Source organism: Streptomyces solitudinis, from assembly GCF_036323765.1.
Classification (GTDB): Bacteria; Actinomycetota; Actinomycetes; order Streptomycetales; family Streptomycetaceae; genus Streptomyces.
The window spans coordinates 56589-284199 of the sequence record NZ_JAZDCW010000007.1; the positions used below are offsets into that span (position 1 = coordinate 56589).

General features: G+C 73.9%; 198 protein-coding genes, 2 tRNA genes and 7 pseudogenes (1 of these 207 running past the window's edge). 120 read left to right on the plus strand and 87 right to left on the minus strand.

The genetic code is table 11. From position 1 onward, the window contains the following. Positions 1 to 374: the 5' portion of a RidA family protein gene (locus V1J52_RS18890; protein ID WP_330141063.1), read on the minus strand. 100 nt of this gene lie to the left of the window's left edge; the window shows 374 of its 474 coding nt (coding positions 1–374); the start codon lies at positions 372 to 374; its stop codon lies off the left edge, out of view. Then, positions 371 to 529 (minus strand): Sp36 family protein, encoded by a 159-nt coding sequence (gene sp36 / locus V1J52_RS18895; RefSeq protein ID WP_020129281.1) that lies wholly within the window; start codon positions 527 to 529, stop codon positions 371 to 373. The genes V1J52_RS18890 and sp36 overlap by 4 nt, the downstream gene beginning before the upstream one ends. Positions 530 to 573: 44 nt before the next feature. On the opposite strand from sp36, the gene bagA reads away from it, so the two are divergent. Then, the gene (gene bagA / locus V1J52_RS18900; RefSeq protein WP_330141065.1) at positions 574 to 1566 is read left to right on the plus strand and encodes an ATPase BagA; all 993 of its coding nucleotides are present in this window, start codon (positions 574 to 576) and stop codon (positions 1564 to 1566) included. After that, the gene (gene bagB, locus V1J52_RS18905; protein WP_330141066.1) at positions 1563 to 2921 is read left to right on the plus strand and encodes an ATPase BagB; all 1359 of its coding nucleotides are present in this window, start codon (positions 1563 to 1565) and stop codon (positions 2919 to 2921) included. The genes bagA and bagB overlap by 4 nt, the downstream gene beginning before the upstream one ends. On the opposite strand, the gene V1J52_RS18910 is transcribed toward bagB, so the two are convergent. Continuing rightward, positions 2867 to 3211, minus strand: a complete 345-nt coding sequence (locus tag V1J52_RS18910; protein ID WP_330141067.1) for a WhiB family transcriptional regulator — start codon at positions 3209 to 3211, stop codon at positions 2867 to 2869. The genes bagB and V1J52_RS18910 overlap by 55 nt on opposite strands. 458 nt (positions 3212 to 3669) lie before the next feature. Between V1J52_RS18910 and V1J52_RS18915 the strand changes: the two genes are divergently transcribed. Beyond that, positions 3670 to 6039: a transglycosylase domain-containing protein gene (locus V1J52_RS18915; RefSeq protein WP_330141068.1), complete on the plus strand. Its 2370-nt coding sequence runs from the start codon at positions 3670 to 3672 to the stop codon at positions 6037 to 6039. Between the two features lie 145 nt (positions 6040 to 6184). Here V1J52_RS18915 and V1J52_RS18920 read toward each other — a convergent pair whose 3' ends face one another. Further along, a complete protein-coding gene (locus V1J52_RS18920) occupies positions 6185 to 6643 on the minus strand; it encodes a GatB/YqeY domain-containing protein (RefSeq protein ID WP_330141069.1) in 459 nt (152 codons plus the stop codon). A 208-nt stretch (positions 6644 to 6851) separates the two neighbouring features. Here V1J52_RS18920 and V1J52_RS18925 point away from each other — a divergent pair, with 208 nt between their 5' ends. Further along, positions 6852 to 7709, plus strand: coding sequence for a putative protein N(5)-glutamine methyltransferase (locus V1J52_RS18925; RefSeq protein WP_443075867.1), 858 nt, complete (start codon positions 6852 to 6854; stop codon positions 7707 to 7709). A gap of 96 nt (positions 7710 to 7805) precedes the next feature. On the opposite strand, the gene V1J52_RS18930 is transcribed toward V1J52_RS18925, so the two are convergent. The 4 genes from V1J52_RS18930 to V1J52_RS18945 all read right to left on the minus strand — a co-directional run bounded on the left by V1J52_RS18930 (position 7806) and on the right by V1J52_RS18945 (position 17005). Next, the gene (locus V1J52_RS18930; protein WP_330141070.1) at positions 7806 to 8870 is read right to left on the minus strand and encodes an alpha/beta hydrolase; all 1065 of its coding nucleotides are present in this window, start codon (positions 8868 to 8870) and stop codon (positions 7806 to 7808) included. A gap of 97 nt (positions 8871 to 8967) precedes the next feature. Beyond that, positions 8968 to 10560 carry an acyl-CoA carboxylase subunit beta gene (locus V1J52_RS18935; protein WP_443075868.1) on the minus strand — a complete coding sequence of 531 codons (1593 nt, stop codon included), beginning with the start codon at positions 10558 to 10560 and terminating at the stop codon, positions 8968 to 8970. Continuing rightward, positions 10557 to 15053 carry a beta-ketoacyl synthase N-terminal-like domain-containing protein gene (locus tag V1J52_RS18940; RefSeq protein WP_330141072.1) on the minus strand — a complete coding sequence of 1499 codons (4497 nt, stop codon included), beginning with the start codon at positions 15051 to 15053 and terminating at the stop codon, positions 10557 to 10559. Before V1J52_RS18940 ends, V1J52_RS18935 begins: the two co-directional genes overlap by 4 nt. After that, positions 15050 to 17005, minus strand: coding sequence for a fatty acyl-AMP ligase (locus V1J52_RS18945; protein ID WP_330141073.1), 1956 nt, complete (start codon positions 17003 to 17005; stop codon positions 15050 to 15052). Before V1J52_RS18945 ends, V1J52_RS18940 begins: the two co-directional genes overlap by 4 nt. 539 nt (positions 17006 to 17544) lie before the next feature. Between V1J52_RS18945 and V1J52_RS18950 the strand changes: the two genes are divergently transcribed. From V1J52_RS18950 to V1J52_RS18960, 3 genes are all read left to right on the plus strand, one after another. Continuing rightward, positions 17545 to 18336, plus strand: coding sequence for a 4'-phosphopantetheinyl transferase family protein (locus V1J52_RS18950; RefSeq protein ID WP_330141074.1), 792 nt, complete (start codon positions 17545 to 17547; stop codon positions 18334 to 18336). 135 nt (positions 18337 to 18471) lie between these two features. After that, positions 18472 to 19401 carry a metallophosphoesterase gene (locus V1J52_RS18955; RefSeq protein WP_330141075.1) on the plus strand — a complete coding sequence of 310 codons (930 nt, stop codon included), beginning with the start codon at positions 18472 to 18474 and terminating at the stop codon, positions 19399 to 19401. 71 nt (positions 19402 to 19472) lie between these two features. Further along, a tRNA-Pro gene (locus tag V1J52_RS18960) sits at positions 19473 to 19546 on the plus strand. A gap of 392 nt (positions 19547 to 19938) precedes the next feature. Here V1J52_RS18960 and V1J52_RS18965 read toward each other — a convergent pair. After that, positions 19939 to 20421 carry a GNAT family N-acetyltransferase gene (locus V1J52_RS18965; RefSeq protein ID WP_330141076.1) on the minus strand — a complete coding sequence of 161 codons (483 nt, stop codon included), beginning with the start codon at positions 20419 to 20421 and terminating at the stop codon, positions 19939 to 19941. Positions 20422 to 20763: 342 nt separating this feature from the next. Here V1J52_RS18965 and aspS point away from each other — a divergent pair, with 342 nt between their 5' ends. Beyond that, entirely contained in the window at positions 20764 to 22074 is a 1311-nt protein-coding gene (gene aspS / locus V1J52_RS18970) for an aspartate--tRNA(Asn) ligase (RefSeq protein WP_330141077.1), read from the plus strand. Positions 22075 to 22131: 57 nt separating this feature from the next. Here aspS and V1J52_RS18975 read toward each other — a convergent pair whose 3' ends face one another. The 4 genes from V1J52_RS18975 to V1J52_RS18990 are packed head-to-tail and all read right to left on the minus strand — an operon-like array spanning position 22132 to position 25508. Next, positions 22132 to 22902 carry a hypothetical protein gene (locus V1J52_RS18975; RefSeq protein WP_330141079.1) on the minus strand — a complete coding sequence of 257 codons (771 nt, stop codon included), beginning with the start codon at positions 22900 to 22902 and terminating at the stop codon, positions 22132 to 22134. Between the two features lie 37 nt (positions 22903 to 22939). Then, positions 22940 to 23845 (minus strand): radical SAM protein, encoded by a 906-nt coding sequence (locus V1J52_RS18980; RefSeq protein ID WP_330141080.1) that lies wholly within the window; start codon positions 23843 to 23845, stop codon positions 22940 to 22942. After that, positions 23842 to 25128 (minus strand): radical SAM protein, encoded by a 1287-nt coding sequence (locus V1J52_RS18985; protein ID WP_330141081.1) that lies wholly within the window; start codon positions 25126 to 25128, stop codon positions 23842 to 23844. Before V1J52_RS18985 ends, V1J52_RS18980 begins: the two co-directional genes overlap by 4 nt. A 20-nt stretch (positions 25129 to 25148) precedes the next feature. Then, positions 25149 to 25508, minus strand: a complete 360-nt coding sequence (locus V1J52_RS18990; protein ID WP_330141082.1) for a hypothetical protein — start codon at positions 25506 to 25508, stop codon at positions 25149 to 25151. A gap of 362 nt (positions 25509 to 25870) precedes the next feature. Between V1J52_RS18990 and V1J52_RS18995 the strand changes: the two genes are divergently transcribed. After that, complete coding sequence (locus V1J52_RS18995; protein WP_330141083.1) at positions 25871 to 27145, plus strand: NsdA family TPR-like regulatory protein; 1275 nt, start codon at positions 25871 to 25873, stop codon at positions 27143 to 27145. On the opposite strand, the gene V1J52_RS19000 is transcribed toward V1J52_RS18995, so the two are convergent. Next, a complete protein-coding gene (locus tag V1J52_RS19000) occupies positions 27126 to 27785 on the minus strand; it encodes an HAD family hydrolase (RefSeq protein ID WP_093657415.1) in 660 nt (219 codons plus the stop codon). The two genes, V1J52_RS18995 and V1J52_RS19000, sit on opposite strands and share 20 nt — an antisense overlap. 1415 nt (positions 27786 to 29200) lie before the next feature. Between V1J52_RS19000 and V1J52_RS19005 the strand changes: the two genes are divergently transcribed. The 5 genes and pseudogenes from V1J52_RS19005 to V1J52_RS19025 all read left to right on the plus strand — a co-directional run bounded on the left by V1J52_RS19005 (position 29201) and on the right by V1J52_RS19025 (position 34331). Continuing rightward, a complete protein-coding gene (locus tag V1J52_RS19005; protein ID WP_330141084.1) occupies positions 29201 to 30256 on the plus strand; it encodes an NsdA family TPR-like regulatory protein in 1056 nt (351 codons plus the stop codon). A gap of 17 nt (positions 30257 to 30273) precedes the next feature. Next, positions 30274 to 30984 (plus strand): annotated as a pseudogene (locus tag V1J52_RS19010) (creatininase family protein). Between the two features lie 25 nt (positions 30985 to 31009). Next, positions 31010 to 31249 (plus strand): annotated as a pseudogene (locus V1J52_RS19015) (hypothetical protein); the annotation flags it as partial. Further along, positions 31153 to 33054 carry a TIGR02680 family protein gene (locus tag V1J52_RS19020; protein WP_330141085.1) on the plus strand — a complete coding sequence of 634 codons (1902 nt, stop codon included), beginning with the start codon at positions 31153 to 31155 and terminating at the stop codon, positions 33052 to 33054. The pseudogene V1J52_RS19015 and the gene V1J52_RS19020, both read left to right, overlap by 97 nt. Continuing rightward, positions 33051 to 34331: a TIGR02679 family protein gene (locus V1J52_RS19025; protein ID WP_330141086.1), complete on the plus strand. Its 1281-nt coding sequence runs from the start codon at positions 33051 to 33053 to the stop codon at positions 34329 to 34331. The genes V1J52_RS19020 and V1J52_RS19025 overlap by 4 nt, the downstream gene beginning before the upstream one ends. 53 nt (positions 34332 to 34384) lie before the next feature. On the opposite strand, the gene V1J52_RS19030 is transcribed toward V1J52_RS19025, so the two are convergent. The 4 genes from V1J52_RS19030 to V1J52_RS19045 form a co-directional block, all read right to left on the minus strand. Continuing rightward, entirely contained in the window at positions 34385 to 34792 is a 408-nt protein-coding gene (locus tag V1J52_RS19030; protein ID WP_330141087.1) for a PIN domain nuclease, read from the minus strand. Next, complete coding sequence (locus V1J52_RS19035) at positions 34789 to 35016, minus strand: type II toxin-antitoxin system VapB family antitoxin (protein ID WP_330141088.1); 228 nt, start codon at positions 35014 to 35016, stop codon at positions 34789 to 34791. Before V1J52_RS19035 ends, V1J52_RS19030 begins: the two co-directional genes overlap by 4 nt. Before the next feature lie 185 nt (positions 35017 to 35201). Then, positions 35202 to 36524, minus strand: coding sequence for a 7-cyano-7-deazaguanine synthase (locus V1J52_RS19040; protein WP_330141089.1), 1323 nt, complete (start codon positions 36522 to 36524; stop codon positions 35202 to 35204). Then, on the minus strand, positions 36521 to 37132 hold the full coding sequence (locus V1J52_RS19045) for a hypothetical protein (RefSeq protein ID WP_330141090.1): 612 nt from the start codon (positions 37130 to 37132) through the stop codon (positions 36521 to 36523). Before V1J52_RS19045 ends, V1J52_RS19040 begins: the two co-directional genes overlap by 4 nt. A gap of 945 nt (positions 37133 to 38077) precedes the next feature. On the opposite strand from V1J52_RS19045, the gene V1J52_RS19050 reads away from it, so the two are divergent. Then, on the plus strand, positions 38078 to 39808 hold the full coding sequence (locus V1J52_RS19050; protein WP_330141091.1) for an eCIS core domain-containing protein: 1731 nt from the start codon (positions 38078 to 38080) through the stop codon (positions 39806 to 39808). A 57-nt stretch (positions 39809 to 39865) separates the two neighbouring features. Here the strand turns inward: V1J52_RS19050 and V1J52_RS19055 are convergent, their stop codons facing one another. Both V1J52_RS19055 and V1J52_RS19060 read right to left on the minus strand, forming a co-directional pair. Beyond that, entirely contained in the window at positions 39866 to 40831 is a 966-nt protein-coding gene (locus V1J52_RS19055; protein WP_330141092.1) for an anti-sigma factor RsbA family regulatory protein, read from the minus strand. Beyond that, on the minus strand, positions 40828 to 41703 hold the full coding sequence (locus V1J52_RS19060; RefSeq protein ID WP_330141093.1) for an MEDS and STAS domain-containing protein: 876 nt from the start codon (positions 41701 to 41703) through the stop codon (positions 40828 to 40830). Before V1J52_RS19060 ends, V1J52_RS19055 begins: the two co-directional genes overlap by 4 nt. A gap of 209 nt (positions 41704 to 41912) precedes the next feature. Between V1J52_RS19060 and V1J52_RS19065 the strand changes: the two genes are divergently transcribed. Together V1J52_RS19065 and V1J52_RS19070 are read left to right on the plus strand one after the other, a co-directional pair. Beyond that, the gene (locus V1J52_RS19065; protein ID WP_330141094.1) at positions 41913 to 42800 is read left to right on the plus strand and encodes an NUDIX hydrolase; all 888 of its coding nucleotides are present in this window, start codon (positions 41913 to 41915) and stop codon (positions 42798 to 42800) included. Continuing rightward, on the plus strand, positions 42797 to 43627 hold the full coding sequence (locus V1J52_RS19070; RefSeq protein WP_330141095.1) for an MBL fold metallo-hydrolase: 831 nt from the start codon (positions 42797 to 42799) through the stop codon (positions 43625 to 43627). The genes V1J52_RS19065 and V1J52_RS19070 overlap by 4 nt, the downstream gene beginning before the upstream one ends. A 54-nt stretch (positions 43628 to 43681) precedes the next feature. On the opposite strand, the gene V1J52_RS19075 is transcribed toward V1J52_RS19070, so the two are convergent. Then, positions 43682 to 44356, minus strand: a complete 675-nt coding sequence (locus V1J52_RS19075) for a Crp/Fnr family transcriptional regulator (RefSeq protein WP_191209374.1) — start codon at positions 44354 to 44356, stop codon at positions 43682 to 43684. Between the two features lie 225 nt (positions 44357 to 44581). Between V1J52_RS19075 and nth the strand changes: the two genes are divergently transcribed. The 3 genes from nth (at position 44582) to V1J52_RS19090 (ending at position 47701) form a co-directional block, all read left to right on the plus strand. Next, a complete protein-coding gene (gene nth / locus V1J52_RS19080; RefSeq protein ID WP_330141096.1) occupies positions 44582 to 45553 on the plus strand; it encodes an endonuclease III in 972 nt (323 codons plus the stop codon). Next, the gene (locus V1J52_RS19085) at positions 45550 to 46239 is read left to right on the plus strand and encodes an NUDIX hydrolase (protein ID WP_330141097.1); all 690 of its coding nucleotides are present in this window, start codon (positions 45550 to 45552) and stop codon (positions 46237 to 46239) included. The genes nth and V1J52_RS19085 overlap by 4 nt, the downstream gene beginning before the upstream one ends. Before the next feature lie 262 nt (positions 46240 to 46501). Next, positions 46502 to 47701: a MarP family serine protease gene (locus V1J52_RS19090; RefSeq protein WP_330141098.1), complete on the plus strand. Its 1200-nt coding sequence runs from the start codon at positions 46502 to 46504 to the stop codon at positions 47699 to 47701. Between the two features lie 97 nt (positions 47702 to 47798). Here V1J52_RS19090 and V1J52_RS19095 read toward each other — a convergent pair whose 3' ends face one another. From V1J52_RS19095 to V1J52_RS19115, 5 genes are all read right to left on the minus strand, one after another. After that, positions 47799 to 48011, minus strand: coding sequence for a hypothetical protein (locus V1J52_RS19095; protein ID WP_330141099.1), 213 nt, complete (start codon positions 48009 to 48011; stop codon positions 47799 to 47801). A 157-nt stretch (positions 48012 to 48168) separates the two neighbouring features. After that, positions 48169 to 49098, minus strand: coding sequence for an alpha/beta fold hydrolase (locus V1J52_RS19100; protein WP_330141100.1), 930 nt, complete (start codon positions 49096 to 49098; stop codon positions 48169 to 48171). A gap of 13 nt (positions 49099 to 49111) precedes the next feature. After that, on the minus strand, positions 49112 to 49537 hold the full coding sequence (locus tag V1J52_RS19105) for a phage holin family protein (RefSeq protein WP_503676891.1): 426 nt from the start codon (positions 49535 to 49537) through the stop codon (positions 49112 to 49114). Positions 49538 to 49872: 335 nt separating this feature from the next. Further along, positions 49873 to 51834, minus strand: a complete 1962-nt coding sequence (acs, locus tag V1J52_RS19110) for an acetate--CoA ligase (RefSeq protein ID WP_330141102.1) — start codon at positions 51832 to 51834, stop codon at positions 49873 to 49875. A gap of 307 nt (positions 51835 to 52141) precedes the next feature. Further along, the gene (locus V1J52_RS19115) at positions 52142 to 54706 is read right to left on the minus strand and encodes a SulP family inorganic anion transporter (protein WP_330141103.1); all 2565 of its coding nucleotides are present in this window, start codon (positions 54704 to 54706) and stop codon (positions 52142 to 52144) included. A gap of 337 nt (positions 54707 to 55043) precedes the next feature. On the opposite strand from V1J52_RS19115, the gene V1J52_RS19120 reads away from it, so the two are divergent. Then, positions 55044 to 56312: a polysaccharide deacetylase family protein gene (locus tag V1J52_RS19120; RefSeq protein WP_330141104.1), complete on the plus strand. Its 1269-nt coding sequence runs from the start codon at positions 55044 to 55046 to the stop codon at positions 56310 to 56312. 79 nt (positions 56313 to 56391) lie between these two features. Here the strand turns inward: V1J52_RS19120 and V1J52_RS19125 are convergent, their stop codons facing one another. After that, entirely contained in the window at positions 56392 to 57384 is a 993-nt protein-coding gene (locus tag V1J52_RS19125) for an ATP-binding protein (RefSeq protein ID WP_330141105.1), read from the minus strand. 113 nt (positions 57385 to 57497) lie between these two features. Here V1J52_RS19125 and V1J52_RS19130 point away from each other — a divergent pair, with 113 nt between their 5' ends. Beyond that, positions 57498 to 58319, plus strand: coding sequence for a Fic family protein (locus V1J52_RS19130; RefSeq protein WP_330141106.1), 822 nt, complete (start codon positions 57498 to 57500; stop codon positions 58317 to 58319). 457 nt (positions 58320 to 58776) lie between these two features. Here the strand turns inward: V1J52_RS19130 and V1J52_RS19135 are convergent, their stop codons facing one another. Then, complete coding sequence (locus V1J52_RS19135) at positions 58777 to 59610, minus strand: HAD family hydrolase (protein WP_330141256.1); 834 nt, start codon at positions 59608 to 59610, stop codon at positions 58777 to 58779. A gap of 453 nt (positions 59611 to 60063) precedes the next feature. Between V1J52_RS19135 and ssd the strand changes: the two genes are divergently transcribed. The 7 genes and pseudogenes from ssd to V1J52_RS19170 form a co-directional block, all read left to right on the plus strand. Next, on the plus strand, positions 60064 to 61158 hold the full coding sequence (gene ssd, locus V1J52_RS19140) for a septum site-determining protein Ssd (RefSeq protein ID WP_330141107.1): 1095 nt from the start codon (positions 60064 to 60066) through the stop codon (positions 61156 to 61158). After that, complete coding sequence (locus V1J52_RS19145; protein ID WP_330141108.1) at positions 61155 to 62324, plus strand: TadA family conjugal transfer-associated ATPase; 1170 nt, start codon at positions 61155 to 61157, stop codon at positions 62322 to 62324. The genes ssd and V1J52_RS19145 overlap by 4 nt, the downstream gene beginning before the upstream one ends. Next, positions 62321 to 63328: a type II secretion system F family protein gene (locus tag V1J52_RS19150; RefSeq protein ID WP_330141109.1), complete on the plus strand. Its 1008-nt coding sequence runs from the start codon at positions 62321 to 62323 to the stop codon at positions 63326 to 63328. Before V1J52_RS19145 ends, V1J52_RS19150 begins: the two co-directional genes overlap by 4 nt. Then, positions 63318 to 64118: a type II secretion system F family protein gene (locus V1J52_RS19155; protein WP_330141110.1), complete on the plus strand. Its 801-nt coding sequence runs from the start codon at positions 63318 to 63320 to the stop codon at positions 64116 to 64118. The genes V1J52_RS19150 and V1J52_RS19155 overlap by 11 nt, the downstream gene beginning before the upstream one ends. Positions 64119 to 64221: 103 nt before the next feature. After that, the gene (locus V1J52_RS19160; protein WP_330141111.1) at positions 64222 to 64509 is read left to right on the plus strand and encodes a DUF4244 domain-containing protein; all 288 of its coding nucleotides are present in this window, start codon (positions 64222 to 64224) and stop codon (positions 64507 to 64509) included. Next, positions 64496 to 64849, plus strand: a complete 354-nt coding sequence (locus V1J52_RS19165) for a TadE family type IV pilus minor pilin (protein ID WP_330141112.1) — start codon at positions 64496 to 64498, stop codon at positions 64847 to 64849. Before V1J52_RS19160 ends, V1J52_RS19165 begins: the two co-directional genes overlap by 14 nt. Beyond that, positions 64833 to 65123, plus strand: a pseudogene (locus V1J52_RS19170) (Rv3654c family TadE-like protein); the annotation flags it as partial. The gene V1J52_RS19165 and the pseudogene V1J52_RS19170, both read left to right, overlap by 17 nt. Positions 65124 to 65207: 84 nt before the next feature. Here V1J52_RS19170 and V1J52_RS19175 read toward each other — a convergent pair. Further along, entirely contained in the window at positions 65208 to 67604 is a 2397-nt protein-coding gene (locus V1J52_RS19175; protein ID WP_443075869.1) for a DEAD/DEAH box helicase, read from the minus strand. Positions 67605 to 67741: 137 nt separating this feature from the next. Between V1J52_RS19175 and V1J52_RS19180 the strand changes: the two genes are divergently transcribed. The 6 genes from V1J52_RS19180 (at position 67742) to V1J52_RS19205 (ending at position 74466) form a co-directional block, all read left to right on the plus strand. Beyond that, positions 67742 to 68083, plus strand: a complete 342-nt coding sequence (locus V1J52_RS19180) for an STAS domain-containing protein (RefSeq protein ID WP_330141114.1) — start codon at positions 67742 to 67744, stop codon at positions 68081 to 68083. 117 nt (positions 68084 to 68200) lie between these two features. Next, positions 68201 to 68641 (plus strand): ATP-binding protein, encoded by a 441-nt coding sequence (locus V1J52_RS19185; protein WP_330141115.1) that lies wholly within the window; start codon positions 68201 to 68203, stop codon positions 68639 to 68641. Between the two features lie 675 nt (positions 68642 to 69316). Continuing rightward, positions 69317 to 71710 carry a sodium-translocating pyrophosphatase gene (locus V1J52_RS19190; RefSeq protein WP_330141116.1) on the plus strand — a complete coding sequence of 798 codons (2394 nt, stop codon included), beginning with the start codon at positions 69317 to 69319 and terminating at the stop codon, positions 71708 to 71710. A 269-nt stretch (positions 71711 to 71979) separates the two neighbouring features. Further along, positions 71980 to 72558 (plus strand): small secreted protein, encoded by a 579-nt coding sequence (locus V1J52_RS19195; RefSeq protein ID WP_330141117.1) that lies wholly within the window; start codon positions 71980 to 71982, stop codon positions 72556 to 72558. Positions 72559 to 72602: 44 nt separating this feature from the next. After that, a complete protein-coding gene (locus V1J52_RS19200) occupies positions 72603 to 74189 on the plus strand; it encodes a DUF7059 domain-containing protein (protein WP_330141257.1) in 1587 nt (528 codons plus the stop codon). A 70-nt stretch (positions 74190 to 74259) separates the two neighbouring features. Further along, positions 74260 to 74466 (plus strand): hypothetical protein, encoded by a 207-nt coding sequence (locus tag V1J52_RS19205; protein WP_330141118.1) that lies wholly within the window; start codon positions 74260 to 74262, stop codon positions 74464 to 74466. A 145-nt stretch (positions 74467 to 74611) separates the two neighbouring features. On the opposite strand, the gene V1J52_RS19210 is transcribed toward V1J52_RS19205, so the two are convergent. From V1J52_RS19210 to V1J52_RS19225, 4 genes are all read right to left on the minus strand, one after another. Next, a complete protein-coding gene (locus V1J52_RS19210) occupies positions 74612 to 74857 on the minus strand; it encodes a TM2 domain-containing protein (protein WP_330141119.1) in 246 nt (81 codons plus the stop codon). A 279-nt stretch (positions 74858 to 75136) separates the two neighbouring features. Further along, positions 75137 to 75553, minus strand: coding sequence for a DUF2752 domain-containing protein (locus V1J52_RS19215; RefSeq protein ID WP_330141120.1), 417 nt, complete (start codon positions 75551 to 75553; stop codon positions 75137 to 75139). A 3-nt stretch (positions 75554 to 75556) separates the two neighbouring features. Then, on the minus strand, positions 75557 to 75979 hold the full coding sequence (locus V1J52_RS19220; protein WP_330141121.1) for a TM2 domain-containing protein: 423 nt from the start codon (positions 75977 to 75979) through the stop codon (positions 75557 to 75559). A 369-nt stretch (positions 75980 to 76348) separates the two neighbouring features. Further along, on the minus strand, positions 76349 to 76486 hold the full coding sequence (locus V1J52_RS19225; protein WP_330141122.1) for a hypothetical protein: 138 nt from the start codon (positions 76484 to 76486) through the stop codon (positions 76349 to 76351). Positions 76487 to 76583: 97 nt separating this feature from the next. On the opposite strand from V1J52_RS19225, the gene topA reads away from it, so the two are divergent. Continuing rightward, positions 76584 to 79424 (plus strand): type I DNA topoisomerase, encoded by a 2841-nt coding sequence (gene topA, locus V1J52_RS19230; RefSeq protein WP_330141123.1) that lies wholly within the window; start codon positions 76584 to 76586, stop codon positions 79422 to 79424. Between the two features lie 116 nt (positions 79425 to 79540). Continuing rightward, positions 79541 to 82645, plus strand: coding sequence for a dTMP kinase (gene tmk / locus V1J52_RS19235; RefSeq protein WP_330141124.1), 3105 nt, complete (start codon positions 79541 to 79543; stop codon positions 82643 to 82645). Positions 82646 to 82687: 42 nt separating this feature from the next. Here the strand turns inward: tmk and V1J52_RS19240 are convergent, their stop codons facing one another. Then, entirely contained in the window at positions 82688 to 83755 is a 1068-nt protein-coding gene (locus V1J52_RS19240) for a hypothetical protein (RefSeq protein WP_330141125.1), read from the minus strand. Positions 83756 to 83975: 220 nt separating this feature from the next. Here V1J52_RS19240 and V1J52_RS19245 point away from each other — a divergent pair, with 220 nt between their 5' ends. From V1J52_RS19245 to V1J52_RS19260, 4 genes are all read left to right on the plus strand, one after another. Then, positions 83976 to 85202: a DNA polymerase III subunit delta' gene (locus V1J52_RS19245; protein WP_330141126.1), complete on the plus strand. Its 1227-nt coding sequence runs from the start codon at positions 83976 to 83978 to the stop codon at positions 85200 to 85202. Between the two features lie 49 nt (positions 85203 to 85251). Then, on the plus strand, positions 85252 to 86829 hold the full coding sequence (locus V1J52_RS19250; RefSeq protein ID WP_330141127.1) for an alpha/beta hydrolase: 1578 nt from the start codon (positions 85252 to 85254) through the stop codon (positions 86827 to 86829). Between the two features lie 36 nt (positions 86830 to 86865). Further along, a tRNA-Thr gene (locus V1J52_RS19255) sits at positions 86866 to 86939 on the plus strand. Positions 86940 to 88443: 1504 nt separating this feature from the next. Further along, on the plus strand, positions 88444 to 90393 hold the full coding sequence (locus tag V1J52_RS19260) for a DNA cytosine methyltransferase (RefSeq protein ID WP_330141128.1): 1950 nt from the start codon (positions 88444 to 88446) through the stop codon (positions 90391 to 90393). Here V1J52_RS19260 and V1J52_RS19265 read toward each other — a convergent pair. The 5 genes from V1J52_RS19265 to V1J52_RS19285 form a co-directional block, all read right to left on the minus strand. Then, a complete protein-coding gene (locus V1J52_RS19265; RefSeq protein WP_330141129.1) occupies positions 90326 to 90907 on the minus strand; it encodes a very short patch repair endonuclease in 582 nt (193 codons plus the stop codon). The two genes, V1J52_RS19260 and V1J52_RS19265, sit on opposite strands and share 68 nt — an antisense overlap. Positions 90908 to 90910: 3 nt before the next feature. Further along, complete coding sequence (locus tag V1J52_RS19270; protein WP_330141131.1) at positions 90911 to 92920, minus strand: AIPR family protein; 2010 nt, start codon at positions 92918 to 92920, stop codon at positions 90911 to 90913. After that, positions 92913 to 93923 carry a PD-(D/E)XK motif protein gene (locus tag V1J52_RS19275; RefSeq protein WP_330141132.1) on the minus strand — a complete coding sequence of 337 codons (1011 nt, stop codon included), beginning with the start codon at positions 93921 to 93923 and terminating at the stop codon, positions 92913 to 92915. Before V1J52_RS19275 ends, V1J52_RS19270 begins: the two co-directional genes overlap by 8 nt. Next, positions 93920 to 96697 carry a Z1 domain-containing protein gene (locus tag V1J52_RS19280; protein ID WP_330141133.1) on the minus strand — a complete coding sequence of 926 codons (2778 nt, stop codon included), beginning with the start codon at positions 96695 to 96697 and terminating at the stop codon, positions 93920 to 93922. The genes V1J52_RS19275 and V1J52_RS19280 overlap by 4 nt, the downstream gene beginning before the upstream one ends. 63 nt (positions 96698 to 96760) lie before the next feature. Continuing rightward, positions 96761 to 98248 carry an ATP-binding protein gene (locus tag V1J52_RS19285; RefSeq protein WP_330141134.1) on the minus strand — a complete coding sequence of 496 codons (1488 nt, stop codon included), beginning with the start codon at positions 98246 to 98248 and terminating at the stop codon, positions 96761 to 96763. Positions 98249 to 98548: 300 nt separating this feature from the next. Between V1J52_RS19285 and V1J52_RS19290 the strand changes: the two are divergent. Beyond that, positions 98549 to 99353, plus strand: a pseudogene (locus V1J52_RS19290) (helix-turn-helix domain-containing protein); the annotation flags it as partial. Positions 99354 to 99662: 309 nt separating this feature from the next. Next, complete coding sequence (locus V1J52_RS19295; RefSeq protein WP_330141258.1) at positions 99663 to 100229, plus strand: Uma2 family endonuclease; 567 nt, start codon at positions 99663 to 99665, stop codon at positions 100227 to 100229. Positions 100230 to 100275: 46 nt separating this feature from the next. Here V1J52_RS19295 and V1J52_RS19300 read toward each other — a convergent pair whose 3' ends face one another. After that, on the minus strand, positions 100276 to 101073 hold the full coding sequence (locus V1J52_RS19300; RefSeq protein WP_330141135.1) for an aminoglycoside adenylyltransferase family protein: 798 nt from the start codon (positions 101071 to 101073) through the stop codon (positions 100276 to 100278). Between the two features lie 290 nt (positions 101074 to 101363). Here V1J52_RS19300 and V1J52_RS19305 point away from each other — a divergent pair, with 290 nt between their 5' ends. From V1J52_RS19305 to V1J52_RS19315, 3 genes are read left to right on the plus strand one after another with little or no spacing between them, the layout of a single operon-like run. Further along, positions 101364 to 102056, plus strand: a complete 693-nt coding sequence (locus V1J52_RS19305; protein ID WP_330141136.1) for a hypothetical protein — start codon at positions 101364 to 101366, stop codon at positions 102054 to 102056. Position 102057: 1 nt separating this feature from the next. Then, on the plus strand, positions 102058 to 102471 hold the full coding sequence (locus V1J52_RS19310) for a phage holin family protein (protein ID WP_330141137.1): 414 nt from the start codon (positions 102058 to 102060) through the stop codon (positions 102469 to 102471). Beyond that, positions 102447 to 103097, plus strand: a complete 651-nt coding sequence (locus V1J52_RS19315; RefSeq protein ID WP_330141138.1) for a DUF3618 domain-containing protein — start codon at positions 102447 to 102449, stop codon at positions 103095 to 103097. The genes V1J52_RS19310 and V1J52_RS19315 overlap by 25 nt, the downstream gene beginning before the upstream one ends. A 70-nt stretch (positions 103098 to 103167) precedes the next feature. Here the strand turns inward: V1J52_RS19315 and V1J52_RS19320 are convergent, their stop codons facing one another. From V1J52_RS19320 to V1J52_RS19345, 6 genes are all read right to left on the minus strand, one after another. Further along, the gene (locus tag V1J52_RS19320; protein ID WP_330141139.1) at positions 103168 to 105726 is read right to left on the minus strand and encodes an acyl-CoA dehydrogenase family protein; all 2559 of its coding nucleotides are present in this window, start codon (positions 105724 to 105726) and stop codon (positions 103168 to 103170) included. Beyond that, positions 105723 to 106055: an acyl carrier protein gene (locus V1J52_RS19325; RefSeq protein WP_330141259.1), complete on the minus strand. Its 333-nt coding sequence runs from the start codon at positions 106053 to 106055 to the stop codon at positions 105723 to 105725. The genes V1J52_RS19320 and V1J52_RS19325 overlap by 4 nt, the downstream gene beginning before the upstream one ends. 9 nt (positions 106056 to 106064) lie before the next feature. Further along, the gene (locus V1J52_RS19330) at positions 106065 to 107810 is read right to left on the minus strand and encodes an acyl-CoA dehydrogenase family protein (protein WP_330141140.1); all 1746 of its coding nucleotides are present in this window, start codon (positions 107808 to 107810) and stop codon (positions 106065 to 106067) included. Then, entirely contained in the window at positions 107807 to 108676 is an 870-nt protein-coding gene (locus V1J52_RS19335; RefSeq protein WP_330141141.1) for an acyl-CoA thioesterase, read from the minus strand. The genes V1J52_RS19330 and V1J52_RS19335 overlap by 4 nt, the downstream gene beginning before the upstream one ends. 5 nt (positions 108677 to 108681) lie before the next feature. Further along, the gene (locus tag V1J52_RS19340) at positions 108682 to 108948 is read right to left on the minus strand and encodes a MoaD/ThiS family protein (protein WP_330141142.1); all 267 of its coding nucleotides are present in this window, start codon (positions 108946 to 108948) and stop codon (positions 108682 to 108684) included. A gap of 151 nt (positions 108949 to 109099) precedes the next feature. Beyond that, positions 109100 to 110884: a fatty acyl-AMP ligase gene (locus V1J52_RS19345; protein WP_330141143.1), complete on the minus strand. Its 1785-nt coding sequence runs from the start codon at positions 110882 to 110884 to the stop codon at positions 109100 to 109102. Positions 110885 to 111562: 678 nt separating this feature from the next. On the opposite strand from V1J52_RS19345, the gene V1J52_RS19350 reads away from it, so the two are divergent. The 9 genes from V1J52_RS19350 to V1J52_RS19390 all read left to right on the plus strand — a co-directional run bounded on the left by V1J52_RS19350 (position 111563) and on the right by V1J52_RS19390 (position 119605). Then, positions 111563 to 113014, plus strand: a complete 1452-nt coding sequence (locus tag V1J52_RS19350; RefSeq protein WP_330141144.1) for an MFS transporter — start codon at positions 111563 to 111565, stop codon at positions 113012 to 113014. A gap of 309 nt (positions 113015 to 113323) precedes the next feature. Then, entirely contained in the window at positions 113324 to 113620 is a 297-nt protein-coding gene (locus V1J52_RS19355) for a hypothetical protein (protein WP_330141145.1), read from the plus strand. Continuing rightward, complete coding sequence (locus V1J52_RS19360; protein ID WP_330141146.1) at positions 113617 to 114552, plus strand: acyl-ACP desaturase; 936 nt, start codon at positions 113617 to 113619, stop codon at positions 114550 to 114552. Before V1J52_RS19355 ends, V1J52_RS19360 begins: the two co-directional genes overlap by 4 nt. Next, positions 114528 to 115043, plus strand: coding sequence for a holo-ACP synthase (locus V1J52_RS19365; RefSeq protein WP_330141147.1), 516 nt, complete (start codon positions 114528 to 114530; stop codon positions 115041 to 115043). Before V1J52_RS19360 ends, V1J52_RS19365 begins: the two co-directional genes overlap by 25 nt. Further along, a complete protein-coding gene (locus V1J52_RS19370) occupies positions 115021 to 115467 on the plus strand; it encodes a thioesterase family protein (protein WP_330141148.1) in 447 nt (148 codons plus the stop codon). Before V1J52_RS19365 ends, V1J52_RS19370 begins: the two co-directional genes overlap by 23 nt. Then, complete coding sequence (locus V1J52_RS19375; protein WP_330141149.1) at positions 115460 to 117082, plus strand: AMP-binding protein; 1623 nt, start codon at positions 115460 to 115462, stop codon at positions 117080 to 117082. The genes V1J52_RS19370 and V1J52_RS19375 overlap by 8 nt, the downstream gene beginning before the upstream one ends. A gap of 9 nt (positions 117083 to 117091) precedes the next feature. Further along, positions 117092 to 117760 carry an enoyl-CoA hydratase-related protein gene (locus V1J52_RS19380; protein ID WP_330141150.1) on the plus strand — a complete coding sequence of 223 codons (669 nt, stop codon included), beginning with the start codon at positions 117092 to 117094 and terminating at the stop codon, positions 117758 to 117760. Between the two features lie 172 nt (positions 117761 to 117932). Beyond that, positions 117933 to 118730: a VOC family protein gene (locus tag V1J52_RS19385; protein WP_330141151.1), complete on the plus strand. Its 798-nt coding sequence runs from the start codon at positions 117933 to 117935 to the stop codon at positions 118728 to 118730. A gap of 101 nt (positions 118731 to 118831) precedes the next feature. Next, entirely contained in the window at positions 118832 to 119605 is a 774-nt protein-coding gene (locus V1J52_RS19390) for an alpha/beta fold hydrolase (RefSeq protein WP_330141152.1), read from the plus strand. An 87-nt stretch (positions 119606 to 119692) separates the two neighbouring features. Here the strand turns inward: V1J52_RS19390 and V1J52_RS19395 are convergent, their stop codons facing one another. Both V1J52_RS19395 and V1J52_RS19400 read right to left on the minus strand, forming a co-directional pair. After that, positions 119693 to 120451: an SDR family oxidoreductase gene (locus V1J52_RS19395; RefSeq protein WP_330141153.1), complete on the minus strand. Its 759-nt coding sequence runs from the start codon at positions 120449 to 120451 to the stop codon at positions 119693 to 119695. 125 nt (positions 120452 to 120576) lie between these two features. Beyond that, positions 120577 to 120852, minus strand: a complete 276-nt coding sequence (locus V1J52_RS19400; protein WP_330141154.1) for an acyl carrier protein — start codon at positions 120850 to 120852, stop codon at positions 120577 to 120579. Between the two features lie 306 nt (positions 120853 to 121158). On the opposite strand from V1J52_RS19400, the gene V1J52_RS19405 reads away from it, so the two are divergent. Both V1J52_RS19405 and V1J52_RS19410 read left to right on the plus strand, forming a co-directional pair. Beyond that, positions 121159 to 122262 carry a PP2C family protein-serine/threonine phosphatase gene (locus V1J52_RS19405; RefSeq protein WP_330141155.1) on the plus strand — a complete coding sequence of 368 codons (1104 nt, stop codon included), beginning with the start codon at positions 121159 to 121161 and terminating at the stop codon, positions 122260 to 122262. Between the two features lie 115 nt (positions 122263 to 122377). Next, on the plus strand, positions 122378 to 123091 hold the full coding sequence (locus V1J52_RS19410) for a hypothetical protein (protein WP_330141156.1): 714 nt from the start codon (positions 122378 to 122380) through the stop codon (positions 123089 to 123091). Between the two features lie 57 nt (positions 123092 to 123148). Here the strand turns inward: V1J52_RS19410 and V1J52_RS19415 are convergent, their stop codons facing one another. From V1J52_RS19415 to V1J52_RS19425, 3 genes are all read right to left on the minus strand, one after another. Then, on the minus strand, positions 123149 to 123982 hold the full coding sequence (locus tag V1J52_RS19415; RefSeq protein WP_330141157.1) for a TRM11 family methyltransferase: 834 nt from the start codon (positions 123980 to 123982) through the stop codon (positions 123149 to 123151). A 115-nt stretch (positions 123983 to 124097) separates the two neighbouring features. Beyond that, positions 124098 to 124505: a hypothetical protein gene (locus V1J52_RS19420; RefSeq protein WP_330141158.1), complete on the minus strand. Its 408-nt coding sequence runs from the start codon at positions 124503 to 124505 to the stop codon at positions 124098 to 124100. Beyond that, positions 124502 to 125020, minus strand: coding sequence for a hypothetical protein (locus V1J52_RS19425; RefSeq protein ID WP_330141159.1), 519 nt, complete (start codon positions 125018 to 125020; stop codon positions 124502 to 124504). Before V1J52_RS19425 ends, V1J52_RS19420 begins: the two co-directional genes overlap by 4 nt. Positions 125021 to 125787: 767 nt before the next feature. On the opposite strand from V1J52_RS19425, the gene V1J52_RS19430 reads away from it, so the two are divergent. Then, a complete protein-coding gene (locus V1J52_RS19430) occupies positions 125788 to 126135 on the plus strand; it encodes an SCO4225 family membrane protein (protein ID WP_330141160.1) in 348 nt (115 codons plus the stop codon). Positions 126136 to 126184: 49 nt separating this feature from the next. On the opposite strand, the gene helR is transcribed toward V1J52_RS19430, so the two are convergent. Beyond that, complete coding sequence (helR, locus tag V1J52_RS19435) at positions 126185 to 128344, minus strand: RNA polymerase recycling motor ATPase HelR (RefSeq protein WP_330141161.1); 2160 nt, start codon at positions 128342 to 128344, stop codon at positions 126185 to 126187. A gap of 448 nt (positions 128345 to 128792) precedes the next feature. Between helR and V1J52_RS19440 the strand changes: the two genes are divergently transcribed. The 3 genes from V1J52_RS19440 (at position 128793) to V1J52_RS19450 (ending at position 130292) form a co-directional block, all read left to right on the plus strand. Further along, positions 128793 to 129056, plus strand: a complete 264-nt coding sequence (locus V1J52_RS19440; protein WP_330141162.1) for a hypothetical protein — start codon at positions 128793 to 128795, stop codon at positions 129054 to 129056. Between the two features lie 252 nt (positions 129057 to 129308). Further along, entirely contained in the window at positions 129309 to 129545 is a 237-nt protein-coding gene (locus V1J52_RS19445) for a hypothetical protein (protein WP_330141163.1), read from the plus strand. Positions 129546 to 129698: 153 nt separating this feature from the next. Continuing rightward, positions 129699 to 130292 (plus strand): SMI1/KNR4 family protein, encoded by a 594-nt coding sequence (locus V1J52_RS19450; protein ID WP_330141164.1) that lies wholly within the window; start codon positions 129699 to 129701, stop codon positions 130290 to 130292. A gap of 59 nt (positions 130293 to 130351) precedes the next feature. Here the strand turns inward: V1J52_RS19450 and V1J52_RS19455 are convergent, their stop codons facing one another. Both V1J52_RS19455 and V1J52_RS19460 read right to left on the minus strand, forming a co-directional pair. Then, entirely contained in the window at positions 130352 to 130762 is a 411-nt protein-coding gene (locus V1J52_RS19455) for a four-helix bundle copper-binding protein (RefSeq protein ID WP_330141165.1), read from the minus strand. Positions 130763 to 130853: 91 nt separating this feature from the next. Next, positions 130854 to 133133: a heavy metal translocating P-type ATPase gene (locus V1J52_RS19460; RefSeq protein WP_330141166.1), complete on the minus strand. Its 2280-nt coding sequence runs from the start codon at positions 133131 to 133133 to the stop codon at positions 130854 to 130856. A gap of 142 nt (positions 133134 to 133275) precedes the next feature. Between V1J52_RS19460 and V1J52_RS19465 the strand changes: the two genes are divergently transcribed. Beyond that, entirely contained in the window at positions 133276 to 133443 is a 168-nt protein-coding gene (locus tag V1J52_RS19465; protein WP_330141167.1) for a hypothetical protein, read from the plus strand. A 41-nt stretch (positions 133444 to 133484) separates the two neighbouring features. Here V1J52_RS19465 and V1J52_RS19470 read toward each other — a convergent pair whose 3' ends face one another. Then, positions 133485 to 134234, minus strand: a complete 750-nt coding sequence (locus V1J52_RS19470) for a GOLPH3/VPS74 family protein (protein ID WP_330141168.1) — start codon at positions 134232 to 134234, stop codon at positions 133485 to 133487. A gap of 117 nt (positions 134235 to 134351) precedes the next feature. On the opposite strand from V1J52_RS19470, the gene V1J52_RS19475 reads away from it, so the two are divergent. From V1J52_RS19475 to V1J52_RS19485, 3 genes are all read left to right on the plus strand, one after another. Beyond that, positions 134352 to 136430, plus strand: a complete 2079-nt coding sequence (locus V1J52_RS19475; protein WP_330141169.1) for a SpoIIE family protein phosphatase — start codon at positions 134352 to 134354, stop codon at positions 136428 to 136430. Between the two features lie 259 nt (positions 136431 to 136689). Further along, positions 136690 to 137619 carry an ANTAR domain-containing protein gene (locus tag V1J52_RS19480; RefSeq protein WP_330141170.1) on the plus strand — a complete coding sequence of 310 codons (930 nt, stop codon included), beginning with the start codon at positions 136690 to 136692 and terminating at the stop codon, positions 137617 to 137619. Positions 137620 to 137643: 24 nt separating this feature from the next. After that, entirely contained in the window at positions 137644 to 138045 is a 402-nt protein-coding gene (locus V1J52_RS19485) for an STAS domain-containing protein (RefSeq protein WP_330141171.1), read from the plus strand. Positions 138046 to 138367: 322 nt separating this feature from the next. Here the strand turns inward: V1J52_RS19485 and V1J52_RS19490 are convergent, their stop codons facing one another. Together V1J52_RS19490 and V1J52_RS19495 are read right to left on the minus strand one after the other, a co-directional pair. Continuing rightward, a complete protein-coding gene (locus tag V1J52_RS19490; protein WP_330141260.1) occupies positions 138368 to 139264 on the minus strand; it encodes an RNA polymerase sigma factor SigF in 897 nt (298 codons plus the stop codon). 233 nt (positions 139265 to 139497) lie between these two features. Next, positions 139498 to 140706 (minus strand): PP2C family protein-serine/threonine phosphatase, encoded by a 1209-nt coding sequence (locus tag V1J52_RS19495; protein WP_330141172.1) that lies wholly within the window; start codon positions 140704 to 140706, stop codon positions 139498 to 139500. Positions 140707 to 141167: 461 nt separating this feature from the next. On the opposite strand from V1J52_RS19495, the gene egtA reads away from it, so the two are divergent. The 5 genes from egtA (at position 141168) to V1J52_RS19520 (ending at position 146504) form a co-directional block, all read left to right on the plus strand. Further along, positions 141168 to 142505, plus strand: coding sequence for an ergothioneine biosynthesis glutamate--cysteine ligase EgtA (gene egtA, locus V1J52_RS19500; protein ID WP_330141173.1), 1338 nt, complete (start codon positions 141168 to 141170; stop codon positions 142503 to 142505). After that, entirely contained in the window at positions 142505 to 143935 is a 1431-nt protein-coding gene (gene egtB / locus V1J52_RS19505; protein WP_330141174.1) for an ergothioneine biosynthesis protein EgtB, read from the plus strand. The genes egtA and egtB overlap by 1 nt, the downstream gene beginning before the upstream one ends. Continuing rightward, complete coding sequence (gene egtC / locus V1J52_RS19510; RefSeq protein WP_330141175.1) at positions 143935 to 144774, plus strand: ergothioneine biosynthesis protein EgtC; 840 nt, start codon at positions 143935 to 143937, stop codon at positions 144772 to 144774. The genes egtB and egtC overlap by 1 nt, the downstream gene beginning before the upstream one ends. After that, positions 144771 to 145760 carry an L-histidine N(alpha)-methyltransferase gene (gene egtD, locus V1J52_RS19515; RefSeq protein ID WP_330141176.1) on the plus strand — a complete coding sequence of 330 codons (990 nt, stop codon included), beginning with the start codon at positions 144771 to 144773 and terminating at the stop codon, positions 145758 to 145760. Before egtC ends, egtD begins: the two co-directional genes overlap by 4 nt. A gap of 207 nt (positions 145761 to 145967) precedes the next feature. Then, positions 145968 to 146504: an SRPBCC family protein gene (locus V1J52_RS19520; protein WP_330141177.1), complete on the plus strand. Its 537-nt coding sequence runs from the start codon at positions 145968 to 145970 to the stop codon at positions 146502 to 146504. A 129-nt stretch (positions 146505 to 146633) separates the two neighbouring features. Here the strand turns inward: V1J52_RS19520 and V1J52_RS19525 are convergent, their stop codons facing one another. Next, complete coding sequence (locus tag V1J52_RS19525) at positions 146634 to 147662, minus strand: rod shape-determining protein (RefSeq protein ID WP_330141178.1); 1029 nt, start codon at positions 147660 to 147662, stop codon at positions 146634 to 146636. Between the two features lie 129 nt (positions 147663 to 147791). Further along, the gene (locus V1J52_RS19530) at positions 147792 to 149705 is read right to left on the minus strand and encodes an ABC transporter ATP-binding protein (RefSeq protein ID WP_330141179.1); all 1914 of its coding nucleotides are present in this window, start codon (positions 149703 to 149705) and stop codon (positions 147792 to 147794) included. A gap of 406 nt (positions 149706 to 150111) precedes the next feature. On the opposite strand from V1J52_RS19530, the gene V1J52_RS19535 reads away from it, so the two are divergent. Next, entirely contained in the window at positions 150112 to 150351 is a 240-nt protein-coding gene (locus V1J52_RS19535; protein ID WP_330141180.1) for a DUF397 domain-containing protein, read from the plus strand. Between the two features lie 115 nt (positions 150352 to 150466). On the opposite strand, the gene V1J52_RS19540 is transcribed toward V1J52_RS19535, so the two are convergent. After that, positions 150467 to 151000, minus strand: coding sequence for an ATP-binding protein (locus V1J52_RS19540; RefSeq protein WP_330141181.1), 534 nt, complete (start codon positions 150998 to 151000; stop codon positions 150467 to 150469). Positions 151001 to 151286: 286 nt separating this feature from the next. Here V1J52_RS19540 and V1J52_RS19545 point away from each other — a divergent pair. The 4 genes and pseudogenes from V1J52_RS19545 (at position 151287) to V1J52_RS19560 (ending at position 156255) form a co-directional block, all read left to right on the plus strand. Beyond that, positions 151287 to 152133 (plus strand): annotated as a pseudogene (locus V1J52_RS19545) (Sco1979 family transcriptional regulator). A gap of 65 nt (positions 152134 to 152198) precedes the next feature. Then, positions 152199 to 153656: an aldehyde dehydrogenase family protein gene (locus tag V1J52_RS19550; RefSeq protein WP_330141182.1), complete on the plus strand. Its 1458-nt coding sequence runs from the start codon at positions 152199 to 152201 to the stop codon at positions 153654 to 153656. 110 nt (positions 153657 to 153766) lie between these two features. Further along, positions 153767 to 154351, plus strand: coding sequence for a DinB family protein (locus tag V1J52_RS19555; RefSeq protein ID WP_330141183.1), 585 nt, complete (start codon positions 153767 to 153769; stop codon positions 154349 to 154351). A gap of 215 nt (positions 154352 to 154566) precedes the next feature. Then, positions 154567 to 156255, plus strand: a complete 1689-nt coding sequence (locus V1J52_RS19560) for a threonine/serine exporter family protein (RefSeq protein WP_330141184.1) — start codon at positions 154567 to 154569, stop codon at positions 156253 to 156255. Positions 156256 to 156421: 166 nt separating this feature from the next. Here V1J52_RS19560 and V1J52_RS19565 read toward each other — a convergent pair whose 3' ends face one another. Continuing rightward, positions 156422 to 156916: an inorganic diphosphatase gene (locus V1J52_RS19565; RefSeq protein WP_330141185.1), complete on the minus strand. Its 495-nt coding sequence runs from the start codon at positions 156914 to 156916 to the stop codon at positions 156422 to 156424. Positions 156917 to 157001: 85 nt separating this feature from the next. Here V1J52_RS19565 and dacB point away from each other — a divergent pair, with 85 nt between their 5' ends. The 10 genes from dacB (at position 157002) to V1J52_RS19615 (ending at position 167458) form a co-directional block, all read left to right on the plus strand. Next, positions 157002 to 158528 carry a D-alanyl-D-alanine carboxypeptidase/D-alanyl-D-alanine endopeptidase gene (gene dacB, locus V1J52_RS19570; protein ID WP_443075870.1) on the plus strand — a complete coding sequence of 509 codons (1527 nt, stop codon included), beginning with the start codon at positions 157002 to 157004 and terminating at the stop codon, positions 158526 to 158528. 170 nt (positions 158529 to 158698) lie between these two features. After that, positions 158699 to 159850 carry an Rv3626c family coenzyme F420 biosynthesis-associated protein gene (locus V1J52_RS19575; protein WP_330141261.1) on the plus strand — a complete coding sequence of 384 codons (1152 nt, stop codon included), beginning with the start codon at positions 158699 to 158701 and terminating at the stop codon, positions 159848 to 159850. A gap of 221 nt (positions 159851 to 160071) precedes the next feature. Next, on the plus strand, positions 160072 to 161235 hold the full coding sequence (gene tilS / locus V1J52_RS19580; protein ID WP_330141187.1) for a tRNA lysidine(34) synthetase TilS: 1164 nt from the start codon (positions 160072 to 160074) through the stop codon (positions 161233 to 161235). 72 nt (positions 161236 to 161307) lie between these two features. Continuing rightward, positions 161308 to 161847, plus strand: a complete 540-nt coding sequence (gene hpt / locus V1J52_RS19585; protein ID WP_330141262.1) for a hypoxanthine phosphoribosyltransferase — start codon at positions 161308 to 161310, stop codon at positions 161845 to 161847. 210 nt (positions 161848 to 162057) lie between these two features. After that, positions 162058 to 164064 carry an ATP-dependent zinc metalloprotease FtsH gene (gene ftsH / locus V1J52_RS19590; RefSeq protein WP_330141188.1) on the plus strand — a complete coding sequence of 669 codons (2007 nt, stop codon included), beginning with the start codon at positions 162058 to 162060 and terminating at the stop codon, positions 164062 to 164064. Positions 164065 to 164217: 153 nt separating this feature from the next. Beyond that, positions 164218 to 164823: a GTP cyclohydrolase I FolE gene (gene folE / locus V1J52_RS19595; protein WP_330141189.1), complete on the plus strand. Its 606-nt coding sequence runs from the start codon at positions 164218 to 164220 to the stop codon at positions 164821 to 164823. Positions 164824 to 164861: 38 nt separating this feature from the next. Then, a complete protein-coding gene (gene folP, locus V1J52_RS19600; RefSeq protein ID WP_330141190.1) occupies positions 164862 to 165758 on the plus strand; it encodes a dihydropteroate synthase in 897 nt (298 codons plus the stop codon). Between the two features lie 248 nt (positions 165759 to 166006). Next, a complete protein-coding gene (gene folB, locus V1J52_RS19605; protein ID WP_330141191.1) occupies positions 166007 to 166366 on the plus strand; it encodes a dihydroneopterin aldolase in 360 nt (119 codons plus the stop codon). Continuing rightward, positions 166363 to 166962, plus strand: coding sequence for a 2-amino-4-hydroxy-6-hydroxymethyldihydropteridine diphosphokinase (gene folK, locus V1J52_RS19610; protein WP_330141192.1), 600 nt, complete (start codon positions 166363 to 166365; stop codon positions 166960 to 166962). Before folB ends, folK begins: the two co-directional genes overlap by 4 nt. A 7-nt stretch (positions 166963 to 166969) precedes the next feature. After that, a complete protein-coding gene (locus tag V1J52_RS19615) occupies positions 166970 to 167458 on the plus strand; it encodes a DUF3180 domain-containing protein (protein WP_330141193.1) in 489 nt (162 codons plus the stop codon). Between the two features lie 32 nt (positions 167459 to 167490). Here the strand turns inward: V1J52_RS19615 and V1J52_RS19620 are convergent, their stop codons facing one another. Next, positions 167491 to 168057, minus strand: coding sequence for a methylated-DNA--[protein]-cysteine S-methyltransferase (locus V1J52_RS19620; protein WP_330141194.1), 567 nt, complete (start codon positions 168055 to 168057; stop codon positions 167491 to 167493). Between the two features lie 115 nt (positions 168058 to 168172). Continuing rightward, complete coding sequence (locus tag V1J52_RS19625) at positions 168173 to 169372, minus strand: ABC transporter ATP-binding protein (protein ID WP_330141195.1); 1200 nt, start codon at positions 169370 to 169372, stop codon at positions 168173 to 168175. Positions 169373 to 169430: 58 nt separating this feature from the next. On the opposite strand from V1J52_RS19625, the gene V1J52_RS19630 reads away from it, so the two are divergent. The 4 genes and pseudogenes from V1J52_RS19630 to V1J52_RS19645 all read left to right on the plus strand — a co-directional run. After that, complete coding sequence (locus tag V1J52_RS19630) at positions 169431 to 170126, plus strand: ABC transporter permease (protein ID WP_330141196.1); 696 nt, start codon at positions 169431 to 169433, stop codon at positions 170124 to 170126. 1 nt (position 170127) lies between these two features. After that, entirely contained in the window at positions 170128 to 170847 is a 720-nt protein-coding gene (locus V1J52_RS19635) for an ABC transporter permease (protein ID WP_330141197.1), read from the plus strand. A 166-nt stretch (positions 170848 to 171013) separates the two neighbouring features. After that, entirely contained in the window at positions 171014 to 172015 is a 1002-nt protein-coding gene (locus V1J52_RS19640; protein WP_443075871.1) for an ABC transporter substrate-binding protein, read from the plus strand. A gap of 377 nt (positions 172016 to 172392) precedes the next feature. After that, positions 172393 to 172959: pseudogene (locus tag V1J52_RS19645) on the plus strand (methyltransferase domain-containing protein); the annotation flags it as partial. A gap of 118 nt (positions 172960 to 173077) precedes the next feature. Here the strand turns inward: V1J52_RS19645 and V1J52_RS19650 are convergent. Genes V1J52_RS19650 through V1J52_RS19665 form a run of 4 tightly spaced genes read right to left on the minus strand, consistent with a single transcriptional unit; the run spans position 173078 to position 174528 of the window. After that, entirely contained in the window at positions 173078 to 173458 is a 381-nt protein-coding gene (locus V1J52_RS19650) for a hypothetical protein (RefSeq protein ID WP_330141198.1), read from the minus strand. Next, entirely contained in the window at positions 173418 to 174002 is a 585-nt protein-coding gene (locus V1J52_RS19655; RefSeq protein ID WP_330141199.1) for a hypothetical protein, read from the minus strand. The genes V1J52_RS19650 and V1J52_RS19655 overlap by 41 nt, the downstream gene beginning before the upstream one ends. After that, entirely contained in the window at positions 173999 to 174268 is a 270-nt protein-coding gene (locus V1J52_RS19660) for a DUF7848 domain-containing protein (protein ID WP_330141200.1), read from the minus strand. The genes V1J52_RS19655 and V1J52_RS19660 overlap by 4 nt, the downstream gene beginning before the upstream one ends. After that, positions 174265 to 174528, minus strand: a complete 264-nt coding sequence (locus V1J52_RS19665) for a hypothetical protein (protein ID WP_330141201.1) — start codon at positions 174526 to 174528, stop codon at positions 174265 to 174267. Before V1J52_RS19665 ends, V1J52_RS19660 begins: the two co-directional genes overlap by 4 nt. 92 nt (positions 174529 to 174620) lie before the next feature. On the opposite strand from V1J52_RS19665, the gene V1J52_RS19670 reads away from it, so the two are divergent. The 6 genes from V1J52_RS19670 to V1J52_RS19695 all read left to right on the plus strand — a co-directional run bounded on the left by V1J52_RS19670 (position 174621) and on the right by V1J52_RS19695 (position 179789). Next, a complete protein-coding gene (locus tag V1J52_RS19670) occupies positions 174621 to 175460 on the plus strand; it encodes a helix-turn-helix domain-containing protein (RefSeq protein ID WP_330141264.1) in 840 nt (279 codons plus the stop codon). Then, positions 175457 to 175666 carry a DUF397 domain-containing protein gene (locus tag V1J52_RS19675; protein ID WP_330141202.1) on the plus strand — a complete coding sequence of 70 codons (210 nt, stop codon included), beginning with the start codon at positions 175457 to 175459 and terminating at the stop codon, positions 175664 to 175666. The genes V1J52_RS19670 and V1J52_RS19675 overlap by 4 nt, the downstream gene beginning before the upstream one ends. 740 nt (positions 175667 to 176406) lie before the next feature. Continuing rightward, positions 176407 to 176736, plus strand: coding sequence for a hypothetical protein (locus V1J52_RS19680; RefSeq protein WP_330141203.1), 330 nt, complete (start codon positions 176407 to 176409; stop codon positions 176734 to 176736). A gap of 325 nt (positions 176737 to 177061) precedes the next feature. Then, on the plus strand, positions 177062 to 177670 hold the full coding sequence (gene hxlB, locus V1J52_RS19685; RefSeq protein WP_330141204.1) for a 6-phospho-3-hexuloisomerase: 609 nt from the start codon (positions 177062 to 177064) through the stop codon (positions 177668 to 177670). Between the two features lie 17 nt (positions 177671 to 177687). After that, on the plus strand, positions 177688 to 178443 hold the full coding sequence (locus tag V1J52_RS19690; protein WP_330141205.1) for a triose-phosphate isomerase: 756 nt from the start codon (positions 177688 to 177690) through the stop codon (positions 178441 to 178443). A gap of 290 nt (positions 178444 to 178733) precedes the next feature. Next, positions 178734 to 179789: a hypothetical protein gene (locus tag V1J52_RS19695; protein WP_330141206.1), complete on the plus strand. Its 1056-nt coding sequence runs from the start codon at positions 178734 to 178736 to the stop codon at positions 179787 to 179789. Positions 179790 to 179805: 16 nt separating this feature from the next. On the opposite strand, the gene V1J52_RS19700 is transcribed toward V1J52_RS19695, so the two are convergent. Next, the gene (locus tag V1J52_RS19700) at positions 179806 to 179937 is read right to left on the minus strand and encodes a hypothetical protein (RefSeq protein WP_330141207.1); all 132 of its coding nucleotides are present in this window, start codon (positions 179935 to 179937) and stop codon (positions 179806 to 179808) included. Between the two features lie 243 nt (positions 179938 to 180180). Next, the gene (locus tag V1J52_RS19705; RefSeq protein WP_330141208.1) at positions 180181 to 181323 is read right to left on the minus strand and encodes an NADH-quinone oxidoreductase subunit D; all 1143 of its coding nucleotides are present in this window, start codon (positions 181321 to 181323) and stop codon (positions 180181 to 180183) included. A gap of 55 nt (positions 181324 to 181378) precedes the next feature. Between V1J52_RS19705 and V1J52_RS19710 the strand changes: the two genes are divergently transcribed. Together V1J52_RS19710 and V1J52_RS19715 are read left to right on the plus strand one after the other, a co-directional pair. Further along, on the plus strand, positions 181379 to 181891 hold the full coding sequence (locus tag V1J52_RS19710; protein WP_443075872.1) for a PH domain-containing protein: 513 nt from the start codon (positions 181379 to 181381) through the stop codon (positions 181889 to 181891). After that, entirely contained in the window at positions 181891 to 183198 is a 1308-nt protein-coding gene (locus tag V1J52_RS19715; protein ID WP_330141209.1) for a PH domain-containing protein, read from the plus strand. Before V1J52_RS19710 ends, V1J52_RS19715 begins: the two co-directional genes overlap by 1 nt. A 62-nt stretch (positions 183199 to 183260) precedes the next feature. On the opposite strand, the gene V1J52_RS19720 is transcribed toward V1J52_RS19715, so the two are convergent. Beyond that, on the minus strand, positions 183261 to 184277 hold the full coding sequence (locus tag V1J52_RS19720; RefSeq protein WP_330141210.1) for an SAM-dependent methyltransferase: 1017 nt from the start codon (positions 184275 to 184277) through the stop codon (positions 183261 to 183263). Positions 184278 to 184409: 132 nt separating this feature from the next. Here V1J52_RS19720 and V1J52_RS19725 point away from each other — a divergent pair, with 132 nt between their 5' ends. The 13 genes and pseudogenes from V1J52_RS19725 to V1J52_RS19785 all read left to right on the plus strand — a co-directional run bounded on the left by V1J52_RS19725 (position 184410) and on the right by V1J52_RS19785 (position 198364). Beyond that, positions 184410 to 185627 carry a sensor histidine kinase gene (locus V1J52_RS19725; protein WP_330141211.1) on the plus strand — a complete coding sequence of 406 codons (1218 nt, stop codon included), beginning with the start codon at positions 184410 to 184412 and terminating at the stop codon, positions 185625 to 185627. Between the two features lie 173 nt (positions 185628 to 185800). Beyond that, positions 185801 to 186481, plus strand: coding sequence for a response regulator (locus V1J52_RS19730; RefSeq protein ID WP_330141212.1), 681 nt, complete (start codon positions 185801 to 185803; stop codon positions 186479 to 186481). Positions 186482 to 186603: 122 nt separating this feature from the next. Then, positions 186604 to 187521 carry a Rossmann-like and DUF2520 domain-containing protein gene (locus tag V1J52_RS19735; RefSeq protein ID WP_330141213.1) on the plus strand — a complete coding sequence of 306 codons (918 nt, stop codon included), beginning with the start codon at positions 186604 to 186606 and terminating at the stop codon, positions 187519 to 187521. Continuing rightward, entirely contained in the window at positions 187518 to 188510 is a 993-nt protein-coding gene (gene panC / locus V1J52_RS19740; RefSeq protein WP_330141214.1) for a pantoate--beta-alanine ligase, read from the plus strand. Before V1J52_RS19735 ends, panC begins: the two co-directional genes overlap by 4 nt. After that, complete coding sequence (locus V1J52_RS19745) at positions 188507 to 190291, plus strand: L-aspartate oxidase (protein WP_443075873.1); 1785 nt, start codon at positions 188507 to 188509, stop codon at positions 190289 to 190291. Before panC ends, V1J52_RS19745 begins: the two co-directional genes overlap by 4 nt. Further along, complete coding sequence (nadC, locus tag V1J52_RS19750; RefSeq protein WP_330141215.1) at positions 190288 to 191352, plus strand: carboxylating nicotinate-nucleotide diphosphorylase; 1065 nt, start codon at positions 190288 to 190290, stop codon at positions 191350 to 191352. Before V1J52_RS19745 ends, nadC begins: the two co-directional genes overlap by 4 nt. A 4-nt stretch (positions 191353 to 191356) precedes the next feature. Further along, positions 191357 to 192163 (plus strand): type III pantothenate kinase, encoded by an 807-nt coding sequence (locus tag V1J52_RS19755; protein ID WP_330141216.1) that lies wholly within the window; start codon positions 191357 to 191359, stop codon positions 192161 to 192163. Positions 192164 to 192214: 51 nt separating this feature from the next. Further along, positions 192215 to 192817 (plus strand): hypothetical protein, encoded by a 603-nt coding sequence (locus V1J52_RS19760; RefSeq protein WP_330141217.1) that lies wholly within the window; start codon positions 192215 to 192217, stop codon positions 192815 to 192817. 154 nt (positions 192818 to 192971) lie between these two features. After that, positions 192972 to 193148: a hypothetical protein gene (locus V1J52_RS19765; RefSeq protein WP_330141218.1), complete on the plus strand. Its 177-nt coding sequence runs from the start codon at positions 192972 to 192974 to the stop codon at positions 193146 to 193148. A 110-nt stretch (positions 193149 to 193258) separates the two neighbouring features. Then, positions 193259 to 193615: pseudogene (locus tag V1J52_RS19770) on the plus strand (BlaI/MecI/CopY family transcriptional regulator); the annotation flags it as partial. A gap of 78 nt (positions 193616 to 193693) precedes the next feature. Continuing rightward, positions 193694 to 194227 carry an amino-acid N-acetyltransferase gene (locus V1J52_RS19775; protein ID WP_330141267.1) on the plus strand — a complete coding sequence of 178 codons (534 nt, stop codon included), beginning with the start codon at positions 193694 to 193696 and terminating at the stop codon, positions 194225 to 194227. A gap of 236 nt (positions 194228 to 194463) precedes the next feature. After that, positions 194464 to 194799 carry a histone-like nucleoid-structuring protein Lsr2 gene (locus tag V1J52_RS19780; RefSeq protein ID WP_330141220.1) on the plus strand — a complete coding sequence of 112 codons (336 nt, stop codon included), beginning with the start codon at positions 194464 to 194466 and terminating at the stop codon, positions 194797 to 194799. 1042 nt (positions 194800 to 195841) lie between these two features. Further along, complete coding sequence (locus tag V1J52_RS19785) at positions 195842 to 198364, plus strand: ATP-dependent Clp protease ATP-binding subunit (protein ID WP_330141221.1); 2523 nt, start codon at positions 195842 to 195844, stop codon at positions 198362 to 198364. A gap of 90 nt (positions 198365 to 198454) precedes the next feature. On the opposite strand, the gene V1J52_RS19790 is transcribed toward V1J52_RS19785, so the two are convergent. From V1J52_RS19790 to V1J52_RS19815, 6 genes are all read right to left on the minus strand, one after another. Next, positions 198455 to 200986: an NACHT domain-containing protein gene (locus V1J52_RS19790; protein ID WP_330141222.1), complete on the minus strand. Its 2532-nt coding sequence runs from the start codon at positions 200984 to 200986 to the stop codon at positions 198455 to 198457. Between the two features lie 115 nt (positions 200987 to 201101). Continuing rightward, a complete protein-coding gene (locus tag V1J52_RS19795) occupies positions 201102 to 202346 on the minus strand; it encodes a sensor histidine kinase (RefSeq protein ID WP_330141223.1) in 1245 nt (414 codons plus the stop codon). A gap of 1 nt (position 202347) precedes the next feature. After that, on the minus strand, positions 202348 to 203055 hold the full coding sequence (cseB, locus tag V1J52_RS19800) for a two-component system response regulator CseB (protein ID WP_330141224.1): 708 nt from the start codon (positions 203053 to 203055) through the stop codon (positions 202348 to 202350). 31 nt (positions 203056 to 203086) lie between these two features. Next, positions 203087 to 203809, minus strand: coding sequence for a hypothetical protein (locus V1J52_RS19805; RefSeq protein ID WP_330141226.1), 723 nt, complete (start codon positions 203807 to 203809; stop codon positions 203087 to 203089). After that, entirely contained in the window at positions 203797 to 204366 is a 570-nt protein-coding gene (locus V1J52_RS19810) for a SigE family RNA polymerase sigma factor (protein WP_330141227.1), read from the minus strand. Before V1J52_RS19810 ends, V1J52_RS19805 begins: the two co-directional genes overlap by 13 nt. A 157-nt stretch (positions 204367 to 204523) precedes the next feature. Continuing rightward, complete coding sequence (locus tag V1J52_RS19815; RefSeq protein WP_330141228.1) at positions 204524 to 205471, minus strand: iron-sulfur binding domain-containing protein; 948 nt, start codon at positions 205469 to 205471, stop codon at positions 204524 to 204526. A 189-nt stretch (positions 205472 to 205660) separates the two neighbouring features. On the opposite strand from V1J52_RS19815, the gene V1J52_RS19820 reads away from it, so the two are divergent. Further along, complete coding sequence (locus V1J52_RS19820) at positions 205661 to 206551, plus strand: hypothetical protein (RefSeq protein ID WP_330141229.1); 891 nt, start codon at positions 205661 to 205663, stop codon at positions 206549 to 206551. Positions 206552 to 206599: 48 nt separating this feature from the next. On the opposite strand, the gene disA is transcribed toward V1J52_RS19820, so the two are convergent. After that, on the minus strand, positions 206600 to 207694 hold the full coding sequence (gene disA, locus V1J52_RS19825; protein ID WP_443075874.1) for a DNA integrity scanning diadenylate cyclase DisA: 1095 nt from the start codon (positions 207692 to 207694) through the stop codon (positions 206600 to 206602). A 78-nt stretch (positions 207695 to 207772) separates the two neighbouring features. Further along, positions 207773 to 209179 (minus strand): DNA repair protein RadA, encoded by a 1407-nt coding sequence (gene radA, locus V1J52_RS19830; protein ID WP_330141230.1) that lies wholly within the window; start codon positions 209177 to 209179, stop codon positions 207773 to 207775. A 225-nt stretch (positions 209180 to 209404) separates the two neighbouring features. Here radA and V1J52_RS19835 point away from each other — a divergent pair, with 225 nt between their 5' ends. Then, positions 209405 to 211282 (plus strand): BACON domain-containing protein, encoded by a 1878-nt coding sequence (locus V1J52_RS19835; RefSeq protein WP_330141231.1) that lies wholly within the window; start codon positions 209405 to 209407, stop codon positions 211280 to 211282. 31 nt (positions 211283 to 211313) lie between these two features. Here V1J52_RS19835 and V1J52_RS19840 read toward each other — a convergent pair whose 3' ends face one another. Next, positions 211314 to 212171: a DUF3109 family protein gene (locus V1J52_RS19840; protein ID WP_443075875.1), complete on the minus strand. Its 858-nt coding sequence runs from the start codon at positions 212169 to 212171 to the stop codon at positions 211314 to 211316. A gap of 60 nt (positions 212172 to 212231) precedes the next feature. Between V1J52_RS19840 and V1J52_RS19845 the strand changes: the two genes are divergently transcribed. The 3 genes from V1J52_RS19845 to ilvD all read left to right on the plus strand — a co-directional run bounded on the left by V1J52_RS19845 (position 212232) and on the right by ilvD (position 216145). Beyond that, a complete protein-coding gene (locus tag V1J52_RS19845; protein ID WP_330141232.1) occupies positions 212232 to 213164 on the plus strand; it encodes a Ppx/GppA family phosphatase in 933 nt (310 codons plus the stop codon). Between the two features lie 155 nt (positions 213165 to 213319). Beyond that, positions 213320 to 214108, plus strand: a complete 789-nt coding sequence (locus V1J52_RS19850) for a sugar phosphate isomerase/epimerase family protein (RefSeq protein WP_330141270.1) — start codon at positions 213320 to 213322, stop codon at positions 214106 to 214108. Positions 214109 to 214303: 195 nt separating this feature from the next. Next, on the plus strand, positions 214304 to 216145 hold the full coding sequence (ilvD, locus tag V1J52_RS19855; protein WP_330141233.1) for a dihydroxy-acid dehydratase: 1842 nt from the start codon (positions 214304 to 214306) through the stop codon (positions 216143 to 216145). A gap of 116 nt (positions 216146 to 216261) precedes the next feature. Here the strand turns inward: ilvD and V1J52_RS19860 are convergent, their stop codons facing one another. Next, entirely contained in the window at positions 216262 to 216837 is a 576-nt protein-coding gene (locus V1J52_RS19860) for a heme-binding beta-barrel domain-containing protein (protein ID WP_330141234.1), read from the minus strand. Between the two features lie 251 nt (positions 216838 to 217088). On the opposite strand from V1J52_RS19860, the gene V1J52_RS19865 reads away from it, so the two are divergent. Continuing rightward, positions 217089 to 217460, plus strand: a complete 372-nt coding sequence (locus tag V1J52_RS19865) for a DsrE family protein (RefSeq protein ID WP_330141235.1) — start codon at positions 217089 to 217091, stop codon at positions 217458 to 217460. 145 nt (positions 217461 to 217605) lie between these two features. Here V1J52_RS19865 and V1J52_RS19870 read toward each other — a convergent pair whose 3' ends face one another. The 5 genes from V1J52_RS19870 to V1J52_RS19890 all read right to left on the minus strand — a co-directional run bounded on the left by V1J52_RS19870 (position 217606) and on the right by V1J52_RS19890 (position 221241). Next, positions 217606 to 217893: a DUF1416 domain-containing protein gene (locus V1J52_RS19870; RefSeq protein ID WP_330141236.1), complete on the minus strand. Its 288-nt coding sequence runs from the start codon at positions 217891 to 217893 to the stop codon at positions 217606 to 217608. A gap of 40 nt (positions 217894 to 217933) precedes the next feature. Beyond that, a complete protein-coding gene (locus tag V1J52_RS19875) occupies positions 217934 to 218773 on the minus strand; it encodes a sulfurtransferase (RefSeq protein WP_330141237.1) in 840 nt (279 codons plus the stop codon). 453 nt (positions 218774 to 219226) lie between these two features. Continuing rightward, positions 219227 to 219937 carry an LmeA family phospholipid-binding protein gene (locus tag V1J52_RS19880; RefSeq protein WP_330141238.1) on the minus strand — a complete coding sequence of 237 codons (711 nt, stop codon included), beginning with the start codon at positions 219935 to 219937 and terminating at the stop codon, positions 219227 to 219229. A gap of 63 nt (positions 219938 to 220000) precedes the next feature. Then, positions 220001 to 220975, minus strand: coding sequence for a hypothetical protein (locus V1J52_RS19885; RefSeq protein ID WP_330141239.1), 975 nt, complete (start codon positions 220973 to 220975; stop codon positions 220001 to 220003). Continuing rightward, the gene (locus V1J52_RS19890; protein ID WP_330141240.1) at positions 220972 to 221241 is read right to left on the minus strand and encodes a MoaD/ThiS family protein; all 270 of its coding nucleotides are present in this window, start codon (positions 221239 to 221241) and stop codon (positions 220972 to 220974) included. Before V1J52_RS19890 ends, V1J52_RS19885 begins: the two co-directional genes overlap by 4 nt. 343 nt (positions 221242 to 221584) lie before the next feature. Here V1J52_RS19890 and V1J52_RS19895 point away from each other — a divergent pair, with 343 nt between their 5' ends. Together V1J52_RS19895 and V1J52_RS19900 are read left to right on the plus strand one after the other, a co-directional pair. Further along, the gene (locus V1J52_RS19895; protein ID WP_330141241.1) at positions 221585 to 222385 is read left to right on the plus strand and encodes a response regulator transcription factor; all 801 of its coding nucleotides are present in this window, start codon (positions 221585 to 221587) and stop codon (positions 222383 to 222385) included. A gap of 80 nt (positions 222386 to 222465) precedes the next feature. After that, complete coding sequence (locus tag V1J52_RS19900) at positions 222466 to 223488, plus strand: LacI family DNA-binding transcriptional regulator (RefSeq protein WP_330141242.1); 1023 nt, start codon at positions 222466 to 222468, stop codon at positions 223486 to 223488. On the opposite strand, the gene V1J52_RS19905 is transcribed toward V1J52_RS19900, so the two are convergent. Next, positions 223450 to 224178 carry a ScbR family autoregulator-binding transcription factor gene (locus V1J52_RS19905; protein WP_330141243.1) on the minus strand — a complete coding sequence of 243 codons (729 nt, stop codon included), beginning with the start codon at positions 224176 to 224178 and terminating at the stop codon, positions 223450 to 223452. The two genes, V1J52_RS19900 and V1J52_RS19905, sit on opposite strands and share 39 nt — an antisense overlap. Before the next feature lie 247 nt (positions 224179 to 224425). Here V1J52_RS19905 and V1J52_RS19910 point away from each other — a divergent pair, with 247 nt between their 5' ends. Both V1J52_RS19910 and V1J52_RS19915 read left to right on the plus strand, forming a co-directional pair. Beyond that, positions 224426 to 225406 (plus strand): ScbA/BarX family gamma-butyrolactone biosynthesis protein, encoded by a 981-nt coding sequence (locus V1J52_RS19910; RefSeq protein ID WP_330141244.1) that lies wholly within the window; start codon positions 224426 to 224428, stop codon positions 225404 to 225406. A 44-nt stretch (positions 225407 to 225450) separates the two neighbouring features. Then, positions 225451 to 226188 carry an SDR family oxidoreductase gene (locus V1J52_RS19915; protein ID WP_330141271.1) on the plus strand — a complete coding sequence of 246 codons (738 nt, stop codon included), beginning with the start codon at positions 225451 to 225453 and terminating at the stop codon, positions 226186 to 226188. A gap of 180 nt (positions 226189 to 226368) precedes the next feature. Here V1J52_RS19915 and V1J52_RS19920 read toward each other — a convergent pair whose 3' ends face one another. Further along, the gene (locus V1J52_RS19920) at positions 226369 to 227598 is read right to left on the minus strand and encodes a cytochrome P450 family protein (RefSeq protein ID WP_330141245.1); all 1230 of its coding nucleotides are present in this window, start codon (positions 227596 to 227598) and stop codon (positions 226369 to 226371) included. Positions 227599 to 227611: the final 13 nt, after the last annotated feature.

Here is a 227611-nt window from a genome sequence, read left to right on the forward strand (position 1 = left end):
AGCACCTCCGCGAGCAGTTCGCTCGCGCCGTTGACGACGCCCGGCTGCCCGGTGAAGTGCGGCGCGGAGGCCACGAACCCGACGACCTTCACGACGCGCACGATGCGGTCCAGGTCGCCGATCTCCGACTTGACCGCCGCCAGCGCGTTCAGCGCGCAGACCCCCGCCAGTTCCTTGGCCTGCTCGGGGGAGACCTCGCTGCCCACCTTGCCGCTCGCGGGCAGGGCGCCGTCCACCAGGGGCACCTGGCCGGAGGTGTAGACGTGGCGCCCCGACCGCACGGCGGGCACGTACGCCGCCAGCGGCGCCACCACCTCGGGCAGCCGCAGGCCCAGCTCCGCGAGCCTGGCCTCGACCCGGGAGGGGGCGCTCACGCCTTGGCCCGCTTGAGGTAGGCCACGAGCTGCTCGGGGTTGTTCGGCCCGGGTACGACCTGGACGAGCTCCCAGCCGTCCTCGCCCCAGGTGTCCAGGATCTGCTTGGTCGCGTGCACGAGGAGCGGCACGGTCGCGTATTCCCACTTCGTCATGGGGCTGAGGGTAGTAGCTCCGGCTCCCTGGTTAGGCTCGCAGGGTGAGCAGGCTGCATGTGGTCACCGGCAAGGGCGGCACCGGCAAGACGACGGTCGCCGCCGCACTCGCGCTCGCGCTGGCCACGGCCGGACGGCGCACGCTCCTCGTGGAGGTGGAGGGGCGGCAGGGGATCGCCCAGGTCTTCGAGACCGAGGCGCTGCCCTACGAGGAGCGCAGGATCGCCGTCGCGCCCGGCGGGGGAGAGGTGCACGCGCTGGCCATCGACGCCGAACGGGCGCTCCTGGACTACCTCCAGATGTTCTACAAGCTGGGCGGCGCGGGCCGCGCGCTGGCGCGCATCGGCGCCATCGACTTCGCCACGACGATCGCGCCCGGCGTGCGGGACGTGCTGCTGACCGGCAAGGCGTGCGAGGCCGTGCGCCGCAGGGACCGCTCCGGCGCCTTCGCCTACGACGCCGTCGTCATGGACGCGCCGCCCACCGGGCGCATCACCCGGTTCCTCAACGTCAACGACGAGGTGGCCGGGCTCGCCCGGGTCGGCCCCGTGTACAACCAGGCCCAGGCGGTGATGCGGGTCCTCAAGTCCCCGGAGACGGCCGTGCACGTGGTGACGCTGCTGGAGGAGATGCCGGTGCAGGAGACGGTGGACGGCGTCGCCGAACTGCGGGCCGCCGGCCTGCCGGTGGGAGCGGCGGTCGTCAACCTCGTCCGTCCCGCCGTGCTGGCCGAGGACGCCGTCCGGGCCGCCGAGGGCCTGCGCGGCGAGCTGGCCGGGCAGCTCGCCGCCGCCGGGCTCGGCGGGGCGCGGCGCGGCGGCAAGGCCCAGCGGCTCGTCGGCCCGCTGCTGGAGCAGGCGCGCGAGCACACCGGGCGCCTCGCCCTGGAGCACGAGCGGCGCGCCGAGGTCGCCGCGCTGGAGCTGCCCACCTGGGAGCTGCCCCTGCTGTGGGACGGCGTGGACCTGGCCGGGCTCTACGAACTGGCCCGCGCCCTGCGCGCCCAGGGGGCCGACCGTGAAGGAGCCGCCGCGTGAACCGGACCGGGGAGCAGGCCGCGTGGCAGGCCGTGCCCGTCCTCCGGACGGACCCGCTGCTGGACGACCCGGCCACGCGCATCGTCGTGTGCTGCGGCGCGGGCGGCGTGGGCAAGACGACGTCGGCGGCGGCGCTCGGGGTGCGCGCCGCCGAGCGCGGACGCCGGGTGGTCGTGCTGACCATCGACCCGGCCCGGCGGCTGGCCCAGTCGATGGGCCTGACCGAGCTGGACAACACCCCGCGCCGGGTGCCGGGCGTCGACACGGCGGCGGGCGGCTCGCTGGACGCCATGATGCTCGACATGAAGCGGACCTTCGACGAGATCGTGGAGGCCCACGCGGACGCGGAGCGGGCCCGCGCGATCCTGTCCAACCCCTTCTACCAGTCGCTGTCGGCCGGGTTCGCGGGCACGCAGGAGTACATGGCGATGGAGAAGCTCGGGCAGCTCAGCGCCCGGGACGAGTGGGACCTGGTCATCGTCGACACCCCGCCCAGCCGTTCGGCCCTGGACTTCCTGGACGCCCCGGCCCGTCTCGGCTCGTTCCTCGACGGCCGGTTCATCCGGCTGCTGGCCGCGCCCGCGAAGGCCGGGGGCCGGGCGGGGATGCGGATGTTCAGCCTCGGCATGACGGGCGTCTCGATGGTCACCGGTGCGCTGGGCAAGCTGCTGGGCACCGGCATGCTGCGCGACGTGCAGACGTTCGTCGCCGCCATGGACACGATGTTCGGCGGCTTCCGTACCCGGGCGGACGCCACCTACCGGCTGCTCCAGGACCCGGGCACGGCGTTCCTCGTCGTGGCCGCGCCCGAGCGGGACGCGCTGCGGGAGGCGGCGTACTTCGTGGAGCGGCTGGCGGCCGACCGCATGCCGCTGGCCGGTCTCGTGCTGAACCGGGTGCACGGCAGCGAGGCCGCGCAGCTCGGCGCGGAGCGGGCGCTGGCGGCGGCGGAGGCGCTGGAGGAACCGGAGCACGAGGCGGTGCCGGAGGACGAGCCGAGGCCGGAGGACGGGACGGAGCCGGAGCACGACGCGGGGGCGGCCGGGGACGGCGGTGGTCCGGAGGGGACGCGTTCCCCCGTGCCGGAGGCGGCGGCGCTCGCCGCCGGGCTGCTGCGGCTGCACGCGGAACGGATGCGGGTGATCGCCCGCGAGTGCCGGGTGCGGGACCGGTTCGCCGCGCTGCACCCCGAGGTACCGGTGGCCGAGGTGCCCGCGCTGCCCGGCGACGTCCACGACCTCGGCGGGCTGCGCGACGTCGGGGAACGGCTCGCCGTGCAGCCGCGTGCGGCCGGGGCCGGTCAGCCGGCGGCGACCGGCACGGCGGCGGACACCTCCGGGGGGACGTCGGCGTAGCCGCCCCCGAAGGACTCGTACTCCTCCCGGGCCGTCTCCAGGAGGCGGCGCCACGAGGTGACGGTGGGGCGCCTGCGCAGCAGCGCCCGGCGTTCCCGCTCGGTCATGCCGCCCCACACGCCGAACTCCACGCGGTTGTCCAGGGCGTCGGCCAGGCACTCGGTGCGTACCGGGCAGCCGGTGCACACCGCCTTGGCCCGGTTCTGGGCCGCTCCCTGTACGAACAGTTCATCCGGATCAGTCGTACGGCAGGCGGCCTGCGTACTCCAGTCGGTTGCCCAGCTGCTCATGCTGGTGCCGTCCTCTCCCGAAATTCGAGGCTCCCCCACGGCGAAAGAAGCGGCATATGCGCCGTCGCCGGTTGAGGACGTTACGGAAGGCGAGCAGACGGCAACACCCCCGACCGGCCCAATCTTGAATGGTCCGAACGGACTATGCGTGCGCGGGGCATCACCCAACGGAGTGACGCCACGTCGGGCCGCTGTCCGGCGGTGGACGCGGTCAGTCGGTTGGCATATTCCGCCATTTCGGGACGGTCCTCATCACCTACAAGAGTGACATTCCCGGCGTTACGGGCGGCTCAGGTAGCGGTACTGTAACCGAATGCCTGCCCGGATGTGCGGTTTTTGCCCAACATGTGTTCGGCTCCCCCGCCTTCGCCCCCCAGTTGAACCACCGCACGCCAGGGTGAATCCGGCACGCCGTCCGGGGCTCGGGCCAGGCGAACGGGCGGGCTACCCTGGCGCCTATGGCAAACAAACGCTCGGGCGGTGGGCTCTCCGCGACGCAGCAGGCGGCCAAGTTCCTCGGCGTCAGCGTGCTCGCCGGCGCCGTGATGGCCGGGCTGGCGCTCCCGGCCGCCGGAATCATGGGCCTGGCGGCGAAGGAGACGGCTGAGGGCTTCGAGGAACTGCCCATCGACCTCAAGCGTCCCCCGCTGAGCCAGAAGACGCAGATCCTCGACGCCGAGGGCGGGCTGATCGCCGACGTCTACTCGCGCAACCGCGTCGTCGTCCCGCTCGACGCGGTGTCCCCGTGGATGCGCAAGGCGATCGTGGCCATCGAGGACGCCCGCTTCTACGAGCACGGCGCCGTCGACCCCAAGGGCGTGCTGCGGGCGCTGAACCGCAACGCCCAGGAGGGCGAGATCACCCAGGGCGCGTCCACGCTCACCCAGCAGTACGTCAAGAACGTCTTCGTGGAGGAGGCGGGCAACGAGGAGGAGGCGTTCGAGTACGCCACCCGCCAGACGTACGGGCGCAAGATCATGGAGCTGAAGTACGCGATCGCGCTGGAGCAGGAGCTGACCAAGGACCAGATCCTGGAGAACTACCTCAACATCACGTACTTCTCCCAGCAGGCGTACGGCGTCGAGGCCGCCGCCCAGCGCTACTTCTCCAAGTCCGCGAAGGACCTGCAACTGCACGAGGCCGCCGTCCTCGCGGGGATCGTGCAGTCGCCCTACGCCTACGACCCGGTCGAGCGGCCCGAGTCCGCGACGAAGCGGCGCAACATCGTCCTGGACCGGATGGCCGACGTCGGCGACATCACCGAGCAGCAGGCCGAGGCGGCCCAGAAGAAGCCGCTCGGGCTGAAGGTGAACAGCGCCCGCGAGGGCTGCATCACGGCCACGATGAAGGCGGGCTTCTTCTGCGACTACGTCGAGAAGGCGTTCCTGGCCAACCCGGCGTTCGGCAAGACCGACAAGGAGCGCCGGGCCCGCTGGGACCACGGCGGCCTGACCATCCGCACCACGCTCTCGCCCCAGGCCCAGCAGGCCGCCACCGACGCGGCCGTCAGCAAGGTGAACGAGGACGACAAGGTGGCGGCCGCCGTCGTCTCCGTCGAGCCGGGCACCGGCCGGATCACGGCGATGGCCCAGTCCCGCCCGTACGGGACGGTGGCCGACGAGCACCAGACGATGATCAACCTCTCCGTCGACAGCCCCATGGGCGGCTCCACCTACGGCTTCCAGGTCGGCTCCACGTTCAAGCCGATCGTCGCCGCCGCCGCCCTGGAGAAGGGCGTCAGCCCGGCCGAGACGTTCACCAGCGACCACACGCACACCTTCCAGGAGAAGGACTTCCTCACCTGCGACGGCACCCCGTACGGCGACAAGCCGTACGAGGTGCCGAACGAGCTGAAGAGCGAGACCGGCACCTGGGACATGACCAGCGCGCTCGGCAAGTCCATCAACACCTACTCGGTGGACCTGCTGAGCAAGACGGGCCTGTGCGCCACGGCCAAGATGGCCAAGGACATGGGCGTCCGGCTCGGCACGGGCAAGCCGCTGAAGGTCGTGCCGTCCATGGCGCTCGGCTCGCTGGAGAGCAGCCCGCTCACGATGGCCGCCGCCTACGCCACCTTCGGCGCCCGGGGCGTCTACTGCGAGCCCATGGCGATCGAGTCGGTCACCGACGCGGAGGGCAAGAAGCTCAAGCCCGCCGGGCCGAACTGCGAGCGCGCGATGTCCGAGAAGACCGCCGACACCGTCAACCAGATCCTGGAAGGCGTCGTCGAGGACGGCACCGGCACCTCGGCGGGGCTGTCGGACCGGCCCAACGCGGGCAAGACCGGCACCACCGACGGCCGCAAGCAGGCGTGGTTCGTCGGCTACACCCCGGACCTCTCCACGGCCGTGTGGGTCGGCGGCGACGGCTCGGTGCAGCCCAAGATGTTCGACATCACCATCGGCGGCACCTACTACGCGAAGGTCTGCGGCGGCTGCCTGCCCGGACCGATCTGGCGCGAGGCGATGACCGGCGCGCTGCAGGGCGTCGAGGGCACGCCGTTCAACGAGGTGGACGTGCCGCGCGGCCGGGACGAGGAAGGCGAGGGCGACGGCGACGGCGGTGACTCCGACGGCGGCGGTGACTCGGGTGACGGCGGCGGGAACGGCGGCGACCGGGACGACGGCCGTCCCGGCGGCGACCGCCCGGCCGGGCGGCCCGAGTTCCCCGGCTTCGACTGGAACCCGGCGGCTGGCGGCGCCTCCGACGGCGGGAACGAGGCGGGCGGCCCCGGCGGCGGCCCCTCCGGCCCCGGTGACTGGTTCGGCGACGGCGGCGGCACCGACGGACCCGGCGGCGAACCGGGCTTCCCGCCACCCGCCGGATAGCCGCCTGGCGTTCCCGGGCCCGGCCGCCCCGGCCTTCGGGCCAGGCGGCCGGACGCGGCGGACGAGCACGTGACGAAGGGGCGCCCCCGCCGGGGGCGCCCCTTCGCCGCGTCGTGGACCGGACCGCTGGCGGGCCGGACGACCGTCAGCCGCCGGTCAGCGCGCGCTTCACCGCGGCCGCCACCCGTCCGCCCTCCGCGCGGCCCGCGACCTTCGGGCCCACCGCCTTCATGACGGCGCCCATCGCCTTCGGCCCCTCGGCGCCCGTCTCCGCGACGGCCTCGGCGACGAGGGCCCGAAGCTCCGCGTCACCGAGCTGCGCGGGCAGGTAGGCAGCGATTACCTCGCCCTCGTCCCGCTCCTTGCGGGCCTGCTCCGCACGGCCGCCCTGCTCGAAGGCTTCGGCGGCCTCCCGGCGCTTCTTCGCCTCGCGCGCCAGCACCTTCGTCACCTCGTCGTCGGACAGCTCGCGGGCGCTCTTGCCCGAGACCTCCTCCTTGGTGATCTCGGTGAGGGCCATCCGGAGGGTGGCGGAGCGCAGCGCGTCGCGTTCCTTCATCGCTGCGGTCAGGTCGTCCTGGAGCCGGGCCTTGAGCGTGGTCATGGCGTCAGTCTGCCAGCAACGCGGCCCCGGCCGCGCGCCCGTCGCGGGCCGGAGGGCTCCGGTAGGGTGGCGGCTCCAGCAGTGGACGGAAGCCGGGAGGTGAGACCCATTACCGCTGTGCCAGGCCGGGTGCTCCCGCCCCGTGGTGGTGTGGCCGCCGCCGTGTAGGCGGCCGTGAGGGTGCCCTTCGTCGTGTCGGAAGGTCCCCATGAGCGTGTCCCCCTCCCCCGCCTCCCCCTCGTGTTCCCCTCCCTCTTCCCCCTCCGCTCCCTCGTCCGCCGTATCCCGCGGTGCGGGCGCGGCGCTCGTCGTTCCCCGGCTGCGGGCCGCCGGGTGCGTGTTCGCCGAGGACGAGGCGCGGCTGCTGGCCGCCGCCGCGCGGGACGCCGCCGAGCTGGACGCCCTCGTGGAACGGCGCGTCGCCGGGCTGCCGCTGGAGCACGTCGTCGGCTGGGCCGAGTTCTGCGGACTGCGGATCGCCGTGGACACCGGGGTGTTCGTGCCCCGGCGCCGCACCGAGTTCCTGGTGCGCCGGGCCGCGGAACTGGCCGCGCCGGGGGACGTGGTCGTGGACCTGTGCTGCGGCTCCGGAGCGGTGGGCGCGGCCGTCGCGGCGGCCGCGGGACCGGTCGCGCTGTACGCCTGCGACGTGGAACCCGCGGCGGTGCGCTGCGCCCGCCGCAACGTCGCCGGGCACGGCGGACGCGTCTTCCGGGGCGATCTGTACGAGCCGCTGCCCGACGCGCTGCGCGGGCGGGTCCGGGTGCTGCTGGCCAACGCGCCCTACGTGCCGACGGACGCGCTCGGGCTGCTGCCCGCCGAGGCGCGGGTCCACGAACCCCGGGTGGCGCTGGACGGCGGCGCGGACGGGCTGGACGTGCAGCGGCGGGTGATCGCCGACGCCCGGCACTGGCTCGCGCCGGGCGGGTGCCTGCTGGTGGAGACGGGCGAGCGGCAGGCCGCGCGGACGGCGGCGGCCTTCGCCCGGCACGGCCTCGTCCCCCGGGTGGCGGCCGACCCCGGCCTGGAGGCCACCGTCGTCACCGGCAGGCGCGCGGCCCGTTGAGCAGCACGTCCCGCCGCCCCGGAGCCGGTCGGGGCGGCGGGACGCGCCGGCCGGGGGCCGGCGGGGAAGGACCGGCCCGGGGACGCGGGGCGCGGCTCACCCGGCGGGGATGCCGAGCCCCTTGGCCAGCACGGGCCAGGACGTGCGGAACTCGCGCTCCCAGTGGTGCCAGCCGTGCAGGCTGCCCCGGTACATGTGCTCCGTGACGTCGATGCCCAGGCGGTCCAGCCGGGCGACGAACGCCTCGGAGGTGGTGCGGGTGGCGATCTCCAGCGCGTCGACGCCCTGCTCGGGCGGGTCTCCCGGGCCGGGCAGCCCGTTGCCGTTGGAGACGTACAGGGCCACGTCGTTCAGCCCGCCCGCCTGGTCGTAGGGGTTGTTGGCGCTCCAGCGGCTGCGGAACAGCCACTTGTCGCCCCAGAGCCCGAGCGGGTTGCTGCCCTCCCGGACGAGGATGCCGGTGACCACCGTGAAGATGCCCGGCATCGTGGTGTGCAGCAGGCCGCTGTAGGAGGCGGCGGCGCCGAACACGCCGTCGTGCAGGGCCGCGTACTTCATCGCGCCGAAGCCGCCCAGGGAGATCCCGGCCACCGCGCGGTCCTCGCCCGCGCGGTACTCCTCCAGGAGCCCGGTCAGCTCCTCGGTGTGGAACGTCTCCCAGCCGGGCCCGCCGAGGCCGAAGTTCCACCAGTCCGAGTAGAACCCCGCCTGACCGCCGCTGGGCAGGACGGTGATGACGTCCTTGTCGGCGAGGAAGCCCTCGACGTCGGTGTACTGGGTCCAGGACCGGTACTCGGCCTCGTCCGGGCCGTGCAGCAGGAACAGCGCCGGCCAGGTGCGGTCGGCGTCCCGGGACCAGCCCTCGGGCAGCAGCAGCCGCACGTGTGCCTCGAAGCCGAGCGCGGGGGAGTCGACGGTGAGGTCCAGGACGCGGTCGCTCACCCGCCGCTCCTCGACGACCTCGATGCCGCCGGTGTCCGTTCCGCCGTCGCCGGGGTCCCACGGCCAGGCCGGGACGGCTGCGGTGGCCGGGCTCGCGGTGGCGGTCGCGGTCAGCGCCGCGAGGGTGGTGAGCAGGACGGCCGTGCGCCTCCGGCCGGGGGAGCGCCGCGGACGGCCGCGTCCGGCCCGGAACGGGCTGAGTGCCTGAAGTGACCTCATGGGCTGCGCCTTCTCGCATCGCGGGTGGGCTATGAAAGGGGGTGCGCTTCCAAGCCGGGTGGGCTTCGAAGGGGGTGCTCCGGTGCGCGCCACCCGGTCAGAGCGGCATGTTGCCGTGCTTCCTGGCGGGGGGCGCGGAACGCTTGTTGCCGAGCACGCGCAGGGCGCGGGCGACGTGCAGCCGGGTCTGGGAGGGCCGGATGACCGCGTCGACGTAGCCGCGCTCGGCGGCCACGTAGGGGGTGGCCATCGTCCGCTCGTACTCGGCGACGAGCTTGTGCCGCAGCTCGTCGCGGGCCGGTGCGGGCAGCGCCGCCAGCTCCCTGCGGTGCAGCAGGCTCACCGCCCCGGCCGCGCCCATCACCGCGATCTGCGCGGTGGGCCAGGCCAGGTTGACGTCACAGCCCAGGTGCTTGGAACCCATCACGGCGTAGCCGCCGCCGTACGCCTTGCGCACGACGACCGTCACCGTCGGCACCGTCGCCTCGGAGTACGCGTACAGCAGCTTGGCGCCGCGCCGGATGATGCCCCCGCGCTCCTGCTCCAGCCCCGGCAGGTACCCGGGCACGTCGGCGAAGGTGAGGACCGGAACGTTGAACGCGTCGCAGAACCGCACGAAGCGGGCGGCCTTCTCGGAGGCGTCGATGTCGATCGTGCCCGCCTGGTGCAGCGGCTGGTTGGCGACGACGCCGACGGGGCCGCCCTCCACCCGGGCGAAGCCGCAGATCATGTTGGGCGCGAACAGCGGCTGCACTTCGAGGAGTTCGAAGTCGTCCACGACCCGGCGGATGACGTCACGCATGTCGTAACCCCGGTTCAGGGCCTCCGGCACGATGGTGTCCAGCGGCGTGCCGTCCGGCTCCCCGGCCGCCGCCGGGTCGGTGCGCGGCGGCGGCTCCAGGTTGTTGCCGGGCAGGTAGCCCAGGAGGTCGCGCACCCAGCCGAGCGCCTCCTCCTCGTCCCCGGCGAGGTGGTGGACGTTGCCGGTCACCCGGCTGTTGAGGTCGGGGCCGCCCAGCTCGTCGAAGGTGGTCTCCTCGCCGGTGACCGTGCGCACCACGTCGGGCCCGGTGACGAACATGTGCGAGATGCCGTTCACCATGACGGTGAAGTCGGTCAGCGCCGGGGTGTAGACGGCGCCGCCCGCGCACGGGCCCATGACGACCGAGATCTGCGGCACCACGCCGGAGGCGTTGGCGTTGCGGCGGGCGAGTTCCGCGTAGTAGGCGAGCGAGACGACGCCCTCCTGGATGCGGGCGCCGCCCGAGTCGTTGATCCCGATGACCGGGCAGCCGATGCGCGTCGCCAGGTCCATGATCTTGAGGACCTTCTGCCCGAACGCCTCGCCCATGCTGCCGCCGAACACGGTGAAGTCCTGCGAGAACAGGCACACCGGGCGGCCGTCCACGGTCGCGTGGCCGGTGACCACCCCGTCCCCGTACGGCTGCTCCTCCTCGGAGCGGTAACCGGCCGAGGGGTGGCGGGCGAGCTGGTCGGTCTCGGCGAACGAGCCGGGGTCCACGAGCAGGTCGACGCGCTGCCGGGCGGTGAGCTTGCCCTTGCGGTGCTGCCGGGCCGCCGCGCGCGCGTCGCCCTGGCGCACGGCCTCGTCCTCGCGGCGCGCCCAGTCGGCGAGCCGCTGCCGTGGTGTGGGGATGTCGTGGGTACCGGTGCTGCTCCGCAAGGTCACCGGCCTCCTTCGGAGGTGAGCGCGGCGTCCAGGTGGGCCGCGATGACGTCGATGTGCGGCGGGTCGATGACGGAGACGTGGTCCCCGGGCACGTCCACCACCGTGAGGTCGGTGCAGAACTCCGCCCAGCCGAGCGCGTGGTCGGTGCGCAGGTAGCGCGGGTCGAGGCTGACGGTGAGCGCGTGCGGCTCGGCGGCCCGGTACAGCACGACCGGCCCGTCGTAGCTCTCCGGGCGGTAGCGCTCGGCCGCCTGGGTGTCCACGGCGGAGGTGTACTGGTGGTGCAGGGCCGCCTCGCCGATGCCCAGGCCGGCCTGGCGCAGCAGCTCCACCAGCAGCCGCATCTGGTCGCCCGCGTCCCGCTCGGCCAGCCGCGGCCACGGCACGTCCAGCGGGGTGCCGTAGGTCCGCTCGATGTGCTCGACGAACCGCTGGTGCCGGGCCGTCGGATCGTGCCGCCGCCCCGACGCGTCCTCCGTCAGCGGCAGGATGCAGTCGATCATGGCGACGAGGTCCACCCGGTGCCCGTCGGCCGTGAGCTGCCGGGCCGTCTCGAAGGCGAGGAGGCCGCCGAAGGACCAGCCGCCGAGCCGGTACGGCCCCTCCGGCTGCCGCTCGCGCAGCACCCGCGCGTAGTGCGCCGCCTTCTCCTCGACGGCCGGGGTGCCGGCGAGCCGTTCCAGGCCGTAGCAGGCGACGGCGGTGGAGAGGCGGCCGACCAGGGGGCGGTACACGCTGGCCGGCCCGCCGGCCGGGTGGAAGAGGAACAGCGGCTTCGGGTGCGGCCCCTCCCCGGGGTGCGGGGCCGCGCGCAGGACGTGCAGGACGCCGCCGGCGGAGGCGCCGGCCGTCTCCACGTACGGGCGGATGACGTCCGCCATGGCCTGCACGGTGGGCCGGGCCAGCAGGGCTCCGGCGTCCAGCGGGCGGCCCAGTTCGGCGGCGAGGAGCCCGGTCAGGCGCGCGGCGCGGGCCGCGTCGCCGCCGAGGGCGAAGAAGTCGTCCGCGACGCTGACCTGCCCGGTGTCCAGCACCTGCCGCCAGACTCGCGCCACCAGGCGTTCGGCCGGATCGCGTGGACCGACGTGCCCCGGGGGCGGCGCGGGCGCGTGCGGCGCGGGGCTCCCCTGCGCGGGCCCGGGACCGGCGGCCTGCTCCCCGGCGGCGGGCGGCGCCGCGGCGTCCAGGCGCAGTTCCCTGGCGAGGAACCCCTCCACGTCGTCCAGGCCCGCGCCGCGCAGCAGCGGGGTGAGCGGCAGCCGCACGCCGAAGTCCTGCTCCATGGCGTTGCGGGTGCGCTGGGCCATGAGCGAGTCCAGGCCGAGCGCGGTCAGCGGCCGGTCCCCGGTCAGGCTCTGCGGGGGGTGGCCGGTGATCTCCGCCAGCCGGGACCGCAGCCGCGCGGCGACCGCCGCCCGCGCCCGTCCCGGCTCCATGCCGCGCAGCACCTCCGGGCCGCCCCAGCCGTCAGGGGCTCCGGAGCCGCCGGGGGCTCCGGGCACGCCACCGGTGCCGCGGGGGACGGGACCCGACGCCGCCGTGTCCCCTGCGGCGGCGTCGGGGGCTTCGCCGAACCAGTACCTGCGGTGCTGCCACACCCGCTGCGGCAGGTCCACCAGCCGTCCGGACCGGTAGCGCTCCGCGAGCAGGGCGGGATGCCCGTGCAGGTGCAGTTCGGCCAGCTGGGTGTGGAAGGCCGTCACGTCCTCCTGCCTGCGCCGCAGCGTGCCGGCGACCAGCGGGTCCCGCACGCCCTCCGCCCGCAGCGTCGCCTCCAGGGGGCCCGCGAGCACCGGGTTCGGGGACAGCTCCAGGAACGCCTGGTGGCCGTCGTGGGCCGCCGCACCCACCGCCGCGGTGAACCGCACCGGACGGCGCAGGTTCGCCGCCCAGTACGCCGCGTCGAACGCCGGGACCTCCCGCGGGTCCTCGCTGACCGTGCTGTACCACGCGACCTTCGGCACGCTCGGCACCAGCGTCGTGAGCTCGGCCCGCAGCTCCTCCAGCAGCGGATCGACGGAGCGCGAGTGCCCCGCCGCGCTCACCCGCAGGGCCTTGGCCATGCGCCCGGCCCGCTCGGTCCGCCGCACCAGCTCGGCCACCTGCACGCCGGGCCCGGTGACGGTGAGCTGCTGCGGCGCCGCGTACACCGCGACCGTCACCCCGGCGAGCCGCTCGCCGGACTCGGCGACCAGCTCCGCCAGTTCCGCCGGGGACAGCTCCACCACGGCCATCGCCCCGCCGCCCGCCGTGTTGGCCCCGGCCAGCAGCCGGGCGCGCACCGCCATGACGCGCAGCCCGTCGCGCACGTCGAGCGCGCCGGCGGCCACCGCCGCCGCGGCCTCGCCCATCGAGTGCCCGATGACGGCGGCGGGTTCGACGCCCGCCGCGCGCCACCGCGAGGCGAGCGCCACCTGGACGCCGAACAGGGCGAGCTGGTCGCGCAGGATGTCGGTGGTCTCGTCCACGCCCCGCAGCGCGTCGGTCAGGGTCATCCCGGCCTCCTCGGCGAAGGCCGCGTCCAGCTCCCGCACGGCGTCGGCGAAGACGGGATCGGCGTCGAGCAGGCGCTGCGCCATGCCGGGGTACTGCGAGCCGAAGCCCGGGAACACCCACACCACGCCCTGCGCGGCGGCCGTCGAGCGCACGGTGGACCGCCCGCCCGCCGCCAGCTCCCGCAGCCCGGCCGCCAGCTCCGCGCGCCCGGCGCCGACGACCGCGGCCCGGCACGGCAGCCGGTCGCGCCGCAGGGCCAGGGTGTGGGCGACGTCGGCCGGGTCCGGCGCGTCCGGCGCGGCCAGCGCGTCGGCCAGCCGGGCGGCGTAGGCGCGCACCCGGACGGGGTCCGCGTCGGACAGCGCGAGGACGTGCACGGGCGCCGGCCCGCCGGCGTCCTGCGGCGGATCGGCGGGCCGGTGCTGCGGCCACTCCTCCAGCACCACGTGCGCGTTCGTGCCGCCGAAGCCGAAGCCGGAGACCCCGGCCACCGCCCGTCCCGAATAACGCGGCCACGGCGTCGCGCCGGTGACCACCCGCAGCCGGTCCCGCTCCAGGTGCAGCCGGGGGTTGGCCTCGCGGAAGTGCAGGCTCGGCGGGATGCGCCCGTGCACCATGGACAGCACGACCTTGAGCAGCCCCGCCACCCCGGCCGCCGCCTCCAGGTGGCCCAGGTTCGTCTTCACCGAGCCGAGCAGCAACGGCCGCTCCGGCTCCCGCCCGCGGCCCAGCACCGTGCCGAGCGCGTCCGCCTCGATCGGGTCGCCCAGCGGCGTGCCGGTGCCGTGCGCCTCGACGTAGTCCACGGCGGTGCCGTCGACGTCGGCGCGGGCGCAGGCGCGGGCCAGCAGGTCGCGCTGCGCGGACGGGTTCGGCGCCATCAGCCCGTTGGAGCGCCCGTCGGAGTTGGTGACCGAGCCCCGGATGACGGCCAGCACGCGCGAACCGTCGCGGCGCGCGTCCGACAGCCGCTTGAGCACCACCACCCCGCAGCCCTCGCCGCGCACGATGCCGTCGGCGGACGCGTCGAACGCCTTGCAGTGCCCGTCGGACGACAGGGCACCCGCCAGCTCGAAGTTGGCGGACACCGCGGGCGTCAGCAACAGGTTGACCCCGGCGGCGACCGCGCAGTCCGACTCGCGGTCGGCGAGGCTGCGGCACGCCAGGTGCACCGCGACGAGCGACGAGGAGCAGGCCGTGTCCACGGCCATGGACGGCCCGCGCAGGTCGAGCACGTACGACAGCCGGTTGGCGAGCACGCTGGGCGCGGCGCCCGTCGCGGTCCACTCCTGGATCGCGGTCAGCTCCCGGGTCGTCAGCTGCGCGTACTCGGCGGCGGACGCGCCGACGAACACCCCCGTCTGGCTGCCCCGCAGCGACTGCGGCGGCAGCCCGGCGTGCTCCAGCGCCGCCGTGACGACCTCCAGCAGGATGCGCTGCTGCGGGTCCATGAGCGCCGCCTCGCGCGGGGTGATGCCGAAGAACTCGGCGTCGAACCCGGCCACGTCCCCGAGGACGCCCGCCCGGCGCGGCACCCCGGCCAGCACCCGTTCGGCGGCCGGGTCGCCGTGCGCGTACCCGGCCCAGCGCTCGGGCGGCACCTCGCCGACCGCGTCCCGGCCCTCGTCCAGCAGCCGCCAGAACGCGGCGGGGCCCTCCGCGCCGGGGAAGCGGCAGCCGACGCCCACCACCGCGATCGGCACGGCGGCGGCCGTCCCGTCGGCCCCGGGGGTGACGGCGGCGGGTTCGCCCTGCGTCAGCCGCTCCACGAGGGACGCGATCGTGGGACGCTCCCAGGCCAGGTTCTCCGGCACCGCGCGGCCCACCCGTTCGGAGAGCTGCGCGGTCAGGGTGGTGGTCTGGAGCGACGACAGGCCCAGCTCGCTGAGCGGCGCCGCCACGTCCACCAGCCGTTCGTCCACGCCCGCCAGCGCGGCCACCCGGCCCACCAGCCACCGGCGCAGGGCCGCCGCCTCGGGCGGCTGCCGGCCGGTCACCGCACGGCTCCGGAGCCGAACGCGCCGCCCAGGTAGCCGGTGCGGGCCGCCGCCCTGGCGACCTTCCCGCTGGACGTCCGCGGCACCTGCCCCGGCCGCAGCAGCACCACGTCGTGGACGGCCACCCCGTGCCGCGCCGACACGGCGGTGCGGATGGCGGCGGCCACCTCGGAGGCGTCCTCGGTGCGGTCCTCGACGGCCTGCCGGGTGCGCTCGGCCAGCACGACGAGCCGCTCGCCCGCGTCCCCCTCCGGCTGTCCGGCGGCGTGCGGCGGCGCGGCGTCGTCCGCTGCGACGGAGAACGCGGCCACGTGGTGCGGCCGGACCGACGGGTGGGCCTCCTCCGCCGTCAGCTCGATGTCCTGCGGATAGTGGTTGCGGCCCCCGACGATGACCAGGTCCTTCATGCGCCCGGTGACGTAGACCTCGCCGCCGTGCACCACGCCGAGGTCCCCGGTGCGCAGCCAGCGGCCGTCCCCCGGCGCGTCCGCCGGCAGCGTGCCGCTGAACGTGCGGCGGCCCTCCTCGTCGGCGTTCCAGTAGCCGCGCGAGACGTTCGGGCCGCGCAGCCAGAGTTCGCCGACCGTGCCGTCCGGCAGCGGAACGCAGGACTGCGGATCGACGACCCGCAGTTCCTGGTCCACCGCCGTGCCGCACGAGACGAGCGTCGTGACGGACGCGGACGGCGTGGCGGGCGGCTTCGCCGTCCCCTCGGCCAGGGCGTCCCGGTCGAACGCGGTGGTGCGCGGCGGGGCGCCCGCCCGGCTGGCCGAGACCAGGACCGTCGCCTCGGCCAGCCCGTAGGACGGCCGGTGCGCCTCGGGACGCAGCCCGCACTCGGCGAAGGCCGCGTGGAAACGCCCGATCGTCCCGGCCTGCACCGGCTCCGCACCGTTGATCAGCGCCTTGACGCTGTCGAGCCGCAACCAGTCCCGCTCCTCCCGGGAGACCCGGGCGGCGGCGAAGTCGTAGGCGAAGTTGGGCGCGGCGGTGACGGCGCGCGGGTAGGTCGACAGCATCCGCAGCCAGCGCGCCGGGCGGCCCAGGAACGCCGCCGGGTCCATCAGCACCGCGTGCAGACCCGCGACGAGCGGCGTGGCCACCCCCAGCATCAGCCCCATGTCGTGGAACAGCGGCAGCCAGCTCACCATGACCGCGTCGTCGCCGGGCCCGCAGCCGTAGGCGGCCTGCACCTGACGGGCGTTGGCCAGCACGTTGGAGTGGCTGATCATCGCACCGGCCGGGGAGCGGGTGGAACCGGAGCTGTACTGGAGGTAGGCGATGTCCTGCGGCACGGCGCCGTGCCCGGGAACCTGCGGGACGGGGGCTCCGGAGGCGTCGAGGGCGCCCTCCAGGGCGTCCACGTCCACGACATGCGGCCGGCCGGCGGGCGTGACGGGCCCCGGGACGGTGGACCGCGGGGCAGCGGGCTCCGCGACGGGGGACTCCGGGACGGTGGACAGCGGTGGTGCGGGGACCAGGGCGTCCAGCAGGGCGTGCACGGCGTCGAGGTGCGCACCCGTCGTCAGCACGGCCGCCGGAGCGCAGTCGGGAAGAGTGGCGGCGAGGCGGTCCCCGTGACCGGACTGCCCCGGCGGGAACAGCGGCACCGCGATGGCACCGGCACGCTGCGCGGCCAGGAAGCCGACCACGTACCCGGTGCCCTGCGGCGCCAGCACCGCGACCCGTTCACCCGGCCGCACCCGCTCGCGCAGCCACGCGGCCACCGCCTCCGTACGCTCCTCCAGCCGGGCGAACGTCCACGTGGTGGCGGTGCCGCGGGCGGACCGTGTGAAGTCGACGAACGTCAGGGCAGGCGCGTCGGGGCGGGCCGCGGCCCAGTGGCGCAGACAGCCGTCGAGCGTGCTGGGGGCCGTGGTCTGCGCGGGAACGCGGGAGCGCGCCGTACTCGTTGCGGTGGGGGTGACCATGCGGTGCTCTCCAATGCTCATGGCCGGGCGCCGATGAAACAGCACGGGGGGAATGCGATCGAAGCCGGACGGCTCAGTATTGGAGCGCCTCAAGGGGATGTCAACGGTGAATCGTGCGCCGGATAACGAGCGTGCCCACATCTATTCCGCTGTGGTTCCGGTGAGTGTCCCGCAGGCGTTCCTGTGCGCCAGATGACAAGTTTTCCACCCGTCCTGCCTGCGGAAACGTCCGGTGGCTTGCGGCCGTTGCGCCCGGCGGCCCCGTGTGGTTAACCTCCTGCAACCGGCGAGTAACAACGGCTTCCCTCCGCTCGGGAGTAACGCCTTGTGCCGGAATGCATGGCCGTTTCACGCATCCCGCGGGGAGCGGTTGCCAGCCCTCCCCGCGGGTATTCCGGCAATAAATGTGCGGGCTTTTTCATCGGAAAGTGAGCACTCCTTCCGGGGAAACCGGCCCGCCCGATGAACCGCCGGTGGGGGGCGGAACGGTCGCGGCGCCCGGTCAGGGCGCCGCGACCACCCCCGCGCCCGGGCCGTACCATCCCTGCGGGGAGGTGCCCGTGTACGAGCCCGACGAACTCTCCGGCGGCCCCGCCGCCGACGGCCTGTCCGGCGAACCGGCCGACGGCCTGCCCGACGGCCTGCCCGGCAGCCCCGTGGGCGGCCCCTTCGACGAACCGGCCGCGCAGGCAGGCCCGTTGACCCTCGGACCGGCCGACGGCCCGCCCCGGCTGTGGCTCGTCCGCGTCGCGGAGCACCGCCGGCTCGCCCACCGGCTCGCCCCCGCGCTGCTCGACGGCGCCGAACGGGACCGCGCCGCGTCCTTCCGCCGCCCCGCCGACCGCGACCTCTACGTCACCGCCCACGTCGCCCTGCGCCGTCTCCTCGGCCGCTACCTCGACCGCGACCCCGCCGGGATCCGCCTCCAGCGCCTGCCCTGCCCCGGCTGCGGGCAGCCGCACGGACGCCCCGCCGCGGCCGGCGCCCCGCTGCACTTCTCCCTCTCGCACAGCGATGGCATCGCCCTGCTCGCCTTCGCCGCGACCCCCGTCGGCGTCGACGTCGAAGCCCTCCCCGCACCCGACGTCGTCACCGACGTCCTGCGCACCCTCCACCCCGAGGAGGCGGACGAACTGCGCGCGCTGCCGCCCGCCCGCAGGCCCGAGGCGTTCACCCGCGTGTGGACCCGCAAGGAGGCGTACCTCAAGGGCCTCGGCATCGGCCTCGCCCGCAACCCGTCCGACGACTACGTCGGCACCGGGCCCGTCCCGCCCGCCCTGCCCGGCTGGACGGTCACCGACGTCCGCGTCCCCGACGGCTACGGCGGCGCCGTAGCCGTCGCCGCACCCTGACGTCCGCGTACGTGACGTCCCTGCGCTGACGTCCCTGCGCTGACCGGTGCGGCCGGGCACGCCGCCCGTCCCGTCCCGCCCGTCCCGGGGGCCCGCGCCGGTGTGCACCGGGCACCGTTCTGCGACCATGGTCGGATGCGTGCGCGATACGGAGTACCCCTGGGCATGGCCGCGTTCGGCGCGGCCTGTGTCGGCTACGCGGCGGTCGTGGAACCCCGCGCCTTCCGGCTGCGGAGGGTCACCGTCCCCGTCCTGCCCCCCGGCATGCGGCCCCTGCGGGTCCTCCAGGTCTCGGACATCCACCTGGTCAGCGGACAGAACCGGAAGCGGCGCTGGCTCCAGTCCCTCGCCGGGCTCCGCCCCGACCTCGTCATCAACACCGGCGACAACCTGTCGGACCCCGAGGCCGTCCCCGAACTGCTCGACGCCCTCGGCCCGCTCCTCGCCTTCCCCGGCGCCTACGTCTTCGGCTCCAACGACTACTACGGGCCCAAGCTGCGCAACCCGGCCCGCTACCTGATGGAGAAGGCCAGCGGACGCCACGGGCTCAACGGCAACCCCCCGGCCACCGGCGCCATCCACAATCCCTGGGAAGGCATGCGCGACGCCTTCGACGCGGCCGGCTGGACGGGCCTCACCAACGCGCGCGGACGCGTCAAGCTCGACAGCGCCGACATCGCCCTCACCGGCCTGGACGACCCGCACATCAAGCGCGACCGCTACGGCGAGGTCGCCGGCGGCCCCGACCCGGCAGCCGACCTGTCCCTCGCCGTCGTCCACGCCCCCTACCTGCGCGTCCTGGACGCCTTCACCGCCGACCGCTACCCGCTGATCCTGGCCGGTCACACCCACGGCGGCCAGCTCCGCATCCCCTTCTACGGAGCCCTGGTCACCAACTGCGACCTCGACACCGACCGGGTCAGCGGCCTGTCCACCCACGAAGCCGCCGGCCACCGCGCCTACCTCCACGTCTCCGCCGGCTGCGGCGCCAACCGCTACACCCCCGTGCGCTTCGCCTGCCCCCCCGAAGCCACCCTCCTCACCCTCACCCCACCCCCGGCCTGACCACCCCGGACCACCCCCGGAACCGGATTTCGCGTCCACGCGGCGGTGGGCTAGAGTAGTCCCCGTTGCTTCGGGGTGTGGCGCAGCTTGGCAGCGCGCTTCGTTCGGGACGAAGAGGTCGTGGGTTCAAATCCCGCCACCCCGACAGAGGAAATACCAGGTCAGGGGCCTGATCCGCTTAGCGGATCGGGCCCCTGAGTGGTTGCTGGGCGAAGTCGCACGGGAGATCTAGATGAAGATCTTGGTCGACTTCCCCCAGGAGCAGCCTCCAGTGCCGCAGGACGAGTGGCGTTCAAGCGGTTTCGGACCTGCGCGTTCGCGGATCCAAGGCTCGTAGCTGACCAGGAACGCCGCGGCGGGCCGCCCCGACTGCGCTGGCGGGAGTCGTGGAACACCGCCACGGTTCCGTACCGAAATACTCGACGGCGCCCAGCAGCTTGCGATTGGCCTTCGGGGCGACAACGTCCGCAGCGCCACTGTCATAGCGAGCCAGGCGCCAGTCGAGCGAGGTGTTCCGGTCGTGGTCGTGCCGTTCTCTCATTCGGCCGGCCGGGACATCCGTGGCTCATCGGTCGTGAACCCGAGCGACGCGTACAACGGCTCGCCCTCCGAACTGGCGGTCAGGCTGATGCGCTTGCAGCCGCGTACGGTCATCCAGTCCATGAGCGCTGTCACCACCGCCCGCGCGTAGCCGCGTCTGCGGAACGCCGGATCGGTGGCGACGGTGCTGATGTCGCCGTTGAACGGCTTGCTGCTGTCGGGGCCCGGGACCCGGGGAAGAAGGAACCCCAGCGCACAGGCCGCCACACGGCCTGGAGCGGCGTCCACCACGAAAGCGGCGACCGTGTCCCGGTCGTCGAGCATCGCGGCGAACGCCTCCCGGCATTCCTCGACCCATGGGCCGTCCGGCAGGTCCCTCGGCCTGGTCCAGGGCTCCTCGGGGCAGGTCAGCGAAAGTTGGCGCATCCGCGCCAGTTCCCTGGCGTCGGCGGCCACCGCCCGTCGCACGAGCACGCTCACTACGGCTCCTCCCGTTGACACGTACGTTCTTGATTGCGGCGATGTTCTTGGGGTCCGTATCCTGCTGGACAACGCGTTGAAGGAGACGAGTAGCCGCAGGATCACGCGAGCAGAGAGAGCCGCCGGGAGCTGGGAAGGCGGCCTCGCGCCCCGCGGTGAAGACCCTCCCGAGCGCGGGGAGGAACGACCTCGCCCGGAGGTCCAATGCCCCGCCGGCCGGCCCCCGTCACCGGGCCCGAACGAGGCCGCCACCAGGTGGCGGCGAAAGTGCGGTGGCACCGCGAGTTGCCCTTCTCGCCCGCACTCCCAAGGGATCATGACGACGTCCTTCGGAGGACCGCAATGATCCACAGCCGCGTACACGTCTCCGACCTGCGAGAACACGTCGGCCGTACCGTTTCCGTCTGCGGGTGGGTGAACACGCTCCGCCTGCAGCGCAAGATGCAGTTCGTCATCGTGCGGGACAACACCGGCATGGTGCAGGTGACCCACAAGCGCGACGGCGGGCCGCTGGAGGCCCGGCTCGAAGCCCTCACCCCCGAGTCCGCCGTCCGTGTCACCGGCCGTGTCGTCGACGCCGCCCAGGTCAAGCTCGGCGGCCTGGAGATCGTCCCGGAAGAGGTCGAAGTTCTGAACCCGGCCGCCGCACCGCTTCCGATCGACGAGCACACCGGCCTGGAGCAACGCCTGGACTGGCGCTTCCTGGACGTGCGCCGCCGGCCCGCCACCCAGGTGCTGTTCGCCGTGCAGACCACCCTGGAACAGGGGATGCGCGAGTACGCCTACGAGCAGGGCGCCACCGAGATGCACACCCCCAAGCTCATGGGTACCGCCTCGGAGTCCGGCGCGGAGGTCTTCAAGCTCGGCTACTTCGGCCGCAGCGCCTATCTGGCGCAGTCGCCGCAGTTCTACAAGCAGATGGCCATCGCGGCCGGGATCGACAAGGTCTTCGAGATCGGGCCGGTCTTCCGAGCGGAGCCGTCGTTCACCTCCCGGCACGCGACCGAGTTCACCGGCGTCGACGTGGAGCTGGCCTGGATCGACGGCGTCGAGGACGTGATGGCGTTCGAGGAGCGGATGCTCGCGCACGCGATCGCCAGGGTCGCCGACGCGCACGGTGAGGCGATCGCCGAGCACCTCGGCGTCGAGGTCACCGTCCCCACGACCCCCTTCCCCCGCATCACCATGGCCGAGGCCCACGAGATCCTCCGCAAGGGCGGCTGGGACCCGGAGGGGGTCAAGGAGGACCTGGACCCGGAAGGCGAGCGGAGCATCTCGGCTCACATCAAGGAGGCCACTGGGCACGAGTTCGTGTTCATCACGCACTACCCGGTGGGCATCCGGCCCTTCTACCACATGCGGCCCGCCGACGACCCGAGCGTGACCTTGAGCTTCGACCTGCTGTGGAAGGGGCTGGAGGTCACCACCGGAGCGCAGCGTGAGCACCGGTACGACGTGCTGCTGGAGCAGGCCGCTGAGAAGGGCATGAGCCCCGAGCCGTTGCGGGACTACCTGAACGCGTTCCGGTACGGGTGCCCGCCGCACGGCGGGCTCGGCATGGGCCTCGGTCGAGTGCTGATGGTCATGCTCGGCCTGGACTCGATCCGCGAGGCTACCTTCCTCTTCCGCGGACCGAACCGGCTCACGCCGTAACCGGCCGCACACCGCGCCCTCCGGCACGGGGCCCTCGCCCGTGCCGGGGGCGCGCTCTCAGTAGCGGACGTTGCGCAGGTCATGCGTCCACGCCTCACCCGGGTTCTTGTCCCAGTAGGCCCGCAGTGCCCGCTCCCGCTCGGAGAAGCGGCCCCGGTGGCACAGACTGCCGTGGGAGAGGGTGATGCTCATGGCGAGCGCCGACTCGGTGGTGACCCAGTGGGGCGTCAGCGCATGGCTCCACAGCTGGTCGCCGGGCCGCATGGTGACGGACTGGCGGTCGTCCGGATCGTGTGCGGGCGGGTCCTCGCCGGTGGTCTCGCCGATGACCGCCGCGTCGGCCGTCAGGTGCTTGTCGGGGTCGAGGTGGCTGTGGAAGGTCTTGGTGCCGTGCACCTGCCAGACCAGGCCGTGCGAGTTGTCGTTGTGGTAGGTCGAGGACGCGCCCTCGGTGGACAGGAACAGGATGGGCGCCAGACGCTGCCAGGTGAATCCCCGGGCGGACAGGTGCGTGCGCCAGGGGATCATCACCTCCTCCTGGAAGCCGTCCAGGAGGTCGTCGTAGAAGCGGCTGAGGTTGAAGTGCACCAGCCGGAACGTCCAGGTGGCGATCTCCTCGATCGGCGCGGTGCAGAAGGCGGCGGTGCGGTCCATGCGCACCTGCCAGTCGTCGTCCCCGAGGACCGTGAACCGGACCTCCTCGTCCCTGCGGATGTGGTCGAGGATGTCGACGGCGGGCAGGAAGGTGTGGTCGAAGGGCACCTCCAGCGGGAAGTTCGGCGGTTGCCGCCAGCGGCGGGGAAAGTCGTCGGGTGTCGTGATCGCCATAGAGCGGTCCATGGAGTCGGGATGCGTCGGGTCGCCCTCACGCCGCCGTGCACGACGCGCTGCGGTCGTCGGGCGCGGCGGAGGGGCGGCGGCAGATGGCGGCGCAGTCCGGGGTCACCCGGTCCTGCGCCGGAGTGGTCAGGAACTGTCCGATCGCGGCCCGGGGAGCGTGGGCGCTGACCGACGCCTGGCCGTAGGGGCAGCGCCGGATGCGGCCGTCGGCGGAGACGTACGCGGTCGCCGAGCGGCACTGCCACCGTTCGCCCCCGCCTGCGGGGAGTTGCAGTTCACGCAGTTCACCGAGGTAGGCCCGGTAGCGGTCGGACAGGTCGAAGTGGCGGCCCAGCAGCTCGGCGTCGAGCTGCTGCCGTACCAGGTAGTCCTGGACCGATCCGCCCTCACGGCGCAGAGTGCGCTCGTCGAGGACGACGGGACTGAACTGGACCTCCACCCCGGCCCCGGAGACGAGGCCGACCAGCTCCCGGCACTCCTCGTCGTCCAGATCCCAGCAGGTGACGTGCAGGATCTTCGTCCCGGTGCCGAGGGCGCGCAGCGTGTCGATCCCCGAGGCCGCGGTACGTGTGGTGCGTCCCAGCGCCATCGCGCCCTGCGAGTCGGCGGAGACGGTCACGTTGGCCAGCAGACGCGCCACCCGGGAGAGGACGGTGACCTCGGCCGCGGTGCGGGCCGAGGTCACCACCGACACCGCCATGCCGAACTGGTGGGCCAGCCGTACCAGCTGCCGGAGCCGCGGGTGGTGGGTCGGCTCCCCACCGCTCAGGCACACCCCTTCCACGCCCGCCTCCCTCAGCCGCGACAGGGTGCGGGTGTAGGTCGCGGTATCCAGGAAGCCGTGGGCGCGGTCGGCCCGGAAGCAGAACCCGCAGGCCACCTTGCAGTGCCCGGCCGTGGAGATCAGCGCCGTACGGACGTGGGTGCTCATTGCACCCCCGTGTCGTCCCACACGGCGATCTCCACGGTGCTCGTGTAGAAGGCGCACATCTCGGGATCCGGGGTGTCGCCTCCGACGAGGGCCTGCTCGTTGCGGGACGGGCCGCCGCAGACGGCGAGCGCCGGGCAGTCACCGCACTCGGGTACCGGTGCGACTTCCTTCGCTACGCCGGCCAGGAGGCCGGGGTCGGCCCGCAGCTCGTCGAGCGTGTGCAGGAACGACGGCTCGGTGAAGTTGATGTCGCACAGGCTGACCCGGCTGCCTGGTAGGAGGGCGGCGTTCAGACTGCGGTCGCCCTGCATGTGGTCGAACAGCATCGGCCGGCGGGTGTCGAGGGCCTGGAAGGCGCGGTCCAGGACGGAGAACAGCATCCCGCCCCGTCCCAGCGCGGCCAGGCGCGCCTCGTACAGCTCCTTGGCCAGATCGTCGCCTTTGACCTGCCAGCGGCCCACCGTCGGGATGGGTGTGTTGACGTAGACGAACTTCAGCCCGAGGTCGTCGACGATCCACCGGACTGTCTCGGCGAGGCGTCCGATGTTCGCGGCCGTCGGGGTGAGGTTGCAGCCCACGTGAAGCCCCTCGGCCTCGATGAGCCGGGCGACGTTGCGGAGGATCCGGTCGTCCGCGGGCCGCCCGCCGAGCAGGAGGCGGTTCGCGGAGTTGATGCCCGGAGGGCCGTCGATGGAGATGCCGACCCCGTACTCGTACGCGACGAGGTGGTCGAGGACCTCGTCGGTCAGACGGGCGCCGTTGGTGACGACCGTGCGCCGCACCCTGGCCACGCCGTAGCGGTCGGCGAGGGTGTCGGCGAGCCGGTCGCCGTACCGCATCAGGTCGAAGCGGATGGTCGGCTCGCCGCCGAACCACTGGACGGACACCTCCTCCTGCCCGGCGTTCTGCTCGAACAGGAACTCCAGCCCGTCCGAGAGCTCGTCCTCCGTCATGTCCGGCTCGCCGGTGTTCGTGTCGACGAAGCAGTAGGTACAGGCCATGTTGCAGCGGTCGGTGAGGACCACGCGCAGGCCGCTGATGCGGCGGGGGACAGCGTCCAGGCCGAGGTGTCGGAGACGGTCGTGGAGTGCTTCGCGCCGGTCGGCCGCGGGACCGCCGGGTGTGAAGCCGAGCCCGGCAAGGGCTTCGTGGGTCGCGGTCGGGGGGACCCCGGCGAGGTCGTGGACCTCGCCGGAGTCGATGAACACACTGTCCAACCCGACCGGGTCGAGGAGAACCGCTTCCCCGGCCCGCTCGTACCGGAAGTACTTCCCCCACAGCATCCGAGGGACGGCCATGGTGGTCAGGCCGCCGTTTCCTCTTCGGCGATCCCGAGCTCGCCCATGACCTCGCGGACCCTCTCCTCGGCGGCGGCCTGGAGCTTCGCGGAGGTGGCCGGGGAGCCGCCGTCGGCGAGGACGATCACGCCGGGCAGCGTCGGGTTCGGCGCGATGACCGTGATGCCGGCCGGTTCAGTGCCGATGACCATGATCGCGTTCTTCAGCTCGACCCAGTCGGTCTGCTCCTTGAGCGCCTCGATGATGCGGTTCTGCTTCTCCTGGAAGGAGGCACGCTCACCCATCCACACGCCCGCCTTGGACTTGGAGTCCACGACGTCCGCGTAGATGAGGTGGTCCTTCTTCTCTCGTCTGGCCTGAGGCACGGCTGTTCCTCTCTCTGCGCCGGATGGTGCTGGAACATCCCCTTGCGCCCACCGGAGCCCGCTGGGTGCCACCCCGCCCGGGGAGTGTGGGCGGAACGGCACCTGGCGGTCCTGCGGCGTCCGGGGTCGATGACGCCGGCTTTCTTCGCCGGTCCCGCTGTGGTGCGCGGTGCCGCGTGACGGGACCTGACTTCGCAGCGACGAGGTGACATCATGCTGTCTCGCGAAGTCCTGTTCGAGGACTCTGACAGGTCATCAGCAGGGCTTGCAGAGGACTTAGTCGGCGCTCGGTGGACGATTTTCCGCCGCCGCAGCGGCACTACCCGTCACTCTCTGGCAGGAGCTCGCCCCGGAGGTAATCCATGTCCCGTCCCGCAGGCAACACCAGGCTCAAGGCCGCTCGCCTGGCTGTCGGATACAACTCCCAGCAGGCCCTGGCCGACGCCATCACCGAGGCGGCGCGGAAGCTCGGCATTAGAGGTCTGGCTGTCGGCGTCCGTCAGGTCCGGCGCTGGGAGTCGGCCACACCGCCCTGGCCGCAGCCCGACGTGCACCGAGTCCTGACCCACCTCCTGGGGCAGAGCATGGAGGACCTCGGATTCGTCCCTCCCTGGGGAAACTCGCGGTCCCGGCCCGGCACAGCGGTCGACAACACCCCGCGCGCGCCCCTGTCCGGAACACGTCTGGCCGCCGTGCCCGCTCGAACCGAAGCCGCGACACAACCGGCGACCATCGGCGGGGACTTCGCGGCCGTCACACGCTCACACCGGCACTTCTACTGGTCCGTGGCGCCTGCCGTACTGCACCCGGCGGTCCTGGAGCACGCCCGTCTCGGCTGCGCCCTTCTCCCGGAAACGGCGAACCCGGCCCGCCGGGCCCTCGCCGCCTCCCTGGCGGAGTCCTACCTGCTGGCCGGCCGTATCGAGTTCTTCGACCTGCGGCAGCCGGAGCGGGCCTCAGAGACCCTCCTCCTGGCTCTGCAGGCGGCAGGCGAAGCGAACGATCCCCTGCTCGGAGCAGCCATCCTCGCGCACATGGCCTTCATCCCGGGCTGGGCGGACGACCGGGAGGCAGCGATGGAGCGCATGCTGGCCGCCCGTACCTACGCCCGCCGCGGAGAGGCGTCCGCCGAGCTCTGGGCATGGCTGGACGCCGTCGAAGCGGAGTGCGAGACCCGTTGCGGAGACCCCCACGCGGCGCTGCGGTTGATCCGTCGTGCCGAGGACATCCTTGCCGCGGGAGGCGAGCACGCCACTCCCGAGTGGCTGGACTGGTTCAGTCCTGTCCGCCTGTCCGCGTTCAAAGGGAACACGCAGTTGAAGGCCGGCCACATACCGCAGGCGCGCAAGACGCTCCACGAGGTGCTCGACGCCCTGCCGCCCGAGTCGGACAAGCAGCGCACCGTCGTCCTCGGTGACCTCGCCGCGGTCGAAGCCGCCGACGGAAGGCCGCGGGAGGCGTGCGGCTACGCCATCCAGGCCCTCGACCAGTTGGCGGTCACCTGGTACGCGACCGGCATGGACCGCGTCCGCGAGGTCCGCCGCACGCTCGCCCCCTGGCAGGACGAGCAGTGCGTGCGGGACCTCGACGACCGCCTCTACGACTGGGGTACGACGGTCAGCGCGCTTCAGCGTTGAACTTGGCGATCTTCTCCGGCAGCTCCGCGAGCGAGTCGATGCGCATCGTCGTGATCGCGTCCGCGTCCGGATCGCGCTGCTGGATCGTGCCCCAGGGGCCACGCCGGATCAGGGCCGTCAGCAGGCCCGCCTGCACGGCCGGGCGGATGTCGTTGTCGAGTCGGTCACCGACGTACAGGATCTCGCCCGGTGCGGCGGGCGTGGCCTCGATGACGTGCTCGAAGAACTTCACGTCCGGCTTGGAGGCACCCCAGTCGTCACTGGTGGCGATCATGTCGGCCGGAAGGTCCAGCCCCCGCAGCAGGCCGCCGGCCCTGACGGTCTGGTTCCCCGCAATGCCCACCCACAGTCCGGCCTCGCGCAGAGCCGCCAGCGTGGGGCGTACGTCCGGGTACAGGTCGCCTTCACCGAACCACTCCGGCTGCCCGGCGGCCGCGCGCTTCTCCCGCTCCTCGGTCAGGTCGAAACCGGGCCGGAACTCCTGGAACGTCTCCCGGTAGTCCCTCCCCTGCGCGATGACCGCCCCGAACATCGCCGCGAAGGTGTGCCGCGGCACCCCCAGCCAGTCAGCCCACGTCCCGTACTCCCGGGTCTCGTCAACAAGGCACTCGCCGACATCGAACACCACCGCACGAATCATGCACCGCAGGGTAGACGGTCCGGCGCGGCGACGAAGCAGCCCTTTCGGACTGTGATCGGGCCGGGCGTGATCCTTTCGGCAGGCAGGGTGCTTGTGTACGGAGTCGCCGTCGGTGTGGGGGCCTCGCACAGCCGCCGACGCTCCGCGGAGCCAAGGTTGGAGCAACCGCCGAGACGCGGAAGGGCTTTGGCCGCTACGCCCGCCGATGTCGGCCCACGGGCCGGTAACCGGTGCCCGGCCACCGCAGCACCCGTTGGGGAGAGGGAGGCGCCGGACCGCGGTCGTGGGGGTGGCGAGGCCCCACACGCGGCATGCCGGCGGCCGGTCCGGCCCCGGTCTCGGGAGACTGCACGGGATCGGGCCCGGGCCCTCCGGCGGCGGAATGCCGCCCACCGTCCTGCTGTCGCATCACCAGGCTCCAGTGCAGCTGCTCCAGGTGGAACACGCACGCCCGGCATGCCCGGATCTCGACGTCGATGCCGCGTGCGCTGATCGTGCCGATCGGTGCGACCTCCGTGCCGGTGCGGTCGCAGCGGAAGCACGTCCCGGCCGCCCACGCGAACCGCTCCCACAGCGCGAGCGGCTTCACGGCCGCTCCCCGGCCTCGACGGGACGGAGGTCGGCGATGCGTGGCGTCCACTCCCGGCCACCGCCCACCGGGCGCAGCCACGCCCGGGTGGGCGGTGGCCGAGGCGGGGTAGGGCCAGTCCTGCACCTCGCCCCTCCGCCCGGTGCGGGTGTCCAGGACGAGCGCCCCGGTGGTCAGCCAGTCGGGCAGCGGAGCTGGATCGGACGCGTCGGCTCCCGTGCCGCGTCGGCCGGTGGTCGGCGTGGTGGGTACCCGGTGGTGCGTGCCGCTGTTCGTCATCGGACCTCCAGCGATCCTCGGCCGTAGGTGGTGGCCCGTCCCGCACGTGGGAGAGGGACGGGCCACCTGGACCGCCCGGCGGCGATGGGAGGCATACGGCATCACCCCGGACGGTGCTCTGAAGTGGCGCATCGCGGGTTCTCCGGATGCCGCCACCGACCCGAGGCGCTCGGCTGAGGGATGGCGTCACATCGCCTCCCGGCCCCGAGTTCCTTGGGCTGCGCGGTGAGGCTGCACAAGATCCGAGTCCCTGGCCGCCTCGCACGACGGCAAGTAAGCCCTGACGGGGGCCGTTTCGCAGTGGACATGGTTAACGGACGCCCTCGTTAACCGTTAACTCCCCACACGCGAAGCGGTCTTGCCATCATCATGCGGTGACCGGGCAACCACGGGCTGCGAGGGTGCGATGAAGGCCAGGACGAAGCTGCAGGAAGCCAGACACGCACGTGGGTGGACTCAGGCGGACCTGATCGACGCGCTCACGGCTGCGGCGGAGCGGCTCGGGGTGGAGTCGCCGACACGTGCCAGTCTGAAGACTCTGGTCTAGATGTACGAGAACGGACGGCGACCGGTCAGGCGTGATCATCGGCTGCTGTTCCGCGAGGCGTACCAGGCGACCGACGCCGAGCTCGGCTTCCCCTCCCACGTGGAGGAGACAGGGCCACGGGACCCATTGTCCGCGCCTTCGCTGCGGAGCAAGCTGCCCGCCCCGGTCAGCACGGAGATGCTCGGCTACCTGGCGTCCGTCCTTCGGCAGCATGCCCAAGCCGAACCGCTGGTGGGCCCTCGGTTCCTGGTCGCGCCGGTGCGGAGCCAGATGCCCCTGATCGAGCAGATGTGCCAGGAGTCCCACGGTCTGCTGCGCGCGGACGTGCTGCGGGTCGGCGCTCGGTACGCCGAGTTCCTCGGATGGCTGTACCAGGACACCGGCCGCACGGACGAGGCCGTGCGGTGGACCAGGACGGCGATGGACTACGCACAGGAACTGGGCGATCCGATGCTCATCGCGTACGTCCTCCAGCGGCGCGGCAACATCGCCACCGAGGCCGGCCACGCCGGGCACGGTGCAGGTCTCGCCACCGCCGCACTACGGCATGCCACCAGCCTCTCTCCACGCGTGCACGCGGTCGTCCTACGGCAGCTCGCCACCAGCAAGGCACGCCTCGGGGAGCGGAACGAGACCGCTCGCGCCGTCGAACACGCCATGGCGGCAACCGACGAGGGAGACGATTCCGACCCCCTGGCCGGATACTGCTCGCCGGCGTACATCGAGATGGAAGGGGCCGACTGCGCCCTACACCTCGGCCAGCCGGACGAGGCCGTGCCGACCTTCCACAAGAGCCTGAGCCACTGGCCCGCCGTCCAGGAGCGGGACCGAGGACTGTGCCTCGCCCGTCTCGCCACAGCGAACGCCGCCCTAGAGGACGTGGAAGGCGCTTACGAAGCAGCACGGCAAGCCCTGGACATAGCGGAGCGGACGGGATCGGCACGCATACGAGCCGAGCTGTCCCGCCTGCAGCAGCGCCTTGCACCATGGCGGAAGCTGGTGGAGATTTCAGAACTCAACGCGGCGCTGGACAGGATGGACGGCGCCGGCCTCTAGCGAGCCGGAGGAGCCCCGTGAACCTGCTGCCGACAGCCACGAGCACCGACGTCTAGGAGCAGCGGCCCCGAGTCGCCGTGCTCCCGGTCGGCTCCTTCGAGCAGCACGGGCCCTATCTCCCCCTGATCACCGACACCGCCATCGCGGCCATCTACGGACGGTGCATCGCGGACGCCTACCCGGTCCATCTGCTGCCGCCCATCACGATGGGGTGCAGCCACGAGCACGGCTCCTGGCCGGGCACGGTCAGCATCAGCGCCAGGACCCTCTACGCGGTGATCGACGACATCAGAGCCTCCCTGGGCCGATCCGGCATCCGGAAGCTGGTCATCGTCAACGGCCACGGAGGCAACTACGTCCTGTCGAACATCGTCCAGGAGGCGAACGTCGACGGGCCGCGAATGAGCCTCTTCCCCCTGAGCGGCGACGTGGACCGCGCCCGAGACGACGCCGGCCTCGTCTCGGACAAGCACGGCGACATGCACGCGGGGGAGTACGAGACCTCCATCCTGCTGCACGCCGCCCCCGAGCTGGTGCGTCCCGGCTACGAGAAGGCCGACCACGACGGCGGCGAACGCCGCTTCCTGCTCACCCTGGGCATGACCGAGTACACCGCGTCAGGCGTCATCGGCTATCCCTCTCACGCCACGGCTGAGAAGGGCAGAGTCCTCCTCGGCAGCCTCACAAAGAGCTTCGCCGACCACCTCGCCGCCCTGGGCGAACACTGACCGAGCGGCGAACCCACCACCCCACGGGCACGAGATGCGGCTGTACGGCACCACGCTCTACACGTCGATGTTCCGCTACGACGACCACCTGCTGGTCAACCCGCACATCTGGGGCCAGTCGGCCAGCGCCAACCCCCTGCTCCACCTCCAAAGAGTCGACGCCTCCGAGTGGTTCGACAACTACGCTCAGAGCTTCGACGCCGTCTGGGCCGGTGCATCCTCGCCGAACTGGAGGAGCGGCTCACGCAGACGCGGCAGCGGCTAACCGACGCCCGTCACGAACTCGCCGAGGCCGATACCCGGCGCCGGGCCCTCAGGCGCGCGGAGCAGGACTTCCCCCGGGTACGAGGTCTCGCCAACGCCTGGAGCAGAACCCACTCGGACGAGAGGGCGCTGCACGATCTGACCGCCAAGGCGACCCGCGCGGCCCGTTCGGCCGAGGAAGCACGTGCTCTCGCCGTAGCGGCGCGCGCCGAGGCGGATGCCACCGCCACCGCCCATGACCTGCCCAGCGACCCCGCCGAGCTGGAACGCGTACGCACCGCGCTGGCTGCCCTACTCACCGGCATCGGACATCTGCACAGGGCAGTCGGCAGCACGGGCGAGCGACTCGGCGCCCATCACGCCGATGCCGAGCGGTACGAACGCGCCCTTAACGACCGCTTGGCCACGGAGGAGAACTACCGGCTCCGCCTCACCGGACTGCGTACCGCACAACAGGACCTGCACACCCGCGAGGAGGCCATCGGGGCGACCGAAGACGAGATCCTCACCCGCGACCAGGAGACCAGACAACGCATCGCACACGCTGTCCAGGCCGTCCCAGCGGCACGACGAACTCGCGACGAACTCCACGACCTGCGTGTGCGTGCGGAAGAGGAGGAGAAGCGCCTGCGTGGTGATCTGGCCGACCAGGAAGCGGCGGTCATCGACACCGGCAGCATCCTGCGCGGCGCACTCGGCCGACCGGAGGTGGTGCGCGGCGCCGGACTGGACCGGTCCGCGCTGCCCGAGGACGTGGCGGACGATCCCGGCTCGGACGTCCGCAGCCGTCTACGCGCGCTACAGGATCTGGCCGACGCGGTAGAACAGGCCCTCGGCCGCCCGAAAGGCGAGGTGTCGGACAGCACTCTGCTCAACCGGCACACCGACCTGCGCGACCAACTGGCCGGCGGGTTCGACGCACAGATGGAGGAACGCGACGGGATCAAGGTGTGCCGTCTGATCGACGACCACGGTTCCCACGATGTCGCGGCCGTGGGCGAGCGGATCGCCGTCCAGGCCGCCGAGGCCCGGGGGCGACTCACCGAGCGCGAACGCGAGGTGTTCCAGCGGTTCCTGACCGGCGAGCTCGGCGACCATCTCTCGGCCCAGGTCGTCACCGCGGCGAATCTGGTCGTGGCTCTCAACGGCACCCTACGGACCGTACGCACCTCCCACGGTCTCGGTGTGGAACTGCTGTGGAAGCTGGACGAGGACGTGGATGCGGACGTGAGGGCCGCCGTCGAGCTGCTGCGCAGCCCGTCGAGTCTGCGCACACGCGAGCAGACCGAACAGCTCCTCGAGGTACTGCAACGCCGGATCGAGGACGCCCGACGGGCCGATCCGTCGGCCGGTTACGCCGCCCATCTGCGGACCGCGCTGGACTACCGCGACTGGTTCCGCTTCCACACCTTCGTGGTCGAGGACGCCGCCCCGGGGCGCAGGCGCAAGCTCACCGGCCGCACCGGACTCAGCCAGGGTGAGCAGCGAGTGCTCTCCTACCTCGTGCTCTTCGCCGCGGCCGCCGCCCACTTCACCAGTCTCGCCGAGTCGGCGCCACACGCGCCGCGCCTGATCCTGCTCGACGACGCCTTCGCCAAGGTCGACGAACCCACCCATGGGCGACTGGGACGGATTCTCGTCGACCTCGACCTCGACTTCGTCCTCACCAGTGAACGGCTCATGGGCAACTGGCCGGAGGTGCCGTCCCTGCACATCTACGAGTGCCTCCGTGATCCCCATGCGCGCGGGGTGGCCACCCTGCACTACACATGGAACGGTCGGCATCGGCGTCTGGTGTCCGTATGAGCAAGCTGCCCGCCGCGACACGGGACTGGCTGGCCGGTCCCGGGCTCATCCGGCTCTGGGAGTCGGTACGCAAGCGCCTGGAAGGCAACGGCCTACAGGCCACCGGCTCCCTCCGGCTGACCTCGGTGACCCCCCGGGAGCGCAACGACCTGTCCCTCCTGTTGGGCAAACCCCTCACAAGTGCCGCCGTGACCGTGCACCTCGACACGCTCGACGCCCGACTGCGCGCCTCGGCCGCCGGACTCGGGCTCAGGGGGGTCCTGGAAGAAATCGGCCCGCCGCTCACCGACCGCCGGGCCGTCCGCGCGGGTATCACGGCACGGCGCGAGCACATTTGGTCGTCGCTCACCTCGGCACTGGACGCTTCTCCACTCGCAGACCAGGACTGGACCCAGCAGTGGTACGGCCTGCTGCGCCGTACCGGCGTTCCAAGAGGAGTGCCGCCCGAAACGGCAGTACGAACGCTTCAGCAGGCGGTCCAAGTCCTGACCGTCCTGCTCGGCCCGGAGCAGGGCGGCGCCCGAGGCCGAGGAGAACTCGCCGCCATGACGACCGGCTCCGCGCACGGCCTGGACGACGGCACCTGGCTCGCACGTCTCGTCCAGCGCGGCATCGCCCTCGCCCATGGCACCGAGTTCCCCGGCGAAGCGGCCGGCCGGCGCGCACTGTGGCGGCTGGTGTCCGTCACACCGGACGAGGTCTCCAGCACAGTGCTGACCTACGGGCTGCGCCCCGTCGGCGGGGGCTGGCGGGAGCAGGCCCTGCGGGAGCGGGCCGCCCATCACGCCGAAACCCACCTCACACTGCGCGATCTGCACGGCCTGCGGCTGCAGCTGCCCGCCGGAACAGCGATCCACGTCTGTGAGAATCCGCGCGTGGTGGAGGCTGCGGCCGACGCGGCCTGCGTCCGCCCCCTGGTGTGCACTTCCGGCAGCGCCACCACGGTGGTCCTCACACTCCTCGACGCCCTCGCCGCCACCGACTGCCGTTTCGCGTATCACGGGGATTTCGACTGGCCGGGCATCGCTCTGGCGAACCGGATCATCCGCCGCTACAAGGCCCTGCCATGGCGCATGGGCGCCGAGGACTACGAGCACCTGGCCGCTCACAGCCAGACTGAGGGAATCCCTCAGCTGCCGCTCGACGGCCAGCCCGTCAACGCGACCTGGGATCCAGGTCTCGCCCCCGCCATGACCGCCCTCGGCGTCGCGCTCCACGAGGAGGCCACCCTCGACCTTCTGGTGGACGACCTGTCGGCCGGAGGTAGGAACGCCTGAAGGCGCACAGCAGATGCTCAGGGTGCGAGCCCGGGGCTCCGGAAGCCGACCGCCTACCTGATGTCGATCATCCGGACCGGCTGCCCGGTGGTGCGGGCGATGGTTTCGAAGTCCCGGTCGTAGTGCAGCAGTGTGAGTCCTGCTTCTTCCGCGGCCGCAGCCACGAGAAGGTCGACGGCTCCGGCACTGCGATGCTCCCCCTTGGCCGTGAGCCCACGCTGGACGACGCGGGCGCGCCGGTAGACGCCGTCGGGCATGGGGCACCAGGTGAACTGGTTCAGTCGTCCCTGGATGGCTTCACGGTCCTTCTCGGAACGTGCGGAATAGAGCACTTCCAGTTCGGTGAGGTCACACAGGGCGATCAGTCCGGCGCCCACCCGCTGCTCCCAGTCCTCGGTTGCCTGGCGCAGCAGGAGACGGACCAGGGCCGACGTGTCGATGAGGTAGTCGGCCACGCTCACCGGGCGGAACCACCTCGGTAGTTACGCTTGTCGAGGAGGAGTTCGGCGTCAAGAGCGCCTTCGTCCGCGAGGTCCTGCAGTTCGTGCAGGGCGTGCAGACGGCGGTTGCGGGCCACGATCTCCCGCAGGGCGGTGTTGATGGTGTCCCGCTTCGTGGAAGTGCCCAGCTCCTTTGCCGCTGCCTCCAAGGCGTCGTCGTCGAGGTCGATGACGGTTCTGCTCATGAGCACCACCTTCATATACATCAATCAATGTATCAATATACATGACTCAATGTATCACGGGGCGGTCCAGGCCGGCCCGGACGTCTGCGGACCGGTGAGCACACCACTGACAGCAGGAGGCAAGGTCCCCCGCGGCCGAGGCGGACCGATTCCGGTCCGGTGCGAGCAGGTCTCGCCGGTGCCGTCTACGCCGCACCGGCTGCCTCGGCCGCAGCCGCCGGCTGAAGCAGCCGGGCCAGTTCCTCACGCCCGCGCCTGATGACATCGAGCGCCGATGCCGGATCCGTACCCGGCGGCAACGGAGTATCGGTGAGCACATCCGTAAGCGTGTACCGGCCGAGCAGCCACCGCTGCAGTGCACGCCAGTCGGTGCCCCGGTTGAAGGGGAGGTTGTTCGCCCATGGCGATGCCTCGTATCGGGTGCCGTCGGCGCCGTTCGCGTGGAGCAGCCCGGAGCGGCGCACCAGGCACGGGAAACAGACGCCGCAGTTGGCGATGGGAGGGCCGCCGCTGCGGCGGGTGGGCGGCTTGCCGCAGCTCAGGGTGGACTCCAGGTCTGCCGGGATGAGGCCCGCGTCACGCCCTGCCCTGCACACCTCGCCTTTCGTCAGCTGAGCCATGGGATTGACCACCCGTACCGCGCTCCCGGCGTCGCTCACGGCGGCAATCACAGCGTTCAGACCGGCCAGCGTCCGCGGGTGCACGGAACGGGTGGAGCAGGCGGCCGAACGCGCGGGCGTCAGAGGTGGATTGAGGGCGACCTGGCCGTTCTCGGGAATGTGGACGGTGGCCACTCCGTGCGCGGTGGCGGCACGGATCGCTCCCGCCGCGTACAGCAGGCCGCGGGTGCGGGAGGAGGTCTCCAGCCGCAGCCTGGAGCCGTCGCCCGCCGGGGTCTGGCTCATCGGTAGCAGCGTCACCGGCCGTGGTCCGCCCAGTCGCTCGACGGCCTTGTACACCCGCTGCTGGAGACGCAGCAAGCCGATCTCACGGAACATGACGAGCAGCAGCGGCCGAGGATCATCGGCGCGCGAGCGGGTGGCGGCCCAGCTGAGGGAATCCAGCCCACCGGAGAACAGCGCGACTTCCGAGGCACGAGAGTCGCCGGGGAAGATCATCGCCTCCTCGACCCGATGGCCGGCGAGAGGCCGGAAGTCCACATTCCAATGGTCCCCGGTGAGGATCTGGAGGAGCGCGGTGAAGTGGGTACGGATGGCTGCGCTCTGCCACCGCTCGTACTCCGTGACGGGCACGGTGAGACTGATGCGGCGGGTCCACCGGTCCCGGACGCCGGTCCGGCGTACGTATTTGTCGGCGATGAACGCGGCCCTGGCGACGCGGAACAGATCCTCGGCCCAGTCGGGGACCGGACCGGGCAGGTGGTGCCGGCCGGTGACGCGGCGCTCCTTCTCCTGGAAGGCTTCCTCGCCGATCTCCGTCCAGCGTGCATCGCGAGGCCGGTCCCCGCGGTGGCCGCGCCACCAGAGGAAATGGTCGGACCCGGTCATGCCGCGGCTCCCTCTTCTCCTGTGGCCTCGTCAGTGATCAGGCCGAGTACCCTGCCGACCGCCCGCGGTACCAGCGACGCGGCGATCTTGGGAAGCACGGCTGACGGATCCTGTGCACCGCCCACTACTGTCTGCGCGATGTCCACGGTCTCTGGGAGATCCGTCGCTTCAGCGGCCACCTCGCAGGGATTCGGCACCAGATCCACCGTCTTCTCCGCGACCCAGTCGGCGATCCTGCTTTCCGGATCGGTCGCGATGAGCACCGGCACTGCCAGTTTGACGTGCTCGGCAACAACGGACCGGAGGAATTCCCCCACCATGCCGGCGAAGAAGATCTGGTAGAGATCGCACAGGATGTCCCAGGCGAAGCCGCCGTGCGCGGCACCCGCGTCCATGGCGTCGTCCAGTTCGGGGTGCCTGTCGCGGACATCGCGGACCGCAGCGGCCACACCCCTGCGCACCGCGGCGTCGGCGAGTGTGCCGCCGTCTCCGCCAACCTCGGAGACGAGACGTGCGACGAGCGCGTCCGCCGACTCGGCGCCCTCAGCGGCCAGCGAGCTCAGGGCCTCGGCGAGCCGCTCACCGGCCGCGCAGGCCGTGTCATACAAGCCGAAAGCCGATCGATCGGCACGGAGTGTCTCGTGCAGGGCACGCAGATGGTCCGCGGCGATCTCCTCCAGACGCTGATCCGCATTGCGCGAGTCCGCACGCCAGCGCGCCAGCCGTCTCGCAGCGGAACCCCACCGGTCACCATTCGGCCCCTTCCACCGTGTCGACGTCCCCACAGCGCCCCCAGCCCGATAGTGTCCCTCCCGCTCTCCTCAGTCATGGCATCAGACCGGACGATTCCCAGGTAGGGCGCGACTCGGCCAGGGCGTTGCAGACCGGACTGGGAGCCGTCTGGGAGCCAACCTGCCCCCGGAAACCCTCCGGAGCCACCCGAGACCACGGCAGTCCGACGCCCTGACCAGGGAAATTGCCATCCATGCTGGCAGGCTCGCCAACCGAACCTCGTTCGGGACGAAGAGGTCGTGGGTTCAAATCCCGCCACCCCGACAGAGGGAAAACCAGGTCAGGGGCCTGATCCGCGCGAGCGGATCAGGCCCCTGATCGGTTTGTGGGGCCATCTTCGGAGCCGACGTCGGAATCCGGCTCCCAAACGGCTAGCTGCCCCCGCAGGAGGCGGCAGCCCGGACCTGCACAGCGCGGCGGCGAGAGCGTGCCGGAGCTCGCTCCGGTGAAGCTCAAGCGCACTAGGGTGATCCGCGTGGCATCCCTGAGTCGTTCCGCGCGGGTCGAGGCACTGGCCGCCGGCCGCCCGGACAACCTGCTGGTGGTCCGGGTCGAAGGCGGGCCCGGACCGCTCACGTCCTGTGGCCCCGGCGGGCGGCGCAGGCCGCGTGGCCGGGCAAGAGCGCACCACCAGCGGCACGGTGCGGCCGGATGTCGCCGGAACAGTTCCCCGGAGGCTGCCCTCTTCGCCCTTCTCCTCGGCCGGGCGGTGCGGCAGCATGGCCGGTCCGACCGTCAGGGCTCCGACGATGGGAAGCGGCATGCACGCTGGCAGGAAGCGACACCCCGCGGCGCCGGAACTGGAGCGGGAACTTCCTCAGGGTGCCGAACGGGCCTCGGACCCGGCTGTCCTCGGTGCCGGGACGGCCGCCGCCGGGGACGCGGGGCGGATGTCTGCGGCGGCAGCGCTGGCCCTTCAGCGGGCCGTCGGCAACGGCGCGGTCGCGCGGCTGGTGGAACAGGGACGCCACCAGCACGGCGCGGGCTGCGGTCACCCCGGGGCCGTGCAGCGGCATGCGGACGACGAGGCCGTGCAGCGTGACGCCATGGCCGAGGTGGACGCGGTGACGCGGCGTCCGGGCGCTCCGATGCGGGCGGACGTCCGGCACACGATGGAGAGCGACTACGGCGGCGAGGACTTCGGCGACGTCCGGGTGCACGTGGACCGCGCGTCCGCGGAGGCCGTCGGGGCGAAGGCGTACACCACGAAGACCAACCACATCGTCTTCCGCAGCCCGTCCGACATGGACGACCACACCATGCGGCACGAGTTGCAGCACGTCCGCCAGCAGCGCGCCGGGGGCGTCCCCCCGGGGGTCAGCCACCCCGCCGACGCGCTGGAGCGGGACGCCGAGACCACCGCGACCAGGCTGGGGCGGGGCGCGGCCGACGTCCAGCGCTCGGTGGCCGCCGGGCCCGGCCACGGACCGGCGGCCGGGACGGGGGCCGGACCGGCGGCCGGGGCGGGGGCGGCCGGGGGCGGCGCCGTCCAGCGGATGGTGCTGAAGACCTCCCGGGACTTCTACGAGCAGTGGGCCGGGGACGGCCCGCCCCTGACCTCCCCGCAGAAGACGTGGTTGTGGAACAAGCTCCTCGGGCTCGGCGGCGGTCAGATGGCGGTCAGGAAACTGAAGGCGCCGGAGGCCGTGAAGCTGCTGACGGACAACAACGTGAACCGGCAGGCGATGGAGGCGGAGCTGGGGCCGAGTGCGCCGGCCGCCGCGGTGTCCGCGCCGACGGAGTCGCCGGAGGAGTACGAGGAGCGGGCCAGGGCGGCCGTGCACGACGCGGAAGCCCTGTGGCGGACGCGGGAACCGCACATGCCCCGGCTGGAGACGGTGACCTTCACCATCGAGGGCCTCGGCCGGGGCACGGTGGCGATGCTCAAGAGCACCTCCGGCCCCCGGTACTCGAACATGCTCTCGTGGTTCTCGCACGGCTACGAGGACAGGAACCGCATCGCCATCGACACCGAGCGGACGTACGGCTTCGCCGTCGAGGAGGAGAAGAGCCTGAACCGGGTCGGGGCCTCCGCGGACGTCTTCGCCTCGCTTCCGGCCGCTCTGGCCGAATCGGGCGCCGAGCCCACGAAGGACGCGCCGGGCATGTACGTGCAGCCGCACCACGCCACCGAACTCACCCTGGAGATCGACCGCGTGATCGGGCTGGTGAACCACTGCGACGTGGCGGTGCTGATGGACTTCCAGTGGGCGGACGACGTCGCCGCCGACTTCGCCGAGGCGCGGAGGGCCGAGACGCCGCCGCTGCCCGTCATCATCGAGCAGGCGCAGGGGCTGCGGAAGTACAGCTCCCTGCTCGTCTACGCCTGCCGGACGCCGTGGACCGTGACGGCGGCGGCCGAGGGCAGCAGCCGGCTGAAGGAGAGGCTCCGCAAGGAGCTGATGGAGCAGGGGCACTCGGCCGACGAGGCGCGGGCGATGGCGCAGGACCGGTACGAGGCGTCTCCGCAGGAGGGCACGGTCTACCCGTAGCGGCGGGGCGCGCCGGGCCGCGCGGGGACAGCCGTAGTTCGGGGTTCCGCCAAGTGGTCAGGGTCCCGTCCGGGACATCGACATCCGGATCACCAGGCCGTCGCGGCCGTCGCGGATCTCGACCAGGTCGCACAGTTCGTGGATCATCCACACGCCGCGCCCCCCGTGGGGGGAGCGCGGGTTCGGGCGTCTGCGCCCGGTGAGGGGGTCGCTGAAGTGCCCGGCGTCGCGGGTCTCGACGTGGGCGGTGGTGTCGGAGGACCACAGCAGCAGGGTGCCGCTGCCGCCGCCGTGGCGGACGGAGTTGGTCGTGGCTTCGCAGAGCGCCAGGAGGAGGTCGGTGCGGCGCGCGGCGGACAGGCCGAGTTCGCGCATCCACTTCTCCGCACGGACGCGTACGGGCTGGAGGTCCCCGGTGCCGTAGCGCAGCACGTGCACGGTGGGCGGCGGGGCGGGCAGCGGGACGTCGCAGTCGGCGCAGACCCGCAGCGGGTCCGTGTAGTGCGGGCTGGGCCGGGTGACGTCCCCCCGCGTGACGACGGGGTGGGTGCGGTGGGCGTCGGCGAGGACGCCGGCGGGGAGGGCGGAGGTGTCGTAGGGGCACAGGATGGACGCCACCCGCCCGGCGAAGGCGAGGTTGATCAGGGCCTCGTGCCGGGTCGCCTCCCGCATCTCGGCCGGGGTGCGGGACCCCCAGATGGGTTCGCCGACGATCCGGGCCGGGCGGTCGGGGTGGCGGTCGGCGAAGTCCTGGAGGGCGGACAGGATGCGGCCGGGGTTGCGTCCGAGCTGCGTCATGTCGATCCAGGTGACGTCCTCCCCGGGCGGGCCGAGGTCGTCGCGCAGGGCCCGCAGCCGGACGCCGGGGACGGCGACGAGGGCGGGTTCGCCCGCGGCCAGGGCCGTCCGGACGAAGGCGCCCACGCCGGTGACGAACTCCCGCTCGCCGGCGTAGAACAGCGCGGGGTGGTCGAAGGCGTGGTCCTGGCGTTCGTCCGGTGCGGCCATGGTGCTGGAGGTCATCGTGAGGTGACCTCCAGCGCGGCGCCCATTTCGGGGAACAGGCCCATCAGGCGCGTCAGCGACGGGGGAGGGTCGAGCACGGCGAGCCGGCCGCCGGGCGCGCGGGTGGCGACGGAGGCCAGCCGGGCGGCTCCGGCGGCGTCGATGTGCTCCAGCTGGGAGAGGTCCAGTTCCGCGCCCTCGCGGCACAGCCGGGACAGGACGGCCACCGTGCCCTCCACGGTGCGGTGGCTGTCCGCGTTGGCGTCCCCGGCCAGCCGCAGTCCGGGGCGGTCGGGCAGCGGTGCGACGCGCAGGACGGGCGAGGGGACCGGCTCCTGGCCGGCGTCCATGCGGACGAGGTGTGCGCCGGCGAGCACGGCCACGTCGTCCTCGGGCAGCAGCCGCCGGTCGTAGAGGCACAGGGCGGTGAGGGGGAGCCGGGCGAAGACCTCCTCGTGGATGCGCAGTTCGTACTCCAGCAGCCGTTCGGCCGCGCGCACGCCGCGCCCGTACCAGGACATCTCCCCGACCGCGCGCAGTCCGGCGTAGCCCTCCCGCACGGCGGAGGCCACCGCGGTGTGCCACTGCTCGACCATCGTGTCGGGGTCGAACCCGCCCGAGGCGAGGTAGGCCTCCTGCGCGGTCATGACGGTCAGCTGGCCCCGCTCCCGCGCCGCGCGTACGTCGAGGCCACGCCGCGACAGCATGTCGGTCACCGTTCCGGGCGGTGTGCTGTCGGCGAAGTAGTGCAGCCGCTCCCCGCGCTCCAGACCCTGGCGCAGGAAGCGGAAGACGTGGTCGGCCCATGCCTCGTCGCTGGAGAAGACGGCGCTCGCGTGGCACCCGGCGCGCCGCGGGGACGTGGCGCCGTCGGTCGCTGGCCCGGTCATGCGCCCTCCCGCTGCCAGTCACAGATGTCCGATCGCACCATAGGCGACGACGGGCGCCCCCGGCCAGCCCGGGCCGCGCCCGCGGCCGGCCCCCCCCGTACCCGGGGGCCGGGCGGGACGCCCGCCGGGTGCGGGGCGGGGCCCGTGGGGCGGTCCGGCACCCCGGACGCCCTCTCGAACATCAGCGCAGCGCCCCGTACGATCCGGCCATGCCCAACAGCGCCGACAGCGGAACCAGCCGGAACGGCGGCCAGTGGTTCCCGCCCGAGTGGCCGGACCGCATCCGCGCGCTCCAGCGGGGTGAGCTGGTTCCGGTGGCCCCGCGCCGGGCCGCCACCGTCATGCTCCTGCGCGACGAGGAGCGGCACGGCCCGTCCGTCCACCTGCTGCGGCGCCGCACGTCGATGGCCTTCGCGGGCGGCGCCTACGCCTATCCCGGCGGCGGGGTGGACCCGCGCGACGAGGGCGACGTCCGCTGGGCCGGTCCCGGCCGGGCGCGGTGGGCCGAGCGGCTGGGCACCGGCCCGGCCGAGGCACAGGCCCTGGTGTGCGCGGCCGTGCGGGAGACGTTCGAGGAGGCGGGGGTCCTCCTCGCGGGCCCGGACGCCCGCTCCGTCGTCGCCGACACCACGGGCGAGGAGTGGGAGGCCGACCGGCGGGCGCTGGTCGACCGCACCCTGTCCTTCGCCGACTTCCTCGGCCGCCGGGGCCTCGTCCTGCGCAGTGACCTGCTCGGGCCCTGGGCACGCTGGATCACCCCGGAGTTCGAGGCGCGCCGCTACGACACGTTCTTCTTCGTGGCGGCCCTGCCGCGCGGCCAGCGCACCCGCAACGCGTCCACCGAGGCGGACCGCACCGTGTGGCTGCGCCCGGGGGACGCCGCCGAGGGCTACGACCGCGGTGAGCTGCTCATGATGCCGCCCACCATCGCCACCCTGCGCAGCCTGGCGCCCCTCGGCTCCGCCGCCGACGCGCTGGCCGAGGCCGCGAGGCGCGACCTCGCGCCCGTCCTGGCCCGCGCCGCGCTGGAGGGGGACGCGATCGTGCTGAGCTGGCCGGGCCACGACGAGTTCGAGAAGAAGGTCTTTCCGGTATGACGAACGCCACCGAGCTTCCCGGGCAGCCGCGCGGGGCCGCCGCGAGCGGACCGGCCACCGAGCGCGCCACCTGCGTCCTCGCGCCGAACGCCTCCCCGATGACGCTGGACGGCACCAACACCTGGATCGTCGCCGAGCCGGACGCCGCGGAGGCGGTCGTCATCGACCCGGGCCCGCTGGACGAGGGGCACCTGCGCGCGGTGGTGGCGGCGGCCGGGCGGGCGGGCAGGCGGGTCGGGCTCACGCTGCTGACGCACGGCCACCCCGACCACGCCGAGGGCGCCGCCCGGTTCGCCGAGCTGACCGGTACGCACGTGCGGGCGCTGGACCCGGCGCTGCGGCTGGGCGACGAGGGGCTGGCGCCCGGTGACGTCGTCACGACCGGCGGTCTGGAACTGCGGGTGGTGCCCACCCCCGGGCACACCGAGGACTCGCTGAGCTTCCACCTGCCGGCCGACGCCGCCGTGCTGACCGGTGACACCGTGCTCGGCCGGGGCACCACCCTGGTCGCCCACCCCGACGGCCGCCTGGGGGAGTACCTGGACTCGCTGCGCCGCCTGCGCTCGCTGACCGTGGACGACGGCGTGACGACGGTGCTGCCGGGCCACGGCCCGGTGCTGGCCGACGCCCAGGGCGCCGTCGACTACTACCTGGTGCACCGCGCCAAGCGGCTCGCCCAGGTGGAGACGGCGGTGGAGAACGGGTACCGCACGCCCGCCGAGGTGGTGGCCCACGTCTACGCGGACGTGGACCGCAGCCTGTGGCCCGCCGCCGAGCTGTCCGTGCGCGCCCAGCTCGAGTACCTGGACGAACACGGGCTCATCTGAGGCCCGGCGCCGGGCGCCCGCGCGCCCGGTCCCGGCGCAGGACGCCGCCCGCCGTCAGCGGGAGCGCTTCGCCAGCCGCTCGACGTCCAGCAGGATCACCGCGCGGGCCTCCAGCCGGAGCCAGCCGCGGCTGGCGAAGTCGGCCAGCGCCTTGTTGACCGTCTCCCGGGACGCGCCGACGAGCTGCGCCAGCTCCTCCTGGGTGAGGTCGTGGACGACGTGGATGCCCTCCTCCGACTGCACGCCGAAGCGGCGCGACAGGTCGAGCAGGGCCTTGGCGACGCGGCCGGGCACGTCCGAGAAGACGAGGTCCGACATGGAGTCGTTGGTGCGGCGCAGCCGGCGGGCCACGGCGCGCAGCAGCGCGGAGGCGACCTCGGGGCGGACGTTGAGCCAGGGCTGGAGGTCGCCGTGGCCGAGCCCGAGCAGCTTGACCTCGGTCAGCGCGCTGGCCGTCGCGGTGCGCGGGCCGGGGTCGAAGAGGGACAGCTCGCCGATCAGCTCGCCCGGGCCGAGGACGGCGAGCATGTTCTCGCGTCCGTCGGGGGAGCTGCGGTGCAGCTTGACCTTGCCCTCGGTCACGACGTAGAGCCGGTCACCCGGGTCACCCTCGTGGAACAGGGCCTCGCCACGGGCCAGCGTCGTCTCGGACATGGAGGCACGCAGCTCAGCCGCCTGCTCCTCATCGAGCGCCGCGAACAGCGGGGCGCGCCGCAGAACGTCGTCCACGAGTTCTCTCCTTGTCGGCCTGCGCATGGGGCTACGGGCCCCATGATGCCGGAGGTATGAAGCAGTGCGATCAATCACAAGTTTGACGCACCGGGGCCGAACGCGTGCGGCAGGGGGTCGATGGGCTGGTGAATCGGCCGGGTCCGGGACGAATGCCGACGCGTCCCCTTACGCTGGCCGGGTGGTCGGCATGCCGTTGTGGGCACGAGAAAGGGGGCCGGTCGGGTGAGCCGTTCCGGCGATTCCGCTGAGGGCGAACAGAGGGACGACGCGCGGACGCGGGCGCCCGGACGCGCCCGTCCGGCGAAGGCGGCCGGTCCGTCCGGCGCGGCGGGCGGCGGCGCGGGCGGGAGCGCCGCGGGCGGCACCGGCGCTGCCCGCGGGAGTGGCAGCGGCACGCGGACGGCGCGGCCCGCCGCCGGGCGGAGCAAACCGGAGTCGCGCCTGGCCATGGTCCGCCGGGCGCGCCGCATCAACCGCGAGCTGGCCGACGTCTTCTCCTACGCGCACCCCGAGCTGGACTTCAAGAACCCCTTCGAGCTGCTCGTGGCCACCGTCCTGTCGGCCCAGACGACGGACCTGCGCGTCAACCAGACGACGCCCGCCCTGTTCGCCGCCTACCCCACCCCCGAGGACCTGGCGGCGGCCGACCCGGAGAAGGTCGAGCAGCTCATCCGGCCCACCGGCTTCTTCCGCAGCAAGACCAAGTCGCTGATAGGGCTCTCCACCGCCCTGCGGGACCGCTTCGGCGGCGAGGTGCCCGCCCGCCTGGAGGATCTGGTGTCCCTGCCGGGCGTGGGGCGCAAGACGGCCTTCGTCGTCCTCGGCAACGCCTACGGGCGGCCCGGACTGACCGTGGACACCCACTTCGGGCGGCTCGTGCGGCGCTGGGGCCTGACGGCGCAGACCGATCCCGAGCGCGTCGAGACGGAGATCGCGACGATCATCCCCAAGAGCGAGTGGACGGACTTCTCGCACCGCACCATCTTCCACGGACGCCGCATCTGCCACTCCCGCAAACCCGCCTGCGGCGCCTGCCCCATCGCCCACCTGTGCCCCGCGTACGGCGAGGGCGAGACGGACCCGGAGAAGGCGCGGAAGCTGCTCAAGTACGAGATGGGCGGCCGTCCCGGCCAGCGCCTCAAGCCCCCGCCCGACTACCCCGGCACGGCGGCGCCGCCGCTGGGGGCGGCGTGAGGGTCCCGAGGGCGGACGGCGCCCCGGTCACCGTCAGCGCCGAGGGCCTCCCGCCGTGGCTGGCGCCGGTCGCGGAGGCCGTGCGGACGGTGCGCCCGGAGGAGCTGAGCCGGTTCCTGCCGCCGCCCTCCGGAGGGCGGCAGTCCGCCGTGCTCATCCTCTTCGGGGAGGGCGCGGCCGGGCCCGAGCTGCTGCTCATGGAACGGGCCAGCAGCCTGCGGACCCACGCGGGCCAGCCGTCCTTCCCCGGCGGCGCCCTCGATCCGGAGGACGGCGACCCGCAGGGTGAGGGGCCGCTGCGCGCCGCGCTGCGCGAGGCCCAGGAGGAGACGGGGCTCGACCCGGCCGGGGTGCAGGTCTTCGGCGTGCTGCCCCGGCTGTACATCCCGGTGAGCGGCTTCGTCGTCACCCCGGTGCTGGGCTGGTGGCGGGAGCCGACACCGGTGGCCGCGGTGGACGCGGGCGAGACGGCGCGGGTCTTCACCGTCTCCGTCGCCGAGCTGGCGGACCCCGCCCACCGGGGCACCGCCCTGCACCCCAGCGGCTACCGGGGGCCGTGCTTCCAGGCGCGCGGCGCCCTGGTGTGGGGGTTCACGGCCGGGGTGATCGACCGCATCCTGCACTTCGCCGGATGGGAGCGCCCCTGGGACACCGAGCGGGGCATCCCGCTCGACTGGCACGCCTGACCGGACAGCCGGGCAGCCGGGCGCCCGGCGGAGCCTTCCGTGCCGCCACGGCGGGTGGGGCTCGCGGTGCAGCCGGGGCCGGATGATGCGTACCGTGCTGTGAACAGGAGAAGGTTCTGGACGACGACACGGCCCCGGACCCCGGTGCTTACGGGACCAGCCGGGCCATCCGGGACACCCCGGCCATCCGGGCCGCCACCGGGGCGGCCGGGGCCACCGAGGCGAGCAAGGCCACCGAGGCGAACGAGGCGAGGCTGACACGGTGAACGTGCTGGACATCCTGCTGGTGCTCGCGGCCCTGTGGTTCGCGGTCGTCGGGTACCGACAGGGCTTCGTCGTCGGCGTGCTGTCGGTGGCCGGTTTCCTGGGCGGCGGGCTCGTCGCCGTCATGCTGCTGCCGCCGCTGTGGCGGGAACTGAGCGGCGGCGCCGCGGCCGGAACGCTGGAGGCGGTGGCGGCCGTCGTCATCGTCGTGGTGTGCGCGTCCGTCGGGCAGGCGTTCACCACGCACCTCGGCAACCGGCTGCGCGGCCACATCACCTGGTCGCCCGCGCGGGCGGTGGACGCGACGGGCGGCGCGCTGGTCAACGTCGTGGCCATGCTGTTCGTCGCCTGGCTGATCGGTTCCGCGCTGGCCACCACGTCGCTGCCCACCCTCGGCCGGGAGGTCCGCAGCTCCACGGTGCTCCAGGGCGTCTCGCGGGCGGTGCCGGGCCAGGCGAACACCTGGTTCACCGACTTCACGGCCGTGCTCGCGCAGAACGGTTTCCCGCAGGTGTTCTCGCCGTTCGCCAACGAGCCGATCACCAGCGTCCCCGCACCGGACCCGAAGCTGGCCGCGAGCCCGGCCGTCACCCGCGCGAAGGAGTCGATCGTCAAGGTCACCGGCACGGCGCCGAGCTGCGGCAAGTCGCTGGAGGGCACCGGCTTCGTCTTCCACGACGACCGGGTGATGACGAACGCCCACGTCGTCGGCGGGGTGGACGAGCCGACCGTGCAGGTCGGCGGCGAGGGGCGGCTCTACGACGCGCGGGTCGTCCTCTACGACTGGGCGCGGGACATCGCCGTCCTGGAGGTCCCGGGGCTGGACGCGCCGCCGCTGGAGCTGGCGTCGGGCGACGCCACCACCGGGGACGGCGCCATCGTCGCCGGCTTCCCCGAGAACGGCGGCTTCGACGTCCGCGCCGCCCGGGTGCGCGGCCGGGTGCAGGCCGAGGGCCCGGACATCTACCACCGCGGGACCGTCCGCCGCGACGTCTACTCCCTGCGCGCCCTGGTGCGGCAGGGCAACTCCGGCGGACCGCTGCTCACCCCGGACGGCCAGGTGTACGGCGTCATCTTCGCCAAGTCCCTGGACGACCCGCAGACGGGGTACGCCCTGACCGTCGACGAGGTCCGCGAGAACATCACCCGCGGGCGCGCCGCCCAGCGGCCGGTGGACAGCCAGGGCTGCGCGATGTAGCCGACGGCCCACCGTCCCGGGCGCGTCCGGTACCGCCCCCTGCCCGGGCGCGCCCGGGCAGGGCGGAGCCCGGTTCAGGTGCCGGGGGGCGGGGGTGTCAGTTCCGGGTGTGGCGCAGGCGTGCGCCCACCCAGCGGGCGCGGCGGCCCAGGATGCGCGGAATGCCGAGCCGGGGATCGCGCGGATCGCCGAACTCGTGGGGATCGCGTGGATCACGGAGATCGTGGGTGAGGTGCGCGGCGGATACCTGGGCCGCCCCCCTTCCCCTGGAGTTACGAGACACGTCACGGTAGTCGTGCGTCCAGCCCATACCCCGGACTGTGCCCGCACCCCAAGGTCGGTAACCACCCGGGCGACGGCCAATCGGCCTATGCGTGCGGCACGTGTGCGCGGCCCCGCGCGCGGCGGACGGTACCGGGGCGCGGGCCGTGCGGACGTGCCGCACGCGGCCGTGCGGACGGCGCCGGTCAGCGGTCGGGCTCGGGGTCCTTCAGCCAGTCGATCAGCTCGGTGGAGAACGACGCCGGGTCCTCCTCGTGGGGGAAGTGCCCGAGCCCGTCGAACAGCCGCCAGCGGTAGGGGGCTTCGACGTACTGCCCCGAGCCCGCCGCGCTGCGGGTGCGCAGCACCGGGTCGAGGGAGCCGTGCAGGTGCAGCGTGGGCACCCGCACCGGGCGCTTCATCCGCCGGTAGAACTGGACGCCGTCCGGCCGGGCCAGCGAGCGCACCAGCCAGCGGTACGGCTCCACCGAGCAGTGCGCGGTGGAGGGGACGCACATGGCCCGCCGGTAGGTGGCCAGGGCCTCCTCGTCGAACGCCTCCGGCAGCCGGGGGCCCGACCACCGGCTGATCAGGCGGCCCACCAGCGCGCCGTCGTCCGCCACGAGCTGCCGCTCCGGGACCAGCGGGCGCTGGAACCCCCAGATGTGGGAGCCCGCCGCGCTCTGCCGCACGTCCCGCAGCATCGCCGCACGCCAGCGCCGGGGGTGCGGCATGGAGGACACGGCGAGGCGGCGGATGAGCTTCGGCCGCATGACCGCCGCCGTCCAGGCCAGGTAGCCGCCCAGGTCGTGGCCGACCAGCGCCGCGTCGGGCTCCCCGAGCGAGCGGATGACGCCGGTGACGTCGAGCGCGAGGTTGGCCGGGTCGTAGCCCCGGGGGGTGCGGTCGCTGCCGCCCACCCCGCGCAGGTCCATGGCGACGGCCCGGTAACCGGCGTCGGCCAGGGCGGGCAGTTGGTGGCGCCAGGACCACCAGAACTGCGGGAAGCCGTGCAGCAGCAGGACGAGCGGCCCCCGGCCCAGCTCGGCGATGTGGAACCGGGCGCCGTTCGCTGCGACGTCCCGGTGCGTCCAGGGGCCGTCCAGCGACGGTACGGGCGATGCGGGGGCGGTCATGGTCAGGAGTGTGTCACTTCTTCCCGGCCGGTACGGGCGTGTCCGCCTTGCGGAAGTCCACGGCCCGGCCGCCCGTCGCACGTCCGTCCGACGCGGCCCGGGGATGCGGCTTGGCGTGCGTGAGCAGCCCCGCCGTCTCCTTGGCCGAGGCGATGCTGCGCCGGGGAGCCTGGATCTTCTGGAGCAGCGACTTGGCGACGAGCCCGCACACCAGGGCGAACACCAGCATGATCACGCCGACGACGGTCAGTGCGAGGGCGAGCGGGATCTTCCACCAGGCGTGCAGCCAGTACGCGAGCGCGAAGCTGAAGACGGGCAGCGAGAACAGGGCGAGGACGCCCGCGACGATGATCGCGCCGCTGCCCGCGATCCCGCGGTTGACGGAGTCCTTCATCTCCGTCTTCGCCAGGGCGATCTCCTCGTGCACCAGCGCCGACATCTCGGCGGTGGCCGAGGCGACCAACTGGCCGAGGCTGCGGCCGTCGCGGGCACCACCGGCCTCGCGGGTACCGGCGCCTCCGTGGACGGCACGGCCCCCGTGGACCGCGCTGTCCTCGTCCGCTGCGCTCATCGCTCACTCCCTCTGGCTTGCTGACGTGTGTCCTGCCACCCGGAATACCCGGGGTAACAGCATGCCGGAAACCTGGTCCGGCGCGCCGCGATCAGCAGGGTGACCTCAGGCTAGCCAACGCGCGGGCAGGGCGCCGGAGCGTGTCTCGCTCCGGCGCCCTACCCGCATCGGGACGGGACAGTCCTCGCGGGGCCGTGCCCGCGTCAGTCCTCGCTGGACGCGGCGGGCAGCCGGGACTGGATCAGCTGCATCACCGAGGAGTCCGTCAGCGTGGTGACGTCACCCAGCTGGCGGTTCTCGGCCACGTCGCGCAGCAGCCGCCGCATGATCTTGCCCGAGCGCGTCTTCGGCAGCTCGGCGACGGGCAGGACGCGCTTCGGCTTGGCGATCGGCCCGAGCTGCTTGCCGACGTGGGCGCGCAGCTCGCTTACCAGGTCCTCGCTCTCGGTCGCCGTCCCGCGCAGGATGACGAAGGCGCAGATGGCCTGCGTCGTCTGCGGGTCGGCGGCGCCGACGACGGCCGCCTCCGCCACCGCCGGGTGCGACACGAGCGCCGACTCCACCTCCGTCGTGGAGATGTTGTGCCCGGAGACCAGCATCACGTCGTCCACCCGGCCCAGCAGCCAGATGTCGCCGTCCTCGTCCTTCTTGGCGCCGTCCCCCGCGAAGTAGCGGCCCTCGAAGCGGGACCAGTAGGTGTCCAGGTAGCGCTGGTCGTCGCCCCAGATCGTGCGGAGCATGGACGGCCACGGCTCGGTCAGCACCAGGTAGCCGCCGTTGCCGTCGGGCACCTCCCGGGCCTCGTCGTCGACGACCGTCGCCGCGATACCGGGCAGCGGCACCTGCGCCGAACCGGGCTTGGTGGCGGTGACGCCGGGCAGCGGGCTGACCATGATGCCGCCCGTCTCCGTCTGCCACCAGGTGTCCACGATCGGGGCGCGGCCCGCGCCGATGTGCTCCCGGTACCAGATCCACGCCTCGGGGTTGATCGGCTCACCCACCGAGCCCAGCAGCCGCAGCGAGGACAGGTCGAACTTCGCCGGGATCTCGTCGCCCCACTTCATCGCCGCGCGGATCGCGGTGGGCGCGGTGTAGAAGACCGTCACCCCGTACTTCTGGACGATCTCCCACCAGCGGCCCTTGTGCGGCGCGTCCGGCGTGCCCTCGTACAGCACCTCCGTCGCCCCGTTGGCCAGCGGCCCGTAGACGATGTAGGAGTGCCCGGTCACCCAGCCGACGTCGGCGGTGCACCAGAACACGTCCGACTCCGGCTTCAGGTCGAAGACGGCGTGGTGGGTGTAGGCGGTCTGCGTGAGGTAGCCGCCGCTGGTGTGCAGGATGCCCTTGGGCTTGCCGGTGGTCCCGGAGGTGTAGAGGATGAACAGCGGGTGCTCGGCGTCGAACGCCTCCGGCGTGTGCTGGTCGCTCTGCCGCCCGACGGCGTCGTGCCACCACACGTCGCGGCCCTCGGTCCACGCGACGTCCTGCCCGGTGCGCCGCACGACGAGGACCGTGCGGACGCGGTCGGTGCCGGGACGGGTCAGCGCCTCGTCCACGGCCGGCTTGAGCGCGCTGGGCGCGCCCTTGCGGTAGCCGCCGTCGGAGGTGATGACGACGCGGGCGTCGGCGTCCTCGATGCGGGTGGCCAGCGCGTCGGCGGAGAAGCCGCCGAACACCACGGAGTGCGGGGCGCCGATGCGGGCGCAGGCCAGCATGGCGACGACGGCCTCGGGGATCATCGGCAGGTAGATGGCGACCCGGTCCCCGGCCCGGACGCCCAGCTCGGTGAGCGCGTTGGCCGCCTGGGAGACCTCCCGCTGGAGCTCCGCGTAGGTGACGGCGCGGCTGTCGCCGGGCTCGCCCTCGAAGTGCAGCGCCACGCGGTCGCCGTGCCCGGCCTCGACGTGCCGGTCGACGCAGTTGTAGGCGACGTTGAGCTTGCCGTCCTGGAACCACTTGGCGAAGGGAGGGTTGGACCAGTCGAGCGTCTCCGTCGGCTCCGTCGCCCAGCTCAGCCGGCGGGCCTGCTCGGCCCAGAAGCCCAGCCGGTCGGCGCGCGCCCGCTCGTACGCCTCGGCGGTCACGTTCGCGTGGGCGGCCAGCTCGGCAGGCGGCTCGAACCTCCGCTCCTCCTTGGCCAGGTTGGCCAGGCTTTCGTTGCTCACGACATCTCCCTTTCCCAGGGTGTGCGCTCTGTGTCCCGGCTCTTACCTCAGCAGCTCATCGGGGGTGTGGCAAGGGTTGTCCGGCAAATGGTTTAGACCTTTTGCGGTGAGCGGTCGGCGGGCTGAGCCGAACGGCGCACGGGCGGGCAGCGGACGGTCGAGAGCCGGATCTGACGGCCCCTCGGGCGCACGCCGCGGCGCCCGGCGGGGCGTGCCGGGACCGGGCGGGGCGTGCCGGGACCGGGCGGGGCGTGCCGGGACCGGGCGGGGCGTGCCGGGACCGGGCGGTCCCGGCACGCCCGCCGTCTCACCCGGTGGGCACGGGGGTGAACACGGGCGGCACGAACACGGGTGCCTCGCCCGTGGCCGCGTCCGCCCCGCGCGCGTCGGTGGCGTCCAGCACGTACGCCTGCGCGTCGGCCACGTGGAAGTACATCCCGTGCAGCTCCAGCGACCCCTCGGCGAGCCGCTGGGCGACGCACGCGTGGGCCCGCAGGTGTTCGAGCTGCTGGAGGACGTTGGCCAGGCACAGCGCCTCGACGCCGTCCGCCACCGGCCGGTCGGCCAGACGCGGCACGAAGCCGTCCCGCTCCGCCAGCCGCCGCAGGCTGGGCTGGCCGTGCCGCAGCCAGAGGGACAGCGACTGCGGCAGCGGGTTCTCCGGCGGGGCGTGCCGGCTGGCGTACAGGGTCTGCATGGCCCCGCAGCCGGAGTGCCCGCACACGGTGATCGAACCGACCTCCAGCACGTGCACGGCGTACTCGATCGCCGCGGCGACCGAGTGGTCGCCGGTGCCCCGCCCGGGGAACGGGACCAGATTCCCCACGTTGCGGACGGTGTACAGGTCACCGGGGCCGCTGGACGTGATCATGCTGGTGACGAGCCGGGAGTCCGCGCAGGTGAGGAAGAGGTGGGAGGGCTGCTGCCCGTCCCGTGACAACCGCGCCAGCTCGTCACGGACCAGCGGCGCGGTGTGGCGCTGGAAGTCCCGCACGCCGCCCAGGAGCTGACCGCGCCGCTCCGGGCGCGCCCCCGCCGCCTCCTGCTCCGGGCCGGGGTGGGTGCAGTGGTGGTTGCGCCACGGCGTCCACGGTGTGCAGTGGTGGACGCTGGCCGGTTCGGCGATGCGCGCGCCCGCCCGTCCGGTGATCTCGGCCTCCCCGCCGTGGGCGACGTGCGCGGTGCGCCAGTCCTGGAGCGACTCGAAGGCGGCGTGGTCGATGAAGGAGCCGTCCAGCTCGACGCGGGCCCGGCTGCCGTGCGGCACCTGGTTCAGCGTCCGGGTGAGCCGGGGCACCGCGAGGAACGTGAGCTGGCCGCGCACCACGACCCGGTGCGTGCCGTCGTCCGGCGTCGTCCGCGAGGGGGAGGCGTCCCCGCCGGACGCCCCGCCGGACGCCCCGCCGGGCGCGCCGGGGCCGGGCGGCGCCTCGTGGACGATGCGGGTGCGGGCCAGCCGGTGCAGGGCCACGCCGATGGCCACCGCGATGCCGATCGCCACGCCCTCCAGGACGCCGAGCAGCACCACACCCGCTGTCGTCGGCGCGTAGACGACGGCCTCCCGGTGGCGGGTCACCGTGCGGATGTGCGTCAGGTTCACCATCTGCACGCCCACCACCATGACCAGCGCGGCAAGCGAGGCCAGGGGGATGAACTCCAGCAGCGCGACGAGCAGCCCGGCCGCGAGGGCCACCCAGCAGCCGTGCAGGATGGCGGAGTTGCGGCTGACGGCGCCGGCACTCACGTTGGCCGAGCTGCGCACCGCGACGCCGGTGACCGGCAGTCCGCCGAGGGCGCCGGAGACCACGTTGGCGGCGCCCTGGCCGCGCAGCTCCTTGTCGAGGTCGGCGCGCGGGATGGGCCGTTCGCCGGTGCGCTGGGTGCGGGCGTTGGTGAGCTTGTCGATGGCGATGGCCGACAGCAGCGACTCGACGCTGGCCACCAGTGTGATCGTCAGCACCGCCGCGAGCAGGCCGAGCACCGGGCCCTCGGGCATCCCGGGCAGGGCGTGGCTGCGCCAGGACGGGAGGTCGACCCGGGGCAGGTGCAGCCCGGCGGCGACGGCGAACCCGGTGGACAGGACCACGGCGGCCAGCGGCCCGGGCACCGTCCGCACCGCCTTCCCCCACCGCCCGCGCAGCCGGGGCCACAGCAGCAGGGCCGCCACGGTGAGCGCGCTGACGGACAGGGCCGCCGGGTGTGGGTCGGAGAGCTGCTGCGGCAGCTCCCGGACGTTCTCGATGACCGAGCTCTCCGGGCTGCCGCCGAGCACGATGTGGAGCTGTGCCACGGCGATGGTCACGCCGATCCCCGCGAGCATGCCGTGGACGATGGCGGGGCTCACCATGAGGGCGGACCTGGCCACCCGGGCGTGGGCGAGCCCGAGCTGGGTGAGCCCGGCGACGATCGTGATCACGCAGGTCGTCTGCCAGCCGTACGTCTGGATCAGCTCGGCGGTGACGACGGTCAGCCCCGCCGCGGGGCCGCTGACCTGCAACGGCGCGCCGCCGAGCCGTCCGGCGACGATGCCGCCCACGGCGGCGGCCACGAGCCCCGCCTGGAGGGGCGCGCCGGTGGCGAGCGCGATGCCGAGGGAGAGCGGCAGGGCCACGAGGAAGACGGCGACGGACGCGGACAGGTCGGCGGACCAGCGGCCGCGCGGCGCCGCGGCCGGGCCGGGGCCGCCGGGGCGGTGCGGGCTGCCGGGCCCGGCCGGGGAGCCGGGCCCGCCCGAGGAGCCGAACAGGCCGGACGCGTCGGGGTGCGAGGAGTGCGAGGAGTGCGGCGGGTGGGGCGTCGGGACGGCCGGGGGTGGCAGGGGGTGCTCGGCGCGGGGGCCGCCGGGCGGGGACGTGGGTGCGCGTTCGGACATCGATCCCTCTCCGTCTTTCGGTCACGGCGCTACGCCGGCGCTGGTCGGTGCGGGCCGCGTCGTGTCCGTCGGGGGTGGAGGGTCGGCACGGGCGGCCCGCGCGGCGGCGGGTTCGCACAGACGTGGGTCACGGTGTGTGCAGACTTGATTACACCAAGTGCAGGTAAACGAAGCGTAATGCAAGGTAAAGAGTGGCGAAAGCGCTCGCGGGGGTGCGGCAGAGGTGTTCGTCCCATCGAGTGAAGCCCGTACAACAGTGTGCTTGTCATACCGGCTCATCAATCACATCGTGCGACTTTTAAGGCGCACGGAGTGGCGACGAGTGACGAGGTGAGGGATGGCAGGCGCACGGACACGCTGCGGGATCGCGGCGGTGGCCGCGGCGGCGGTGCTGCTGGCGGGCTGCGGAGACGGCACGTCCGGTGGCGGAGAGGGCGGCAGCACCGGCGGCCGCCCGGCGGAACGGGCCGACAAACCGCAGCTCCCCCAGGTGATCGGCGACGGCTCCACCGCGTTCACCGGGGTCCAGCCGCACCAGCCGAAGCCCGCCCGGCTCCAGCCGGGCGAGCGGCCACCGCAGTTCGTCGTCTTCTCCTGGGACGGCGCCGGGGAGGACGGCAAGGAGCTGTTCTCCCACTTCCGCGAGGTCGGCGGCGAGTACGGCGCCCACATGACGTACTTCCTGAGCGGCGTCTACCTGCTGCCCGAGGACGAGGCCCTGCGCTACGACCCGCCGGGGCACCGGCCCGGCGCCTCCGACATCGGCTACCTCAAGGACGAGAACATCCGCGCCACCCTCGACGAACTCCGGGCGGCGTGGCTCGACGGCAGTGAGATCGGCACGCACTTCAACGGGCACTTCTGCGGGCCCACCGGTGTGGAGAGCTGGTCGGTCGAGGACTGGAAGAGCGAGATCCGCCAGGCCAAGTGGTTCGTGCGCAACTGGAAGACCACGACCGGCTGGCAGGACGCCGACCCGCTGCCCTTCGACTACGAGCGGGAGCTGGCCGGCGGGCGCACCCCCTGCCTGGAGGGCCGTGAGAACCTCGTCGAGGCCGCCCGGGACATGGGATTCCGCTACGACTCCAGCGGCATCGGCCGGCAGGTGTGGCCCGCGAAGGACCGGGGGCTGTGGGACCTGCCGCTGCAACTCGTACCGATGCCCGGGCGCGACTTCGAGACGCTGTCCATGGACTACAACTTCATGGTCAACCAGTCCGGCCCCGGCAGCGGTGACCCGGCCATGCACCCCTACTGGGAGCAGCAGATGCGCGACGGCCTGCTCCAGGGCTTCGAACGCGCCTACCGGGGCAACCGGGCGCCGATGATCATCGGCAACCACTTCAACGGCTGGAACGGCGGCATCTACATGCGTGCCGTGGAGGACGTCATCAAGACCGTCTGCGTCCAGGAGGAGGTGCGCTGCGTGTCCTTCCGCCAGCTCGTCGACTGGCTGGACGCCCAGGACCCGCGGGTCCTGCGGAAACTGCGCACGCTCGGCGTCGGTGAGCAGCCCCGGAAGGGGTGGGGGACGTTCCTGGCGTCGGCGCCCCGGGCGGCGGGCGGTGACGCGGCGGACGGCTCCGGCGGACCCGGGGACTCCTGACCGTCCGCCCGCGCCGCCCGGCCCTCCCCGTGGAGGGCCGGGCGGCCGTCCGCCCGCCGGCCCGGCGGCGGTCCGTGCGTCAGGCGGGCTGGGCGGCGGACGCCGGCAGGCGCTCGTCCAGGACGAAGCCGGGGTCCACCTGCGCCGCGAGGTCGGCGCCCGTCCTGGCGTTGCCCCAGCTCTCCGCGTTCCGCAGGTGGAAGTGGACCATCTGCCGCGTGTAGCGCTCCCAGTCCCGCCGTCCGTACGCCGCGTCGGCCGTCTCCCGCAGGGTCCGAAGCGCCCGCCGGTTGGCGTCCTCCAGCTCCGCGAACGGACGCGGGCGGCCCTTCTCCATGGCCCGGACCCACTCCGAGTGGCCGACCGTCACCAGCAGGTCGTCGCCGACCTCGTTCCGCAGGAACGCCAGGTCGTCGGGGCCCTGCACCTTGTTGCCCACCACCTTGAGCGGCACGCCGAAGTCCTGCGCGTACTCGCGGTACTGGCGGTAGACGGCGACGCCCTTGCGCGTGGGCTCGGCCACCAGGAACGTCATGTCGAAGCGGGTGAACAGGCCGGAGGCGAAGGAGTCGGACCCGGCCGTCATGTCCACCACGACGAACTCCTCGCGCCCGTCGACCAGGTGGTTCAGGCACAGCTCGACCGCGCCGACCTTGGAGTGGTAGCACGCGACGCCGAGGTCCGCCTCGGTGAACGGGCCGGTGACCAGCAGCCGCACCCCGCCGCCGTCGAGCGCTACCGGACGGGCGCACGCGTCGTAGACCGGGTTGTCCTCGGTGACGCGCAGCAGCCGGGATCCCGCGCCCGGCGGCGTCGTCTTGATCATGGTGTCCGCGGATGGGATACGGGGGTTGGAGCCGCGCAGGTACTCCTTGATGAGCGGCAGGTTGGCACCCATCGCCGGCAGCGCGGCGGCCTGCGCCTCGGTGAGGCCGAGGGCCGCGCCGAGGTGCTGGTTGATGTCGGCATCCATGGCGACGACCGGGGTGCCGTCCGCGGCGAGGTGACGGATGAACAGGGAGGACAGCGTCGTCTTGCCGCTGCCGCCCTTGCCAACGAAAGCGATCTTCATGTTCAACAGCGTAGTGCGCGGTGCGGGGCCCCGTTCGCAGACCGGGGGGCGAGTGAAGAAGACCACTCGATCGGGGAGCGTGGGGGGTGTGCGGGGTGCGTAGGGTCGTCCCCATGAGTACGAGTCCGGACCCGCTGGCCATGCTCGGCACGCTCCCCGGTGTGGAGGCCGCCGTCGAAGCGGTGCGCAAGTCCGTGGACGGGGTCTACGGCCACCGGGTGATGCGGCGGCGCAGCGCCGAGGTGACCTCCGAGGCGGTGCTGCGCGGCGCCCGTGCCTCCGCGGCGCTCGCCGGGGCGGACTGGGCGCTGGAGGAGGTGCGCAGGCGCACGGACTTCGGGTCGGACGACGAGGCCAGGACGGTGGGCGCCGCACTGCGGGTGACGGCCGAGGCCGGTCAGCTCCTGCCGGTGTGGCGGCAGTCGCCGCTGCGGGTGCTGGCCCGGCTGCACCTCGTCGCGGCCACGGGCGCGGCGGACGAGCACACCGTGGGGCGGCCCCGGCTGGCCGGTGAGCCGGTGACCGGGCCCGCGTCGCCCCTGCCGCTGCCGCCGGCCGACGAGGTGTCGGTGCGGCTGGAGAAGCTGGCCGAGGTCGTCGTGGCGGGCACCTCGGCACCGGCGCTGGTGACGGCGGCGGTCGTGCACGGCGAACTGCTCGCGCTGCGCCCCTTCGGTTCGCACAACGGCCTCATCGCGCGGGCGGCCGGGCGCATGGTGCTGATCGGCAGCGGGCTCGACCCCAAGTCCGTCTGCCCGGCCGAGGTGGGGCACGCGGAGGAGGGTGCGGACGCGTACCGCCGGGCCCTGGAGGGCTACACCTCGGGTACGCGGGAGGGTGTGGCCGCGTGGATCGGCCACTGCGGGCGCTCGGTGGAGCTGGGCGCGCGCGAGTCCACCGCCGTGTGCGAGGCGTTGCAGCGCGGGGCCGCATGAGCGGAGGAGTGCGCGTCGCGGCCGGGCGTGCGGCGCACCGTCGCGGCGCCGTGCCCGTCCGCCGGGCGCGGGGATGCGGCGGCACGCTGGGCTGAGCCGTGCCGCCGCTGGCATGCCCACCGGGTTACCAGTGCGTGCTCGGTATATCCGCTCAGGGGGGCGACTTCGGCCCTGCCTGACGCGGTGGGCCCGTATTCGACGGGTCGGCGTCGCGTGGGTTCCCGGTGGTCATGCGCGGTCCGTGGGCCGTGGTGCGTGGACGGGGATCCTTTTCGGATGCCGTTGGTCTCGCGGGCCGTTATGTCCTTTGTACTCCACATCGGGCGGATGGGGAACCCCTGTCGCTTTTCCACCGCCCCGCGCGGTTCCTCCGGGGTGACCGTCCCCGTCCTGGCAGTGGCGCGTGGGGCACGGGCGCGGGCAGGCGCGGACGGCCTTCGCTCGGCGCGCGCGGGCCTCACCGTGTGGCGTGCTGGCTGCGGCGCCTGCTGGCGTACCAGACGAGGCCCGCCGTGGCCGCGGCGGCGCCCACGGCGGCCGCGGCCAGCACCGGGGCGGGCGGGACGGTCAGCGTGGGCAGCCGCTGCTTGAGCCGCACGGGCCGGGAGAAGGCCAGCACGGGCCAGTCCCGGGCGACGGCCTCGCGGCGCAGCGCGCGGTCGGGATTGACGGCGTGCGGGTGGCCGACGGCCTCCAGCATCGGCAGGTCGGTGAAGGAGTCGCTGTAGGCGTAGCAGCGCGGCAGGTCGTACCCCTCGGACTCGGCCAGTTCCGCGATGGCCTCCGCCTTGGTGGGGCCGTACGCGTAGTACTCCACCTCGCCGGTGTAGCGGCCGTCCGCGACCACCATGCGGGTGGCCACGACCCGGTCGGCGCCGAGCAGCTCGCCGATCGGCTCCACCACCTCGGCGCCGGAGGTGGAGACGATCACCACGTCCCGCCCGGCGAGGTGGTGCTGCTCGATCAGCGAGGCCGCCTCGTCGTAGATGAGCGGATCGATGATCTCGTGCAGCGTCTCCGCGACGATCTCCTTCACCTGCTCGACGTTCCAGCCGCGGCACAGGTCCGACAGGTACTCCCGCATGCGCTCGATCTGCTCGTGGTCGGCACGGCCGATGAGGAAGATGAAGCGGGAGTAGGCGGTCCGCAGGACGGCGCGGCGATTCATCAGCCCGCCCCGGTAGAAGGACTTGCCGAAGGTGAGCGTGCTCGACTTCGCAATGACCGTCTTGTCCAGGTCGAAGAAGGCGGCGGTGCGCGGCGGCTGGGCGTTTTCCACGGTAGAGAGGATAGGCGCCCGCCATTCGGCGTAAGCTGTGGCGCGTGGGTTTGCCTGAGAAGGCTCTCGGGTACACCATGGAAGTCACGGATCGTTCGCGACCGTGCTAACCCGGTTCGACTCCTCCCCCCCCCGAGTCGACCGAGGAAGACGACCCCCGCTCTCCCCCCCGGCGGGGGTCGTCGCATGTCCGGGGGCTTTTCCGGCGTCGCTCACGGCTTCCTCCGCTCGTCGTGCGTCAGCGCGGCCCGCCGACCTCCGCCCATCAAACACGTAACCGAACGTAACCGTGAGAGCGCTCTGCGGATGTCACCGGTTCGGTAGACGGAGTTATTCACAACCGGTGAGTTCTCCACAGATTTGGGCCAAGATCCCCGAAATTTTCCCGGCTTCTGCACGGTGATTGCGCACATCGTCCGCGGCGTTCGCGGATGTGAGAGTGCGAAGCCGGAAGGAGAAGGCCCGATGGCCGAATCCCGCGTGGAACCGATCCTGGTCCTCACCGAGGACGCGGACCTGCTCGACGACGTCCTGCGGCTGTGCGCGGCCGCCGGGGCCGAGGCGCAGGTGGCACACGGTGCTCCCGTGAACGAAAGGGACTGGCGCGCCGCCCCGCTCGTGGTCGTCGGGGAGGACCGCGCCGGCCCGCTGCGGGCCGCACCCGGCGGCCTGCCACGGCGCCCCGGCGTGGTGCTCGTCGGCCGGAACCTGGACAACGCCCGCATGTGGGAGCACGGCGTGCGCCTCGGGGCCGAAGAGGTGGTGTTCCTGCCCGACGCCGAGACATGGCTCGCGGGCCGCATCGCCGACTCCGCCGAAGGGATCAGCGAGCAGGCGCTGACCGTCGGCGTCGCGGGCGGACGCGGCGGGGCCGGTGCCTCCGTCCTGGCCTGCGCCCTGGCCGTCACCGCCGCCGCAGCCGGGCACCGCGCCCTCCTGGTCGACGGCGACCCACTGGGCGGCGGCCTGGACGTCCTCCTGGGCGGCGAGTCCGCCGAAGGACTGCGCTGGCCGGCGTTCGCCGAGTCCCGGGGGCGTGTCGGCGCCGGCGCGCTTGAGGAGTCCCTGCCCCGGCTGCACGGAGTGCGGGTGCTCAGCTGGGGCCGGACGGCCGACGCGGCGGGCGTCGGAGCCGACGCCATGCGGGCGGTGCTCGCCGCCGCCCGCAGACGCGGCGGCGTGGTCGTCGTGGACGTCCCCCGACGGCTGGACGACGCGGCCGCCGAGGCGCTGAGACAGCTGGACGTGGGCCTGCTCCTCGTCCCCGCCGACCTGCGGGCCGTCGCCGCCGCCCAGCACACCGCGTCGCTGCTGGCGATGGCCGTCGGCGACCTCCGCGTGGTGACGCGCGGCCCCTTCACGGCCGGTCTCGACGGCGCGGAGATCGCCGGGCTGCTCGGCCTGCCGCTCGTCGGGGAACTCCCCGCGGACCCCGCGCTGCCCGCAGCCGTGGACCTCGGGGTGCCGCCGGGGACGTGCGGCGGCCCGCTCACCCGCTTCTGCACCGCGTTCTGGACGCGCGCGCTGGCCGGTGGGGCCCGGGGGAGCGTGGCGGCGTGAGCACCCTGACCTCCCCCGAACTGGTGGACGCCGTCCGGCTGCGCCTCGCGGAGTCCGGCGCCGAACCGACACCTGCCCGCGTCGCCGCCGCGCTGCGCGCCGAGGGACGGCTGCTGGGTGACAGCGCCGTGCTCGGCGTCGTCGCGGCGCTGCGCTCCGAGCTGGTGGGCGCCGGGCCACTGGAGCCGCTGCTGGCCGACCAGAGCGTCACCGACGTGCTGGTCAACGGTCCGGACGAGGTGTGGGTGGACCGGGGCGGCGGCCTGGAGCGCACCACCGTCCGCTTCGCCGACGCTGCGGCGGTACGCCGCCTCGCCCAGCGGCTCGCCGCCGCCGCGGGCCGGCGGCTGGACGACGCGAGGCCCTGGGCGGACGCCCGGCTGCCGGACGGCACCCGGCTGCACGCGGTGCTCCCGCCCGTCGCCGTCGACGCCCCGTGCCTGTCGCTGCGCGTCGTGCGGCCCCGGGCCTTCCGGCTCGCCGAGCTGGTGGCCGCGGGCACGCTGCCGCCCGGCGGCGACGGGCTGCTGCGCGCCGTGCTGGACGCCCGGCTGTCCTTCCTCGTCTCCGGCGGCACCGGCTCGGGGAAGACGACACTGCTCAGCGCGCTGCTCGGCCTCGTGGGCCGACACGAGCGCGTCGTCGTCGCGGAGGATTCGGCGGAGCTGCGCCCGGACCACCCCCACGTGGTCCGGCTGGAGGCCCGGCCGCCGAACCAGGAGGGGGCCGGGCTCGTCACCCTGCGGGACCTGGTGCGCCAGGCCCTGCGCATGCGGCCGGACCGGCTCGTCGTCGGCGAGGTGCGCGGCCCCGAGGTCGCCGAGCTGCTCGCCGCCCTGAACACCGGCCACGAGGGCGGCTGCGGGACCGTGCACGCCAACGCCGCCGGTGACGTGCCCGCCCGGCTGGAGGCGCTGGGCATGACGGCCGGGCTCGACCGCGCCGCGCTGCACAGCCAGCTCGCGGCGGCACTCGCCCTGGTGGTGCACCTCAGACGCGACCGCTCGGGACGGCGCCGGGTCACGGAGGTGCACGTGCTCGAACGGGACGCGGACGGACTGGTGCGCACGGCACCGGCCGCCGTGTGGGGAGACGAGGGCTTCGTCCGGGCGGCGGGCTGGGCCCGGCTGGCGCGGCTGTGCGAACGCGGCGGGAGCACCCCGTGACCGGGGCGGGCGCCTGGACGGGCGGAGGTTCCGGAACCCTCTGCGCGGCGCTCCTGTGCGCCGGAGCGGCGGCCTGGCTGACGGGTGGCCCGGGGACCGGGGCACGGCGCGCCCGGCTCCTCGCGTCCGCCACCGCCCCCACCGGCAGCGGGAGGGGCGGTGGCGTGGGCGGGAGCGGGCCGGGGCCGACGGGCGGTGCGGCGCCTGCCGCCGGCGCGGCCGACGGCCGGACGGCAGGGCGGGCGGGGCACTCCGGCCCGTTCCGGCGCGCCGTCCTCCGGCTGCTGGCACGGGTGCGCGAGCGGACGAACGGCGCGTGGCTGTGCCTGCCCGCCGCGGGCGCGGTGGCGGTGGCGGGCGGCTCGGTACTGCCGCTGCTCGCCGGGGCACTGGCCACCCCGCTCGCCGTCCGGTGGCTGGGTGCCCGGGAACGGCGGCGGGCGGCCGAGGCCGGGAGCGCCGCCGTGATCGGGCTGTGCTCCGCCGTGGCGGCGGAGCTGCGGGCCGGCCGCCAGCCCGGGCAGGCACTGCTCGCGGCCGGTGCCGACGGCCTCGGCGAGGCGGGAGCCGGGGCCCGGGCGGCGGCCCGGTTCGGCGGGGACGTCCCCGCCGCCCTGCGGCACGCCGCGCGCAGTCCCGGCGCGGCCGGGCTCGGCGGCGTCGCCGCGTGCTGGCAGGTCGCGGTGGACGGCGGCGCCGGGCTGGCCGACGGGCTCGACCGAATCGCCGACGCCCTGCGCGCCGCGCGGGACCAGCGCGAGGAGCTGCGCGCCCAGCTGGCCGGTCCGCGCACGACGGCGCTGGCGCTCGCGCTGCTACCGGTCTTCGGGCTGCTGCTGGGCACGGCCATGGGGGCGGCCCCCTTGCGCTTCCTGCTGCACTCACCGGCCGGCTGGGCGGTGAGTGCAGGTGCCGCGCTGCTGGAGTGGGCGGGCCTGGCCTGGACGGCCCGGATCGTCCGTGCGGCCGAAGGGGGTGTGGACGGTGCGGCCGGTGAGCGGTGACGCCGTACACAGCCTGTGGACGGCCGCGGCCGTCAGCGCCACGGTGGTCCTCGCGCTGCGGGCCGCGCTCCTGCGCCGAAGGAGCCGCGCCGGGCACCGGCGCCGAGCCGCGGTGCTCGGACCGCCTCCCGGGCGCCCGGTCCACGGCCGTCCCCCGGGACGGAAGCGTCCGGTGCTCGTGCGCCGGCCCGCGCACGAGGCCGCCGCCGCACTCGGCGCCGGTGCGCTGGCGTTCGTCCTCCTGGGCCCGGGGGCCGGGACACCGGCCGCGCCAGCGGTGGCCTTCGGCGTGTGGCGGTGGCTGCGCGCCCACCCGGCCGACGTCGGGCGGACGGCCGACGCGGCGCGGGAGCGGGCCGTCACCGCGCAGTTGCCGCTCGCCGCCGAGCTGCTGGCCGCCTGCCTGGCTGCCGGTTCCACACCCCGGGACGCGGCCCGTGCCGTGGGCGGCTGCCTGGCCGGGCCGCTCGGCGAACGGCTCCAGCGGGCCGGTGACGAACTGCGGCTCGGCGCCGATCCGGGCGACGCCTGGGCCCGGGTGGGGGAGCTGCCCGGCTCGGGGCAACTCGCCCGCTGCCTGCGCCGCGCCCACGACTCGGGGGCGCCCGCTGTGACCGAGGTCGCCCGGGTCGCGGCCGAGTGCCGGGCCGCCTCGGCCCGGGCGGCGGCGGCCCGGGCCCGCCGCGCCGGTGTGCTGGTCACCGGGCCGCTGGCCCTGTGCTTCCTGCCCGCCTTCCTGCTGGCCGGGGTCACCCCGGTGGTCGTCGGCCTCGGACGTTCGCTGCTGTGACGGCCGCCCGCCACATCCGGCCGTCACGGCGGGCCCGCACCGGCGGCCATACCTGGCCGCGACCCACACCCACCCACACCTCACGAGAGACCGGGAGCACATCATGACCACGCACCAGACGAAGGCCCCGCTCGCCCGGGACGTCAGGCACCGGGGCGCCACCGGGCGCCTGCTCCGCTCCGCCCTCCGCCCCCTTCGGCCCCTGGCCCGGCGTATCGCCGGCCGCTCGCGCGGCCAGTGGCGCGACGCTGGCATGAGCACGGCCGAGTACGCGGTGGGCACCATCGCGGCCTGCGGCTTCGCGGCCGTGCTCTACAAGGTGGTGACGAGCGGGCCGGTCAGCGCGGCGATGCAGAAGCTCGTCGAAAGGGCGCTCGATGCGGGCTTCTGAACGGGCCCGTGACGATCGCGGCCAGGCCACCGCCGAGACGGCGGCCGTCGTCCCGTGCCTGGTGCTGCTGGCCACGATGCTCATCTGGGGGCTGCTGGCGGCCGTCGCCCAGATCCAGTGCGTGGACGCCGCGCGGACCGGCGCGAGGGCGGCGGCACGGGCCGAGCCGGAGGGCCGGGCGGTGGCCGCCGCGCGGGCGGCGGCCCCGTCGGGCGCGCGGGTGGAACTGGTACGCGACGGCGATCTCGTCCGGGTGCGGGTGTCCGCCCGTTCGGCGGGCCCCGGGCCGCTGACCGCGGCCGTCGACTGGGAGGCGGTGGCCCATGTGGAGACGGGCTGACGGCAGGCGCGTCCGGGCCGCCGACCGGGGCTCGGCGACCGTGTGGGCGGTGACGTGCGCGGCGGTGCTGTGCACCCTGTTCACGGCGGCGCTCGCGCTCGGCCAGGCGGTCTCCACCCGGCACCGGGCGGGCGCCGCGGCGGACCTGTCCGCGCTCGCCGCCGCCGACCACGCGCGGTACGGGCCGCTCCGGGCCTGCGCGCTGGCCGAGCGGATCGCCGGGGAGCAGGGGGCGCGGGTGGTGCGCTGCGCGGTGCGCGGACTCGTCGCCGACCTCACCGCCGAGGCGTCCTGGGGGCCGTACGCGGTCCGGGCGCGGGCCAGGGCGGGCCCGCCCGGCGCGGCGGCGGACGCCGCGTCAGGCGGCGTCGCGCAGCAGCTCGGTCAGCAGGCGCACGGCTCCCCGCTTGTGCAGGGGTTCGTTCCCGTTGCCGCACTTGGGGGACTGGATGCACGACGGGCAGCCGCTCTCGCACTCGCAGGACGCGATGGCCTCCCGGGTGGCGGTGAGCCACGCGCGGGCCGTGTGGAAGGCGCGCTCGGCGAACCCGGCACCGCCGGGGTGGCCGTCGTAGACGAAGACGGTGGGCAGCAGCGTGTCCGGGTGCAGGGCGACGGAGACACCGCCGATGTCCCAGCGGTCGCAGGTGGCGAAGAGCGGCAGCATGCCGATCGAGGCGTGCTCGGCGGCGTGCAGCGCCCCCGGCAGCACCTCGGCGGCGATCCCGGCCGCGTCGAGCTGCTCCTCGGTGACCGTCCACCACACGGCGCGGGTGCGCAGGGTGCGCGGCGGCAGGTCGAGGCGCGTCTCGCCCAGCACCTCCCCGGTGATCAGCTTGCGCCGCAGGTAGGAGACGACCTGGTTGGTGACCTCGACCGAGCCGAAGCACAGCCGCGCCGCCCCCCACGCCACCCGCGTGGTCGTCTCCAGCACGGTGACGGCCGTGGTGTCCCGGGCCAGGGTCGTCCACGGCGGGCTGGCCTCCTCCACCAGCGCCACGGGCCCCCCGGGCTCGTCGAGGCCGAGGTGCCGCACGACGTAGCTGCTGCCGCGGTGGAGGTGGACGGCGCCCTCGTGCACGGTCGTGTGCGCGGCGGCCGCGTCCACCGTGCCCAGCAGCCGTCCGGTGCCCTCCTCGACGACCTGCACGGGACGCCCGCCCTGTCCCCGGATGTCGGCGAGGTCGGCGGCGCGGCGGCGGCTGGTCCAGTACCAGGCGGCGCCCCTGCGCCGCAGCAGCCCGCGCTGTTCGAGCTGCGGCAGCAGCTCGGCGGCGGCGGGGGAGAACAGGGCGAGGTCGGTCTCGGTCAGCGGGATCTCCGCGGCCGCCGCGCACAGGTGCGGAGCCAGGACGTAGGGGTTGTCCGGGTCGAGCACGGTGCTCTCCACCGGCCGGCGGAAGATCGCCTCGGGATGGTGGACGAGATAGGTGTCCAGCGGGTCGTCGCGGGCCACCAGGACGGCCAGCGCGCCCTGCCCGCGGCGTCCGGCCCGTCCGGCCTGCTGCCACAGGGAGGCCCGGGTTCCGGGATAACCGGCCAGCAGCACCGCGTCGAGCCCGGAGACGTCCACTCCGAGTTCCAGCGCGGTGGTCGCGGCGAGCCCCAGGAGCTCACCGGAGTGCAGCGCCCGCTCCAGGGCACGGCGCTCCTCGGGCAGGTAACCGCCCCGGTAGGCGGCGACACGCCCGGGCAGCGAGCGGTCCACCTCGGCCAGCCGCTCCCGGGCGAGCAGGGCGATCAGCTCGGCGCCGCGCCGCGAGCGTACGAAGGCCACTGTGCGGACGCCACCGGCCGCGAGGTCGGTCAGCAGGTCGGCGGTCTCGGCCGTGGCCGTCCGCCGCACCGGGGCGCCGCGCTCGCCGCGCAGCTCGGTCAGCGGGGGCTCCCACAGGGCGAAGACGAGTTCGCCGCGCGGGGAGGCGTCCTCGGTGATCTCGGTGACGGGGAGCCCGGTCAGCCGCGCCGCGGCCCTCCCGGGTTCGGCTGCCGTGGCCGAGGCCAGCAGGAACGCGGGCTCGGCGCCGTAGCGGGCCGCGACGCGGCGCAGCCGGCGCAGTACGTGGGCCACGTGGGAGCCGAACACCCCGCGGTAGGTGTGGCACTCGTCGACGACGACGTAGCGCAGGGCGCGCAGGAAGGAGGCCCAGCGGGCGTGTCCGGGGAGGATGCCGCGGTGCAGCATGTCCGGGTTGGTCAGCACGTAGTTGGCGTGCCGCCGCACCCACTCGCGCTCCTCGGGCGGGGTGTCGCCGTCGTACACGGCGGCCCGCACCGCGGTGCCCAGCGGTGCGGCCAGCCCGGCCAGGGCGCGGCGCTGGTCCGCGGCGAGCGCCTTGGTGGGCGACAGGTACAGCGCGGTCGCGCCGCGCCCGCCCGGCTGCCCGGCGCCGTCCAGCAGCGCGCTGAGCACCGGAACCGCGTAGGCGAGCGACTTGCCGGACGCGGTCCCGGTGGCCACCACCACCGACTCGCCCGCCAGCGCGCGTTCCGCCGTGCGCGCCTGGTGCTCCCACGGACGGCCGATGCCGGAGGCGGTCACGGCGTCGACCACTTCCGGCCGAATCAGGGCAGGCCAGTCCGCATGACGGCCCGGCCGAGGGGGCAAGTGCTCCGTATGGGTGATGCGCGCAGCCCGCGCCGGACCCGCGGCGAGCTGTGCGAGCACCGAGCGGGGCGGTACGGAGTCCGGGCGCGGCCCGGCGGGGCGGCTGGCGCCGCGCTGCTTGCCGGCGTCGTCGGCGTTGCTGGCCATCGGCACCGAGTGTGTCACTGGTGCGACGGACAATGGCGGCAAGGCGTCGTGCACGCTCGCAGTGAAGTGATTGAATGCCCCTGCGGCTGCCGATCCATGGGGGGCGACCGCTCGTAGCAAGGTGCTGGAGGAGATCCGTGGACCTGTCCTTGTCGACCCGGACCGTCGGCGATCGCACGATCGTCGACGTTGGCGGCGAGATCGATGTGTACACCGCGCCCAAGCTGCGGGAGCAGCTCGTGGAGCTGGTGAATGATGGAAACTTCCACCTCGTCGTGGATATGGAGCGTGTCGAGTTCCTCGACTCCACCGGGCTCGGTGTGCTGGTCGGTGGGCTCAAGCGCGTGCGGGCCCACGAGGGCTCGCTGCGCCTGGTCTGCAACCAGGAGCGCATCCTCAAGATTTTCCGGATCACCGGCCTGACGAAGGTGTTCCCGATCCACAACTCGGTGGATGAGGCCGTTTCGGCGACCGACTGACGGCGCGTCACGCCGACACACGCCACTTCACGACCCAGAGCCTGCGCTCCAGGGGGTAACGGGCGCCAGGCCCGCCCCCTGGACTACGCACCCGTACCACTCTCCAGGGGGGATGGCATGGCCACCGTCGAACTGCGTTTCAGCGCGCTGCCCGAGCACGTGCGCACGGCCCGGCTCGTCGCCGCCGCCGTCGCCCGCCGTGCGGGGGTCGACGAGGCCGTGCTGGACGAGGTCCGACTGGCCGTCGGTGAGGCGTGCAGCCGCGCCGTGGGACTGCACCAGAGCGGTGGACTGGAGTCGCCGGTGCGGGTCTCCCTGACGGAGGACGAGAAGTCCTTCTCCATCGAGGTCGGCGACGACGTCCCCGTGGCCGCGCCCCAGCTCGTGCCCGGCGCCCGGGACGAGCGGTCGGCCGCAGTGGCGGAACCGGCTGCCGAGGTCGACATGGGCCTCGCGGTGATCAGTGGCCTCGTGGACGACGTGGAGGTCACCGCCGACGAGCGCGGCGGCCTCATCCGCATGTCCTGGCCCACCACTCCGGCGGCCGTCCTCCCCTGACCGGGCGCGGTGCCGCCCGCCCCGCCCGCCGGCTGACGCCGACGGGCGCTGCCCTGTGCCCTGTGCTCGGTCGCCGTCCCCAGGTGTCCTCCTCCCGCGCCGCCGCCCGGCGCTGAACCGCCCCCCGGTCCCGCCCTCGCTCCCGCCCCGCGTGCTGCCGGGCAGCCGCCGCGCGCACCATGCTCCGCGCGCCGCGCCGTGTGCTGCGGCCGGGGCGGCGCGAGGCGCCTTCCGCCAGGCCGGTCTTCGGCCGTCCGCTGCCGCCTCCCCGGCCCGGCGGACGGGGCGCCGTCCCGCCGCCTCGGCGCCTGCCGCGCCCCCGCCGAGGGCCCCTGCCCGCGGGCGGCTGTCCGCGCCGCGCCCGGGCCCCGCCCCCGGAAAACGCAGCTCAGCAGGTTGTCTCCGGCGTTTTTGCGGCGTTTCGAAGATCGACAATAAGATCATTATCCCAGGGTCAGTGCATTTTGCTGTTTCCTCCTTGTGGGCGAATTCCCGGGCCGCCTCTCTTTTGATCTTCCCTGGTGCGGGCCATTTCCCGTCACCGCGCCCTGTTTCAAAGCCCGGCTGGTCCCTAGAATCCGTCCACATCTCTTCAGCAACGCCTGTCACCGCGCGTCGGTATTCCCCGACCGGGAGCAGCCGAGCGCGCCCACGCGCCAACGTCAAGGAGGACGAATGGCGGGGCAACTCACCCCACTTCACGCTCATCACCAACTGGCCGCCGACGCTGTGCTCACTTCGGGGAACCGCGGCCTGGTGCTGGTGATCGCCGCCATCGCCGCGGCGGCCCTCGCCGTCGCGGTGGTCCTGCTGCGCCAGGTGCTCGCGGCCGGTGAGGGCACGGACGGCATGAGGAAGATCGCGGCGGCCGTGCAGGAAGGCGCCAACGCCTATCTCGCCCGGCAACTGCGCACCCTCGGCGTATTCGCCGTCGTCGTGTTCTTCCTGCTCATGCTGCTGCCCGCGGACGACATGAACCAGCGCCTCGGCCGTTCGCTGTTCTTCCTGGTCGGCGCGGCCTTCTCGGCCGGTACCGGCTACATCGGCATGTGGCTCGCGGTGCGCAGCAACGTGCGCGTGGCTGCGGCCGCCCGTGAGGCGAGTTCCGGCGTGGGGGAGCCGGAAAAGGACCTCACGGCCGTCGCGCACCGGGCGATGAAGATCGCTTTCCGCACCGGCGGTGTCGTCGGCATGTTCACGGTCGGGCTCGGCCTGCTGGGCGCCGCCTGCGTGGTGCTCGTGTACGCGGCCGACGCGCCCAAGGTGCTGGAGGGCTTCGGCCTGGGCGCCGCGCTCATCGCGATGTTCATGCGCGTCGGCGGCGGCATCTTCACGAAGGCCGCGGACGTCGGCGCGGACCTGGTCGGAAAGGTCGAGCAGGGCATCCCGGAGGACGACCCGCGCAACGCCGCCACGATCGCCGACAACGTCGGGGACAACGTCGGGGACTGCGCGGGCATGGCCGCCGACCTGTTCGAGTCCTACGCCGTCGTCCTGGTGGCCAGCCTGATCCTGGGCACCGTGGCCTTCGGGGACGCGGGCCTCGCGTTCCCGCTCATCGTCCCGGCCATCGGCGTCGTCACCGCCGTCATCGGTGTCTTCGTGGTCGCGCCCCGGCGTACCGACCGCAGCGGCATGACGGCCATCAACCGCGGGTTCTTCGTCTCGGCCGTGATCTCGCTGATCCTCGTCGCGGCGGCCTCGTACGCCTACCTGCCCGGCACCTTCGCCGAGCTGTCCAACGTCGGGGACGAGGAGATCGCCGCGCACAGCGGGGACCCGCGCGTGATCGCCCTCGTCGCGGTGGCCATCGGCATCGTGCTGGCGGCGCTCATCCAGCAGCTCACCGGCTACTTCACCGAGACCACCCGCAAGCCGGTGCGGGACGTGGGCCGCTCCTCGCTGACGGGCCCGGCGACGGTCGTGCTGTCGGGCATCTCGCTGGGTCTGGAGTCCGCCGTCTACACGGCGCTGCTCATCGGGCTGAGCGTCTACGGCGCCTTCCTGCTGGGCGGCGCGTCGGTCATGCTGGCGCTGTTCGCCGTGGCCCTGGCCGGCACCGGCCTGCTGACGACCGTCGGCGTCATCGTGGCCATGGACACCTTCGGGCCGGTATCGGACAACGCGCAGGGCATCGCGGAGATGTCCGGCGACGTGCAGGGCGCCGGTGCCCAGGTCCTCACGGACCTGGACGCCGTCGGCAACACGACCAAGGCCATCACCAAGGGCATCGCCATCGCCACCGCCGTGCTGGCCGCGGCGGCGCTGTTCGGGTCCTACCGCGAGGCGTTCGAGACGGCGGCGGCCGAGGTCGGCGCCCGCGTCGACGAACTGGGCCTGAGCCTGGACATCGCGCAGCCGAACAACCTCGTCGGTCTCATCCTCGGCGCCGCGGTGGTGTTCCTGTTCTCCGGACTGGCCATCAGCGCCGTGTCCCGCTCGGCGGGCGCGGTGGTCTACGAGGTGCGGCGGCAGTTCCGCGAGCACCCCGGGATCATGGACTACACGGAGAAGCCGGAGTACGGGCGCGTCGTGGACATCTGCACCAGGGACGCCCTGCGGGAGCTGGCCACGCCGGGACTGCTCGCGGTCATGGCGCCCATCGCCGTCGGCTTCTCCCTGGGCGTGGGCGCGCTGGCCGCGTTCCTGGCGGGGGCCATCGGCACCGGCCTCCTCATGGCCGTCTTCCTCGCCAACTCCGGCGGGGCGTGGGACAACGCCAAGAAGCTGGTCGAGGACGGGCACCACGGTGGCAAGGGCAGTGAGGCGCACGCCGCCACCGTCATCGGCGACACCGTCGGCGACCCGTTCAAGGACACGGCGGGCCCGGCGATCAACCCGCTGCTGAAGGTGATGAACCTGGTGGCGCTGCTGATCGCCCCGGCGATCGTGACGCTGTCCTACGGCGACGACGCCAGCGCGGGGGCCCGCGCGGTCGTGGCGGTGGTGGCCCTGACCGTCATCGTGGCCTCCGTGTACGTGTCCAAGCGGCGTGGTTCCGTGATGGAGGACGGCGGGACGCCACAGCAGGAGCGGGTGGCGCCGGCGGATCCGGTCTCCGCACCCTGACCGGGCGCGGGGCCGGCGTCACGGCCGGTCCCGCGCGGCGGTTCCCTGCCACCGGGCGGGTGGCGCGTCCACGGACGCGCCACCCGCCCGCGTCGCTCCCGGCTGCCCGCAGTCCACGGCCCGCCGCCCGCTGCCCGGCACGCGGTGTCGCCGTGGTGCGAATGGCTGTTTCGCCGGGCGAAACGGGCGAACCGTGCGCCCGGCTCGTCGCCGGTGCCTCTCCGGCGTGTATCTTCCGGGCCGGTAGCCACGAAGGGATGGATCAACCGGTGAACAAGAAGCTTGCCCTGGCCCTGTGCACCAGCGCGGTCCTCGCTGCGACGGCGACCGGCTGCGGTGACGACACCGACGAGCAGACCGACGCCTGGGCGGAGAAGGTGTGCAGCCAGGTGGAGCCGCAGGCCGAGAAGATCAAGAACGCCAACGCCGCCATCTCCGAGGTGAGCGGCGAGGACAGCCCGCCCGCCGAGGTGCAGAAGGCGGACTCGCAGGCGTTCCAGCAGCTGTCGGAGGCGTACGGCGCGCTGGCGCAGGCCGTGAACAAGGCGGGGGACCCGCCGGTGGACAACGGCGCGGAGCTGCGCGAGAACGCGGTGCAGGAGCTGAACGACATCAGCGACGCCTACGCCGGGCTCAAGAAGCGCGTCGACGGGCTGGACGTGAAGGACCAGGGGGAGTTCGCCGACGGCCTCAACGGCATCGTCGAGGAGCTGAACCAGCTCGGCCAGGGCGGGGACGACGCGCTGAACGACCTCCAGTCGGGTGAACTGGGCCAGGCCATGTCCGAGCAGGACGGCTGCCGTCGGCCCGGCGCGAGCGGCGGCGAGGAGTCCCCTGACGCCTCCTGACCCGCGTACCGGCGGCCGACCACCACAATGGACCCGTGAGACCCGTGAGTACGCACCTGCCGTCCGCTGACCGCTCCACGACCACGCGGCTGCGCGAGGCGTTCCTGACGTCCGGCTTCACCGTCGACGGTCTCCTGGAACTCCTCGGCGCGCCCGCCTACGCCGCCCTCGCCCGCAGCGAGACCGTTCCCGCCCTGCGCGCCACCCGCGGCGGGGAGCCGCTGGAGACGCTGGTGCGCCTCTTCCTGCTCCAGCAGTCCGTGCCGCGCGCCCGGGTGGAGGCGGCGCTGCCGCTGGCCGCCGCGCTGGACGGCGGCTGGCTCCGCCCGGCGGACGGCCCGCCCGCCGCCGGGGACGCCGCCCCGGCCGGGGACGCCGTGCGGGCCACAGTGGACGTCCGCCCCTACGGCGGTCCGGAGGGCCAGGACTGGTGGATCGTCTCCGACCTGGGGTGTGCGGTCGGCGGTGCCAGCGGCATCGGCAACCGCCGCGCGGACGTCGTCCTGGGCGTCGGCGGGGCGTCCACCACCCTCGCCGGTGTCACCGTGCGCACGCCCGTGCGGCGCGCCCTGGACCTGGGCACCGGTTCGGGCATCCAGGCGCTGCACGCCGCCCGGCACGCCACCCGCGTGACCGCCACCGACGTCAACCCGCGGGCCCTGCGCTGCGCCGCCCTCACCCTGGCGCTGTCCGGCGCGGCGGAGGCCGACCTGCGCGAGGGCTCCCTCTACGAGCCGGTCGCCGCCGACGAGCCGTACGACCTGATCGTCTCCAACCCGCCCTTCGTCATCACGCCGCGCGGCGCGGCCGGGGACCGGCTGGTCTACCGGGACGCCGGGCTGTCCGGCGACGACCTGTGCCGCACGCTGGTGCGCGGCGCCGCCGACCGGCTGGCCGAGGGCGGCTTCTGCCAGCTGCTGGGCAACTGGCAGCACGTGGCGGGTGAGGACTGGCGCGAGCGGCTGCGCTCGTGGGTGCCGCCGGGCTGCGACGCGTGGATCGTGCAGCGCGAGGTGCAGGACGTCACGCAGTACGCGGAGCTGTGGCTGCGCGACGCGGGCGACCACCACGCCGAGCCGGGCGACGGCCGGGCGGACGCGGACGCCCGGCGGGCGTACGCCGCCCGCTACGACGCCTGGCTGGAGGAGTTCGAGCGCACCGGGACCGATGCCGTGGGCTTCGGCTGGATCACGCTGCGCAGGTCCGGCGCCGCACAGCCGTCGGTGACCGTCGAGGAGTGGCCGCACCCCGTGGAGCAGCCGCTGGGCGACACCGTGCGGGCGCACTTCGCACGGCGGGACTTCCTGCGCGCCCATGACGACGCCGCGCTGCTCGGCACGCGGTTCCACCTCGCGGAGGGCGTGCTCCAGGAGCAGATCGGGCCGCCGGGGGCCGAGGACCCCGAGCACGTCGTCCTGCGGCAGGCCCGGGGGATGCGCCGCGCCACGCAGGTGGACACCGTCGGGGCCGGGTTCGCGGGGGTGTGCGACGGTTCGCTGCCCGCCGGACGCATCCTGGACGCCATCGCCCAGCTCGTCGGTGAGGACGCAGCCGTGCTGCGCGACCGTACGCCGCAGGCCATCCGGCTCCTGGTCGAACAGGGGTTCCTCCTCCCCGAAACCGGTCGGTAGCGGAACCGGCCGTCGGCCGTTCACCGGGTGTTCGAATCCCGGCAGCCGGGTGCTGCCACGCTTCGCCGCCATGGAGAGTGCACCCGCGGCCTTCGCCGGAGCCGTCTGCGGCCTGTTCGGCGCCGCCCTGCTGCTGTGGACGGCCGCCCGCGCCCGCCACGGCCGTCCGGTCGTGGCCGGGCCCCTGCCCGTCACCCAGCCCGCCGCCGCCCTGCTGGCCCTGCTCGTCTCGCTGGCGTTCCTCGGCACCGGGGTGTGGCTGCTGGCGAACCTGTGAGACGCCGGTGGCCCGGCGCTTCCGCGGACACGCCGGGGGAGCGCCGGGCCACCGGCCGGCCGGTGCGGGCCGGTGCCGGTGTTCCGGGAGCGGTGTCAGCCGTCTCCTGGTCCTGCCCGGCCCGCGGCCCTGGTCAAGCCCTGTCTCAGCCCTTGAGGACGCGGCCCTGGGCGTCCGTGCGGTCGTTGCTGGTCAGGAAGAGGATGCCGTCGATCAGGGCCCAGACGCCCAGGCCGCCGCAGGTGAGGAGCTGTGCGATGGCCATGCCGGTGTGCCCGGTGTAGAACCGGCCGATGCCGAGGCCGCCCAGCAGGATCTGGAGGATGCCCGCGGTGACCTTGGACTTGTCGGAGTAGGGCTGGCCGTTGGGGGCGGTGCCGGTGAACGCCATCTGTGGTGCTCCTTCTGAACGGACCTGAGCGGACGCGGCAGGGAGCCGGGTCCGCCGCCGCGCGGGGACGTACGGCGCGGCGGCGATCATGACGACTCGCCTCCGTCCGGCGCGGTTGTGCACTGGACAGGTCCGTGACAAAAGCGTGACCGAAAATGGACGCGCAGACCGGTCAGGAACGAGCGAATCCGGCCAAGCCGCCGCGGTCACCGCTGTGCTGGGGCGGCCCGGAGCGGGCACCGCTCACGGCGGTGTGCGGGCAGCCGCGGTGGCGCGGGGCTACGGCTGACCCGTGACGTTGCGGAGCACCGTCCACGCCACCGCGAGGGCCACCACGGCGATCGTCGCCCGGGTGCCGAGGGCGGGCCGGTACCGCCGGCCGCGCAGCCCTTCGAGCAGCCAGCGGCCGCCGAGGTAGGCGGCGGCCGGGACGCCGAGGGTGAGCAGGGCGGCGTTGTCCGCGAAGGCGGCGGCGAGGTCGCCGTGCAGCAGGTCGTACGCCATCCGAGTGCCGCCGCAGCCCGGACAGTCGAGGCCGGTCAGCCAGTTGACGGGGCAGCGCGGCAGGAGCTGCCCCGGGTCGTGCGGGTCCGTGCCGTAGAGGTACACCGCCCCCGCGCCGCCGGCCGCGAGTGCGGCCAGCGGCGCCACGGCCGGAGGGAGCCGGCGGGTGCGGCGGGTCCGGAGCGTCACCACGGGTCAGCTGCGCAGGATGCGGCCCTGGGCGTCGGTCGCGTCGTCCTTGGTCAGGATGAGGATGCCGTCGATCAGGGCCCAGATGCCCAGGCCGCCGCAGGTGAGGAGCTGTGCGATGGCCATGCCGGTGTGCCCGGTGTAGAACCGGCCGATGCCCAGGCTGCCGATGAGGAGCTGGAGCACGCCCGCGACGACCTTGGACTTGTCCGAGTAGGGGCGGCCGTAGGGGTCGTAGCCGTAGGGCGCGTTCGGGTCACCCGTGTAGGCGCCCGGCGGGACGGCGCCGGGGGGCGGCGGCGGGGCCTGCGGGTAGCCGTAAGCGGGCTGGCCCGCCTGACCGGGCTGGCCGTAGGGACCGGGCTGGCCGGGCTGGCCGTACGGGTTCTCCTGCGGCTGGCCGTACGGATTCTGCTGCGGGTCTGACACGTTCTTTCCCCCGAGGTGTGCGTTTGGGGACGGCGAATGACGCGGCCATACTGCCAGCAGGGCACGGTCGGCAGGAACGGCGGCCGCCGGGCCGCCGGTCCCGCACCGGCCGGTGCGGGCCGCGCACCGGGCCCGGGGCGGGCGGGGCGCGGTGCGGCGCGAACCGGGTGCGGTGCGGTTCGCCGCGTCCCGCTTGCGGGCATTCTGGGTAGTGTCGGTCCAGGTCGGCGGCCGGGACGGGGCCCGTCTCCCACGGCCGTCTTCGGCGCCGAGCGGCGACAAGGTGACAAGTCGGGTTACCGTTCGAGTGGCGTTGCGGTCTTTTCCCGTTTGACAGGAGAGCGGGAGGTACCGTCACACTCCGACCCATCAGCGCAGCGCCCCGTACGCCGCGCCGGACGGGTGTGCGGCTGGCACGTGCCGCTCCTCCCGCAGCCGCGAGGAGGCACCGCAGCACCGCACGACCGGGCCGTACCGGCCGGGCCGCACCACGAGCCGTACGACCACGCCGCACCACCAACGTCAGACCAGGCCGGACCGCGCAGGGACGGCATGAGACCGCGCAGCGAACCGCTGACCGCCGACCGGAGAGAAGAGCGAGAAGTTGTCCCCGACCAGCGATACCGCATCCGGCGGGCGTCGACTCGTGATCGTCGAGTCGCCCGCCAAGGCGAAGACGATCAAGGGCTATCTCGGCCCTGGCTACGTCGTCGAGGCGAGCGTCGGGCACATCCGCGACCTGCCGAACGGCGCCGCCGAGGTGCCGGCCAAGTACAAGGGCGAGCCCTGGGCCCGTCTCGGCGTGAACGTCGACCACGACTTCGAGCCCCTCTACGTGGTCAACAGCGACAAGAAGGACCAGGTCAGGAAGCTCAAGGAGCTGCTGGCCGAGTCCGACGAGCTGTACCTCGCCACGGATGAGGACCGCGAGGGCGAGGCCATCGCCTGGCACCTCCAGCAGGTGCTCAAGCCCAAGGTGCCCGTCCGCCGGATGGTCTTCAACGAGATCACCAAGGACGCGATCCGGGCCGCCGTCAACAACACCCGCGACCTGGACCAGAAGCTGGTCGACGCGCAGGAGACGCGCCGCATCCTCGACCGGCTGTACGGCTACGAGGTCTCCCCGGTGCTGTGGAAGAAGGTCATGCCGCGGCTGTCGGCGGGCCGCGTGCAGTCGGTGGCGACCCGGCTCGTCGTCGAGCGGGAGCGCGAGCGGATGGCGTTCCGGACCGCCGCGTACTGGGACCTCACCGGTGTCTTCGCCACCGGGCGCGCCGGTGACGCCTCCGACCCGGGCACGCTCACGGCCCGGTTGTCCGCCGTGGACGGCCGCCGCATCGCGCAGGGCCGCGACTTCGGCAGCGACGGGCAGCTCAAGCGCGCCGACCAGGTACTGCACCTGGACGAGGAGAACGCGCGGGCGCTGGCCGCGGCCCTCGCCGAGACGCGGTTCGCCGTCCGCTCGGTGGAGTCCAAGCCGTACCGCCGCTCGCCGTACGCCCCCTTCCGCACCACGACGCTCCAGCAGGAGGCGTCCCGCAAGCTCGGCATGGGCGCGAAGGTGACGATGCAGGTGGCGCAGAAGCTGTACGAGAACGGCTTCATCACCTACATGCGCACCGACTCCACCACGCTCTCCGAGACGGCGGTCGGTGCCGCCCGCGCCCAGGTCACCCAGCTGTACGGCGCCGAGTACCTGCCCGACGCGCCGCGCTCGTACGCCGGGAAGGTCAAGAACGCGCAGGAGGCGCACGAGGCGATCCGCCCCTCCGGGGACCGCTTCCGCACCCCCGCCGAGACGGGTCTGCGGGGCGAGCAGTTCAAGCTGTACGAGCTGATCTGGAAGCGGACGGTCGCCTCCCAGATGAAGGACGCGACCGGCCAGTCCGTCACCGTCAAGGTGGCCGGACGGTCGGCGGACGGGCGGGACGCCGAGTTCTCCGCCTCCGGCAAGATCATCAGCTTCCACGGCTTCCTCAAGGCGTACGTCGAGGGCGCCGACGACCCGAACGCCGAGCTGGACGACCGCGAGCGCCGGCTGCCGCAGGTCGCCGAGGGCGACGCGCTGAGCGCCACGGAGATCACCGCCGACGGCCACTCCACCAAGCCGCCCGCCCGCTACACCGAGGCGACGCTCGTCAAGGAGCTGGAGGAGCGCGAGATCGGCCGCCCGTCCACGTACGCGTCGATCATCTCGACCATCCTGGACCGGCGGTACGTGTTCAAGAAGGGCACGGCCCTGGTGCCGTCCTTCCTCTCCTTCGCGGTCGTGGGGCTGCTGGAGAAGCACTTCGGACGGCTGGTCGACTACGACTTCACCGCCCAGATGGAGGACGACCTCGACCGCATCGCGCGGGGGGACGCCGAGTCCGTGCCGTGGCTGCGCCGCTTCTACTTCGGCGAGGGCGAGGTGCCCGCGGGCGGAGCCGCCGACGCGGGCAACGGCGACGGCGACCACCTGGGCGGCCTGAAGGAACTCGTCTCCGACCTGGGCGCGATCGACGCCAAGGGCGTCTCCTCGTTCCCCGTCGGCGAGGGCATCGTGCTGCGCGTCGGCCGCTACGGGCCGTACGTCGAGAAGCCGGGCCCGGAAGGTGAGACGGGCCAGCGCGCCGACGTCCCCGACGAGCTGCCGCCGGACGAGCTGAGCGTCGAGCTGGCCGAGGAGCTGCTGGCCAAGCCGAGCGGCGAGCGGGAGCTGGGCACCGATCCGGTGAGCGGCCACGCGATCGTCGCCAAGGACGGCCGCTACGGGCCCTACGTCACCGAGGTGCTGCCCGAGGGCACGCCGAAGACCGGCAAGAACGCGGTGAAGCCGCGCACGGCGTCGCTGTTCCAGTCGATGTCGCTGGACACGGTGACGCTGGAGGACGCGCTGCGGCTGCTGTCCCTGCCCCGCGTGGTCGGCGTCGACCCGGACAGCGAGCAGGAGATCACCGCGCAGAACGGCCGCTACGGGCCGTACCTGAAGAAGGGCACCGACTCGCGCTCGCTGGAGAGCGAGGAGCAGCTCTTCACGATCACGCTGGAGCAGGCGCTCGCGATCTACGCCCAGCCCAAGCAGCGGGGCCGGGCCGCGGCCAAGCCGCCGCTGAAGGAGCTGGGCAACGACCCGTCGAACGACCGCCCGGTGGTGGTCAAGGACGGCCGGTTCGGCCCGTACGTCACCGACGGCGAGACGAACGCGACGCTGCGCCGGGACGACGACGTCGAGACGATCACGCCGGAGCGCGCCTTCGAGCTGCTGGCCGACAAGCGGGCCAAGGGGCCGGCGAAGAAGACCGCCAAGAAGACGGCGGCCAAGAAGGCCCCGGCGAAGAAGGCCCCGGCGAAGAAGGCCGCCGCGAAGAAGACGGCGGCGAAGACGACCACGGCCAAGAAGACCACGGCCAAGAAGGCTCCCGCCAAGAAGACGGCGGCGGGGAAGACGGCGTCGGCCGAGTAGCCGACGGGGGCCGCGAGCAGCCGCCCGGCGCCTTGCGGATCGCACGGTCCGCCGGGTGCCGGGCCTTTGTTCGGGTCCGGAGACATGGTGCCGGACCTTGTGGATACGCTGCCGGTATGACGCGAGCAGAGCAGCCAACGGCCGGTCACTCCGCCTCCGAAGCGCTGGCCGCGGACTCCCGCGAGCGGGCGGTGCGGGCCCTGGTGCGGTACGCGCCGCTGCGGCGGCTGTGGGGTGCCCACTACGTCAGCGGCATCGGGGACGCCCTGGCCCTGCTCGTGCTGACGGTGCTCACCGTCGAGGCCGCCATCGGCACGGCCCTCACGGGGGGCGGCCTCTTCGGCGGCGGCTACCGCGGGGTCGCCCTCGCCGTCACCGCCGTCCTCGCCACCCGGCTGCTCGCCACGCTGCTGTGCGGCGCGGTACTGCTCGGCCCGGTGTCGTCCCTGCTCAGTCCGGGCAGCGTCCTGGACCGCCGCTGGACGATGATCGGAGCCGACGGCGTCCGGGCCGCGCTCCTCATCGTCGCCCCGCTGTGGATCACCTGGACGCCGTCCGACGCGTCCGTGTTCCTGCTGGTCACCGTCTTCCTCACCGGCGTCGCCGAGCGGCTGTGGGCGGTCGCCAAGGAGAGCGCGGCCCCATCTCTGCTGCCCGCGCCGCCGCCCGAGGGCGCCGCTGTGCGGCCGCTGCCGGACCAGCACGAGGCGCTGCGCCGCCTGTGGGTGCGCGGCAGCTTCCTGGCCTTCCCCGCCGCGGCCGCCGTGCTCCTCGCCGTCACGCTGGTCAGCAACCTGCTGGGCACCGGCATCGACTGGTTCGGCCAGCACCAGGCGGCCCTGGCCTCCTACGTCGCCGCCGGGCTGTTCGCGGCCTCCGTCTCCCTGCTGGTCCTGCTCCGGCTGCCCGGCACGCGGACGCCGCGGCCCCGTTCGCCGCTGGAGGGCCTGCGCCGCCCCCGCACGGCGACGGGCCCCGACACCGGCCGCACCGGCGCCGTCCCGCTGCTCGTCATCGCCGCCGCCGCCGTCGCGGGGGCCGTCGCCGGTGCCGTGGCCGTGTCCGTGCTGCACGCGCTGGACGTGGGCGGCGGCCCGGCCACGTACGCGCTGCTCGTCCTCGGCCTCACCGGTGGCACGGCGGGCGGCATCCGCTGGGCGCCGCACGTGCTGCCCGCCCTGCCTCGGCGGCGTGCGCTGGCGCTGGCCGTCACCGCCACGGGTGTGTGCCTGCTGCTGACGGGCCTGGTCGCGGATACCGCCACCGTGCTGGCCCTCGCCCTGCTGACCGGCCTCTCGGTGGGCGTCGCCGCACGCACCGCCCACACCCTGATCGACCAGGAGACCGAGGACGGGCGCCGCGCCCGGATGACCGGCCACCTCGCCGCCGTCGTCCGGCTCACCGTCGCGCTGGCCGCCGTCGTCGCACCGGCGCTGGCCGCGCTCATCGGGGACCAGCGGGTGGTCAACGGCAAGTTCGCCTTCGCGCACGGCGGGGCGGCGTTCGTCCTGATGCTGCTCGGCGCGCTGCTGCTGCCGGTCGCGGCGCTGGTGCTCGGCCGGGTCGACGACCGGCGGGGCGTGCCGCTGCGCCGGGACCTGCTCGACGCCACGCGCGGCGGCGCGCCCGGCACGGCCCCCGCCGCCACCGGGTTCTTCATCGCCCTGGAGGGCGGGGACGGCGCGGGCAAGTCCACCCAGGTGGAGGCGCTGGCGGACTGGATCCGGGGCAAGGGGCACGAGGTCGTCGTCACCCGCGAGCCGGGCGCCACACCGCTGGGCAAGCGGCTGCGCTCGATCGTGCTGGACGTCTCCTCGGCGGGCCTGTCCGACCGCGCCGAGGCGCTGCTGTACGCCGCCGACCGGGCCGAGCACGTCGAGACGGTGGTCCGTCCGGCGCTGGAGCGCGGCGCGGTCGTCATCACCGACCGGTACGTGGACTCCTCCGTCGCCTACCAGGGCGCCGGCCGAGACCTGTCCTCCACCGAGATCGCCCGCATCTCCCGCTGGGCCACCGACGGACTCGTCCCGCACCTGACGGTCCTGCTCGACATCTCCCCGCAGACGGCCCGCGAACGCTTCACCGAGGCCCCGGACCGGCTGGAGTCGGAGTCCTCGGAGTTCCACCAGCGGGTGCGCACCGGGTTCCTCGCGCTCGCCGCCGCCGACCCGGCCCGCTACCTCGTCGTGGACGCGGGCCAGGAACCGGAGTCCGTCACCTCCGTCGTGCGGCACCGGCTCGACCAGGTGCTGCCGCTGTCCGAGCAGGAGATCCAGGCCCGCGAGGAGGCCCGCCGCAAGGCCGAGGAGGAGCGCAAGCGGCGCGAGGCGGAGGAGGCCGCGCGGAAGGCGGAGGAGGAGCGCCGCAAGGCCGAGGAGGAGCGGCTGGAGCGCGAACGCCAGGAGGCCCTGGCCCGGGAGCGGGCCGAGGAGGAGGCCCGGGAGCAGGAGCGCCGCCGTCAGGAGGCCGAGGAGGCCCGCCGCGCGGCTGAGGCCCGGCTGGCGGAGGAGGCCCGCCGCCGCGCCGAGGAGCTGCGGCGCCAGGCGGAGGAGGAGCGGCTGCGCCGGGAGGCGGAGGAGAAGGCCCGCCGGGAGGAGCAGGAGCGGCTGCGCCGCCAGCACGAGGAGGAGACCAGGCTGCGCGCCGAGGCCGCGGCCCGCCGGGCGGAGAAGCAGCGCAAGGCGGAGGAGTCGCTGCTCCGCGCCGAGCAGGCCCGTGCCGCGGCAGCCGCCCGAGCGCAGGCGGCGTCCGCCGCCGAGGAGGGTGCCGCGGACGCCGGTGCCGCGGAGCAGCCGGGCGAGGAGGACACCGTCCAGGTGCCGCAGGTCCCGCCCGTCCCGGCCACGCCGCCTGCGCCGCCCGTCCCGGCCACGCCGCCCGTACCGCCCGTCCGGCCGGAGGCGTCGGGGCCGGGGGCGTCCGGGTCGAAGGCGTCCGGCCCGTCCGCGAAGGGCACTGGGGCTGCGAAGGGCGCGTCTGCTGCGAAGGGCGCGTCGCCGGGGGAGAGGGACGCGGACGAGACGGCGGTGCTGCCCAAGGTGCCGATGGAGAAGGCCGACGCCGACGAGCGCACGCGCGAGATGCCGCGGGTGGACGGCGAGGGCCGCACCCGGCGCCGTCCCGCCTGGGCGGAGGAGACGCCGATGGACGACCTCCCCACCCTCGCCGATGAACTGCTCGGCCCCCGGGAGGAGCCGGACGAGGGCGAGGGCCGGCGCTGAGGCCGCGTCCGGAGCGGCGGGCCCCCGGGCGCGCGGAGCCGGTCACCCGGTCCGGGCGCCGGCCCCGGTCCGGCCGGGCACCCGGCGTCCTAGCGGGAACGGGCCCGCGTCCACGGTGCTGCCCGCCACCGCCGTCACGGTCCGGCACCGCTGCCCGGGCGGCGTCCACGGGGGCGGCACGGTGACGACGCACACGTCGTGCGGCCCGGCGTCCAGCTCGAACAGCTCGCACCGGCCGTCGTCGTCCGTGACGCAGTCCGTCTCCAGGAGGCCGTCCTGCGCGCGGACGGCTTCGAACGCGGCGCCGCCGACCGGCTCACCCCCGGGTCCGGCCGCCGCGACGGCGATCCGGGCCGGTTCGGGCGGCGCCGCCGCACACCGCACGCGGGCGGCGGCCACCCCGGTTCCGTGCCGGTCCGCCGCCCGTCCGTCCGCGCGGGTGGACGGCTCCAGCCGGAGGGCCGTCACGGTGAGGGAGCCGTAGCCGTCCCGCTCCCGTTCGTTCAGCACGACGCGGCCCAGTTCGGCGGGCAGCGCCACCACCGTGCCCGGCGCCGCGTCACCGGGCAGCTCCACCGGGGGCAGGCCCGCCACGGTGACGGTTCCGCCCGTCACCCCGGCCTGCCCGGCGGGCGGTTCCCCGCGGGCGGCGGTGCAGGACGCCGTCACCGCGCCGGTGCGCAGGACGGCACCGCCGAAGTCCAGTTCCAGCGCGCCGAGGGCCGCGTCCGCCCGCGCGTTCCCCGCCGCGCCGACGTCCGCCGTGGCGGTCACCTCCCGCGCGGAGCCCCGCTCCCCGAGCCGGACGGATTCCTCCCGCCGCTCGGGCGCGCGCGGATGCACGGCTTCCGCGGCCCGCAGGTCCGTCCCGTCGCCCAGCCGCACGCTGAGCCCGGTCGCCTCGGCGGCCCCGTCCCGCAGGCCGTCCCTGTGCCGCGCACCGTCCCCGTTGCGCAGGCCGTTCCCGTTCCGCGCGCCGTCCCCGGGGGCCGCTTCCCCGGGCACCGCCGGGGTCGATCCCGTCGCCGTCTGGGCCGCCCCCGCGGCCCAGACGGCGAGCAGCCCGACCATGACGGCGGCCGGTGCCATGCGAGCGGTCCGGAAAAGCATGGACGCCCCCTTCGTGGGCCGGGTCGGCGGCTGCACGGCGACCATGCCATATGACAAACGCCGCTCCGCCGCTTCCGTCGCCCCGACGCGACCGCATTTCACCCGTCCGCCGCAGCACCGACCTGTCGGTGCCATCCCCGACAATGGACCGGACGGGCCACCGGCAGGCGGCACACACAGCCCCGGCACGGGCAGCGGCGGGAAGGGCGGAACGGCAGCCATGGCGGTATGGGACGACCTCGTCGGGCAGGAACGGGTGGCGGCGCAGCTCACCGCCGCCGCCCGGGACGCCGACGCCTACGTCACCGCCGTCGAGGCGGGACGGGACGCCTCCGGCCTGGTCTCCGGCTCCTCGATGACGCACGCCTGGCTGTTCACCGGCCCGCCCGGCTCCGGCCGCTCCACCGCCGCGCGCGCCTTCGCCGCCGCCCTCCAGTGCGTCAGCCCGGACCGCGCGCTCGGCGGCCCGCCCGGCTGCGGCTTCTGCGACGGCTGCCACACCGCGCTCGTCGGCACCCACGCCGACGTGGACGTCATCCGCACCGAGCTGCTCACCATCGGCGTCAAGGAGACGCGCGACCTGGTGCGCCGCGCCCAGCTCTCACCGGCCGGAGGCCGCTGGCAGGTGATCGTCCTGGAGGACGCCGACCGGCTCACCGAAGGCGCGGGCAACGTGCTGCTCAAGGCCGTGGAGGAGCCCGCGCCGCGCACCGTGTGGCTGCTGTGCGCGCCGTCCACGGAGGACGTGCTGCCCACCATCCGCTCCCGCTGCCGCCACCTGGGCCTGCGCACCCCGCCCGCCGAGGCCGTCGCGGACGTCCTCATGCGGCGCGACGGCGTCGAACCCGCCCTCGCGCACGCCTGCGCCCAGGCCACCGGCGGCCACATCGGCCGCGCCCGGCGGCTCGCCACCGACGAACGGGCGCGGGCCCGCCGCGCCGCCGTGCTCCGGCTCCCGCTGCGGGTGGAGACCGTCGGCGGCTGCCTGAGCGCCGCGCAGGAGCTGATCGACGCGGCGACCGAGGACGCCAAGCAGGTCGCCGAGGAGCTGGACTCCCGCGAGACGGACGAGCTGCGCACCGCGCTCGGCGGCTCCGAGGGCAAGCGGATGCCGCGCGGCACGGCCGGAGCGATGAAGGAGCTGGAGGACCGGCAGAAGCGCCGCTCCACGCGCACCCAGCGCGATTCGCTCGACCTCGCCCTCACCGAACTGGCCGGCTTCTACCGCGACGTGCTGGCCCGCCAGCTCGGCGCCGCCCCGCCCGCCGCCGTCCCCGACCAGGGACTGTCCGCGCAGGAGGGCGTCACCCGGATCGCCGACACCTCCCGGCCCGAGAACACGCTGCGCCGCATGGACGCCGTCCTGCGCTGCCGCGAGGCGCTGGACCGCAACGTCGCGCCGCTGCTCGCCGTGGAGGCCATGACGCTGGCTCTCCGCTCCGGCTGACCCGGCGGTATACGCTCGCGGAAACGGCATCCCACGCGACGAGGTGACGATGGAAACCAGCCGGCTGCTGCGCACCTCCGGCACGTCTCTCGCGGCGGCGGCACTGTTCCTGGCGGGCTGCACCGGCCAGGAGGGGAACAGCGCCTCCGACACCTCCGGCTCGTCGGCAGCCGAGCGGGAGGCGGGCGTGGACCGCGTCCTCGACCCGCTCCCCGAGGAGGTCCCGGGCGCCCTGCGCCCGTACTACGACCAGCGGCTGAGCTGGCGCGACTGCGGCGCCCCCGGCTTCCAGTGCGCCACCCTCACCGTCCCCCTCGACTACGCCGAGCCCGGCGCCGCCGACGACCTCCGGCTGGCCGTCGTCCGCATGGCGGCCGAGGGCGAGGCGCGGGGCTCGCTCATGGTCAACCCGGGCGGGCCGGGCGCCTCCGCCGTCGAGTACGTGCAGATGGGCGGCAGGAGCTTCCCCGCCGAGGTACGCGAGCGGTACGACATCGTCGGCATGGACCCGCGCGGCGTCGCCCGCAGCGAACCGGTCGAGTGCCTGACCGGTCCCGAAATGGACGCCCACACCCAGGTGGACGTGACCCCGGACGACACGGCCGAGGCGGACGCGCTCCAGGCCGCCAACGCGGAGTTCGCCGAGGGCTGCGCGCAGGACGCGGGCGAGCTGCTCGGCCACGTCTCCACCGTCGAGGCCGCCCGCGACATGGACGTCCTGCGCGAGGTGCTGGGCGACGAGAAGCTCACCTACGTCGGCTTCTCCTACGGCACCCAGCTGGGCGCCACCTACGCGGGCCTCTTCCCGTCCCGCTCGGGCCGCCTGGTCCTGGACGGCGCGGTGGACCCGTCCCTGACCGCCGAGCGCGTCAACCGCGAGCAGACGGCCGGTTTCGACACGGCGTTCAACGCCTTCGCCGAGGACTGCGTGGCGAGCACCTCCTGCCCGCTGGGCCGCGAGAGCGCCGAGGACGCCGCCGACCGGCTCCACGCCTTCCTCACCGAGACCGACCGGGAGCCGCTGGAGACGGGCTCGGACCGCGAGCTGACCGAGTCCCTGGCCACCACCGGCGTCATCGCGGCGATGTACAACGAGGCGTACTGGCCGGTGCTCCGCCAGGCCCTCGCGGACGCCTTCGACGGTGACGGCGCCGGCCTCCTCGCCCTCTCCGACTCCTACTACGAACGCGACCCCGACGGCTCCTACGGCAACATCATGTTCGCCTTCGCCGCGGTCAACTGCGTCGACCAGCCCGCGCCCTTCGCCACCCCCGCGGAGGTCGAGAAGGCGCTCCCGTCCTTCGAGGAGGCGTCCCCGGTCTTCGGCGCCAACTTCGCCTACTCCGCCCTGGTGTGCAGCGACTGGCCCGTCGAACCCACCGGTCAGGCCCACCGCATCGAGGCCGAGGGCGCCGACCCGATCCTGGTCATCGGCACCACCCGCGACCCGGCCACCCCCTACGTCTGGGCGGAGGGTCTGGCCGACCAGCTCGCCTCGGCCACCCTGCTCACGTACGAGGGCGACGGCCACACGATCTACGCCCAGGGCGTCCCCTGTGTGGACGACACCGTCACCACCTACCTCCTCACCGGGGAGACCCCCGACCCCGGCAAGAAGTGCTCATGAACCCGTGTAGACTGGTCCGCGCTGCACCGCAGTAACGCCGCCTTAGCTCAGTCGGCCAGAGCGACGCACTCGTAATGCGTAGGTCAAGGGTTCGATTCCCTTAGGCGGCTCTCCCTGGAACCCCAGGTCACATTGTCCGTGACCTGGGGTTTCTGTTGCTCGGCGCATGGCGCGTCACACGACCAGGGTGCCGTGAGATTGCCAGCGTGAGCGGAGCTGCTCGGAAACCTACTACTTGGGATTCTGGCGCACCTCACCTCGTGAAAGCCCGAGGTTAAGGAAACAGATGGCTACTGACCACGGGTGTCCAAACCGTACTGATCACTGATCCGAAGACAGCATCCATGAGGGACCGAGTCGGAGAGGGCAACGCCGCTGTTCCTGCTGGTGAGCTGCCGGATCCCGGTGATGCTGCGGGTACCCACGTCGATGTTGAGGAGCTGTCGGAGGGTGGCGCTCTCAGAATCCATGTGCAAATGTCGAGGGTCAGCGCGCCGCGCCTGGGTCCTGACGAGCCCCCGACGAGACCCTCGTCGACCAGGCTTTCGGCGTCACTGTGGCTCGTTCACAGTTGGAGTCGTGCCCGCCGATCGGCGTCCATCGTGCCGGTGAGGCGGTAGTGGGGGTGACAGAGCTTCACTGACACCGACGAAACCAGTGTGGTACTCCAGTCCACCGGGCGGTGTCTCGGTGTACACACCGAAGTCCGGCCTCTCCTGTACGTCCAGATAGGCGTCGTCGTCCTTGGTGAACAGGCCCCAGTCGACCCTGACAGTGACCTCGCGCTCAGCGCGCCTGCGTGTCGTCAGGGAGGTCACCTGGGCGAGGCGTGCTGCGGAGAAGCGGCCGACACCCTTCGCTCCGAAGGCCCGCCGACCGCGCCCCTCGCTCTGGGGAGAGCGGGGGCAGTGCGGCGTGGCGATCCTAGCCAGGTACCGCGGACGGTCCCCGGAGACATGCCGTGTCTGTCGTCCGAGACCTCGATGGAGTCCGCCCCTCCCTACGGCGTAGTCGGCCACCAGCCGTCACCGGGCGGGTCCCCCGGACCGCCCGGGGCACCGGGGTCGGTCGTGCCGCCGAGGTCCTCTCGACGGCGTCGTAGGCGGGCTGGCCTGGTAGTTGCCGTCGTACATCAGCGGGGCGCCGCGGACGTCGGGCCCGAGGCCGCAAACCAGCTTTGGCTTCTCGGAGTCCACCCACCCCCACTCCTCGTGCCACCTGGGCCGCCACGCCGCTGGTCATGGTGAACTGGCGGGAGTTTACAGCTGGTTCGCGCGTGATCCTTGTGGCCGAAGGGCGATGTTGGCCGATAGTATTCGGCGTTCCCGTGGCACCTCGAACGTGCCTTCTGCGTCCTGGCTTCGTTAGTCGGGCGAGTGACCAATCACTCCTGCCCACTGTGCGGAATCACACGCCGGGCTCGACTATGATCGATCACCTAGAAGCATGGAACACTGGTTCGAACCTGCAGGTTGCGGGGGCACGTAAGCCGAGCTGGAGAGCTTTCGGAGCCTCCATCAATCTCGGTGTCCGGAGTGCCGGAATCCTTGCTTCCACCAGTAGGTCTGTGTTCTCCTGGTGCTCGTTCATGTCGTGTGTACGGAGGGTTGTGCTGTGAAGGGGAACGGCTACGGCGTACCTCTTGAACGCAGTGACTACCTCAAGCTGGCCCCGCACTCCGACAGCTGCACCCCGGAGACGTTCCGGGAGTGGCTGGAAGGCTTCGGTAAGGGCAAGCGGCTCGCAGTCGATCTCTTCTCCGGCGCCGGGGGGCTCAGTGCCGGTGTGGAGCGGGCGGGGTGGACTACCGCGGCGGCGGTGGATTTCGACGAGCGTGCGTTGGAGACCCACCGGGCGAACTTCCCGGGTCTCAGTCTGCACATGGATCTCGGTGACCCCGCCGAGCGCGACAGGCTCGTGGAGCTCCTTGCTTCGGCGAACATCGATCTCGTGGCCGGCGGTCCTCCGTGTCAGCCTTTCAGCCGGGCCGGGCGGAACAAGATCCGCGACTTGGTCAAGCACCACGGGCGTGATCCGGAGGACCGTCGAAAGGAACTCTGGAGCGCCTACCTGGACATCGTCACGCGGGTCCGGCCCCGCGTGGTCCTCATGGAGAACGTGCCCGACATGGGCCTGCACGACGACTTCTTCGTGATCCGGACGATCGAGGAGAAGCTGGAGGAGCTCGGGTACGCGACGCAGGTACGGCTCGTCGACGCGTGGAACTACGGCGTTCCGCAGCACCGGAAGCGACTCATCCTCCTGGCAAGGAGGGACGTCGCCGAGTTCGACTGGCGTGACCCCGACACGGAGCACACCACCCTGCGTGACGCCATTGGCGACCTCCCCGAACTGGTAGTTCGGCCCACCGAGCGGGTCGGCGAGCGGGAGATGCCCTACCGCAAGCCGCGCAACCTGCCGCCGTTCGCGGAGATGATGCGCGCGGGTGCTCCCCGCGGTCGTGTGTGGGACCACATGACCCGCAGGGTTCGGAGGGACGACTACCGGATCTTCGAGCTCATGGAGTCGAGGACCAAGTACTCGGACCTGCACAAGCTGCTGAAGACCGAGGAAGAGAAGAAGTACCAGCGCTACGCCGCCGACAAGTACACGGACAAGTACAAGAAGCTGGACTGGCAGCAGCTGAGCCGAACGATCACCGCTCACATCGCCAAGGACGGCTACTGGTACATCCACCCCGAGCAACTGCGCACGCTCACCGTGCGGGAGGCCGCGCGCGTCCAGACGTTCCCTGACAGGTTCCGGTTCGCGGGCACTCGTAGCGACGCGTTCCGGCAGATCGGCAACGCCGTCCCTCCGCTGCTGGGTGAGGCTGCAGCCGAGGTGCTCAAGCCCGTCGACAGCGCTTCCGGTGAGAGTGAGGGGCTTCAGCCTCACTGGCGGGAGGTCCGGGGTGCTCTTACGGAGTGGGCGAAGCAGCGTCGGGACGGCGCTGACTGGTACCAGCTCCCGGACGAGCCGGACGTGGAGCAGGTCTCGCTCCATGCCGCAGTGGTCGCCGTACTCTCCGGCGCGAAGATCAAACCAGCCGAGATGGCCGAACTGATGGGCATCGTCCGGCGGGCGAAGACGCTGACTGCGACGTTGCTTGTCAGGCTGCTTGAGGTGGCTCCCACGACACCGGCGCGGTCCCGCCTCGACCGTCTGAACCCGCTCGTGGACAAGCCCTACGCCTGGCGTTGGGAGAAGCGGCTCGACATCCCCGAGAAGCTGGGTATGAAGCCGGGCGAGAAGGGCCTATATCTGCTGCTGGTTGGCGAGGACCTCATGCTCGTCGGGCAGGGGACGCTGAGGGTCGCAGCCCGGATGAACGGTCTCGACACGAATCACCCGAACCGGCTCAGCGAGGGTCGTGTCAACCTGGTGAAGCTCGTGGGTGCGGGTAAGGACGCCCCTCTGCGGATGGGGGCGATCCGGCTCATCGGTTCCGACCTGTGCCGGGAAGACGGGCCCGTCTGCTCCGACTGCCCGTTCCTCATGTACTGCCCCCGCCGGAAGGCGCGTCCGGACGACCTGCTGACGCTGGCCGCCTCGCCGGAGTAGCCGAGGACTGTCGTGGATCCGCGGTGTCCCTGCCGGTGGCCTCTGCCACCCGTCTCGCGGCGGCCTCCGCGTCCCGACGGATCTCACACTCCCAGACCCTGACCACGGTCCAACCTGCAGCCGTGGCCTGTTCCGTGTTCCGCCGGTCCCGGTCCTTGTTGGCATTAATCTTGTCCCGCCAGAGGGAGGCATTGGGGCCCCGGAACTCCCTGGGGCCGTGCTCCGGGCAGTCGTGCCAGAAGCAGCCGTCGACGAAGACGGCGACGTCGTGGCGAGGCAGGACGAAGTCGGCCGTGCACCGGGGGGCCACCCGTTGTTGGAGACGGAACCTGAGGCCCATCCGGTGGACGACCTTCCTGAGAAGGATCTCCGGCCTCGTGTCCCGCGCCCGGCGTCCACGCAGGTGCTCGCCTCTGGCGGTGGAGATCCACTGTTGTCCCGACCCGCCGCCGTCCACACCCATGATCAGTACCTCGGTCAGCCCGGCGACATGCTCCGCTCCGGGAACCTCCATTGCCTACGGAGCGGGGTTGAACCCCAACCCCTGGGCCTCTCTGCGCGCGTGGAGCGCCTGCACGGCCTGTGCTTCGGGTACGTCCTCACCGAGCTGGAGGCGCTTCCCCACGAAATGAGCCAGCTGCCGCTGCCACGGTTCGAGGACCCGCGTCTCCTTGGCCCAGTCCTCGATCGCGTACCATTCGTCGACAGGCACCTGAGCGGCCTCCTCGCTTGCGCCCGTCTCGTCGCCGGTGCCGCCCGTGAGGGCGTCCTCGTCCAGCGGCTTGTCACGCAGCTCCTGCGAGAGTGCTGGAGGGACGGTCCAGGGCACCTGCGACACAGCGTCCCAACAGGCGACCTTCTTGGCCCACTCACCGACGTGGTTTCCCGCCAGCGGCGTGGTCACCGCCCTCATGACCCTGGGGCAGAGGTCGTGGACCGCGGCTGCCAGGACCGGTGAGAGGGTCTGCTCCCGCCAGATTTGGTCGAGGTCGATGCGACGGTCGGTCGCCAGAGACAGCCGGGCCACGGTGTACGTGGTGACCATGCTTTTGTGACTGCCGGCACCGTGGATCGCGGCGATGCGGTCCACGGCCTTGAACAGGACGGCCATGGCGATCACCCGCTGGCTGTACCGGAGGTCTACACGCGGCGGAGCTTCGTCGACACGCAGCATGAACTCGACGAAGTTCTTCTGGGCGCCTCGGCTGACCATGTACGGCAGCCGGTGCCAAGAGTGGACGTACTTGGCCAGGTCCGCCTTCGTGAACTTCTGCTTCGAGGGGTTCAGCTTCTTGAACTGCTTCTGTCGAGCGGGGGTCCGGGCCTTCGCCAGGGCATCCGTGTACTGGCCGCGGGCCCTCTCGTAGAACCAGTGAGTCTCCTGGCCACTGCCGTCCGTGGCCGCCGCCCACAGGGAACGGGTGATCCGCTGCATCGCCACGTGGTACTCGTGGTTCGAGCTGAAGTCGACTTGGGTCACCCTGTTCTGGGTGTTGGAGTACTCCGAAATCTTTGGCACGATCTCCGCGAGCCGGTCCGGGGCGACCTCCGTCAGCTTCATCTGCACCCGCACCTCGGACAGGTCGGCCTTGTCACGCGTGAGCGCGTGGTGGAGCGAGGCGGTGGTCTGTCCCCCGTTCACGATCTGGAGACCGTGCACCCCGGAGATGTGGGTGGGCACGCCGTCCGGCCCTCGCACGAGGTCGACCTGCGACGCGGTCGCCGTGATCCCGTTGTTGTAGGCGAGGAACCGGCCCGGCGTGTGGAGCAGGGTCTCCCTGATGCCCTTGTTGACCGCGCCCCGGGTCTGGAGGAAGGACCGAACGTTCAGTTCTAGGAGCCGGGTGTCGTACTCCGCGTACAGCTCGGCGAGCATCTGCCCGGGGACGACTGCCAGGACCACCGAGTGGTCCTCCTCTGAGCTGGGAGCCGCGACACAGGGAAGCGGCGGGGAGAACGGCACCACGATCGGTTCAGCAAGCGCTCCCGACGTCGCGTGACGGTGCAGCCGTGCCAGGTCCCACACCTCGTGGGTCACTGGCAGGCCGTCGAGTTCCGTGGCGGGGACCTCGGTGTGGGTGGCCACCCTGTTGCTCAGCAGGAAGAGCCTGACCCGCTGGACCTCGGTGAGTGCCTTGGCGACGGCCGAGCACATGTCGTATACGTCGGAGAACGGCTCGAAGTCCTTCTGCAGCCCGTCCCGGCACCGCGCGGCGAACGTCAGAAGGCGCCTGAAGTACGTCTCGACCGGTCCCTTGGTGAGCCTGGTGTCCAGGGGAGCGAGGTGGAAGTCCGTCACGAACAGGTCCAGGGATTCACCCGACTCCCCGATGCCGTAACCATGCACGAGGAGACCGTGCGCCTTGTGGTAAGCGGTGAAGGCGTTGGAGACGACGCCGGCCTCCTCCAAGTCCTCGAAGACGCGCCGGGTGAACGTCTCGGGAGTGGTCGCCGCCTCGGCGTCGGCCGTCGCTTGGACGTCAGCCACCAGGCTCCGGGAGAACTTGGTGAGATCGAGCTCAGCCATCCGATCCCCCGATCAGTTCCTTCACCTCGTCGGTCCCTGCCCTGTAGGCGGCCAGAGCCGACACGTCCAGACGGTAGGAGCAGTCGCCGACCCCCTCGGGGAGGTCGGACTCGACCAGCCTCGGGAAGTCGTCCCGCACGTGCCAGAACCTCAGGTCACGAAGCGTGTAGCGGGGCTCGTCGTACAGGTCCCGCTGCCCGGGCAGGTACCCGGCCTGGATGAGCAGGCCGTCAAAGCGGGTCCGGGCGGCGGGGTCGGTGAGCCGCCTGCGTATGCCGTCCACCCGTCTGTTCAGACTCTCTCCCGTTCCTCCCCGACGCTCGTCGAGCTGGACGAGACCGAGCAGGAGCGCTGCCGTGCCCGTCACGTCGAGCTGGTGCTCGCTGGCGATCCGGATGCCCCGGGGGCGCTTGGCGGTGCTCGCCTTCGTCTCTACGGCCACGTCGGGCATCTCGAAGTCCTGGTTCGTCCCCGTGGGGCCGGTCCACGCCGCGACGGCCTCGGCCGGGGACAGATGGGCGAGCAACACGTCCCCCAGTACCAGCAGCTCTCCGTAGAGCCCCCGACGGGCCTCGGCGGTCAGCCCATCCCTGCCCACGGCGCTCAGGAGCTCCTGCCACCTGCCGAACCGCTGTATAGCGGCGGAGAGAGCACCGGTGGCGTCGGGGGCGTCCCTCGCGACGTCGGCGACGTCGGCGACGAGCGGGTTGAACACCTCGTTGAGATCGTTGGCGGACAGGACCAGTTGGAGTTCGTACTCGATCCGCGACACCGCGCTCAGGTTCATCTCGATCCCGGCGGCCTTGGGCAGACGCCTGACCGACCGCACGATCGGGTCGGCCGAGCGGGCGTCCGTGCGCAGCACCAGCATTCGCTGACGGCCAGGGTGGGAGACAGCAAGGTGGATGTCGAGGGGCGAGTCCGTGTACAGACTGATGCTGGACCGCCCCGGAGTGTCCTGCGGGCTCTCCAGTGTCTGCCAGTCGTCCTCACTGACGGTCACTCGTCGTCCTCCTCTGCGAGGGTGTAGACGTCCTCCTGGAACCAGACCGAGTTGGCGACGTACTCGGTCTTGGACTGGTACTCGGAGTGCGGGAAGCTCAGCTGGAAGCCAACGAGGGGCGCCTTCGTACCCGCGCTGTCGGCGTCCGGGACCGCGATGGGGTAGATCAGCAGCAGGCCCTGGTCGGTGCGGCGCTGCCGACGGATGTACGGGCCGGCCGGGGTCTTCGACTTCGACTTCTTCTCCTGCTCGTTCGCCGTGATCCCCGCAGCCTTCGCCGCTGCCTCCTGCTGACCGTCGTCGAGGCCGATCAGCTCGTCCGGCGGGCTGAGCACGCGGCGGATCGTGTACCTGCCCTCGGCCCGGAAACCCTCAGGGTTGAGGGTCTTGCGCGTCACGAGGCCGACGGTGTGGCCCGCAACGTCCTTCGGCTCCTTCGACTTCGTGCTGCCGACCAAGACCACGGTCCAGTTGTCGAGCTCGCCAACTCTGGTGCACTGCTCGATGTACTTGGCGATGAGCCTGGGACGCACGCGCTGCGCCATACGGTCGGCCTCGTACGAGGTCAGGAACTCGGCGACCACGTCGGCCGGCACACCATCCCACCTGACGTTGCCGTTCGTGGAGGGCTGCTCGGCGTCACCACTCGCGTCCATGCGACGGACGAGGGCTTCGAGCGCCCCGAAGTTGTGGTCGACGGCCCTGTCGGCGAGCTTGAAGATTACGGTCTCCGGTCCCTCACCGGAGTAGCTGAGCATGATCTTCGTACCCTGACGCATCTTGTTCGGTGCGGTCACGGTGAGCCCCAGAGAGGAGGAGCGGACCTTAAGGCCGAACTCCGTCGGGGTGAGGCCACGGGTGGCCATCTCCTCGACCTCCCTGCGCAGCTCGTCCGTCGCGGAGGTGACCTCCACGTAAGCGTCCTCGAGTGCGGGGGTGGTGTACAGGCGGCACAGGTCCTCGTGGTGGGGGCGGTACCCGAACCACCGGCCCATCTGCAGCAGTGTGTCGTACGTCTTCGAGGTCCGCAGGTAGTAGCTGACCGTCAGCCCCTCGAGCGTGAGGCCACGGGAGAGCTTCTGCCCGCCGACGGCGATCACGGAGAGCCCGTTCCTTCGGTTCTCGTAGTAGTCGAGGGCGTCCTTTGAGGTGCCGTTGACGGTCTTGACCTGGATCTTCCTGAGGGCGGGCAGAAGCTGTTCGGAGACCTGCTCCCAGGTGACACGCTCGGCTCGGTCCGGGGGGAAGCAATCGGTGGTGGGTTCGAAGTCCCTTTCCCAGAGGGCTCGGAGCTCGGCGCGCAGTTCGGGCGCCTTCCCGTACCGGTCCCGGATCGTGTCCACGATGAGTCGCAGATGGTCGTCGACCTGGTCTCGGACTCGGGTCTGTACCGAGGTGAAGCGGGTGACGTGCACCAGCATCGAGTTGTGCACCTTCGTCTGTCCCCGGGCCCGCCGGGCTGCGCAGGAGAGCACGAACGAGAGGATCGCCTCGCGCAGGGACCCCGGGAGGGTCTCCCCCGGATTATCACCGGCCTTGTGCTTGGGCGGCAGCCAGGCGTCCGCGTCGTTCACGTGCCGGACGAGGGGGAGGGGCTCGACGTCAGCCTCGTCCTCGTCGTCCACCTGGAGCCCGAAGACCCTTTCGGGACCGAGGTAGTTCGTCGGCGAAGGAAGGCTGCGGATGAAGCTGGAGGGGAAAAGGTCCTCTCCCACCTCGGAGTGCTCCGCGTCCGGGTCGATGTAGATGTTGGCGAAGGGGGTCGCCGTGTAACCGACGTAGGCGGACTTGTCGAAGCTCCTCATGAGCTTGCGGATGGCCGCGTTCGTCTTGGTCGGATCTGCCTCGGGGTCTCGCACCGTGTTGATGGAGGCGTTGTCGGCCTCATCGTCGATGACGAACATCGGGAAGTCCTTGACGGTCTTCTCGCCGTTCTCGTCCTCGGTCCCATGGACGTCCAGCACCCACTTGCGGACGTACTCGAGGATCTTGTAGTGCTTCTTGACCACCAGGACGACGGGGAAGCTGCCCAGGGGGAAGTTGATCGCCTTGGCAGTGGCAAGCCCGAAGTCGCCCTTCTCCCCGCTGTTGGTCGGCGACGCGATCTTGAACTCCTTGACCAGCGACGGCATCTTGCCCACACCCATCGCACGGGACCGGCCGTCTTGGTCCGACCGGCTCTGGTGCTGGGTGTCGAAACCCAGGAGACCCTCGTCGATCCGGAGCTGGGTCTGGCTGCGGAGGTCGTTATGGATGCCCGCGAGAACCACGACGAAGCGGTACCCGGCGTCCACCGCCTTCGCAGCGAGACCGATGTACTGGCCGGTCTTGCCGGACTGCACCTGCCCGATCACGAGCCCCCGGCGCCGCCACGGGCCGGGACGTTGCGGGTCCTCCAGCTGGCTCAGCACGTCGTCCGAAGTCTGGTCCAGACGCCGCACCACCCAGGGCGGGAGACTCACCACGTCCTCAAGGTACCTGCGGTACCGCTCCCAAAAGTCCCAGTCCCGGCTGAACTTCGCCTCGGACAGCCACGGCTCGTGCCCCTTGGCGTCCGTGAGGGCGACGGAACGCTCCTGGAAGACCGCGACCAGAGTCCGGATCTCCTTGAACAACAGCTCCCGGTCGACCTCCTCCCCCTGCGCGGCCAGCAGGCCGAAGATAGCGTTGACCGCGTTCTGCACCTCTTCCGTCCCCGGCTGCCGGTCCTGTGGCAGGAAGCCGAGAACCAGGCGCTTGGCCTTGGCCATCGAGTCGTCGGACACGTCACTCACGGGGACCTCCAACAGGACACGGACGGTACGTACGGAGAGTAAGGGCGACCGCTGACAGTCGGGTCACCTGCTCCAGAAACCCTGGAGCTGGTCGAAGGGCGGCATCGTTCGGAGCCTCTCCCGCGCGGTCGCCGGCGAACGCCCGCCCCGGACCAGTGACTCGTAGATACGCTGTGCGACCTCAATCGCCTCGTCGTCCGCGACACCGGGACCGCCGAACGGCTCTGGATCGTCGCTGCTGTCCGCCTCGTGCATCACCCGGAGGGCCGCGACCGGGATCGTCTCTTCCAGGAGCCGGATCAAGGCGCGCACGTCCGCGGCGCTGGCCCCTCCCGGACGCATAACCGCCTCCACCAGCGGATGGCTTCGGTTAATCTTGCAGACGACCCTGTCGTCGGGGCGACGTACGAGCCACGCGTACGACACGGGGTCACCGTGCGTCCGTGCGGCCACCTGGCCACGGTGTCTCAGGGCGTCGGAGGCGGTGGACCTCGCCTTGCGTGCGATGCGGTCGAGATGCGACCTGAGGCCGACGGGGGGGACGACGTTCGACTTCCTCACGTCGACGCTCCACTCCGAGTCCGTCTCGGCGGGGATGTCGACGGCTATGCGCGCCAGGTTGTACTTCTCCTCCCTGCGCATGCCCCGTTGTCCCAGCCAGTCTCCCGCGAGGATCAGCCGGTTCCTGCGGTAGACGTAGAACCCCTGCTGGCCGAGCCAGCCCCCGGGGCCGGCAGCCCGGTCGTGCTCCTCCGGGGTGAGCCGCTGCGCGCTGGGCAGGACGAAAGCCTCAACCCTCACGAAACTGCCGTTCAGGGGCAGTTCCTCTTCCGGCAGGCGCTGCACGGAGGGGTGGCTGCTCATGAACGGATCCCAGGGCTCCACGAGGGTGCCGCGAACCTGCAGCTTCCGACGGCGGGCCCCGGTGAGGAAGCGGGCGAAGACCATGCCGAGGTGTGACTCCGTGCGCGCCGCCTCGGCGTAAAACTGCTTCTGGGTCCGCTCGTCATCCGTGCTCACGCCGCCGGTGCGGTATCCGTTGAGACGCCTCCACAGCACGACGGTGCCGTGGTCGGACAGGCCCCGAAGCTTGTCAAGCACGGCCGTGGTGTCGTCGTCGGCACCGTGGAGAAGTCGCCACTGACCGGACTCCTCGACGACGTCGAGATCCCACGTGCGGGTGTGCCACTTCCCGTCCTTGGCCGTGGTCAAGGTCAGCTGCCTGGCCTGGGAGAAGGAGGCCGACTTGAGACCGACCCCGAAACGCCCCAAGTCGGTGGAGGTGCGTGCGCTCGTGGGACCGCGGGCGGCCACGGTCATGGCCGTGACGAGCTCCTCGACGGTCATGCCCCAGCCGTCGTCGACCACGGCGATCCACGAGTCCGCTCCCGCCCAGGTGAACTCCACGTCGATGTTCTTCGCCTCGACGGAGATGCTGTTGTCCACAAGGTCCGCGACAGCTGCGGGGAGTGAGTACCCAAGAGAACTGAGCGAGGCCACCATGCCTGCAGGCTCGGGGGCCGCGATGTCGTACGCGATGGGTGTTTCCAATGCTTCCCCGTTACGGACGCGTCTTGGTAAAGGCCGTCCCGGAGATCCACTGGAGCAAGCGGGGCGAGCACCTCTGTGCAGGAGACAGCTCGTTACACACGTAAGTCCGCTCCCAAGCTGATGGTACTGGAGCCCTCAACTGTGATTATGGGTGTCCTGGGGATTTCTCCGGGTAGGACGACCAGGTGTTGCGGGTCATGACGTTGTAGACGCTGGAGTCGGTGCGTAAGAGGGCGGGTCCTTCAGCGGCAGGATGAGAACCGCCATGTCACTCATGCGTCGTCGCAACGGATCCGCCCGGTGTCCCACCGTAATGCCCCACTGTCCGTCGAAGGCCGCCGTCGCCTGGTCCAGCGGTGCCAAGACCGCTCCATCGCCCACATAGCTGCGGAAATGGGCATCTCGCGAGCCTGCGCAAGCGAGTGGGTCAACCGGCACCGCCTCCACGGCGAACTCGGCCTGCTCAACCGGTCCAGACCCAACAGCACCAGCCCACCCGGACACCAGCGGCGGCCGTGGCCCGCAGCGAGCGGATGCGCCGCGAGCACAAATAGCCAGCCGCCCGCATCGCCTTCGAGCTGCAAGCCGACGGCACGGCTATCAGCCGCCGCACCGTCACTCGCCACCTGTACCAGCTCGGACTGAACCACCGCCGCTTCATCGACCCCGACGGCGGCACCAACCCGCGCCGACCGCACCATCACCGCCCGCATGGTCCACCTCGATGTGAGAAGACCGGACGGTTACTCGAGGGCGGAGCGGATGGCGCGCTTACGGGCGCGGCAGCGACCAAGCCAAACGCGTCGCCCGCACCATGACCCGCGGCACCAAGCCGGGCTATGTCTACCTTCACTCGGCCGTCGACGGCTTCTCCCGCCTGGCCTACACCGAGGCGCTGCCGGACGAGAGAGCCGCCACTGCGATCGGGATCCTCCACCGCTCCCGAGCCTTCTTCGCCACCCACGGCACCGACCGCATCCAGCGCATCATCACCGACAACGGAGCCTGCCACCGCGCCGGTGACTTCGCCCGCGCCCTCCTCGGCTCCCGCCACCAGCGAATCACGCCCTACACCCCGCGCCACAACGGCAAAGTCGAGCACTACCTGGCCCGTCGCGACGAAGCGCAGGCAGCGGCGCCGCCCGGCTCCTCTTGCACGACGGGGCCCGACACCACGGCATGGGACGCGTGCGGAGACCTGACCCCCAGGGAGATCGATCGTGGCGCCACTGTGCGGCTCAGCGGTCGTCTCCGGCTCCCCCACGGCAGGGGACGACTGTCCTCTGCCGTCCCCTGCTGGACGCCCGGAGCGCGCGGGCCGACGGTTCTGGCGTCCGACGTGCTGGGCGGACTGAGACAGTACGCTGAGCTCAGCGGGATCGGGCCCGCCCGAGGGTGTCCGGGAGGTACGTCCATGACTGCCGAGATGGCAGCTCCTGCGTGGATGCACGAGCAGATCACGGCGGAGCAGTACGACTCCTGGTCCGAGGAGCAGTGTGCGGGGATCGAGATCGTGGACGGGATGGTCGTCGTGAGTCCCAGCGCGTCCAAGCGCCACAACCGGCTCGCCCGGATCCTGGCGAATTCCCTGGAGGAAGCTGCGGGGCCTGACTGGAACGCCGACACCGGCTTCGATGTCCGTCTCCAGGACGTCCCGCTCACGAATCGGCGCCCGGATGTCGTGGTGTACCGCGCGGACACGATCGACGTCACGCCCACCCGTCCGGAGCACGTGCTGCTGGTCGTGGAGGTGGTCTCACCGGGATCGGAGACCACCGACCGGATCGTGAAGACGGACCAGTACGCCAAGTCCGGTATCGCCTTCTACTGGAGGGTCGAGCAGGCGGCGACCGGGGTCCCTCTCGTGTACACCTACGTCCTGGACCCTGCTACCAGGGCCTATCGGGACGGGGACGTGTTCACCGGTGTCATCAAGGTCTCGGCGCCCTTCGCGGTGGAGGTCGACCTCAGCAGGATCTGACCTCCTTCGAGGCCGACCCGGCTTGCGTGAGCGCTGCGCGAGCGCGTTACCGCTTTCTCTCGCCTGTGACGAACCGCGAGTCGGCGGTGTCGTGGCGCAGGTGGTTGATGTGGGTGAGGACTTCGTGGACGTGCGGGCGTAGCCGGGTTCGCAGCGCGTGGGGCCAGGTCTCGTCCGCGTAGTGGTGGGTGCGGTACAGGTCCCTGGCGTGTGCGAGGACGGGGCGGTGTTCCGGGGGGAGCCGGGCGAGGGCCCAGTCCGCCGCAGTGTCCTTGGACCGGATCTCGCCGGTGGCGACGGTGGTCCAGACGCGGGCGAGGGTCAGCAGGACGTTGCGGGTGTCGTCGGTCAGGTCGTCGAGGAGCCCGGGGACGGCCGCGAGGCTCGCCCGGACGAGGTCCGCGTGCGGTACGGGGTCGAGGAGCCGGGCGGGGGGCGGTCCGGTGAGGGGGTGGTCGCCTGCCAGGGCCGCGGTGAGGACGAGGGCCAGGTCCGGCATCGGGGCGGGTTGCGGGAGCCGGCCGGTTTGCAGGGTGTCGTGCAGCCACTCGCCGTAGAGGAAGTCACCGGTCGGAGGGAAGCGCCAGGGGCGGATCTCGGGCAGGGCGACGACGGTGAGTTCGACCGGGCGGAGCGTGGCGGTGAGGCCGGAGATGCCCAGCAGGCCCTGGAGGAGCGCCTGCCGCTCGCGGTCGTCCAGGCTGCGCCGTGTGACGGCCAGGACGTCCAGGTCGCTGGCGGGGCGGAGGCCGCCGAGTACGGCGGAGCCGTGGAGGTAGGTGCCCAGGAGGTCCGGTGCCAGGAGGTCGCGGACGAGTGCGACGGTCCGTTCGAGCTGTCCCATCGCCTCAGTGTGGGACGCCGCCGGTTCGCGGGCACGCAACTTTCCGGTGTTTCTGCCGCTCGTGGTGGTTTCCGGCGGATGGCGGTTCACCCGCCTTCACATGGCGGGTGCGCGGGGCCGGTGGGGCTTTGGGATAGAGGTTCCGAGGGTCGTTTTCCCTGCTTTGGCGGTGGTATTCCGGCTTGGCGAATGAGGTGTGGGGGCTGCATGAGGGCGGGCAGAGCGGGTACCTCGGCGCGGACAAGGCATCTGTTCGAAGGACGCCTCCTCATGGCGAAAGGTGGGAACCGGTGAGTGACTACTCGGACGTGAGTACCAGCCCGGCCCGGCAGACGGGCCAGACCGCGAAGCAGGAGACGCAGGCCACCGCCGGCCACGCGAAGGCGGCGGCCGGAACCGTGGCCGGCAGTGCCAAGGAGCAGGCCAGGGCGGTGACGGGTGACGCGCGTGAGCAGGCCCGCAACGTGGTGGGCGAGCTGCGGGAGCACGCGTCGCAGGAGGCGGATTCGCAGGTCAAGAAGACGGCCGGTCTCCTCCACCAGTACGCGGACGACCTGGCCGACATGGCGCAGAACGGGCGCTCGGAATCGCCGGTGCGGAACCTGATATCCCAGGCCGCCGACGGCGGTCACCGGGCCGCCGACACCCTGGAGCAGCGCGGACTCGGTGGCCTCGTCCAGGGGCTGGAGTCGTTCGCGCGGCGTCGGCCGGGCGCGTTCCTGTGCGGCGCGGCGCTGGCCGGGCTCGCGGCCGGGCGTCTGGCCAAGGCGGAGAAGAAGGCCCACCAGAACGGTTCGGGCGGCTCGTCGGGGGAGACGTCGTCGCAGGGACCGCCGCAGCAACAGGGCGGTTTCGACGGCGGCTCCCCGTACGACGGACCGGCGCCGGGCACGCCGCCCCTGGAAGCGCCGGGGAATCCGGCTGTACCGGGTGCTCCGGGTGCTCCGGGCACGGCGGGAACTGGCCGTCCGGAGGTGACGTGAGATGGCGTCCTCCCCTCCCTCCGCGCAGCCGGACCGCGAGGACACCTCGGTCGGCGAACTGCTGTCCGCGGTGACGTCCGACGCGCAGAAACTCTTCCGGCAGGAAGTGGAACTGGCCAAGACCGAGATCCGCCAGGAGGCGACGAAGGCCGGCAAGGCGGCCGGCATGTTCGGCGGGGCCGGGTTCGCCGGGTACATGACGGCGCTGTTCGGTTCGCTGGCGGCGGTGTTCGGCCTCGCCAACGTCATGGACTGGGCCTGGGCGGCGCTGATCATCACCGCCGTCTGGGCGGTCGTCGGTGTCGTGATGTACCTGAAGGCCCGCTCCGAGATGGAGAAGGTCAACCCCAAGCCGGAACGCACGGTCGAATCGCTCAAGGAGGATGCGGAATGGGCACGTCACCCGACGAGCTGAAGGCTCAGATCGACACCACGCGCGGGGAGCTGACCCGCGACGTCAGCCGCCTCACCGAGCACGCCAGCCCGCGCAACGTGGCGCGGCGCCGCGGTGAGCGGGTGCGGAGCAGGGTCACGGGCGTGAAGGACCGGGTCATGGGCAGCGCCTCGCACGGCGCGGGCAAGGCCCAGGGCCGGGCGCACGAGGCCGCCGACAGCGCCCGTCAGGGCGCCAGCCAGGCGGGCGACGCGGTGAAGTCCGCGCCGCAGGAGGCCGCGCGGCAGACGCAGGGGAATCCCCTGGCCGCCGGGCTCATCGCCTTCGGCGCCGGGCTGCTGACCGCGTCCCTGATGCCCGGATCCCGGGCGGAGGAGCAGGCCGCCGGGCGTCTCTCCGAGCAGGCGGGCGAGTTCGCCGCGCCGGTCGTGGAGGGGGCGAAGGAGTCGGTGGAGAGCCTCAAGGAGCACGCGACGCAGTCCGCGCAGGACGCGGCCCAGCACGTCAAGGGGTCCGCCACCGAGGCCGCCGGGACCACGGCGGACGAGGCGCGGGGGCAGGCGCAGGAGGTCAAGGGCCGGGCGCGCGAGTCCGGTCAGACCGTGGCCGACGACGCGCGCCGCCAGGGGCCCGGTTCCGGGTCCTGACCCGGGTTGACGGGTGAGCCGGCCGTCGGGGAGGGCCCGGACAGTGTTCCGGGCGCCTCCCCGTCCGGCGTTACGGGCGGCGGGCGGCGTGGAGGCTGAGGTTCAGGGCGGGGTCCTGCCAGGCGGGGTGGACGTGGCCGAGGCCGGCCGCGCGGAGCAGGGCTTCGAGGTCGGCGGTGGACGGGGGCGGGGCGCCGGTCAGGGTCTGGGCGAGCCGGGTCGTGGCGGCGCCCAGCGGCCGTCTGGGCGGGAGGGCGTCGGCCAGGACGAGCCATCCGCCGGGGAGCAGGGCCCGCGTGGCGGCGGTGATCGCCCGGCGCAGGGCGTCGGGGGTGAGGCCGGAGGTGGGGAGCCAGGCGAGGGCGAGCCGGTCGTCCGGGGTGAAGGCGTCGGGGCCGCCGGGACGGACGTCGACGGTTCCGTCGGGCCCCGGAGCGGGTGCCCCGGTTCCGTCGGGTTCCAGGGCGAGGACGGGTACGAAGGGGATGTGGCGGGCCAGTTCGGCGGCGGTGCGTCCGCCGTCGCCGGCGGCGCAGCCGACGCGGGCTCCGGGGTGGTCCAGCCGTTCCGGGAGCCCTTCGAGGCGTCCGAGCAGCGAGTTGACCAGCACGTCCGCGAGGACGGCCGCGTCACCGCCGCAGCCGGGGGCCAGTTCCCGGCGCACGGCCGGTCCGAACCGGTGCGCCGGTTCCCCGGTACGCACCGCCGGTTCCCCGGTGCGCAGGCGGGCCGCGCCGGTCAGGGCGCGGCGTATCCGGGCGGTGAAGGCGGCGGTGCGCGGGCCGCCGATGAGCACCCGTTCGAGGCCCGGGTCGGCGGTGTGGCGGCCGTCTGCGTCCACCCGGACGACGGAGGCGGCCACGAGGACGCGCAGCAGATCGCCGGTGAGGCCGGGGCCCAGGGGCAGTCCTGCGGCGGCGTCGTCGGCGGTGCGGGGTTCGAGAAGGCCGGCCAGGAGGCCGGTCTCGTGGGCGAGGGCGCAGGCCAGGAAGCGCCAGGCTGCGGTGGCCGCGTCCCCGGCGCGGCCGGTGAGGGCGTCCGGGGGTCCGGGCGGGAGGGCGGCGGGCGGCTGTCCGGAGCGGACGGCGGCCAGGAGGGCGTGGGCGCGGTCGAGGAGGGCGGTGACGTGGGCGTGCTCGTCGCCGGTGAGGGCCGTGAGCCCGGCGGCCTCCCGGACGTCGCGCACCGCGCGGAGCAGCCCGGCGGTGTCACCGTCGCCCGGCCCGTCCGCGTCGCTCACACCGTCCCCGCCCCCGTCACCCGCACCCGGACCCGGGAGGCCACCGTCACCCGGGAGGCCCCCGTCACCCGGGAGGCCCCCGTCACCCGGGAGGTCACCGCTGCCCGGCGCGGTGGCGGCGTGCAGCGCCCACCAGGAGTCCGCGAGCCGCGCGACGGCGCGTTCGGCGGCGTCCTCGCGCACCCGCTGCCCCTCCAGGCCGACGATGGCGCGCTGTCCGAGCTGGATGAGCAGCATCTCCTGGGAGCCCTGGCCTCCGATGAGGCCGAGCACGTCGCGCATGTACCGCTCCCAGGGGAAGGCGGTCATGTAGCTCTCGCCGCCCTGGAGGTTCATCAGGAGCTGCCCGACGCGCAGGGCGCTCTCGGACGCGTGGTGCTTGGCGACGGTGGCGAACTCGTCGAAGTACGGGTCGCGGCCGGTGGTGCGGGTGCCGTCCAGCGCGCGGTAGACGCTGGCGCGGGACGCCTGGAGCAGCATGCGCATCTCGCCGACGGAGCGTTCGACGTTGGCGTAGTCGAGCACGCGGCGGCCGCTGCGCCGTCGCGCGGACAGCGACTCCACGCAGGCTTCGACCATGCCGTCCATCGCGCCGAGCACGCCGCACGCGCTCATCGAGCGGCGGATGCGCGCGTAGGAGTTGAGTTCGCTCAGCGCGTCGGCGCGCCACACCAGGCGCCACCGCGGCAGCCGCACGTCGTGCAGGACGACCTGGCCCAGGCCCATGGTGCGCATGCCCATGGTCTCCATGGCGACGGGGGTGACGCCCGGGTCGTCCTTCTCGACCACGAAGGCGAGCATGTCGTTGGACGCCTCGTCGCGCAGGAAGAGGACGAACAGGTCGGCGAAGGTGGCGCCCGCGACGAAGCGCTTGGCGCCGTTGAGGACCCACGTGTCGCCGTCGAGCCGGGCGGTGGACCGGTAGTCGTAGGGGTCACGGCTCTCGTAGGCGCCCTGCACGCCGAAGCGGCGGCCCGCGGCGAGGTCGGGGACGTAGCTGTCGATCAGTTCCGGGGTGCCGCTGGAGAGGATCAGCTCGGTGATCTCGACGGTGATGTCGAGCAGCACGGCGAAGCCGGGATCGCGGGAGAGCCGGGCGATCTCCTCGACGACGACGCCCCACGCGAGCTTGTCGCGTCCGTCGCCGCCCGCCGCGGCGGGCAGGGAGAAGCGGAGCAGTCCGAGGTCGCCCGCCTGCTCGAACACCCGGTGGTCCAGCGGGCGGTTCAGGCGGTTGCGGAAGTGGGCGCCGGGGTTGGCGACGTCCAGGACGAAGCGTCCGAAGCGGCGCCGGGTCTCGCGCCGGACCTCCTCGACCTCCGTGTCGAGCGTGCGGTGCGCGGGGTGGGCGCGGTCCATGACGTCGGCGGCGTGCGTGCGGGCGGTCATGCCCCGGCCCCCGGAGCCGTGTCCTCCGCCGGCCCGGCCCCCGGAACCGCGTCCCCTGGAACCCCGCCCCCCGCCGGGCCGTGCTCCACCTCGCGGATCAGGTCGTCGAGCCGTTCGTCGCCGAGGAAGCGTTCGAGGGGGATGTTCACGCCGGTGCGCTCCTCGACCTCCACGGAGAGCTGCGCGGCCGTCAGCGAGTCGATGCCGAGTTCGCCGAGCGGCCGGTCGGCGGGAACGTCCCGCACGTCGACGCCGAGCAGTTCCCCGATGAGCGACGGCAGCCAGGTGCCGGCCGGCTGGCCGGTGACGTCGTGGTTCCCGGTGGTGATGGCGTCCTCCTAGGTTCGGGCCGGTGCGGGCCCCCGGTACTGCGGCGCGAGCCGCAGCGGCACCAGGGAGAACGCCCGGTCGTCGTCGTCAAGGTCCTCCAGGTGCCGCACGAGCCGGTCCTCGCCCTCCCGGTCGGGCCGGGCGGGAAGGCCCAGGCGCTCCACGACGCGGCGCAGCGCGACCGAGAGCCAGGCCCGGTCGGCGGCCAGGCCGCCGAGCGCGTCCCGCCGCCGCGTCCAGGTGTGCAGGCAGCAGGCGGCGGCGTGCACCAGGCAGTGCCTGCGGGCCGCGTCGTACGCCTCGGAGGTGCGGTGCGACGCGTCGGGGTGGCGGAACACCGCGCGCGTCTCGTCGCGCACGGTGAGGAGCGTGCGGAGGAGCGGGGCCAGCTCCGCGTCGTCGCGCAGCTCCTCGGCGGCGGCGTCGAGGCCGTCGGTCACCTCGTCCGCGCCGCCGTAGGTGATCGCGGGGCGCTGCTCCCGGGGCGCGGGCGACGGGGCCGGTTCGCCGAAGCCGAACAGCAGCGGCAGGGGCAGCCCGGCGCCCGTTCCGCGCCGCCGCGCACCGCTGACGAGCTGCGCGCGGACGGTGTCGAGCTGCACGAGCTGGGTGCCCTCGAAGACGGGGGTGATGGCCACGTCCCGCGCGAGCTTCTGGAACGCCCCGTCCGCGACGCCCTCGCGCAGGTAGGAGCGGGCGCTCAGCACCTCGCCGCAGGCGTTGACCGCGTCCACGCACAGGCCGGGCACCACGTACTTCGCCACCGCGGACCACAGCGGCATCCGCTGCCGGGCGACGTCCAGGGCCCGCGCGGCGGCCAGTCCGGTGCACTCCGCGACGAGCACGTCGGCGAAGGCGCGGGCGAGCAGGGTGCGCACCGGCGGCAGCGCGAGCGTCGGACGGCCGTACAGGACGCGTCCGCGCGCGTGCCGCAGGGCGATGCGCAGGGCGGTGTCGGCCGCGCCGAGACTGCCGCCGCCGACGAGGGTCCGGGTGAACTGGAGCATCCCGGAGACCATCTCCACGCCGCGTCCCGGCCGTCCGATCACGGCGTCGGCACCGGCGCGGCGCCCGGTGAGGGTGAAGCCGCTCAGGTCGTGGCCGCGCAGTCCGTGGGTGCGGATCTTCGGCAGCCGCCGCACGCCGTCGGTGCCGTCGGCGGCGAAGTCGAGCAGGAACAGTCCGAAGGACGGCTCGGAGGCGGCGAGCACGGTGGCGAACGACGAGCGCCCGCCGTTGCCGACGAGCCACTTCTCCCCGTCCAGGACGAAGCCGCCGGGGGCGGGGGCGGCGCGGGTGCCGGTGGCCAGCAGGTCGCTGCCCGCCGCCTCCTCGCTGATCCCGGCGGTGCCCCAGGCGCGGCCCAGGACGAGTTCGGCGACCCGGCGCCGCTGTGCGTCGTCGCCCCACGTCCACACCGGTGCCGCCGCGAGGAGCGTCGAGCCGAGGCCGACGGTGACGGCCAGCTCCCGGCGCGAGGCGGCGCGCACGAGGGCGAGCAGCGACTCGAACGAGGCGAGCCTGCCGCCTTCGGTGACGGGCACGATGTGCTCGTGCAGACCGGCCACCCACGCGGCCTCGTAGGCGGCGGTGGGTTCGGTCTCCCGGTCGTCGGCGCGGACGCCGCGGGCCAGGGACATGCCGGTGCCGGGGTCGAACGGGCAGCCGAGGGCGCGTTCGAACGCGGCGGCGGCGTCGAAGGCGGCGAGGGAGGGCCGGGCCGGGGCGGCGGGCGCGCCGCGGGTGCCGGTCACGCGCGCTCCACCACGACGGCGTACGGGGCCGCCGCCCCGCGCCCGCCCCCGCCGCCGGCAGCACTGCCCCCGCCCTCGTCGTCGGCGAGGTGCAGCTCGTGGACGAAGGCGATGTCCGGGCCGTGGCGGTAGGCCGTGGTGCGGACCTCCAGCAGGTCCCACAGCTGGCCCGCCCGCAGCCACGTCACGTCCACCCGGCGGACGCCGTCGGTCAGCGCGCGGCGCAGCTCGGGCGCCGTCCGGCCGTGCCGCATGACGAACTCCTCCCGGGCGCCCCCGGCGAACCCGAGCGTCTCGGCCCAGTACCACTGGTCGGCCACCTCGCAGTGGTGGCGGTGGACGCGGAACGTGGCCGTGCCGGACGCGATCCGCTCGCCGTCGCGTGCGAACGCCGCCCGCAGCGCGGGCACCGCCGAGCGGTACGGGGAGCGCTCGCGCTCGTCGTCCCGGAAGGCGGCGACGAGCGCGTCCGGCAGCACGGTGGGCGCCCCGGAGAGCGCCTGGTCGCCGGTGAGCCGCAGCGGCACGGAGGCGGCGCGGGTGCGCACCGCGACGCCCGCCGGGCCGGTGACCGTCATCTCGGCCTCCAGCTGGGACGCCCGGGGCCCGCGCACCCGGGCGCGCACCTCGACGAGCGCGTCGTCGGCGTCGGGGAACCGCAGCGGCTGCCCGTACTCCAGCTGCCACGCCCACAGCACGAGCCCCACCCGGTGTTCGGCGACGAGGGTGCGGTGGCTGCAGACGTGGTCCCGCAGCCATCTGGTCCCGGCCTGGAAGCCGAGCCGTCCGACGGCGGTGGGCTGGAGCTGCGCCGGGGTGAACAGGCTCGCGTCGAGCACGATCTCGTAGGCGGAGCTGCGCGGCACGGCGGCTACCCTCCGGAGACGGCGGTGACGATGTCCACCCGGTCGTCCTCGGTGGCCTCCCGGTCCAGCTCGTCCAGGGTGAGCTGTTCGCCGTTGAGGGCGATGAGGTGCGTGGCCCGGACGGTTCCCTCGCGGTCGAGCAGCACCTCGCTGAGGTTGGGGTAGCGCTCGGTCAGCTCCGCCAGTCCCTCGCGGACGGTGCCGCCGCCGACCTCGATCTCGTTCTCGTAGTTGGTGAACCGGAGCAGGACGCCCCTTACCTTGACGATCATCGCCAGGCCCCCTTCGTCGGTGTGGTCGTGCCCCGCACGCCTCGTGCGTCCGTCGCGCCCTCGTGCCGTGTGCGTCCGCCGTGACCCGGGCGTCCGCCGTGACCCGCGCGCCCCTCGCGTCCGTCGCGCACCGCGCGCCGGGGCTTCCCGTTCACGCCGGGGCGGCGTTCGACGGGTGGGCCTGCCAGCGGGCCAGCTCCTCCAGCTCGCCGGCGAGGTACTGCCGCCGGGCCAGCCAGCGCTGGACCTTGCCGCTCGACGTCTTGGGGACCGTCCGGGGCCGCACCAGGACGACGGTGTGCGGCGGGATGCTCAGCTCGCGCGAGACGGTCCGCCGGAGGGCGGCGATGACCTCCCGGTGCTGCTCCTCGTCGCCGGGGTCGGCCTCGTAGACGAGCACGAGCCGCTCGGCGGCCCCCGCGTCGTCCTCGACGGCGAACGCGGCGCCGCAGTTGCGGCGGATGCCGGGGACGGAGGCCTCGCAGGCCCGCTCGATGTCGGTCGGGTGGTGATTGCGCCCGTTGACGACGAGCAGGTCCTTCGTGCGTCCGGCGACGAACAGTTCGCCGTCCAGCAGGAAGCCGAGGTCGCCGGTGCGCAGGAACGGTCCTTCGCCCGCCGCCGTCGTCGCGCCGAACGTGGCGGCCGTCTCCTGCGGGCGCCGCCAGTAGCCGTCGGCGACGCCGGGGGAGTCCAGCCACACCTCCCCGACCGCGCCGTCGCCCAGCGGTTCGCGGGTGGCCGGGTCGACGACCAGCAGCCGGGTGCCGGGACCGGGTCCGCCGCAGCCCACCAGCGGCCTCGACGGCTCCCCCGGCGCGGCGGGCCGGGCCTCGCCGCGCAGTTCCAGCGCGTCGCGGGCGACCGGCACCGAGCGCCAGCCCCCCAGCGGCCTGCCGCCGGTCACGAACAGCGTCGCCTCCGCGAGCCCGTAGCACGGGTAGAACGACTCCGTCCGGAACCCGCACGGTCCGAAGCGCTCGGTGAAGCGGGTGAGCGTCTCGGCGCGGACGGGTTCGGCGCCGGTGAACGTCAGCTCCACGCCGGACAGGTCGAGCCCGGCGACGTCGGCGTCCGTGGCGCGCCGCACGCACAGGTCGTAGGCGAAGTTGGGGGCGCCGGTGATCGTCGCCCGGTGGCGGGAGACCATGCGCAGCCAGGCCAGCGGACGGCGCAGGAACGTCACCGGCGACATGAGCGTCACCGGGATGCCGGTGGCCAGCGGGGTGAGGATGCCGCCGATGAGCCCCATGTCGTGGTACGGGGGCAGCCACAGGGCGCCCGAGCTGTCGCCGTGTATGCCGAAGCCCCGGGCGATCTCCCGGGCGTTGGCGAGCAGGTGGGCGTGGGTGAGCATGACGCCGCGCGGCAGCGACGTCGAGCCGGAGGTGTACTGGAGCAGGGCGAGGGTGTCCGGGCGGACGTCCCGAACCGCGCTCCGGCCGTCGTCGGGCCCGCCGGGCCCGCCGCCGTCCCCGGCCGGGTCGGTGGTGACCACGCGCGGGGCCCGCCCGCCGCGTTCCGCCGTGAGCCAGTCCCGCAGGAGCGGCGCGAGGTCCGAGGTGGTCAGGACGGTGTCCGAGCCCGCGTCCTCGATGATGGCGGCGAGCCGGGGCAGCGTGCGGGCCAGCCGCGTGGGGTCGGGCGGGAAGGCGGGCACCGCGGGCACGCCCGCGTAGAAGCAGCCGAACAGGCCCGCGAGGTAGTCGAGGCCGGGTGCGAACAGCAGCAGCGCCGGGCCGGGACGTCCGCCGGTGCCCGCCGCGAGCCGGGCGGCGACCGTCCGTGCCCGCGCGTCCAGCTCGCCGTAGGTGCATTCCGCGGCCGACTCGTCGTCACCGGCGAACCGGTAGGCGACGGCACCGGGCGACTGCTCCGCCCTCGCCCGCAACACCTCTGCGAAGCTTCCCGCCTCGCGCCCCCGTGCAGCGCTCAACCCCCGTGCCCTCCCCCGGACTTGCCCAGGGCGTCCTGGACAGGGCGGAAGTGTCGCAGCAAGACTCGCGGCCGGTCAACGGCCGGTCCCGGGTGTGCGCGCGGCAGCCCCGGTACGGGCCTTCCACCGTTCGGGCGGGGCATTGACACTCGTGGGTAACATCCAGCATGGTGTCAGCGCCACCGAGGCCAACCGGGGGAGATGCGGCCCAACCAAGCCGCTGTCAGGGGGAGTTGTGGCACCACACCGACTCGGCACGCGGTCGGCGCCGACGCGCCGTCCCGCGCACCACGTCCGCCCGCGACCGGTCTGCGGACCGGGGGACGCCCCGGAGGGAACACCCCTCCCGGCCCCGGACTGAGCGCCCTCCCGGCACGGCGGGGACCCGGCGCGGGCCTGCCCCGGGAGTCGGGGAGCCGGGCTTCGGGAGCCGGGAGCCGGAGAGCGCAACGCTCCGCCCTCCCGCCCACCGCACCGGCACCCGGCCACCGTGACCACCACGTCACCGTCCCCGCCGCCACCTGCCCGCCGCCGGACCACCACCGGCCGGGCGGAAGCGTCCTCCGCCGGTGCACCCGCCGTCCGCCCGCCCACTCGCCGTCCGTGCCTCCGTCCCGCCCCGCCCCGTCCCGCTCCGTTCGTCCGTTCGTCCGTTCGTCCGCCAGGAAAGGACGCAGCATGGCCGACAAGACCGCCGCTCCCGACGGGAGGCCCGGTGGGAGCACCGGTGACGGGGAGCGGGCGCCCGCCGTCAAGCCGTCCGCCGGGCTCGTCGTGCTGTGCTGCCTCGGCGCCTTCATGGCGTTCCTGGACAGCACCATCGTGAACGCGGCGTTCCCCAGCATCACGGCGGAGTTCGGCGACTCGGACCTGCCCACGCTGTCCTGGGTGCTGAACGGGTACAACGTGGTGATCGCCGCGCTGCTCATGCCCGCGGGGCGGATCGCCGACCGGCTCGGCTGCCGCCGGTCCTTCGCCGTCGGCCTGACGACGTTCACCCTCGCCTCGGTGGCCTGCGGGATCGCCGGGTCGGCTGAGGTGCTGATCGGTGCCCGGCTGGTGCAGGCGGTCGGCGCCGCGATCCTCGTGCCGACCTCCCTCGCGCTGCTGATGCCGATGTTCCCGATGGCCCGGCGCCTGATCGCCATCACCATCTGGGGCGCGGCGGCGGCGGTGGCCGCCGGGATCGGGCCCGGCCTCGGCGGGCTGCTCGCCGAGCACTGGACGTGGCGCGCGGTGTTCCTGGCGAACATCCCCATCGGCGTCGTCGCCGTGTGGGCCACCCGGCACCTCACGGAGCAGCGTGAACGCGGCGGCCCGTTCCCGGACGTCGCGGGGGCGGTGCTGCTGGGCACCTCGCTCGGGCTGCTCACCCTCGGCCTGGTCAAGGCCCCGGACTGGGGCTGGGCGGACGCGGCGACGCTCGGCTGCCTGGCGGCCGGGGTGCTGCTGGCGGCGGCGGTGGCGTTCCGCAGCAACCGCCACCCGGCGCCCGTCGTGGAGCTGGACCTGCTCCGTTCGCGCAACGCCGTGGGCGGCAACGTCGGCACGATGCTGTTCTCGGTGACGTTCTACGCCGTCATCCTCAACAACATCCTGTTCCTGACGAGCCACTGGCAGTGGTCCCTGCTGGCTGCCGGGCTCGCCACCACGCCGCCTCCCATCGCCAGCGCCCTGGTGGCCCGTCCGGCGAGCCGCCTCGCGGAGCGGTTCGGCTCCCGGAAGGTCGTCATCGCGGGCTGCCTGATCTACACCGGCGGCACGCTGCTGCTGTTCTGGGGCGGCGGCCAGAGCCCGGACTTCGTCACGCACTGGCTGCCCGGGGCGACGATCATGGGCGTCGGCGCGGGGCTGGTCTGGCCGGTCCTGGGCGGGGTGGCCCTCGCCGGGGTCGCCCCCTCCCGGCTGGCCACGGCCAGCGCGGCCAACGCCGCCTTCCGCCAGCTCGGCGCCGTCCTCGGCACGGCGCTGGCGGTGTCGGTGGTGACGGCGGCCGGCGCCGACATGCTCGGCGGCGCCCGCACCACCTGGTACCTGGCGATCGGCTTCGCCCTCGCCGTGGCCGTGCTCGCGGCGCTGACCGTCCGCACCACGACCACCACAACCACCGAGGCGCCGGCGGCGGCCTGATACGCGGCCGGGGGCCCGGGACGCAACCTGAGAAGCGGCCCGGGAAGCGCGGCCCGGGAGACGAGCCGGGAGGAACGGGAGGTCACGAGCGCGTTTAGCGAATTTCCCGGGGTCCGCCGCCCCGACAATTCGGAATATGCTGGTCCGCTCTTGCCGCGGCCGTTTGCTCCGGTGTGCGTATCCGCTGGTGGGAGCCTTCCCCGTGCCGCAATTCCCGGGGTTCACGCGGCGCGTCGGCAGCGGGGTCGTCTTCAGCCAAGTGGCGTGAAATGCTTGGCCGTTGCACTCCTGGCTTATATGATTGTGAGCATGACGACGCCTGGGGTGGATTCCTACATCCGGCAGAAATTCGCCGAGCATGCAGGTCTTACGGACGAGGAACTGTTCTCCGACGACGTGACACTGGCCGCGGTGATCAGCCGCAGCCCGAAAATGACCAACAGCATCGATCTCATGGAGGCGTTCGCCCGCACGGCCAACGCCCTCCGCAAGGACTACGGCGTCCGCGTGCGCCTTCCGGCGCTGCCGCTCGACACGCCGACGTCGACGGTCCTGAAGACGTTCCTGGAGGAATTCGAGCGCCAGAAGAAGGAGGCCGCCACGTGAGCATCGCCCAGACCGACAGCACCACGCGTCCGGCTGTCCCCGCCGGGCAGCCCGCCATCATCACCGACCTCTACGACGCGCTGACCCGGCGGAACATGTCCCTGGTGGACGTGACCTGGGAGCAGCACCGGCTGCACGAGTCGCGGCGGTGGAGCGTCGTGGAGATGCTCGGCGCCGTCGACGTGGACCGCCTCACGCCGCTGGACCGCAGCCTCGTGTGGAACGCCGGCCGGGCCGAGCTGACCACCAAGCCGGGCGCGGACCGGCTGGAGCGCCAGGCCGAGGCCGAGGTCAAGCGCTGGCAGGCGAAGAACCCGACGGTCGCCGCGATCATGGAGGCGTGCGGTACCTGGAGCCGCTACTGGAACGAGGAGGAGGCGCACCACGAGACGGTCTTCAACCGTCTGGCGGACGTCAGCGGCATGGAGCCGGTCGACGACGCGACCTTCATCCAGTTCCGCCAGGTCTTCCCCGACGACGACATGCTCCGCACCCTGGTGCTGCTGGCGATCTCCGAGATCACGGCCGCGGTGAACTACGGGCAGTGCCAGCACGTCATCGAGGACGACGGGCTGCGCCGCATCTTCAAGCAGGTCGCCGCCGACGAGATCCAGCACCGCAACTACTTCGTCTCCTTCGCCAAGGCCCTCGTGGACAGCGGCGAGTACCCGGCCAAGGACGCGTTCGCGGTGGCGCACCTCTTCCTCCGCGAGGACGGGGAGCTGCTGGGCAGCGCCCGGGAGCAGCGCGAGGACCGGGGCACCCACGTCAACTGGTGGGACCACCTCGACACGGGGGACAACGACTTCCGCCCCGAGGCGCTGGAGAAGAAGGAGCAGCTCATCTGCGGCGCGCTCAAGAAGATCACCGGGATCGAGGTGCGGTCCCGCGACGAGGTCGAGGACACGTGGATGGATCTCGTCGGGAGCTGATCGGCCTGGGGCACGACCTCCAGGCGGTCAGCGAACTGGAGGCCACCGTGGCCCTGCGCGAACCCGGGGTCTTCTTCACACCGGCGGAGCTGCGCCACTTCGCGGCGGCGGCCACGCCGCTGGAGAGCATGGCGGGCGGCTTCGCGGCCAAGGAGGCCCTGTTCAAGGCGCTTCCGACGGCCTCCGGGACCTGGTTCTGGACGGACGCCGAGCTGGTCCACGACCGGCGGGGCGCCCCCGGGTTCGCCGCCCACGGCGCGCTGGCGGAGCACCTGGCCCGCCGGCGGCTGCGGGTGCGCGTCTCCATCTCGCACAGCGGCGGGTTCGTATCGTCCGTGGTCGTCGTCACCGGCGCCCGGGCACTGACAGGTTTCTCCGGCACGATCCATGGAGCGGTGCGAGGTGTTCTTCAGCGAATCACGGCTCGTGCTTCCGGTGCGTCCCAACGACCTGGACGCACTCGGGCACGTGAACAACGCGGTCGCGCTTGAGTACCTGGAGGCCGGCCGGTGGGACTGGCTCGGCCGCCAGGGGCTCGCGCACGGGGACCGCATGATCGCGGTGGTCGCCCGCACGGAGATCGACTACCGGGCGGAGATCCCGCGCGGCCGGGTGGAGGTCCGCACCGTCCTCGACTCGCCGACGGCCGAGGAGTACGACGAGGACGGCCTCACCTACCGGGCGCGGTTCCGCCAGCGCATCCACCTCCCCGGTCCGGACGGGCCCGGGGTGCCGCCGGACGGGCGCGGTACGGCTGAGGACGCGCCCGCGGCTGAGGACGCGCCCGCGGTGGACGCCCTCGTCACGGTGGCGTTCCTGGACGCCCGGCAGCGCTGCCTCGTCTCGATGCAGGACTTCGTCTCGGCCGCCACCACGCAGGACACGACGCAGGAGGGGGAGACGCGCGGTGCTTGAGTACGTGCAGCGCAACCAGGAGAGCCCGCCCGGCCGGGGCCTGTACCTGTACGAGAAGTTCACCGACCCGCCCGGGTTCACCGCCTACCGCGAGTTCCCCGAGCGCGTCGCCGGGTACGCGGACGCCTTCCGGGAGCAGGGGGTCGGGCCGGGCACGCGGGTGCTGTTCCCCTTCGAGACGTCCACGCCGGTGATCTTCTCCTTCCTGGCCCTGCTGGAGATCGGCGCCGTCCCGCTGTCCGTCAAGCCGCTGGTGATGAACACGCCGAGGGAGCCCTACCAGGACTTCCTGGCCCGGGTCGCGCGGGACTTCGGCGCGGCCCGGGTGCTGCGGGTGCCCAGCCTCGCCACCGTGGACGTGCCCGTCGACGCCCTGCCCCTGCCCCCGGCGGACGCCCGCAGGCCGGGCGCGAGGCTGCGGACGCCGGGGGACGACGAGCTGGCGTTCGTGCAGTTCTCCTCTGGCTCGACGTCCTTCCCCAAGGGCGTGCCCGTCCGGCACGGCCGGCTCCGTGCGAACCTGACGATGATCACCCGCACCGACGGCCGCACGCCCGAGGAGAGGGTGAGCAGCTGGCTGCCGCTCTACCACGACATGGGCCTGGTCGGCGGCATGCTCTCGTGCTTCGCGGTGGGCTGCGACCTGCTGCTCGCCGAGCCGGTGACGTTCCTGTTCGACGCCCGCGGCTGGTGGGAGCACATGGCCCGGGAGCGCACCATGGGCACGGTGATCCCCAACTTCGCCGTCGACTACTCCCTCAAGCTGATGCAGGACCTCGACGCGGAGGAGCTGGCCGCGATCGACCTGTCGGGGACGCGGGCGATCTACCTCGGCAGCGAGCCCATCAACCTGCCCAACCTGCGCGCCTTCTCGGAGCTGATGGCACCGGCCGGGCTGCGGAGCGACGTGTTCATGCCCTGCTACGGCATGGCCGAGGCCGTGCTGCTGGTGTCCAGCCGCCCGGTGGCCAGCGAGGTCCGGGTCGTCACCTCGCCCTCGGGCGTGCCGACGATCTCGGTGGGCCGCCCCATGCCGGAGTTCACCGTGCGGCTGCGCGACGAGGACGGGCGGGTGTGCGGGGACGGCGAGCTGGGCGAGATCGAGCTGGCCGGGGGCAGCCTGGCCGACTCCTACTTCGACGCCGGGAGCCCGCTGCCCGGGGACGGCGGCTTCTACGCCACCGGCGACATCGGCTTCACCGACGGGGGCGAGCTGTTCGTCACGGGCCGCATCAGCGACCGGATCAAGGTGGGCGGCCAGAGCTACTTCGCCGCTGACTTCGAACAGGCCCTGGAGCGGCTTCCGTTCGTGCGCGAGGGCCGGACCGCCGTCGTGCAGGCCGACAGCCGGATCGTCGTCCTGGCCGAGGTGGACCGCCCGGCGCGCGAGGACGTCGAGGGCAGCCGGGCACGGATCGTGGAGCACCTGGTGGGAGCGGTCGGCGTGACGGTCCGCACCGAGGACGTGCACTACCTGCGCCCCGGGCAGCTCCCCCGCACCAGCAGCGGGAAGCTGCAACGCCGCGCGATCGTGCGGTCCTACCAGCAGGGGGAACTAGAGGGGCTGACCCTCGATCCGCCCGCGCGCGCGGGCACGGACACCACAACCCGATAGGAGCCACGCATGCCGAAGCTGGAACGGGACGGCGACGTCTTCGTCCTGCACCTCGACGCCGACAACGAGAACCGGTTCCACCCGGACTGGCTCGCCGCGGTGGAGGCCGCGCTCGACGAGGTGGAGGGCACGGAGGGACCGCGGGCGCTGGTCACGGCGGGCAGCGGCAAGTTCTGGTCCAACGGCCTCGACCTGGACTGGATGGGCGCCAACAGCGACCAGGCCGTGGCCTACCTCGACCGGGTCCACGCGCTGCTCGCCCGCACCCTGGCCTCGCCGGTGGCCACGGTCGCCGCCCTGAACGGGCACACGTTCGCGGCCGGGGCCATGTGGGCGCTGGCCCACGACCTGCGGGTGATGCGCGCGGACCGCGGCTACTTCTGCCTGCCGGAGGTCGATCTCGGCCTGCCGTTCCAGCGGGGCATGTCGGACCTGATCCGGGCGCGCCTGTCCCCGGCGACCGCTCACGAGGCCATGACCACCGGCCGCCGCTACGGCGGCGAGCAGGCCCTGGCCGCCGGGATCGTGGCGGGCACCGCGGGCGCCGACGAGGTGCTGGCCGCCGCCGTGGAGCTGGCGGGCCCGCTCGCGGGCAAGGGCAACCCGGCCCGCGGCCAGATCAAGGAGATGCTCTACTCCGAGGTCCTCGCCTCCCTGCGCACCCCCGTGCAGGGCTGACGCCCGCCCGCCGCCCGTCCCGCCCGCTGCCCCGCTGCCCCGCCGCCCGCCGCCCCGTGGCGCGGGGCGGGGCGGGCGGCCGGTGGCACGGCCGTCGGGAAGCGGGTGGCAGCGGCGGGTGTCACGCTGAAGCCAGCAGGTCTTCGGAGGACGCTCGCGAAGGGGCTTCACCATGATCACCACTGACGCCGTACCCGGTTCGCCCTGCTGGCTCGACCTCGGGGCGCCCGACCCGGACACCGCCGCGGCCTTCTACGGCGCGGTGTTCGGCTGGGAGTTCCGCCCGATGGCCGAGGGCGGTGACGGGGGGTACGGGGAGTTCCGGCTGGACGGCGGGGCCGTCGGGGGGATGGGCCGCCTGACGGAGCCGGGAGCGCGCTCGGCCTGGACGCTCTACTACAGCGTGCCCGGCGTCGAGAAGACGGTGGCCGACGCCGAGCGGCTGGGCGGCACCGTGCGGGTGCCGCCGGCGGAGATGGCCGGGGCGGGCCGGATGGCCCAGCTCACCGACCCCCAGGGCGGCGAGTTCGCCGTCTGGGAGCCGGGCACCTTCACCGGCGTCGAGGTGGCCGACGTGCCGGGCTCCCTGTGCTGGACCGAGCTGTACACGACGAACGCGGTGGACGCGCGGGCCTTCTACGGCGCCCTCTTCGGCTGGACGAGCACCGACATGGCGATGCCCGGCGGCGGCGTCTACTCGATGGTGACGCCGTCCGGGCAGGGCGACGAGCGGATGTTCGGCGGGATCATGGAGCTGCCGTCCGAGTACCTGGCGCTGGCCGGGGGCAGGCCGTACTGGCACCCGGTCTTCGCGGTGACCGACTGCGACGCGGCGGTCGCCAGGGTCACGGGGAACGGCGGCAGCGTGCAGATGGGGCCCGAGGACGCGGAGGGCGTCGGGCGGCTCGCCGTGTGCGTGGACCAGGCCGGTGCGGACTTCGTCGTCCTCACCCCGGCCGGGCAGGGCTGAGGCGGCTGCCGGGCGCGTTCCGCCGGGGCTGGTGGTTTCGCCTGTTCCCAGCACGCCCCGCACCCGTGAGGATGGCGGGCATGCGGATGAGTACGGCGGGGATGACGACGTTCACGGCCTCCGACGGGGTGGAGATCGCCTACCGGCTGTGGGGGTGGGAACGGCGCTCGGCCCTGCCCGCCGTCGTGCTGCACCACGGATACGCCGCGGACTCGCGGATCAACTGGGTGGACCCGGGCATCGTCGAGGCGCTGACCGCCGCCGGGCGCCGCGTGGTGACGCTCGACGCGCGCGGGCACGGCGCCTCGGGCAAGCCGCACGACCCGGCCCGCTACGGCGAGGGGCGCATGGCAGAGGACGTCGTGGCCCTCGTCGACCTGCTGGGCGAGGAGCGCTACGACCTCGCCGGGTACTCGATGGGCGCCATCGTCGCGCTGCTGACGGCGGCCCGGGACGGGCGGGTGCGCCGCCTGGTCGTGGCCGGGGTGGGTGCGGGCGTCGTGGAACGGGGCGGCGTGGACACCCGGGCGACCGGCGGCCGGGAGCTGCTGCACGCGCTGGAGACGGACGACCCGTCGTCGGTCACCAACGAGGACGCCGCGGCCTTCCGCGCCTTCGCCGACGCCACCGGCGCCGACCGCGAGGCGCTGGTCGCGCAGGCGCGGGCCGTCCACACCGGCGGCGTGCCGTTCGCGGACGTCCGGGCGGCGGCGCTCGTCATGGCGGGCGAGGAGGACCGGCTCGCCGTCCGGCCCGGGGTGCTGGCGGACGCGTTGCCGCAGGCGGTGCTGCGCACGGTCCCCGGGGACCACCTCAGCGCGGTGGTGCACCCGGACTTCACCCGGGAGCTGGTCGCCTTCGTCGGCGCCCCGTAGCCGTCACCGGGCGGGGGCGCGGACACCGGGTGCCGGGCGGGCGCGGGTGCCCGGCTCCGGGCGCCGGGTGTCGGCGACCGGCGGGCGTCAGGGCCAGGACGGCTCCTTGCGGGGCAGCACCGCCAGTTCCCCGACGGCGCTGGTCGGCGGCACGGACAGGGCGTACAGGACGGTGTCCGCGACGATGTCCGGGCTCTGGAGCTTGGAGGTGTCCGCGTCGGGGAAGCGCTCCAGGATGAAGGGCGTCTCCATGCCGCCCGCGACGATGCCGGTGACGCCGATGCCCGGACAGTCGCGCTGGGCCTCCTGGAACAGGGCGTGCGTGAACGCCCGCAGCCCCGACTTGCCCGCCGCGTAGGGGGCGGCCTCCGTCCAGGTGCGCAGCGAGGCCGTGGAGAGGATGTTGACGATGTGGCCGCCGCCGCGCGCCACCATGCGGCGGTAGCCCTCCAGGCACAGGTACATCGGGCCGAGCAGGTTCGTGGTGACGACGCGGGTCACCTCGTCGGCGGTCAGGTGCTCGATGGGCTTGGTGACGTCCACGGCGGCGTTGTTGACGAGGATGTCCGGCGGCAGCCCCGCGCCGTCCAGCGCGGTGAACGCCTCGGCGACGGCCCGCGGGTCGCGGATGTCCAGTTCGACGAAGCGGGCGTCCCAGCCGTCGGCCTTGAGCGCGGCGCACAGGTCCTCGGCCTCCTGCCAGCGCACGTCCGCCACGCGCACGGCCGCGCCGCTGCGGGCCAGCCGCCGGGCGATGGCGGCCCCCAGCCCGCGCGCACCGCCCGTCACCAGGGCCTGCTTGCCGCTGAGGTCGGCGTACTGGCCGCCGTACCGCGTCTCGTCCATCGTTCGTCCTTCCGCCGGTGGGGGCCCGTCCGCCTCCCGGCCCCCAGGTTGCGGGGCGGGGGCGGGACCCGGCCCGCCGGGCGCGGCCGATCGGGCGACGGGCGGTCGGGGGACGCGGGCGGGTGCTACCGGCCGTCGGCGGCCTCGGCGGCGGCGAGGTAGGCGTCGGCGGCGCGGTCGATGAGGTCGGCGGCCTCGGTGAGCGTCGCGGTGGGCCGCAGCCGGTCCAGGGTGAGCCCGAAGCGCTCCTCGACGATGGCGGCGAACTCGGCGAGGGCGAGCGAGTCCATCTCCAGTTCGGCGAAGTTGGCCCCGGGGTGCAGGTCCTCCGGGAGCATGCCGAAGGTGTCGGTCAGCTCGCTGATGACGAACTGGTACGCCACGGACGTGGTCTGGGACATGGCACTTCCTCCGGGTCGGCGACGTGGCGGCGGCCGTGGGGCACCGCCGCGCCCCAGCCTGGCCCCGCTCCCCGTCCGGTGTGCGGGCGGCACGGGCCGGGCCGGGGCAGGGTTCACCCCGATGGCCGGACGGCGCACGGCCGCGGCGGCGCGAGGGGCGGCGGTCCGCACCGGAGGAGGCCGTTTCGTCCCGTATGGTGACTTCTTGCCCCACCGGGGAGGGGCGGGCGACGGCACGGCGGACGGCCGGCGGTTCGCGGCCGCGAGACGCCCGCCCCGCGTACCGAACCCCAGCGGAGGACCGCGATGCCCGAGTGGACCGGAGCCCCGGACCTCCACCCGACCGCCGCACGGCGCCGTCTGACCGCCTTCCTCCTGTTCGCGCTGCTCGCCGCGGCGGCCGTGGCGGAGCTGTCGGTGCCGGTGTACCTGCACGTCGATCCCGTGATGGCGGCCGTTCCCGCGCTGGCGGCGGCCGTCACCGGGCTCCGTACGACGGCGGCCACCGGCCTCGCCACCCTCGCCGTCGCCGTCGCCCTCGACCTCGTGCAGGGCGTGTGGTGGGAGGCCGAGTCCCGGGTGACGCTGGTGGCCGTCGTCGCCGTGGCGCTCGCCAGCGCCCTGGGGTGCTGGCTGCGGCAGGCGCGCGAACGGGAGCTGCGGCAGGTCCGCTCGGTGGCGGAGGCGGCGCAGCGTGCCCTGCTGCGTCCGCCGCCCGCCCGCGTGGGCGCCGTCCGGCTGCGCAGCATCTACCTGGCGGCGGAGGCCGAGGCCCGCATCGGGGGCGACTTCTACGAGGCCCTGCGCACACCGTTCGGGGTGCGGGTGCTCATCGGCGACGTGCGGGGCAAGGGCCTGCCCGCCGTGGGGGCGTCGGCGGCGCTGCTCGGCGCGTTCCGCGAGGCGGCCCACCGGGAACGGCGGATCGCCGACGTGGCGGAACGGCTGGAGGAGGCGGCGCAGCGGCACGTCCAGTCCGCCCGTGACGCCGAGGACTTCACCGAGCGGTTCGCCACCGCCCTGCTCGTGGAGATCCCCGGGGAGCCCGTCGTCCGCGTCGTGCACTGCGGGCACCCGGTCCCGCTGGTGGTGCGGGACGGCCGGGTCGCGGCCTGCCCGCTGGAGCGGTACGGGACACCCGTCGGCCTGGGGGACCTCGTGGAGGGCGGCCGCACGGCGGAGACGGTGCCCTTCGCGCCCGGTGACCGGCTGCTGCTCTACACCGACGGCGTCATCGAGGCCCGGGACGGGCAGGGCGTCTTCTTCCCGCTGGCCGCCCGCGCCCAGGCCCACGCCACCGCGCCGCTGGACGCGATGGTCGACGCGCTGCGCACCGACCTGCTGCGCCACGCCTCGGGGGACCTGGACGACGACGTCGCCCTCCTGGCCGTGGAGCGCGTGACCGCCTGACCCGCCGCCCCGCCCGTGGTCCGGGCCGGGCGGCGTGGTGCCCGGCTGAGCCCTGTCCCCGGGGCCCGCTAGTCTTTCGGCCGGGTGCGGACGGGTCAGCGGCTGAAGACGGGGCGTGAGCGGCGTGGGCTTCCTGGAGGACTGGGATCTGAGCTATGACGAGATCAACGAGCTGCTGACGGACAATCCCAGCCTGCGTTCGTTCGTCATGGGCTACGCGGCGGAGATCAAGTGCCGCCACATGTACTTCCACGACCACCCCGGCATCTCCGCCGTCTACAAGCCGGACGACCACGACCGGACGGAGAAGGGCGACCTGATCGTCACCTACTTGGGGCACCCCATCGCCGTCGAGGTGAAGAGCATCCAGACGGCGAGCATGGCGCCGCGCAGGCGCAGCGGACGGGTGGAGCCCTTCTACCAGTGCGACGCGAGCGACCGGCGCACGGTGGTCTTCAGGGACGGCAGCTCCGTCGAGACGACGGCGCTCCTCGTCGGGGAGTTCGACGTGGTGGCCGTGAACATCCACGCCTTCACGGGGCAGTGGGACTTCGTGTTCGCCAGGAACGAGGAGCTGCCCACGATGGCGGGCGCGACGCGCGGAGCGGCCAGGCACTACACGCGCTACCAGCAGCGGAACCTCATCAAGACGAACATCGGGATAGACCTGGACCCGGGCCCGCCGTACGTCCGCGACCCCTTCGTGCTGTTCGACCGGATCGTCAAGGAGCGGGCGCGGGGCGAAGGCCCCGCTCAGCAGGGCGTGGTCGCGGAAGAGGCCGCGGCGGACGGGGAGACCGTCCAGCAGGCGCTGGACTTCGGGCTGTGAACGCCCCGGACGACGCGGCGGCGGACCACACCGCCCTGCTTCTTCCGGGGCGCGGCGCTAGAAGAGGCCCTCGTCCGGGGGGACCGGCATGTCCTCCGAGAGCGGCAGGGGCGGTGTGGACGGTGTCTCGCCGGGCCACGGCTCGACCGGGCGGAGCCCCATCGCGGCGGCTTCCCTGCCGGTCGGCCGGATACGGCGGGGGAATTCAGGGTTCCGCTTGATGAACACCAGGAAGTACGAGTGGTTCTTGCGGGCGTGCTCCTGCCGGACCAGCCGCGCCACACCGGGTTTGTTCGGACGGGTGATGACGAACAGGTCCTTGCAGTAGAAGTCCTCGGCCAGTTCGTTGATGATCTCCACGTGGGTGAGCCGCTGCCGGTTGGCGGACACCTCGTCCTGGCACTTCACGATGAACACGCCGTAGTTGCGCAGGACGCGCTTGGCCTCCCACGCGGCCTTGAAGTAGAGGTCGAGAACCGCGTCGTGCCACTTCGGGGCGCCCTCGACGTGTTCGGTGGCCTTGCTGTCGCTGTACCGCTCCCGGAAGGCGCTGTGCGTGCCGGACCCGGCCATGTGTCCGGTGTTCTTGCGGAACAGCCCTTCCATGTACGGGGGGTCGAGCACCAGGGCGTCGATCGAGCCGTCCTCGTAGGGCAGGTCCCGGCAGTCGACGCCCGTCTGGATGTCCGTGGGCTTCACGTCGTAGAGGCCGTCCGGCACCTGCGCCCAGAAGGCGCCCTTGCCCCAGGTGACGTCCGCGACGGTCGATCCCGTCGGCACGAACATGCGCAGGATGTCACGGAAGACCGGAGCGTTCGCCCCCACGTACGAGCTGAGGATGACGTCGGTCGTGGCGCGGCCGTCTGGGCGCTTGCGCGACTGCTTCTCCACGGAGGTGACCTCTGCTAGCGGGGTGGGTGCATGACATCGTAACGAGTCCGGCCCGCCCGGCCGCCCGCTGACCGCTGCCCGCCCGCCGCCCGGCCGGTGCGTCCGCTGCCGCTCGTCAGCCTCGCCGTCCGGCCCCGGCTCCGGCCACGGCCGCGCGGACGCGGTCGGCGTGGGCCCGGGTGCGGGCGCGGCGCGTCCGGTCGCCTGCCTGCCCGGGACCGCCGGGCAGCCGCACGCCCCGGCAGTCCCGGCACAGGCCGCCGGGCAGCGCCTCGGGCCGCCCGGGACGGCCGCATCCGGTGCACTCCACGAGGCGGCGCACCGGCGCGGGGGCGTCCCGCCTCACCGGTTCGGGTGGCATCTTCGCGGTCAGGCGGGTGCGGGCCAGCGCACCGGGGCAGTGCACCTCGGGCGGCAGTCCGGCGGTGAGGGCGTGGGTGAGCTGCGCGGCCGTCGCGCCCCTGGCCAGCCACGCGGCGGCGACGGGCGCCAGCGCGGCGCAGTCGGCGGCCGACAGCGTCATGCGGGGATCGGTGTGGCCGAGCGTGGCCAGGACGTCGTACCCGGCGGTGCGCGGCGGCACCGGAGCGCCGCCCGGAGCCGGGGCGCCGCCTGCGGGGGCTGCCCGGCCGCCTGCCCGGCCGCCTGCGGGGCCCCGCCGTCCAGGAAGGCGGCCCACCAGGCGTCGTCCCGGGCGGCCCGGGAGAAGTAGGTGCGGTACACCCACTGCGTGTGCCCCTCCCCGACGGTCTCGCGGACCCGGCGCAGGTGCCCGGCCACGGACAGCGCGGCCAGCGCGGAGCGCACGGCCTGCTGCCCGTAGGCGGCCAGTTCGCGGGCGAGGGTCTTGTTGTCGATGGCGGCGCCGTCGGGGAGCCGGTCGATGTGGGTGGCGACGGCCGCCTCGCGGGCCGGGAGGTGGGCGAACTGCCCCGGCCGGCGGGCGGGCCGCTCGGGAACGGAGCGCTTCCCGTAGCCGGGCGAGGCCATGGGAGGCGTGTACGGGCGCGGGGCGCCACTAAACTGGGCGTCAGCCATGAGATCGTCCTTACCGATCTTGGTGGTCAGACCCCCGACCGGTGTTGGTAGCACCGCCGGGGGTCGTTTGTTGTGCGGCACGCTACACCGGGAACGCGCCCCGTGGCGACCCGGATGCGGACCGTCACACCGGCTGGGCGCCGGCCTGCGGGGAGGGTGGGCGGGAGGGTCCACCACCCGTTCCTTGAAGAAGGCGCTCGACGCCCGCCGCCCGAGCGCCGGGCGCGGCACCCGGGGCTGCCCCGGGTCCTCCCGGAGGCTGACGGCGGGATCGTGCGTCGGCTACTGGCTGATGGGCGCCGTGGCGGTGGCGGGCGCGGTGCCCGCCCTGGCCCTCGTCCGCCCGTGGGGACGGCGGCTCCCGGGCCGCCTGCTCGCCGTCCCGGCGCTGCTCGCCGCCGCCGGGATGACGCTGTGGGGCTTCACCTACTTCGCGCTGCGGTACCTGCTCGCGGCCGAACGCGTCGTCTCCGCCCCGGCGTTCGCCGCACAGGACGCCCACCCGGCCAGCGCCTGGGGCCTCGTCTGGTACGCCCTCTTCGTCCTGCGGGGCCTCTCCCTCGGCGCGGCGGCCCTCCACCGCCTCCGCCGCGAACGGCCCCCGCCCCCGCCTGCCCCGGCTGCCCGGCGACTGGACGCTCCTGAACACGGCGGCGGCGCTACCCAGGAGAACACCCGTGCGGGGATGAGTACGTGTACTCATCCCCGCACGCGTCGCGCGGGCCATGGTGGGACCGACGACCTGACCGACGCGAAGGAACACCGCGATGCCGAACACGTCCCGCCCGCGCCGCCTGCACCGGCTCCTTTCGCCCGCCACCGACAACTGGCTGGCGCGGGGGTACCTCGCCGTGGTCGCGGCGTCGCTGGTGTTCTTCCTGTACGCCGTGTACCTGTCGTCGGACCCGGGGTTCGCCGGGATCTGGCCGCTGATGGCCACGGCGCCGCTCAGCATCGTCGTCGCCCTGGCGGTCCCCGAGTGGGGAGCGTCCCCCGAATGGCTGAACCCGCTGGTCTTCTCCGCCGTCGTGGCACTGTGCGGCCTGGTCAACGCCGCGCTGCTCGGCCTGCTCGCCCGCAAGCTGGGGGCGCGGGAAGCGCACCCGGCCACCTGAGCCCGGCCGCCGTCACCCCCGGCCGTCGGCTCCGGCCGTCCGGCCGGAGTCAGCGGCTGGTGAGGACGACGAGCTGCCGGGTCGCCCGGGTCATGGCGACGTAGCGGTCGACCGCTCCTTCGACGCCCGTGCCGAACGCCTCCGGATCGACGAGGACGACCAGGTCGAACTCCAGCCCCTTCGACAGCTCCGGGGTCAGCGACCGGACCCGGGACGTCGCCCGGAACGCGGGATCACCGATGACGCAGGCCGTGCCCTGGTCGTGCGCGGCGAGCCAGGCGTCCAGGACGGAGTCCAGGTCCGAGGCGCTTCCGTGCCCGACGGGGACGCCGCCGCTGCGGATGGACGCCGGCACGTTGGCGTCCGGGATCACCGCCCGGATGACCGGCTCGGCTTCCGCCATGACCTCCTTCGGCGTCCGGTAGTTGACGCTCAGGGACGCCAGGCGCACCCGGTCGAACCCGACCCGCTCCAGCCGCTCCCGCCACGACTCCGTGAACCCGTGCCGGGCCTGGGCGCGGTCCCCGACGATGGTGAAGCTCCGGGACGGGCACCGCAGCAGCAGCATCTGCCACTCCGCGTCCGTGAGTTCCTGCGCCTCGTCCACGACGACGTGCGCGAACGGTCCGGCGAGCCCGTCCCGTTCGGCGCCCGGCCGCGCGGACTCGTCCACCAGGGTGTCCTGGAGGTCTTGGCCGTGCAGCATCGTCACCACGCCCTCGCCGTCGTCGTCCGCTTCCAGCAGGGCGTCGGCGACCCTGGCCCGGTGCTCGCGCTCGGCGGCGACGGCGGCGTCGTGCCGACGCCTGCGGCGGAACGCCTCCGGGTCACCGAGCCGCTGCCGTGCCGCGTCCACGAACGGCAGGTCGGAGACCGTCCACGCCTGGGCGTCCCGTCTCCGCAGCCGCCGGACGTCGTCGGCGCCGAGCCAGGGGGCGCACATCCGCAGGTAGGCGGGCACCGACCACAGGTCTCCGACGAGGTCGGCCGCGTCGATGAGCGGCCACGCGCGGCTGAAGGCCGTGAACAGCTCCCTGTTCCGCCGCAGCGACGCGCGGAGCAGCTCGGGCGAGACGTCCTCGTCGCCGTCGCCGTGCTTGTCCACCAGGATCGTCAGCAGCTCCTCCCAGACCTGCTCACGCGCTTCGTTGTGCGGGGTCCCGGGCTCCGCCGCCTCGAACGCCACGGCCCAGTCGTCCGCGCCCAGCCACACGTCCGACCAGTGGGTCGCCACCGTCATCCCCTCGGTGGGCGGCTCCTCGTAGAACCGGACGGCCGCCTCGACGGCCCCCACCAGCCTCGCGGACGACTTCAGGGCGGCCACCTCCGGATCGGACTCGGCCACCGCCGCGGCCCCCTCGGGGACGAGGTCCCGCAGGGTGCACGTGCGCACGCCCTCCTCCCCGAGGCTGGGCAGGACGTCCGCCACGTAGCCCAGGTAGGGCTGGTGCGGGCCGACGAACAGCACACCGCCGCGCCGGTGGCCCAGGCGCGGGTCGGAGTACAGGAGGTAGGCGGAACGGTGCAGGGCGACGACGGTCTTCCCCGTGCCGGGACCGCCGTCGACGACGAGGGCGCCGCGCGAACCCGCGCGGATGACGGCGTCCTGGTCGGCCTGGATGGTGCCGAGCACGTCCCGCATCCGGGACGAGCGGCTGCCGCCCAGGCTGGCGATGAAGGCGGACTGGTCGTCGAGCGCGGCGTGCCCGGCCAACCCGTCCGGGGTGAACACCTCGTCCCAGTAGTCGCTGATCCGGCCCCGGGTCCAGCGGTACCGGCGGCGGCTCACCAGGCCCATCGGGTGGGCGTGGGTGGCCCCGAAGAACGCCTCGGCCACGGGGGAGCGCCAGTCGACGAGCAGTCGGCGGCCCGTGCTGTCGGAGAGGCCGAGCCGTCCGACGTACACGGGTTCGCCGGGGTCGTCCGCGCTGACCATGCGCCCGAGGCACAGGTCCAGGCCGAAGCGGCGCAGCGTGCGCAGGCGGGTGGACAGCCGGTGGATCTCCGCGTCGCGGTCCATCGCCTGACGGCCCGCGCCGCCGGGCGCCCGCCGCTCGGCGGCGAGGCGGCCGGACAGCTCGGCGACCGACTGCTCCAGGCACTCCGCGACGGCCGCGAAGTGCCGCTCGTCGTCCGCGATGAGCGCGGGCTCGGCCTTGGGGGAGAGGTGGCCGGGGAGGTCGAACGCGCTGGTGGTGAGAGGGTTCACGTCACCAGCCCCGGACCGGGTTCCGGCGACCGTGCCGCGGGCCCCGCCCGGGTCCGCCGGCCCCGCGCGCCCCGTATGCCGACAACAACACATGCATCCCGTGAATCCCGTTTCCGTCGGAGTCTTCCGCTTCGGTCGGCGATTCTGCGGCACCACGGGGGCCTTGCCGCAAGCCCCCCGGTGCGCTATACGTTGAGAGTGGCAAGGAACGGGTCAACCGTCCTTGCCCTTCGTCGTTCCCGCCCCGCTTCACGTGCCCCGGGCGGCGCTTCCGGTGCGGAGCCGGGGCCCCACGCCTCCGGGGCCGTGACATGAGTACCCGTACTCATGTGCCTCCTCCGTCAGCACCGCACGCTGGAGGTATGCGGACGACGAACTGCCACGAGCGGTAGCCGTGGGTACGGAGCGACGCGGTGGGCCACCGGCCAGGCAGCAGGTGGGAGTCAGCGTGGCGCTGCTCCTCCTCGACCTGCTGGTCATCGCGGCGCTGGTGTACGGCTACGCGATCTCCGGCTGGGCCGACAGCTACGACGGCAACGGCGATTCCAGCGCGCCCGAGGTGGCGTGGCAGGGCATGTGGATCCTGGCCGGTGGCGCGGTCGTCACCGGCGGCGGTCTCCTCGCGCTGCGGTGGCGCGTCGCGGCCACCGCCCAGGTCCTCGTCCTGGGAGCCGGAGCAGCACTGCTCGCCTTCCTCGCCCAGTCCGCCTAGCGCCCGTTCACGGCCCCGCCCCGCGCCCCTCCCGCACAGCGACCCCTGTGCGGAGGCTGAGGGGAGGGCGGCAGCGAGCAGAGGACTACTGCCCGCTGAGGGTCACCGCGAGCCGTTGCCTTGGCCGCCCCACCGGACGGCGGTCCGGTGGGGCGGGAAGAACCGTCGGGGTAGGACCATGGCCGCCGTCGTTCCCGCCCCGATCCTCATGACCGCACTGCGGTTCTGGAGCCGTCCGCTGTTTTTGGGCGCATGGCGGCGCAGCCCCGCCTGGTTCACCTGAGCGCGGTGTTCCTCCTGACGGGGACTGGCGTCACCTTTTTCGTCGGCGCCCTCCCCGGGGCGTCACTGGGCTCGGAGGAGGCGTGCCACCGAGCGGGCCAGACCTGCGACCTGGGGCACCGCACGGCGAACATCCAGGAGTACGGGCGGTGGTTCCCGCTGCACGACAAGTGCCACGCGGGGTACGGCCTGGTCCCGCCTGGGTGAACCCGGCCCCGGTCGTGCTCCCCGCTCTGGCGCTTCTCTGCCAGACCTGCGGCGTGCACCTGGCCCCTCAAGGACAGCTGGACAGAACCAGTGCCGCTGAGTAGACAAGCACAGGAGACACGGCGGATCGCGCAGGTGGGGAACGAAGAGGCCATGCCAGAAGCGGACATCGTCACATCCAACTGGGCCAGAATTCTTCGATGGGTCCGCGCGCACGCTCCGGAAAGCGCTGCGGCCCTGCGGCCGCCAGCGACACAGGAGGAGATCGACAGACTGTCCGAGTCGCTGGGTACCGGACTTCCGGAAGCCCTCAGGGCATGGCTGAGCATCAGCAACGGCAGCACGGTGAAAGACGAGAAGGAACCGATTCCGGGTGGCGGGACCGCACTGCTGCCCCATCCCGACTCCGCCCTCTTCCCTGACGGTTGCGTCTTCCTGGGATGCGAGGAGATCGCCCGTGAGCACGCCGACTACCTGCACATCGCCGAGGACATGGGCGATGAGGACTACTGGAAGCCTCAGTGGATTCCCGTTGTCCAGCTAAGCGACGTGCCCGAGGGTCTTCTCATCGACGCCGAGACCGGGGGCATGATGTCGTTCGCGGAGGGAAGTACGCCGGACGCGTTCCCCTTCTCGCTGGGGGAAATTCTGCGCTCCATGGCCGACGTGCTGGAAACAGGACAGTCGGACATCACGTACGCGTCCCAGTGCTCACCGTCCGTACGGGACGGAAGGCTCAGCTGGTAGCCGCACGACGATAAGGCCCCACGAGGAGGGCCGGGGCTGACGCCCCGGCCCCGGGGGCGTCAGCCGAGGGTGGCCAGCAGTTCGTTGCAGGCCGTCTCGCAGCTGCGGCAGGCGTCGGCGCAGAGGCGGCAGTGGGCGTGCATGTCGGCGTGGCGCTCGCACTCGTCGGCGCACGCCTTGCAGGCCGCGGCGCAGGTTTCGAGCACCGAGCGGGTGAGGTTGGCGTCGTAGCCGGTGTGGCGGGACAGGACGCGTCCCGTCGTCTCGCAGATGTCCGCGCAGTCCATGTTGGTGCGGATGCACTTGCGCAGGTCGGCGACCATGTCCTCGGAGAGGCAGGCGTCCGCGCAGGCCGTACAAACCTCGGCGCAGGAGAAGCACTCCTCGATGCAGCGGATCATGGCCGCGCGGTCCACGTTGCCGAGGCTGGCGGGGTAGGTCTCCAGCATGTCCTTGACCGGAACGGTCATGGTTCTCGCCTCCGTGACGTGTGGGTCGAACGGTCACAGGACGGGTGTCACGGTTCGGGGCAGGTGAAACCAGCCCCGCACCGATCGCGGTTCACAGCGCGGAGCGGAAGGTGCGCAGGCGCATGCTGTTGGCGACGACGGAGACGGAGGAGAACGCCATGGCGGCTCCGGCGATCATCGGGTTGAGCAGTCCGGCGGCGGCCAGGGGGAGGGCCAGGACGTTGTAGCCGAAGGCCCACACGAGGTTGGTCCGGATCGTGCCGAGGGTGCGGCGGGACAGGCGGATGGCGTCGGCGGCCACGCGCAGGTCGCCGCGGACGAGGGTGAGGTCGCCCGCCTCGATGGCGGCGTCGGTGCCGGTGCCCATGGCCAGGCCCAGGTCGGCCTGGGCGAGGGCGGCGGCGTCGTTGACCCCGTCGCCGACCATCGCCACGGAGCGGCCCTCGGCCTGGAGCCGCTTGACGACGTCCACCTTCTCCTCGGGCATGACCTCGGCGATGACCTCGTGGATGCCGACCTCGGCGGCCACCGACTCGGCCACCGCGCGGTGGTCGCCGGTGAGGAGGACGGGGGTGAGGCCGAGGGCGCGGAGCTGCCGCACGGCTTCGGCGCTGGTGTCCTTGACCGCGTCGGCGACCTCCAGGACGGCGCGGGCCCGCCCGTCCCAGGCGACGGTGACGGCGGTGCGCCCGGCCTGCTCGGCGGCGGTCTTCGCGTCGGCCAGCGCGTCCGGCAGGGTGATGGACCACTCGGCGAGCAGCTTCTCGCGGCCGACGAGGACGGCGTGCCCGTCCACGACGCCCTGCACGCCGAGGCCGGGTACGGCCGCGAAGTCCTCGGGTGCGGGCAGGGGGGAGCCGGTGCGTTCGGCGGCGCGGGCGGCGACGGCGCGGGCGACGGGGTGCTCGGAGGCGTTCTCCAGGGCGCCGGCGAGCCGCAGGACGTCGGCCTCGTCGGTGCCGGGGGCGGTGCGGACGGCGAGCAGGTCCATGGTGCCGGTGGTGACGGTGCCGGTCTTGTCGAGCACGACCGTGTCGGCCTTGCGGGTGTTCTCCAGGACCTCCGGGCCCTTGATGAGGATGCCGAGCTGGGCGCCGCGCCCGGTGCCGACCATGAGGGCGGTCGGGGTGGCCAGGCCCAGGGCGCAGGGGCAGGCGATGATCAGGACGGCGACGGCGGCGGTGAACGCGGCGGTGAGGCCCGCGCCGTTGCCCAGCCAGAAGCCGAGGGTGCCCAGCGCGAGGGCGATGACGACGGGCACGAAGACGGCGGAGACGCGGTCGGCGAGGCGCTGGGCGGCGGCCTTGCCGTTCTGCGCGTCCTCGACGAGCCGGGCCATGCGGGCGAGCTGGGTGCCGGAGCCGACGCGGGTGGCTTCCACGACGAGGCGGCCCCCGGCGTTGAGGGTCGCGCCGGTGACGGCGTCGCCCGCGCCGACCTCGGTGGGTACGGACTCGCCGGTGAGCATCGAGGCGTCCACGGCGGAGCTGCCCTCGACGACGCGTCCGTCGGTGGCGATCTTCTCGCCGGGCCGGACGAGGAAGCGGTCGCCGACGGCGAGGCGCGCGGTGGGGACGCGTTCCTCCCGCCCGTCGCGCAGGACGGTGACCTCCTTGGCGCCCAGTTCCAGCAGCGCGCGCAGCGCGGTGCCCGCCTTCCGCTTGGAGCGGGCCTCGAAGTACCGCCCGGCGAGGATGAAGGCGGTGACGCCGGCGGCGGCCTCCAGGTAGATGTTCCCGGCGCCGTCGGTGCGGGACACGGACAGTTCGAAGGGGTGGGACATGCCGGGTTCGCCCGCGGTGCCGAAGAACAGCGCCCACAGCGACCACAGGAAGGCGGCGGAGGTGCCGAGCGAGATGAGCGTGTCCATGGTGGCGGCGCCGTGCCGGGCGTTCGCCCACGCCGCGCGGTGGAAGGGCCAGGCCGCGTAGGTGACGACGGGGGCGGCCAGCGTCAGGGACAGCCACTGCCAGTACGTGAACTGCCAGGCCGGGACCATGGCCAGCACGATGACGGGCGCGGCGAGGACGACGGCGGTGGTGAGCCGCTGGCGCAGGGTGAGCAGCTCGGCGTCCGGGCCCGGCGTCGTGCCGGCGCCGGGTGCGGTGCCGTCGCGGGGGGTGTCGTCCGGTGCGGGGGGCGGGGGCGGGGGTGCTGCGGTGTAGCCGGTGGCCTCGACGGTGGCGACGAGGTCGGCGACGTCCACGTCGTCGCGGTAGGTGACCTTCGCCTTCTCGGTGGCGTAGTTGACGGTGGCCTCGACCCCGTCCATGCGGTTGAGCTTCTTCTGGATGCGGGCGGCGCACGAGGCGCAGGTCATGCCACCGATGGCGAGTTCGACCTCGGCTGTGCGGTGGGCGGCGGTGGTCATCACTGCTCCCGGGCGTCGACTACGGGTCCACGGTACCCCTTAGGGGTACCACTTGGCCCATATGTATACCCCCTGGGGGTAAGAAGCAAGTCGGTCGGAGTGCTGCTCCCCTTGCTACCCCGGGGGGGTATGATTGGGTGGCATGAAAACGTTCCGCGGCACCGCACTCAGAACCGCCGCCTTCGTCCTCGCCCTGGCCGCCGTCTTCGCCGCCGCCCACGCCGTCGGACGGGCCCTCGACCCGCTCGCCCCGGCGCCCGGCCGCACCTCCGCGCCGGGCAGCACGCACAGCGGTACCCCCCACCCGTAGGGGCGGACCCCGCAGAGCGGGCGGGGCCGGTGCCGCGGGGCTCAGGAGGCCGTCGTGACCAGGACGGGGGTGAGGACGGCCATGCAGAGGGCCGACTGGACCTCCCCGATGACCGCGCGCACCGCGGGCGTCGCCCAGTGGCCGCGGGTCAGCTCGTCCAGACGGCGCCCGGTGTGCTCCTCGTCCGCGCCGGGGAAGGCCGTCCGGTGCAGGCCCGCGCCGTGGACGAGGGCCAGCAGGGCGGCCGTGCGCTCGTCCGGCTCCACGCCGTCGTGCACGACGGCCGTCAGCTTCAGGCGCAGCTTCCGCTCGACGGAGCCGTCCGTCTCCGGGTAGCGCGAAGAGCCGGGGAAGACGCCCAGCACCCTGCGGTGCTCCTCGCGGACGAGGCCGTGCGCGAGGAGCCCGGCCCGCGCGGCCTCCGCGCTCTCGCGGGCGAGCGCCCCGATCCAGTGCCGGGCACCGCGCGGCCTGCCGCTGCCGTGGATCCGGATGAGCGCCGCGTCCAGCGACTGCACGCCGAGCGGGGTGGCGTCGCGGACGACGACCCGGCCGCCGTCCGAGCCGTCCGAGCCGTCCGGGCTTTCCGTGCCGGGCGGGGCCCCCGTGCCGTCCCCGCCGGCGGTGGCGCGTCCGCCGATGGTGACGCGTCCGGACATCGCCAGCTCCAGCAGCGCCGCGCCCGCCGTCGCGTACGGCACGCGGTGCGCCTGCCGGGCGGTGCCCGTCTCGTCGTCGAGGTTCAGCAGCATGAGCTGCTCTCCGAGCGTGGTGTCGAGTGCCGTGCCCACTGTCGTCCCTCTCGCCGGTGGTACCGCGTGGGTGTGACACCTGCCCGGATCCGGCCGCATCAGGCCCCCGGGGCCGCCGTTATGGAGCCGCGGCCCCGGGAGGTGTACACAGGAGGCGTGGCCGACGCAGATGAGAGTGGACGGGAGCGTGTCGCGGCGGAGGCCCTCGCCCAGTCCCCCCTGATGTTCCTCGCGCTGGAGGGGCCCGAGCTGCGGGTGGCCCTCGTCAACGCGGCGGCGCGCGCCCAGCTCGGCGGCGGCCGGGCCCTGGAGGGCGTGCCCGTGCGGGAGGCCGTGCCCGAGGCCGCGGGCCAGCAGCTGTCCGAGATGGCCGAGCACATCTACGCCACCGGGGAACCGGCCTTCGGCCGGGAGTGGCGGATGTTCCTGGACGCCGACGGGGACGGCGCCCCGACGGAGTTCTACAACGACTTCACCGGCGTGCGCTGGCGCTACCCGGACGACTCGCCGCGCGGGGTGATCCTCGTCGGCCGCGACGTGACGGACGGCGTCCGCGCGCGCCGGGAGCGGCGGGCGGAAGCGGCCCTGCGGGCGCGCCCGGTGCCGGTCGCCGCCGAAGCGGTGCGGGAGTTCCAGCGGGCGCTGCTGCCCGACCGGCTGCCCGTGCTGCCGGGCCTGGAGGTGGCCGCCTGCTACCTGGCGGCGGGCGGCGGGCACGAGGCGGGCGGCGACTGGTTCGACGCGCTCGTGCGCGAGGACGGCGGGCTCGCCCTCGTCGTCGGCGACGTGGTGGGTCACGGGGTGCGCGCCGCGGCCGTGATGAGCCGCCTGCGCACCGTCCTGGCCGAGCGGCTGACCGGCGGCGAGGACCTGCCCGCCGCGCTGGCCGGTACCGGGCGCCTGGCCGTGCGCACGCCCCGCGCCCCGGGCAGACCGGACGCGTACGGGGCGACGGTGTGCGCGGCGCTGGTCGACCCGTCCACCGGGGCCGTGCGCTACAGCACCTGCGGCCACCCGCCGCCGCTGGTGCTGCGCGCCGACGGCTCGGCGGCCTACCTGTCCCCCTCGGGCGACGGCCCGCTGGGCACCGGCGGCGAGCCCCGGACGGCCACGGCGGCGCTCGGGCCCGGGGACGCCCTGCTGCTGTTCTCCAACGGCCTGGTCGAGCGCCCGCACCGCCCCTGGCGGGACCGGCTCGGCCTGCTGGCCACCGTCGCCCGCGACGCCGTCGCCGGACGCGGGTTCCTGCGGGCGCCGCAGGAGACGGCGGCGGCCCACGTCGCCCGCGTCGTCGTGGACGTGCTCACCCGCGACGGCTGCCCGGACGACGTGACGGCCCTGCTGGTGCGGCGCCGGGCCGGTCCGCCGCCCGCCCTCGCGGTCCGGCTCTCCGGCGGACGCGGCGGGCTCGCCCGGGTGCGGGACGGCGTGGACGCGTGGGCGCGGGAGGCCGGGGCGGACCAGGAGGACCGGTACGCCCTGACGCTGGCCGTCAGCGAGGCCGTCACCAACAGCGTCGAGCACGGCTACGGGGGCGGCGGGGCGCCGCCGGGCCCGCCGCGGGTGGTGGTGGACGGCGTGATCGGGGCGGACGGCACGGCCCGGCTGACGGTCACCGACGAGGGCCGGTGGCGGGACCCTCCCACCGACCCCGGATACCGGGGCCGGGGGCTGGCCATGGCCGGGGACGCGCTGGAGGAGCTGGTCGTGGAGCCCGGTGCGCACGGGACGCGGGTGCGGTTCGCGCGCCGCCTGGGCCGCCCGCCGGTGCTGGGTCTCGCGCTGGACCCCGTCGCCGGTGGGGCGGGATGGCCCGGGCCCGGCGGGACGGGCGGCGGCTCCGGGCAGCCGGCCGGCGCCGCGTTCTCGGCGTGGCTGGAGCCGGGGCCGGAGGCGGGGGCGGGGGCGGGGGCGCACGCCGAGGCGGACGCGGACGCGCGGTCCGCGGCGCAGGCGGCGGGCTCGGCGGACGGGCCGGTGGTGCGGGTGTCGGGGCCGGTGGACGCCGGGGACGCCGACCGGCTGGCGTCGCTGCTGGGCCGGGCGGGCCGGGCCGGGCTCGTCCCGCTCACCGTGGACCTGTGCGGGGTCACCCATCTGGGCAGTTCCGCGGTGCGGGTCCTGCACGCCGCGTCGGCCGTCCGGCTCCGCGCGGTGCCGGGCGGCTCCACCGCGTTCGTCCTCGACCTCGTCGGCCTGCCGTGGGACCCGCCCGCCGCGGGGCGGGAGCGGTGACGGGGCGGCGGGGCGCCGGGCGGGCGCGGGGCGGCGCCGACGGGGGCACGGCGCAGTGACGAGAGGGGCGGGCGTGGCGCGACACGAGACCGCGTGCCGAACCCTCACCGAACTGGAACGAATGCCTCACGGGCCCGCCCGCGATGCGCTGTTACAGTGACGAGGAAGCCCCCCGAGTTAAGCAGCTAGCTCGCGGAAGGAAGCGAACCGGGCCGCCCCCGTGCCCGGTCACGCACCGTTAACCCCCCGAGGGACATCCGTGAGCAGCGACATGGTCGGAGAGTTCGTCTACCGGCTGACCAGCGACACGTGGAGCTGGTCGGACAGCATGTACCGCCTGTACGGCTTCGAGCCGGGTGAAGTGACTCCCAGTACCGCGCTGGTTACCGCGCACCTGCCGGGCGACGACCGTGAGCGCGTGCTGGAGCTGTTCGCCGACGCCCTGCGCGGCGCGGGCACCCCGGTGTCCGTGCTGCACCGCATCGAGACGTCCGACCGCGAGCGCACCGTCGTCACCCTGGTGCACCGGGCCACGGACACCGGCGCGCCGCCGGAGCTGCGCGGCTACACCTCGGACGTCACCGTGCACGTCAACCGGGCGGCCACCCGCAAGGCCGACCAGGACGTCAAGGCGGCCATCGACGGCCACAGCGTCGTGGACCAGGCCATCGGGGTGCTCATGCTCGCGCACGGCGTGGACAACGACACCGCGTTCAGCCTGCTGCGCTGGTTCTCGCAGCACACCAACACCAAGCTGCGCACCCTCGCCGAACGGCTCGTGGAGGGCGCCCGCACCCGGGTGGACCTGCCCGCCGAGACGGCGCAGGCCCTGGACAGCGTCCTCAGCGACGCCACGCTCACCGAGGCGGCGCAGCCCGCGGGCGCCCCGCGCCGGGACGAACTGCACACCCGCCTGGCGGCCGAGGGCGACGAGGCCCTCCTGCGGGTGCGCGGCCCGGTGGACCTGGCGGGCACCCCCGTCTTCGCCGAGGCGCTGGGCGAGCTGTCCGGCGCGGCGCACCAGGGCCGACGGCTCGTGGTGGACCTGAGCGACGTGACGTACCTGGCGTCGGCCGCGGTGGCCGAGCTGCACCGCTTCCAGCACCACGCCGAACGCCGGAACCGCGACGTCAAGATCGTGCCGCCCGCACGGCTGCCGGACTCGGCGGCTTTGTACCTTCCCCTGTAACCGCTGAACGGAGATCATCACACCATGGCTTCCTCGCAGGAGAGTGCACCGGTCGGTTTCGAGGCAGGAAACGCCGGAACGGACATCGGGACGGACCCGGCGGCGACGGTCGTCGCGGCCCGGTACGAGCAGGACGGCGCACACGTCGTCATCGTGCGGGGCGAGGTGGACATCGACGCCTCGGGCGTACTCCGCCACGCCCTCGAAGAGGGGGTGAAGACGGAGACGAAGTGCGTCGTCGCGGATTTCGCGGGCGTCACGTTCTGCGACTCCACGGGCCTCAACGTGCTGCTCCAGGCCCACCTCGCCGGGGACGTGCGCGTCGCGGCGCCCACGGCGGCCGTCAGACGTCTGCTGGAGGTGAGCGGCGCGGACGGGGTGCTCCAGATCTACCCGTCCGTGGCGGAGGCCATAGCGGCCGGCTGACACGTTCCGGGCGGCCGTGGCGGCACACGGCGACGGTGGGGCGGTTCCGCTGACAAGCGGAGCCGCCCCACCGTCGATTTCCGGCCGCCGCGCGCGGGTGCGCGACGGGGTGCCTGTGACAGGCGTGCGCGGACGGGCGTGGCCGGCCGTGCGGACGCCGCTGCGGGCGTGCCCCGCGCCCGGCCGTGCGCCCGCACAGCCCCGTCCCGCGCACGGCCGCGCGCCCGTACGGCCGGGTGGCCGTACGGGCGCGAGGAAAGGGGCGGAGGCGGCGGGTGCCGCCGTGCCGGGTCCGTCAGAAGCGGCACGGGGCGGACCCGCGTCACCGGTCCGTCAGCAGGCCCTCCCGCAGCTTGCGCAGGGTCCGCGACAGCAGACGTGAGATGTGCATCTGGGAGAGCCCCAGCTCCGCGCCGATCTGCGCCTGCGTCATCTCCTGCCCGAAGCGCATCTCCAGGATGGTCCTCTCCCGGTCCTCCAGTTCGGCCAGGAGCGGCTGGAGCGACTGGAAGTTCTCCACGCCCTCCAGCGCCGGGTCGATCTCGCCCATGCGGTCGGCGACGGACGGGCCGGAGCCGTTCTCACCGGAGTCGTCGTTGGTCGCGTCCAGCGAACCGGCGGTGTAGCCGTTGCTGGCGACCAGGCCCTCGATGACCTCGTCCTCGGAGAGCTGGAGGCGCTCGGCCAGTTCGGCGGTGGTGGGGGCGCGGCCGAGGCGCTGGGACAGGTCGTCCGTGGCCTTCGCCAGGTCGATCCGCAGCTCCTGGAGCCGGCGCGGCACCCGGACGGACCAGCTCGTGTCCCGGAAGAACCGCTTGATCTCGCCCATGATGTAGGGCACGGCGAAGGTGGTGAACTCCACCTCGCGCTCCGGCTCGAAGCGGTCGATCGCCTTGATCAGACCGATCGTGCCGACCTGGATCATGTCCTCCATCTCGCCGGCGCGGTTGCGGAACCTGCGGGCCGCGTAGCGCACCAGGGAGAGGTTGATCTCGATCAGGGTGTTGCGTGCGTACTGGTACTCCGGCGTGCCCTCCTCCAGGCTCTGGAGCCTGGAGATGAACAGCCGGGTGAGGTCGCGGGCATCCTTGGGCGCCACGGTCTGTGCTTCCTCGACACAGGGGAGACCGGCCTCGGTGGCGACGGCCGCGTCGTCCGCTCTGGTCGCGTCCTCGTGTGCCGGTACCGCTGTCGCTGTCTTGCCGGCGGTTGCGGTGATGCTCACGAAACCCCTCCCTCTGGGATGCCATCGACGGACAGCGGTGCGTCTACCCACGACTCATGCGCGCACTCCAAAAAACTTGTGGCCTTTTCGTTACCACCCCGCAGGCAACCTCGCGCGAGCGGCGTTTTGCCTGGTCGGAGGCGGTTTACGGGTGCCGGGTGACGTCATGCCGGTGGGAGGAAACGGGTGTGGGGGGCCGATCGGGGCCGGGAGCGGGCTGGTGCGGGTCAACCGTCCGGTCGTTCACTCGTTCGGGCGCTTCGGGCCGCTCGTCCCGGGCCGTTCCAGTCCAGGCACAGAACGGTGGCGTCGTCCCGCACGTGGCCTTCGCAGGCTTCGGTGACCGCGGCGACGAGAGCGCGCACGACCTCGCGCGGGTGCCCGTCGGCGGTGGCCCGGAGGAGGCCGGGCAGGTCCACGGTCTGCGCCTGGCGCTCCTGCATGCCGTCGGTGTAGAGCACGAGGCGGTCGCCGGGGCGCAGGTCGACGTCCTGCACCTCGTACGGGCCCTGCTCGGGGACGCCGAAGGGCAGGTTCACGGTCAGGCTCACCTCCTCGACCTTGCCGTCGCGCAGCCGGAGCGGCCAGGGGTGACCGGCGTTGACGAGCCGGGCGCCGGTCCCGTCCAGGGCGATGCGCAGCATCTGGCCGGTGGCGAAGGTCCGCCGGCCGTGGTCGCGGAGGGCCTGGTGGGTCTGGCGGGCCTGCTCGGCCAGGTCCGCCCCGGCACGGCGGGCACCGCGGGAGGCGTTGACGAGGAGGGTCGCCATGAGCGAGGCGTCGACGTTGTGGCCCATGGCGTCGGTGATGGACAGGTGCAGGCTGTCGTTGTCGAGGGAGTAGTCGTAGGTGTCACCGGCGATGTCGGAGGCCGGGACCAGGGCGCCGGCGAGGGCGAACTCGGCGGCGTCGCACGAGGCCGCCGACGGCAGGAGCTGGCGCTGGATCTCCGCGGCCAGGCTGACCGAGGTGGTGCGGTTGCCCCAGTGGTAGAGATCGGTGAACCGGCGGTCGGTGACGATGATGTACGCCAGTGCGTGCGCGGCGTCCTCGACCTGCTCCAGCACGTCCGGCGCGACCCGCGGCAGGGACAGCTCCAGGACGCCGATGGCGTCGCCGCGGTTGGTGACGGGGGCGAGCACCCGCTGCCCCTGCCCGCCCTCCGGGGGCAGCACCAGTTCCTGGGTGCGCAGCACCTCGTCGTAGACGCCGCTGCCGGCGAGGGGGACCTGCTCGGCGTGGTGCCCCTGCCGCGCGGCCGTCTTCTCACTGACCCGCAGCAGCCGCCGTCCGACGATGTCGACGAACAGGAACGACACGGACCGCGCGCCGAACCGGTCGCGCAGGTTGCGCGCCACGACATCCAGGGAATCCACCGGTGCGGCCTCCTCCGCCGCCGCCAGCACCTCCGCCAGTCCGATCCGATCACGCCGCACACGAGCCTCCCTGGGTTACAGGCCCTCCTTCCCTCCGGCACGGCAGGCATCACAGCGGAATGCCCGTCCCGGCACGGACGCGCCCGGGCGCGCGAGCCGGTCACATCCGTGCGGACACCCGTCCCGGTGCTGCCACCGGCCCACTGTCCCCGGGTCCGGGCGGCCCGGGGCGGGAGGGGCGCGGAGGCGTGCGCTCCCGGGGCATCCGCGTACCCGCCCGCGGCCGGGGACGGGCGCGCCACCCGGGACGCCGTCGCACCCCGGCTCGCGCGCTGTGCGCGAGCCGGGGCATGAGATCCGGCCAGATCACCGGATATTCATGTTTCGCCGGTGCCGCCTCACGGGCAGGGAAGGTCCTTGTGCGCCCTGTGGCCCGCCACCGCCGGACGGCTCCGCCACGGTCCGCGCTGGTTCCGCCACGGTCCGCCGCTCGTCGGCCCACCGCTCCGGAAGGGAGTTCCATGGACACCGCCGTGCAGGACACCGACCCCGAACCCGGACGCACGCCGCGCGGCGCGGACACCGCCGTCCTGTCGGAAGCCGAAGCCGAGTCGTACATCGGCGGCATCTGCTTCAAGACGGGACCGCCGCGCCGCGTCGGCGTCGAACTGGAATGGCACGTACGCGACCGGGACGACCCGGCCCGCGCCGTGCCCGGCGAGCGGCTGGACGCCGTCCTCGCCCCGCTCCTCGCCCCCGGCGCACTGCCGGGCGGGAGCCGCATCACCCGGGAACCCGGCGGCCAGCTCGAAGTGAGCAGCGCACCGGGCGACTCGCTGACCGACTGCGTCACCCTCGCCGCCGCCGACCTCGCCGTCGTCCGGCAGGCACTGGCCCCGGCGGGAGCCGTCCTCCACGGCGGCGGCCTGAACCCCTTTCGCACCCCGCCCCGCGTCCTGGACCACCCGCGCTACCGCGCCATGGAAGCCCACTTCGACCGGCACGGCCCCTGGGGCCGGGTCATGATGCGCTCCACCGCCGCCGTCCAGATCAGCCTGGACGCCGGTGACGACGGCGACGGGCCGACCGGCTACCGGCACCGCTGGCGCCTCGCCCACCGGCTCGGGCCCGTGCTCGTCGCCGCCTTCGCCAACTCGCCCACCTGGCGCGGCAGGGAGACCGGCTGGGCCTCCACCCGGCAGCGGGTGTGGTCCCGCACCGACCCCGCCCGCACCCGCCCCCCGCACCCCGAGGCGCCACCGCGCGAGGAGTGGGCCCGCTACGCGCTGGACGCGCCGCTGCTGTGCCTGCGCCGCGGCGAGGAGGACGGCCGCGCCGACTGGAGCGCCCCGCCGCGGCTCACCTTCCGGAACTGGCTGCGCGGCGGGTACACCGAACGCCCGCCCACCCGGGCCGACCTCGACTACCACCTGAGCACCCTCTTCCCGCCGGTACGGCCCCGCGGCTGGCTGGAACTGCGCATGATCGACGCCCAGCCCGGCGACGGCTGGCTCGCCGCGCTCGCCGTCGCCGCCACCCTGCTGGACGACCCGCGCGCCGCCGCCGCGGCCGACGCCGCCACGCGACCGCTCGCGGAACGGACGGCCGGGCCCGGACTGTGGCTCCGGGCGGCCCGGCACGGCCCGGCGGACCCGCTGCTGGGGCCCGTCGTACGGGAGTGCGTGGACGCCGCCGAGTCCGCCCTCGCCGCCGGGGTGCCGGACAGCCCCGCGCACCGCGCCGTCGCCGAGTTCGCCGAGCGCCACACCCGGCGCGGCCGCTGCCCCGCCGACGACCAGCGCCGGGACGGCCCCGGCCCCGGCACACCCCGCCCCGACGCACCCCGAGGAGCCCTGTGATGTCCGCGATCCCCGCCGAGCCGCACGTCACCGAGGCACCGCACCAGCCGCCGGAGCCGGACGTGCGCGAGCGGGCCCGCGCCGCGCTCACCGCCGCCCGGTCCCGCACCCTCGCGCTCACCGACTGCCTGGACGAAGCCGGGCTGACCGCCCAGCACTCCCGGCTGATGTCCCCGCTGGTGTGGGACCTGGCCCACATCGGCAACCAGGAGGACCAGTGGCTGGTGCGCGCCGCGGGCGCGGGTCCCGGCGTGCGGCCGGACCTCGACCCCGTCTACGACGCCTTCCAGACCCCGCGCGCCGACCGGCCCGCCCTGCCGGTGCTGCCGCCGGACGCCGCCCGCCGCTACCTCGCCGAGGTCCGCGAGCGGGCCTTCGAGGTGCTGGAGAACGTCCCGCTGGACGCCGCCGGGCCCACCGCCGACGGGAGCCGTGGCGGTGACGGTGGCTGGGCCGGTGCCGGGAACGGGCGCGGGCTCACCGACGCGGGCTTCGTCTTCGGCATGGTCGCCCAGCACGAGCAGCAGCACGACGAGACGATGCTCGCCACCCACCAGCTCCGCCGCGGCCCGGCCGTCCTGCACGCGCCGCCGCCCCCGGCCGCACCGGACGGGCCGCTGCCGCCCGAGGTCCTCGTCCCCGCGGGCCCGTTCACCATGGGCACCGACACCGACCCGTGGGCGCTGGACAACGAGCGCGGCGCGCACCGGGTGGAGGTCCCCGCGTTCTGGCTGGACACCACCCCCGTCACCAACGCCGCCTACACCGCGTTCATCGAGGACGGCGGCTACGAGGAACCGCGCTGGTGGCACCCCGAGGGCTGGACCTACGTCCGCAGCGCCGGGCTGGGCGCCCCGCTGTTCTGGCGGCGCGAGGGCACGGCGTGGACGCGGCGCCGCTTCGGCACCACCGTCCCCGTCGCGCCGGAGCAGCCCGTGGTGCACGTGAGCTGGTACGAGGCGGACGCCTACGCGCGCTGGGCCGGACGGCGGCTGCCGACGGAGGCCGAGTGGGAGAAGGCCGCCCGCCACGACCCGGCCACCGGGCGCTCCCGCCGCCACCCGTGGGGCGACGCCGCGCCCACCCCCGGCCACGCCAACCTGGGCCAGCGCCACCTGGAGCCCGCCCCGGCCGGTGCCTACCCGGCGGGCGCCGCGCCCAGCGGCGCCCGGCAGCTCCTGGGCGACGTGTGGGAGTGGACGTCCTCGGGCTTCACCCCCTACCCGGGCTTCGCCGCGTACCCGTACGACGAGTACTCGAAGGTGTTCTTCGGGCCCGAGTACAAGGTGCTGCGCGGCGGGAGCTTCGGCACGGACGCGGTCGCCTGCCGCTCCACGTTCCGCAACTGGGACTATCCCGTCCGGCGGCAGATCTTCGCCGGGTTCCGCACGGCCCGCGACGCCGCGGCGGGCGAGGGGGCGGCCGCCTGATGTGCCGTCACCTGGCCTACCTCGGCCCGCCCGTGCCGCTGTCCCGGCTGCTCACCGAGGTGCCCAACGGGCTGTACGAGCAGTCCTGGGCGCCGCGCCGCCAGCGGTACGGCACCGTCAACGCGGACGGCTTCGGCGTCGGCTGGTACCCGGCCGGTCAGGGCGAGCGGCCCGCGCGCTACCGCCGGGCCGTGCCGATCTGGGCCGACGGGAACCTGCCCGACCTGGCCCGCGCGGTCACCAGCCACGCCGTCCTGGCCGCCGTGCGGGACGCCACACCCGGCACGAGCCAGGACGAGGGCGCCGCCGCGCCCTTCGCCGCCGGGCCGTGGCTGTTCAGCCACAACGGCGCCGTGCCCGGGTGGCAGACGCTGCCCGACGACCTCGGACCGCGCCCGTCGGCCGCCGACCTGCTCGGTATGGAGGCGCGCTGTGACTCCGCCCTGCTGTGGACGCTGGCCCGCCCCCGGCTGACGGCCGGTGAGCCGCCCGGTGACGTCCTGGCCGACCTCGCGGTGCGGACGGCCGCCGCGCGCCCCGGGGCCCGGCTCAACCTGCTGCTCACCGACGGGCGGACCATCGCGGCCACCCGGCTGGGGGACAGCCTGTGGTACCGGGCGGACGCGGACGGCGTGGTCGTCGCCTCCGAACCGGACGCCTCGACGGGGTGGCGGGAGGTGCCGGACGCCTCGCTGCTGCTGGCCGCGCCCGACGCCGTCCGCACCACGCCCCTCCCGCCCGTCCGTCCGGCGCCCGCGCCCGCTTCCGCCCCCCTGCCCGCGTCCGGGAGACCCGCCCCGGCCCCGCCCACGCCGCCCGAGAGGACCCGCGCGTCATGACCGGCTCCACCGCCTCCGACCGCTTCACGCTCACCCGCCGCCTGCCCGCCGACCACCTCGCCGACGCGCTGCGGGCGGACGTGCTCAAGGGACTCACGGGGCGTCCGAAGACGCTGCCGCCCAAGTGGTTCTACGACGGCCGGGGCAGCGAGCTGTTCGAGGAGATCACCCGGCTGCCCGAGTACTACCCGACGCGGGCCGAGCACGAGATCCTCCAGCGGCGGTCCGGGGAGATCGCCGCGGCCTCCGGGGCCCGCACCCTGGCCGAGCTGGGCTCGGGGTCCTCCCGCAAGACCCGCCTGCTGCTGGACGCGTTCACCGCCCTGGGCACGCTCACGTGCTACGCGCCGCTGGACGTCAGCGAGGACGCCCTCGCCGAGGCGGGCCGGGCGCTGACCGCCGACTACCCGGGGCTCACCGTCACCGCCGCCGTCACCGACTACGAGGTGGACCTCACGCTGCCGGGCGGGGCACCGAGGCTCGTCGCCTTCCTGGGCGGCACGCTCGGCAACCTGGACGCCGCCGGGCGCCGCGCCTTCTACGCCGCCCTGCGTCCGCAACTGCGCCCCGGGGACGCGCTGCTGCTCGGCGTGGACCTGGTGAAGGAGCCGGACGTGCTGGTGCCCGCGTACGACGACGCGCGGGGGGTGACCGCCGAGTTCAACAAGAACGTGCTGCGGGTGCTCAACCGGGGGCTGGACGCCCGCTTCGACCCGGACGCCTTCGACCACCGTGCCCTGTGGAACGCGGCGGAGGAGCGGATCGAGATGCGGCTGCGGTCCCGGTTCGCCCAGACGGTGCCGGTGTCCGCGCTGGACCTGACGGTGGAGTTCGAGCGCGGTGAGGAGCTGCGCACGGAGATCTCGGTGAAGTTCCGCCGCGAACCGCTGACAGCCGAACTCGCGCACGGCGGTTTCGCCACCCGGCACTGGTGGACGGACGAGGGCGGGCGCTTCGCCGTCCTCATGGCCGAACCCGCCGGCTGACGGGCGGCCGGTCAGCGGGCGGGCGGCGGTCGGCGGGCGGCGGCCCGCCGACCGGGTCACGGGCGCGGACGGCGTCGCCCGAACAGCGCAGTCGAACGGGACACGGCGGACATCTCACCTCAGCCTGGAAGCACCAGGTACACCCGGGACGGGGAGGCGGGTCGCCCGCCACGCCCGGCGTGCACCTCGCTCGCAGGAGGTGCCGAAATGCCGCAGGTGCAGGTCTACGTGTCCCTTCCGCTACCGGTCGACGAAGTCTTCCGCTTCCTCGCCGACGGCCGGAATCTGCCCCGCTGGCACTCGGGCGTGACGGAGATCAGGGGCACCGACCCCTTCGCCGCCAGCTCCGGCACCGGGTGCGTCTACCGGTACCGCTTCCCCGGACGGCACCGTGACTTCCGGCTGGAGTGCTGCACCTTCGAACCCGACTGCCGCATCGGCTACCTGGGCCAGCGCATGTGGACGCCGCTGGGCAGCCAGGTGCCGCGCTACGACTTCCGGCTCTGGCCGCAGGGCGCGGGCTGCCGGGTCGGCGTCCAGGTCACCTCGTGGCTGACCGGCGGCATGCTGGCGCTGTGGCCCGTCGTCGCGCTGGGCTGGCGGCGCGACCTGCCGGACGACGCCCAGCGGCTGTTCGCGGTGCTGACGGGTTCCGACGACCGCGCTGACGTGGGCTTCGACCCCGGACCCGGCGTCATCGGCCCGCAGCCCCGCCGCCGCTTCCGCCTCCCGGCCACGCGCTGAGCGCCGGGCGGCCGGACCCGGCCGCGGACGCCGGACCGGTCACGGCGCCGGACGGGCGGCGCCGGACACCGCGCGGCGCCGGGCGCCGCCGGATCGCGGTGCCCGGCGCCGCGCGGGAGCGGACGGCGCTCACCGCACCAGCGGGTCCAGACGCAGCGGGCGGACCCGGCCCTCCATCATCGCCGCGAGGCCGCTCACCGCGCCGCCCGCCGGATCGTCCGCCAGGTGCACCGCCATCGACGTCGCCCGGCGCAGCCCGTCCTCCAGGCCCGGCAGTCCCGCGCTCCCGCCGGCCAGCACGACGCCCCGGTCCGCGAGGTCGGCCACCAGATCGGGGGCGCAGCGGTGCAGGACGCGCCGGATGGCGTCGAGCAGGGTGCCGTAGGGGCCCTCCACCGCCGCGCGCACCTCACCGGGGTCGACGGCGGCCGTGCGGGCGAGACCGCTCGCCGCGTCCCGGCCGTGCACCACCAGCGTCCCGCCGTCCGGGGCCCCCTCGGCGGCCTCCGCCATCAGACGGCGCACGGCCGCCGAGGGCAGCGCCACCTCGTAGCGCCCGCGCAGGTGCTGGGCGACGGCCCGGCTCACACTCTCGCCGCCCACCGGCACCTTCTCCGCCGCGACGATCGCGCCCAGCGACAACACCGCCACCTGGGTGCACTCCGCGCCGCACACCACGATCATCGTGGCCTCCGGCCGCTCCACCGGCAGCCCGCAGCCGACGGCGGCGGCGACGAGGGTGTCCACCAGCTCCACCCGCCGGGCGCCCAGCCCGGCGAGGGTCTGCACGGCGGCGCGCTGGGCCAGCGGCTCGGCGTCGTGCGGCACGCACATGGCCGCCCGCAGCATCGGCCGCCGCCGCCACGTGCCGCGCACCCGGTCGCCGACCATGGCGCGCAGCATCCGCTGGGCCATCTGCACGTCGCTGACCGTGCCGTCGGACACCGGGCGGAGCACGGTGATGTGGTCCGGCGTGCGGCCCGTCATGCGCGCGGCGGGTGCCCCGACGGCGATGAGCGCCCCGGAGCGGGTGTTGACGGCGGCCACGGACGGCTCGTCCACGACGAGACCGGCCTCCCTGACGTACACCCGGGTCCGGTCGGCACCCAGGTCCACTGCGACGGTGCAGCGGCGCAGTTGCTCGTAGCTGAAGTTCACGGCGCTTCTCCCGCGCGACGGTGGTGGTGGTCCCCCTCATCGTGGGCGGGCGCCGCGCCCGCGGCCCGCCGGGCTGGGCCGGACGGGCGAGCGGCGGCCGGGAGGGCCCGGCCGCCGGCTGAGCGCCCGTCAGGCGCCGGGGACGAGCACCTCGGCGGGCGCCTGCGCGGGGCCCGCGCCGTCCGACGCGCTGAACTGCGTGCGGTGGAGCTGCTCGTAGCGTCCGCCCAGCGCCAGCAGTTCCTCGTGGGTGCCGCGCTCGACGACGCGGCCCTGCTCGAGCACCAGGATCTGGTCGGCCTGGCGGACGGTGGACAGCCGGTGCGCGATGACGAGGGCCGTCCGCCCGGCCAGCGCCTCGCCCAGCGCCTCCTGCACGGCCGCCTCCGAGGTGGAGTCCAGGTGCGCGGTGGCCTCGTCCAGGATCACCGCGCGGGGGCGGGCGACCAGCAGCCGGGCGATCGTCAGCCGCTGCCGCTCCCCGCCGGAGAGCCGGTAGCCCCGTTCGCCGACGACGGTGTCCAGGCCGTCCGGGAGCGAGGCGATCAGCTCGTCCAGCCGGGCGCGGCGCAGCGCGTCCCACAGCTCGTCCTCGGTGGCGTCCGGGCGGGGGAGCGTGAGGTTGGCGCGGATGGTGTCGTGGAAGAGGTGGCCGTCCTGGGTGACCATGCCGACGGTGTGCCGCAGGGAACGGGCCGTCAGGTCGCGGACGTCCACCCCGCCGACGCGCACCGCGCCCGCGGTGGTGTCGTACAGCCGCGCCGCGAGCTGGGCGATGGTGGACTTGCCCGCGCCCGAGGAGCCGACCAGCGCCACGAGCTGCCCCGGCTCGGCGCGGAAGGAGACGCCGTGGAGCACCTGCTCCCCGCCCCGGGAGTCCAGCGTGGCGACCTCCTCCAGCGAGGCCAGCGAGACCTCGTCGGCGGCCGGGTAGGCGAAGTCCACCGCGTCGAACTCCACCGAGGCCGGTCCGTCCGGGACGGCGGTGGCGTCCGGCTTGTCGGTGATGAGCGGCTTGAGGTCCAGCACCTCGAAGACGCGCTGGAAGCTGACGAGCGCGGTCATGACCTCCACGCGGGCGCTGGCCAGGGCGGTCAGCGGGGCGTAGAGGCGGGCCAGCAGCAGCGCCAGCGTCACGACGGTGCCCGCCGACAGCGAGCCGGTCGTCGCCAGGTGCCCGCCGAGCCCGTAGACGAGGGCGAGGGCGAGCGCCGAGACGAGCGTCAGCGCGGTGACGAAGGACATCTGGAGCATCGCGGTGCGCACGCCGATGTCCCGCACCCGTCCGGCCCGCCGGGCGAACTCCGCCGACTCCTCCTCCGGGCGTCCGAACAGCTTCACCAGGGTGGCGCCGGGGGCCGAGAAGCGCTCGGTCATCTGGGTGCTCATGACCGAGTTGTGGTTGGCGGCCTCCCGGGAGAGCTGCGCCAGCCTGGTGCCCATGCGCCGGGCGGGCAGCACGAACAGGGGCAGCAGCGCGAGGGCGAGCAGCGTGATCCGCCAGGAGAGCTGGAGCATGACGCCGAGCGTCAGCAGCAGCGTCACCATGTTGGAGACGAGCCCGGACAGGGTGTCGCTGAACGCGCGCTGCGCGCCGATGACGTCGTTGTTGAGCCTGCTGACCAGGGCGCCGGTGCGGGTCCTGGTGAAGAAGGCGACGGGCATGCGCTGGACGTGGTCGTAGACGGCGGTCCGCAGGTCGAGGATGAGTCCTTCGCCGATGCGCGCGGAGAGCCAGCGGGTCAGCAGGCCGATGCCCGCCTCGGCGAACGCGATGAGCGCGATGACGGCGGCCAGCCGCACGATGACGCCGGAGCCCTCGGAGCCGGTGATGGCGTCCACGACGCGTCCGGCCAGCAGCGGGGTGGCCACCACGAGCACGGCGGTGACGGTGCTGAACGCCAGGAACAGGCCGATCAGCCGCCGGTGCGGCCGGGCGAAGACGAGCACGCGGCGCAGGGTGGCGCGGGAGAAGGGCCGCTTGTCCTGCGTGGCGTGGCGCGCGTTGTACATCGCGTTCCACGCCGTGATCTCCATGGACATGTGCCTGCCTCCAGCCAGTCGTGGACCCCGTAGCACCGACGGTAGGAGTTGAACCAGACTTCACGTCAAGCGTGCTCCTCACGCGGCGTCCACGGCGCGGCCACCGTGCGTGCAGGGCGGCGGCACCGCGCGTCCACGGCGGGAGCGTGCGGGCGCGGACCGGGCGCGGACCGGAGGCGGACCGGGCACGGAGGGCGCGGAGAACGGAGGACACAGCGGGCGGGGCGCGGACGGAACCTCGCGGGCCCGGCTCGCGTCTACCCGGGTACACGGCTCGTTGCGCCTTCCACGTATCTCAGCGGGTAGCCGCCCCGCGACGCGCTGTCGTGCACGTGCATACGCACCTGCACATGCAAGTGAACGACGTTATGATCCCCGGAAGTTGGGTTCTACCCGGGAGAGTCGTATGCAGCACGCGTACAACGGCATGGCCGCGGCGGACCTCCTGGGGGTCACGTGGCAGAAGAGCCGTCACAGCAATTCGCAGGGCACGTGCGTGGAGTTCGCGAAACTGCCCAGCGGCGACGTCGCCGTGCGCAACTCGCGGTTCCCCGACGGACCGGCGCTCGTCTACACGCCGGCGGAGGTCGAGGCGATGCTCCTCGGCGTCAAGGACGGGGAGTTCGACCACCTCATCCACGACTGACACCGCGCGGAGGCGTCCGGGCGGGTGCCGGGGCGCCACCGCGTGTGGCGTGGTCAGTGGCGTGCACGCGGGCGCCCCGCACGTGGCGGGGGCGCCCCCTGGTGCACCCGGACGCTCAGGCCGGGCCGGCCGGCATCCGGAACAGCGCCCAGACGACCTTGCCCGGCAGCGTGCCGTGCAGGGGCTGCCAGCCCCAGCTGTCGCTGAACGCCTCCACGAGGAACAGCCCGCGTCCGGACTCGGCGGTGCCCTCGGAGAACTCCAGGGCGTCCGGGTTGCCGGAGACGGGCGCCTCGCGGCTCGGGTCCCGCACGGCGCACACCAGACGGGACGCCCACCGCATGAGGTGCAGCCGCACCGGCGGGTCGGCGACGGCCCCGGAGACGGCTCCGGAGACGGCTCCGGCGACCGGCCGCAGGCCGTGCCGCAGCGCGTTCGTCACCAGTTCGGAGACGGCGAGCGTGACGTTGTCGCAGTGGCGCTCCAGGCCCCAGCCGGCCAGGGTGGCGCGGGTGAATTCCCGGGCGGCGCCGACGGCCTCGTAGTGTGGCGGCAGCGCGCAGGAGGCCGAGCCGGCCAGTGCCCCGGAATCCAGGGGAGGAAGGCTCTGCCATAACGGGTCGAGCACCGTCGTTGCTTCCGTCCCCATGACGGGTCCCCCTGACTGTGACGGCGGATGCGTCCCCGATGGCGGCGGGGACCCAAAGCTGTTGGCACGTAGTGCACTTGGGCTACCCCCATGGTTCCCAAAGCCCCCAGTGGATGCAAGGGCAGATGCACGTGCACGCAGAAGTTTCGTTTCTGTGTAATCGCACGGGCACGCAACGGAGTGCGAAGATGGCAGACTGCACCCGGGTCGGGGGTGCTTGTCTGATCAGATAAGGAGCGTTCCGGTGACAGTCGGAACAAATGGGACGGGCGGGTCGAATGGCTCGATGGTGCGGCGGATACTGCTCGGGTCCCAGCTGCGGCGCCTGCGCGAGTCACGCGGTGTCACCCGGGAGGAAGCCGGGTACTCCATCCGCGCGTCCGAGTCCAAGATCAGCCGGATGGAGTTGGGACGCGTGAGCTTCAAGGCGCGGGACGTCGCGGACCTGCTCACGCTCTACGGCGTCACCGAGGACGCCGAACGCGAGCCGCTGCTGAACCTCGCCAAGGAGTCCAGCGTCACGGGCTGGTGGCACAGCTACAGCGACGTGCTGCCGTCCTGGTTTCAGACGTACGTCGGCCTGGAGGGCGCCGCGTCCGAGATCGACACCTACGAGGTGCAGTTCGTGCACGGCCTGCTCCAGACGGAGGGGTACGCGCACGCCGTCGTCGCCAGCGGCCACAAGTCCATGCGGCTGTCCGACGCGGAGATCGACCGCCGCGTCGCCCTGCGCATGCAGCGCCAGAAGCTCCTGTTCCAGGAGAACGCCACGCGGTTCCGGTGCGTCCTGGACGAGGCGGCGCTGCGCCGCCCCTTCGGCAGCCGCGCCGTGATGGACGAGCAGCTCCTCCACACTCATCGAGCTGTCCGAGCGCCCCAACATCCACCTGCAGGTGGCGCCCTTCGCGCTCGGCGGGCACCCGGCCGAGTCGGGCGCCTTCACGATCCTGCGCTTCCCCGAGCCGGAGGTGCCCGACGTCGTCTACCTGGAGCAGCTCACCGGCTCCCTCTACCTCGACAAGGCCGAGGAGGTCGCCCAGTACGGCGGCGTCCTCGACCGGCTCATCGCGGACGGCAGCCTCTCCCCGGAGCAGACCCGCGACCATCTCCACAAGATCCGTCAACTCGCGTAACCCGCGCGTACCATGACGTGCCATCAGACTGGTCGTTCACACCATCACCCCACAAAGGATCGGGCATGGGCCACTTCACGGATCTGGCGCAGCAGTACATCGACGGTGAGTGGCGGCCCGGCTCGGGCTCGTGGGACATCATCGACTTCAACCCCTACAACGGCGAGAAGCTCTGTGAGATAACCGTCGCCACCGCCGACGAGATCGACCTGGCCTACCGTGCGGCCGAACGCCACCAGCCCGCCTGGGCGGCCACCAACCCCTACACCCGCCGGCTCGTCTTCGAGCGCGCGGTACGCATCGTCGAGGAGCGCGAGGAGGAGATCACCGAGGCCATCATCGCCGAGCTGGGCGGCACCCGGCTCAAGGCCGCCTTCGAGCTGCACCTCGCCAAGGAGTTCCTGCGCGAGGCGGTGCACCTGGCCCTGCGCGCCGAGGGCCGCATCCTCCCGTCCCCCGTGGACGGCAAGGAGAACCGCGTCTACCGCGAGCCCGTCGGCGTCGTCGGCGTCATCTCCCCGTTCAACTTCCCCTTCCTCCTCTCGCTCAAGTCCGTGGCGCCCGCGCTCGCCCTCGGCAACGCCGTCGTCCTCAAGCCGCACCAGAACACGCCGGTGTGCGGCGGCACCCTCGTGGCGAGGATCCTCCAGGAGGCCGGGCTGCCCGGCGGGCTGCTCAACGTCATCGTCACCGACATCGCCGAGGTGGGCGACGCGCTGCTGGAGCACCCGGTGCCGAAGGTCATCTCCTTCACCGGCTCGGACAAGGTCGGACGGCACGTGGCCACCGTCGCCGCCAGCCACTTCAAGCACGCGGTGCTGGAGCTGGGCGGCAACAGCGCGCTCATCGTGCTCGACGACGCCGACGTGGACTACGCCGTGGACGCCGCCGTCTTCAGCCGCTTCGTGCACCAGGGGCAGGTCTGCATGGCCGCCAACCGCATCGTGGTGGACCGCGCGGTGGAGGCCGAGTTCACCGAGAAGTTCGTCGCCAAGGTGCGCACGCTGAAGGCGGGCGACCCCAAGGACCCGGAGACGGTCATCGGGCCGCTCATCAACTCCAGCCAGGCCGACCGCATCGGCGCGCTCGTCGAGCAGGCCGTCGCGGGCGGCGCCACCGCGCTGCTGCGCGGCAAGGTCGAGGGCAACCTCGTCCACCCCAGTGTCCTCACCGGCCTGCCCGCCGACGCGGGGGCGCTGCGCGAGGAGATCTTCGGCCCGGTCGCGCTGATCATCCCGGTGGACGGCGAGGACGAGGCCGTGCGCGTCGCCAACGACACCCCCTACGGCCTCAGCGGCGCCGTGCACACCGCGAGCGTCGAGCGCGGCGTCGCCGTCGCCCGCCGGATCAACACCGGCATGATGCACGTCAACGACGGCACGGTGGCCGACGAGCCGATCGTGCCGTTCGGCGGGGAGAAGCACTCCGGGATCGGGCGGCTGAACGGCGACCACTTCACGGAGGCGTTCACCACCACGAAGTGGATCGCCATCCAGCACGGCCGCAGCGGGTTCCCGTTCTGAACCGGCCCGCCTCTCCTTGAGGACAGAACCTGACCGCAGGGGTCCGTAGCGTCGTTCCTGTCAGACCGGGTCCCCGACCGGACGCCGGACCCCTGCGAAAGGTGACCACCATGCCCACTCCCGTTGCCCCCGAGGCCCACGGCGACGAGCGCGGCGCCCTGCTCGCGTACCTCGACGCCCAGCGCGGCGGCCTGCGGCGCGCCGTGCACGGACTCACCGAGGAGCAGGCCCGCGCCACGCCGAGCGCCAGCGCCCTGTCCGTGGCGGGGCTGCTCAAGCACGTCGCCCAGGGCGAGGCGGGCTGGATCCGCACGATGACCGGGGACCCGGTCGACTTCAACGACCCGCGGGAACTGGCCCGCTGGGAGCGCAGCTTCCTCCTGGAGGACGGCGAGGACGTGGCGTCGGTGCTCGCCTTCTACGCCGAGGTCGCCGCCGGGACCGAGCGCGTCGTGCGTGCCCTGCCCTCCCTGGACGAGACGTTCGTGCTCCCCGCCGCGCCCTGGGACGCGGGCGGTGAGCGGAGCTGGCGCTGGGGCCTGCTGCACCTGATCGAGGAGGCCGCCCGGCACGCGGGGCACGCGGACGTGATCCGCGAGACGCTGGACGGCAAGGGCGCCTTCGACCTCGTCTTCGAGACCGGTGCCCTGCCCGAGCCCGACTGGTCCGCCCTCACCGGCCCGTCCGCCGCCTGACGCACCGCCCGCGCCGCCGCTGCCCGCGCCGCCGCCGGGGGCGTGCGTGGCGGCGGCGGTGTGGAGCGCCTCACGTGGGCCGCCGCGGGTGAGGAAGGTGCCCGGTGGGTACTGCCACCGGGGGGCCCAGGCCCTGACCGGGCGGGACCCCCGGTGGCGGCCTATGCTTCCAGCGGAGGTGCCGGGGGAGAGGAAGAGGGAGAAGGACGGACGTGGTGGCCGACACCCGGAGGACGCCGGGCACGGGGTACCCGCACGACGGCGACGAAGCCGAGGACCGGCCGCACCCGGACGAGGTGCACAGCGCCTTCACCCCGCCCTCCGGCCTGCCCGCTGCCCCCGCGCCCGCCGAGGCGGAGCACCCCACGTCGGAGTTCGCGCTCCCCGAGGGGTTCCGCCCGCCCGCGCAGGAGGCGCCGGGCAGCGCCTTCCGCACCCCGGGCGACTACCCGGACTTCACCCCCGCCACGGGCATCCCCGCCGTCCAGCTGGCCCGGCGGAACGCGCCGTGGCAGGACCGCATGCGCACCATGGTCCGGCTGCCGCTCAGCGAGCGGCCCGCGCCGCCCGAGCGCGCGCCGCGCGCCGAGGACGAGCAGGGCCCGCCCGTGCCGCGCGTCCTCGACCTCACCCTGCGGATCGGGGAGCTGCTCCTCGCGGGCGGCGAGGGCGCCGAGGACGTGGAGGCCGCCATGTTCGGCGTCGCCCACGCCTACGGGCTCGACCGCTGCGAGCCAACAGTAACGTTTACCCTGCTCTCCGTGACGCACCAGCCGTCGCTGGTGGACGACCCCGTGACGCTGAGCCGCACCGTGCGGCGCCGCGGCACCGACTACACCCGGCTGGCCGCCGTCTACCGGCTGGTGGCCGACATCACCTCCGACGAGGAGGACGTCACCCTGGAGGAGGCGTACCGGCGGCTCGCGGAGATGCGCCGCAACCGGCACCCCTACAGCAAGAACGCGCTCACGCTGGCGAGCGGGGTGCTGGCGGGCGCCGCGGCCACGCTGGTCGGCGGCGGACCGGTCGTCTTCGTCCTCGCCGCGCTCGGGGCGATGCTGGGCGACCGGCTCGCCTGGGTCGGCTCCAGCCGCGGCCTGCCCGAGTTCTACCAGTTCGTCTCGGCCGCCATGCCGCCCGCCGCGATCGGCGTCACGGTGGCGCTGCTGGAGCGGCACGACCTGATGCACGACGTGCGCGCCTCCGCCGTCGTCACCGGCGGCCTGTTCGCGCTGATCCCCGGACGGGCGCTGGTGGCCGCCGTGCACGACGGCCTCACCGGCTTCTACATCACCGCGTCGGCACGCCTGCTGGAGGTCGTCTACCTCATCGTCGGCATCGTCTGCGGCGTCCTGATGATCCTGTACGTCGGCGACCGGCTCGGCGGTGCCCTCGACCCCGACCAGGTGTACTCCAGCGAGCGGCCGCCCATCCAGCTCGCCGCCGCCATGCTGCTCGCGCTGGCCTTCTGCGTGCTGCTCCAGCAGGAGCGCGGAACGGTGCTGCTCGCCACCGTCAACGGCGGCGTCGCCTGGCTGATCTACGCGGTGCTCGCCCACACCGCCGACGCCGACCCGGTGTTCGCCACCGTCATCGCGGCCGGTCTCGTGGGCCTCTTCGGGCAGCTCATGTCGCGCTACCAGTTCGTCTCCGCGCTGCCGTACGTGACGGCCGCGATCGGTCCGCTGCTGCCCGGCAGCGCCACGTACTACGGGCTGCTGAACATCGCCCAGGGCAACGTGAACGGCGGTTTCCAGTACCTGTCGACGGCGGCGGCGCTGGCGCTGGCCATCGCCATCGGGGTGAACCTGGGCGGCGAGGTGGCGCGGCTGTTCATCACCACACCGGGCCTGGAGTCGCCGCTGCCGGGCCGCCGGGCGGCCAAGCGGACCCGCGGCTTCTGACCGCCCGCCGCGGACGGCCGGCCGCGGAACGGCACGGGCACGGGCACGGACGAACGGACGGCCGGGGGCGGGCGCGGACAGCCGGGGGCGGGCGCACGGGCGCGGGCGCCGGGCGGGCCCGTGTTCCGGACCGCCCGGCGCCCGTCGGACGCGGGTCACCCCAGGGTCAGTGCGCCCCGCCGCTGGCCTCCAGGCGCTTCACGGACGCCTCCACCTCGGCCTCGGCGTCCGCGCGGCCCACCCAGTCGGCGCCCTCGACGGACTTGCCGGGCTCCAGGTCCTTGTACACCTCGAAGAAGTGCTGGATCTCCAGCCGGTCGAACTCGGACACGTGGTGGATGTCGCGCAGGTGCTCCATCCGCGGGTCGGACGCCGGGACGCACAGCAGCTTGTCGTCGCCGCCCGCCTCGTCCGTCATCCGGAACATGCCGATGGCGCGGCACTTGATGATGCAGCCGGGGAACGTCGGCTCGTCCAGCAGGACCAGCGCGTCCAGCGGGTCGCCGTCCTCCCCCAGCGTGCCGTCGACGAACCCGTAGTCGGCCGGGTACACGGTGGAGGTGAACAGGTGACGGTCCAGGCGGATGCGGCCCGTCTCGTGGTCCACCTCGTACTTGTTCCGCGAACCCTTCGGGATCTCGATGGTGACGTCGAACTCCAAGGGAGGCTCCTCCGTGATCAACACATTCTCTGGTGATTAAGTGTCCCCCACGCAGGTGTGTGCACGCGAAAGGGGCTGGTCCGAGGTGCGCGGTACGCCCGGAGACGGTTCGGACGCCACGTTCCGTGACACGGTCCGGCGGGCCGGCGCGCGGTGGGTCCGTCAGGCCCGGCAGCGCTGGCGGACCGTGCCGCCGGGGCGGCGGACCCGGTGGCTGACGACGGGTTCCGCCGCCGTCGGCCTCACGGTGTCCCTCACCGCGGTGGGTGCCGCGGGGCCGTGGGACTCGGGTCAGCGTACGGCCGAACGCGCCCGCGCGACCGCCCTGGGTGCGGACAGTGGCGTGCGCCACACCGAGGACGCCCGTCCCGGCGCCGCGGAGCCGGAGCGGCGGCCCGCACCGGCGCCCAGCGCCCGCGCCGTGCTCGGCCCCGCGGGCGCCGCGGACACCGCGCCCACCCGTGCGGGCCTCACCGCCGCGCTGCGCCCGCTGCTGGACGCGCCCGCGCTCGGCGACACCGCCACCGGGACCGTCGTGGACACCGCCACCGGCCGGACGCTGTTCGACTCCGGCGGCGGGCGGGCGGTCGTGCCCGCGTCCACGGTCAAGCTCGCCACCGGCGCTGCCGCGCTCACCGTGCTGGGCCCGGACCACCGGCTGGCCACCCGCGCCGTCTGGGACGAGGACGGGCGCCGCGTCGTCCTCGTCGGCGGCGGCGACCCCACCCTCACCGGGGATCGGCTCGCCCGCCTGGCGGAGGCCACCGCCGCCGCCGTGCGGAAGCGGGGCCTCGCGCCGCGCGCGGTGGGCTACGACGTGTCCCGGTACCGGGGGCCGAAGCGCCACCCCATCGGCGTCAACGACAATCTCGCGCCGCTCACCCCGCTCATGCTGAACGCCGCCCGCACCGACGGCTCCACCCGCGGCCCCGCGCCCCGGGCGGCTGACCCGGCCGCGGAGGCGGCCGACGCGTTCGCCGCGCTGCTCGCCGAGGCGGGTGTCCGCACCGGGCGCACCGGTCCCGCGCGGGCGCCCGGGGACGCGCCCGTCCTCGGCACCGACCGTTCGGCGCCGATGGCTGCCCTCGTCGAGCGGATGCTCACCCACAGCGACAACGACCTCGCCGAGGCACTGGCCCGGCACACCGCCCTGGCCGTCGGCGAACCGGCCGACTTCACCGGCACCCGGGCCGCCACCCGGAAGGTGCTGGACTCGCTCGGCCTGCCCGTGGACGGCACCGTCTTCGCGGACGGCAGCGGGCTGAGCCGGGACAGCCGCGTCTCCGCCCGGCTCCTGGCCGCGCTGCTGTCCACCGCGGCCCGGCCCGCCCACCCCGAGCTGCGCCCGCTGCTCACCGGGCTGCCGGTGGCCGGGTTCACCGGCACCCTCAGCCGCCGGTACGCCGCCGACGGCACGACGGACGCCGCCGGACTGGTGCGGGCCAAGACGGGCACGCTGACCGGCGTGAACACACTGGCCGGACAGGTCGTGGACGCCGAGGGGCGGCTGCTGTCCTTCGCCTTCCTCACCACCGGCACCACCGACGCGCGCGGCGCGCAGGACGCCCTGGACCGGCTGGCGGCAGCCGTCGCCGCCTGCGGCTGCCGCTGAGGCCACCGGGCGCCCCGGCGCCCGCGCGGCACGGCCCCGGCGGGCCGACGAAGGCCCGTCGAAGGCCCGTCCGCACTGGGACCACCCGCGCCGACACCGTACGGTGAAGGAATGACGAGCCCCGGCGTCCGGACGGTGGAGTGCCTGTGAACCCGCTAAGCCCCGACAGCATGGTCGACTGGAACCTCGCCGTCGCGACAGCGACCCGGCTGGTGCGCCCAGGGCCGGAGGTGAGCCGGGAGGAGGCGCGCTCGGTCGTCGCCGAACTGCGCCGCCACGCCAGGGCGTCCGAGGAGCACGTGCGGGCCTACACCGGCCTCGCGCCCGAGGGACCGGCCGCCGACACCCCGGTGCTCGTGGTGGACCGGCCCGGCTGGGTCCGCGCCAACGTCGCCGGGTTCCGGGAGCTGCTGGCCCCGCTGCTGGAGAAGATGCGCGAGCGGCGGGCCGACGCCCCCGGCGGCGCGGTGCTGGGCGCGGTGGGCGGCAAGCTGGCCGGCGTCGAGGTCGGGATGCTGCTGTCCTTCATGGCCTCCCGCGTGCTCGGCCAGTACGAGACGTTCGCCCCGCCCGCCCGCGACCTCCCCTCGGCGCCCGGCGCGGGCGGCGGGCGGCTGCTGCTCGTCGCGCCGAACATCGTCCACGTCGAACGCGAGCTGGACGTGGACCCGCACGACTTCCGGCTGTGGGTCACCCTCCACGAGGAGACGCACCGCACGCAGTTCACCGCCGTGCCGTGGCTGCGCGACCACCTGGAAGGGGAGATCCACGCCTTCCTGACCGAGACGGAACTCGACCCCTCCACGCTGCTGGAACGGCTGCGCCAGGCCGCCCAGGCGTTCGCCGGGAACCGGCAGGGTGACGGCGACGGCGGCGGCGCCGACGGTGGTTTCGGCGCGCCCGGCGGCGGCGCGGAGCCGGGCGGGCGCAGCCTCGTGGACCTGGTGCAGACCCCGGCCCAGCGGGACGTGCTGGACCGGCTGACGGCGGTCATGTCGCTGCTGGAGGGCCACGCCGACGTCGTCATGGACGGCGTGGGGCCCGACGTGGTGCCCTCCGTCGCCGAGATCCGGGAGAAGTTCCAGAAGCGGCGCCAGGCCGGCGCCGGAAGGCTCGACCAGGTGCTGCGCAGGCTGCTGGGGCTGGACGCCAAGCTGCGCCAGTACCGCGACGGCGCCCGGTTCGTGCGGGCGGTGGTCGGGGAGACGGGCATGGACGGTTTCAACAAGGTGTGGACCTCACCGAACACGCTGCCCACCAAGGCGGAGATCGCCAAACCGGCGGACTGGATCACGAGGGTGCACCGGGCCGGGGAGTCCTGAGCGGCGAACCCACCGGAATCACCCATCCGAGGGACCGTGGCCCGGTGCGGGCGCGTGCGATGCTCGGAGCTGCGGTGCATCTCTGTCACCATCGACCCACTGAGCGTGACCGTCCGGGTCGGTGTGACCGGTACGCCGACGAGGCGGTACCCCGCACGGCATCTTCGAGCATCCCTCCCGACAGCCCCCGCTGTCCCGCAGTTCCGAGGAAGTGAACGGACATGGGTCCTCATCCCGCGGTCGCCGCGATACGCCTGGCGGTCCGCCGCGCACTGAACGACGTGCTCCGCGAGCACGACGGGGCGCAGCCCCTGGTCCTGGTCGCCTGCTCCGGCGGCGCCGACTCGATGGCGCTGGCCTCCGCCGCGGCCTTCGAGGCGCCCCGGCTGGGCGTGCGGGCCGGCGGCGTCACCGTCGACCACGGCCTCCAGGAGGGCTCCGACGGCCGGGCCCGCGACGTGGCCTACCGGCTCACCGCGCTCGGCCTCGCCCCCGTCGAGACGGCCGCCGTGACCGTCGGCCGCGGCGGCGGTCCCGAGGCCGCCGCCCGCCAGGCCCGCTACGCCGCGCTGGACGCCGCCGCCGAGCGCCAGGGCGCCGCGGCCGTCCTCCTCGGCCACACCCGCGACGACCAGGCCGAGACGGTCCTCCTCGGCCTCGCCCGGGGTTCGGGCACGCGCTCCCTGTCCGGCATGGCCCCCGTCTCCGGCTCCCTCACCGGGCGGCCAGGCACCGAGCGCCGCTACCGCCGCCCCTTCCTCGCCATCGACCGGCAGACCACCCGCAAGGCGTGCATGGTGCAGTCGCTGCCCGTCTGGGACGACCCGCACAACGCCGACCCCGCCTACACCCGCTCCCGGGTCCGCCACGAGGCCGTGCCCGCGCTGGAGAAGGCCCTCGGCAAGGGCGTCGTCGAGGCCCTGGCCCGCACCGCGCAGCTCTCCCGCGACGACGCCGACGCGCTGGACGCCTGGGCCGCCGAAGCCGAACGCGGCATCCGCCTCACCGGAGCCGCTGCCGAGGCGGCGGTGGACGCCACAGCCACAGCCACAGCCGCAGCCGCAGCCGTGGCCAGGACCCCGGCCACGGCCGGCGCCGGGACCGGGACCGGGGCGGGCGGCGGCGCCCCGCGGCCACGGGGCCCGGAGCCCGTCGTGCTGGACGTCCCCCGGCTGTACGTCCTGCCGCCCGCGGTGCGCCGCCGGGTGCTGCGCCGGGCCGCCGTCGCCGCCGGTGCCCCGGCAGGTTCGCTGTTCGCCCGGCACGTCGAGGAGACCGACCGGCTCGTCACCGGCTGGCGCGGGCAGCGCGCGATCAGCCTCCCCGGGCGCGTGGAGGCCGTGCGGCAGGGTGGCACACTGGTCATCCGGCAGGGCGAGAGCTGAGCCACGCGCTCCGAGCGCTTCGGAGCGCGGACCCGAGCGACGAGCGAGAGCAGCACGGTGGACGACAAGGACATGGGCGCCGACCTCAAGTCGGTGCTCATCACCAAGGAAGAGATCGACGCGAAGCTGGCGGAGCTGGCCGCGAAGATCGACGCGGAGTACGCGGGGAAGGACCTGCTCATCGTCGGGGTGCTCAAGGGCGCCGTGATGGTGATGGCCGACCTGGCGCGGGCGCTGTCGTCCCCGGTCACGATGGACTGGATGGCGGTGTCCTCCTACGGCGCGGGCACCCAGTCCTCCGGGGTGGTGCGCATCCTCAAGGACCTGGACACCGACATCCAGGACCGCCACGTCCTCATCGTCGAGGACATCATCGACTCCGGGCTGACGCTGTCCTGGCTGCTGTCCAACCTCGGCTCCCGGGGCCCGGCCTCGCTGAACGTGTGCACCCTGCTGCGCAAGCCGGACGCGGCCAAGGTGGACATCGACGTGCGCTGGGTCGGCTTCGACATCCCGAACGAGTTCGTCGTGGGCTACGGTCTGGACTACGCGGAGAAGTACCGGAACCTGCCCTTCGTCGGCACGCTCGCCCCGCACGTGTACGGCGGCTGAGCGCATCGCGCGGGGAGGGCCGGGCGCCGTCCGGGAGGCGGCGGCGCACCGTACCGGGAACACCCGGGCCGGCTGCGCCGTTGGAGCAGGCGAGCACAGGTCTCTTTACCACGCCCGTCGAGCGTCGGGTGACAATGCTGGGGTACCGTCCGAAGGTCGGTCTTCCAACTCACTATGGCAGGAGGGACGGGGCGTCACCGCCTCGTATGGATGGACGTGAAGCGATACTTCCGTGGGCCGGTCATGTGGATCGTGCTGGCCGTCCTCGCCGTGGTCGTGTTGATGCAGGTCGTCGGTTCTTCCGAGGGCTACAAGACGGTCGACACCGGCGAGGTCGTCAAGGCCATCGACGACAACCAGGTGCAGTCGGCCAAACTGACGACCGGCGATGAACAGACCGTCGAGCTCCAGCTCAAGGACGGCGTCGAGATCAACGAGAGCGACAAGATCAAGGCCAGCTACATCGGCGAGCAGGGCGTCGCCCTCGCCGACAAGCTCCAGGAGAAGTACCGGAGCGGGCAGCTCGACGAGGGTTACACCGTCTCGCCGCAGAAGCAGAACGCCTTCGTCGGCATGCTGCTGTCGTTCCTGCCCTTCCTGCTCATCATCGTGATCTTCCTGTTCCTGATGAACCAGATGCAGGGCGGCGGCTCCCGGGTGATGAACTTCGGGAAGTCCAAGGCCAAGCTGATCACCAAGGACACCCCGAAGACGACGTTCTCGGACGTGGCCGGGTCCGACGAGGCCGTCGAGGAGCTCCAGGAGATCAAGGAGTTCCTCCAGGAGCCGGCGAAGTTCCAGGCCGTCGGTGCGAAGATCCCCAAGGGCGTGCTGCTGTACGGCCCGCCCGGCACCGGCAAGACGCTGCTGGCCCGCGCGGTCGCGGGCGAGGCGGGCGTCCCGTTCTACTCGATCTCCGGCTCCGACTTCGTGGAGATGTTCGTGGGTGTCGGCGCCAGCCGGGTCCGCGACCTGTTCGAGCAGGCCAAGGCCAACGCGCCCGCCATCGTCTTCGTCGACGAGATCGACGCCGTCGGCCGCCACCGCGGCGCCGGCATGGGCGGCGGCCACGACGAGCGCGAGCAGACGCTGAACCAGCTCCTCGTCGAGATGGACGGCTTCGACGTCAAGGGCGGCGTCATCCTCATCGCCGCCACCAACCGGCCGGACATCCTGGACCCGGCGCTGCTGCGGCCGGGCCGCTTCGACCGGCAGATCGCCGTGGACCGCCCGGACATGCAGGGCCGCCTGGAGATCCTCAAGGTGCACCAGAAGGGCAAGCCGGTCACCCAGGACGTCGACCTGGGCGCGGTCGCCCGGCGCACGCCCGGCTTCACCGGCGCGGACCTGAACAACGTGCTCAACGAGGCCGCGCTGCTGGCCGCCCGGTCCAACGCCAAGCTGATCGACAACAAGTTCCTGGACGAGGCCATCGACCGCGTCGTGGCCGGGCCGCAGAAGCGCACCCGGATCATGAGCGACAAGGAGAAGAAGATCACCGCGTACCACGAGGGCGGACACGCCCTGGTCGCGGCGGCCTCCCCGAACTCCGACCCGGTGCACAAGATCACCATCCTGTCCCGGGGCCGCGCGCTCGGCTACACCATGGTGCTGCCGGAGGAGGACAAGTACTCCACCACGCGCAACGAGATGCTCGACCAGCTCGCCTACATGCTGGGCGGCCGGGCGGCCGAGGAGCTGGTCTTCCACGACCCGACCACGGGTGCCGCCAACGACATCGAGAAGGCCACGGCCACGGCCCGCGCGATGGTCACCAAGTACGGCATGACCGAGCGGCTCGGCGCGATCAAGTTCGGCTCCGACCAGTCCGAGCCGTTCCTCGGCAAGGAGATGGCCCACCAGCGCGACTACTCGGAAGAGGTCGCCGGGCTGGTGGACGAGGAGGTCAAGAAGCTGATCGAGACCGCCCACAACGAGGCGTGGGAGATCCTGGTCGAGAACCGCGACATCCTGGACAACCTGGTGCTCGAACTCCTGGAGAAGGAGACGCTGGGCAAGGAGGAGATCGCCGAGATCTTCAAGCAGATCGTGCGCCGTCCGGCCCGCCCGGCCTGGACGGGCTCCACCCGGCGGACGCCTTCCACCCGGCCGCCCGTCTCCACCCCCAAGGAACTGGCCGTCACCAACGGTGTGCCCTCCCTGGAGAAGGGCAAGGAGATCGGCCCCGTCGACCCGGTGCCGGAGGCGGAGAGCTGACCGGGCCCTCCCGCACGTCACATCTCACAGGCGCGTGAGAGACCGGCCGCACCCCCGGGGTTCTACTCTGGGGGTGCGGTTTTTCGCGCGCACATTCGAGTCCGCGCGCACATTCGACAACGTCCCAGGACGTCGCAGGAACGAGGCACTGTCATGATCGATCCGGTGAGGCTGGCCGGTGAGGGCACGATCGGCGAGTTCGACGAGAAGCGGGCCGAGAACGCCGTCCGCGAACTCCTCATCGCGGTCGGCGAGGACCCGGACCGTGAGGGCCTGCGGGAGACGCCCGCCCGCGTCGCGCGTGCCTACCAGGAGATATTCGCCGGGCTGCGGCAGCGCCCGGAGGACGTGCTCACCACGACGTTCGACCTGGGCCACGACGAGATGGTGCTGGTGAAGGACATCGAGGTGCTCAGCTCCTGCGAGCACCACCTGGTGCCCTTCGTCGGCCTCGCCCACGTCGGCTACATCCCGTCCACCAGCGGCAAGATCACCGGGCTGTCGAAACTGGCCCGCCTCGTGGACGTCTTCGCACGCCGCCCGCAGGTCCAGGAGCGGCTGACGACGCAGATCGCGGACTCCCTCATGCGCATCCTGGAGCCGCGCGGCGCCATCGTCGTGCTGGAGTGCGAGCACATGTGCATGACGATGCGGGGCGTGCGCAAGCCGGGGGCCAAGACGCTGACGTCCGCCGTGCGCGGGCAGCTCCGGGACGCGGCCACCCGCTCGGAGGCGATGAGCCTCATCATGGCCCGCTGACCGGCCCCGGCCCGCGGGGCAGCCCTTAGGGTGGGGGCATGAGTGGTGTGCCCCTGCGAACGGTCGACGGCCTGCCCGAATGGGGGCGCTGCGCGGTGATGGGCGTGGTCAACGTCACCCCCGACTCCTTCTCGGACGGCGGCCGGTTCTTCGACACCGCCACCGCCGTCAAGCGCGGCCTCGCCCTGGTCCACGAGGGCGCCGACCTCGTGGACGTGGGCGGCGAGTCCACCCGTCCCGGCGCCCAGCGCGTGGACGAGGCGGAGGAGCTGCGCCGCGTCGTCCCCGTGGTGCGCGGGCTGGTGGGCGAGGGCGTGCTGGTCAGCGTGGACACCATGCGCGCCTCCGTTGCCGAGCAGGCGGTCGCCGCCGGGGCGCGGCTGGTCAACGACGTGAGCGGCGGCCGGGCGGACGCCCGGATGGTGCCCGTCGTCGCGGACGCGGGTGTGCCGTTCGTGGTGATGCACTGGCGCGGCCAGTCCGCCGACATGAACAGCCGGGCCGTCTACGGCGACGTCGTGCGCGAGGTCGTGGACGAGCTGCGGACCGCCGTGGACGGGGCCGTCGCGGGCGGCGTCGCGGCGGAGCGGATCGTCGTGGACCCGGGGCTCGGCTTCGCCAAGCAGGCCGGCCACGACCTCGCCCTCGTCGCCGCGCTGTCCCGGCTGCGGGCGGAGCTGGGGCGGCCGTTGCTGGTGGCGGCGTCCCGCAAACGGTTCCTGGGCCGGGTGCTGGCCGGTCCGGACGGCGCCGCGCCGCCGCCCGCGCGGGAGCGGGACGCCGCCACGGCGGCCGTCACCGCGCTCGCCGCCCGGGACGGCGCCTGGGCGGTGCGGGTGCACGAGGTGCGGGCCAGCGCGGACGCCGTCCGCGTCGTGGCGGCCGTCGGGGAGGCCGCCGGGCCGGTGCCGCACGGCGGGGGCGGCGCGGGCTGACCGGCCCCGCTGCGGGCCTCGGTGGCGGGCGTCAGCGCCGGGTGTCCGTCCTCACCCTCGCGGGGCGCGGGTGCGGGAATACGGGCGCGGACCCGTCCGCTGACAGGTGGGCCGGGCGCGTCCGGCGCCGGTGCCGTGGGGAGCGGCGAGGACCCTCCGGCACGGCGGGCCCGGGTCCGCAGGTAGATTCGAGGCGACCCGGCGGCGCAGCCGCCTTCCGTACGACCGCGTGATCGGAGTGATGCCCTGTGGACCGAGTGGCCGTGCGCGGCCTGAAGGCCCTCGGACGTCACGGGGTCTTCGAGCACGAACGCGCCGAGGGCCAGCTCTTCGTCGTGGACGTGGACATGGCCGTGGACACCCGGCCGGCGGCCGCGGGGGACGACCTCACCGCGACGGTGCACTACGGGGTGGTCGCCGAGGAGGTCCACGCGATCGTCACCGGCGAGCCGGTCGACCTCATCGAGACCCTGGCCCAGCGGATCGCCGACCAGTGCCTCAGCCACGAGGCGGTGCACGAGGTGGAGGTGGTCGTCCACAAGCCGGACGCCCCGATCTCCGTGCCCTTCGACGACGTGACCATCACCATCAAGCGGAGCCGCTCATGACGCCCCCCAACAGTGACCCGACCGTGCAGCCGGTGCCCGCCTCGGTGGTGCAGCAGGTGGACGCCGCCGACACGACGCTGAGCAACCCCAAACGCGCCGTGATCTCCCTCGGGAGCAACCTCGGCAACCGCCTGGAGACGTTGCAGGGCGCCGTCGACGCGCTGGCGGACACCCCGGGCCTGCGCGTCCTCGCGGTGTCGCCCGTCTACGAGACCCAGCCGTGGGGGGTGGACGCCGACAGCCACCCCGCGTACCTCAACGCCGTCGTGCTGGTGAAGACGACGCTGCCGCCCGGCTCGCTGCTGGAGCGCGGCCACGCCATCGAGGAGGCGTTCCAGCGGGAACGGGACGAGCGCTGGGGCCCCCGCACGATCGACGTGGACATCGTCGCCTACCAGGACGTCGTCTCCGGCGACCCCGGCCTGACGCTGCCGCACCCGCGCGCCCACGAGCGGGCCTTCGTGCTGGTGCCGTGGCACGACGTGGACCCGGAGGCCGAGGTGCCCGGACGCGGCCCGGTGGCCGAACTGCTGGCCGCCCTCGGGCAGGAGGGCGTCGCCGTCCGGACGGACCTCGAACTGCGCCTGCCCGAGTGACGGCGCCGTGAAGCAGCTCCGCATCCGCGTCCTCGCCGGCGTCTTCGCGGTCGCCGGGGTGCTGGCCTGGGCCGCTTCCCGGCTGTGGAACACCCTCGGTTCCCTGCCCGCGGTCCCGGTGCTGGCCCCGGTCGTGCTGGCCGGCATCGCCGCCGTCCTGCTGGCCACCGCGCTGTCCCTGCGCTCCCGCCTCACGGCGCAGCGGGAGCGGCGGCCCGTCACCCGGCCGGTGGAGCCCATGATGGCGGCCAGGGCCGTCCTCTTCGGCCAGGCCAGCGCCCTCGTGGGCGCCCTCGCCGCGGGCACGTACGGCGGCGCGGGCCTGTTCCTGCTGACCTCCGACCTCTTCCAGGTGGCCTCCCGGCGGGAGCAGGCGCTCTACGCGGCCCTCAGCGTCGTCGCCGGAGCCGCGCTCGTCGCCGTCGCGCTGTGGCTCCAGCGCATCTGCCGCATCCCCGAGGACCACGAGCAGCCCGGTACCGCCCCGGCGGCCTGAGCCGCGCCGGGGCCCGGTCCCGCGGCCCGGGGTCAGCCGGTCCGCGCCGTCAGCCCCGCCGGTTCCGGCGGGGCCCCGGCCGTGAGCGTCGCGCTCTCGTGGTCCAGCAGCCGCCGTTTGCGCTCCAGCCCGCCGCCGTAGCCGGTCAGCGCCCCGTTCGCGCCGACGACGCGGTGGCAGGGGACGATGACGCCCACCGGGTTGCGGCCGTTCGCCAGCCCGACGGCGCGGGAGGCGGCCGGGTTCCCGACGCGCGCCGCCAGCTCGCCGTAGGTGACCGTCCGGCCGTGCGGGATCGTGGGCAGCGCCTCCCACACGGTGCGCTGGAACGGGGTGCCGGACAGTGCGAGCGGCACCGTGAACACCGTCCGCCGCCCGGCGAAGTACTCGGCGAGCTGCGCGGCGGCCGTCGCGTGGACGCCCGTGACCCCGTCGGCCGGGGTGCCGAAGGCGGACTGCGGGGGCCGGTGGCGCTGCTCGTGCATGTAGAGGCCGCACAGCCGGGCGCCCGCCGCGACGAGCGTGAGCGGGCCGAAGGGGCTGTCCACCACGGTGTACGTGCGCGGCTGCGGCGCCCGGCCGGTCTCCTGGCTTCTCATGACGGCAGTATCCGCCGCCGCGCGGCCGTGCCGCTGGCGGATTCCGGACCCCGCCGCCGGACCCGCCGGACCGCCGGGCGTCCGGCGTGCGGGCGGCCGTCCCCGCGCCCGGCGGTCAGGCGTCGGCGACGGTGGCGAGGGTGACGGGGGTGTGCGGGGAGTCCGCCTCGTCGGTGGCGATGGAGCGGCGCAGGGCCTCGTGCAGCCGGGTCGGGGTGAGGACCCCGGCGAAACGGTCGCCGTCCAGCACCGCGATCCAGCCCGCGTCGTACTGGAGCATCGTGGCGAACGCCTGCTTGAGCGGGGCGCCCAGCGGCAGCCAGGCGTCCATGCGGCGGGCGTGCTCCCGGACGGTCGCCGCCGCGCCTGACGCCCCCGGGCCGGACGCCCCGGCACCGGACGCCGCCGTACCCGTGGCCGACGCCGAGATCCAGCCGTGCAGGGCGCCCGAGCCGTCCAGGACCACGGCCCAGCGGGCGCCGTCGGCGCGCAGCCGGGCGGCGGCACGCTCCAGCGGGTCGTCCAGGCTGACCACGGGCGGCTGCTCCAGGTCACCGGGCGCGATGGGCGTCACCGACAGGCGCTTGAGGCCGCGGTCCGCGCCGACGAAGTCCGCCACGTACGGGGTCGCGGGCGCGCCGAGGACCCGCGCGGGCGAGTCGAACTGCTCGATGCGGCCCGAACCGTAGACGGCGATGCGGTCGCCGAGCCGGACGGCCTCCTCGATGTCGTGCGTGACGAACAGCACCGTCTTGCGCACCTCCGCCTGGAGGCGCAGGAACTCCGTCTGGAGGTGCTCGCGCACCACCGGGTCCACCGCGCCGAACGGCTCGTCCATGAGCAGGACCGGCGGATCGGCCGCCAGGGCGCGGGCGACGCCGACCCGCTGCCGCTGGCCGCCGGAGAGCTGGTCGGGGTACCGGCCGCCGTACCGGGCCGGGTCGAGCCCGACGAGTTCCAGCAGCTCGGCGGCGCGCTTGCGGGCCACGGCGCGCGACTCGCCCAGCAGGAGCGGGACGGTGGCGGTGTTGTCGAGCACCGTCTTGTGCGGGAACAGGCCGACCTGCTGGATGACGTAGCCCATCCGGCGCCGCAGCCGGACCGGGTCCGTCCCGGCGATGTCCTCGCCGTCCACCAGCACGCGCCCGGAAGAGGGCTCGACGAGCCGGTTGACCATCTTCATCGTCGTCGTCTTGCCGCAGCCCGACGGCCCGACGAGGGTGACGAGCTCACCGCGCCCGACCTCGAAACTGAGGTCGTCCACCGCGACGGTGCCGTCCGGATACCGCTTGGTCACCTGCTCGAACCGAATCATGGACACCCTTCCGTATGGGGAACATTGTGTCACCGGTGCGGGTTAGGGTCGCTGCGTGATGAGGAGCGGGAGCGGCGCCGAGGGCTGCCTTGCGGCCAACGAGTGGATCTGCGGCGAGTACGTCCGCAGCAGGAGCCAGGAGCTGGCCGACGCGACCGTGCAGCACGTGTGGATCACCGCGGTCTCCGTCGGCATCGCCCTGCTCGTCGCCTTCCCGCTGGCGCTGGTCGCCCGGCGCTGGCGGGCGGCGGCCGGGCCGGTGCTCGGGCTGACCACGGTGCTCTACACCATCCCGTCGCTGGCCATGTTCGCGCTCCTGCTGCCGCTGCTCGGCCTGTCGGCGGCCGTCGTCGTCACCGGGCTGGTGCTCTACTCGCTGACGCTGCTCGTCCGCAACCTCCTCGCCGGGCTTGACTCCGTCCCCGCCGACATCCGGGAGGCCGCGCGCGGCATGGGGTACGGACCCGCGCGGCTGCTGTTCGGCGTGGAGCTGCCGCTCGCCCTGCCCAGCGTGCTGGCCGGGGTGCGGATCGCCGCGGTCTCGGCGGTCTCGCTCACGACGGTCGGCGCGATCGTCGGCTATGGCGGCCTGGGCAACCTCATCCTCAGCGGCATGGACAGCTTCTTCAAACCCGAGGTGCTGACGGCCTCCGTGCTCTGTGTCCTCCTCGCGGTGCTGTTCGACGTCGCGCTGCTCGGCCTCCAGAAACTGCTGACGCCGTGGACGCGCTCGCGCGCCGGAAAGGCGGCTTGAGATGGACGTCTTCGCCGACACCTGGGCCTGGCTGATCGACGGCGCGAACTGGTCGGGGGCGGGCGGGGCCGGTCAGCGGCTGGGGGAGCACCTGTTCCTGACGGTGGTGTGCCTGGCCGTCTCCTGCGCCATCGCGCTGCCCGTCGCGCTGTGGCTCGGCCACATCGGGCGGGGCGGCGCGCTGGCGGTCAACCTCTCCAACGCCGGACGGGCCGTGCCGACGTTCGCGGTGCTGGTGCTGCTCGGGCTCACGCCGCTGGGCCGGTACGGCATGTGGCCGACCGTCCTCGCGCTCGTCCTGTTCGCCGTCCCGCCGCTGCTGACCAACGCCTACGTCGGCATGCGGGAGGCCGACCGCGACGCGGTGGAGGCGGCGCGCGGCATGGGCATGTCGGCGGGCCAGCTCCTGTGGCGCACCGAACTGCCGCTGGCCTACCCGCTCATCATGACCGGCGTCCGCTCGGCCGCCGTCCAGATCGTCGCCACCGCCACGCTCGCCGCCCTGCCCGGCGGCGGCGGGCTCGGGCGGATCATCACGGCGGGCTTCCGCACCTACGACACGCCGCAGGTCGTCGCGGGCGCGGTGCTGGTCGCCGCGCTCGCGCTCGCCGTTGAGGGGTTGCTCGTCCTGGCCGGGCGGGCGGCCGACCCCATGCGCGGACGGCGCAGGGCGTCCCGCCGCACCGCCCCCGCGTCCGTCCCGCTGAAGGCCGCGCTGTGACGCCGCCGTCCGGGGCGGAGCCGGACGGTGGCAGCGGCACCGGTGACTCCAGCGCGTCCGGTGACAGGCTCAAGTGACCCGAGTGACTGAAGTGAGCGAGTGACCGAAGTGAACGAGTGGCAGAAGTGACCGCAGCGACCGCCCCACACCGACGAAGGAGCCCCCTGTGAGACTCACCCGCACCACCAGCCGCCCGCGCACCCGCACCACGGCCGTGTTCGCGGCCGCCGTGCTCGCCGCCGCGCTCAGCGCCTGCGGCGGCGGTGAGAGCCTGGAGGAGGAGGGCGGCCAGGGCGGCCAGGGCGACACCGGCGCCAAGGGCTCGCTGGTCGTCGGCTCGGCCGGGTTCACCGAGTCGGAGATCATGGCGCAGATGTACGCCCAGCTCCTCGCGGACGCCGGGTACGGCACGCGGGTGCAGGAACTCGCCAACCGCGAGCTGTACGAACCGCAGCTGGAAGACGGGCAGATCGACGTCGTCCCCGAGTACGCCGCGACGCTCGCCGAGTTCCTCAACGCGAAGGCCAACGGGCCCGACGCCCCCGCCGAGAACCCGGTGGCCAGCAGCGACGTGGAGGAGACGGTCGCGGCGCTGAAGGAGCTGGCCGGGCCGCGCGGCCTCACCGTCCTGCCCGCGGGCGACGCGGTGGACCAGAACGCCTTCGCGGTGACGGAGGAGTTCGCCCAGGAGCACGGCCTCGAGACGCTCTCCGACGTGGGCGAGGCGGACCTGCCCATCCGGCTGGCCGCCGGCGACGAATGCCCTGAGCGCCCCTTCTGCCAGCCGGGTCTGGAGGACACCTACGGCATCGACGTCACCGCGCTCGACCCGGTGGGCGTGGGCACGGTGCAGGCCAAGCAGTCCGTGGCGGACGGCAAGAACGACATGGTGCTCACGACGACGACGGACGCCACGCTGGAGCAGTTCGGGCTGGTACTGCTGGAGGACGACAAGGGGCTCCAGAACGCCGACAACGTGCTGCCCGTCGTCAACACCGAGGACGCCGGGGACCAGGAGATCGCCGACACCCTCACCCGGCTCACCCGCGTCCTCACCACCGAGGACCTGACCGAGCTGAACCGTAAGGTGGACGCGGACCGGGAGAAGGCGGCGGACGTTGCCCGCGAGTACCTGGAGTCCAAGGACCTGCTGAACCAGGACGGCTGACGCGACCCCGGGCGCCCGACGGGAACCACGAGCCCCGCGGGCGCCCGGCCCACCCTGGACCCGGCGCGCTGTCCGCGATTCAGCGGGTGGTTGCCGGAGAAGGGCTTTGCCGGTACCGATGGCCGGTCCTGTCGAGGGGCAGCCGTACCGGCCAGAACCCGGTGGCGAGCAATGACGCGGGCAAGGCAGCGGCGGCGTCGAAGGAACTGGCCGAGCGCGGCCTCACCGTCCTGCCCGCGGTAGGCCATATCTCTGGGACGGCCTCGCCCGCCCCGGCCGTACCAGCCGGTTTCGGGCGGCGAGCGGATATCCGCTCGCCGGGGTGACGCGATCGCCATACCTGAGATCGGTGGGGGAACGGCATGCGGGTCCTCGGCATCAGGCAGACCAAGCCGGGCGGCGTCGTCCTCACCACGGTCGGCGGCTCCTGGCACTACGGCACCGGGCTGGCGAAGGTCACGGTCGCCGAGGACGGCACCGCCGAGGGCCGGATCATCGGCCGCAGCTCGTTCATGCAGGCCCGGTCCCAGGCGGAGGCACCGATCGCCGGTGACCTGTCCGCCCGCACTGCCTACGCCGACAGCGAGCGCGCGTCGAAGGTGTCGCCGCTTCTGCTCGAAGAGTGGATGCCGGCGTTCCTGGCGCAGCTCGCCGCCCCGGGGGCGCGCTTCATCCGTGCCACGTCGTCGGAGGGCACCCGGCTGCGGTACCTCTTCGACCCCGACCGCGAGTCCTTCGCGTCGTTCACGGAGGGCGGCGGCACCTGGACGGTCCGCCAGGGCGGCCCCGCGGCCTTGTGGGACGCGGTCGAGCAGACCCTCAACGCCTGGCAGCACGCGGACCGCCCCGGCATCACCGCGGTACGGCTCCACATCACGCGGGAGACGCACACCTACTGGATCGACGGCCACCCCGCGCTGCGCTGGCAGCACCACCTCGTCTGACCGAGGTACCGCGAGCGTCAGGGGAGCCGCCTGACTGCCGGTGCCGTGGTGTGGTCGGTTCTACGAACCAGCGCCGCGCGCATGCGCGTTGTGCACTGCCCTCGCTGCTGCTGGAGTGTCAGGCCGCCTCCGGACCGTGGTCGGGGAGCAGGTCGGGGTAGTTCTTCGCCAGCTCCGCCACGAGGGCTTCGCGGGTCGGGTCGACGACGTCCCACCCGTGTGCGCTGGGGTGGTCGGTGAACAGGCCGCATCCGTCACCGGCGGGGGTGAGTTCGGGGCACCAGCGCAGTTCGGCGAACGTCGCCCTGTCCTCCTTCCACCGGACCCAGACGGCGCCGTCGTCGACGTCGTCCTCCCACAGCATCTGCGCGTGGTCGTGGTCGTGTCCTTCGCCCAGTTCGCACAGGACGTAGGCGGGCCGCACGGGCTGGTCGGGGGTGGCCAGGCGGGTGACGCCCTCAGGGGGTGACAGGAGAGCGGTGGCGGTGCACTGGTGCATGGGCTGGTCTTTCGTCGAGTGCTGAGCGGATGCGGGAGCCCTGTCCGCGCGCCACGCGGGTGTCGCACGGGCGGGCTCCGGGGGCGGTACCGGGCGGGGGCCGTCCGCCGGGCCGGCGGGGTATCGGTTCGGGTAACGGCTGGCCGGGTCTGTCGGCGGGCAGCCGTACCGGCCAGAGGGAGAGGGTGAACGTGCAGTCGGCGTCCGGGAACGCGGCGGACAACGGATGCCCGGCCTTGACGCGCTCGCGTACCGCGCGTTGCACGCCCGGCTCCGCGAGCCACGCGCGCAGGGCGGTGGGGCTGTCGGGGACGGGCACGGACGGCATCCGCTGGAAGGGCCGGGCCCAGGGGGAGTGGCGGGGGTCGGGGTCGAGCCGGTCCGCGAGCCGGACGGCCTGGCCGCGGAGCCAGCGCAGGGCGAGCACCGGGGAGATGGTCTGGAAGGTGCCCAGGAGGCAGGACGCGGTGCCGCCCGTGCCGTACACGAGCCCTTCGGCGCGTACCTCGCACCAGTAACCTGCCGGATGAGGCGACCCGTTCATACGGCCTCGCCCCGCCACATCACCCAGGGGCGCTCGATCACCTCGGCGTAGCTGGTGTGGCCGGGGTGCTGGCGCAGGTGGCCGAACGCCCACTCCTGCGGCCCGGCCGGGTCGGTCTCCGTCTGGGACCTCGCGTCGCACGGGGTGTCGTCGCCGAGCAGGGCCAGGCACCGGAACGCGTAGGTGAGGGGCGGGGCGTCCGCCTCCCGGTCGGGCCGCAGCGTCCAGTTGACGAACCGGAACATGCGCCGGATCGGCGTGGTCACAGCAGTGCTCCCCGGCTGCGGGCGTTTCGCCGCGTGGTCTCCGCGCGCAGCCGCTCCCGCGGGGTGACCGGCCGGGTGTCAGCCGGGGCCACCGTCCAGTGCTGCCCGCCCTCTATCGGCCGCAGCGACCACAACCCGCCCCGCACGCACCGGAACTCCCCTACCTGGCCCCGCGCTACGTCCATGACGAGCGAGCCGGGGGTCGGGGCCGGGACGGTGGGAAGTTCCTGTTGCGTCGCGGGCATATCCTCATCGGACACAATGGCTCCTCTCCGTAGTGGTTCCACTACCAAGGAGAGTCAGCGTGTCCTAGGGTGTGGTGGTATTCAACGTTGCGGAAGCGGAGGGAACGTTGGTAAACCGCAAGGAGTTGAACCCCGAGGCGAGCCCGGAAGCTGCTTTCGGCGCGCGTTTGCGCAGAGCGCGGGAGGCGCAGGGGTGGCTGCAAGACGATCTAGGCGCGCGTATCGGGTACTCCGGACGGCACGTATCGGGGGTGGAAACCGGACACAAACCGCCTACCCGCCGATTTTCAGTGGCCGTTGACGCTGCACTGGGAATCGAAGGTACGGCCGACTCCTTCGAACGTGAATGGGGGGAGATCAAGCACGGCAGCCTGCTGGAAGGCTTCCCGGAGTACGTCGCGCACGAGGGGCGAGCGGTTGAGATCCGGCTCTACGAGGTCGGGATCATCCCCGGACTGTTGCAGACGCCGGAGTACGCGCGGGCCCAAGAAGACGGCCATGTGGAGCGTGGCTCCATCACGCGCGAACAAGCCGCGGAACGCGTCGCGTTCCTGGGGGAGCGCCAAGCGGCGTTGGAACGGCCTCGTCCGCCGCTGGTGCTCGTCGTCATGGACGAGAGCTGCCTCCACCATGCGGTCGGAGGCACAGAGGTCATGAACGCGCAGCTTCAGCGTCTCGTCGATGTCGCCGCCCGGCCGAACTGGATCCTCCAGGTGGCGCCGTTCAGCATCGGTGCCCGGCGTGCGTTCAACCTTCCGATCAATCTGCTCACCCTCGCCGACCGATCCGTGGTCTGCTACGCCGAGTCCCAAACGCAGGGGCACCTTGACCGAGAGGCAACGTCAGTGCTGCCCATGCTGACCGCCTACCATCAACTACAGGGCGAAGCGCTGTCCCCGGCGGCTTCTGTGGCCATGATCAACCAACTACGAAAGGGCATCTCGTGACGACCGATTCCCCCCGTTGGTTCAAGTCCTCCTACAGCGGCAACGGTGGTAACTGCGTTGAGGTCGCCGCCAACCTCGTCTCCTCGGATGGTGTGGTCCCCGTCCGCGACTCCAAGAACCCGGCCGGTCCCGTCCTGACCGTCACCGCCGGGTCGTTCGCCGCCTTCGTGGCGGGCGTGAAGGGCGGGGAGTTCGGCTCCGTCTGACCCTTTGAACTCGTGCATGCGTGCGCGGGGTGCTCCACCGTGCACCTGGCTCGGTGGAGCATTCCGCTGCCGGTAGGACGCCGCCGTCCGGTACGCGGGGCAGCACACGGACTGGGTGAAGCGGGGTCGGTCAGCGGCGCTCTCCTCCGCCGATCAACCAGGCAGCCCGAACACGGAGTAGACGCGTCATACGTGGTCGTGTCGTTCTCCGGGTGCTCGATCACTTCCGCACAGACGGGACACCTGCCAGGGCCGCCCACGGCGGGGGCACGCACTCTGGCCGGTGCTCATGACGGTCCGGCACCTGTCGTCACCCTCACAAGGCGCTTCCCGCCCCACCGCACGTGCGGACGCGAGCCGCGTGGTGCGGGGCGCGTGCGGGTGCGCGGGGGCGTATCCGCACGCGCCGGGCGTGTCAATTCCGGGCCAGCGCGCACTCCGGCCCGAGGGGGCTATGGCGCTCCCCCTTTCACGTGGAGAGGCTACCGGTACCGCTTCCGCGACCGAAGGAGCTCTCCGTGTTACGTCGTTCTCTGTGCGCAGGTGTGGCCCTGGCCCTGCCTCTCCTCGGCCTGTCGGCCGCTCCAGGCTCTGCCTCCGCCGCGGAGCACCGCGTCGGCAGTGCCCAGGCGCTCTTGGACTGTCCCGGCTACGAGACCAGCACGTACGACCCCGGCTTGACGCTCGTGCCACGGGAAGTGGATCTGTTCGCATCCGGCGCCATAGGTCCCTGTGTGGGCGTGCCTCTCGACCACACGACCGGCACGGTCACCTTCACCGGCAACGGCCTGCTGTCCTGCGTGTGGGAGGAGGCCGAGGGCAGCGGCCGGATCAACTGGACGAATCCTGAGAACCGCTTCAGCGCCTTCACCTTCACCACCGCCGTCAGCCTGCGTCCCGGTGGCCTGTCCGTCATCGTGCTGTCCGGGGAGATTCACTCGGGAGATTTCAAAGGCTCGACGATCGTCGTCGAGTTCATCCTGGCGCCCGGTCCGGCCCAGATCCTCGAATGCCTCACCCCGGAGGGGCTGACCACCGTGTCCGGCCCGCTGAACCTCCAGATCCTCTGACCGCGATCCGGGCGACCGGCGGTTCCGCTGATGAGTCTGACTCGTCCGCTGACAGACGCCGTGGGTCCTCCCGTTCGGAAATCTGCGGCTCGTGGCGGAACCGGAACCACTACGCACGGCCGGACAGGCGTGCGCAGCCGGTGTCTGCGGGCCCTGCGAGGCCCTCGGGTGCCTTCCCGGTCTGCGGTCCGCGCGGGCCGTGAGCCGCACCCACTCCGGCTCCCCGCGCCCCGACGGGAGGCGGACCACCACGACTCGTGGTGAGCGTCACGACTGCCCGTTCCGTAGTCCTCTTCTGTCCTCCTCTTCCGAACAGGTTCCGGCCATGGTTGATCAGTCCGACGAACCCGACCGTCCCGCTGACGTCCCCATCGGGGTGGACGGCGTCTTCGCCAGCGCGAGACGCGTGGTCCTCCGCGAGGTGGAGGCGCTGCTGTCCCGTACGGAGGAAGAGGAGGCGCAGGCGCTGATCGACGCCGTCCGTGCAGCCGGACGCGTCTTCGTTCTGGGCATGGGGCGCTCGAAGATGGCGGTCGACGCCTTCGCCATGAGGTTGATGCACTTGGGCCTGACCGTCCATGTCGCGGCCGATGCCACGACTCCGGCCATCAGCGAGGGGGACCTGCTGATCGCCTGCAGCGGCTCCGGGGAGACACCCACCGTCGTCTGCCTGACGCGGACGGCCGCACGCGCCGGGGCACGGGTGGCCGTGGTGACCGGGAACCCGGACAGCAGCCTCGCCCGGGACGCCGACCTGGTGGTCCGGTTGCGCGAGTACAGCCAGGACTACCGGCCCTCTGACTCGAGCCAGTTCGTCGGCACCCTCTTCGAGCAGGGAGCCTTCCTCTTCTTCGACTGCCTGGTCCTGGTCCTGGAAGGCAGCCAGCACGCCGACGCGGAGGCCATGTTCGCCCGGCACGCCAACCTCGAATGACTCCCACGAGGAGCGGTATGAAGACGCCTCCCACTCCGTTGAGCTGTACCAGCACCAAGATGAACCTCGGCCTCGCCGACACCCTGCGCTGGCTCCACGGCGTGATCCTGCCGCACGCGCCCTCCCTGGCCCGTCTGTCCTTCTTCGCCTGCCTGCCCTATCCCCTGCTGCCCATCGCCCAGGCCCGGCTCGGCGACTGCGGTGTCACGGCCGGCGCGCAGGACTGCTGGCCGGAGGGCGGAGCGGTCACCGGTGAGGTGAGCGCGGAACTGCTCGCCGAGATCGGCTGCCGGCACGTCATGCTCGGGCACGCCGAGCGCCGGCGCCTGTTCGGGGAGGACGACGACCTCATCGCCCGCAAGGTCACCGCCGCCTCTGAGGCCGGCCTCGTCCCGCTGCTCTGCGTCGGCGAGGACACCCGGCTGAGCGCCCAGGACGCCGCCCGGCACGTCGTGCGCCAAGCAGCGGTCCTCACCCGGCTCCGGCCCGGTCGGCCCTCGCTCGTCCTGTACGAACCCGCGTGGGCCATCGGCAGCGACCACGGCGCCTCGCCCGACCACGCGGCTCACGTACTGCAGAGCCTGCACACCGCGATCGGCAACGCCCACACGCGCTATCTGTACGGTGGCTCCGTCATGCCCGGCACCTACACGGCCCTGCGGCAGGCCGCTCCCTGGGACGGTGTCGCCATCGGCCGCGCCGCACAAGACCCCGGCATGCTCCACGAGGTCACCGCAGAACTCCTCAACCCCGGTCAGGCCCAGAGCTCCTGAGACGGCCGGAGTTCCGCGGGAGCACCCTTGAAGCGCGCGATCCACCATGGCGGTGCGGTTGCTGGCAGGGGGACCGGTACCACCGATCCCCCGGGTGCTTGGCCTGGGCCTGACCCACGGCTGGCCAGAAGCTGTCCCGCTGCCCGATCCCGGGCAACGGCATTGAGCGGCGTCGGGGTGAGGGGCTGACGTGGTGGTGGACGGTTCGCCGGGGCTGGGTGCGTAACCACCGGGGAACGATTCACCCCATGCCCTCCCGGCGGAACGCCACGCACGGTAAATTTCGGGCCATGCCACGAGGACGTCACCGGCAGGCACCGCCCCTGCACCGGCTGCTCGCCCCGGCGGCCCTGGCCGCCACCGCGCTCGCCTGCGCGGGGGGTGCCTGGCTGGTGCCCGAAGGGCCGCTGCTGCGCGGCCTGGTCTGCGGCGCCGCCCTCGCCGCCGTCGCCGGTGCGGTGCTGCTGCGGCGCTGGGACCGCGCCGCCGGGCGCCGCGTCCACGAAGCGGAGGCCGCCAGGACCGGGCTGGAGTGGCGGGCCGAGGAGCGCCAGGCCGAGCTGGAGGAGGACCTGGAGGAGCACCGGCGGATACGCGGCCGTCTGGAGGACGAACTGCGCGGCAAGCGCCGGGCGTTCGAGCGGCTGCGCACCGAGCACGCGGCGCTGCTGCGCCGGTACGCGAACGCCGAGACGGACCGGGCCACCGCGCTGGAGGGCCGCCGTCAGCTCGCCATCGCCGCCGCCGGGCCCGCGCGGGCCCTCCCGCCGGGGGCTTCGGCCGCCACCAGTCCGGAGGCGTACCGCCGGGCGCTGGCCGCCCTGGACCGGCTCGCCGCCAGGGCGGTGACGCCGTCGCGGGACGAGCGTCCCAGCGGATTCGACTACTTCACCCGGGGCGGCCACCGCGCGCCCGCCGGTGCGCCGAAGGCGGCGGGGCGGCCCGCCGCCCGGCCCGCGCACGAGCCCGCGCCCGCGGCGCCGTCCGGGGAGCCGGAGCCCGGCGCGGCACCGGCTCCGGCCGGACCGCGCCACGCCGCTCCGGCCGGGGCGGCTCCGGCTGCCACCGCCCCGGCCGACTCCGCGTCCGCCGACGCCGGCACCGCGCCCGCGGACGACTCCGCGCCGGCGGACGACTCCGCGCCGGCGGACGACTCCGCGCCGGCGGACGACTCCGCGTCGGCGGACGACACCGGGTCCGCCGGCGACGCCGGGCGGCCCGGTCCGGCGGGGGAGCCGAAGCGGCCCAGCCGGGCGGCGAAGGTGATCGACCTGGCCGAGCGCGGCGACGCCGAGCAGCGCGACACCGGGGCCGGGGGGCCCTTCGGCCGCCGCCGTATCTCCTGACGCCGCCGGGCCCGCCCTACCCGGCCGGGCGGCCGGAGACGGTCCCGTGGGCACCGGCCGCCGCGACCGGCTTGACCGGACGTCCGACCGCCGGGGTGCCCTTCTCGTCGCGCTCGCCGCCGCTGCCGTCACCCGGTGCGGCCGTCACCCACGGCGCGTCGCGCGAGGGCGCCGAGAGCACCGAAGCGGCGCCCCGGACGTCCGCAGCCGCGCCCCGGCCGCCCGCGCTCCGGCAGCCGCGGCCGGGGCCGCCACGTGCGCTTCGCCCCGCCGTGGCGGCGGGCGCCACCGGCGCGGACACGTGCGTCAGTCTGCTGCGGAACCCCATCGGGACCTCCCCGTTTCAACATCACGAACCCGGGGAGCGTACGCCGATGACCGGAACGCCGCACTACTTGTCGATGTCGCCGACGACGAAGAAGAACGAACCGAGGATGGCGACCATGTCCGCCACCAGCGTGCCGGGCAGCAGCTCGGAGAGCGCCTGGATGTTGTTGAAGGACGCCGAGCGCAGCTTCAGCCGGTACGGCGTCTTCTCGCCCTTGGAGACCAGGTAGTAGCCGTTGAGCCCGAGCGGGTTCTCCGTCCAGGCGTACGTGGCGCCCTCCGGGGCCTTGAGCACCTTCGGCAGCCGCTGGTTGACCGGGCCGGGCGGCAGCTCCGCGAGCCGGTCCAGGCAGGCGTCGGCCAGGTCCAGGGAGTTGCGCGTCTGGGCGAGCAGCACCTCGAAACGGGCCAGGCAGTCGCCGTCCTGCCGGGTGATGACGCGCAGGGTGTCGCCGAGCTGCCCGTAGGCGAGGTACGGCTCGTCGCGGCGCAGGTCGAAGTCCACCCCGGAGGCACGGGCGATGGGGCCGCTGACCCCGTACGCGTGCACCGTCGCCGGGGCCAGCACGCCGACGCCGCGGGTGCGGGCGCGGAAGATCTCGTTGCCGAGGACGAGGTCGTCGAAGAGGTCCATCCGGACACGCAGCGCCGCCACCGCCGCCCGCGCGCGGCCCGTCCACCCCGCGGGCAGGTCCTCCTTGAGGCCGCCGACCCGGTTGAACATGTAGTGGATGCGCCCGCCGGAGACCTCCTCCATGACGTGCTGGAGGTCCTCCCGCTCGGAGAAGGCGTGGAAGATCGGCGTGATGCCGCCCAGCTCCAGCGGGTAGGAGCCGAGGAACATCAGGTGGTTGAGGACCCGGTTCAGCTCGGCCAGCAGGGTCCGCAGCCACACCGCCCGCTCGGGCACCTCCATGCCGAGCATCCGCTCGACGGCGAGCACGACGCCCAGTTCGTTGGAGAACGCCGACAGCCAGTCGTGCCGGTTGGCCAGGACGATGATCTGCCGGTAGTCGCGGGCCTCGAACAGCTTCTCGGCGCCCCGGTGCATGTAGCCGACGACCGGCTCGGCCGCGCTGATCCGCTCGCCGTCCAGCACCAGCCGCAGCCGCAGCACGCCGTGGGTGGACGGGTGCTGCGGACCGATGTTGAGCACCATGTCGGTGCTCTCGGCCGCGCCTCCGATGCCGACAGTCGTCTCCGTCATGGCGCAAGTCTGACAGCCCGGGGCGTCCGCGTGCGTGCCCGCCTACCCTGGTGCCATGCAGCAGCGAGATGGGGGCGGGCCGGACGCCGCGGCGTCCGGCACGGACGCGGAGCAGTGGCGCGGGGTCGAACGGGCCCTGCTGCGCATGCGGCGGGCGGTGCTGCTGTCGGTGACGGCGCTGCTCACGGCCGTCACGGCGGTGGCCCTCGGCTGGCCGCTGGGCTGGGGCTGGGCGCTGCCCGCCCTGGTGTGGCCGGCCGCCGCCGCCTGGGGCTGGTACGCGCTCGGCCGGAACTGGCGCTCGTGGCGGTACGTGGAGCGGGCCGACGACCTGCTGATCAGCCGCGGCGTGCTCTGGCGGGAGCTGACCGTCGTCCCCTACGGGCGCATGCAGCTCGTCGAGGTCACATCCGGGCCGCTGGAGCGCCGGTACGGGCTGGCCCGCCTCCAGCTCCACACGGCCGCCGCCACCACGGACGCCGCCATCCCCGGTCTCGTGCCCGGGGAGGCCGAGCGGCTGCGGGACCGGCTGACCGAGCTGGGCGAGGCCCGGTCGGCGGGGCTGTGATGCCGCCGCCCGAGGGCAAGCGCCTGCACCCCATCACCCCGTGGCGCCGGGCCTGGGCGCCCATCGCCGCGCTCACCGTCTTCGCCGTGCAGGACTTCCGGCGCACCCGCGAGTGGGCCGAGCAGCTCACCCTCGGCTGGCTGCTGGTGGCCTTCGCCGTCGTGGTGCCGCTGGCCGCCGCGTACGGCTTCCTGTCCTGGTGGGCGACGCACTACGCCGTCACCGACACCGAACTGCGCATCCGCACCGGGCTGCTGTTCCGGCGCGTCGCGCACATCCGGCTCGACCGCATCCAGGCCGTGGACGTCTCCCGGCCGCTGCTCGCCCGCGTCGCCGGGGTGGCCAAGCTCAAACTGGACGTCGTCGGCACCGAGGCCAAGGACGAGCTGGCCTTCCTCGGCGAGGCCGACGCGGTGGCGCTGCGCGCGGAACTCCTCGCCCGCGCCGCCGGGATCGCCCCCGAGGCCGCCCCCACGGCGGGCGAGGCGCCCGAGCGGGAGCTGCTGCGGGTGCCGCCGGGCATGCTGACGGTGGCGCTGCTGCTGATGGGGACGGGCTGGGGCTTCCTGGCCGCCCTCGTCGTGACGCCGCTCGTCCTGTGGTGGACCACCGGCAGCGTCACCGCCGCGCTCGCCACGGCGCTGCCCATGGTGGGCGGCGCCTGGATGGCCACCGTCGGCCGCTACCTCACCGAGTACGACTGGAAGGTCGCCGAGTCGCCGGACGGCGTCCGCGTGGACCACGGGCTGCTCAACCGGGAGCACGCCACCGTCCCGCCCGGCCGGGTGCAGGCCGTGCGCGTCCTGGAGCCGCTGCTGTGGCGGCGGCGCGGCTGGGTGCGGGTCGAGCTGGCCGTCGCGGGCGGCGACAAGGCGGCGACCGTGCTGCTGCCCGTCGCCGAGCGGGACGTGGCGGCCGGAGTGCTGGCCCGCGTCCTGCCCGGCGTGGACGTCGCGGCGGCGGCGGAGGCGGCCCGTCCCGTGGCGCCCCGGGCGCGCTGGGCCGTGCCGGTGTGGTGGCGCGGGTACGGGCACGGGGTGACGGACGCCGTCTTCGTCACCCGGTACGGGCGGCTGCGCCGGGTGGTGGAGCTGGTGCCGCACGCGAAGGTGCAGAGCGTGCGGCTCACCCAGGGGCCGTGGATGCGGCGGCTCGGCCTCGCCGACGTGCACGTGGACCACGGCGCGAACGCGTCCACGGCGGCGCGGCTGCGGGACGCGGCGGAGGCGCACGCGATCGTCGGGGCGCAGGCGGAGCGGTCCCGCACCGGGCGCCGCACCGCCCGCCCCGAGCGCTGGCTGACCTGAGCGCCGCCTGCCCCGGGCGCCGACCGCTCCGGGCGGACCGGCGGGCCGCCGCCCGCGCGCCGTCACGCGCCCGGCGGGCCGGGCCCGGCGAGCGGGTCGGCGACGCCCCGGGGCTGGAGCAGCCAGGTGTGGGCGCCGAGGCCGCCCGCGTCGCGCAGCTCCGCCGCCTGTCCGGCGCGGGCCAGCGCCCGCACGTACCCGGCCGGGTCGGTGCGCGCGAGCGCCAGCGGGGGACGCGCGCCCGCCACCCCGAGCCGGGCCAGCGCCGTGCGCTGCGGCAGCAGCACCGCGCCGGGCTCCGCGCAGGCGTCCAGGGCGACGTGTGCCGTCAGATCGCAGGACCCGTCGGGCACCGGACGCACCTCGCGGCCGTCCCGGTAGCCGGTGAGCGTGCCGAAGGGCGGCCGGGCGGCGGCGGTGTGGGCGTAGTCGACGGCGACGGCGAGCCCCCGCTCCAGCACCGCGACGGCCCGGCGCCACGCCGCGTCGCGGGGCCGCCCGACCTCCGCCCGCAGCCCCGGTTCCGGCCGGGCCCCGGGGCCCGCCGCGGCGGGCCACCAGCGCGCCAGCCACCGCGCGTCCGCGCCGCCGACGGGCCCGCCCAGCCGCTCGGTGCCGTCGCGGGCGACCAGCACCCGGCGCCACACGCCCGACGCGTCCGTCTCGGCCACCTCGCAGGGCACGTCGTCCAGCCACTCGTTGGCGAACAGCAGTCCGCGCAGCCCGCCCCCGGGCAGGCGGGAGCGCCACGCGACGCGGGCGTCCAGCCCGGCCGGCCGCGCCGCCCGTTCCACGGCGACCGGCCGCAGCCGCCCGGCCACCTCGTCCGGGAGCGCCGCCAGCACCCCGGTCAGCAGTTCCCCCCGGCCCGCGCCGACGTCCACGAGGGCCAGCTCCGCCGGGCGGCCCAGGGCCTCGTCCACCCGGCGCAGCAGCTCGGCCACGGCGGCGGCGTACAGCGGCGACGCGTGCACGGACGTGCGGAAGTGCGCGCCGGGCGCCTCCCGCACGAAGAAGCCCTCGGGCCCGTACAGCGCGCGCTCGGCGGCCTCGCGCCACCCGGTGAAGTCCTCGGTCACACCGGACACGGTAGGCGCCGGTCACGACGCTTCGGGAGCACGCCGTCTCCACCCTGGGAAGTAGGCGGACGGGCGGGGGATCGGCCGTCCGGTTGACTCAGGCACCCTTCGTCCCTGTTTACGCTGGGTGACGTGCACCGGCTCTACGAGTTCTTCCGCAGACATCCGATGCTGGTGGACGGCTTCTGGGCCGTCTGCCTGCTGATGATGTCCGCCCTGTGGCTCGTGGGGGAGGCGTCCTACAGCCGTCCCAGGATGGCGGGCTGGCAGGTGGCCGCGGGCGTCACCGTCTCGGTCGCGCTGTGCTGCGTGGTGTGGCTGCGCCGCCGCTGGCCGGAGCGGATGCTGATCGTCGCCGCCGTCGCCGGACTCCTCCAGCTCGCGGCGGACGTCTTCGCGGTGGTGCCCGACTTCGCCATGCTGGTGATCGTCTTCACCGTCGCCTCGGGCCGGGCCCGGTGGGCCTCGCTGTCCGCCCTCACCGGCGCGTTCGTCGGGCCGACGCTCGCCGCGCTGCGGTTCGTGCCCGAGGGGGACGGGAGCACCCTCGGCAACGTCTTCTTCGTCGTCTTCCTGACGGTCTGCTTCCTGCTGGCCTGGGTCCTGGGCGACTCGCTGCGCACCCGCCGCGCCTACTACGTGCAGCTGGAGGAGCGGGCGGCGCGGCTGGAGAAGGAGCGGGAGGCGCAGGCGAAGGTCGCCGTGGCGGCCGAGCGGGCGAGGATCGCGCGGGAGCTGCACGACGTGGTGGCGCACAACGTCTCCGTCATGGTCGTGCAGGCCGACGGCGGCGCCTACGTGCTGGACACCGCCCCCGAGCAGACCCGGCAGGCCCTCCAGACGATCTCCGGCACCGGGCGGCAGGCGCTCGCCGAGATGCGCCGCCTGCTGGGCGTGCTGCGCACCGGGGAGGGCGGCGAGGGCGGCGAGTACGTGCCGCAGCCGGGCGTGGAGCAGCTCACCGACCTGGTGGAGCAGGTGCGCGGCACCGGCCTGCCCGTGGACTTCCGGGTGGACGGCACGCCGCGTCCGCTGCCCAGCGGCGTGGAGCTGACCGCGTACCGCATCGTGCAGGAGGCGCTGACCAACACCCGCAAGCACGGCGGCCCGGACGCCGAGGCCGTCGTGCGGCTCTCCTACGGCGCCGACGAGCTGGGCCTGCTCGCCGAGGACGACGGCCGGGGCGCCCAGGCGGAGCTGTACGAGGACGGCGGCACGGACGGCCTGGGGCACGGGCTGATCGGCATGCGCGAACGCGTCGGCATGGTCGGCGGTGACCTGGAGACGGGGCCGCGTCCGGGCGGCGGCTTCCGCATCCGGGCCCGCCTGCCGCTGACCGGCGTCGACTGACCGGCACCGCCCGACCGGCACCGCCCGACCGGCACCGCCCGACGGGCGCGGCCTGAACGGCCCCGCCGAGCGGCCCCGTCCACCAGCCGGGACACCGGGCACCCCGCCACACACCCCGCTCCGCCACTCCACCGCGAAGACCGGCCACCACCACGAGCCAGAAATGGGGACCCATGACCGTGCGCGTCATGCTCGTCGACGACCAGGCGCTCCTGCGCACCGGCTTCCGCATGGTGCTGGCGGCCCAGCCGGACATGGAGGTCACCGCCGAGGCCGGGGACGGCGCCGAGGCGGTGTCCGTGCTGAGCACCACGCCCGTCGACGTGGTGCTCATGGACATCCGCATGCCGGTGATGGACGGCGTCGAGGCGACCCGCCGCATCTGCCAGGAGGGCGAGGGCGGCCCCGGCGCCCCCCGCGTCCTCATCCTGACCACGTTCGACCTGGACGAGTACGCCTTCGCCGCCCTCAAGGCCGGGGCCAGCGGCTTCCTGCTGAAGGACGTGCCGCCCGCCGAGCTGCTGACCGCGATCCGCGCCGTCCACAGCGGGGACGCGGTCGTGGCGCCGTCCACGACGAAGCGGCTCATCGACCGGTTCTCGCCCCTGCTGCCCACCACCGCCGAGGAGCCGCACAGCAAGGAACTGGACCGGCTCACCGACCGGGAGCGCGAGGTGCTGCTCCTCGTCGCGCAGGGCATGTCGAACGGCGAGATCGCCGCGCACCTGGCGCTGTCGGAGGCGACCGTCAAGACGCACGTGGGGCGCATCCTCACGAAGCTGGGCCTGCGCGACCGGGTGCAGGCCGTCGTCCTCGCCTACGAGACGGGCCTGGTCCGCGCCGGTCTCCGCTGAACCACCCCGGCCTGCCCCGCCCCGGTCCGGGGGTGGGACGCCGGCCGGGCGTGCCGCGGGGCAAGTAGCATGGGCGGGACGTCCGGTACCGAACCAGCGGACTGGAACGGAAGGCCCGATCCGTGAACGCATCCCACCCCCCGCCCCGCAGCGCCCGGGAACGGCCCGCGCGGCTGACCGTCGGCGTGATCGGCGCCGGCCGCGTCGGCCCGGCGCTCGCCGCCGCCCTCGCGCTCGCCGGCCACCAGCCGGTCGCGGCGTCCGGAGTGTCCGACGCCTCGCGGCGCCGCGCCGCCGCGCTGCTCCCCGGCGTCCCGCTCGTGGAACCGGCCGAGGTGCTCCAGCGCGCCGAGCTGGTGCTGCTCACCGTGCCGGACGACGCGCTCCCCGGGCTCGTCGCCGGGCTCGCCGAGACGGGCGCGGTGCGCCCCGGGCGGCTCCTCGCCCACACCTCCGGGCGCTACGGCACCGGCGTGCTGGAACCGGCGCTGCGGGCGGGCGCCCTGCCGCTGGCCCTGCACCCGGTCATGACGTTCACCGGCACGCCCACCGACGTCCAGCGGCTCGCCGGGTGCTCCTTCGGGGTGACGGCGCCCGAGGAGCTGCGGCTGGCCGCCGAGGCGCTCGTCATCGAGATGGGCGGCGAGCCGGAGTGGATCGCCGAGGAGGCCCGCCCGCTCTACCACGCGGCCCTCGCGCTGGGCGCCAACTACCTCGTCACGCTCGTCGCGCAGGCCGAGGAGCTGCTGCGCGCCGCCGGTGTCGGCGCCCCCGACCGCATGCTGGGCCCGCTGCTGGGCGCCGCGCTGGACAACGCCCTGCGCTCCGGCGACGCCGCCCTGACCGGCCCGGTCGCGCGCGGCGACGCCGGGACGGTCGCCGCCCACATCGCCGAGCTGCGACGCCACGCCCCCGGCACGGTCGCCGGGTACGTCGCCATGGCCCGCACCACCGCCGACCGGGCGCTCGCCCACGGCCTGCTGCGGCCCGAGCTGGCCGAGGACCTGCTGGAGGTCCTCTCGGACGGGGCCGCCCGGTGAGCCGGGACGTGCGCCTGGTGCGCACCGCCGCCGGGCTGGGCGCCCGGCCCGCCGCCGGACGCCGGGCGGTGGTGATGACGATGGGCGCCCTGCACGAGGGGCACGCCGCGCTGGTGCGGGCCGCCCGGAACGCGGCCGGTCAGCACGGGCAGGTCGTGGTCACCGTCTTCGTCAATCCGCTCCAGTTCGGCGCGGGCGAGGACCTGGACCGCTACCCGCGCACCCTGGACGCCGACCTGGCGGTCGCGGCGCGGGCGGGTGCCGACACCGTCCTCGCGCCCGGGACGGACGAGGTCTACCCGGGCGGCGAGCCGGAGGTGCGGATCACCGCCGGTCCCATGGGCGGACGGCTGGAGGGCGAGCACCGTCCGGGCCACTTCGACGGCATGCTCACCGTCGTCGCCAAGCTGCTGCACCTGACGGCCCCCGACGTCGCCCTCTACGGCGAGAAGGACGCCCAGCAGCTCGCACTGATCACCCGCATGGTGCGCGACCTGAACTTCCCGGTGGAGATCACCGGAGTGCCCACCGTCCGCGAGGAGGACGGGCTGGCGCTGTCCAGCCGCAACCGCTACCTCTCCCCGGGCGAGCGCAGGACGGCGCTGGCCCTCTCGCGCGCGCTGTTCGCCGCCCGGGACCGGCTCACCGCCGAGAGCGCCCTGCGGGTGCGGGCCGCCGCCGCGCCCGCGCCGCGGGGCCGCGCCGAGGCGCTGGCCCGGGCCGGGGAGGCGCGCGCCTCGGCCGACGCCCACGCGCTCGCCCACGCCGTCGGGGGCCCGGCCGCCGCCCTGGCCGCCGCCCGCGCCGTGCTGGAGGAGACGGCCGCCGCCGGGCGCCTGCACGTCGACTACCTGGCCCTCGTCGATCCGGCGGACTTCACCGAGGTGGCGCAGGACCACCACGGCGAGGCCGTGCTCGCGGTGGCCGCCCGCGTCGGCACGACCCGGCTCATCGACAACGTCCGGCTGCGCTTCGGGGGTGCCGCGTGACCACCGACTACCCCGCGCCGGGGACGGACGACGGCCCCGCGCCCGGCGCCTGCGGAGGTCCCGGCATACGGCTGACCGCGCCGGAACCGAGCTGGGCGATCGAGGCCGACGTGGTCGTCGTCGGCTCCGGCGTCGCCGGGCTCACCGCCGCGCTGCGCTGCGCCGCCGCCGGGCTGACCACCGTGATCGTCACCAAGGCCCGGCTGGACGACGGCTCGACCCGCTGGGCGCAGGGCGGCATAGCCGCCGCGCTCGGCGAGGGCGACACCCCGGCCCAGCACCTCGCCGACACCCTCACCGCCGGTGCCGGGCTGTGCGACGAGGAGGCCGTGCGCACCCTCGTCACCGAGGGGCCCGACGCCGTGCGCCGCCTGATCGCGGCCGGCGCCGTCTTCGACACCGCACCCGGCAGCGGCCGGATCGAGCTGACCCGTGAGGGCGGCCACCGGCGCCGCCGCATCGCCCACGCGGGCGGCGACGCCACCGGCGCGGAGATCTCCCGCGCCCTGGTGGAGGCCGTTCGGGCCGCGGGCATCCGCACCGTGGACCACGCCCTGGTGCTGGACCTCCTGCGCGACGCGGACGACCGCGCGGCCGGGGTGTCGCTGCACGTCATGGGCGAGGGACGGCACGACGGGGTGGGCGCCGTGCACGCCCGCGCGGTGGTGCTGGCCACCGGCGGGATGGGTCAGGTCTTCTCGGCCACCACCAACCCGTCCGTCTCCACCGGCGACGGCGTCGCCCTGGCGCTGCGCGCGGGCGCGGAGGTCAGCGACCTGGAGTTCGTCCAGTTCCACCCGACCGTCCTCTACCTGGGCCCGGACGCCGAGGGCCAGCAGCCGCTGATCTCCGAGGCCGTGCGCGGCGAGGGCGCGCACCTGGTGGACGCGGCGGGGGTGCGGTTCATGGCCGGGGCGCACGAGATGGCGGAGCTGGCGCCGCGTGACGTCGTCGCCAAGGGCATCATGCGCCGCTGCCGGGAGCAGGGCGCCGACCACATGTACCTCGACGCCCGCCACTTCGGCGCCCGCATGTGGGCCGAGCGGTTCCCGACGATCCTCGCCGCGTGCCGCTCCCACGGCATCGACCCGGTGACGGAGCCGGTGCCCGTCGCGCCCGCGGCCCACTACGCGTCCGGGGGCGTGCGCACCGACCTGCGCGGCCGCACGACGGTGCCCGGCCTGTACGCGTGCGGGGAGGTGGCCTGCACCGGGGTGCACGGCGCGAACCGGCTGGCGTCCAACTCGCTGCTGGAGGGCCTGGTCTTCGCCGAGCGCATCGCCGCCACCATCGCCGACACCGCCGACACCGCCGCCCGGCTCGCCGGCGGCCCGGCCCCCGCCGCCCGGCCGCTGACCGTCGCCGCGCGCCGGGCGCCGCTGCTGCCCCCCGAGGCGCGGGCGGCGGTGCAGCGGATCATGACGCGCGGCGCGGGCGTGCTCCGCTCGGCCGCGTCCCTGGCCGGGGCCGCCGACGCCCTGGCCGCGCTCCCGGACGAGACCGGCAAGCAGCCGGAACCCGGCACCGAGGCGTGGGAGGCCACCAACCTGCACCTGGTGGCCTCCGTGCTCACCGCCGCCGCCGCGCTGCGCGAGGAGACGCGCGGCTGCCACTGGCGGGAGGACCGTCCCGGCCGGGACGACGCGCGCTGGGCCCGGCACGTCGTCGTGACGCTCGATCCGCGCGCCGCCGCCGCAGGCCCGGCCGCGCTCACCCTTCGCACCACCGACGCCACCGGCTTCCCGCCGGTCGTCTCCGCCGCCTTCGAGGAGAAGCCGTGACAGCCCCCGACGACCGTCCCGCCCCCGCGGAATCCGGCGGGCAGCAGCCCGTCCACCTGCCGCTGCTCCAGATCGGCGGCCCAGCGGCCGACGCGCCCTCCGGCGGCTGCGGCGACGGCTGCGGCTGCGGCGCCGCCGACATCGCGGACGACGACGAACTCGACCCGCTGGAGTGCGGCCTGGACCCGGACCTCGCGCACCTCCTGACGGAGGCCGGGCTCGACCCCGTCCACGTTGAGGACGTCGCGCACCTGGCCATCGAGGAGGACCTCGACCACGGCGTCGACGTCACCACGGTGGCCACCGTGCCCGAGGAGGCGGTGGCCACCGGGGACTTCACCGCCCGGGAGGCCGGCACCGTCGCCGGGCTGCGCGTCGCCGAGGCGGTGCTCTCGGTGGTGTGCACGGAGGAGTTCGAGGTCGAACGGCACGTCGAGGACGGCGACCGGGTGGCGGCGGGCACCGTCCTGCTGAGCGTGCGCACCCGCACCCGCGACCTGCTCACCGGCGAGCGCAGCGCGCTCAACCTGCTGTGCCGCCTCTCCGGCATCGCCACGGCCACCCGCGCCTGGGCCGACGTGCTGGAGGGCACGGGTGCGCGGGTGCGCGACACCCGCAAGACGACGCCGGGCCTGCGGGCGCTGGAGAAGTACGCGGTGCGCTGCGGCGGCGGCGTCAACCACCGGTTCTCGCTCTCCGACGCGGCGCTGATCAAGGACAACCACGTTGTCGCCGCGGGCGGCGTCGCGGCGGCGTTCAAGGCCGTCCGCGAGGAGTTCCCCGGCGTGCCGATCGAGGTGGAGGTCGACCGGCTGGACCAGATCGAGCCCGTCCTCGCCGAGGGCGCCGACCTGCTCCTGCTGGACAACTTCAGCCCCGCCGAGACGGCCGAGGCCGTCGCCCTCGTCGCGGGCCGCGCCACGCTGGAGTCCTCCGGGCGGCTCACCCTGGACAACGCCGCGGCGTACGCCGCGACCGGTGTGGACTACCTCGCGGTCGGCGCGCTCACCCACTCCGCGCCGGTCCTGGACATCGGTCTCGACCTGCGGGACGGGGACTGAGGCCATGCTGCTGACCATCGACGTCGGGAACACCCACACCGTCCTGGGACTGTTCGACGGCGAGGAGATCGTCGAGCACTGGCGCATCTCCACCGACGCCCGGCGCACCGCGGACGAGCTGGCCGTCCTCCTCCAGGGCCTGATGGGCATGCACCCGCTCCTCGGGATGGAGCTGGGCGAGGGCATCGACGGCATCGCCATCTGCTCCACCGTGCCGTCCGTGCTGCACGAACTGCGCGAGGTGACGCGCCGCTACTACGGCGACATCCCCGCCGTGCTCGTGGAGCCGGGCGTGAAGACGGGCGTGCCGGTGCTGATGGACCACCCGAAGGAGGTCGGCGCCGACCGGATCATCAACGCCGTCGGCGCGGTCGAGCTGTACGGCGGCCCGTGCGTCGTCGTGGACTTCGGCACCGCCACGACGTTCGACGCCGTCTCGGCGCGCGGCGAGTACGTGGGCGGTGTCATCGCGCCCGGCATCGAGATCAGCGTCGAGGCGCTGGGGGTGCGCGGCGCGCAGCTCCGCAAGATCGAGCTGGCCCGCCCGCGCAGCGTCATCGGCAAGAACACGGTCGAGGCCATGCAGTCCGGCATCCTGTACGGCTTCGCGGGCCAGGTGGACGGCGTGGTGGAGCGCATGGCGCGGGAGCTGGTGGGACCGGACGAGGACCCGGACGACGTCACCGTCATCGCCACCGGAGGGCTCGCCCCGATGGTGCTGGGCGAGTCCTCGGCGATCGACGAGCACGAGCCGTGGCTGACGCTGATCGGCCTGCGGCTTGTCTACGAGCGGAACGTCTCCCGGATGTAGGGCGGGCGCGTCCTTAGGGCATTTCGTCCGATACGGGCTTAAAGTCACACTATGCCCACGCCCCATGGTTGCCGAGGCGGTGTGGCGTTCAGCGCGGCGGAGCTGGACGTCCTCCGTCGCGCCCTCGCCACCGCCCTCCAGTCCGCCGCACTCCCGGCCCAGGAGGCCCGGGAGTGCCTCCACCTCGCCCTGGCCGTGGACGACGCGACGCGCGAGGCCCGGCGGCTGCGGGACTTCCTCCTCGCCGACCTCGCCCGTTACCGGGCCGCGCTGCCCGGAGCCGCCACCGGCTACCTCGCCCAGCTCCGCAGGGCGCTGGACGCGGGCTACGTGCCCGGGGATGCGGACCTGGCGGCGCTGCGCCGCCTGTGCGGCGCCCGGACCGGCGCGCACGAGGCCGCCCGCCGCGCCGAACTGCTCGTGCGGGCCGCGCTCCCCGCGGCCCGGACCCGGCTGCGGGCGCTCCCCGGCGGCCAGGCCGGCGCGGACCGCGAGGAGGACGCCCCGGCCGCCCCGGAACCCGGGCGGAGGCGGCCGGCGAAGGAGCCGGGCCGCCCCGCCCCCGGACCGGCCCCGGCGCCGCGTCCGATCCCCACGCCGGGCGAGGTGTTCCCGCCCCGCCGCAAACCCGGCCCGCGCGCCCTGACGGCCTGACTCGCGCCCGTCCGGTCCGCCCCGCCCCGCCGCCCGCCCCGGCCCCTCCCGCCCCGGCCCGTCCGGCGCTCCCGGGGCCGGGCCCGGACGGGGTGTGGCGCAGCAGACAGGGGTGCGCTCCGGATCGGCCGGGGCGAGCCGTTACGCTGGGTGCATGGACTACATTGCCGCACTCACGCCCTCCGCGGTGATGGCCGTGGCCTTCACCGCGCTCATCGTGACGATCGTCAAGAGCCAGGGTGGCCCGAACAAGGCCAAGGAGGACGCGGTGGTGGACGCGGCCCACGCGCGGGCCGAGGCCGCCGCGCGGAAGGGCGACGCCCGCGCCTGATCCGGGCCGCGCCCGCCCGTACCTTCCGGGGCATATGACCGAACCATCCGGTTCGCGCCATGTGCCCCTTTTTCATGCCCATTCACCGCCCGCGGCCCTATCATTCTTCTGTGCCCCGACCTTTGGGAGACCTGGAAGACGCCGTCATGACCCGGGTATGGAGGTGGAACCGCCCGGTTACCGTCCGAGAAGTTCTCGAGGATCTACAGCAAGAACGGCGGATCGCCTACACCACGGTCATGACCGTAATGGACAACCTCCACCAGAAGGGCTGGCTCCGCCGGGAGCAGGAGGGCCGGGCCTATCGATATGAGGCGGTCTCCACACGGGCCGCCTACGCGGCGGCCCTGATGAACGAGGCGTGGTCGGCGAGTGACAACGCCGCCGCCGCGCTCGTCGCGTTCTTCGGGATGATGTCGCCGGAACAGGCCGACGCCCTGCGGGACGCGCTGCGGGTGGTACAACTCAATGGCGTGCATCTCACCGGCCCCGGGGAACGATAGCGTGCGGCCATGGCAGAAGAGATAAGCCGGCCGGGCGGCCCGATGACCTCCCGCACTCCCGTGAACCCGGGGAGCGGGGTGTCCGTGCGCCGCGCGAGGACATCGGATGTGCGTGCGGTGCGCGCTCTCCTCGACGCCTACTCGCGCGACCGCATCCTGCTCGACAAACCCACGGTGACGCTTTACGAGGACATCCAGGAGTTCTGGGTCGCCGAGCGGGAAGAGGACGGCCGGGTCATGGGCTGCGGCGCCCTGCACGTCATGTGGGAGGACCTGGCCGAGGTGCGCACCCTGGCGGTGGACCCGGCCGCGCGCGGCACGGGCGTGGGGCACATGCTGCTGGAGAAGCTGCTGGAAACCGCCCGCACGCTCGGGGTCCGGCGCATTTTCTGCCTCACCTTCGAAGTGGACTTCTTCGCCCGGCACGGATTCACCGAGATCGAGGACGCCCCGGTGGACGTCGATGTCCACAGCGAGCTGCTGCGCTCGTATGACGAAGGCGTCGCCGAGTTCCTGGGCCTGGAACGCGTGAAGCCGAACACCTTGGGCAACAGCAGGATGCTGCTGCATCTCTGACGGGAACGGCGATCCGCGGCGCCGGGCTTCGGCCACCGCCGCAATCCGTCACGACACCATCACAGGCGCGTGACACTATGTCCGAAACGTCCAGCCAATCCCGTGCGACCGCCGGGCAAACAGCGACGAGGGTTTGTGTTTTTCCCGGAAAGGCGGTTTGCTGTCGTTGTCGATATCAGTAAACGGTTATCGCCGTCCTGCGTTCGGCAGGACGGCAGTACGAATGGGAGCAGCCGGTGGCACAGAAGGTTCAGGTCCTTCTTGTTGACGACCTCGACGGTGGCGAGGCCGAGGAGACGGTGACGTTCGCGCTGGACGGCAAGTCCTACGAGATCGATCTCAACGCCGCGAACGCCGACAAGCTGCGGGAGGCACTCGCCGATTTCGTGAAGGCGGGCCGCCGTACCGGGCGTTCGTCGGGCACGGGCCGCGGAAAGGCCCGCGCGGCCTCCGGCGGGACGCAGGACACCGCGAAGATCCGCGCGTGGGCCAAGGAGAACGGCTACAACGTCAACGACCGCGGCCGCGTTCCGGCCGAGATCCGCGAGGCGTACGAGAAGGCCAACGGCTGACGGATGCCGGCCCGGCCCAGTGCGGCCCGGTGGCACTCCGTGGCCGCCGCGCTGATCAGCTGTACCAGGGCGGCGTCCCGTACGCCCCACCCCCCACCTCCGGTTCCGGGGGGCCGCGGCCACGCGGCGGCCCCCCGGGAAGCGCAGTCCGCGCCGGCCCCGCAGGGCCCGGTGCACCGCGGGCCCTCGCGGGCGGTCAGCTCCAGGGCGACGCCGCCCCATTCCAGCCACTCCAGCACCCCCGGCAGCTCGGCCGCGGTGCCCGGGGGCACGCGGAGCCGGAGCACGGCCCCGTGCGCGGCCGTCCCCCGCTCTCCGGCGGGTGCGGGCACCCCGCGGCGCAGCAGCGCGGCCCCCGCGTCGGCGGGCAGCTCCAGCCAGTCGTGACCGGCCCCGCAGTCACCGGCCCCGCAGTCACCGGCCCCGCAGTCACCGGCCCCGCAGTCACCGGTCGTGCCGGTGCCTCCGGCCGGTCCGTCGGGCCGGGTCGTCCCGGCGGCGCCGGGTGCGGCCGGGCCTCGTTCCGGGTGTCGTGCCGGGTGTCGTGGCGGGGCGGGCTCCCCGGGGCGGCACCGGGGTCCGTACGGTGTGGTCGTCATGTCCGGAGCAACGCGGCCCTCCCGTCCCCGGTTACGGTGGGTGCGGTCGCGGGTGCGGAACGTGTCCGGCGCGCCGGGCCGCCGGGGCAAGCGTGTTCGCGGATAGCGGATGACCCCCCGGTTCCCGGCATGGATCACCCGTGCGAGCGGGTAGGACATCCTCGGAGGTCACGGGGGTGCGTCATGGACGATGGGGCCGGTGGGCGGGCGTGTCGGCGACGGAACGTTCGCCATCGGCGTACTGCATGCGGGTACATCCGCTTGGCCTGCGGGAACATCGTCTCGCACCATCGGGTTGGAACGGGTGTCGCCCGTCCGGGAGACAGGCCGGGAACGGGTGTCGGCAGTTGGAATGAGCGGTCCCCCGTTGCGGGACTAAGCTGCGGAAGGACAGGGAGGGGACCTACCCCTTACTGACTGACCGCTCTGAGGAGCGATTAACGATGTTCGAGAGGTTCACCGACCGCGCGCGGCGGGTTGTCGTCCTGGCTCAGGAAGAAGCCCGGATGCTCAACCACAACTACATCGGCACCGAGCACATCCTCCTGGGCCTGATCCACGAGGGTGAGGGTGTCGCCGCTAAGGCACTGGAGAGCCTCGGGATTTCGCTCGAGGCGGTCCGGCAGCAGGTGGAGGAGATCATCGGCCAGGGCCAGCAGGCCCCGTCCGGCCACATCCCCTTCACTCCCCGGGCCAAGAAGGTGCTGGAGCTCTCTCTCCGCGAGGCCCTTCAGCTCGGCCACAACTACATCGGCACGGAGCACATCCTGCTCGGCCTGATCCGCGAGGGCGAGGGCGTCGCCGCCCAGGTCCTCGTGAAGCTCGGCGCCGACCTGAACCGGGTGCGCCAGCAGGTCATCCAGCTCCTCTCCGGCTACTCCGGCGGCAAGGAGACGGCCACCGCGGGCGGTCCGGCCGAGGGCACGCCCTCGACCTCGCTCGTCCTGGACCAGTTCGGCCGCAACCTCACGCAGGCCGCCCGCGAGTCCAAGCTCGACCCGGTCATCGGGCGCGAGAAGGAGATCGAGCGGGTCATGCAGGTGCTGTCCCGCCGCACCAAGAACAACCCGGTGCTCATCGGCGAGCCCGGGGTCGGCAAGACCGCCGTCGTCGAGGGCCTGGCGCAGGCCATCGTCAAGGGCGAGGTGCCCGAGACGCTCAAGGACAAGCACCTCTACACCCTGGACCTCGGTGCCCTGGTCGCCGGTTCGCGGTACCGCGGTGACTTCGAGGAGCGCCTGAAGAAGGTGCTCAAGGAGATCCGCACCCGCGGCGACATCATCCTGTTCATCGACGAGCTGCACACCCTGGTCGGCGCGGGCGCCGCCGAGGGCGCCATCGACGCCGCCAGCATCCTCAAGCCGATGCTGGCCCGCGGCGAGCTGCAGACGATCGGTGCCACGACGCTGGACGAGTACCGCAAGCACCTGGAGAAGGACGCCGCGCTGGAGCGCCGCTTCCAGCCCATCCAGGTCGCGGAGCCGTCCCTGCCCCACACGATCGAGATCCTCAAGGGCCTGCGCGACCGCTACGAGGCGCACCACCGCGTCTCGATCACGGACGCCGCCCTGGTGGGTGCGGCCACCCTGGCCGACCGGTACATCTCCGACCGCTTCCTCCCGGACAAGGCGATCGACCTGATCGACGAGGCCGGCTCCCGGATGCGCATCCGCCGGATGACCGCCCCGCCGGACCTGCGCGAGTTCGACGAGAAGATCGCGAACGTGCGCCGGGAGAAGGAGTCCGCGATCGACGCGCAGGACTTCGAGAAGGCCGCCTCCCTGCGGGACAGCGAGAAGCAGCTCCTGGCGCAGAAGGCCAAGCGGGAGAAGGAGTGGAAGGCCGGCGACATGGACGTCGTGGCCGAGGTGGACGAGGAGCTGATCGCCGAGGTCCTCGCCGCGTCCACCGGCATCCCGGTCTTCAAGCTGACCGAGGAGGAGTCCTCGCGGCTGCTGCGCATGGAGGACGAGCTGCACCGCCGCGTCATCGGCCAGGAGGACGCCATCAAGGCGCTCTCCCAGGCGATCCGGCGCACGCGTGCGGGCCTGAAGGACCCGAAGCGTCCGGGCGGTTCGTTCATCTTCGCCGGCCCCTCCGGTGTCGGTAAGACGGAGCTGTCCAAGACGCTGGCGGAGTTCCTGTTCGGCGACGAGGACGCGCTGATCTCCCTCGACATGTCGGAGTTCAGCGAGAAGCACACCGTCTCGCGGCTGTTCGGCTCGCCCCCCGGCTACGTCGGCTACGAGGAGGGCGGCCAGCTCACCGAGAAGGTGCGCCGCAAGCCGTTCTCGGTCGTGCTGTTCGACGAGGTCGAGAAGGCGCACCCGGACATCTTCAACTCGCTGCTCCAGATCCTGGAGGACGGCCGCCTGACCGACTCCCAGGGCCGGGTCGTGGACTTCAAGAACACCGTCATCATCATGACGACGAACCTCGGCACGCGGGACATCTCCAAGGGCTTCAACCTGGGCTTCGCCGCCCAGGGCGACGTCCGCACCGGGTACGACCGGATGAAGGCGAAGGTCAACGAGGAGCTGAAGCAGCACTTCCGGCCGGAGTTCCTGAACCGCGTCGACGACACGGTGGTGTTCCACCAGCTCACGCAGGACGACATCATCAAGATCGTCGACCTGATGCTGGCGCAGGTGGACGAGCGGCTGCGGGACCGCGACATGGGCATCGAGCTGAGCACCGAGGCCAAGCAGATGCTGGCCAAGCGCGGCTACGACCCGGTCATGGGCGCCCGTCCGCTGCGCCGCACGATCCAGCGGGAGATCGAGGACACGCTCTCGGAGAAGATCCTCTTCGGCGAGCTGCGGCCCGGTCACATCGTGGTCGTGGACGTCGAGGGCGAGGGCGACGCGGCCAAGTTCACCTTCCGGGGTGAGGAGAAGGCCGCGCTGCCGGACGCACCTCCGGTCGAGGCCGCTCCGGGTGGCCCGAACCTGAGCAAGGAGGCGTGACCGGCTGACGCCGGAACCGCCCCGCGGCCCCGGCCCCGCGCGTACGCCGCGCGGGGCCGGGGCCGTCCGCGTGAGGGCGGGCGCCCGCCCTCACTCGTCGGACAGGTCCGTCCGGAGCGGGTCGGCCGTCCTCACCCGCACGTGGGCCGGGATCGTCGCCGCGGCGGGTCCGTGGACGGCGTCCGGCAGCAGCAGGGTGCGCAGGTTCGGGAAGGCGTCGAGCCACGGCCTGCCGCCCGGCGCCACGTACCCGGCGGCCAGCCACAGGTGGGTGAGCGTCCCGGCCGGGATCAGCTCCACCAGGTCGGCCGGGTCGTAGGGCTGGCTGACGTGCACGCGGGCCCGGCCGCCCAGGGCGCGCAGCGCCCGCAGGTGCTCGGGCCCGGCCGCGGTGACGTACAGGTCGTCGCCGGGCAGGTGGGCGATGACCTCCTCCGCGTACAGCTCCGTGTCGAACCGGTGCCAGGCCCAGCTGAGCTGCCGCCGCACGCGCGGCGACGGGTGCGAGCGGTAGCGGGCCAGGAACGGGACGGCCGCGTCGTCGGGGATGTTCGTGGCGCACAGCACGACGCGGTGGGCGGTCCGGTCCGACAGCCCCTCCGGCCCCGGCAGCAGGCCGAGCACGAGCCGTCCGCCGAACTGCGCGAGCGCGCGGGCGGTGTCGGCGTCGGCCGGCGGGATGAGCGGTTCGATGCTGCGCTCGACGGCCCGCCGGACCGCCGGGTCCAGCTCGGTGGCCTGTTCCAGGCAGGCGGCGGCCGTCACGACGCGCCGGATGTCGGTGGCCCCCGGCTCCGGAAGCAGCGCCGTGAGGATGCGGGCGCGCTCGGCCGGGCGGGCGTGGGCGACGGCCATGCACAGCACGTCCTCCCACTGGTCGTCGCCGGCGTGGCTCAGGAGCAGCGGGAAGTCGCCCTCCTCGACGGCGGCCTTCGCGGCGAGGTGGTCCTGGAAGGTGCGGTGCACGAAGTGGACGCGCCCCTCGGCCGGTTCGCGCAGCAGCCCGGAACGGTCCAGCAGGTGGCGGTACACCTCCTCGGGCCCGGCGGTGACGTGGGCCATCTGCGGCAGGGCGCGGGCGAGCTGGCCGACGGCGTCCGGCCGGTCCATCTCCGTGCAGCCGTTGCGGATCATCCAGTGGGCGAGCTTCTGGAGGAGGGTGACGGAGGTCTCCCGGGACAGCCGCAGCCCGCCGTCGCGCACGGCCCGCTCGACGTCCCGCCGCTCCAGCAGCATGGACAGGGCGGCCTCGTAGAGGTCCTTGCGGCCGTGCGGGAGGAAGCCGCGCCGCTCCCGGTGCAGGGCGCACAGCAGGCCGCACATCAGCGGGTTCACCGCGAGTCTGGCCAGGGCGGCCGAGGCGCGGACGCGGCCGAGGAGGGCCTCGCCGAGCGCCGGGTCGGCCTCGGCGGCGGTGTGCCAGCGGCGGACGAAGGCGGCGACGTCGCCGCGGCCCATGGGGGCGAGCGTCAGTTCGGCGAAGCCCTCGCGGGCGAGCCAGTCCTCCCGGACGGCGGAGGGGCGGGACGTGACGAGCCACAGGTTGCCGGGGAACTCGCCGAGGAGGTCGCGCAGCCAGCGCCGGGCGGCGTCCCGTTCCCGCTCGGGGATCTCGTCGATGCCGTCCACGAGCAGCAGGCCGCGCCCGGCGCGCAGGACGCGCGCGGCCCAGCCGTCGGGCTGCTCGGCGGCGAGCGCGGAGCCCGCGGCGCGCAGGAAGCGGTCCGGCGCGGGCGGCTCGCCGTCGCGCAGCACCCGGCGCAGCGGCAGCACGAACGGGACGCGGCCGACGAGGTGGGTGAACCGTTCGTCGTAGACCTGCCGGGCCGTGGTGATGGCCAGCCACTGGACGAGCGTCGACTTGCCCGAGCCCGCGTCGCCGCGCAGGAGGACCCGCTCGCGGCCCTGGAGCGCCCGTTCGGCGGGCAGCGGAACGCCGCCGTCCTCGGCCTCCAGGGAGACGTAGGCGGTGTCCAGCGGCCATTCGCGGGCCTGGCCGAGGTCGAGCCCGTAGATGGTCAGCTCGCCGTGCCGGCGGGCGACGTGGGCGGCGTACGCCTCCTCGAAGCGGGCGTCCCGCGCGGTGCGGGAGGGCACCCGCTCGGCCAGCAGCTCCGTCATCGTCACCAGGCGGTCTAGCCGCGCGGACTGCTCGACCAGGGTGCGGGCGACGAAGGCGGAGTTCTGGGTGAGGAAGTTCAGGACGTGCAGGCACACCGTGCGCAGCAGCGGCTGGAACAGGGCGTCGGCGTCGGCGGAGAGCCCGCCGGGGTGCCCGGCCCGCAGGGCGAGCGCCTCGGGGCCGAGACGGACGGCCTGGACGTCGTCCATGTCGAGGTCGCCCAGGCGGTGCAGGGCGGTGGCGAGCGCGTCGGCCACCTCCTGCTGGACGTGCTCGGGCGGGGCGTCGTGCGGGCCCGCGTCCCGCGCGTACCGGGCGACGGCCTCCCGGGCGAGGCGGCGCACGTCCCGCTCGTCCAGGGTGCGCTTCTCGCCGCGGAAGGAGAACCACCCCCCGAGCCGCACGGGCCGCTCCACCAGCTCCGCGCCCGTCCCGCGCCGGACGAGGACCTTCCGCACCAGCGGCGCCACGGCGCCGACGGCCAGCCGCGTACCGAGCATCGTCGCGTCCACTCAACCCCCCGCCAGCGCTTACCGGTTGACACAACCTTAGAGGGCTGGGCCGCTCGCAGGGGCGGCCCCCTCGCGGCGGCCCCCTCGCGGGCGGCGGCAGGGCCTACCGGTCCCCGGGCGGGGGAGCGGGCGGGAGGCGGAGGGTGGCCAGGGCGCCGGGGGCGGCGTCGCGGAACGTCAGCCGGGCGCCCAGGACGCGCGCCTGGCCGGCCGCGATGGTGAGGCCGAGGCCGTGGCCGCCCCCGGCGCGGTCGGTCGAGCCGGTGCGGAAACGGCTCGGCCCGTCGGCCAGCAGTTCGGCGGGGAAGCCGGGGCCGTGGTCGCGCACCCGCAGGCTCCGGTCCTCGACGGTGACCTCCACCGGGGGCGCGCCGTGCCGGACGGCGTTGGCGACGAGGTTGCCGAGGATGCGCTCCAGGCGGCGCGGGTCGGTGGCGACGACGGCGTCCCGCACGACGGTGACGTGCGCCTGCGGGGCCAGCGTCCGCACCCGGCGGGTGACGAACTCCCCCAGCTCCAGCTCCTGCAGTTCGGCCCGTTCGGCGGCGCCGTCCAGGCGGGCCACCTCCAGGACGTCCTCGACGAGGGTGCGCAGCACCTGGGCCCGGTCCCGCACCAGTTCGGCGGGGCGTCCGTCGGGCAGCAGTCCCGCCGCGGTGACCAGACCCGTCACCGGGGTGCGCAGCTCGTGCGCGATGTCGGCGGTGACCCGCCGCTCCGCCTCCAGCCGGGCCTGGAGGGCGTCGGCCATGGCGTCGATGGCGCGGGCCAGCTCGTCGGTCTCGTCCTGCGCCCGGCCGCCGATGGCCTCGCGCACCCGCACCTCGGCGTCACCGGCCGCGACGCGGCCCGCCGCGGTGGCGGCCTTGCGCAGCCGCCGGGAGAGCCCGCCGCCGATCAGCACGCCGAGCGCGGTGCTGCCGAGCACCACGGAGGCGGAGCCGACGACGAGGGTGCGGTCCAGCCCGGAGAGCACCGAGTAGCGGTCGGTGAAGCGGGCGTGCAGCGACAGCACGTCCCCGTCGGGCAGCCGGGCCGCGGCCCACACGTCGGGGGCGTCGCCGCCGCCCTCGGTGACGTAGGTGGCCCGCTCGCCGTCGCGGACGGCGCGCCGCAGCGGCTCGGGCAGCTCGGGGTCGTTCAGCTCCGCGCCCAGCGCCAGCCGTTCGGTGGAGTCGAAGATGCGCTGCGCGGACCGCAGCCGCTCGTCCTGCACGTCCCGGCTGTTGTTGATCATCGTGACCCGGGCGGCGTTGTGCACGATGAGGCTCAGCAGCAGCGCGACCAGGGCGCTGACGGCGGCGATGGCGGCGCTGACCTTCCACCGCAGCCCGGCCCGCAACGGCACCTCAGCCCCTGAACTTGTAGCCGAAGCCGCGGACGGTCTCGATGCGGTCCTGCCCGATCTTCGCGCGCAGCCGCTGCACGTGCACGTCCACGACGCGGGTGTCGCCGCCCCAGCCGTAGTCCCAGACCCGCTCCAGCAGCCGGTCGCGGGACAGGACGCTGCCGGGCGCGGCGGAGAACTCCAGCAGCAGCCGCATCTCGGTGGGCGTCAGCGGGACCGGCGCGCCCGCGCGGCGCACCTCCATGCCGTCGGTGTCCACCTCCAGGTCGCCGAAGCGCAGGACGCCGCCGGGCGGGGTGCCGGCCGCTTCCGCCGGTCCGGTGCCGTCCAGGGCGCGGGAGTGCTGGAAGCGGCGCAGCACGGCCCGGATACGCGCGACGAGCACGGCGCCGTCGAACGGCTTGGTGACGTAGTCGTCGGCGCCCGCCTCCAGGCCGAGCACGACGTCGATGGCGTCGGCGCGGGCGGAGAGCATGATGACCGGCACCGTGGACTCGTCGCGGATGCGGCGGCACAGGCTCACCCCGTCCAGGCCCGGCACCATCACGTCCAGCAGGGCGACGTCCGGCTGGTCGGCGCGGAACGCGGCCAGCCCGGCCAGCCCGTCGGGCACCGCCGTGACCGCGAACCCGTCTCGTTCGAGTGACAGTTGGAGCGCCTCGCGGATGACGTCGTCGTCCTCCACGAACAGCACGTGTGTCTCGGCCACCCGGCACTCAGCCCTCTCCGTCACCCGACGTTCAGTCCTCTCCGTCCGCGCGACCCTCGGTGGGGTCGGGGAACTCCCGGTAGCTGCGGTCGACCTCCACGAAGCCGCCGTCCTTCCAGGCGAACACCAGTGTGTCCTCCCCCGACGGGCAGCAGCGGGCGTCGCCGTCCAGCCGGACCTCCTGCCGCACGGTGAGGTGGTCCTCCTCGATCGCCGCGTAGACCCCGGGGGAGGCGGCCGCGTACAGGGTGCGCCAGTCGCCGTCGCCCTCCTGGTGGTACACGTAGCTGCCCGCGCCCTTGCCGTCAGAGCAGTTCGAGACGTTCACCACCAGATCGGACGCCCCGTTGCCGGTGAGCCGCCCGTAGGCGACGTCCACCGGCCAGCCGCCGTCCTCCGTGCACGGCCGGAGCTGCCGCCTGACCTCCGCGCTCACCTGCGGGTCCCGCCGCAGCAGCGAGACGACCTCCACCTCGCCCCGCGCGCCCGGCGGCGAGACGGGCGCGGCCGCGGTCGGCTCCGGGGCCACGGCCCCCTCCGGGCCGCCGGACGGCGCCGGCTCCGCGGCGGAGGCCGTGCCGCCGGGGGAGGGCGTGGCGGAGGCCGCGGGCAGCGGCGTGGCCCGCGCCCCCGCGTCCCCGGGCGCGGTGACCGACTCCTCCATCCGCAGTCCGTCACCGGCCGTGCAGCCGGTGAGCGCGACCGTGGCCAGCAGCGCGGCGCCGAGGACCTTCCCCGCGCTCAGGCCGCACACGGGACGCGGTCCCCCCGGTACCCCTGCTCCCACTGCCGCTCCCTGTGCTCCTGCGCCGCCCGGCCTTCCAGCTCCGCCCGCAGGCGGGCGAGCGCGCGGTGCAGCGTGCTCTTGACGGTGCCCGTGGACATGCCCAGGGCCTCCGCCGTCTCCTCGGTGCTCATCTGCTCCCAGTGCCGCAGCACGACCACGCTGCGCTGCTTGGGCGCCAGGACGCCGAGGACGTCCACCAGCAGGGCCCGGTCGGCGTGCTGCCCGAACCGGTCCTCCTCGCTGGCCACCTCGGGCAGGGTGTCCGTCGGCACCTCCTGGAGCCGCCGGGCCCGCCACCACTCCGTACGGGTGTTGATCATGACGCGGCGGAGGTAGGCGTCGGCGAGCGCCTTGTCCTCGATGCCGTCCCACTTGCCCAGGGTCCGCACGAGCGCCGTCTGGAGGAGGTCCTGCGCGTCCAGCGGGTCGGCGACGAGGCGGCGGGCGCTGCGCAGCAGGGCGTCCTGCCGGTCGCGCACGTACGACTCGAAGGTGCCGAAGCCCTCCTCGGTCTGCTGCGTCACGTGTGGCCTCCCCATGGCTCCACCGGCTGTCCGTGTGTCTACGGCCCTGACGGTAGGGAGGCGGTGTTGCGGCACCACGCTGGGTACCGCACGGACGCCGCACGGCCGCCCATCGGTTGTGTAACACCGGTGCCGGTGGGGGCGGCCCCGCCCCGCCCTAACCGTGCGGCAGCCGGTAGCGGTCGCCGGACAGCGGCTCGACGAGCCCGTCCGCCACCAGCCCGTCCAGCGCGCGGGCGCGTTGGACCGCGTCGTCCCACACCGCGTCCAGCGCCTCCTGCGGCACGGGCGCCGTCGCCTCGCGGAGCACGGCCAGGAGCTTGCCGCGCACCTGGCGGTCGGTGCCCGCGTACGTCTGGCCGCGGCGCGGCGGCCCGTCGTGCGGCGGAGAACCGGCCAGCCGCCAGACGCACGCGGCGGAGATCGGGCAGCGGGCGCACTGCGGGGAGCGGGCGGTGCACACCAGCGCGCCCAGTTCCATCGTGGCGGCCGCCCAGCGCGCCGCCAGCGCCTCGTCCTCGGGCAGCACCGCGCGGGCCAGCCGCCGTTCGGCCGCCGTGGTGGCGTTCGGCGGGTACTGGGTGCCGTTCAGGGCGCGGGCGAAGACGCGGCGCACGTTGGTGTCCAGCACCGCGTGCCGCTTGCCGTAGGCGAACGACGCGACCGCGGCGGCCGTGTACTCGCCGACGCCGGGCAGCGCCAGGAGCTGCGCGTGCTCCGCCGGCACGTCGCCGCCGTGCCGTTCCGCTATGGCGACGGCCGCCCCGTGCAGCCGCAGGGCGCGGCGCGGGTAGCCCAGCCGTCCCCAGGCGCGCACCGCCTCACCGGGCGGCTCGGCCGCCAGGTCGGCCGGGCGCGGCCAGCGGGCGAGCCACTGCTCGTACACCGGCAGGACCCGGTTGACCGGCGTCTGCTGGAGCATGAACTCACTGACCATCACCCCCCAGGCCCCGGCTTCGGGGCGGCGCCAGGGCAGGTCGCGGGCGTGGGCGTCGAACCAGTCGATGACGGGACCGTGGAGCGCGCCGCCGCCGGGCGGGGGGACGTCCCCGGTGCCGGGGCGGCCGGGCCGGCCGGTCGCGCTGTGCTCGGTGGTAGCAGTCATGGCACCCACGATCCTGGCACGGTGCGCGGCGGGAGTGAAACGCCGCGCGCCGGTACCGCCCCCGGTGCTCCGCCGCCCCACGTGCGGCGGAGCGCACCGGGGCGCGCACCGGCCACTCATACGAAAAGTTGTCACCCGCCTCGGCGAGTGGCGCTCTGCCATGTGGCTGAAGTCTCGTAAGGTTTCCGCGTGGGTTCTCTGCGCAATCCGGTCGGGCCGCTTCCCTCCTCCATCTACTGGCGGCGGAGGGCGGTCGCGCTGTCCGTGGTCGTCGTGCTCGCCCTGCTGGCGGTGTGGGTGTTCGTCTCCGGCGACGGTGGCGGAGGCGACCAGGCCGGTGGCGGCAAGGACGACGGCAGGGGGGCGACCAGTCCCATCACACCGGGGCCCAGCGCCACCGAGTCGCTGCCCGACGACCGGCCCGGCGGCCGCGAGGACCCGGGCGGCACCACGGGCGGAGACAGCGGGGGCGGCGAGGGCGACGGGGACGGTGCGGACGCCGGTCCGGGTTCCGGTTCCGGTTCCGGTGCGGGCGGCGGCACGGGCGGGGCCGGCGCGGCGGACGGCCCCGGCTCCGGCGGCGCGGGCGGCCCCGGCTCCGGCTCGGGCGGTTCCGGCTCCGGCGGTGGAGCCGCCGCGGGCGGCGGCTCCGGCGGTGCGGATCCCGGCGCGGCCAACCTGCCCGTCTGCGCGGCCGGCCCGGTGAAGCTCGGCCTGGTCAGCGTCGAGAACACCTACGCGCCCGGGGAACGCCCCAAGCTGCGGCTGACCATGGAGAACTCCGGCGGCGCCGACTGCCGGGTGGGCGTCGGCCCCGGACAGGCCGTCATCACCATCTCGAACGCCGAGGACGACACCGTCTGGGCCTCCGACCACTGCGCCGAGGACGCGGACGCGGCCGTGCTGCGGGTGCCCGCGGGCGCCGAGGCCACCCACACCGTCGGCTGGGACCGCAGGCGCAGCGCCGAGCGGTGCCCGAAGGACGCGCGCCGCGCCGCGGGCCCGGGCACGTACCTGGCCGAGGTGGAGATCCCCGGGCTCGGCACCGCGCAGACGTCCTTCGTCCTCACCAAGGACTGAGCGCGGCCCGCTGCCCCGGGCCGCCCGGTGCGGCGTGCCGTCAGGCCGTCACACGTACCGTTCGAGGATCGAGGACTCGGCGAGGCGGGACAGGCCCTCGCGGACCGAGCGGGCCCGCGCCTCGCCCACGCCCTCGACCGTCTGGAGGTCGTCCACGCTGGCGGCCAGCAGCTTCTGGAGCCCCCCGAAGTGGTCCACCAGCCGCTCGATGACGGTGTTGGGCAGCCGCGGCACCTTGGCCAGCAGCCGGAACCCGCGCGGCGACACCGCCGAGTCCAGCGTCTCGGGGGCGCCGCTGTAGCCCAGCGCCCGCGCGACGGTGGCCAGTTCCAGCAGCTCGGAGTGGGAGAGCCGGTCCAGGTCGCTCAGGGCGCCGCTCACCGTGCGGGGCTTCTTGCTGCCCGTCGGCACGTAGTCCCGCGCGACCAGCTCGCGTTCGGGCTCCACACCCGCGATCAGCTCGTCGAGCTGGAGGGACAGCAGCCGTCCGTCGGTGCCCAGCTCGACCACGTACTCGGCGATCTCGGTGGCGATGCGGCGCACCATCTCCAGGCGCTGTGCCACGGCGGAGACGTCCCGGACGGTGACGAGGTCCTCGATCTCCAGCGCGGAGAGCGTCCCGGCCACCTCGTCCAGCCGCAGCTTGTACCGCTCCAGGGTGGCCAGCGCCTGGTTCGCCCGGGAGAGGATCGCCGCCGAGTCCTCCAGGACGCGGCGCTGCCCGTCCACGTACAGCGCGATGAGCCGCATCGACTGGCTGACGGAGACGACGGGGAAGCCCGTCTGGATGGAGACGCGCTGCGCCGTGCGGTGCCGGGTGCCCGTCTCCTCGGTGGGGATCGACGCGTCCGGCACGAGCTGCACCCCGGCCCGCACGATCTTGGTGATGTCCTTGTCCAGGACGAGCGCGCCGTCGAGCTTGCACAGCTCCCGCAGCCGGGTCGCGGAGAACTCGACGTCCAGCACGAAACCGCCGCTGCACAGCGGCTCGACCGTCTTGTCCATGCCGATGACGATGAGACCGCCGGTGTTCCCGCGCAGGACGCGTTCCAGGCCGTCGCGCAGCGGAGTGCCGGGGGCGACCGCGCTGAGTGAGGCGCGCATCAGCCTGTCAGCGGCTCCTGCCCGGTCGTTGGCTGCCACGGCGCTCCTTTGGTCGTGCGTAGGGTCGTGCGTACGTACGGGCGAGACCAGGGCAAAGTCTACCGGCGGCGCCCGCGCTCAGGACGAGGAACGTCCGGCGGGGGCCTTCGGGCGCCCGGTCGGCAGGGCGCGCAGCGCGTCGCCTATGTCCGCGACCTCCAGGACCCGCATCCCCGCGGGCACCCGGCCGGGGTCCGCGGGGACCAGGGCGTGCGTGAAGCCCAGCCGCGCCGCCTCGGAGAGCCTGCGCTGCACGCCGGTGACCCGGCGCACCTCCCCGGCGAGCCCCACCTCGCCGATCGCCACCAGGTTCTTCGGCAGCGGGGTGTCGATCGCGGCGCTGGCCAGGGCGAGGGCCACGGCCAGGTCGGCGGCGGGCTCCGAGAGCCGCACACCGCCGACGGTGGCGCTGTAGATGTCACGCTTGCCCAGGGCGTTGATCCGGCCCCGCTGCTCCAGCACCGCCAGCATCATCGACACCCGGGAGGTCTCCAGCCCGGAGGTGGTGCGCCGGGGTGAGGGGATCTGCGAGTCGACGGTGAGGGCCTGCACCTCGGCCACCAGCGGACGCCGCCCCTCCAGCGTCACCGTCAGGCACGTGCCGGGGACCGGCTCGTCGCGCCGGGTCAGGAAGAGACCCGACGGGTCGGCCAGCCCCGTGATGCCCTCGTCGTGCAGCTCGAAGCAGCCCACCTCGTCGGTGGCGCCGTAGCGGTTCTTCACCCCGCGCACCAGGCGCAGCCGCGCGTGCCGGTCGCCCTCGAAGTGCAGCACCACGTCCACCAGGTGCTCCAGCAGCCGGGGACCGGCGATCGCGCCGTCCTTCGTGACGTGGCCGACCAGCAGCGTGGCCATGCCGCGCTCCTTGGAGGCCCGGATCAGCGCCCCCGCGACCTCCCGGACCTGGGCCATGCCGCCGGGCGCCCCGTCGATCTCGGGGGAGGCGACCGTCTGCACCGAGTCCAGCACGAGCAGCCCCGGCTTGACCTCGTCCAGGTGGCCGAGCACGGCGGAGAGGTCCGTCTCGGCCGCCAGGTACAGGTGCTCGCTCAGCGCGCCGATCCGGTCCGCCCGCATCCGGACCTGGCCCGCCGACTCCTCCCCGGTGACGTAGAGCGTGGGGCGCCCCTCGCCGCCCGCCTTGGCGGCGACGTCGAGCAGCAGCGTGGACTTGCCCACGCCCGGCTCCCCGGCCAGCAGCACCACCGCGCCGGGCACCAGACCGCCGCCGAGCACCCGGTCCAGCTCGGGGACGCCGGTGGGGCGGGCCGCCGCCTGGCGGGCGTCCACCTGTCCGATGGGCAGCGCGGGGGAGGACACCCGGCCGGGGGCCGTCGTGCGCACGCCGGGGGCGGCGCCCGCCTCCTCGATCGTGTTCCAGGCGTGGCACTCGTGACAGCGTCCGAGCCACTTGGGCGTGGTCCATCCGCAGTCGGTGCAGCGGTAGGTGGGTCGGTCCTTCGCGGACGACTTGCGGGCAGCCATGCGGCTCACCGTAGCGGCGTGCGCGGACAGGGACCCCACCGGCCGACGGCGGGCCTCCGGCGAACAGCTGCGGCCGGACGGTGACCGGCACCCGTCCGGGGCCCGGCCGTCCGGCAGCCAGGCGCCCGGCCCCGTCCCCCTTCGGGTGACATCGCCACTCGTACGGGTTAAACCTGGGCGGGCGGACGGGGCATCCCCGCGCGAGCCGCCTACCGTCGCCGGGTGATGAGCAGCAGGCGCGAGCACCCCGACACCAGCGGCGCACGCCGGGCGCGCCGGGCGGCGCCGCGCGCTGCCGCGTCCGCGCAGCCCGCGCACCGGGCCGCCCGGCCGACGGGGGCGCACCGCGCGGCCCGCGGCGGCGCCGCCCGGCGAGAGCGCGCGGAGGAACGGCGGGAGGGACGGCGCGAGGAGCGCCGGGAACGCGGCGAGGGACGGCGCGGCGAGCGCAGAAACGATCACCGGGCCGGGCGCGGCGGGCGCGGCAACCGGGACGGGACGGGCGGCAGGGGCGCGGAGGAGCGGCCGCCCGCGCACTTCGACTCCTACCTCGACGGCCTCTTCACGTACTGCCTGTCCGTCATGTGCGAGCACGACGCCGCCATCACGGCGCTCGGCCAGGCGCTCGCCGTCGCCGAACGGCAGCGGCTGCGCGACCGCGCCCCCGCGGACCCGGCCGACCACCGCCCCTGGCTCTACGCCCTGGCCCGCTGGTCCTGCCTGCGGCGGCTCGGCGCCGGTCCCGCCGCCGCGGAACGGCCGGTGCTCTCCGGTCCGGCCGCCGACCAGCGCCGCAGGGAGCTGGGCGCGCTCTCCTGGCCGGAGGCCGCCGGAACGGCGCCCGAACAGCGCGAGGCGCTGGAACTCGCCGTCCGCCACCGGCTCCCGGTCCACGAGGCCGCCGCCGTGCTGTCCCGCAGCCCCGACGACACCCGGGCGCTGCTGTCCAGCGGCGCCTGCGAGGTGGAGCGGACCCGCGCGGCGCTCGCGGTGGTGACCACGGGCGGCTGCGCGGACGTCGCCCGCATCGCCGCCGACCACGAGGTCCGGCTCGGCACCGTGCTCTGCCGGGAACTCGTCCGGCACGTCGACGAGTGCCGCGTCTGCCGCCGCGCCGCCGAGCGGGCCATGGCCGGGCACGGCTGGCCCGGCACCGCGCCCGCGGGCTCCGGCACGCTGCCCGTCCTCACCGCGCCCCGGGCCGCCGTGCACGCCGCGCTGTGCGCCGCCCTGCGCGCCCGGCTGCTGCACGTCCCGCGCTTCGACCGGCGCGGCTTCCCCGTCCCGGACCGCGACCGCGCCGCCCGCCGCGAACGGCTGCGCAGCCGCGCCGTCACCACGACGGTCGTGGCCACCGTCATCGCCGCGCCGGTGCTCGCCGTCTGGGCCGCGTACCGGGGCGCGCCGAGCGCCGGGGACGCCCGGGACGACGCCGTCGCGGCGGCCGAGGCCCGCGAGGGGGAGACGCCCGACGCCTCCCCCTACGACGGACCCGAGCGCCTCGACGGCGACCACGGCACCACGCGCGGTCCCGGCGAGCGCAGGACGGACCTGCCGGGCGCCCCGGCCCGGCCCGGCGCCGCGGCGCAGCCGGACGGCTCCGCGGGCGCGGGCGCGGGAACGGGGCAGCAGGGCGCCGCGCACACCCCCTCCGCCCCGCCCGCCACGCAGGACCCGGGAGGCCCGGTGCGGCGCGGCCCCGGACGGCTGACGGTGGAGGCGGGCACGTCGGACGGGGCGACGCTCGTCACGCTCACCGCGTCCGGCGGCGCACCGGTGTCGTGGACGGTCTCCTCGGACGCGCCGTGGCTGCACCTGAGCCGCACCTCGGGCACGCTGGCGCCGGGCGAGTCCGTCACGGTCCGGGTCACGGTGGACGCGGCGGCGGAACCGGAGGGGGCCTGGGCCGCGCGGCTCACGGTGGCGCCGGGCGGCACGGTCGTGACCGTCGAGGGCCACGGCCGGGCGGCGCCCACCCCGGGCCCGTCCGAACCCCCGCCCTCACCCGGCCCGGGGCCGTCCGACCCGGACACCCCGGACCCCACCCCGACGGAGCCGCCGTCCTCGGAGGCGGCCTCCTCCCCGGAGCCGGTGGAGCCCTGACCCCCGGGCGGGCGCCCCGCGGTCCCGGGGCTCAGCCGCCGGACGCGGGGGGACCGGCCGGGTGGGGCGGATCGGCCGGACGGGGCGGATCGGCCGGGTGGGGCGCGAGGAGCGGCAGCCGGGAGGCGAGCCGCTGCTCGCAGAACTCCACCAGCCGGTCGTACCCGGCCTTGCCCATCAGCTCCGTCAGCTCCGCCCGGTAGGAGACGTACACCGGTTCGGCCCCGCCGTGCGCGGACGGCGCGCCCGTGCACCACCAGTGCAGGTCGTGCCCGCCCGCGCCCCAGCCCCGGCGGTCGTACTCGCCGATCGTCACCTGGAGCCGCTGCTCGCCGTCCGCCCGCTCCACCCAGTCGTAGGTGCGCCGGACGGGAAGCTGCCAGCACACGTCGGGCTTCGTCTCCAGCGGCTCGCGGCCCTCGCGCAGGGCCAGCAGGTGCAGCGCGCAGCCCGCGCCGCCCGCGAAACCGGCCCGGTTGTTGAAGACGCAGGCCCCGCCGTGGCGGCGGGTCTTGCGCTCGCCGTCCTCGTCGGTCTCCGTCCAGCCCGAGCGGGTGCCGACGTCGTGGAACTGCCAGGTGTCCGGCGTCAGCCGCGCCACGTGTCCGGCCACGCGCCGCTCGTCGTCCTCGTCGGAGAAGTGCGCGCCCAGGGTGCAGCAGCCGTCGTCCGCCCGGCCGGCCCTGATGCCCTCGCAGCCCCGGCCGAAGACGCAGGACCAGCTCGACGTCAGCCAGGTGAGGTCGCAGCGGAAGACCTGCTCGTCGTCGGCCGGGTCTGGGAACTCCACCCAGGCCCGTGCGTGGTCGAGGTCCACCTCGTCCCCGGCCGCGCGGCGCCGCGCGCCGCCGATGTCGCCTGCTGTGCCCGGTTTCGCCGTCTTGCCCACGCCCCCAGGGTACGGGCCTGGGCACCGGTGACCGGCCGCGGCGCGTTAGCGTTCTCCCCCATGAGACTCGGTGTCCTCGATGTGGGTTCCAACACCGTCCACCTGCTCGTGGTGGACGCCTACCAGGGCGCCCGTCCGCTGCCCGCCTACTCGCACAAGGCGGAGCTGCGCCTGGCCGAGCTGCTGGACGCGGCGGGCGCCATCAGCGCCGAGGGCGTGGACCGCCTCGTCACCACCGTCCGCGAGGCGCTGGAGGTCGCCGAGGACAAGGGCGTGGAGGACGTCCTGCCCTTCGCCACCTCCGCCGTGCGGGAGGCGAGCAACGGCGGCGAGGTCCTGGACCGGGTCGCGGCCGAGACGGGCGTGCGCCTGGGCGTGCTGTCGGGGCCGGACGAGGCGCGGCTCACGTTCCTCGCGGTGCGCCGCTGGTTCGGCTGGTCCTCGGGACGGCTGCTCGTGCTGGACATCGGCGGCGGTTCGCTGGAGGTCGCCTACGGCATGGACGAGGAGCCGGACGCCGCCGTCTCGCTGCCGCTGGGCGCCGGGCGGCTGACGAACGACCGGCTGCCCGCGGACCCGCCGGACCCGGAGGACGTCCGGGCGCTGCGCCGCCACGTGCGGGCGGAGATCGCCCGGATCGTGGGCGAGTTCAGCCGCCTGGGGGCGCCGGACCACGTCGTCGCCACGTCCAAGACGTTCAAGCAGCTCGCCCGGCTCGGCGGGGCGGCCCGCTCGGCCGAGGGGCTGTACGTGCAGCGGGAGCTGAGCCGCGCGGCGCTCGTGGAGTGGGTGCCCCGGCTCGGCGGGATGACCGCCGCCCAGCGCGCGGAGCTGCCCGGCGTGTCGGCGGGCCGCGCCCGGCAGCTCCTGGCGGGCGCGCTGGTCGCGGAGGCCGCGATGGAGCTGTTCGCCGTGGAGGCGCTGGAGATCTGCCCCTGGGCGCTGCGCGAGGGCGTCATCCTGCGCCGTCTGGACCAGCTCCGCGGGGCCTGACCCGGCGCGGGGGACGCCCCGGTGGCGTCCCCGGCCGGAGCCGGGTGTGAGAACCGCCGCAGAGACCTTCCGCCGCGCCCCGTACGCTGGGGCGCGTGGTTGCAGACGCACGGGCCGGACGCGGCCCCGGCCGGAACGGTGGCGGCGGCGCCGGGATCAAGGTCGCGCTGTCCACCGCCTCGGTGTATCCGGAGACGACCGCGGCGGCCTTCGAGATGGCCGGGCGGCTCGGCTACGACGGCGTCGAGGTCATGGTGTGGACGGACCCGGTCAGCCAGGACATCCCCGGTCTGCGCCGCCTCGCGGACCAGTACGGCGTCCCCGTGCTCGCGGTGCACGCGCCGTGCCTGCTCATCACCCAGCGGGTGTGGTCCACGGACCCGTGGATCAAGCTCCAGCGGGCCCGCAGTGCGGCCGAGCAGCTCGGCGCGTCCACCGTCGTCGTCCACCCGCCCTTCCGGTGGCAGCGCGGGTACGCCCGCGACTTCGTGCGCGGGGTGTGGCGGATGGCCGACGAGACGGACGTGCGCTTCGCGGTGGAGAACATGTACCCCTGGCGCTACCGGGACCGCGAGATGCTGGCGTACGCGCCCGGCTGGGACCCGACGGACGACGACTACCGGCACTTCACGATCGACCTCTCGCACACCTCCACGGCCCGCACCGACACCCTCGCCATGCTGGACCGCATGGGGGACCGGCTCGGGCACGTCCACATCGCCGACGGGAGCGGCTCGGCGAAGGACGAGCACCTGGTGCCGGGGCGCGGCAGCCAGCCGTGCGCCGAGGTCCTGGGGCACCTGGCGGGCAGCGGCTTCACCGGGCACGTGGTGGTGGAGGTCAACACGCGGCGGGCGATGTCCTCCGCCGAACGGGAGGCGGACCTCGCCGAGGCGCTGGCCTACACCCGGCGCCACCTGGCCGCCGCCCCGCACCGCCGCTGACCGGGCCCGAGCGGCCACGAACGGCTCCGGGCGGGCCCGCGGGGGCCCGGCGGCCGGCCGGGACCGTGCGTCCGGTGTCTCATCATGTGGCAGGGGCGTCCGGATCTTGAACCGGGCGGCGTACGCTCGAAGGTCACGAGGCGCCGCGCCGCGCCCCGTACCGTCACATCTCGTCATCGTCAGGGAGTGGACACCATGCCCGAGCTGAGGTCCCGCACCGTCACCCACGGCCGCAACATGGCGGGCGCCCGCGCCCTCCTCCGCGCCGCAGGCGTAGCCCGCGAGGACTTCGGTAAGCCGATCATCGCCGTGGCGAACAGCTTCACCGAGTTCGTGCCCGGGCACACCCACCTCCAGCCGGTCGGCCGGATCGTCTCCGAGGCGATCAAGGAGGCGGGCGGCGTGCCCCGCGAGTTCAACACCATCGCCGTGGACGACGGCATCGCCATGGGCCACGGCGGCATGCTCTACTCGCTGCCCTCCCGCGATCTGATCGCCGACTCCGTCGAGTACATGACGGAGGCGCACTGCGCGGACGCGCTCATCTGCATCTCCAACTGCGACAAGATCACCCCGGGCATGCTGATGGCCGCCCTGCGCCTCGACATCCCCGTCGTGTTCGTCTCCGGCGGCCCGATGGAGGCCGGGAAGACGACGCTGGTGGACGGCACCGTGCGCAGCAACCTGGACCTGGTGCACGCCATGTCAGAGGCCGTCAGCGACACCGTCTCGGACGAGGACCTGGAGCGCATCGAGGAGGCCGCCTGCCCCACCTGCGGCTCCTGCTCGGGCATGTTCACCGCCAACTCCATGAACTGCCTCACCGAGGCGCTCGGCCTGGCGCTGCCGGGCAACGGCTCCGTCCTGGCCACCCACACCGCCCGCCGGGAGCTGTACGAGGCGGCCGGCCGCACGGTGGTGGACATCACCCGGCGCTACTACGAGGAGGACGACGCGACGGTGCTGCCGCGCAACGTCGCCGGGCGCGCCGCCTTCGAGAACGCCATGGCCCTGGACGTCGCCATGGGCGGCTCCACCAACACCGTCCTGCACCTGCTGGCCGCCGCCCAGGAGGCCGGGCTGGACTTCACGATGGCCGACATCGACGCCGTCTCGCGCCGGGTGCCGTGCGTCTGCAAGGTCGCCCCCAACGGTGCCTACCACATGGAGGACGTGCACCGGGCGGGCGGCATCCCCGCGATCCTCGGCGAACTCCAGCGCGCCGGCCACCTGCACGAGGACGTGCACGCCGTGCACAGCCCCTCGCTCGCCGACTGGCTCAAGCAGTGGGACATCCGGGGCGGCTCGCCCTCCCCGGAGGCCACCGAGATGTTCTACGCCGCCCCCGGCTGCGTCCGCTCGGCGACGGCCTTCTCGCAGTCCGAGCAGTGGGACACCCTCGACACCGACGCCGCGGGCGGCTGCATCCGCGACGCCGCCCACGCCTACTCGGCCGACGGGGGCCTGGCCGTCCTGTACGGCAACCTCGCCGAGGACGGCTGCGTGGTGAAGACGGCGGGCGTGGACGAGTCCATCTGGACGTTCGAGGGCCCGGCCGTCGTCGTCGAGTCCCAGGAGGCCGCCGTGGAGGCGATCCTCACCAAGCGGGTCGGCGAGGGCGACGTCGTCGTGGTGCGCTACGAGGGCCCCAAGGGCGGCCCCGGCATGCAGGAGATGCTGTACCCGACGGCGTTCCTCAAGGGGCGCGGCCTCGGCGCCAAGTGCGCGCTGATCACCGACGGCCGGTTCTCCGGCGGCACCTCGGGCCTGTCCATCGGCCACGTCTCGCCGGAGGCGGCGGCGGGCGGCACGATCGCGCTCGTCCGCGACGGCGACCGGATCGCCATCGACATCCCGAACCGCACGATCGAGCTGAAGGTCCCCGCAGCGGAGCTGGACTCCCGCCGGGAGGCCCTGGACGGGCGCTACGCCCCCGCGGCCCGCGACCGCAAGGTGAGCCAGGCGCTGCGCGCCTACGCCGCGATGGCGACCTCCGCCGACAAGGGCGCGGTGCGCGACGTCGGCAAGCTCGGCTGAGCACGGCCGGGGCACGGCCGTTACGCGGGAAGGGCCGGGGAGACGCCGCGCGGCGTCTCCCCGGCCCTTCCCCCGCGCCCGTACCGCCGGGCGTCAGGTGCCGGCCCGTCAGGGCGTCACTTGAAGAACGCGATGCCGTCGTCGGGCAGGTCGGCGACGTCCCTGGCCCACTCGCGGGGGTCCACGACCTTCTTGAGCTGGGCCGACATGTAGGGGCGCAGCGGCACCGACGGGGTGGCCTTCTCGCCGACCCACATCAGGTCGCCCTTGACGTAGCCGTACAGCCGCTTGCCGCCGCTGTACTCGCCCGCCGAGGCGAGGCGGGCCACGGCGTCGGTGGCCAGCTCGATCTGCGGCTTGCCCTCGGCCAGCTCGCCGTACCAGACCTCCGCGACGCCCTGGTCGCGGACCATGACGGCCTCGACCTTGCGGTCGGAGCTGATCCGCCAGTACCCGGACTCGGACTCCAGGGGGCGGACCTTGCTGCCCTCGCCGTCGAGCAGCCAGGTGTGCGAGGCGTACTCCAGGAAGTCCCGCCCGTCGTGGCGGAAGGACAGCTCCTGGCCGAAGTTGCCCTGCTCGGCCGCGCCGGAGGGGCCGGGGAAGTCGGCGACGCCCGCACCCGTCCAGTTGCCGAGCAGGAAGGCGAGGGGGACGAGGTCGGGGTGCAGGTCGGACGGGATCTCGATCATGGGGAGTTCAGACGCTCGCTCGGTGGGGTGCGGACGGGACCGGTCAGCGCTGGCCCTGGAAGAGCTTCTTCACCACCAGGCCGGCGAAGGCCGCGGTGCCGACGACGACCAGGATCATCAGGGCGATGAAGAAAATCTCAAGCACGGGGGTGCTCCTTGCGCGGCTGGTGTACGGGCAGGGCCGGTGCCGAGTCTAGTCGCCGCCGGGAGGCGCGGCGCTGTGAGGTCCGCCGCCCGGATACGGTGAGCGGATGACGGAGAGTGCGAAGAGGCTTGTCATCAAGGTGACCGCGGGAGCGGACGCCCCCGAGCGGTGCTCGCAGGCGTTCACGGTGGCCGCGGTGGCCGCCGCGAGCGGCGTGGAGGTCTCGCTGTGGCTCACCGGGGAGTCGGCGTGGTTCGCGCTGCCCGGACGGGCCGCCGAGTTCGAGCTGCCGCACGCCGCGCCGCTGCCCGACCTCATCGAGGGCGTGCGCGCGGGCGGGCGCATCACCCTGTGCACCCAGTGCGCAGCCCGGCGGGGCATCGAGGAGCAGGACGTGCTCGACGGCGTGCGGATCGCGGGCGCGCAGGTCTTCGTCCAGGAGGCCATGGCCCCGGGCACGCAGGCGCTCGTGTACTGACGCGGGGGCCGCGCCGTCCCTCCGCCGCGGCGGAGGGACGGCGCAAGCGGACGGCGGACGGCGCGCGGCGGACGCGGACAGCGGAGAGGGCCGCGCCCCCTGGCGTCCAACCCCGGGGTGCGGCCCTCTCCGGTCCGGTGCCGCGTCACACGGCGATGGCGACCTCCGCCACCCCGCCGGTCTGGGCGACGACCGTGCGGTCCGCGGTGCCGCCGGGCACCAGCGCACGGACGGTCCAGGTGCCCTCGGCCGCGTAGAACCGGAACTGGCCGGTCGCGGAGGTGGGCACCTCGGCGGTGAACTCGCCGGTGGAGTCCAGCAGCCGCACGTAGCCGGTGACGGGCTCGCCGTCGCGGGTCACGTTGCCCTGGATCGTCGTCTCACCGGGCTTGATCGTGGAGGCGTCGGGGCCGCCTGCCTGTGCTCCGCACATGGGGTGTGTGTCCTCTCGGATGTCTGAAGGTCAGGCGGGGTTACTTGGCGGGGCCCAGCTCGATCGGCACGCCGACCAGCGAGCCGTACTCCGTCCAGGAGCCGTCGTAGTTCTTGACGTTCTCCTGGCCCAGCAGCTCGTGCAGGACGAACCAGGTGTGGGCGGAGCGCTCGCCGATGCGGCAGTAGGCGATGGTGTCCTTGGCCAGGTCCACGCCCTCCTCCTGGTACAGCTCCCTCAGCTCGTCGTCCGACTTGAAGGTGCCGTCGTCGTTGGCCGACTTCGACCAGGGGATGTTGCGGGCGCTCGGCACGTGGCCGGGGCGCTGGGACTGCTCCTGCGGCAGGTGCGCCGGGGCGAGCAGCTTGCCGCTGAACTCGTCGGGGGAGCGGACGTCCACCAGGTTCTGGGCGCCGATCGCCTCGACGACGTCGTCGCGGAAGGCGCGGATCGAGGTGTCCTGCGGCTGGGCGCGGTACTCCGTCTTCGCGCGGGTGGGCACCTCGGCGACGAGGTCGCGGCTGTCCAGCTCCCACTTCTTGCGGCCGCCGTCCAGCAGCCTGACGTCGCCGTGGCCGTAGAGCTTGAAGTACCAGTAGGCGTAGGCCGCGAACCAGTTGTTGTTGCCGCCGTAGAGGACGACGGTGTCGTCGTTGGCGATGCCCTTCTCGGAGAGGAGCTTCTCGAACCCGGCCTCGTCGACGAAGTCCCGGCGCACCGGGTCCTGGAGGTCCTGCTTCCAGTCGATCCTGACCGCGTTCTTGATGTGGTTCTTGTCGTAGGCCGAGGTGTCCTCGTCCACCTCGACGATGACCACCTTCGGGTCGTCGATGCGGGCCTCGACCCAGTCGGCGTCCACCAGGACGTCACTGCGGCTCATGGGATCTCCTCCGGGGGATGTGCGGTGCGGTGGTGAGGTGGTGCGGTGGGGCGGCCGTGCGGCGGCGGGCGGACGGCCGCCGCGGGGGCGCGGGCACGGCGCGGGCGCGGCGCGCGGGCGCCGACGGGACGCGGCGCGGGCGGCGGCGGGCCGTCAGGCGGCGGGGCGACAGAGCATGGCGGCGACGCGGCACAGGTCCACTGTCCGTCGCTTGGTGAGATCCGCCTGTCGGGTCATGCCCCCGATCGTAAGGACGGGCGCGCCCGGTGTCACCGACGTTCCGCATGGCGAGACGTGATCGTTTGTATGCTGGGACGACCGCCGGGTGTCCAGGCCCGCCGACGGCCGGGCGTCCCGGCCGCGGGCCCGTGCCCCGCCCGTGTCCCGCCCCTGGGGACGGCCGCGTCTCGGATGACGAGACCCGGCCCTGGGGGCGCCCCGCCGGGCCGCGCGTCAGCCGGTGACGCTGATCCGCTCGCCGGCGAACCGCACGTCCACGCCGTCCTCGGTGGCCTCGATGCCGGTCAGCCGCACCCCTGCGGGCAGGCCGTCGATCTGCCGGGTGAAGTCGATCCGCTGCCGGATCAGCTCCTCCACGCCGGGGATGCCCTCGCCGGGCACCTCGTCGGCGTGCAGCCGGATGGTGTCGCCGTCCTCGACGGTGAGGGTGCTCGTCGTGGACGCCTCGACGGTGCGGTCGAGCCCGGGGACGCGCGCGCTGCCGGTCACCTTCACCGTGGACGCGCCGCCGCCCTCGGCCGGGCCGCCGTAGGAGATCGTCACGTCCTCCTCCGCCGCCGCGCTGAGGTCCGCGTAGGTGACGTGCGCCGTGCCGGTGGCCGTCTGCGCGACGGCGCTGGTGAAGCTCTCCGAGAGGGCGATCCGGCGGGCCTGGATCTCGAACTCGCTGACCTGGAGCGAGCGCGAGCCGCTGCGCGCCGTCACGCCGCCGAGCGTGACGTCCACCGCGTCCAGCTCCCGGCTCGCGACCTGGGTGAGGAAGGGGAAGCCCCGCACGGAGACCTCGGCCTCCTGCGCACCGCGCGCCGACTTGGCCTCCTCGGCCAGCCGGCCCTCGACGTAGTTCACCGCCAGCCGGTCCGCGGCCACGAACAGCCCGCCCAGCACGAGCAGGACGATGAGTGTGATCCGCAGTGCGCGCATGGCCGTCGGCCCCCCTGGTCGGCTGGTCCCCCGGCGATCCTAACGGCCGGTACGCGGGCCCCGTCAGGTGGTCAGGCGGGCCAGCACGTGCACGGCCGGGGCCGCGAGGGTGAGCGGCAGCGCGACGCCCGCCGTCAGGTGCACGAACCGCGACGGCCAGTCGTAGCTCGCCGCCCGCAGCCCGGCCAGGGCGCACAGCGCGGCCGCGGCGCCGGTGAGCGCGGCGGCCACGGCGTCGTCCGGGCCGACGGCGGCCGAGGTGGCCCAGGCCGCACCGGTGCCCGCGAGCAGGGCCGCCGCCACCGACAGCGGCCCCGGCAGCGGCACCCGCCGCACCAGGACGGCGCCGGCCACGGCCGCGGCGCCGACCGTCACCAGACCGGCCGAGACGTCCACGGCGGCGAGGTACCCGGCGGCGAAGACGGTGAGCACGGTGGCGGCGACCCCGGCGGTCAGCGCGTACAGCCGCTCGTCGGGCGTGCTGCGGCTGCGGAGCTGGAGGACGAGGACGAGCAGCACCCAGAAGCCGAGCGTGCCGAGCAGGGCCGTCTCCGCGTGTTCCCGGTCCGCCAGGAGCAGGGCCGCGTCCGCGGTGACGCCCGCCAGGAAGGCGAGCGCGATGCCCTGCCGGGCCGGCCACATGCCGTTGAGCCGGTACCAGCCCGCCGCCGTCAGCGCCTGGAGGAGCAGCAGCGGCACGACGAGCGCCCAGCGCCCGGCGGGCGCGGCGAGGGCGAGCAGACCGGCGAGCACGGCCGTGGCGAGGGCGGCCCGCGCTCCGGGCGGGATGACCGGGTCGCCGGTGCGCTCGGCGACGCCGCCGGGGCCGTGCACGGACCGGGCGGCCTGCTTCCGCCGCCGCCCCCCGCCGCCCTGCCGCCGGGCGGGCGGACCGGCCTGCGGCTGCGGCCCGGGGCCCTCACCGGGCACGGACCGCTGCGGGGCGGGCTGCTGCGGCACCGGCCGCTGCGGGACGGACTGCGGGGACGCCGGCGGCTGCGGGGGCCGGGGGCCGTTCCCGTCCTGCGGGTGGCTCACCGGGCACCCCCGGCGAACGGCGGGAGCACCTCGACGGTGCCGCCCTCGGCGAGCCGCACGGCGTCGTGGGCCCGGGTGCCGACGGGGTCGCCGTCCACGAGGAACGAGCAGCGCGGCAGCACACGGGCGAAGTCCGGGCGGGCCGCGTGCCGGGCCCGGGCGGCGTCCAGCGCCTCGGCCAGCGTCGCGGCCTGGTAGGGCTCCTCCGCGACCCCGGCGGCGGCTTTGGCCGCCGCCCAGTAGCGGATGGTTCCGTGTACGGACATGTCGTCGACTCCCAGCCGTGCGGGCGGTTGTGCCGCCCCCATCATGCCGGGTGCGCCGGGGCCCGCCGCCCGGGTCCCCCGGCCTGTCCGGACGGTGCCGCACGGCGGGCGACGGCGCCCGGGAGGGTGCCGGGAGAGTGGCGGGAGAGTGCAGGGGAGTGGGTGACGGGGAGTGACGTATGCGACACGAACATGGGCCTTGGCGCCACGCTGGGCTATCCTGCTGGACAGAAGGACTCGGGCAACGTCGCCTCTGAGTCCTTTTCGTGCTTTCAGGACCGTCTCCGCGCACCGCCGCGGCGGCGGCCACGTCCTCGACGGGACCGAGGAAGGACTCACCGTCATGAGCTCGCTTCTCCTCCTGACCAACGCTCTCCAGCCGTCGACCGAAGTCCTGCCCGCACTCGGGCTGCTGCTCCACAACGTCCGTGTCGCGCCCGCCGAGGGCCCCGCGCTCGTGAACACCCCGGGCGCCGACGTCATCCTCATCGACGGCCGCCGCGACCTCCCGCAGGTGCGCTCGCTGTGCCAGCTCCTGCGCTCCACGGGCCCGGGCTGCCCGCTGATGCTCATCGTCACCGAGGGCGGGCTCGCCGCCGTCACCGCCGAGTGGGGCGTGGACGACGTGCTCCTGGACACCGCCGGGCCCGCCGAGGTGGAGGCCCGGCTGCGGCTCGCGCTCGGCCGCCAGCAGCTCACGGTGGACGACAGCCCGATGGAGATCCGCAACGGCGACCTCTCCGTGGACGAGGCCACCTACAGCGCCAAGCTCAAGGGCCGCGTACTCGACCTGACCTTCAAGGAGTTCGAGCTGCTGAAGTACCTGGCCCAGCACCCGGGCCGGGTCTTCACCCGGGCCCAGCTCCTCCAGGAGGTGTGGGGCTACGACTACTTCGGCGGCACCCGCACGGTGGACGTGCACGTGCGGCGGCTGCGGGCCAAGCTGGGCCCGGAGCACGAGTCCCTGATCGGCACCGTGCGCAACGTCGGCTACCGCTTCGTCACCCCGGAGAAGCCGGACAAGGGCGACAAGGCCGCGCGGCAGCCGGCGTCCGGCGAGCGGACGGCCGGTCCGCCGGCGTCCCCGGCGTCCCCGGCGGTTCAGGGGACGGCCGGACAGGCGGCGCGCCCCACGCGCCGGTGAGACGCCCGCGCCGCGGGCCCCGGCGGGCCCCGGTGCCGCGCGTGACCCGGGAGCCGGTCCCCCCGCGTAGACTGCCCGCCGTGGCGAAGGTGACGCGGGACGATGTGGCACGGCTGGCGGGTACCTCGACCGCGGTGGTCAGCTACGTCATCAACGACGGTCCGCGCCCCGTGGCCCCGGCCACCCGCGAGCGGGTGCTCGCGGCGATCAAGGAGCTGGGCTACCGCCCCGACCGGGTGGCGCAGGCCATGGCCTCCCGGCGCACGGACCTCATAGGCATGATCGTCCCGGACGCCCGGCAGCCCTTCTTCGGCGAGATGGCGCACGCCGTGGAGCAGGCGGCGGCCGAGCGCGGGAAGATGGTCCTGGTCGGCAACTCCGACTACCTGGACGAGCGCGAGGTGCACTACCTGCGCGCCTTCCTCGGGATGCGGGTCTCGGGCCTGATCCTCGTCAGCCAGGGGCCCAGTGAGCGTGCGGCGGCGGAGATCGAGGCGTGGGACGCGCGGGTGGTGCTGCTGCACCGCCGCCCCGACGCGATCGACGACGTGGCCGTGGTGACGGACGACGTCGGCGGGGCGCACCTGGCGACGCGGCACCTCCTGGAGCACGGGCACGCCTACGTCGCCTGCCTGGGCGGGGTGGAGACGACCCCCGTGGTCGGCGACCCGGTCACCGACCACGTCGAGGGGTGGCGCCGGGCCATGCGCGAGGCCGGGCACCCGACCGAGGGCCGGCTGTTCCAGGCGCCCTACAACCGCTACGACGCCTACCAGGTGGCGCTGAAGCTGCTCGCCGGGCCGGAGCGGCCCCCGGCCATCGTCTGCGCGACCGACGACCAGGCCATCGGCGTCCTGCGCGCGGCCCGGGAGCTGCGCGTGGACGTCCCCGGGGAACTGGCGGTGGCCGGGTTCGACGACGTGAAGGAGGCGGCGCTCACCGATCCGCCGCTGACCACCGTCGCCTCCGACCGCACCGGCATGGCGCGGGCCGCCGTGGACCTCGTCCTGGACGACGCCCTGCGCGTCACCGGCAGCCGGCGCGAGCGCCTGCGCCAGTTCCCCTCAGCCCTGGTCGTCCGCCGAAGCTGCGGCTGCGACTGACACGGGCGCCCCGGTGCCCTCGTGCGCCGACAGCTCCCGGGCACGCTCCGCGCGCGCCCGGAACTCGTCGCGGACCCTCTGGTGCAGGAGGTCGGAGCCCTCGCAGCGCAACCGCGGGATGACCGCCGGGTTGGCCACGGCCGGCAGCAGGTGCTGCCACAGCTCGGTGATCCGCTCCCGCAGGTCCGCCCGGTTGGTCTTCGCCATGGAGAAGAGCTGCACACCCGTGTAGGAGCCGACGATCAGCTCGGCCGTGCGCCGCGGATCGACGTGCGGCAGCACCTCGCCCTGGCGCTGGCCCTCCCGCAGGCTCGTGGTGAGGACGTCGGCCCAGGCGCGGAACGGGTTCATGGGCGAGTCGTCGAACAGAGTCTCGACGGCGATGCGCGTGCCCGCCTGGAGGAGGGGGTCCTTCTGGAGCCCGTAGGCGACGGAATGGCAGAGGTCGATCACCCACTGGAGCGGGGAGCCGTCCGGGACGTTCGTCACGCCCATCGTCTGGTTGGACGTGATGGCGTCGGCAAGGGCCCGTTTCGAGGGAAAGTGGAAGTACAGGGCCCCCTTGGTCACCCCGGCCTGTTCGATGATCTCGGCGATGGTCGTCGCCTCGTACCCCCGCGCCCCGAAGACCTTGGCGGCGGCTTCCAGCACGGTACGACGCGTGCGGATGGCTCTTTCCTGCTTGGCCACTCTCTCTTCCTTCCGCGCCTGGTGGGTCCGGGTGCTCAGGACGCGTGGGGTACCCGTTTCAGGAGTAACCGTAGGTGAGATCGCTGTAGAAGCCAACTGTGCGGTTTGCAAAATCTCGGTGCGACAACAGTAAAACCGCAGGTGGTCGGGTGGGGCTCAAGTGGAACTCGACATTCTCGTTGACAAAACCTTCCCGACGGTTTTTTTATGGGAGCACTAACTCGCTGACAGAGGGGGGCAAAGCCGTATGAGTACGACGGAGCGTGTCAGCACATCCAGCACAGGACTGATCAGTGAAGCGTTCGGCGACGAGGAGGGCGCCGCCGGTCAGGAGCACCTCGTCAGACCCGTCCCCAAAGAACTCGTGCACTGCTGGAACGCGCGGCATGTGCTGCCGACGGCAGCGAGCCGCGAGGGGGACCACCTTTTCAGCGTAGCGGTCCGCTGGCCGCACAGCCACCAGCTCTACGGCCCGGGAACCGCCGCCTGGTGCGACCCCCAACTCGTCGGTGAGACGCTGCGGCAGTCGGGCATCCTGCTCGCCCACGTCGGCTACGGCCTGCCGCTCGGTCACCAGCTGCTGCTCCAGCGCATGACCTACGAGGTCGACGAACTCGCGCTGCTGCCCGTCGTCGGAGGTACGCGCCTGACCCTGCGGGCGTCCTTCCACGACGTCGTCCAGCGGGGCGGCGTCCTGCGGTCCGCGAGCGTCACGGTGACCCTGCACCGCGGAGGAGTGCAGGTCGGCACCGGGGCGTTCGACATGCAGTGCGTGCCCCCCACCGTGTACGCGCGGCTGCGCGCCGCCGCCCGGAAGTCCGACAGCCCCTCTCTGCCGGTCCTCCCCGCCGCCGTGCCCCCGGCCGCGGTGGGCCGGGTGCAGGCCAGGGACGTCATGCTGGCCCCCGGCGCCCCCCACACCTGGGTGCTGCGCGTGGAGCGCGACCACCCCGTCGTCTACGACCACCCGCTCGACCACGTCTCGGGCATGGCGCTCATGGAGGCGATGTGCCAGGCGGCCCGGCTGGCCGTGGCCATGCCGTCGGCGGCGGTCCCGGCCATGGACGCCACGTTCGTCGGCTACGTGGAGCACGACGAGCCCTGCCTGGTCACCGTGGGCGACGCCGAACGGATCGACGCCGACGGTTTCGTGGTGCCCGTCCGGGTCTACCAGCGCGGCCACGAGGCGGCCCGGTGCCGCTTCTCCCTGCGCGGGCCCGCCGCGTGAGCGGGGCCGGAGCCGGCGCGGGGGCGCTGGCGGGGAAGACCGTGATGGTCACCGGGGCGTCGAGCGGTATCGGGGCGGCGGCGGCCCGGCTGTTCTCGGCGGAGGGCGCGGCGGTCGTCCTCACCGCCCGGCGCGGTGCCGAACTGGAGCGGCTGGCCGGGGAGCTGACCGCGGCGGGCGGATCGGCGCTGGCCGTCCCCGGCGACGTGTGCAGCTCCGACGACGTGCGCCGGGTGGTCGAGGCGGCGGTCGAGAGGTTCGGGCGCCTGGACGCGGCCTTCAACAACGCGGGCTGGGGTACGCCCCGCACGCCGCTGCACCTCCTGCCGGACGAGGAGTACGACGCCATCATGGACGTCAACGTGCGCGGCGTCTGGAACTGCCTGAAGCACCAGATCCCGGTGCTGCTCGACAACGCGTCGGGGGGTTCCATCGTGATCACTTCCAGCGCCGCGGGTGTTGCGGCACCGGCGGTCCCCAGCGCGCCGTACGTCGCGGCGAAGCACGCCGTCATCGGGCTGGCCAGGGCGGCGGCGCACGAGTACGGCAGCCGGGGGGTGCGGGTCAACGCCCTGGTCGTCGGGGCCACGAGGACGGAGCTGATGCAGACGGCGTTCGACCACGATCCGCGTCTGGAGGAGTACGTGACCGAGTCGAGCATGCTCAAGCGCATCGCGGAACCCGAGGAGGTCGCGCGGGCGGCGGTGTGGCTGTGCGGCGACCACGCGTCGTTCGTCAGTGGGGCGGCCATCGCCGTCGACGGCGGGTGCACCGCTCTGTGAGAGCGCACGGCACTCTTCCGGGCCGCGGTGCCGGGCCAGCGGGCCGCCCGGCACCGCGGGACCGGCCACCGCACGGGGTCCGGCTGACGGCAAGACCGCCCCTCCACCCCACGGTTCGGCGGCTGCTGGGCCCCCCTCCCCGCGGCCACGCGGAGGGGGCGGCCCGCCATGCCGCGCGGTTCACGGACGGAGGACGACCTCCAGCGTCCGCGGCCCGTTGACGATGAACGACTCCAGCGGCTCCGGCCGCTGGTGCGGCGCGGCGAGCCGGAGCCCGGGGAAGCGGTCGAACAGGGCGGGAAGGGCCACCGCGGCCTCCAGCCGGGCCAGCGGCGCCCCCAGGCAGTGGTGGACGCCGTGCCCGAAGGCGAGGTGGCCGCGGGAGCGGCTCTGCCGGGTGACGTCGAAGACGTCCGCGTCCGGGCCGTGGCGCCTGGGGTCGCGTCCGGCCCCGTAGTAGGAGGCGACGATCGCGTCGCCGGCGGCGATGGTCACGCCGCCGACCTCGATGTCCTCCAGTGCGTAGCGCAGCGGCAGGTTCGCGGCGGGTGCGTCCCGGCGCAGGCTCTCCTCGACGACGTCCTCCCAGCCCGCCGTGCCCTCCCGCACGTGCCGCAGCTGCCCGGGGTGGGTGAGCAGGGCGAGGACGGCGTTGCACAGCAGGTTGACGGTGGTCTCGAAACCGGCTCCGATGATGAGCCGTAGCGTGTCCAGGAGTTCGCGCTCGCTCAGCGGTGCGCTGTCGCCGTCCCGGGCGTCGATGAGGGCGCTGGCCACGTCGTCGCCGGGCCGGGACCGTTTGGCGGTGACGAGCCTGGTGAGCAGGTGGTGGAAGCGGCGTTCGTTCTCGGCCGCCTCGGCGGCGGTCACGGTGGTGCGGAAGACGGTGCTCACCGGTTCCCGCAGCTCCTCGCGCGATTCCTCGGCGATGCCGAGCAGTTCGCAGATCACCTGGATGGGGAGCGGGACGGCGAACGCCTCGCGCAGGTCGACGGGGTGCCCGGCCGGGATGCGGCCGAGCGTGTCGAGCAGCGCGTCCGTGAGCTGGGTGACGCGGGGGCGCAGGGCCGCCGTGCGGCGTGCGGTGAAGGCCTGCGATATGAGCCGCCGCAGCCTGCTGTGCTCGGTGCCGTAGGCGGTGAGCATGTTGCGGATGTCCACCCAGGGGGTGAGCTGCCAGTCGCCGGGGACCTCACCGCTCGTCCACGCGGGCCAGTGCCGGTGGGCGTCCTTGGAGACCCTGGGGTCGGTGAGCAGACCGCGCAGCTCGTCGTACCCGGTGACCATCCAGGCGGGTACCCCGCCGGGCAGCTCGACGCGGGTCACGGGGCCCTGGCGGCGCAGCCGGGCCGTCTCTCCGGGCAGGTCGCGGCCTGCGGGGTCGATCGTGATCGGGCTGGCAGAGTCCATGTGCAACCTCGGT

What these genes read in the sequence shown, in the direction of transcription:
- sp36 (WP_020129281.1), bottom strand. Translation starts at nt 529, where the DNA reads ATGACGAAGTGGGAATACGCGACCGTGCCGCTCCTCGTGCACGCGACC.
- V1J52_RS18910 (WP_330141067.1), bottom strand. Translation starts at nt 3,211, where the DNA reads ATGAGCAGCTGGGCAACCGACTGGAGTACGCAGGCCGCCTGCCGTACG.
- V1J52_RS18915 (WP_330141068.1), top strand. Translation starts at nt 3,670, where the DNA reads ATGGCAAACAAACGCTCGGGCGGTGGGCTCTCCGCGACGCAGCAGGCG.
- V1J52_RS18920 (WP_330141069.1), bottom strand. Translation starts at nt 6,643, where the DNA reads ATGACCACGCTCAAGGCCCGGCTCCAGGACGACCTGACCGCAGCGATG.
- V1J52_RS18925 (WP_443075867.1), top strand. Translation starts at nt 6,852, where the DNA reads ATGAGCGTGTCCCCCTCCCCCGCCTCCCCCTCGTGTTCCCCTCCCTCT.
- V1J52_RS18930 (WP_330141070.1), bottom strand. Translation starts at nt 8,870, where the DNA reads ATGAGGTCACTTCAGGCACTCAGCCCGTTCCGGGCCGGACGCGGCCGT.
- V1J52_RS18945 (WP_330141073.1), bottom strand. Translation starts at nt 17,005, where the DNA reads ATGAGCATTGGAGAGCACCGCATGGTCACCCCCACCGCAACGAGTACG.
- V1J52_RS18955 (WP_330141075.1), top strand. Translation starts at nt 18,472, where the DNA reads ATGCGTGCGCGATACGGAGTACCCCTGGGCATGGCCGCGTTCGGCGCG.
- aspS (WP_330141077.1), top strand. Translation starts at nt 20,764, where the DNA reads ATGATCCACAGCCGCGTACACGTCTCCGACCTGCGAGAACACGTCGGC.
- V1J52_RS18975 (WP_330141079.1), bottom strand. Translation starts at nt 22,902, where the DNA reads ATGGCGATCACGACACCCGACGACTTTCCCCGCCGCTGGCGGCAACCG.
- V1J52_RS18980 (WP_330141080.1), bottom strand. Translation starts at nt 23,845, where the DNA reads ATGAGCACCCACGTCCGTACGGCGCTGATCTCCACGGCCGGGCACTGC.
- V1J52_RS18985 (WP_330141081.1), bottom strand. Translation starts at nt 25,128, where the DNA reads ATGCTGTGGGGGAAGTACTTCCGGTACGAGCGGGCCGGGGAAGCGGTT.
- V1J52_RS18995 (WP_330141083.1), top strand. Translation starts at nt 25,871, where the DNA reads ATGTCCCGTCCCGCAGGCAACACCAGGCTCAAGGCCGCTCGCCTGGCT.
- V1J52_RS19000 (WP_093657415.1), bottom strand. Translation starts at nt 27,785, where the DNA reads ATGATTCGTGCGGTGGTGTTCGATGTCGGCGAGTGCCTTGTTGACGAG.
- V1J52_RS19005 (WP_330141084.1), top strand. Translation starts at nt 29,201, where the DNA reads ATGTACGAGAACGGACGGCGACCGGTCAGGCGTGATCATCGGCTGCTG.
- V1J52_RS19025 (WP_330141086.1), top strand. Translation starts at nt 33,051, where the DNA reads ATGAGCAAGCTGCCCGCCGCGACACGGGACTGGCTGGCCGGTCCCGGG.
- V1J52_RS19035 (WP_330141088.1), bottom strand. Translation starts at nt 35,016, where the DNA reads ATGAGCAGAACCGTCATCGACCTCGACGACGACGCCTTGGAGGCAGCG.
- V1J52_RS19040 (WP_330141089.1), bottom strand. Translation starts at nt 36,524, where the DNA reads ATGACCGGGTCCGACCATTTCCTCTGGTGGCGCGGCCACCGCGGGGAC.
- V1J52_RS19050 (WP_330141091.1), top strand. Translation starts at nt 38,078, where the DNA reads ATGCACGCTGGCAGGAAGCGACACCCCGCGGCGCCGGAACTGGAGCGG.
- V1J52_RS19055 (WP_330141092.1), bottom strand. Translation starts at nt 40,831, where the DNA reads ATGACCTCCAGCACCATGGCCGCACCGGACGAACGCCAGGACCACGCC.
- V1J52_RS19060 (WP_330141093.1), bottom strand. Translation starts at nt 41,703, where the DNA reads ATGACCGGGCCAGCGACCGACGGCGCCACGTCCCCGCGGCGCGCCGGG.
- V1J52_RS19065 (WP_330141094.1), top strand. Translation starts at nt 41,913, where the DNA reads ATGCCCAACAGCGCCGACAGCGGAACCAGCCGGAACGGCGGCCAGTGG.
- V1J52_RS19070 (WP_330141095.1), top strand. Translation starts at nt 42,797, where the DNA reads ATGACGAACGCCACCGAGCTTCCCGGGCAGCCGCGCGGGGCCGCCGCG.
- V1J52_RS19095 (WP_330141099.1), bottom strand. Translation starts at nt 48,011, where the DNA reads ATGGGCTGGACGCACGACTACCGTGACGTGTCTCGTAACTCCAGGGGA.
- V1J52_RS19100 (WP_330141100.1), bottom strand. Translation starts at nt 49,098, where the DNA reads ATGACCGCCCCCGCATCGCCCGTACCGTCGCTGGACGGCCCCTGGACG.
- V1J52_RS19105 (WP_503676891.1), bottom strand. Translation starts at nt 49,537, where the DNA reads ATGTCGGCGCTGGTGCACGAGGAGATCGCCCTGGCGAAGACGGAGATG.
- V1J52_RS19115 (WP_330141103.1), bottom strand. Translation starts at nt 54,706, where the DNA reads ATGTCCGAACGCGCACCCACGTCCCCGCCCGGCGGCCCCCGCGCCGAG.
- V1J52_RS19120 (WP_330141104.1), top strand. Translation starts at nt 55,044, where the DNA reads ATGGCAGGCGCACGGACACGCTGCGGGATCGCGGCGGTGGCCGCGGCG.
- V1J52_RS19125 (WP_330141105.1), bottom strand. Translation starts at nt 57,384, where the DNA reads ATGAAGATCGCTTTCGTTGGCAAGGGCGGCAGCGGCAAGACGACGCTG.
- V1J52_RS19130 (WP_330141106.1), top strand. Translation starts at nt 57,498, where the DNA reads ATGAGTACGAGTCCGGACCCGCTGGCCATGCTCGGCACGCTCCCCGGT.
- ssd (WP_330141107.1), top strand. Translation starts at nt 60,064, where the DNA reads ATGGCCGAATCCCGCGTGGAACCGATCCTGGTCCTCACCGAGGACGCG.
- V1J52_RS19160 (WP_330141111.1), top strand. Translation starts at nt 64,222, where the DNA reads ATGACCACGCACCAGACGAAGGCCCCGCTCGCCCGGGACGTCAGGCAC.
- V1J52_RS19165 (WP_330141112.1), top strand. Translation starts at nt 64,496, where the DNA reads ATGCGGGCTTCTGAACGGGCCCGTGACGATCGCGGCCAGGCCACCGCC.
- V1J52_RS19175 (WP_443075869.1), bottom strand. Translation starts at nt 67,604, where the DNA reads ATGGCCAGCAACGCCGACGACGCCGGCAAGCAGCGCGGCGCCAGCCGC.
- V1J52_RS19185 (WP_330141115.1), top strand. Translation starts at nt 68,201, where the DNA reads ATGGCCACCGTCGAACTGCGTTTCAGCGCGCTGCCCGAGCACGTGCGC.
- V1J52_RS19190 (WP_330141116.1), top strand. Translation starts at nt 69,317, where the DNA reads ATGGCGGGGCAACTCACCCCACTTCACGCTCATCACCAACTGGCCGCC.
- V1J52_RS19205 (WP_330141118.1), top strand. Translation starts at nt 74,260, where the DNA reads ATGGAGAGTGCACCCGCGGCCTTCGCCGGAGCCGTCTGCGGCCTGTTC.
- V1J52_RS19210 (WP_330141119.1), bottom strand. Translation starts at nt 74,857, where the DNA reads ATGGCGTTCACCGGCACCGCCCCCAACGGCCAGCCCTACTCCGACAAG.
- tmk (WP_330141124.1), top strand. Translation starts at nt 79,541, where the DNA reads ATGACGCGAGCAGAGCAGCCAACGGCCGGTCACTCCGCCTCCGAAGCG.
- V1J52_RS19240 (WP_330141125.1), bottom strand. Translation starts at nt 83,755, where the DNA reads ATGCTTTTCCGGACCGCTCGCATGGCACCGGCCGCCGTCATGGTCGGG.
- V1J52_RS19245 (WP_330141126.1), top strand. Translation starts at nt 83,976, where the DNA reads ATGGCGGTATGGGACGACCTCGTCGGGCAGGAACGGGTGGCGGCGCAG.
- V1J52_RS19250 (WP_330141127.1), top strand. Translation starts at nt 85,252, where the DNA reads ATGGAAACCAGCCGGCTGCTGCGCACCTCCGGCACGTCTCTCGCGGCG.
- V1J52_RS19265 (WP_330141129.1), bottom strand. Translation starts at nt 90,907, where the DNA reads ATGGAGGTTCCCGGAGCGGAGCATGTCGCCGGGCTGACCGAGGTACTG.
- V1J52_RS19270 (WP_330141131.1), bottom strand. Translation starts at nt 92,920, where the DNA reads ATGGCTGAGCTCGATCTCACCAAGTTCTCCCGGAGCCTGGTGGCTGAC.
- V1J52_RS19295 (WP_330141258.1), top strand. Translation starts at nt 99,663, where the DNA reads ATGACTGCCGAGATGGCAGCTCCTGCGTGGATGCACGAGCAGATCACG.
- V1J52_RS19300 (WP_330141135.1), bottom strand. Translation starts at nt 101,073, where the DNA reads ATGGGACAGCTCGAACGGACCGTCGCACTCGTCCGCGACCTCCTGGCA.
- V1J52_RS19310 (WP_330141137.1), top strand. Translation starts at nt 102,058, where the DNA reads ATGGCGTCCTCCCCTCCCTCCGCGCAGCCGGACCGCGAGGACACCTCG.
- V1J52_RS19315 (WP_330141138.1), top strand. Translation starts at nt 102,447, where the DNA reads ATGGGCACGTCACCCGACGAGCTGAAGGCTCAGATCGACACCACGCGC.
- V1J52_RS19320 (WP_330141139.1), bottom strand. Translation starts at nt 105,726, where the DNA reads ATGACCGCCCGCACGCACGCCGCCGACGTCATGGACCGCGCCCACCCC.
- V1J52_RS19340 (WP_330141142.1), bottom strand. Translation starts at nt 108,948, where the DNA reads ATGATCGTCAAGGTAAGGGGCGTCCTGCTCCGGTTCACCAACTACGAG.
- V1J52_RS19350 (WP_330141144.1), top strand. Translation starts at nt 111,563, where the DNA reads ATGGCCGACAAGACCGCCGCTCCCGACGGGAGGCCCGGTGGGAGCACC.
- V1J52_RS19355 (WP_330141145.1), top strand. Translation starts at nt 113,324, where the DNA reads ATGACGACGCCTGGGGTGGATTCCTACATCCGGCAGAAATTCGCCGAG.
- V1J52_RS19380 (WP_330141150.1), top strand. Translation starts at nt 117,092, where the DNA reads ATGCCGAAGCTGGAACGGGACGGCGACGTCTTCGTCCTGCACCTCGAC.
- V1J52_RS19385 (WP_330141151.1), top strand. Translation starts at nt 117,933, where the DNA reads ATGATCACCACTGACGCCGTACCCGGTTCGCCCTGCTGGCTCGACCTC.
- V1J52_RS19390 (WP_330141152.1), top strand. Translation starts at nt 118,832, where the DNA reads ATGACGACGTTCACGGCCTCCGACGGGGTGGAGATCGCCTACCGGCTG.
- V1J52_RS19395 (WP_330141153.1), bottom strand. Translation starts at nt 120,451, where the DNA reads ATGGACGAGACGCGGTACGGCGGCCAGTACGCCGACCTCAGCGGCAAG.
- V1J52_RS19400 (WP_330141154.1), bottom strand. Translation starts at nt 120,852, where the DNA reads ATGTCCCAGACCACGTCCGTGGCGTACCAGTTCGTCATCAGCGAGCTG.
- V1J52_RS19405 (WP_330141155.1), top strand. Translation starts at nt 121,159, where the DNA reads ATGCCCGAGTGGACCGGAGCCCCGGACCTCCACCCGACCGCCGCACGG.
- V1J52_RS19420 (WP_330141158.1), bottom strand. Translation starts at nt 124,505, where the DNA reads ATGACGCTGTCGGCCGCCGACTGCGCCGCGCTGGCGCCCGTCGCCGCC.
- V1J52_RS19425 (WP_330141159.1), bottom strand. Translation starts at nt 125,020, where the DNA reads ATGGCTGACGCCCAGTTTAGTGGCGCCCCGCGCCCGTACACGCCTCCC.
- V1J52_RS19430 (WP_330141160.1), top strand. Translation starts at nt 125,788, where the DNA reads ATGCCGAACACGTCCCGCCCGCGCCGCCTGCACCGGCTCCTTTCGCCC.
- V1J52_RS19445 (WP_330141163.1), top strand. Translation starts at nt 129,309, where the DNA reads ATGGCGGCGCAGCCCCGCCTGGTTCACCTGAGCGCGGTGTTCCTCCTG.
- V1J52_RS19450 (WP_330141164.1), top strand. Translation starts at nt 129,699, where the DNA reads ATGCCAGAAGCGGACATCGTCACATCCAACTGGGCCAGAATTCTTCGA.
- V1J52_RS19455 (WP_330141165.1), bottom strand. Translation starts at nt 130,762, where the DNA reads ATGACCGTTCCGGTCAAGGACATGCTGGAGACCTACCCCGCCAGCCTC.
- V1J52_RS19460 (WP_330141166.1), bottom strand. Translation starts at nt 133,133, where the DNA reads ATGACCACCGCCGCCCACCGCACAGCCGAGGTCGAACTCGCCATCGGT.
- V1J52_RS19465 (WP_330141167.1), top strand. Translation starts at nt 133,276, where the DNA reads ATGAAAACGTTCCGCGGCACCGCACTCAGAACCGCCGCCTTCGTCCTC.
- V1J52_RS19485 (WP_330141171.1), top strand. Translation starts at nt 137,644, where the DNA reads ATGGCTTCCTCGCAGGAGAGTGCACCGGTCGGTTTCGAGGCAGGAAAC.
- egtA (WP_330141173.1), top strand. Translation starts at nt 141,168, where the DNA reads ATGGACACCGCCGTGCAGGACACCGACCCCGAACCCGGACGCACGCCG.
- egtB (WP_330141174.1), top strand. Translation starts at nt 142,505, where the DNA reads ATGTCCGCGATCCCCGCCGAGCCGCACGTCACCGAGGCACCGCACCAG.
- egtC (WP_330141175.1), top strand. Translation starts at nt 143,935, where the DNA reads ATGTGCCGTCACCTGGCCTACCTCGGCCCGCCCGTGCCGCTGTCCCGG.
- egtD (WP_330141176.1), top strand. Translation starts at nt 144,771, where the DNA reads ATGACCGGCTCCACCGCCTCCGACCGCTTCACGCTCACCCGCCGCCTG.
- V1J52_RS19520 (WP_330141177.1), top strand. Translation starts at nt 145,968, where the DNA reads ATGCCGCAGGTGCAGGTCTACGTGTCCCTTCCGCTACCGGTCGACGAA.
- V1J52_RS19530 (WP_330141179.1), bottom strand. Translation starts at nt 149,705, where the DNA reads ATGTCCATGGAGATCACGGCGTGGAACGCGATGTACAACGCGCGCCAC.
- V1J52_RS19535 (WP_330141180.1), top strand. Translation starts at nt 150,112, where the DNA reads ATGCAGCACGCGTACAACGGCATGGCCGCGGCGGACCTCCTGGGGGTC.
- V1J52_RS19540 (WP_330141181.1), bottom strand. Translation starts at nt 151,000, where the DNA reads ATGGGGACGGAAGCAACGACGGTGCTCGACCCGTTATGGCAGAGCCTT.
- V1J52_RS19550 (WP_330141182.1), top strand. Translation starts at nt 152,199, where the DNA reads ATGGGCCACTTCACGGATCTGGCGCAGCAGTACATCGACGGTGAGTGG.
- V1J52_RS19555 (WP_330141183.1), top strand. Translation starts at nt 153,767, where the DNA reads ATGCCCACTCCCGTTGCCCCCGAGGCCCACGGCGACGAGCGCGGCGCC.
- V1J52_RS19575 (WP_330141261.1), top strand. Translation starts at nt 158,699, where the DNA reads ATGGTCGACTGGAACCTCGCCGTCGCGACAGCGACCCGGCTGGTGCGC.
- tilS (WP_330141187.1), top strand. Translation starts at nt 160,072, where the DNA reads ATGGGTCCTCATCCCGCGGTCGCCGCGATACGCCTGGCGGTCCGCCGC.
- hpt (WP_330141262.1), top strand. Translation starts at nt 161,308, where the DNA reads ATGGGCGCCGACCTCAAGTCGGTGCTCATCACCAAGGAAGAGATCGAC.
- ftsH (WP_330141188.1), top strand. Translation starts at nt 162,058, where the DNA reads ATGGACGTGAAGCGATACTTCCGTGGGCCGGTCATGTGGATCGTGCTG.
- folE (WP_330141189.1), top strand. Translation starts at nt 164,218, where the DNA reads ATGATCGATCCGGTGAGGCTGGCCGGTGAGGGCACGATCGGCGAGTTC.
- folP (WP_330141190.1), top strand. Translation starts at nt 164,862, where the DNA reads ATGAGTGGTGTGCCCCTGCGAACGGTCGACGGCCTGCCCGAATGGGGG.
- folK (WP_330141192.1), top strand. Translation starts at nt 166,363, where the DNA reads ATGACGCCCCCCAACAGTGACCCGACCGTGCAGCCGGTGCCCGCCTCG.
- V1J52_RS19620 (WP_330141194.1), bottom strand. Translation starts at nt 168,057, where the DNA reads ATGAGAAGCCAGGAGACCGGCCGGGCGCCGCAGCCGCGCACGTACACC.
- V1J52_RS19625 (WP_330141195.1), bottom strand. Translation starts at nt 169,372, where the DNA reads ATGATTCGGTTCGAGCAGGTGACCAAGCGGTATCCGGACGGCACCGTC.
- V1J52_RS19630 (WP_330141196.1), top strand. Translation starts at nt 169,431, where the DNA reads ATGAGGAGCGGGAGCGGCGCCGAGGGCTGCCTTGCGGCCAACGAGTGG.
- V1J52_RS19635 (WP_330141197.1), top strand. Translation starts at nt 170,128, where the DNA reads ATGGACGTCTTCGCCGACACCTGGGCCTGGCTGATCGACGGCGCGAAC.
- V1J52_RS19650 (WP_330141198.1), bottom strand. Translation starts at nt 173,458, where the DNA reads ATGCACCAGTGCACCGCCACCGCTCTCCTGTCACCCCCTGAGGGCGTC.
- V1J52_RS19655 (WP_330141199.1), bottom strand. Translation starts at nt 174,002, where the DNA reads ATGAACGGGTCGCCTCATCCGGCAGGTTACTGGTGCGAGGTACGCGCC.
- hxlB (WP_330141204.1), top strand. Translation starts at nt 177,062, where the DNA reads ATGGTTGATCAGTCCGACGAACCCGACCGTCCCGCTGACGTCCCCATC.
- V1J52_RS19690 (WP_330141205.1), top strand. Translation starts at nt 177,688, where the DNA reads ATGAAGACGCCTCCCACTCCGTTGAGCTGTACCAGCACCAAGATGAAC.
- V1J52_RS19695 (WP_330141206.1), top strand. Translation starts at nt 178,734, where the DNA reads ATGCCACGAGGACGTCACCGGCAGGCACCGCCCCTGCACCGGCTGCTC.
- V1J52_RS19705 (WP_330141208.1), bottom strand. Translation starts at nt 181,323, where the DNA reads ATGACGGAGACGACTGTCGGCATCGGAGGCGCGGCCGAGAGCACCGAC.
- V1J52_RS19710 (WP_443075872.1), top strand. Translation starts at nt 181,379, where the DNA reads ATGCAGCAGCGAGATGGGGGCGGGCCGGACGCCGCGGCGTCCGGCACG.
- V1J52_RS19715 (WP_330141209.1), top strand. Translation starts at nt 181,891, where the DNA reads ATGCCGCCGCCCGAGGGCAAGCGCCTGCACCCCATCACCCCGTGGCGC.
- V1J52_RS19730 (WP_330141212.1), top strand. Translation starts at nt 185,801, where the DNA reads ATGACCGTGCGCGTCATGCTCGTCGACGACCAGGCGCTCCTGCGCACC.
- V1J52_RS19755 (WP_330141216.1), top strand. Translation starts at nt 191,357, where the DNA reads ATGCTGCTGACCATCGACGTCGGGAACACCCACACCGTCCTGGGACTG.
- V1J52_RS19760 (WP_330141217.1), top strand. Translation starts at nt 192,215, where the DNA reads ATGCCCACGCCCCATGGTTGCCGAGGCGGTGTGGCGTTCAGCGCGGCG.
- V1J52_RS19765 (WP_330141218.1), top strand. Translation starts at nt 192,972, where the DNA reads ATGGACTACATTGCCGCACTCACGCCCTCCGCGGTGATGGCCGTGGCC.
- V1J52_RS19775 (WP_330141267.1), top strand. Translation starts at nt 193,694, where the DNA reads ATGACCTCCCGCACTCCCGTGAACCCGGGGAGCGGGGTGTCCGTGCGC.
- V1J52_RS19785 (WP_330141221.1), top strand. Translation starts at nt 195,842, where the DNA reads ATGTTCGAGAGGTTCACCGACCGCGCGCGGCGGGTTGTCGTCCTGGCT.
- V1J52_RS19790 (WP_330141222.1), bottom strand. Translation starts at nt 200,986, where the DNA reads ATGCTCGGTACGCGGCTGGCCGTCGGCGCCGTGGCGCCGCTGGTGCGG.
- V1J52_RS19815 (WP_330141228.1), bottom strand. Translation starts at nt 205,471, where the DNA reads ATGACTGCTACCACCGAGCACAGCGCGACCGGCCGGCCCGGCCGCCCC.
- radA (WP_330141230.1), bottom strand. Translation starts at nt 209,179, where the DNA reads ATGGCTGCCCGCAAGTCGTCCGCGAAGGACCGACCCACCTACCGCTGC.
- V1J52_RS19835 (WP_330141231.1), top strand. Translation starts at nt 209,405, where the DNA reads ATGAGCAGCAGGCGCGAGCACCCCGACACCAGCGGCGCACGCCGGGCG.
- V1J52_RS19845 (WP_330141232.1), top strand. Translation starts at nt 212,232, where the DNA reads ATGAGACTCGGTGTCCTCGATGTGGGTTCCAACACCGTCCACCTGCTC.
- ilvD (WP_330141233.1), top strand. Translation starts at nt 214,304, where the DNA reads ATGCCCGAGCTGAGGTCCCGCACCGTCACCCACGGCCGCAACATGGCG.
- V1J52_RS19860 (WP_330141234.1), bottom strand. Translation starts at nt 216,837, where the DNA reads ATGATCGAGATCCCGTCCGACCTGCACCCCGACCTCGTCCCCCTCGCC.
- V1J52_RS19865 (WP_330141235.1), top strand. Translation starts at nt 217,089, where the DNA reads ATGACGGAGAGTGCGAAGAGGCTTGTCATCAAGGTGACCGCGGGAGCG.
- V1J52_RS19870 (WP_330141236.1), bottom strand. Translation starts at nt 217,893, where the DNA reads ATGTGCGGAGCACAGGCAGGCGGCCCCGACGCCTCCACGATCAAGCCC.
- V1J52_RS19875 (WP_330141237.1), bottom strand. Translation starts at nt 218,773, where the DNA reads ATGAGCCGCAGTGACGTCCTGGTGGACGCCGACTGGGTCGAGGCCCGC.
- V1J52_RS19880 (WP_330141238.1), bottom strand. Translation starts at nt 219,937, where the DNA reads ATGCGCGCACTGCGGATCACACTCATCGTCCTGCTCGTGCTGGGCGGG.
- V1J52_RS19890 (WP_330141240.1), bottom strand. Translation starts at nt 221,241, where the DNA reads ATGTCCGTACACGGAACCATCCGCTACTGGGCGGCGGCCAAAGCCGCC.
- V1J52_RS19895 (WP_330141241.1), top strand. Translation starts at nt 221,585, where the DNA reads ATGAGCTCGCTTCTCCTCCTGACCAACGCTCTCCAGCCGTCGACCGAA.
- V1J52_RS19910 (WP_330141244.1), top strand. Translation starts at nt 224,426, where the DNA reads ATGAGTACGACGGAGCGTGTCAGCACATCCAGCACAGGACTGATCAGT.
- V1J52_RS19915 (WP_330141271.1), top strand. Translation starts at nt 225,451, where the DNA reads ATGGTCACCGGGGCGTCGAGCGGTATCGGGGCGGCGGCGGCCCGGCTG.
- V1J52_RS19920 (WP_330141245.1), bottom strand. Translation starts at nt 227,598, where the DNA reads ATGGACTCTGCCAGCCCGATCACGATCGACCCCGCAGGCCGCGACCTG.